The organism is Campylobacter peloridis LMG 23910, from assembly GCF_000816785.1.
Classification (GTDB): Bacteria; Campylobacterota; Campylobacteria; order Campylobacterales; family Campylobacteraceae; genus Campylobacter_D; species Campylobacter_D peloridis.
The window spans coordinates 1-230,686 of sequence record NZ_CP007766.1 but is presented as its reverse complement, the minus strand read 5'-3'; the positions used below and the strand labels follow the sequence as shown (position 1 = coordinate 230,686).

At 29.1% G+C, this 230,686-nt stretch carries 247 protein-coding genes, 4 tRNA genes, 3 pseudogenes and 1 CRISPR repeat array (1 of these 255 cut by a window edge); of the genes and pseudogenes, 91 read left to right on the top strand and 163 right to left on the bottom strand.

Going from position 1 to position 230,686, the window contains the following annotated elements:
• The 3 genes in view from CPEL_RS01250 to CPEL_RS01240 are tightly spaced (at most 3 nt apart) and all read left to right on the top strand, a layout consistent with a single transcriptional unit that may run on beyond the window.
• On the top strand, positions 1-317 hold the 3' end of the coding sequence (locus tag CPEL_RS01250; RefSeq protein WP_044598273.1) for a receiver domain protein. Its footprint begins 559 nt before the window's first position; only the last 317 of its 876 coding nucleotides appear in the window; the start codon falls outside the window, past its left edge; it ends in the stop codon at positions 315-317.
• On the top strand, positions 295-1,461 hold the full coding sequence (locus CPEL_RS01245) for an ATP sulfurylase (sulfate adenylyltransferase) (protein ID WP_044598272.1): 1,167 nt from the start codon (positions 295-297) through the stop codon (positions 1,459-1,461). Before CPEL_RS01250 ends, CPEL_RS01245 begins: the two co-directional genes overlap by 23 nt.
• A gap of 3 nt (positions 1,462-1,464) precedes the next feature.
• Positions 1,465-1,956: a phosphatidylglycerophosphatase A family protein gene (locus CPEL_RS01240; RefSeq protein WP_044598271.1), complete on the top strand. Its 492-nt coding sequence runs from the start codon at positions 1,465-1,467 to the stop codon at positions 1,954-1,956.
• A 60-nt stretch (positions 1,957-2,016) separates the two neighbouring features.
• Positions 2,017-2,781: direct repeats of the CRISPR family, unit length 36 nt; unit sequence GTTTTAGTCTCTTTTTAAATTTCTTTATGGTAAAAT.
• A 145-nt stretch (positions 2,782-2,926) separates the two neighbouring features.
• Here the strand turns inward: CPEL_RS01240 and cas2 are convergent.
• The 3 genes from cas2 to cas9 are packed head-to-tail and all read right to left on the bottom strand — an operon-like array spanning position 2,927 to position 7,215.
• Positions 2,927-3,352 (bottom strand): CRISPR-associated endonuclease Cas2, encoded by a 426-nt coding sequence (cas2, locus tag CPEL_RS01235; RefSeq protein ID WP_044598270.1) that lies wholly within the window; start codon positions 3,350-3,352, stop codon positions 2,927-2,929.
• On the bottom strand, positions 3,339-4,238 hold the full coding sequence (cas1, locus tag CPEL_RS01230; protein WP_044598269.1) for a type II CRISPR-associated endonuclease Cas1: 900 nt from the start codon (positions 4,236-4,238) through the stop codon (positions 3,339-3,341). Before cas1 ends, cas2 begins: the two co-directional genes overlap by 14 nt.
• Positions 4,228-7,215: a type II CRISPR RNA-guided endonuclease Cas9 gene (gene cas9, locus CPEL_RS01225; RefSeq protein ID WP_044598268.1), complete on the bottom strand. Its 2,988-nt coding sequence runs from the start codon at positions 7,213-7,215 to the stop codon at positions 4,228-4,230. Before cas9 ends, cas1 begins: the two co-directional genes overlap by 11 nt.
• A 106-nt stretch (positions 7,216-7,321) precedes the next feature.
• On the opposite strand from cas9, the gene CPEL_RS01220 reads away from it, so the two are divergent.
• On the top strand, positions 7,322-7,573 hold the full coding sequence (locus CPEL_RS01220; RefSeq protein WP_044598267.1) for a helix-turn-helix domain-containing protein: 252 nt from the start codon (positions 7,322-7,324) through the stop codon (positions 7,571-7,573).
• 245 nt (positions 7,574-7,818) lie between these two features.
• On the opposite strand, the gene mnmA is transcribed toward CPEL_RS01220, so the two are convergent.
• The 11 genes from mnmA to aroQ are packed head-to-tail and all read right to left on the bottom strand — an operon-like array spanning position 7,819 to position 16,628.
• Positions 7,819-8,835, bottom strand: a complete 1,017-nt coding sequence (mnmA, locus tag CPEL_RS01215) for a tRNA 2-thiouridine(34) synthase MnmA (protein WP_044598266.1) — start codon at positions 8,833-8,835, stop codon at positions 7,819-7,821.
• Complete coding sequence (locus tag CPEL_RS01210; RefSeq protein WP_044598265.1) at positions 8,798-9,433, bottom strand: LOG family protein; 636 nt, start codon at positions 9,431-9,433, stop codon at positions 8,798-8,800. The genes mnmA and CPEL_RS01210 overlap by 38 nt, the downstream gene beginning before the upstream one ends.
• A complete protein-coding gene (gene fliY, locus CPEL_RS01205) occupies positions 9,430-10,272 on the bottom strand; it encodes a flagellar motor switch protein FliY (protein WP_044598264.1) in 843 nt (280 codons plus the stop codon). Before fliY ends, CPEL_RS01210 begins: the two co-directional genes overlap by 4 nt.
• Positions 10,262-11,353, bottom strand: coding sequence for a flagellar motor switch protein FliM (gene fliM, locus CPEL_RS01200; protein ID WP_044598263.1), 1,092 nt, complete (start codon positions 11,351-11,353; stop codon positions 10,262-10,264). The genes fliY and fliM overlap by 11 nt, the downstream gene beginning before the upstream one ends.
• Position 11,354: 1 nt before the next feature.
• On the bottom strand, positions 11,355-12,041 hold the full coding sequence (locus CPEL_RS01195) for an RNA polymerase sigma factor FliA (protein ID WP_044598262.1): 687 nt from the start codon (positions 12,039-12,041) through the stop codon (positions 11,355-11,357).
• The gene (locus CPEL_RS01190) at positions 12,028-12,387 is read right to left on the bottom strand and encodes a hypothetical protein (RefSeq protein WP_044598261.1); all 360 of its coding nucleotides are present in this window, start codon (positions 12,385-12,387) and stop codon (positions 12,028-12,030) included. Before CPEL_RS01190 ends, CPEL_RS01195 begins: the two co-directional genes overlap by 14 nt.
• A gap of 14 nt (positions 12,388-12,401) precedes the next feature.
• A complete protein-coding gene (locus CPEL_RS01185) occupies positions 12,402-13,265 on the bottom strand; it encodes a P-loop NTPase (protein ID WP_044598260.1) in 864 nt (287 codons plus the stop codon).
• Positions 13,258-14,640, bottom strand: a complete 1,383-nt coding sequence (gene flhF / locus CPEL_RS01180; protein ID WP_044598259.1) for a flagellar biosynthesis protein FlhF — start codon at positions 14,638-14,640, stop codon at positions 13,258-13,260. Before flhF ends, CPEL_RS01185 begins: the two co-directional genes overlap by 8 nt.
• A gap of 8 nt (positions 14,641-14,648) precedes the next feature.
• Positions 14,649-15,122 carry a 2-amino-4-hydroxy-6-hydroxymethyldihydropteridine diphosphokinase gene (gene folK, locus CPEL_RS01175; RefSeq protein WP_044598258.1) on the bottom strand — a complete coding sequence of 158 codons (474 nt, stop codon included), beginning with the start codon at positions 15,120-15,122 and terminating at the stop codon, positions 14,649-14,651.
• Position 15,123: 1 nt separating this feature from the next.
• The gene (locus tag CPEL_RS01170) at positions 15,124-16,149 is read right to left on the bottom strand and encodes an aminopeptidase P family protein (RefSeq protein WP_044598257.1); all 1,026 of its coding nucleotides are present in this window, start codon (positions 16,147-16,149) and stop codon (positions 15,124-15,126) included.
• Positions 16,146-16,628 carry a type II 3-dehydroquinate dehydratase gene (gene aroQ / locus CPEL_RS01165; RefSeq protein ID WP_044598256.1) on the bottom strand — a complete coding sequence of 161 codons (483 nt, stop codon included), beginning with the start codon at positions 16,626-16,628 and terminating at the stop codon, positions 16,146-16,148. The genes CPEL_RS01170 and aroQ overlap by 4 nt, the downstream gene beginning before the upstream one ends.
• Before the next feature lie 88 nt (positions 16,629-16,716).
• Between aroQ and mqnF the strand changes: the two genes are divergently transcribed.
• From mqnF to sppA, 3 genes are all read left to right on the top strand, one after another.
• Positions 16,717-17,940: an aminofutalosine deaminase family hydrolase gene (mqnF, locus tag CPEL_RS01160; protein ID WP_044598255.1), complete on the top strand. Its 1,224-nt coding sequence runs from the start codon at positions 16,717-16,719 to the stop codon at positions 17,938-17,940.
• A gap of 80 nt (positions 17,941-18,020) precedes the next feature.
• On the top strand, positions 18,021-21,485 hold the full coding sequence (locus CPEL_RS01155) for an autotransporter serine protease (protein ID WP_044598254.1): 3,465 nt from the start codon (positions 18,021-18,023) through the stop codon (positions 21,483-21,485).
• 27 nt (positions 21,486-21,512) lie between these two features.
• The gene (sppA, locus tag CPEL_RS01150; RefSeq protein WP_044598253.1) at positions 21,513-22,406 is read left to right on the top strand and encodes a signal peptide peptidase SppA; all 894 of its coding nucleotides are present in this window, start codon (positions 21,513-21,515) and stop codon (positions 22,404-22,406) included.
• Here sppA and ribD read toward each other — a convergent pair.
• The 13 genes from ribD to CPEL_RS01085 form a co-directional block, all read right to left on the bottom strand.
• Positions 22,403-23,395 carry a bifunctional diaminohydroxyphosphoribosylaminopyrimidine deaminase/5-amino-6-(5-phosphoribosylamino)uracil reductase RibD gene (gene ribD / locus CPEL_RS01145; protein WP_044598252.1) on the bottom strand — a complete coding sequence of 331 codons (993 nt, stop codon included), beginning with the start codon at positions 23,393-23,395 and terminating at the stop codon, positions 22,403-22,405. The genes sppA and ribD overlap by 4 nt on opposite strands.
• 8 nt (positions 23,396-23,403) lie before the next feature.
• A complete protein-coding gene (locus tag CPEL_RS01140; RefSeq protein WP_044598251.1) occupies positions 23,404-24,726 on the bottom strand; it encodes an McrBC 5-methylcytosine restriction system, component McrC in 1,323 nt (440 codons plus the stop codon).
• Positions 24,716-26,575, bottom strand: a complete 1,860-nt coding sequence (locus CPEL_RS01135; protein WP_044598250.1) for an McrB family protein — start codon at positions 26,573-26,575, stop codon at positions 24,716-24,718. The genes CPEL_RS01140 and CPEL_RS01135 overlap by 11 nt, the downstream gene beginning before the upstream one ends.
• 12 nt (positions 26,576-26,587) lie before the next feature.
• Positions 26,588-26,872 carry a hypothetical protein gene (locus tag CPEL_RS01130; protein ID WP_044598249.1) on the bottom strand — a complete coding sequence of 95 codons (285 nt, stop codon included), beginning with the start codon at positions 26,870-26,872 and terminating at the stop codon, positions 26,588-26,590.
• A gap of 1 nt (position 26,873) precedes the next feature.
• Positions 26,874-27,296 (bottom strand): ribosome maturation factor RimP, encoded by a 423-nt coding sequence (rimP, locus tag CPEL_RS01125; protein WP_044598248.1) that lies wholly within the window; start codon positions 27,294-27,296, stop codon positions 26,874-26,876.
• Positions 27,286-27,648, bottom strand: a complete 363-nt coding sequence (gene rbfA, locus CPEL_RS01120) for a 30S ribosome-binding factor RbfA (protein ID WP_044598247.1) — start codon at positions 27,646-27,648, stop codon at positions 27,286-27,288. The genes rimP and rbfA overlap by 11 nt, the downstream gene beginning before the upstream one ends.
• A complete protein-coding gene (gene infB / locus CPEL_RS01115; RefSeq protein ID WP_044598246.1) occupies positions 27,645-30,275 on the bottom strand; it encodes a translation initiation factor IF-2 in 2,631 nt (876 codons plus the stop codon). Before infB ends, rbfA begins: the two co-directional genes overlap by 4 nt.
• Positions 30,256-30,522, bottom strand: coding sequence for a YlxR family protein (locus tag CPEL_RS01110; RefSeq protein ID WP_084083544.1), 267 nt, complete (start codon positions 30,520-30,522; stop codon positions 30,256-30,258). Before CPEL_RS01110 ends, infB begins: the two co-directional genes overlap by 20 nt.
• A gap of 24 nt (positions 30,523-30,546) precedes the next feature.
• Positions 30,547-31,425 carry a homoserine kinase gene (thrB, locus tag CPEL_RS01105; RefSeq protein ID WP_044598245.1) on the bottom strand — a complete coding sequence of 293 codons (879 nt, stop codon included), beginning with the start codon at positions 31,423-31,425 and terminating at the stop codon, positions 30,547-30,549.
• Positions 31,426-31,434: 9 nt separating this feature from the next.
• Complete coding sequence (locus tag CPEL_RS01100) at positions 31,435-31,842, bottom strand: glycoprotease (protein WP_044599468.1); 408 nt, start codon at positions 31,840-31,842, stop codon at positions 31,435-31,437.
• A gap of 41 nt (positions 31,843-31,883) precedes the next feature.
• Positions 31,884-32,768 (bottom strand): UDP-3-O-acyl-N-acetylglucosamine deacetylase, encoded by an 885-nt coding sequence (lpxC, locus tag CPEL_RS01095; protein ID WP_044598244.1) that lies wholly within the window; start codon positions 32,766-32,768, stop codon positions 31,884-31,886.
• Between the two features lie 2 nt (positions 32,769-32,770).
• On the bottom strand, positions 32,771-34,150 hold the full coding sequence (gene pgp6, locus CPEL_RS01090) for a peptidoglycan metallopeptidase Pgp6 (protein ID WP_044598243.1): 1,380 nt from the start codon (positions 34,148-34,150) through the stop codon (positions 32,771-32,773).
• An 81-nt stretch (positions 34,151-34,231) separates the two neighbouring features.
• Positions 34,232-35,059 carry a chorismate mutase / prephenate dehydrogenase gene (locus CPEL_RS01085; RefSeq protein WP_044598242.1) on the bottom strand — a complete coding sequence of 276 codons (828 nt, stop codon included), beginning with the start codon at positions 35,057-35,059 and terminating at the stop codon, positions 34,232-34,234.
• A 78-nt stretch (positions 35,060-35,137) separates the two neighbouring features.
• Between CPEL_RS01085 and bamA the strand changes: the two genes are divergently transcribed.
• The 7 genes from bamA to CPEL_RS01050 all read left to right on the top strand — a co-directional run bounded on the left by bamA (position 35,138) and on the right by CPEL_RS01050 (position 41,358).
• Complete coding sequence (gene bamA / locus CPEL_RS01080) at positions 35,138-37,354, top strand: outer membrane protein assembly factor BamA (protein ID WP_044598241.1); 2,217 nt, start codon at positions 35,138-35,140, stop codon at positions 37,352-37,354.
• 49 nt (positions 37,355-37,403) lie between these two features.
• A complete protein-coding gene (gene accD / locus CPEL_RS01075; protein WP_044598240.1) occupies positions 37,404-38,246 on the top strand; it encodes an acetyl-CoA carboxylase, carboxyltransferase subunit beta in 843 nt (280 codons plus the stop codon).
• A 2-nt stretch (positions 38,247-38,248) separates the two neighbouring features.
• Complete coding sequence (locus CPEL_RS01070; protein ID WP_044598239.1) at positions 38,249-38,704, top strand: 23S rRNA (pseudouridine(1915)-N(3))-methyltransferase RlmH; 456 nt, start codon at positions 38,249-38,251, stop codon at positions 38,702-38,704.
• A gap of 12 nt (positions 38,705-38,716) precedes the next feature.
• Positions 38,717-39,073, top strand: coding sequence for an RNA polymerase-binding protein DksA (dksA, locus tag CPEL_RS01065; protein ID WP_044598238.1), 357 nt, complete (start codon positions 38,717-38,719; stop codon positions 39,071-39,073).
• Positions 39,070-40,053 carry a hypothetical protein gene (locus tag CPEL_RS01060; protein WP_044598237.1) on the top strand — a complete coding sequence of 328 codons (984 nt, stop codon included), beginning with the start codon at positions 39,070-39,072 and terminating at the stop codon, positions 40,051-40,053. Before dksA ends, CPEL_RS01060 begins: the two co-directional genes overlap by 4 nt.
• Complete coding sequence (locus tag CPEL_RS01055; RefSeq protein ID WP_044598236.1) at positions 40,050-40,976, top strand: tRNA dihydrouridine synthase; 927 nt, start codon at positions 40,050-40,052, stop codon at positions 40,974-40,976. Before CPEL_RS01060 ends, CPEL_RS01055 begins: the two co-directional genes overlap by 4 nt.
• A gap of 61 nt (positions 40,977-41,037) precedes the next feature.
• On the top strand, positions 41,038-41,358 hold the full coding sequence (locus CPEL_RS01050) for a hypothetical protein (protein ID WP_044598235.1): 321 nt from the start codon (positions 41,038-41,040) through the stop codon (positions 41,356-41,358).
• Here the strand turns inward: CPEL_RS01050 and recO are convergent.
• From recO to CPEL_RS00910, 28 genes are all read right to left on the bottom strand, one after another.
• The gene (recO, locus tag CPEL_RS01045) at positions 41,342-41,956 is read right to left on the bottom strand and encodes a recombination protein RecO (RefSeq protein ID WP_044598234.1); all 615 of its coding nucleotides are present in this window, start codon (positions 41,954-41,956) and stop codon (positions 41,342-41,344) included. The genes CPEL_RS01050 and recO overlap by 17 nt on opposite strands.
• On the bottom strand, positions 41,956-42,468 hold the full coding sequence (locus tag CPEL_RS01040; protein ID WP_044598233.1) for a pyrazinamidase / nicotinamidase: 513 nt from the start codon (positions 42,466-42,468) through the stop codon (positions 41,956-41,958). Before CPEL_RS01040 ends, recO begins: the two co-directional genes overlap by 1 nt.
• An 8-nt stretch (positions 42,469-42,476) precedes the next feature.
• On the bottom strand, positions 42,477-43,220 hold the full coding sequence (locus CPEL_RS01035) for a PP-loop family protein (RefSeq protein ID WP_044598232.1): 744 nt from the start codon (positions 43,218-43,220) through the stop codon (positions 42,477-42,479).
• A complete protein-coding gene (locus CPEL_RS01030) occupies positions 43,217-43,903 on the bottom strand; it encodes a 5'-methylthioadenosine / S-adenosylhomocysteine nucleosidase / 6-amino-6-deoxyfutalosine hydrolase (protein WP_044598231.1) in 687 nt (228 codons plus the stop codon). The genes CPEL_RS01035 and CPEL_RS01030 overlap by 4 nt, the downstream gene beginning before the upstream one ends.
• Positions 43,900-44,820, bottom strand: a complete 921-nt coding sequence (gene fabD, locus CPEL_RS01025) for an ACP S-malonyltransferase (protein ID WP_044599467.1) — start codon at positions 44,818-44,820, stop codon at positions 43,900-43,902. Before fabD ends, CPEL_RS01030 begins: the two co-directional genes overlap by 4 nt.
• The gene (locus CPEL_RS01020; RefSeq protein WP_044598230.1) at positions 44,820-45,404 is read right to left on the bottom strand and encodes an FKBP-type peptidyl-prolyl cis-trans isomerase; all 585 of its coding nucleotides are present in this window, start codon (positions 45,402-45,404) and stop codon (positions 44,820-44,822) included. The genes fabD and CPEL_RS01020 overlap by 1 nt, the downstream gene beginning before the upstream one ends.
• A gap of 13 nt (positions 45,405-45,417) precedes the next feature.
• Positions 45,418-46,419, bottom strand: a complete 1,002-nt coding sequence (locus CPEL_RS01015) for a Tol-Pal system protein YbgF (RefSeq protein ID WP_044598229.1) — start codon at positions 46,417-46,419, stop codon at positions 45,418-45,420.
• Between the two features lie 2 nt (positions 46,420-46,421).
• Positions 46,422-46,907 carry a peptidoglycan-associated lipoprotein Pal gene (gene pal / locus CPEL_RS01010; RefSeq protein ID WP_044598228.1) on the bottom strand — a complete coding sequence of 162 codons (486 nt, stop codon included), beginning with the start codon at positions 46,905-46,907 and terminating at the stop codon, positions 46,422-46,424.
• A gap of 67 nt (positions 46,908-46,974) precedes the next feature.
• Positions 46,975-48,174 carry a Tol-Pal system protein TolB gene (gene tolB / locus CPEL_RS01005; protein WP_044598227.1) on the bottom strand — a complete coding sequence of 400 codons (1,200 nt, stop codon included), beginning with the start codon at positions 48,172-48,174 and terminating at the stop codon, positions 46,975-46,977.
• Positions 48,171-48,950 (bottom strand): Tol-Pal system subunit TolA, encoded by a 780-nt coding sequence (locus CPEL_RS01000; protein ID WP_049984551.1) that lies wholly within the window; start codon positions 48,948-48,950, stop codon positions 48,171-48,173. Before CPEL_RS01000 ends, tolB begins: the two co-directional genes overlap by 4 nt.
• Before the next feature lie 5 nt (positions 48,951-48,955).
• Entirely contained in the window at positions 48,956-49,342 is a 387-nt protein-coding gene (locus CPEL_RS00995) for an ExbD/TolR family protein (protein WP_044598226.1), read from the bottom strand.
• Between the two features lie 4 nt (positions 49,343-49,346).
• Positions 49,347-49,907, bottom strand: a complete 561-nt coding sequence (locus CPEL_RS00990; RefSeq protein ID WP_044598225.1) for a MotA/TolQ/ExbB proton channel family protein — start codon at positions 49,905-49,907, stop codon at positions 49,347-49,349.
• A complete protein-coding gene (gene atpC, locus CPEL_RS00985; protein WP_044598224.1) occupies positions 49,907-50,299 on the bottom strand; it encodes an ATP synthase F1 subunit epsilon in 393 nt (130 codons plus the stop codon). Before atpC ends, CPEL_RS00990 begins: the two co-directional genes overlap by 1 nt.
• A 3-nt stretch (positions 50,300-50,302) precedes the next feature.
• Entirely contained in the window at positions 50,303-51,757 is a 1,455-nt protein-coding gene (gene atpD / locus CPEL_RS00980; protein ID WP_044598223.1) for a F0F1 ATP synthase subunit beta, read from the bottom strand.
• Between the two features lie 14 nt (positions 51,758-51,771).
• Positions 51,772-52,656: an ATP synthase F1 subunit gamma gene (gene atpG / locus CPEL_RS00975; protein WP_044598222.1), complete on the bottom strand. Its 885-nt coding sequence runs from the start codon at positions 52,654-52,656 to the stop codon at positions 51,772-51,774.
• A 10-nt stretch (positions 52,657-52,666) separates the two neighbouring features.
• Positions 52,667-54,172 (bottom strand): F0F1 ATP synthase subunit alpha, encoded by a 1,506-nt coding sequence (gene atpA, locus CPEL_RS00970; RefSeq protein ID WP_044598221.1) that lies wholly within the window; start codon positions 54,170-54,172, stop codon positions 52,667-52,669.
• 9 nt (positions 54,173-54,181) lie between these two features.
• Positions 54,182-54,703 carry a F0F1 ATP synthase subunit delta gene (locus tag CPEL_RS00965; RefSeq protein ID WP_044598220.1) on the bottom strand — a complete coding sequence of 174 codons (522 nt, stop codon included), beginning with the start codon at positions 54,701-54,703 and terminating at the stop codon, positions 54,182-54,184.
• On the bottom strand, positions 54,703-55,212 hold the full coding sequence (locus tag CPEL_RS00960; protein ID WP_044598219.1) for a F0F1 ATP synthase subunit B: 510 nt from the start codon (positions 55,210-55,212) through the stop codon (positions 54,703-54,705). The genes CPEL_RS00965 and CPEL_RS00960 overlap by 1 nt, the downstream gene beginning before the upstream one ends.
• A gap of 9 nt (positions 55,213-55,221) precedes the next feature.
• Positions 55,222-55,647, bottom strand: a complete 426-nt coding sequence (locus CPEL_RS00955; protein WP_044598218.1) for a FoF1 ATP synthase subunit B' — start codon at positions 55,645-55,647, stop codon at positions 55,222-55,224.
• A gap of 63 nt (positions 55,648-55,710) precedes the next feature.
• Positions 55,711-56,562, bottom strand: a complete 852-nt coding sequence (locus tag CPEL_RS00950) for a ParB/RepB/Spo0J family partition protein (protein WP_044598217.1) — start codon at positions 56,560-56,562, stop codon at positions 55,711-55,713.
• Between the two features lie 4 nt (positions 56,563-56,566).
• A complete protein-coding gene (locus CPEL_RS00945; protein ID WP_044598216.1) occupies positions 56,567-57,349 on the bottom strand; it encodes a ParA family protein in 783 nt (260 codons plus the stop codon).
• The gene (locus tag CPEL_RS00940; RefSeq protein WP_044598215.1) at positions 57,346-57,981 is read right to left on the bottom strand and encodes a biotin--[acetyl-CoA-carboxylase] ligase; all 636 of its coding nucleotides are present in this window, start codon (positions 57,979-57,981) and stop codon (positions 57,346-57,348) included. The genes CPEL_RS00945 and CPEL_RS00940 overlap by 4 nt, the downstream gene beginning before the upstream one ends.
• Entirely contained in the window at positions 57,962-58,873 is a 912-nt protein-coding gene (fmt, locus tag CPEL_RS00935) for a methionyl-tRNA formyltransferase (RefSeq protein ID WP_044598214.1), read from the bottom strand. The genes CPEL_RS00940 and fmt overlap by 20 nt, the downstream gene beginning before the upstream one ends.
• The gene (locus tag CPEL_RS00930) at positions 58,870-59,337 is read right to left on the bottom strand and encodes a DUF6194 family protein (RefSeq protein ID WP_044598213.1); all 468 of its coding nucleotides are present in this window, start codon (positions 59,335-59,337) and stop codon (positions 58,870-58,872) included. The genes fmt and CPEL_RS00930 overlap by 4 nt, the downstream gene beginning before the upstream one ends.
• Entirely contained in the window at positions 59,337-60,380 is a 1,044-nt protein-coding gene (gene obgE, locus CPEL_RS00925; RefSeq protein ID WP_044598212.1) for a GTPase ObgE, read from the bottom strand. Before obgE ends, CPEL_RS00930 begins: the two co-directional genes overlap by 1 nt.
• 88 nt (positions 60,381-60,468) lie before the next feature.
• Positions 60,469-60,723 carry a 50S ribosomal protein L27 gene (gene rpmA / locus CPEL_RS00920; RefSeq protein WP_002862355.1) on the bottom strand — a complete coding sequence of 85 codons (255 nt, stop codon included), beginning with the start codon at positions 60,721-60,723 and terminating at the stop codon, positions 60,469-60,471.
• A gap of 10 nt (positions 60,724-60,733) precedes the next feature.
• Positions 60,734-61,042: a 50S ribosomal protein L21 gene (gene rplU, locus CPEL_RS00915; RefSeq protein ID WP_044598211.1), complete on the bottom strand. Its 309-nt coding sequence runs from the start codon at positions 61,040-61,042 to the stop codon at positions 60,734-60,736.
• A 144-nt stretch (positions 61,043-61,186) separates the two neighbouring features.
• The gene (locus CPEL_RS00910) at positions 61,187-62,221 is read right to left on the bottom strand and encodes a cytochrome c551 peroxidase (protein ID WP_044598210.1); all 1,035 of its coding nucleotides are present in this window, start codon (positions 62,219-62,221) and stop codon (positions 61,187-61,189) included.
• 205 nt (positions 62,222-62,426) lie between these two features.
• Between CPEL_RS00910 and plsY the strand changes: the two genes are divergently transcribed.
• From plsY to CPEL_RS00885, 5 genes are all read left to right on the top strand, one after another.
• The gene (gene plsY, locus CPEL_RS00905) at positions 62,427-63,038 is read left to right on the top strand and encodes a glycerol-3-phosphate 1-O-acyltransferase PlsY (protein ID WP_044598209.1); all 612 of its coding nucleotides are present in this window, start codon (positions 62,427-62,429) and stop codon (positions 63,036-63,038) included.
• The gene (locus tag CPEL_RS00900; RefSeq protein ID WP_044598208.1) at positions 63,023-63,340 is read left to right on the top strand and encodes a dihydroneopterin aldolase; all 318 of its coding nucleotides are present in this window, start codon (positions 63,023-63,025) and stop codon (positions 63,338-63,340) included. The genes plsY and CPEL_RS00900 overlap by 16 nt, the downstream gene beginning before the upstream one ends.
• Positions 63,341-63,418: 78 nt before the next feature.
• Complete coding sequence (gene hsrA, locus CPEL_RS00895) at positions 63,419-64,093, top strand: homeostatic response regulator transcription factor HsrA (protein WP_044598207.1); 675 nt, start codon at positions 63,419-63,421, stop codon at positions 64,091-64,093.
• Positions 64,094-64,207: 114 nt separating this feature from the next.
• Complete coding sequence (locus CPEL_RS00890; RefSeq protein ID WP_044598206.1) at positions 64,208-64,453, top strand: YfhL family 4Fe-4S dicluster ferredoxin; 246 nt, start codon at positions 64,208-64,210, stop codon at positions 64,451-64,453.
• A complete protein-coding gene (locus CPEL_RS00885) occupies positions 64,453-65,949 on the top strand; it encodes a Ppx/GppA phosphatase family protein (protein WP_044598205.1) in 1,497 nt (498 codons plus the stop codon). The genes CPEL_RS00890 and CPEL_RS00885 overlap by 1 nt, the downstream gene beginning before the upstream one ends.
• On the opposite strand, the gene CPEL_RS00880 is transcribed toward CPEL_RS00885, so the two are convergent.
• From CPEL_RS00880 to CPEL_RS00870, 3 genes are read right to left on the bottom strand one after another with little or no spacing between them, the layout of a single operon-like run.
• Positions 65,950-66,702: a hypothetical protein gene (locus CPEL_RS00880; protein ID WP_044598204.1), complete on the bottom strand. Its 753-nt coding sequence runs from the start codon at positions 66,700-66,702 to the stop codon at positions 65,950-65,952.
• Positions 66,699-66,995, bottom strand: coding sequence for a flagellar motor switch protein FliN (gene fliN, locus CPEL_RS00875; protein ID WP_044598203.1), 297 nt, complete (start codon positions 66,993-66,995; stop codon positions 66,699-66,701). Before fliN ends, CPEL_RS00880 begins: the two co-directional genes overlap by 4 nt.
• Positions 66,992-67,414, bottom strand: coding sequence for a chemotaxis protein CheX (locus CPEL_RS00870; protein ID WP_044598202.1), 423 nt, complete (start codon positions 67,412-67,414; stop codon positions 66,992-66,994). The genes fliN and CPEL_RS00870 overlap by 4 nt, the downstream gene beginning before the upstream one ends.
• 110 nt (positions 67,415-67,524) lie before the next feature.
• On the opposite strand from CPEL_RS00870, the gene pseI reads away from it, so the two are divergent.
• The 7 genes from pseI to CPEL_RS00835 are packed head-to-tail and all read left to right on the top strand — an operon-like array spanning position 67,525 to position 79,748.
• Positions 67,525-68,559, top strand: coding sequence for a pseudaminic acid synthase (gene pseI / locus CPEL_RS00865; protein WP_044598201.1), 1,035 nt, complete (start codon positions 67,525-67,527; stop codon positions 68,557-68,559).
• 40 nt (positions 68,560-68,599) lie between these two features.
• Complete coding sequence (locus CPEL_RS00860) at positions 68,600-70,435, top strand: motility associated factor glycosyltransferase family protein (RefSeq protein ID WP_044598200.1); 1,836 nt, start codon at positions 68,600-68,602, stop codon at positions 70,433-70,435.
• On the top strand, positions 70,432-72,348 hold the full coding sequence (locus CPEL_RS00855) for a motility accessory factor (protein ID WP_044598199.1): 1,917 nt from the start codon (positions 70,432-70,434) through the stop codon (positions 72,346-72,348). The genes CPEL_RS00860 and CPEL_RS00855 overlap by 4 nt, the downstream gene beginning before the upstream one ends.
• A complete protein-coding gene (locus CPEL_RS00850) occupies positions 72,345-74,225 on the top strand; it encodes a motility associated factor glycosyltransferase family protein (protein WP_044598198.1) in 1,881 nt (626 codons plus the stop codon). The genes CPEL_RS00855 and CPEL_RS00850 overlap by 4 nt, the downstream gene beginning before the upstream one ends.
• Positions 74,212-76,050 carry a motility associated factor glycosyltransferase family protein gene (locus CPEL_RS00845; RefSeq protein ID WP_044598197.1) on the top strand — a complete coding sequence of 613 codons (1,839 nt, stop codon included), beginning with the start codon at positions 74,212-74,214 and terminating at the stop codon, positions 76,048-76,050. The genes CPEL_RS00850 and CPEL_RS00845 overlap by 14 nt, the downstream gene beginning before the upstream one ends.
• Positions 76,043-77,893 carry a motility associated factor glycosyltransferase family protein gene (locus CPEL_RS00840; RefSeq protein WP_044598196.1) on the top strand — a complete coding sequence of 617 codons (1,851 nt, stop codon included), beginning with the start codon at positions 76,043-76,045 and terminating at the stop codon, positions 77,891-77,893. Before CPEL_RS00845 ends, CPEL_RS00840 begins: the two co-directional genes overlap by 8 nt.
• A 4-nt stretch (positions 77,894-77,897) precedes the next feature.
• Positions 77,898-79,748, top strand: coding sequence for a motility associated factor glycosyltransferase family protein (locus CPEL_RS00835; RefSeq protein WP_044598195.1), 1,851 nt, complete (start codon positions 77,898-77,900; stop codon positions 79,746-79,748).
• An 11-nt stretch (positions 79,749-79,759) separates the two neighbouring features.
• Here the strand turns inward: CPEL_RS00835 and CPEL_RS00830 are convergent, their stop codons facing one another.
• A complete protein-coding gene (locus tag CPEL_RS00830) occupies positions 79,760-81,241 on the bottom strand; it encodes a flagellin (RefSeq protein WP_044598194.1) in 1,482 nt (493 codons plus the stop codon).
• Positions 81,242-81,401: 160 nt separating this feature from the next.
• On the opposite strand from CPEL_RS00830, the gene CPEL_RS00825 reads away from it, so the two are divergent.
• The 6 genes from CPEL_RS00825 to CPEL_RS00800 all read left to right on the top strand — a co-directional run bounded on the left by CPEL_RS00825 (position 81,402) and on the right by CPEL_RS00800 (position 88,537).
• Complete coding sequence (locus CPEL_RS00825; protein WP_044598193.1) at positions 81,402-82,889, top strand: flagellin; 1,488 nt, start codon at positions 81,402-81,404, stop codon at positions 82,887-82,889.
• 111 nt (positions 82,890-83,000) lie between these two features.
• Complete coding sequence (gene topA, locus CPEL_RS00820; RefSeq protein WP_044598192.1) at positions 83,001-85,091, top strand: type I DNA topoisomerase; 2,091 nt, start codon at positions 83,001-83,003, stop codon at positions 85,089-85,091.
• The gene (locus CPEL_RS00815) at positions 85,091-85,927 is read left to right on the top strand and encodes a biotin synthase (RefSeq protein WP_044598191.1); all 837 of its coding nucleotides are present in this window, start codon (positions 85,091-85,093) and stop codon (positions 85,925-85,927) included. Before topA ends, CPEL_RS00815 begins: the two co-directional genes overlap by 1 nt.
• On the top strand, positions 85,908-87,098 hold the full coding sequence (locus tag CPEL_RS00810) for a sodium/hydrogen exchanger family protein (RefSeq protein ID WP_049984550.1): 1,191 nt from the start codon (positions 85,908-85,910) through the stop codon (positions 87,096-87,098). Before CPEL_RS00815 ends, CPEL_RS00810 begins: the two co-directional genes overlap by 20 nt.
• Before the next feature lie 30 nt (positions 87,099-87,128).
• Positions 87,129-87,887: a 3'(2'),5'-bisphosphate nucleotidase CysQ family protein gene (locus tag CPEL_RS00805; protein ID WP_044598190.1), complete on the top strand. Its 759-nt coding sequence runs from the start codon at positions 87,129-87,131 to the stop codon at positions 87,885-87,887.
• On the top strand, positions 87,887-88,537 hold the full coding sequence (locus tag CPEL_RS00800; RefSeq protein ID WP_044598189.1) for a hypothetical protein: 651 nt from the start codon (positions 87,887-87,889) through the stop codon (positions 88,535-88,537). The genes CPEL_RS00805 and CPEL_RS00800 overlap by 1 nt, the downstream gene beginning before the upstream one ends.
• On the opposite strand, the gene CPEL_RS00795 is transcribed toward CPEL_RS00800, so the two are convergent.
• The 3 genes from CPEL_RS00795 to CPEL_RS00785 are packed head-to-tail and all read right to left on the bottom strand — an operon-like array spanning position 88,530 to position 90,456.
• Positions 88,530-89,306, bottom strand: coding sequence for a UDP-N-acetylmuramate dehydrogenase (locus CPEL_RS00795; RefSeq protein ID WP_044598188.1), 777 nt, complete (start codon positions 89,304-89,306; stop codon positions 88,530-88,532). The two genes, CPEL_RS00800 and CPEL_RS00795, sit on opposite strands and share 8 nt — an antisense overlap.
• On the bottom strand, positions 89,303-89,569 hold the full coding sequence (fliQ, locus tag CPEL_RS00790; protein WP_044598187.1) for a flagellar biosynthesis protein FliQ: 267 nt from the start codon (positions 89,567-89,569) through the stop codon (positions 89,303-89,305). Before fliQ ends, CPEL_RS00795 begins: the two co-directional genes overlap by 4 nt.
• A gap of 26 nt (positions 89,570-89,595) precedes the next feature.
• The gene (locus CPEL_RS00785; RefSeq protein WP_044598186.1) at positions 89,596-90,456 is read right to left on the bottom strand and encodes a menaquinone biosynthesis family protein; all 861 of its coding nucleotides are present in this window, start codon (positions 90,454-90,456) and stop codon (positions 89,596-89,598) included.
• Between the two features lie 105 nt (positions 90,457-90,561).
• Here CPEL_RS00785 and recA point away from each other — a divergent pair, with 105 nt between their 5' ends.
• From recA to CPEL_RS00765, 4 genes are all read left to right on the top strand, one after another.
• Entirely contained in the window at positions 90,562-91,596 is a 1,035-nt protein-coding gene (gene recA / locus CPEL_RS00780) for a recombinase RecA (RefSeq protein WP_044598185.1), read from the top strand.
• A complete protein-coding gene (gene eno / locus CPEL_RS00775) occupies positions 91,596-92,840 on the top strand; it encodes a phosphopyruvate hydratase (RefSeq protein WP_044598184.1) in 1,245 nt (414 codons plus the stop codon). The genes recA and eno overlap by 1 nt, the downstream gene beginning before the upstream one ends.
• 101 nt (positions 92,841-92,941) lie before the next feature.
• Positions 92,942-93,118 carry a hypothetical protein gene (locus CPEL_RS09490; RefSeq protein WP_232088172.1) on the top strand — a complete coding sequence of 59 codons (177 nt, stop codon included), beginning with the start codon at positions 92,942-92,944 and terminating at the stop codon, positions 93,116-93,118.
• Entirely contained in the window at positions 93,108-93,779 is a 672-nt protein-coding gene (locus tag CPEL_RS00765; RefSeq protein ID WP_044598182.1) for an AMIN domain-containing protein, read from the top strand. The genes CPEL_RS09490 and CPEL_RS00765 overlap by 11 nt, the downstream gene beginning before the upstream one ends.
• Positions 93,780-93,793: 14 nt before the next feature.
• Here the strand turns inward: CPEL_RS00765 and CPEL_RS00760 are convergent, their stop codons facing one another.
• Positions 93,794-94,177 (bottom strand): group III truncated hemoglobin, encoded by a 384-nt coding sequence (locus CPEL_RS00760; RefSeq protein ID WP_044598181.1) that lies wholly within the window; start codon positions 94,175-94,177, stop codon positions 93,794-93,796.
• A 103-nt stretch (positions 94,178-94,280) separates the two neighbouring features.
• Here CPEL_RS00760 and cheQ point away from each other — a divergent pair, with 103 nt between their 5' ends.
• On the top strand, positions 94,281-94,757 hold the full coding sequence (cheQ, locus tag CPEL_RS00755) for a cheVAW transcriptional regulator CheQ (protein WP_044598180.1): 477 nt from the start codon (positions 94,281-94,283) through the stop codon (positions 94,755-94,757).
• Here cheQ and CPEL_RS00750 read toward each other — a convergent pair.
• Positions 94,754-94,909, bottom strand: coding sequence for a highly acidic protein (locus CPEL_RS00750; RefSeq protein WP_044598179.1), 156 nt, complete (start codon positions 94,907-94,909; stop codon positions 94,754-94,756). The two genes, cheQ and CPEL_RS00750, sit on opposite strands and share 4 nt — an antisense overlap.
• Positions 94,910-94,996: 87 nt before the next feature.
• Here CPEL_RS00750 and moaC point away from each other — a divergent pair, with 87 nt between their 5' ends.
• From moaC to CPEL_RS00695, 12 genes and pseudogenes are all read left to right on the top strand, one after another.
• A complete protein-coding gene (moaC, locus tag CPEL_RS00745) occupies positions 94,997-95,470 on the top strand; it encodes a cyclic pyranopterin monophosphate synthase MoaC (protein ID WP_044598178.1) in 474 nt (157 codons plus the stop codon).
• Positions 95,448-95,711: an HP0495 family protein gene (locus CPEL_RS00740; protein WP_044598177.1), complete on the top strand. Its 264-nt coding sequence runs from the start codon at positions 95,448-95,450 to the stop codon at positions 95,709-95,711. Before moaC ends, CPEL_RS00740 begins: the two co-directional genes overlap by 23 nt.
• Positions 95,712-95,720: 9 nt before the next feature.
• Positions 95,721-96,842: a hypothetical protein gene (locus CPEL_RS00735; RefSeq protein ID WP_044598176.1), complete on the top strand. Its 1,122-nt coding sequence runs from the start codon at positions 95,721-95,723 to the stop codon at positions 96,840-96,842.
• A gap of 384 nt (positions 96,843-97,226) precedes the next feature.
• The gene (locus CPEL_RS09665) at positions 97,227-98,999 is read left to right on the top strand and encodes a methyl-accepting chemotaxis protein (protein WP_414437350.1); all 1,773 of its coding nucleotides are present in this window, start codon (positions 97,227-97,229) and stop codon (positions 98,997-98,999) included.
• A gap of 187 nt (positions 99,000-99,186) precedes the next feature.
• Positions 99,187-99,819 (top strand): annotated as a pseudogene (locus tag CPEL_RS09725) (cache domain-containing protein); the annotation flags it as partial.
• A gap of 411 nt (positions 99,820-100,230) precedes the next feature.
• On the top strand, positions 100,231-101,157 hold the full coding sequence (locus CPEL_RS09720) for a methyl-accepting chemotaxis protein (RefSeq protein WP_417903560.1): 927 nt from the start codon (positions 100,231-100,233) through the stop codon (positions 101,155-101,157).
• Between the two features lie 250 nt (positions 101,158-101,407).
• Positions 101,408-102,820 carry an aspartate ammonia-lyase gene (locus tag CPEL_RS00720; protein ID WP_044598174.1) on the top strand — a complete coding sequence of 471 codons (1,413 nt, stop codon included), beginning with the start codon at positions 101,408-101,410 and terminating at the stop codon, positions 102,818-102,820.
• A gap of 15 nt (positions 102,821-102,835) precedes the next feature.
• Positions 102,836-104,170 (top strand): anaerobic C4-dicarboxylate transporter, encoded by a 1,335-nt coding sequence (locus CPEL_RS00715; protein WP_044598173.1) that lies wholly within the window; start codon positions 102,836-102,838, stop codon positions 104,168-104,170.
• A gap of 82 nt (positions 104,171-104,252) precedes the next feature.
• Positions 104,253-105,596 (top strand): TrkH family potassium uptake protein, encoded by a 1,344-nt coding sequence (locus CPEL_RS00710; RefSeq protein WP_044598172.1) that lies wholly within the window; start codon positions 104,253-104,255, stop codon positions 105,594-105,596.
• The gene (locus CPEL_RS00705; RefSeq protein ID WP_044598171.1) at positions 105,593-106,234 is read left to right on the top strand and encodes a potassium channel family protein; all 642 of its coding nucleotides are present in this window, start codon (positions 105,593-105,595) and stop codon (positions 106,232-106,234) included. Before CPEL_RS00710 ends, CPEL_RS00705 begins: the two co-directional genes overlap by 4 nt.
• Before the next feature lie 592 nt (positions 106,235-106,826).
• The gene (locus CPEL_RS00700) at positions 106,827-115,136 is read left to right on the top strand and encodes an inverse autotransporter beta domain-containing protein (RefSeq protein ID WP_044598170.1); all 8,310 of its coding nucleotides are present in this window, start codon (positions 106,827-106,829) and stop codon (positions 115,134-115,136) included.
• Positions 115,137-115,193: 57 nt separating this feature from the next.
• Positions 115,194-115,466 (top strand): hypothetical protein, encoded by a 273-nt coding sequence (locus CPEL_RS00695; RefSeq protein WP_044598169.1) that lies wholly within the window; start codon positions 115,194-115,196, stop codon positions 115,464-115,466.
• An 8-nt stretch (positions 115,467-115,474) separates the two neighbouring features.
• Here CPEL_RS00695 and CPEL_RS00690 read toward each other — a convergent pair.
• Positions 115,475-115,551: transfer RNA gene (locus CPEL_RS00690), tRNA-Met, on the bottom strand.
• A 110-nt stretch (positions 115,552-115,661) separates the two neighbouring features.
• Here CPEL_RS00690 and CPEL_RS00685 point away from each other — a divergent pair.
• Positions 115,662-116,318: a putative metalloprotease CJM1_0395 family protein gene (locus CPEL_RS00685; RefSeq protein WP_044598168.1), complete on the top strand. Its 657-nt coding sequence runs from the start codon at positions 115,662-115,664 to the stop codon at positions 116,316-116,318.
• Here the strand turns inward: CPEL_RS00685 and CPEL_RS00680 are convergent.
• Positions 116,319-116,406 (bottom strand) — tRNA-Ser (locus tag CPEL_RS00680). It lies immediately after the preceding gene.
• A 54-nt stretch (positions 116,407-116,460) separates the two neighbouring features.
• Between CPEL_RS00680 and CPEL_RS00675 the strand changes: the two genes are divergently transcribed.
• The 3 genes from CPEL_RS00675 to CPEL_RS00665 are packed head-to-tail and all read left to right on the top strand — an operon-like array spanning position 116,461 to position 119,297.
• Positions 116,461-117,801, top strand: coding sequence for a COG3014 family protein (locus CPEL_RS00675; protein ID WP_044598167.1), 1,341 nt, complete (start codon positions 116,461-116,463; stop codon positions 117,799-117,801).
• A gap of 9 nt (positions 117,802-117,810) precedes the next feature.
• The gene (gene lpoB, locus CPEL_RS00670) at positions 117,811-118,431 is read left to right on the top strand and encodes a penicillin-binding protein activator LpoB (protein WP_044598166.1); all 621 of its coding nucleotides are present in this window, start codon (positions 117,811-117,813) and stop codon (positions 118,429-118,431) included.
• The gene (locus tag CPEL_RS00665; RefSeq protein ID WP_044598165.1) at positions 118,425-119,297 is read left to right on the top strand and encodes a hypothetical protein; all 873 of its coding nucleotides are present in this window, start codon (positions 118,425-118,427) and stop codon (positions 119,295-119,297) included. The genes lpoB and CPEL_RS00665 overlap by 7 nt, the downstream gene beginning before the upstream one ends.
• 5 nt (positions 119,298-119,302) lie before the next feature.
• Here the strand turns inward: CPEL_RS00665 and CPEL_RS00660 are convergent, their stop codons facing one another.
• A complete protein-coding gene (locus CPEL_RS00660) occupies positions 119,303-120,154 on the bottom strand; it encodes a radical SAM/SPASM domain-containing protein (RefSeq protein ID WP_044598164.1) in 852 nt (283 codons plus the stop codon).
• Positions 120,144-121,172 carry an A/G-specific adenine glycosylase gene (mutY, locus tag CPEL_RS00655; RefSeq protein WP_044598163.1) on the bottom strand — a complete coding sequence of 343 codons (1,029 nt, stop codon included), beginning with the start codon at positions 121,170-121,172 and terminating at the stop codon, positions 120,144-120,146. Before mutY ends, CPEL_RS00660 begins: the two co-directional genes overlap by 11 nt.
• A 93-nt stretch (positions 121,173-121,265) precedes the next feature.
• Here mutY and CPEL_RS00650 point away from each other — a divergent pair, with 93 nt between their 5' ends.
• The 6 genes from CPEL_RS00650 to CPEL_RS00625 all read left to right on the top strand — a co-directional run bounded on the left by CPEL_RS00650 (position 121,266) and on the right by CPEL_RS00625 (position 125,486).
• On the top strand, positions 121,266-122,018 hold the full coding sequence (locus CPEL_RS00650) for an SIMPL domain-containing protein (RefSeq protein WP_044598162.1): 753 nt from the start codon (positions 121,266-121,268) through the stop codon (positions 122,016-122,018).
• Between the two features lie 63 nt (positions 122,019-122,081).
• A complete protein-coding gene (locus CPEL_RS00645) occupies positions 122,082-122,495 on the top strand; it encodes a DUF1104 domain-containing protein (protein WP_044598161.1) in 414 nt (137 codons plus the stop codon).
• A gap of 1 nt (position 122,496) precedes the next feature.
• Positions 122,497-123,183, top strand: a complete 687-nt coding sequence (locus CPEL_RS00640) for a response regulator transcription factor (protein ID WP_044598160.1) — start codon at positions 122,497-122,499, stop codon at positions 123,181-123,183.
• Positions 123,173-124,480 carry a sensor histidine kinase gene (locus tag CPEL_RS08665; protein ID WP_049984549.1) on the top strand — a complete coding sequence of 436 codons (1,308 nt, stop codon included), beginning with the start codon at positions 123,173-123,175 and terminating at the stop codon, positions 124,478-124,480. Before CPEL_RS00640 ends, CPEL_RS08665 begins: the two co-directional genes overlap by 11 nt.
• Before the next feature lie 10 nt (positions 124,481-124,490).
• Positions 124,491-125,180 (top strand): uracil-DNA glycosylase, encoded by a 690-nt coding sequence (gene ung / locus CPEL_RS00630; RefSeq protein WP_147575858.1) that lies wholly within the window; start codon positions 124,491-124,493, stop codon positions 125,178-125,180.
• 48 nt (positions 125,181-125,228) lie between these two features.
• Entirely contained in the window at positions 125,229-125,486 is a 258-nt protein-coding gene (locus tag CPEL_RS00625) for a TFIIB-type zinc ribbon-containing protein (protein ID WP_044598158.1), read from the top strand.
• 22 nt (positions 125,487-125,508) lie between these two features.
• Here CPEL_RS00625 and CPEL_RS00620 read toward each other — a convergent pair whose 3' ends face one another.
• Entirely contained in the window at positions 125,509-126,345 is an 837-nt protein-coding gene (locus CPEL_RS00620; RefSeq protein ID WP_044598157.1) for an NHL repeat-containing protein, read from the bottom strand.
• Between the two features lie 65 nt (positions 126,346-126,410).
• Positions 126,411-127,292: a helix-turn-helix domain-containing protein gene (locus CPEL_RS00615; protein WP_049984548.1), complete on the bottom strand. Its 882-nt coding sequence runs from the start codon at positions 127,290-127,292 to the stop codon at positions 126,411-126,413.
• A 115-nt stretch (positions 127,293-127,407) separates the two neighbouring features.
• Here CPEL_RS00615 and CPEL_RS00610 point away from each other — a divergent pair, with 115 nt between their 5' ends.
• A complete protein-coding gene (locus tag CPEL_RS00610; RefSeq protein WP_044598156.1) occupies positions 127,408-127,947 on the top strand; it encodes a superoxide dismutase (Cu/Zn) in 540 nt (179 codons plus the stop codon).
• A 26-nt stretch (positions 127,948-127,973) separates the two neighbouring features.
• On the opposite strand, the gene CPEL_RS00605 is transcribed toward CPEL_RS00610, so the two are convergent.
• From CPEL_RS00605 to CPEL_RS00550, 12 genes are read right to left on the bottom strand one after another with little or no spacing between them, the layout of a single operon-like run.
• The gene (locus CPEL_RS00605; protein WP_044598155.1) at positions 127,974-128,495 is read right to left on the bottom strand and encodes a flagellar FLiS export co-chaperone; all 522 of its coding nucleotides are present in this window, start codon (positions 128,493-128,495) and stop codon (positions 127,974-127,976) included.
• Positions 128,496-128,537: 42 nt separating this feature from the next.
• Positions 128,538-129,131, bottom strand: a complete 594-nt coding sequence (locus tag CPEL_RS00600; protein ID WP_044598154.1) for an ABC-type transport auxiliary lipoprotein family protein — start codon at positions 129,129-129,131, stop codon at positions 128,538-128,540.
• On the bottom strand, positions 129,128-129,961 hold the full coding sequence (locus CPEL_RS00595; protein ID WP_044598153.1) for an MlaD family protein: 834 nt from the start codon (positions 129,959-129,961) through the stop codon (positions 129,128-129,130). Before CPEL_RS00595 ends, CPEL_RS00600 begins: the two co-directional genes overlap by 4 nt.
• Positions 129,961-130,683 (bottom strand): ABC transporter ATP-binding protein, encoded by a 723-nt coding sequence (locus CPEL_RS00590; RefSeq protein ID WP_044598152.1) that lies wholly within the window; start codon positions 130,681-130,683, stop codon positions 129,961-129,963. The genes CPEL_RS00595 and CPEL_RS00590 overlap by 1 nt, the downstream gene beginning before the upstream one ends.
• On the bottom strand, positions 130,680-131,786 hold the full coding sequence (locus tag CPEL_RS00585) for an ABC transporter permease (RefSeq protein WP_044598151.1): 1,107 nt from the start codon (positions 131,784-131,786) through the stop codon (positions 130,680-130,682). The genes CPEL_RS00590 and CPEL_RS00585 overlap by 4 nt, the downstream gene beginning before the upstream one ends.
• Positions 131,776-133,680: a transketolase gene (gene tkt, locus CPEL_RS00580; protein WP_044598150.1), complete on the bottom strand. Its 1,905-nt coding sequence runs from the start codon at positions 133,678-133,680 to the stop codon at positions 131,776-131,778. The genes CPEL_RS00585 and tkt overlap by 11 nt, the downstream gene beginning before the upstream one ends.
• A 4-nt stretch (positions 133,681-133,684) precedes the next feature.
• Positions 133,685-134,530 (bottom strand): polyprenyl synthetase family protein, encoded by an 846-nt coding sequence (locus CPEL_RS00575; protein WP_044599461.1) that lies wholly within the window; start codon positions 134,528-134,530, stop codon positions 133,685-133,687.
• Positions 134,530-135,609 carry a DUF7488 domain-containing protein gene (locus CPEL_RS00570; protein WP_044598149.1) on the bottom strand — a complete coding sequence of 360 codons (1,080 nt, stop codon included), beginning with the start codon at positions 135,607-135,609 and terminating at the stop codon, positions 134,530-134,532. Before CPEL_RS00570 ends, CPEL_RS00575 begins: the two co-directional genes overlap by 1 nt.
• The gene (locus CPEL_RS00565) at positions 135,606-135,911 is read right to left on the bottom strand and encodes a YbaB/EbfC family nucleoid-associated protein (protein WP_044598148.1); all 306 of its coding nucleotides are present in this window, start codon (positions 135,909-135,911) and stop codon (positions 135,606-135,608) included. The genes CPEL_RS00570 and CPEL_RS00565 overlap by 4 nt, the downstream gene beginning before the upstream one ends.
• Positions 135,912-137,195, bottom strand: coding sequence for a UDP-N-acetylmuramoyl-L-alanyl-D-glutamate--2,6-diaminopimelate ligase (locus CPEL_RS00560; protein ID WP_044598147.1), 1,284 nt, complete (start codon positions 137,193-137,195; stop codon positions 135,912-135,914).
• On the bottom strand, positions 137,192-137,716 hold the full coding sequence (locus CPEL_RS00555) for a hypothetical protein (protein WP_044598146.1): 525 nt from the start codon (positions 137,714-137,716) through the stop codon (positions 137,192-137,194). The genes CPEL_RS00560 and CPEL_RS00555 overlap by 4 nt, the downstream gene beginning before the upstream one ends.
• The gene (locus CPEL_RS00550) at positions 137,703-137,972 is read right to left on the bottom strand and encodes a NifU family protein (protein WP_044599460.1); all 270 of its coding nucleotides are present in this window, start codon (positions 137,970-137,972) and stop codon (positions 137,703-137,705) included. Before CPEL_RS00550 ends, CPEL_RS00555 begins: the two co-directional genes overlap by 14 nt.
• A gap of 124 nt (positions 137,973-138,096) precedes the next feature.
• Between CPEL_RS00550 and CPEL_RS00545 the strand changes: the two genes are divergently transcribed.
• Positions 138,097-139,317: a multidrug effflux MFS transporter gene (locus CPEL_RS00545; protein ID WP_044598145.1), complete on the top strand. Its 1,221-nt coding sequence runs from the start codon at positions 138,097-138,099 to the stop codon at positions 139,315-139,317.
• 128 nt (positions 139,318-139,445) lie between these two features.
• Entirely contained in the window at positions 139,446-140,012 is a 567-nt protein-coding gene (locus tag CPEL_RS00540) for an ATPase (RefSeq protein ID WP_044598144.1), read from the top strand.
• 180 nt (positions 140,013-140,192) lie between these two features.
• Here CPEL_RS00540 and flgE read toward each other — a convergent pair whose 3' ends face one another.
• The 17 genes from flgE to infA form a co-directional block, all read right to left on the bottom strand.
• A complete protein-coding gene (gene flgE, locus CPEL_RS00535; protein WP_044598143.1) occupies positions 140,193-142,661 on the bottom strand; it encodes a flagellar hook protein FlgE in 2,469 nt (822 codons plus the stop codon).
• 310 nt (positions 142,662-142,971) lie between these two features.
• The gene (gene hisIE / locus CPEL_RS00530) at positions 142,972-143,598 is read right to left on the bottom strand and encodes a bifunctional phosphoribosyl-AMP cyclohydrolase/phosphoribosyl-ATP diphosphatase HisIE (RefSeq protein ID WP_044598142.1); all 627 of its coding nucleotides are present in this window, start codon (positions 143,596-143,598) and stop codon (positions 142,972-142,974) included.
• A gap of 9 nt (positions 143,599-143,607) precedes the next feature.
• Positions 143,608-144,375 carry an imidazole glycerol phosphate synthase subunit HisF gene (hisF, locus tag CPEL_RS00525; protein ID WP_044598141.1) on the bottom strand — a complete coding sequence of 256 codons (768 nt, stop codon included), beginning with the start codon at positions 144,373-144,375 and terminating at the stop codon, positions 143,608-143,610.
• Positions 144,357-145,091, bottom strand: a complete 735-nt coding sequence (gene hisA / locus CPEL_RS00520; RefSeq protein WP_044598140.1) for a 1-(5-phosphoribosyl)-5-[(5-phosphoribosylamino)methylideneamino]imidazole-4-carboxamide isomerase — start codon at positions 145,089-145,091, stop codon at positions 144,357-144,359. Before hisA ends, hisF begins: the two co-directional genes overlap by 19 nt.
• Before the next feature lie 6 nt (positions 145,092-145,097).
• Positions 145,098-145,679, bottom strand: a complete 582-nt coding sequence (gene hisH, locus CPEL_RS00515) for an imidazole glycerol phosphate synthase subunit HisH (protein WP_044598139.1) — start codon at positions 145,677-145,679, stop codon at positions 145,098-145,100.
• Positions 145,676-146,518: a DNA-methyltransferase gene (locus CPEL_RS00510; protein WP_044598138.1), complete on the bottom strand. Its 843-nt coding sequence runs from the start codon at positions 146,516-146,518 to the stop codon at positions 145,676-145,678. Before CPEL_RS00510 ends, hisH begins: the two co-directional genes overlap by 4 nt.
• Entirely contained in the window at positions 146,511-147,350 is an 840-nt protein-coding gene (locus tag CPEL_RS00505; RefSeq protein WP_044598137.1) for a type II restriction/modification enzyme, read from the bottom strand. Before CPEL_RS00505 ends, CPEL_RS00510 begins: the two co-directional genes overlap by 8 nt.
• On the bottom strand, positions 147,347-148,414 hold the full coding sequence (gene hisB / locus CPEL_RS00500; RefSeq protein WP_044598136.1) for a bifunctional histidinol-phosphatase/imidazoleglycerol-phosphate dehydratase HisB: 1,068 nt from the start codon (positions 148,412-148,414) through the stop codon (positions 147,347-147,349). Before hisB ends, CPEL_RS00505 begins: the two co-directional genes overlap by 4 nt.
• Positions 148,411-149,691: a histidinal dehydrogenase / histidinol dehydrogenase gene (locus tag CPEL_RS00495; RefSeq protein WP_044598135.1), complete on the bottom strand. Its 1,281-nt coding sequence runs from the start codon at positions 149,689-149,691 to the stop codon at positions 148,411-148,413. Before CPEL_RS00495 ends, hisB begins: the two co-directional genes overlap by 4 nt.
• 10 nt (positions 149,692-149,701) lie before the next feature.
• A complete protein-coding gene (gene hisG, locus CPEL_RS00490; protein WP_044598134.1) occupies positions 149,702-150,601 on the bottom strand; it encodes an ATP phosphoribosyltransferase in 900 nt (299 codons plus the stop codon).
• 116 nt (positions 150,602-150,717) lie between these two features.
• Complete coding sequence (gene rplQ / locus CPEL_RS00485; RefSeq protein WP_044598133.1) at positions 150,718-151,071, bottom strand: 50S ribosomal protein L17; 354 nt, start codon at positions 151,069-151,071, stop codon at positions 150,718-150,720.
• 3 nt (positions 151,072-151,074) lie between these two features.
• A complete protein-coding gene (locus CPEL_RS00480; RefSeq protein WP_044598132.1) occupies positions 151,075-152,088 on the bottom strand; it encodes a DNA-directed RNA polymerase subunit alpha in 1,014 nt (337 codons plus the stop codon).
• Positions 152,089-152,102: 14 nt separating this feature from the next.
• Positions 152,103-152,729: a 30S ribosomal protein S4 gene (rpsD, locus tag CPEL_RS00475; protein ID WP_039664949.1), complete on the bottom strand. Its 627-nt coding sequence runs from the start codon at positions 152,727-152,729 to the stop codon at positions 152,103-152,105.
• A gap of 30 nt (positions 152,730-152,759) precedes the next feature.
• The gene (gene rpsK / locus CPEL_RS00470) at positions 152,760-153,152 is read right to left on the bottom strand and encodes a 30S ribosomal protein S11 (RefSeq protein ID WP_044598131.1); all 393 of its coding nucleotides are present in this window, start codon (positions 153,150-153,152) and stop codon (positions 152,760-152,762) included.
• Positions 153,153-153,161: 9 nt separating this feature from the next.
• Positions 153,162-153,527 carry a 30S ribosomal protein S13 gene (rpsM, locus tag CPEL_RS00465; RefSeq protein WP_012660843.1) on the bottom strand — a complete coding sequence of 122 codons (366 nt, stop codon included), beginning with the start codon at positions 153,525-153,527 and terminating at the stop codon, positions 153,162-153,164.
• A gap of 3 nt (positions 153,528-153,530) precedes the next feature.
• Positions 153,531-153,644 (bottom strand): 50S ribosomal protein L36, encoded by a 114-nt coding sequence (rpmJ, locus tag CPEL_RS08905; RefSeq protein ID WP_002781429.1) that lies wholly within the window; start codon positions 153,642-153,644, stop codon positions 153,531-153,533.
• Between the two features lie 175 nt (positions 153,645-153,819).
• Positions 153,820-154,038, bottom strand: a complete 219-nt coding sequence (gene infA, locus CPEL_RS00460; RefSeq protein ID WP_044598130.1) for a translation initiation factor IF-1 — start codon at positions 154,036-154,038, stop codon at positions 153,820-153,822.
• A 138-nt stretch (positions 154,039-154,176) separates the two neighbouring features.
• Here infA and CPEL_RS00455 point away from each other — a divergent pair, with 138 nt between their 5' ends.
• From CPEL_RS00455 to CPEL_RS09710, 4 genes and pseudogenes are all read left to right on the top strand, one after another.
• Complete coding sequence (locus CPEL_RS00455) at positions 154,177-155,466, top strand: MFS transporter (protein ID WP_044598129.1); 1,290 nt, start codon at positions 154,177-154,179, stop codon at positions 155,464-155,466.
• Between the two features lie 53 nt (positions 155,467-155,519).
• Positions 155,520-156,440 (top strand): cytochrome c551 peroxidase, encoded by a 921-nt coding sequence (locus CPEL_RS00450; RefSeq protein WP_044598128.1) that lies wholly within the window; start codon positions 155,520-155,522, stop codon positions 156,438-156,440.
• Positions 156,424-157,095, top strand: a pseudogene (locus CPEL_RS09715) (DAHL domain-containing protein); the annotation flags it as partial. The gene CPEL_RS00450 and the pseudogene CPEL_RS09715, both read left to right, overlap by 17 nt.
• Before the next feature lie 606 nt (positions 157,096-157,701).
• Positions 157,702-158,229 (top strand): annotated as a pseudogene (locus CPEL_RS09710) (methyl-accepting chemotaxis protein); the annotation flags it as partial.
• Positions 158,230-158,245: 16 nt separating this feature from the next.
• On the opposite strand, the gene map reads toward CPEL_RS09710, so the two are convergent.
• From map to CPEL_RS00430, 3 genes are all read right to left on the bottom strand, one after another.
• Positions 158,246-159,001, bottom strand: coding sequence for a type I methionyl aminopeptidase (map, locus tag CPEL_RS00440; protein ID WP_044598126.1), 756 nt, complete (start codon positions 158,999-159,001; stop codon positions 158,246-158,248).
• A 90-nt stretch (positions 159,002-159,091) separates the two neighbouring features.
• Positions 159,092-160,459: an L-serine ammonia-lyase gene (locus CPEL_RS00435; protein ID WP_044598125.1), complete on the bottom strand. Its 1,368-nt coding sequence runs from the start codon at positions 160,457-160,459 to the stop codon at positions 159,092-159,094.
• An 11-nt stretch (positions 160,460-160,470) separates the two neighbouring features.
• Positions 160,471-161,754, bottom strand: a complete 1,284-nt coding sequence (locus tag CPEL_RS00430; protein WP_044599459.1) for an L-serine transporter — start codon at positions 161,752-161,754, stop codon at positions 160,471-160,473.
• Between the two features lie 265 nt (positions 161,755-162,019).
• On the opposite strand from CPEL_RS00430, the gene CPEL_RS00425 reads away from it, so the two are divergent.
• Complete coding sequence (locus CPEL_RS00425; protein WP_044598124.1) at positions 162,020-163,201, top strand: MFS transporter; 1,182 nt, start codon at positions 162,020-162,022, stop codon at positions 163,199-163,201.
• On the opposite strand, the gene CPEL_RS00420 is transcribed toward CPEL_RS00425, so the two are convergent.
• The 26 genes from CPEL_RS00420 to rpsJ form a co-directional block, all read right to left on the bottom strand.
• Positions 163,198-163,749 (bottom strand): ribonuclease HII, encoded by a 552-nt coding sequence (locus CPEL_RS00420; protein WP_044598123.1) that lies wholly within the window; start codon positions 163,747-163,749, stop codon positions 163,198-163,200. The two genes, CPEL_RS00425 and CPEL_RS00420, sit on opposite strands and share 4 nt — an antisense overlap.
• A gap of 2 nt (positions 163,750-163,751) precedes the next feature.
• Entirely contained in the window at positions 163,752-164,222 is a 471-nt protein-coding gene (locus CPEL_RS00415) for a DNA-deoxyinosine glycosylase (RefSeq protein ID WP_044598122.1), read from the bottom strand.
• Positions 164,223-164,276: 54 nt separating this feature from the next.
• Positions 164,277-164,924, bottom strand: coding sequence for a ferritin family protein (locus CPEL_RS00410; RefSeq protein WP_044598121.1), 648 nt, complete (start codon positions 164,922-164,924; stop codon positions 164,277-164,279).
• 76 nt (positions 164,925-165,000) lie between these two features.
• Complete coding sequence (locus tag CPEL_RS00405; protein WP_148308793.1) at positions 165,001-166,020, bottom strand: type II asparaginase; 1,020 nt, start codon at positions 166,018-166,020, stop codon at positions 165,001-165,003.
• Positions 166,021-166,152: 132 nt separating this feature from the next.
• Positions 166,153-166,893, bottom strand: coding sequence for a glutamate racemase (gene murI / locus CPEL_RS00400; protein WP_044598120.1), 741 nt, complete (start codon positions 166,891-166,893; stop codon positions 166,153-166,155).
• Between the two features lie 41 nt (positions 166,894-166,934).
• Positions 166,935-168,197 (bottom strand): preprotein translocase subunit SecY, encoded by a 1,263-nt coding sequence (gene secY / locus CPEL_RS00395; protein WP_044598119.1) that lies wholly within the window; start codon positions 168,195-168,197, stop codon positions 166,935-166,937.
• Positions 168,197-168,589 carry a 50S ribosomal protein L15 gene (gene rplO / locus CPEL_RS00390; protein WP_044598118.1) on the bottom strand — a complete coding sequence of 131 codons (393 nt, stop codon included), beginning with the start codon at positions 168,587-168,589 and terminating at the stop codon, positions 168,197-168,199. Before rplO ends, secY begins: the two co-directional genes overlap by 1 nt.
• A 3-nt stretch (positions 168,590-168,592) precedes the next feature.
• Positions 168,593-169,036: a 30S ribosomal protein S5 gene (gene rpsE / locus CPEL_RS00385; RefSeq protein ID WP_039617161.1), complete on the bottom strand. Its 444-nt coding sequence runs from the start codon at positions 169,034-169,036 to the stop codon at positions 168,593-168,595.
• A 16-nt stretch (positions 169,037-169,052) separates the two neighbouring features.
• On the bottom strand, positions 169,053-169,409 hold the full coding sequence (rplR, locus tag CPEL_RS00380) for a 50S ribosomal protein L18 (protein ID WP_044598117.1): 357 nt from the start codon (positions 169,407-169,409) through the stop codon (positions 169,053-169,055).
• A gap of 9 nt (positions 169,410-169,418) precedes the next feature.
• Positions 169,419-169,955 carry a 50S ribosomal protein L6 gene (rplF, locus tag CPEL_RS00375; RefSeq protein ID WP_044598116.1) on the bottom strand — a complete coding sequence of 179 codons (537 nt, stop codon included), beginning with the start codon at positions 169,953-169,955 and terminating at the stop codon, positions 169,419-169,421.
• Between the two features lie 78 nt (positions 169,956-170,033).
• The gene (gene rpsH, locus CPEL_RS00370; RefSeq protein ID WP_044598115.1) at positions 170,034-170,429 is read right to left on the bottom strand and encodes a 30S ribosomal protein S8; all 396 of its coding nucleotides are present in this window, start codon (positions 170,427-170,429) and stop codon (positions 170,034-170,036) included.
• 11 nt (positions 170,430-170,440) lie between these two features.
• Positions 170,441-170,626 carry a type Z 30S ribosomal protein S14 gene (locus tag CPEL_RS00365; protein ID WP_012660824.1) on the bottom strand — a complete coding sequence of 62 codons (186 nt, stop codon included), beginning with the start codon at positions 170,624-170,626 and terminating at the stop codon, positions 170,441-170,443.
• 1 nt (position 170,627) lies between these two features.
• Positions 170,628-171,173, bottom strand: a complete 546-nt coding sequence (gene rplE / locus CPEL_RS00360; RefSeq protein WP_044598114.1) for a 50S ribosomal protein L5 — start codon at positions 171,171-171,173, stop codon at positions 170,628-170,630.
• A 1-nt stretch (position 171,174) separates the two neighbouring features.
• The gene (rplX, locus tag CPEL_RS00355) at positions 171,175-171,402 is read right to left on the bottom strand and encodes a 50S ribosomal protein L24 (protein WP_012660822.1); all 228 of its coding nucleotides are present in this window, start codon (positions 171,400-171,402) and stop codon (positions 171,175-171,177) included.
• On the bottom strand, positions 171,402-171,770 hold the full coding sequence (gene rplN, locus CPEL_RS00350; protein ID WP_012660821.1) for a 50S ribosomal protein L14: 369 nt from the start codon (positions 171,768-171,770) through the stop codon (positions 171,402-171,404). The genes rplX and rplN overlap by 1 nt, the downstream gene beginning before the upstream one ends.
• A complete protein-coding gene (gene rpsQ, locus CPEL_RS00345) occupies positions 171,770-172,021 on the bottom strand; it encodes a 30S ribosomal protein S17 (RefSeq protein WP_044598113.1) in 252 nt (83 codons plus the stop codon). Before rpsQ ends, rplN begins: the two co-directional genes overlap by 1 nt.
• A gap of 9 nt (positions 172,022-172,030) precedes the next feature.
• Positions 172,031-172,216 (bottom strand): 50S ribosomal protein L29, encoded by a 186-nt coding sequence (rpmC, locus tag CPEL_RS00340; protein ID WP_012660819.1) that lies wholly within the window; start codon positions 172,214-172,216, stop codon positions 172,031-172,033.
• The gene (gene rplP, locus CPEL_RS00335) at positions 172,203-172,628 is read right to left on the bottom strand and encodes a 50S ribosomal protein L16 (RefSeq protein ID WP_044598112.1); all 426 of its coding nucleotides are present in this window, start codon (positions 172,626-172,628) and stop codon (positions 172,203-172,205) included. Before rplP ends, rpmC begins: the two co-directional genes overlap by 14 nt.
• A gap of 2 nt (positions 172,629-172,630) precedes the next feature.
• Complete coding sequence (gene rpsC, locus CPEL_RS00330; protein ID WP_044598111.1) at positions 172,631-173,332, bottom strand: 30S ribosomal protein S3; 702 nt, start codon at positions 173,330-173,332, stop codon at positions 172,631-172,633.
• A 1-nt stretch (position 173,333) separates the two neighbouring features.
• Positions 173,334-173,717: a 50S ribosomal protein L22 gene (rplV, locus tag CPEL_RS00325; RefSeq protein WP_044598110.1), complete on the bottom strand. Its 384-nt coding sequence runs from the start codon at positions 173,715-173,717 to the stop codon at positions 173,334-173,336.
• A 9-nt stretch (positions 173,718-173,726) separates the two neighbouring features.
• Positions 173,727-174,008: a 30S ribosomal protein S19 gene (rpsS, locus tag CPEL_RS00320; RefSeq protein ID WP_044598109.1), complete on the bottom strand. Its 282-nt coding sequence runs from the start codon at positions 174,006-174,008 to the stop codon at positions 173,727-173,729.
• Between the two features lies 1 nt (position 174,009).
• Complete coding sequence (rplB, locus tag CPEL_RS00315) at positions 174,010-174,840, bottom strand: 50S ribosomal protein L2 (protein WP_044598108.1); 831 nt, start codon at positions 174,838-174,840, stop codon at positions 174,010-174,012.
• 1 nt (position 174,841) lies between these two features.
• Entirely contained in the window at positions 174,842-175,123 is a 282-nt protein-coding gene (locus tag CPEL_RS00310; RefSeq protein WP_044598107.1) for a 50S ribosomal protein L23, read from the bottom strand.
• Between the two features lies 1 nt (position 175,124).
• Positions 175,125-175,739, bottom strand: a complete 615-nt coding sequence (gene rplD / locus CPEL_RS00305) for a 50S ribosomal protein L4 (protein WP_039617137.1) — start codon at positions 175,737-175,739, stop codon at positions 175,125-175,127.
• On the bottom strand, positions 175,736-176,311 hold the full coding sequence (gene rplC, locus CPEL_RS00300; RefSeq protein WP_044598106.1) for a 50S ribosomal protein L3: 576 nt from the start codon (positions 176,309-176,311) through the stop codon (positions 175,736-175,738). Before rplC ends, rplD begins: the two co-directional genes overlap by 4 nt.
• 9 nt (positions 176,312-176,320) lie before the next feature.
• Entirely contained in the window at positions 176,321-176,632 is a 312-nt protein-coding gene (rpsJ, locus tag CPEL_RS00295; protein ID WP_012660810.1) for a 30S ribosomal protein S10, read from the bottom strand.
• 229 nt (positions 176,633-176,861) lie between these two features.
• Here rpsJ and CPEL_RS00290 point away from each other — a divergent pair.
• Together CPEL_RS00290 and CPEL_RS00285 are read left to right on the top strand one after the other, a co-directional pair.
• Positions 176,862-176,937, top strand: a tRNA-Ala gene (locus tag CPEL_RS00290).
• Between the two features lie 19 nt (positions 176,938-176,956).
• Entirely contained in the window at positions 176,957-178,012 is a 1,056-nt protein-coding gene (locus CPEL_RS00285) for an ATP-binding protein (protein WP_044598105.1), read from the top strand.
• Here CPEL_RS00285 and CPEL_RS00280 read toward each other — a convergent pair.
• From CPEL_RS00280 to coaE, 3 genes are read right to left on the bottom strand one after another with little or no spacing between them, the layout of a single operon-like run.
• The gene (locus CPEL_RS00280; RefSeq protein ID WP_044598104.1) at positions 178,009-178,716 is read right to left on the bottom strand and encodes a glucosaminidase domain-containing protein; all 708 of its coding nucleotides are present in this window, start codon (positions 178,714-178,716) and stop codon (positions 178,009-178,011) included. The genes CPEL_RS00285 and CPEL_RS00280 overlap by 4 nt on opposite strands.
• The gene (gene dapF, locus CPEL_RS00275; RefSeq protein WP_044598103.1) at positions 178,688-179,440 is read right to left on the bottom strand and encodes a diaminopimelate epimerase; all 753 of its coding nucleotides are present in this window, start codon (positions 179,438-179,440) and stop codon (positions 178,688-178,690) included. The genes CPEL_RS00280 and dapF overlap by 29 nt, the downstream gene beginning before the upstream one ends.
• Positions 179,437-180,030, bottom strand: a complete 594-nt coding sequence (gene coaE / locus CPEL_RS00270; RefSeq protein ID WP_044598102.1) for a dephospho-CoA kinase — start codon at positions 180,028-180,030, stop codon at positions 179,437-179,439. The genes dapF and coaE overlap by 4 nt, the downstream gene beginning before the upstream one ends.
• A 57-nt stretch (positions 180,031-180,087) precedes the next feature.
• Between coaE and purM the strand changes: the two genes are divergently transcribed.
• Entirely contained in the window at positions 180,088-181,077 is a 990-nt protein-coding gene (purM, locus tag CPEL_RS00265; RefSeq protein WP_044598101.1) for a phosphoribosylformylglycinamidine cyclo-ligase, read from the top strand.
• A gap of 31 nt (positions 181,078-181,108) precedes the next feature.
• Here purM and sodB read toward each other — a convergent pair whose 3' ends face one another.
• The 5 genes from sodB to CPEL_RS00240 form a co-directional block, all read right to left on the bottom strand.
• A complete protein-coding gene (gene sodB, locus CPEL_RS00260; RefSeq protein WP_044598100.1) occupies positions 181,109-181,762 on the bottom strand; it encodes a superoxide dismutase [Fe] in 654 nt (217 codons plus the stop codon).
• A 68-nt stretch (positions 181,763-181,830) separates the two neighbouring features.
• Positions 181,831-182,340 (bottom strand): anaerobic ribonucleoside-triphosphate reductase activating protein, encoded by a 510-nt coding sequence (gene nrdG / locus CPEL_RS00255; RefSeq protein ID WP_044598099.1) that lies wholly within the window; start codon positions 182,338-182,340, stop codon positions 181,831-181,833.
• Positions 182,312-184,591, bottom strand: coding sequence for an anaerobic ribonucleoside triphosphate reductase (locus CPEL_RS00250; RefSeq protein WP_044598098.1), 2,280 nt, complete (start codon positions 184,589-184,591; stop codon positions 182,312-182,314). The genes nrdG and CPEL_RS00250 overlap by 29 nt, the downstream gene beginning before the upstream one ends.
• A gap of 131 nt (positions 184,592-184,722) precedes the next feature.
• A tRNA-Glu gene (locus CPEL_RS00245) sits at positions 184,723-184,797 on the bottom strand.
• Between the two features lie 139 nt (positions 184,798-184,936).
• Positions 184,937-185,695: an exodeoxyribonuclease III gene (locus tag CPEL_RS00240; protein WP_044598097.1), complete on the bottom strand. Its 759-nt coding sequence runs from the start codon at positions 185,693-185,695 to the stop codon at positions 184,937-184,939.
• A 106-nt stretch (positions 185,696-185,801) separates the two neighbouring features.
• Between CPEL_RS00240 and CPEL_RS00235 the strand changes: the two genes are divergently transcribed.
• The 4 genes from CPEL_RS00235 to pyrC are packed head-to-tail and all read left to right on the top strand — an operon-like array spanning position 185,802 to position 188,922.
• Entirely contained in the window at positions 185,802-187,334 is a 1,533-nt protein-coding gene (locus CPEL_RS00235) for a phosphoethanolamine transferase (RefSeq protein WP_044598096.1), read from the top strand.
• Positions 187,334-187,705: a diacylglycerol kinase gene (locus CPEL_RS00230; protein WP_044598095.1), complete on the top strand. Its 372-nt coding sequence runs from the start codon at positions 187,334-187,336 to the stop codon at positions 187,703-187,705. The genes CPEL_RS00235 and CPEL_RS00230 overlap by 1 nt, the downstream gene beginning before the upstream one ends.
• Positions 187,690-187,920 (top strand): replication/maintenance protein RepL, encoded by a 231-nt coding sequence (locus tag CPEL_RS00225; RefSeq protein ID WP_044598094.1) that lies wholly within the window; start codon positions 187,690-187,692, stop codon positions 187,918-187,920. The genes CPEL_RS00230 and CPEL_RS00225 overlap by 16 nt, the downstream gene beginning before the upstream one ends.
• A gap of 9 nt (positions 187,921-187,929) precedes the next feature.
• Positions 187,930-188,922, top strand: coding sequence for a dihydroorotase (pyrC, locus tag CPEL_RS00220; protein WP_044598093.1), 993 nt, complete (start codon positions 187,930-187,932; stop codon positions 188,920-188,922).
• Positions 188,923-188,931: 9 nt separating this feature from the next.
• On the opposite strand, the gene CPEL_RS00215 is transcribed toward pyrC, so the two are convergent.
• Positions 188,932-189,630: a class I SAM-dependent methyltransferase gene (locus CPEL_RS00215; RefSeq protein ID WP_044598092.1), complete on the bottom strand. Its 699-nt coding sequence runs from the start codon at positions 189,628-189,630 to the stop codon at positions 188,932-188,934.
• Between the two features lie 64 nt (positions 189,631-189,694).
• Between CPEL_RS00215 and CPEL_RS00210 the strand changes: the two genes are divergently transcribed.
• The 3 genes from CPEL_RS00210 to CPEL_RS00200 are packed head-to-tail and all read left to right on the top strand — an operon-like array spanning position 189,695 to position 192,082.
• On the top strand, positions 189,695-190,531 hold the full coding sequence (locus CPEL_RS00210; RefSeq protein ID WP_044598091.1) for a zinc ABC transporter, periplasmic solute binding protein: 837 nt from the start codon (positions 189,695-189,697) through the stop codon (positions 190,529-190,531).
• The gene (locus CPEL_RS00205) at positions 190,528-191,277 is read left to right on the top strand and encodes a metal ABC transporter ATP-binding protein (RefSeq protein WP_044598090.1); all 750 of its coding nucleotides are present in this window, start codon (positions 190,528-190,530) and stop codon (positions 191,275-191,277) included. The genes CPEL_RS00210 and CPEL_RS00205 overlap by 4 nt, the downstream gene beginning before the upstream one ends.
• Positions 191,270-192,082, top strand: a complete 813-nt coding sequence (locus CPEL_RS00200; protein WP_044598089.1) for a zinc ABC transporter, integral membrane protein — start codon at positions 191,270-191,272, stop codon at positions 192,080-192,082. The genes CPEL_RS00205 and CPEL_RS00200 overlap by 8 nt, the downstream gene beginning before the upstream one ends.
• Here the strand turns inward: CPEL_RS00200 and CPEL_RS00195 are convergent.
• From CPEL_RS00195 to rpmI, 3 genes are all read right to left on the bottom strand, one after another.
• On the bottom strand, positions 192,079-192,978 hold the full coding sequence (locus CPEL_RS00195; protein WP_044598088.1) for a DNA ligase: 900 nt from the start codon (positions 192,976-192,978) through the stop codon (positions 192,079-192,081). The genes CPEL_RS00200 and CPEL_RS00195 overlap by 4 nt on opposite strands.
• Positions 192,956-193,309, bottom strand: a complete 354-nt coding sequence (rplT, locus tag CPEL_RS00190) for a 50S ribosomal protein L20 (RefSeq protein WP_039617097.1) — start codon at positions 193,307-193,309, stop codon at positions 192,956-192,958. Before rplT ends, CPEL_RS00195 begins: the two co-directional genes overlap by 23 nt.
• Before the next feature lie 98 nt (positions 193,310-193,407).
• Entirely contained in the window at positions 193,408-193,599 is a 192-nt protein-coding gene (gene rpmI / locus CPEL_RS00185) for a 50S ribosomal protein L35 (protein WP_012660788.1), read from the bottom strand.
• A 149-nt stretch (positions 193,600-193,748) separates the two neighbouring features.
• Here rpmI and CPEL_RS00180 point away from each other — a divergent pair, with 149 nt between their 5' ends.
• The 7 genes from CPEL_RS00180 (at position 193,749) to CPEL_RS00150 (ending at position 198,852) form a co-directional block, all read left to right on the top strand.
• On the top strand, positions 193,749-194,849 hold the full coding sequence (locus CPEL_RS00180; protein ID WP_044598087.1) for an HP0729 family protein: 1,101 nt from the start codon (positions 193,749-193,751) through the stop codon (positions 194,847-194,849).
• Positions 194,850-194,986: 137 nt separating this feature from the next.
• Positions 194,987-195,349 (top strand): hypothetical protein, encoded by a 363-nt coding sequence (locus CPEL_RS00175; protein WP_044598086.1) that lies wholly within the window; start codon positions 194,987-194,989, stop codon positions 195,347-195,349.
• A 19-nt stretch (positions 195,350-195,368) separates the two neighbouring features.
• On the top strand, positions 195,369-195,563 hold the full coding sequence (locus CPEL_RS00170; RefSeq protein ID WP_044598085.1) for a hypothetical protein: 195 nt from the start codon (positions 195,369-195,371) through the stop codon (positions 195,561-195,563).
• A gap of 67 nt (positions 195,564-195,630) precedes the next feature.
• Positions 195,631-195,846 carry a hypothetical protein gene (locus CPEL_RS00165; RefSeq protein WP_044598084.1) on the top strand — a complete coding sequence of 72 codons (216 nt, stop codon included), beginning with the start codon at positions 195,631-195,633 and terminating at the stop codon, positions 195,844-195,846.
• Positions 195,847-195,917: 71 nt separating this feature from the next.
• Positions 195,918-197,585: a GTPase family protein gene (locus CPEL_RS00160; RefSeq protein ID WP_044598083.1), complete on the top strand. Its 1,668-nt coding sequence runs from the start codon at positions 195,918-195,920 to the stop codon at positions 197,583-197,585.
• 73 nt (positions 197,586-197,658) lie between these two features.
• Positions 197,659-197,973 carry a hypothetical protein gene (locus CPEL_RS00155; RefSeq protein ID WP_044598082.1) on the top strand — a complete coding sequence of 105 codons (315 nt, stop codon included), beginning with the start codon at positions 197,659-197,661 and terminating at the stop codon, positions 197,971-197,973.
• A 12-nt stretch (positions 197,974-197,985) separates the two neighbouring features.
• Positions 197,986-198,852 (top strand): helix-turn-helix transcriptional regulator, encoded by an 867-nt coding sequence (locus tag CPEL_RS00150; RefSeq protein ID WP_044598081.1) that lies wholly within the window; start codon positions 197,986-197,988, stop codon positions 198,850-198,852.
• On the opposite strand, the gene CPEL_RS00145 is transcribed toward CPEL_RS00150, so the two are convergent.
• The 7 genes from CPEL_RS00145 to purB all read right to left on the bottom strand — a co-directional run bounded on the left by CPEL_RS00145 (position 198,849) and on the right by purB (position 208,929).
• Positions 198,849-199,937 carry a DNA adenine methylase gene (locus CPEL_RS00145; RefSeq protein WP_044598080.1) on the bottom strand — a complete coding sequence of 363 codons (1,089 nt, stop codon included), beginning with the start codon at positions 199,935-199,937 and terminating at the stop codon, positions 198,849-198,851. The genes CPEL_RS00150 and CPEL_RS00145 overlap by 4 nt on opposite strands.
• A gap of 36 nt (positions 199,938-199,973) precedes the next feature.
• Positions 199,974-200,495, bottom strand: coding sequence for a translation initiation factor IF-3 (gene infC, locus CPEL_RS00140; RefSeq protein WP_044599457.1), 522 nt, complete (start codon positions 200,493-200,495; stop codon positions 199,974-199,976).
• Entirely contained in the window at positions 200,492-202,303 is a 1,812-nt protein-coding gene (gene thrS / locus CPEL_RS00135; protein WP_044598079.1) for a threonine--tRNA ligase, read from the bottom strand. The genes infC and thrS overlap by 4 nt, the downstream gene beginning before the upstream one ends.
• A 106-nt stretch (positions 202,304-202,409) precedes the next feature.
• Positions 202,410-203,216: an undecaprenyl-diphosphate phosphatase gene (locus CPEL_RS00130; protein ID WP_044598078.1), complete on the bottom strand. Its 807-nt coding sequence runs from the start codon at positions 203,214-203,216 to the stop codon at positions 202,410-202,412.
• Positions 203,213-205,198, bottom strand: a complete 1,986-nt coding sequence (locus tag CPEL_RS00125; RefSeq protein ID WP_044598077.1) for an OPT family oligopeptide transporter — start codon at positions 205,196-205,198, stop codon at positions 203,213-203,215. Before CPEL_RS00125 ends, CPEL_RS00130 begins: the two co-directional genes overlap by 4 nt.
• Positions 205,199-205,213: 15 nt before the next feature.
• Positions 205,214-207,589, bottom strand: a complete 2,376-nt coding sequence (locus CPEL_RS00120) for an aerobic ribonucleoside-diphosphate reductase Ia, B1 protein subunit NrdA (protein ID WP_044598076.1) — start codon at positions 207,587-207,589, stop codon at positions 205,214-205,216.
• Between the two features lie 11 nt (positions 207,590-207,600).
• Positions 207,601-208,929, bottom strand: coding sequence for an adenylosuccinate lyase (purB, locus tag CPEL_RS00115; protein WP_044598075.1), 1,329 nt, complete (start codon positions 208,927-208,929; stop codon positions 207,601-207,603).
• A 79-nt stretch (positions 208,930-209,008) separates the two neighbouring features.
• Here purB and CPEL_RS00110 point away from each other — a divergent pair, with 79 nt between their 5' ends.
• Positions 209,009-209,911: an RluA family pseudouridine synthase gene (locus CPEL_RS00110; RefSeq protein ID WP_044598074.1), complete on the top strand. Its 903-nt coding sequence runs from the start codon at positions 209,009-209,011 to the stop codon at positions 209,909-209,911.
• On the opposite strand, the gene CPEL_RS00105 is transcribed toward CPEL_RS00110, so the two are convergent.
• From CPEL_RS00105 to CPEL_RS00095, 4 genes are read right to left on the bottom strand one after another with little or no spacing between them, the layout of a single operon-like run.
• Positions 209,908-210,927 (bottom strand): radical SAM domain-containing protein, encoded by a 1,020-nt coding sequence (locus tag CPEL_RS00105; RefSeq protein ID WP_044598073.1) that lies wholly within the window; start codon positions 210,925-210,927, stop codon positions 209,908-209,910. The two genes, CPEL_RS00110 and CPEL_RS00105, sit on opposite strands and share 4 nt — an antisense overlap.
• Positions 210,917-211,027 carry a hypothetical protein gene (locus CPEL_RS09480; protein ID WP_232088171.1) on the bottom strand — a complete coding sequence of 37 codons (111 nt, stop codon included), beginning with the start codon at positions 211,025-211,027 and terminating at the stop codon, positions 210,917-210,919. Before CPEL_RS09480 ends, CPEL_RS00105 begins: the two co-directional genes overlap by 11 nt.
• Positions 211,024-212,094, bottom strand: a complete 1,071-nt coding sequence (gene rlmN / locus CPEL_RS00100) for a dual-specificity RNA methyltransferase RlmN (RefSeq protein WP_044598072.1) — start codon at positions 212,092-212,094, stop codon at positions 211,024-211,026. Before rlmN ends, CPEL_RS09480 begins: the two co-directional genes overlap by 4 nt.
• Positions 212,095-212,102: 8 nt before the next feature.
• A complete protein-coding gene (locus CPEL_RS00095; protein WP_044599456.1) occupies positions 212,103-212,636 on the bottom strand; it encodes a purine-nucleoside phosphorylase in 534 nt (177 codons plus the stop codon).
• 91 nt (positions 212,637-212,727) lie between these two features.
• On the opposite strand from CPEL_RS00095, the gene rsmA reads away from it, so the two are divergent.
• The 5 genes from rsmA (at position 212,728) to prfA (ending at position 217,643) form a co-directional block, all read left to right on the top strand.
• Positions 212,728-213,543, top strand: a complete 816-nt coding sequence (rsmA, locus tag CPEL_RS00090) for a 16S rRNA (adenine(1518)-N(6)/adenine(1519)-N(6))-dimethyltransferase RsmA (protein WP_044598071.1) — start codon at positions 212,728-212,730, stop codon at positions 213,541-213,543.
• The gene (locus tag CPEL_RS00085; RefSeq protein ID WP_148308758.1) at positions 213,509-215,452 is read left to right on the top strand and encodes a ribonuclease J; all 1,944 of its coding nucleotides are present in this window, start codon (positions 213,509-213,511) and stop codon (positions 215,450-215,452) included. The genes rsmA and CPEL_RS00085 overlap by 35 nt, the downstream gene beginning before the upstream one ends.
• Positions 215,453-215,459: 7 nt before the next feature.
• On the top strand, positions 215,460-216,221 hold the full coding sequence (locus CPEL_RS00080) for a pseudouridine synthase (protein WP_044598069.1): 762 nt from the start codon (positions 215,460-215,462) through the stop codon (positions 216,219-216,221).
• Positions 216,222-216,307: 86 nt separating this feature from the next.
• A complete protein-coding gene (gene rpsT / locus CPEL_RS00075; protein WP_044598068.1) occupies positions 216,308-216,571 on the top strand; it encodes a 30S ribosomal protein S20 in 264 nt (87 codons plus the stop codon).
• A gap of 4 nt (positions 216,572-216,575) precedes the next feature.
• Positions 216,576-217,643 carry a peptide chain release factor 1 gene (gene prfA / locus CPEL_RS00070; protein ID WP_044598067.1) on the top strand — a complete coding sequence of 356 codons (1,068 nt, stop codon included), beginning with the start codon at positions 216,576-216,578 and terminating at the stop codon, positions 217,641-217,643.
• Here prfA and CPEL_RS08660 read toward each other — a convergent pair.
• From CPEL_RS08660 to CPEL_RS00055, 3 genes are read right to left on the bottom strand one after another with little or no spacing between them, the layout of a single operon-like run.
• The gene (locus CPEL_RS08660; RefSeq protein WP_049984547.1) at positions 217,638-218,237 is read right to left on the bottom strand and encodes a lytic transglycosylase domain-containing protein; all 600 of its coding nucleotides are present in this window, start codon (positions 218,235-218,237) and stop codon (positions 217,638-217,640) included. The two genes, prfA and CPEL_RS08660, sit on opposite strands and share 6 nt — an antisense overlap.
• Positions 218,238-218,258: 21 nt before the next feature.
• Positions 218,259-219,830, bottom strand: a complete 1,572-nt coding sequence (gene recJ / locus CPEL_RS00060; RefSeq protein ID WP_044598066.1) for a single-stranded-DNA-specific exonuclease RecJ — start codon at positions 219,828-219,830, stop codon at positions 218,259-218,261.
• A complete protein-coding gene (locus CPEL_RS00055) occupies positions 219,820-221,460 on the bottom strand; it encodes a CTP synthase (protein WP_044598065.1) in 1,641 nt (546 codons plus the stop codon). Before CPEL_RS00055 ends, recJ begins: the two co-directional genes overlap by 11 nt.
• 99 nt (positions 221,461-221,559) lie before the next feature.
• Between CPEL_RS00055 and thyX the strand changes: the two genes are divergently transcribed.
• Positions 221,560-222,192 carry an FAD-dependent thymidylate synthase gene (gene thyX / locus CPEL_RS00050; protein WP_044598064.1) on the top strand — a complete coding sequence of 211 codons (633 nt, stop codon included), beginning with the start codon at positions 221,560-221,562 and terminating at the stop codon, positions 222,190-222,192.
• 14 nt (positions 222,193-222,206) lie between these two features.
• Here thyX and CPEL_RS00045 read toward each other — a convergent pair whose 3' ends face one another.
• The 9 genes from CPEL_RS00045 to dnaA form a co-directional block, all read right to left on the bottom strand.
• Positions 222,207-222,416 (bottom strand): alkylphosphonate utilization protein, encoded by a 210-nt coding sequence (locus CPEL_RS00045; protein WP_044598063.1) that lies wholly within the window; start codon positions 222,414-222,416, stop codon positions 222,207-222,209.
• 9 nt (positions 222,417-222,425) lie between these two features.
• Positions 222,426-223,070: an outer membrane beta-barrel protein gene (locus tag CPEL_RS00040; protein WP_044598062.1), complete on the bottom strand. Its 645-nt coding sequence runs from the start codon at positions 223,068-223,070 to the stop codon at positions 222,426-222,428.
• Between the two features lie 42 nt (positions 223,071-223,112).
• Positions 223,113-223,445, bottom strand: coding sequence for a sulfite:cytochrome c oxidoreductase monoheme cytochrome C subunit (sorB, locus tag CPEL_RS00035; protein WP_044599454.1), 333 nt, complete (start codon positions 223,443-223,445; stop codon positions 223,113-223,115).
• 4 nt (positions 223,446-223,449) lie between these two features.
• Positions 223,450-224,706: a sulfite:cytochrome c oxidoreductase molybdopterin oxidoreductase subunit gene (gene sorA, locus CPEL_RS00030; protein WP_044598061.1), complete on the bottom strand. Its 1,257-nt coding sequence runs from the start codon at positions 224,704-224,706 to the stop codon at positions 223,450-223,452.
• A 171-nt stretch (positions 224,707-224,877) separates the two neighbouring features.
• The gene (gene queF / locus CPEL_RS00025; protein ID WP_044598060.1) at positions 224,878-225,261 is read right to left on the bottom strand and encodes a preQ(1) synthase; all 384 of its coding nucleotides are present in this window, start codon (positions 225,259-225,261) and stop codon (positions 224,878-224,880) included.
• A gap of 26 nt (positions 225,262-225,287) precedes the next feature.
• Positions 225,288-225,815, bottom strand: coding sequence for a hypothetical protein (locus CPEL_RS09475; RefSeq protein WP_044598059.1), 528 nt, complete (start codon positions 225,813-225,815; stop codon positions 225,288-225,290).
• A gap of 18 nt (positions 225,816-225,833) precedes the next feature.
• Entirely contained in the window at positions 225,834-228,152 is a 2,319-nt protein-coding gene (gene gyrB / locus CPEL_RS00015; RefSeq protein ID WP_044598058.1) for a DNA topoisomerase (ATP-hydrolyzing) subunit B, read from the bottom strand.
• 9 nt (positions 228,153-228,161) lie between these two features.
• Complete coding sequence (gene dnaN, locus CPEL_RS00010; RefSeq protein WP_044598057.1) at positions 228,162-229,229, bottom strand: DNA polymerase III subunit beta; 1,068 nt, start codon at positions 229,227-229,229, stop codon at positions 228,162-228,164.
• 134 nt (positions 229,230-229,363) lie between these two features.
• Positions 229,364-230,686 (bottom strand): chromosomal replication initiator protein DnaA, encoded by a 1,323-nt coding sequence (gene dnaA, locus CPEL_RS00005; RefSeq protein WP_044598056.1) that lies wholly within the window; start codon positions 230,684-230,686, stop codon positions 229,364-229,366.

Here is a 230,686-nt window from a genome sequence, read left to right as displayed (position 1 = left end):
CTTTATATTATTTAGTCAATTTTCAAAATTTAAAATCCATAGAAAAAGAAAAATTACTAGAGCTAGCCTCCAAAAAATCAGTGATAATTTATACTAATTCTAATCTAACTCATCCTGATTTTCAAACCATAGAACTAGGCGATGATGAAAAAAGTTTTGAAAGTAATGGAATTTTAACAATTGATGATTATGTTAAGCATATTATAGTAAGTTATCAAAATGTTTTTCCTGACACAGATTTGTCAAAAAAATTAGGAATTTCAAGAAAATCTTTATGGGAGAAAAGGAAAAAATATGGCATTACAAAGAAAAAATAGCATTATAATCTCAGAAGAAGAATATGAAGTTTTATGTTTTATAAAAGAAGGAATTTTTGGTTCTTTTACGAAACTAATGAATGAAAAAGAAAGAGATGAAGTTTTATCTACTGGAATGATTAACAAACAAAAAATTCCATATACTCTAACTTTTGCTCCCGCAAGTACCAAAGAAAACGACACTACTTTAAAAAATGCAAAAATTGGAGAAAAATTAGAATTTATATGTGATGATAAAGTCGTTGGACACATACATTTAGAAAGTAAATTTGAAAATGATAAAAATGCAAATGATATTTTTAGACCCAATGCCTGCTTAATACAAGATTTTGGAAAAATTTGCATTAGTGGAGATTTTGAAATTTATCAAAACCGCATTAAAACCCTAAAAGAAGAATTTGAAAAAATCAAAAAAAGACTAAATCCACATAATATCACAGCTATAGTTTCAAGTTTTGATCCTTTTCATAGAGCACATGAAAGAATTCTAAGATGGGCCATAGAACAATCTGATCTAGTAATAATCTTTTTAATAGAATCTTATGAAAATAATGGTTTGAGCTTAAGCCTTAAAAAGCGTTGTTTTGATGTTTTTGCACAAAATTATCTACCATCATCAAGAGTTTTGCTTATACCTTTACACAATATAAAAATTTTTGCCTCTCATTTAAATCCTATCTTAGAGTGTGCTTTAGCTAAAAGTTTTGATTGCAATAAAGTTTTTGTAGGACAAAATCATGCAGGACTTGGGATGTATTTTAATCAAAACAGAGCTTTTACCGTGCTTGATGATTTTGCAAAAGATTACAATATAGAAGTAACCATACTTCCTGAATTTGTATTTTGCGATGAATGTAAAATGATAGTTAGCACTAAATCATGCCCTCATGGAGCACATCATCATATGAAATATCACGGAGATTCTTTAAAAAATTTACTTAGACTTGGTATCATTCCACCAGCAGTTTTTATAAGAAGGGAAGTTTCGGCTTTGATTTTATCAGAGCTTTTTCCTAATCGTTTTCATAATAAACAAAATATCTATAGCAATTTATTTCCAACTCATGGAATTTTAGAACATAGAAGTGATAAAGAATTTTATGAACAACTTATAAAACTTCATCAAATGTCTTATATGGTGTAAAATATGCAAAAATTATTTTTAACTTTTTTTTACTCAGGTAGTATTAACAAAGCTCCAGGAACCTTTGGAACGATAGCAGCATTGATTCCTGCATTTTTTATTTTGCGGTATTTAGGCATAGGAACTTTGATTTTACTAGCAATTTTGCTTTTTTTGGTTTCTATAAAAATCATTGATCAATACGAAAAGCAAACAGGCAAACATGATGATAAACACATTGTTATAGATGAAGTTGTTGGGGTATTTTTAGCCTTAGCAATTTGCGGACAAAGCGTTTTTACTTTTTTGCTTTCTTTTGTTTTATTTAGATTTTTTGATATCACAAAACCATCTATCATCGGTAAAATCGATAAAAAAACCAAAGGTGGTTTAGGTGTAATGCTAGATGATGTTTTAGCAGGAATTTTCGCAGGATTATTTAGTGCAGTAATTTATGGAATTTTACTTAAATTTAATCTTTTATGGTTTGATATAAGCATTATGGAGATATTTTAATTTTATATTTTCACTTTAATTTTTACGACAAAATGCAAAAAAAGGGTAACTCATAGTAATAATAGAGTCTCTTTTTAAATTTCTTTATGGTAAAATTAAAGAAACTTTGGAAGCTACAGCACATATGTTTTAGTCTCTTTTTAAATTTCTTTATGGTAAAATAGCCAAATCAAACTGCAAAGCTTATCAAAGGTTTTAGTCTCTTTTTAAATTTCTTTATGGTAAAATTAAATCAGTTTGTGTAAGGCGTGTGATTATGTTTTAGTCTCTTTTTAAATTTCTTTATGGTAAAATGATAATCATAAGCTTTTAAAGAAGTTGAAAGTTTTAGTCTCTTTTTAAATTTCTTTATGGTAAAATTATTGCAGAGTTAGCTGAAAAACTTGCTTAGTTTTAGTCTCTTTTTAAATTTCTTTATGGTAAAATTGAAGTTAAAGTTAGTGCAAAAGGCGTTTTGTTTTAGTCTCTTTTTAAATTTCTTTATGGTAAAATTCAAAATCGTCCCATAACAAACGATAAGGCAGTTTTAGTCTCTTTTTAAATTTCTTTATGGTAAAATTTTAAGTTGTTTTTGCTAATTAACATATCTGTTTTAGTCTCTTTTTAAATTTCTTTATGGTAAAATGGAAAAGTTGTAGGTATTGAATTTACTTTCAGTTTTAGTCTCTTTTTAAATTTCTTTATGGTAAAATAAAAAAAATGGGGATGATGGAGCATATCCAGTTTTAGTCTCTTTTTAAATTTCTTTATGGTAAAATTTCCTTTGGAAAAAATAGAGGCAAACGATTAGTTTTAGTCTCTTTTTAAATTTCTTTATGGTAAAATACACTTTTACCAAATAAAGAAAATTAGATGTTTTTCTGGGTAAAGATATCTAAAATTATGTTATAATTTCGCCAAGAAATTTAAAAAGAGACTAAAATAAGTGGTTTTTGGTTATCCACGCAGGGTTACAATCCCATTAAAACCATTAAAATTCAAATAAACTAGGTTGTTTAAGTTTGTTTGTTTTATTTTGTTTATTTGTTTTTTCATTACTATATTTAAAATCTTGAGTTTTTTCATCATATTCAAAAAGAACTAAATTTTTATCATCATTCATTTTTTCATTAAAAGAAACTCCACCTAATAAAATTTGCATATTATCAAATTGTTTTTCTGTTATAGTTAAAACCCTTATATTTCCATAAGGTGGTAAAATTTTTTCTACAGATTTTATCGTTGTTTTTGCCGAAGTTAATCCTTTGCAAATTTTTACATATACACTAAATTGCATCATAAAAAATCCAAGTTTTATTAATGAAGTTCTAAATTTGCTCGCATTTTTTTGATCTTTTTTACTTTTAGTAGGCATATCAAACATCAATAAAACTCTCATAAATTTATCTTCTATCATAAAATACCATCATAAATTCATCATTGTCTAATAAAGCATTTTTAAAATTTTGCACATAAAAATTTATAGCCCTATTTAAAGGGTAAGATTTATTTTCAAGAATAACTTCTTCTTGCAAAATACCAATTAACTTTTGTTTTGTTTCTTTATCTAAAAATTCACTATCTTTTATATCTTTTAATTTAAATACACATAAATCAATCAATGGTCTAAAAACTTCTATCAAATCATCACAAAGATTAAAATCATTGTAAATATTATCATGCTTTATACCCTGCCATGGTAAAAGCCCACTTATGCAAACAGCCCTAACTATAAACGATCTTATAATAGCATAACCATAATTTAATCCTGAATTTATAAAACATATATCATTTCTTGCAAAATCTTTACCAAATAAAGTTTTAAAATATAAAGCAGCTGCGGTTGATTCTAAGTTTTTAGAGTCGTTTAAATTGACATTTTTAGCCATATTTAAAAGTTCTTTGGCTTCTTTAGAATGATTGGTAGTTTTTAAAACATAAGCTTGATTTGAAATTTTGTTTTTAATAATTTTTTGCCATAAAATTGCTTTTCTTTGCAAACTTACTTTAATTTGTCTTTTAGCCACTTTTGCACTTATAAAATGTCCTAAAAATGGAGAAAAAATTCCATTAATATTGTGAGATTCATCGCAAGTTAAAAGTATAATTTTATATTTAGCTAAAATACTAAGCAAACTTGAAGTAATACTTGCTTGTAAAGACTCTAATATAATAAAATTAATATCTTTTAAAAAAAATCTAGCCTCTTTATCATCTTGTTTTATAACAAGATGATTTAGCTCAAGGCTTAGTTTTGCTTGATTTGAAATCAATATACTTTTAAAAGCTTCATCATAAGCCATATTTTTTGCTTGTTTTTAAAGAAATATTTTGTCTTGGCTGAAAATCTGCTTTTATTTTGTCTCCAAGTGGAGTTACAATATATTTTTCAAATATTTTTAAATTTTGAATTCCTGTTCTATTTTTTTCTTGATTTGTGAATAATAATTTTTGATTGTCTGTTAAATTTTCAAATTTATTATCATGTTTTTTAATATTTATACGAGAACTATCTATATCAAAACTATTATAATAAGCAAATTCAGCTTCTTGCATATCTTTTTTTTGCAACAAAATCAAATCATTTTTATATAATGAAAAACAAAATTCATAACTTTCATCTATTTCTTGCCATTGTTTTGGATTGTTATTTTTATCTTTGCCTGCAATTACAATCTTATTTGGTAAAATTCCTAAGGCAAAATCCATAGTATAAATAGGTATAGCATAAAATTTATTTTGCTTTTTAAAGATATCAAGTCTTACCATAGTATCATTTTCAACATATTTTGTGCCTATTTTCCTTATTTTTCCACAATTTAATGCTATATTTAAACCTTCTTTAGAATTGTATTTTTTAATCATTGTTTCTTCAGGATAAAAAGTTTCTTTATGTAAAGTTCCTCTTGCTCTTTTTCTAGGTGGTTTTGAAACAAATATCTCATCAATTTTATTTAAAATTTTTTCTCTAAATCCTTCAAAAGGTTCAAAAAATTTAGCTTGATGTTTATAATTATCACTTGTAAGTTCTTTAGCATAAAGCTTTGCTTTTAAAAGCTCTTGATTTTTTTTAAAATCCGAAAAAGCTTTTATGATTGAGTTTGTGCTATAAGCAACTATAATGGCATCAAGTGCATGGTGAAGATGGTTATTTCTATCTTTTTTATCAAAACCCCAAGTGTGTCTTAAAACTGAAGTAAGCATACCATTGATAGTTTGAACATGAATCTTACTTCCTTTTTCTCCGCTTTTTAAATTTGTATTTTCATTTTCATTTAAAGGTAAAAAATTTAAATATTCTTTTGTGTATTTAGCTATTAAAGTTGCAATATATCTTGTATCATTTAAATTTCTACTAATAAAGTCTTGTTGTTGTTTATCTTTAAAATTTTCATCTAAAATTTTATTTTTCTTTTTATAAGGAAGATTTTGTGCTAATGCTTGAATTTTATTCCATCTTTCTATATTTTTTCCAAAAGCTTCAAAAGGTGTTTTGTTGAGTTTTTCTTGATTTTCTTTGGTAAAAACCAAAACCTTATTCATATATGAATCATCAAAACTTCTTGAATAAGGATATATATGATCAACTTCTAAAGCTTTTTCATCTTTTAAATGCTCTATAGATATTTTTTTACCGCTATAAGCACAAATTTCTTTTTGTTCTTTCCAAAGTTTTAATTTTAAAATATTTTTATTATTTGCTTTAAGCCCGAATTTTTCACACTCATCTAAAGCCCAATCATTAATTTCCTTATTTTCTTTTTGTTCTTTTTCTATTTTTTCTCTTGCCTTTTTGCTAAGCCCTACATCTCTTGCTAATTCTAAATGAATTTTATGCACTTTGCCATATTTTTTAAGCAAAGCATTTAATACTTTTCTATACTCACTTATAGCTCTATTTACAACAGGATTGCTAAGCTCTTGCGAAAATATACTATCACAAAAAGCTGGAAGCAAATCTTGCTTTTGATTGCTTGTTTTTGATTTTAAATTTACAATTTCACATGCTTCATCATATCTTTTTCCCTCTCTCATCAAAGGCAAGATTAAATTTAATGCTTTAAAGCTAAGGTTTATGTGATCATTAAATTCAATTTCTAATAAAGCATTAATTTGTTCATTATTTAAATTATATTTTTCTAAAGCAGTTTTTAATTTATCATTATCTTTTATCAAAGTAATGTGAGTTGCTATTTCATCTAATTCTTGTCTGTTAAAAGAATGTTCTCCCAAAGCTTTTTTAAATTCTATTAATTTTTTAAAATCAACTAATTTTGCACTTTCTGCATTATCTTTGTCGTAGTTAAGACTTTTAAATTCAATGCTTTCGTGTAGATTAATACAAGATCTAAATTTTTTATAAGTAATATTTCCTTTATCTAAAATATGGTTTAAAATTTCATTTATTGTTTGAGCTGATATAAGCTCTCCGCTTATTTTTTCTAGCCTTTTTAATTCATTAATAATCTTACTCAAAGCTACAAATTCCCAAGCACTATATGAATTTTTACAAGCTCGCTTTTCTTCTTCAAAAAAAGTACAACTTCCTACTAAATGTGAAAAATCTTTTAATGGTCTTTGAAAAAATGCAATATTTATAATTTCTTTTATAAAATCATCATTATAGCTATATCCAAATTCTTTTTGTTTTTCTAAGATTAATTTTAATTCTTTTTCTAAATCACTTGCTAAAACGCAATTATTATAATTATCTTTAGTATTGCGAATCTTGATGAAATTTTTAGTATTTTCTTTATATTTTTGAAAAAATTCTTTATAAAAATATTCTCCAACGCTTTGATATTTTTCTAATTTTAAAGCATTATTTTTTAAAGCACTTAAAATTTTTCCTTTTTCACTATCATTTGATTTTTTTTCATTTTTATTCATATAACCACGATGTTTTGCTATATGTAAAATAACTCTTGCTAAATCTTTAGCTTCTAATTTTTGATTTAAAGCTTTATATCTTAACTCATAAACATTAGTTAGTTTTCCTTCATAAGCTTTAGGCAATTCCCCATCATTTGCTATATAATCTTTATAATTTAAATTTAATTCTTTAGCTAAAATGTGCTTAATAGCAATTAATCTTGATTTTCTTCTTTTAAGACGCCTTCTATTGCTTCTTGCATTGCGTCTAGGTAAGGCTAAAGATTCTTTGTTTTTTGGATTTTCAGCTTTTGTAAATATTCTAACCCCACAATCTTTTAACTCATCATTTTCAACAAAAGCCCAACCTATAGAATTTATCCCTATATCAAAACCTAAGATTTTCATATTTGTCCTTATGCTTAAAATAAATGATATTATATTAAATATTTTATATTTGTAAATAAAATAACAAAAAATGTTTTAATATTTTTAATTAAAATCAGGATAAACAATGAAAGATGACTTTAGCAATTCTAGCAAAAAAGAAATTCTAAATTTTTATAAAAAAGTATCATCAAATGTAAGGAAATTTAGAGAGAAAAGAGGAATTTCTCAGCTTGAATTAGCCCTAGATATAGGTATAAAATCAGTTGCATTTTATTCAAATTGTGAGTGCAATCGATATGGTAAACATTTTAACTTAGAGCACTTATATAAAATTTCTAAAAGTTTAGAAATTCCATTAAAAGATTTATTAGAGTGAATAAAATCAACTTATCAAATACAATATAATTTTTCTAAGATAAGTTTTATTTAAAAGAAGTTAGTATAATTACGCAAGGGTGCAACGCCAAAGGGGTGCAACCCTTTAGCGTTAATTTACCGCCCAGAAGGGAGGTGAGTTAAATGCTCAACATTGTTCTTATAATTATACTCTTAACACTTTGCTATGTCAAGGCTTATTGAGTATCCCCTGCTTTAGCAGGGTTTAGAACAATCCCTTTGGCTTTATTTTATAAATCCACTTGCAAGCACTAAATCTTTATCGTAAAATACCGCCATTTGTCCGCTAGCAAGCCCATAAACAGGTTCTTGTAAGATGATTTTTGCACTTTTATCTTCATTAATCAAAACTTTACATGGGGTTGATTTTGATCTATAGCGTATTTTTACTTCACAATCTAACTCTTTAGCATCGATAAATAAATTAATACTATCAAGGTTAAATTCGCTTATCTTAAGCTCTTCTTTTTTACCCACTATGATTTCATTTTTTTTAGGATCTATTTTTAATACAAAATGTGGCTCATGTGCCCCACGCACTTCAAAACCCCTTCTTTTACCTATGGTATAGTGCATATAGCCCTCATGCTTTCCTACTTCTTTGCCACTACTATCTCTTACAATACCTGGAATTTTAGTATCCATAAACTGATCTAAAACTTGCACATAAGTATCTTCCACAAAACAAATTTCAGAGCTTTCTTTTTGAGTGGCAAAAGATTTTAAAACATCGATGGTTGAAGCAAATTTTTTCACATCTTCTTTTTTCATCTCTCCAAGTGGAAAGATTAAATACTTTAAGGCTTCTTTATCTGCATTTGCCAAAAAATAACTTTGATCTTTACTCTCATCTACTGCAGTTTTTATTAAATTATTTTCTATTCTTGCATAATGGCCTGTGGCTAGCTTCTCACAACCAAGTTTTTTTGCAAATTCTAACAATTTTCCAAGCTTTATAAAGCGATTGCATAAAGCACAAGGATTTGGCGTTTTTCCTTCTTTGTAGGTATTTACAAAAGGCATGTAAACTTGATTTTTAAAATCATCTTGTAAGTCTAAAATGTGATAATCAATGCCTAAAAATTTGGCAACCTTTTCTACTTTTTTTATATTTTCTTCATGATAATTAGCCTTGCCATGAAGCTTCATATAACACCCTTGCACTTCATGTCCGGCTTGTTTTAGTTTATAAGCAGTAACCGTGCTATCTACACCCCCACTCATTGCGACAAGAATTTTCATCTTTTTCCTTTATCATTCTTATAATTTCATCTAAATCATCACTTATACTATACTTTAACTCATCATTTTTTGATATAGTTCCAAGCTCTAGTAAAGAAGTTTTGATAAATTCATCAAGAGTATGCCAAAATTTTCGCCCAACTAAAATGATAGGAACATCTTTTTTAAAACTAAGTTGCTTTAAAGTAAGAATTTCAAAAAATTCATCTAATGTCCCAAAGCCGCCTGGGAAAATCACAAAAGCAAGACTCTTTTGAATAAGAGCCATTTTGCGAATGGCTAAGCTCTTAAAGGTGATATTATACTCTAAAAAATCATTTGCTTTTTGCTCAAATGGTAAATGTATATTAAATCCGAAAGATTTTAAATGTGAAGTTTTACTCTGTATAGCCCCATAATTAGCCGCTTGCATAATACCACCGCCTCCACCGCTGATAATGCTATAGCCATCATTTGCTAATTTTTTAGCCAAGTTTGAAGCTAAAATGCAATACTCATTGTCTTCTTTTAACCTAGCAGAACCAAAAAAAGTTACACCTTTTTGAATTTTTTCCAATTCTTTTAAATAAGAAATATCCTCAATGATGTATTCTTTCATCTTAATTGTTCTAATCTTTCTTTTTTAGAGCCAATTTCAGTAATTTGCACTCCAAAATTTCCATCTACTATCACTACTTCACCATAAGCAATTTTTTTATCGCCTATTAAGATTTCTAAAGGATCATTTGCTAATTGATCAAGCTCTATAACAGAGCCTATATCCATAGTTAATACATCTTTTAAAAGCATTTTTTTACTACCTATACGCACTCTTATAGGCAAACGAACATCCATGATTAAGCCGATATTTTTTAATTCTTCAACATTAGCTAAAACTTTGTGTTCATGAGAGCTTTCTTGATCTTGAGTTGCAACGATTTCTTCTAAATCAGTCTTAGTTAAAACTTTGTAAATTTTTTCATCAAAAACCAAAGAAACTTTTTCTTCTAAATCTGCAATTTTTACATTGTATAAATATAATTTATGAAAACCGCCAAGTTCTAAAGTATCTGCTACAAATTCACAACTATCTAAACTAAATTCCATTTTTGGAATTTCTTTTTGTGCACCTAAGGTAGTAGAAAATGCAGAAATTATATTTTGTATAGCTTCTTTAGCTGCATCCATCTCATCTTCGTTTAACTCGCTATTTTTAGAGATTTCTTCTTCTCCCATCATCCATTCGCCAATTGCACTCATTAAAACTGCACTTGCTAATACTTTGATTTTCATATCATTATTTACACTAAAAGTTGCACTAACAAGCGGAGGAGTCATAGAATCTTGAGAATTTACATCATACTCATAGTATTCGCTAAATTCGGCATTTTTTCCAGTTAAACCTTCTATAGTACTTACACATTCATTGACAAATATGCCTAAAAAATCATTGATCATCTTCTTCCTCTTCTATATCTTCATTTTCATTATAAGAATTTGCTTTTGCTCTTCTTTCATCTTCATATCTTTCAAGCATTTCTTTAATTTCATCCTTATCAGTTTTGATAAGTTCTAAAATTTTAATTGACTTTCTAAATCTATGAAGCCCAACTTGTGCTAAAAAAACTTCCTTTTTATCAATAGCTACTATAGCTTTATCATCTGCAGTTCTATCAAGTTTTAATATATCTCCTTGCTTTAGATCTAAAAATTCATTTACATTGATAAATGTTTTACCAAGCATAGCTTCATAAATCACTTCAGCACGCCCAATCAAAGTTTTAAGCTCTTTATTTCTTGATTTTTTAGCACTAGTTTCACCCATCATAATATCGCGATTTGCCAAACGACTTAATATACTTTCTAAATGCACAACCGGATAGCAAATATTTACCATACCGCTTGAATTTCCGATGATAATCTCCATCACCACCATAATAACAATTTCATTTTGCGAAACAATTTGCACAACATTTGGGCTTGATTCTTTAGCTTCCACACTTGGATAAATTTCAGTTACATTCATCCAACTTTCTTTAAGTCTTTGCATAATAATACGCAAAATAGAATCAAGCAAATTAAGCTCGATTTCTGTTAGCTCTCTTAAAGTATCAAAACTTTCTCCTTGCCCACCTAAAAGTCTATCTATCATAGGAAAAGCAATACTTGGATTTATCTCTAAAACACAATTTCCATCAAGAGGTTTTATAGAAAATACATTAAAGCTTGTAGGACTTGGCAAAGACATTAAAAATTCACCATAAGTCATTTGATCTACTGAGTGAAGTTTAATCTCAACTATACTTCTCATCATAGATGAAATTTGCGAAGCAAGGTTTCTTGCTAACTTATCATGAATCCCTTTGATAGAGCGAAGCTGTTCTTTAGAAACCCTATTTGGACGCTTAAAATCATAAACAACAATGTCTCTTTTATCTTCTATTTCTTCTAATTTAGACGAAGCAGCACTTTCATCGCTATCATCATCTACAACTTCTAAGAGAGCATCAATTTCTTCTTGTGAAAGTATCTCAGCCATACTAAACTAGCCTTTCTCGAATTTTCTTTAGCAAACGCTTATGAATTTGTGAAATTCTTGATTCGCTAATCTCTAAAACCTCTGCAATTTCTTTTAAATTTAATTCTTCATAATAATAAAGCTGGATTACAAGTCTTTCTCTTTCTTTAAATTCTTCTAAAACAGCATTAATTTTTTCTATTAGTTCTTCTTTTTCTATTTGTTCTATGATATTACTATCATTGAAGCAATTTAGCTGTTCATCTAAAGGCATTACAAGCGATATAGCATGAGCTGCTCTTGCTTCTTTAACCTTTTCTACTTCTAAATTTAATCTTTTTGCTAAATATTCATCATCAGGTTCTTTTTCATTTTCTTGATAAAATTCATCAACAATAGCATCAATTTCTTTGATGATTTTTCTATTGCTTCTACTCATTACATCTAAGCTTCTTAGATAATCAAGCATAGCTCCATTTACTCTTTTTCTTGCAAAGCCCCAAAAATTATCATTTTGTTCTTTGTCATAGCGGCGTGAAAGCTTAATCATTTCTTCTACGCCTATACTAATTAAATCATTAACATCAATACTAGCTGGCAAGCGTTCTTTTAATCTAAATGCCATTGCTCTTAAAGCTGGCATATAAGATATCACTAGATCATCTTGCTCTTTTTTCAATGCTGAAGCATAGGCATTATGCGGCTGCATGTTTCACACTTTTTTTCTTATGAGAAGTTTCAAGTTTTTTAAGATCCTCACGCTCCTCTTGAAGTTTCTCAAGTAAATAATCCATTTTCTTTTCTCTTGCGGCTAATTCTGCTATAAAGCTATTGTTATCATTTTCATATTTTTCTTTATTAAAACTTCTACCACTAATTTTATTTACATCTACAAATATCATTATAACAATATGAATTAACACATAGAATATAAAAGTAATTAAACAAGTATAAACAACTATTTCTACAGCATCTTCTATATTGACTATAGTAAACATTAAGCCTATAAAAAAACCACAAACTGTAAAAAAAGCTACAAAATTTTCTGGTCTCATTTTTTTCCCTCAATCTAAAAACGATCTAAAAGCTTTTTGAAAAAACTCATTATGCTTTTATCTCCGACATTATTAAGCACTTTTTGTTCCAATCTATACAAAAGCTTGGAAGCTATAGTTTTTAGCTCATCACTTGCATTGGTATCATCATCGCTAAATAAAGTTCTTTTTTTAATACTAGAACTTATATCTTTACTTTGCCCTAAAAAACCCAAAAATTCTAATTTCAAATCATGTTTAATGTTAATATCTGCTACTTTTTTAATATTATCAAAAATTCTCAAAGCTTCGTTTTCATTTTTTACAACATTAAATACCATCAATAAATTTTCTTTAGTTTTTGATGTGGTTTTTATAGTTGCATATGCATCAGTAATAGCTGCTGGATCAGGAACGGTGATAACTATAACCTCATCAGACATTTCCAAAAAATTTCCTATATTACCGCCAATACCTGCTCCAGTATCAATGATTAAAAAATCTAAATCATCTAAAATACTTGTTTGATTTAAAAATCTTTCATAAATATTTTTATCATTGTATTTTAAAATTTCATCGCCACTTTCACCTGGTATAAGCCATAAATTTGGCTTTACTTCTATTAAAATATCTTCTAAAGAACACTCACCCTTTAAAACATGTAAAAGATTTTTTTCTACACGCACATTTAAAATCACATCTAAATTTGCAAGCCCTATATCTGCATCAAAAAGTCCCACTTTATAGCCATTTTTAGCTAAGATATTACCTAAATTAGCACTAAAAGTACTTTTTCCAACACCACCCTTTCCACTTGTAACAGCAATAAAATGAGTATGTTTTGCATTGGAATTTTCATTTTTAATTAAATCTTTTAATTTTTCTGCTTGATTACTCATTTTCATCCCTTCTAAAGCCTTCTAAAACACAACGCACTAAAAAATCACTATTGGCCAATTCTATATCATCAGGAACTTCTTGTCCTATAGAAAAAAAACTCATTGGAGTGCTAGTTTCATAAAGCAAAGAAAATACATTTCCAAAAACTTTAGTTTCATCGAATTTTGTAATGATTAAAGTATCTATATTTAAAAATGAAAAATTATTATAAGTTTCTAGTAAATCTTCGTATTTTGTATTTGCTGAAAGAACTAAATTTACATCAATTTGTGCATTAGAGTGCGATAAAAATTCTTTAGTTTTTTCAAGTTTTGCTTTATCATATTGTGAATTTCCAGTAGTATCTACCAAAATCATCTCACAAGTATTTAAACTTCTTATTGCATCATCTAAATCAGTTGGTTCAATACTATCTATAATAGGAAGCTTCATCATCTTAGCATATTGAAAAAGCTGTTCTACTGCACCTATTCTATAAGTATCTAGCGTGATAATGCCCGTTTTATAGCGTCTATCTCCATAAGCATAGCGAAAAGCAAGTTTTGCTAAAGTTGTAGTTTTACCCACTCCAGTTGGCCCTACTAACATCATAATTTTTTGCTTTTTGATTTCACTTTCTAAACGACAAGGAAGCATATTACGCAAAAGTGAATAAAAATACCTTTGCACTGCTTCTTGATTAGCTTTCATAGTGCTTGGCATATTTTCTATAGTTGCTTTCATAATTGCTTCTAAATGTGCTTCTTGCATACCGCTTGCTTTAGCTTGTTTATAAATACTTGCAAATTCAGGCGGTATTACAAGTTCTTTGCGTGATTCTGCCTTATCATCCCACATCATATCTACAAGCAAATTCATTTTATCGTTAAGTTTATTCATTTGTTTTTCAAAAGCTTCTATTTTTTTATCATAATTTTGATTTGGCATAGAAAAATCTTGATAATTTGAAACCTTATTGATTTCAGAACTAACTTGAGAAAGTTTGTTTTTTAAATTTAAAAAATTATCATCTTTTTTGCTAGTGCTTAAATAAGGATTAATAGGTTTTTGTTTTGCTTTGGAAGAAAAATCCAATACCACATCTTCTTCTTTTTTTTCAGTATCTTGCACTGGAGTTTGAATTTTTGCTTCAGGAAAATTTGCTGTTTTTGGTTTTTTCTTAGGTGGCATAGGAAGATTATTTTGCTTTAAGTGTTCTTCATAATCAGCTTCTTCTATAGCAACTATAACTTCGTATAAAGGTTTTTGGTTGATAGTTTTTGGTCTAATTTGTTTATTAGTAACAATTAAAGCTTTATCACCATAATCTTGTTTAACCTTAGGTATAATTTCATCTGTGCTTTCAACCGTAAAAGTATGAATCAATTGTCCCATATTTTTCCTTATCTTAACAAGCCTAAAGGCAAAGTTACACTAATTCTATCATCTACCCCTATATGAGGCACCGTGCAATACTCATCTTTTCGCACTTTCTTCGAAAAATATAATAAATCCAAATCAAGTGTTCTAGGAGCATTTTTAAAAGTTCTTTTTCTTCTAAATTTAAATTCATAAAAAAATAAAACTTTTAAAAGTGCTCTTGCATGCAAACTCGTGCTAACAATCATCACTGCATTAGTAAAATCCTTTTGATTTTCAAAACCAAAAGCCTTGTTTATTAAAAATGGCGATGTTTGCAATACTTGCAAGCGTTTATCTTGCATTAAAAGCCTAAATAAAGCTCGAAAGCGTTTTTTTTCATCTTCTATATTGCTCCCAAGTCCTACAATGGCTATATATTTTCCTCTTTTTTTTGCTTTTGTGTAAAAAGGAAAAAAACAAATTTTTTCTAATCTTCTAGCTCCTTTAACCAGCAAATTATAACACCACTGCCTTTTCTTTATCAAGATAAATCATATCTTCTATCCTAATGCCTAATTTATCTTTGATATAAATTCCAGGTTCAATGGTAAAAACCATACCCTCTTTTAACTCATAATCACTTCTTTGGCTAATATTTGGCAACTCATGTATATCAAGCCCTACTCCATGTCCTAAACTATGGATAAATTCTTTTTCAAAGCCTGCATTTTTTATCACTTCTCTTGCGATAAAATCAAGCTCTTTTGCTTTCATACCAATTTTTGCTTTTTCTATAGCTTTTAATTGAGCTTGTTTTACGACTTCATAAATTTCTTTTATTTCTTTATTTTTAAAACTAGGATTATCTTTATCAAATACTATGCCACTTTCATTAAAACAAGCTGTTCTAGTTCTATCTGAACAATATCTTTGATAAACCACCCCAGCATCAACCAATAACAAATCTCCATATTCTAAACATTTATCACTAGGTAAAGCATGAGCTTTTGCTGCATTTTCATTAATAGCTACAATAGGTGAAAAAGAAAGCCCCAACTCACCTTTTTTTTGAAAAATTTCACATGCTTTAAAATGCAATTCTCTTTCACTTTTACCATAGCCTTCTTGGCTGATAAATTTAGCAAATTCTTCAAAGCATTCTTTGCCAAAATTTACAGCCTTTTGTAAAAGCTGTAATTCTTTGGCATTTTTTATAATGCGTTTGTTTTTACTAAAATCTAATTTTTCTTCAAAAACAACATTTACACTTTTACCAAGCTCTTTAAACTCAAAATGGCTAAATTCTTTTGGATCAAAACATACTTTATCAACCCCTGTTTTTTCCAAAAGCTCTCTAGCACTAGCAAAAAGATCTTGTGCTAAAATTACTCTAGCATTTTTTATCATTTCGCTAGCTTCAAAGCTATATCTTGCATCAGTAATAAAAAATGCCTCATCTTCAAGTTTTAAAAACAAGGCATTATCGCAAGAATAACCACACTCATAAAAAAGTGCATTTTCGTTTTTTAAGATAAAATTCATTGATTTGCTTGTTGAGCTTTTGCTTGAGCTGCTTTATATGCATTAATTTGATCAAAAATTTGAAAAAGTCCCATTAAAGCCATATGATAACCAAAAGGACCAAAACCAACTATACTACCTGCACACACCGGTGCTATCATGCTTTTTTGTCTAAATTCTTCTCTTCTGTAAGTATTGCTAATATGCACTTCAATCACAGGCATATTAATCGCCGCAATCGCATCGCGTATTGCGATGGAAGTATGTGCATATGCAGCTGCATTAATAATCACCCCATCAACACTTCCTAAACATTCTTGAATTTTATCAACCAACTCGCCTTCAAAATTGCTTTGAAAAAATTCAATCTCTACATTAGCTTGTTTTGCAGCTTGTTTCATTTGTTCATGGATATCTTCCATTTTCATATTGCCATAAATGTGAGTTTCTCTCACTCCAAGCATATTGATATTTGGGCCTTGTATAACCATAACTTTCATAATCTAACCTTTATTTAGTAAAATTTACTATATTATAGCATTTTAAAGCTAAATTTTAGCTACAATTTCCCTTTTTAAAGGATGTAAAATGTTTATAATAGCACCAAAAATCATCTTAACTTGCAATGATGATTTTAATATTTTAGAAAACAAAGCGGTTCTTTTTGATGAAAATATTTTAGAAATTGATAGCTTAGAAAATTTACAAAAATCCTACCCGCAAGCTAAGCTTATACCAACTCCAAAAGATACTTTACTTTTGCCAGCTTTTATTAACCCACACACGCATTTAGAATTTAGTGCAAATAATGGAAATTTAGTATTTGGAGATTTTTTAAAATGGCTTGATAGCGTTTTTAATAACCGCGAGCAATTAAATGAAAAAGCTAAAGAAAAATTAATCGCACAAAATATTAACAAAATGCTAAAAAGTGGCACTGCTACTATAGGTGAAATTTCAAGCTTTGGGAGTGATTTAAAGCCTTGTGTCAATTCACAAGCTAGAGTGATATTTTTTAATGAAATTTTGGGTTCAAATGAAAATTTTATCCATACAAAAAAAGAAGAATTTTTAGCTCGCTATAAAAAAAGTATGAATTTTAAAACTTCTAATTTTATCCCTGCTATTTCAGTACATGCACCCTACTCAACCCACCCAGAACTTACCAAATTTGCCATAAAACTTGCTAAAGAAAACAATCATTTACTAAGCACGCATTTTCTTGAAAGTAATCATGAAAATAATTGGCTAAGATTTAAAAAGGGTGGTTTTAAAAAAAGTTTGGCTAAATTTAGTAAAAATCCTATGCCATTTTACACCCCGCAAAGCTTTTTAGAGCTTTTTAAAGACCAAAGAACTTTATTTACCCATTGTGTGTATTTTAAAGAGTGGGATTTATTAGATAAAAATTTACACTCAATCACGCATTGTGCTTTTTCAAACAGACTTTTGAGTAAAAATACTTTTAAATTAAAACCTGCTTTAAAAAATGGCGTTAATATCCACCTAGGAACTGATGGATTAAGCTCAAATACTTCTTTAAATATGCTTGATGAAATGAGAGCAAATTTGCTTATACATGATGATTTTGAGTTAGAAAATTTAGCTAAAATATTACTTTTAATGGCGACTAACAAAGCTGCAAAAGCTTTAAATTTAAACCTAGGCCAAATTCAAAAAGGCAAAATAGCTGATTTTAGTCTTTTTGCTTTACCAAATAGCACAAATTTAAAACAACTTCCTTTGCAGTTTATCTTACAAAGCAAAAAAGTTTTAAAACTCTTTATAGAAGGAAAAGAAATAACGATATAGAATAAAAATTAAAATATTTTTGTTATACTTAAATAAGATATAGCAATTTTAAACAAAATTTAAGAATTTAAGAAAGAATTATGAAAAAATATTTAATAACATTTATTTTTATTGGTAAAACTTTTGCTTTAAGTGATTTTGAAGTTATTAATGTCCATAAGGTTCATGATCTTAATATCACAGGAAAAAATGTTAATGTAGGTATTATAGATTCTGCTTTTAATGCAAACCACCCTAGTTTACAAGGGCAAATCATTGATCAGCAATACTCCAAACTAAATAATAATAAACCTTATATTCCTGATTTAACGATTGATACTCATGGTTCACATGTTGCAGGGATTATTTTAGGAAAATTTCAAAATAAAAATCAACCTTATGGAATTGCATATGATGCAAAAATGTATGGAATTCAAATATTTGGCCATAATAGTGGAAGCAATAAAATAATACCACATGATGTATATAATTATTTTATTAATAAAGATGTAAAAATAATCAATAATAGCTGGAATGCATCTTTATACCCTATAGTTGGAATGAGTGAACCAGGGTGGTATAGACCAAAATATCAAGAGAATTCTTCCTCGTATTTTATAAATTTAGCTAATCAAAATAAAACTATTGAAGAACTAAGCAAACTTGCAAAAGAAAAACAAATTTTATCAGTTTTTGCAGCTGGAAATGAAGGTATAGTATCACCTGGATTAAGTGCTGTAGTTCCTTATTATGATGAAAGTATTAGATCATGGCTTAGTGTAGGTGCTATTGATTCATCTAAAATTACTAAAAATCAAGATGGTAGTTTGATTATATCTTCTAATGCAATAGCTGCATATAGTAATGGATTAAAAGGTGCTGAAAATTTTTCATTAGTAGCACCTGGAAGCTTTGTAAATTCAGCTAATGGTGCATATGGTATTAATCCTGTATTTGGAAAACCTGATAAAAATTTATATATTAGAATGAGTGGCACTTCTATGGCAGCACCTATGGTAAGTGCTGCGGCAGCTTTAGTATCGCAAAAATATCCATTTTTAAATGGAAAACAAATAGCTGATGTTTTATTAAGCACTGCAAATAAAAACTATATAGCTCCAAAACTAACAATTAAAGAAACTGAACTTCTTAATACTTCTACTGGAAAAAAACAAATTTATTATACTATTATTTATATAGATACACCTGCACCTAATGATAAAGAAAAAGTTAAAAAAGATTTAATCGAAGCTGGTTATTGGAGTTTTCAAGCAGATAATATTTTAAAAAATACCATTGATAACTATAAATTAATGGCAAATGCACAAGATGATTATAAAGCAATCATGAGCTTAAGAAAAGAAGATTTATTTGGACAAGGTATTTTAGATGTTGAAAAAGCTGTAAATGGCATAGGGGTTTTAGATGCAAATAGGCTAAATTTACAAGATATAACTGATATTTATGGGGAAAAAGAAGCCTACTATAGCATAGATACAAAAGGTTATAGTGCGATTTTTAGCAATGATATATCTCAAAAAAAATGGGATGATAGTTTGCATAGACTTGATGCTTTAAATTCCCCAAAAGATGAAATGCAAAATTTAAATGTTGGATTTATCAAAGATGGACAAGGAAGATTGATTTTAAGCGGAGAAAATACTTATTTGGGTAAAACTATAGTAAAGGAAGGTGAGCTTTCTCTAATAAAAGCACAAAATAACAAAGGAATTATCAGTGGGGAAGTTCAAGTTTTAACTAATGGTAAATTTAGTGGAAATGGCTTAATAAAAAATAATTTATATAACCAAGGAATTGTAAGACCTGGAAATCAAGATTTAAGTGATTTAATTGTAGAAGGTTTATATAATCAAAAAATTAATGCTATTTTACAACTTGATTTTGGAAATAGTGGCAATTCAAAACTTATAGCAAATGCTTACAAAATAGAAGGTGGAAAATTACAATACATACCATTACCTATGTTTTATACTAGCGGAAGTGCTGTTAGTATTGATTTAGCTGGTTTAAAAGATAGTATTAATGATTTTGAAAAAGTTGAGATATCAGGAAATAATAGTGTTGATTTTGTTGCTGTATTAGATGAAGATAAAGTTAGTATTAATAAGCCCGCGCCTGAACCAAAACCTGAACCAAAACCTGAACCAAAACCTGAACCAAAACCTGAACCAAAACCTGAACCAAAACCTGAACCAAAACCTGAACCAAAACCTGAACCAAAACCTGAACCAAAACCTGAACCAAAACCTGAACCAAAACCTGAACCAAAACCTGAACCAAAACCTGAACCAAAACCTGAACCAAAACCTGAACCAAAACCTGAAACAAAACCTGAAACAAAACCTGAAACAAAACCTGAACCAGATAACGATTCTCAAATCATAGTAAAACCAGTCATTAAAGATAACGCTTACAATACCAAAAACAGCACAATGGGTAAAGCATTACGCAGTATCAGAGCAATGGATGATTTAAGTGATAATTATAAAAATTATTTTGCTTTCTTAGATAACACAGATAAAAAAACCATGCAAGATAGTTTAAAAAGCTTAGAATCAAATGATTATTTATCCAATTCAGTTCAATTGCTAAATACCTACAGCAGTTTTGGACAAAGCAATATGCTTTGGGCTCTTAATCCAACTTTTATCAATCAACCCGTAGAAAATATAAAATTAGCTAGTAATTTTCATCCAACAAATATACTATATCAAAATGATATAACTAATTTCAATTTTTATGATAATCAAAAATATATTTTTCAAATGGGGCCTAATTTTAAAAAAATATTTGGAGATGATTTTCATGGAAGTTCTTATGGACTCAATCTTAGCATAGGAGGAGAGATTGATTCTTCAACCTTTATAACACATTTAAGCACATCATATTCTAATATTGATTTTTCAACATCTAATATCAAAACAAGAAATGTTAATTTATCTAGTAATTATATTTTAAATTTAAATCATTTTAAAATTCTAAGCGGTGCAGGTATTGGAGCATACTCAAGCAATATGCAAAGATATATACTAAATTCAAACAATATCAATGGTTCATATAATGGACTAATAGCTTCTACTCAATTAGGAATAGCTAAAGAATTTAATTACAATACCCATTTAAACATTACACCTCTTACTTATTTTAATTATAATTATTTTCAGCAAAATGCATTTAGTGAAAATGGTGGAATTTTTTCAAAATCTTATGATGATATCAAACACAATAGCACTTCTGTAGTTTTAGGCATAACATCTTCTTATGTATTGCCAAATTCTAAAGGATATAACAACACACTAACAAGTTCTATACTATATGAAAGAAGATTGACAGGAAAAAAAATAAGCAATATGGCAAATTTTACAGATTTTAAAAATCAAAAATTTAAGCAATACTATAATTTAGATACTAATTCATTAAATATCAATCTTGGTCTTAATTTCAAGCCAAGTAAATCATTCTTTTTTGATATAAGATTATTAAACGAGATTTACAAAAACCAATACAATGCCAATGTGGTTTCAAATTTTGGATTTAATTTTTGATTAAACAACTAAAATATAAGGAAAAAAATGCAAATTATAAAATCATTTTTTAAAGGAATAGGCAAAATCATATCTTATATCAACACTTATTTTAAGACTTTTGTGTTTTTGTTTATCGTGTTTTTAATCCTTGCTCCAAGTGGAGAAAACACTAAACTTTCTAATGCAAATTTAGCTCAAATTAACCTCAAAGGCGAAATAAGTGACGCAAGTAGTGTATTAGAACAAATTTATAAAATTAAAGACAATAAAACAATCAAAGGGGTCTTATTTTACATAGATAGCCCCGGTGGAGCTTTTGCACCAAGTATGGAAATAGCTCTTGCTATACAAGATCTTAAAGCCAAAAAACCTGTAGTAGCATACGCTGGTGGAACCATAGCAAGTGGGAGCTACTTAAGTGCAGTTGGAGCTGATATGATCATCGCTAATCCTGCTAGCTTTGTAGGATCTATCGGAGTAATCATGCAAGGTTTTGAAATAAGCGAACTTGCACAAAAATTAGGTATAAACGAACAAACGATTAAAGCAGGGACTTATAAAGAAGCAGGAACTTTCATGCGTAAATGGAATGAAGATGAAAAAGATTTTTTGCAAAATTTAGCTAATCAAAGTTATGAAATTTTTACACAATTTGTGGCTCAAAATCGTAATTTAGACTTAAATCAAACAAACTCATGGGCTGATGCGAAAGTGTTTTTAGCCAATGAGGCTTTAAAATTAAAACTAATTGATAAAATAGGTAATTACGAACAAGCTAAAAAAGAAGTAGAAAAACTAGCTAAAGTGCAAAACCCTATCTGGCAAAAAGAAGACGCTATAGATAAATTCTTAAAAAGATTAGAAGAGCAAAGTGCTAGCTTTTTTGCTAACACTTTAGTGCAGTTTTTTTCACAAATAAACTCACAAAAAATCTACTAAGATTTAACAATCTCATAAAATCCATAAGTATCATTTTCCAAAAAGCCTTTGTATAAAGGCTTTAGCTTTATATCTAGCTTAACATTTTCAAAAGTATTTAAATTTGAGTTTGAAAAAATCAAAAGCATATCTAGCTCATCTTTAAAGGCTTTTAAAAAATTCTCTCCACCCTCATACATGATGAACTTAGCTTCGCTAGGAATACTTGTAAAAATTTCTCTTTCAACCACGCTAAATAAAGGAATTTTTAGATCAAAACTTTCTAAATTTTGGCGGCTTAGTATGCATAAATTTGGTGCTTTAGCTTGAGCTAGCCTTGCATCTAAAATAGGCCTATCATGTCTTATAGTTTCTCCACCTACTACAAGCAAATCAAGCTTTGAGCGTAATGTGTGAGCATAAGTTCTACTTGCTTTAGAGCTTATGATTTTACCATAGGCAGAGCCATTTAAAGAAAGGGCTAGTTTAAAAAATTTAAAGCTTGATTTTTGCCATTTTAAAAAAGGTTTTAAAAGCTCTTTGGCTCTTTGCTCGCAAATTCCCATATGAACTTTTATGCCTTGATTTTTTAAAAACTCTGCTCCACCGCTTGCAAGCTCATGCTCATCTTTAGTAGCGATAAAAACTTCGCTAAAACCAAGCGCGCTAAAAAGCTTTGCACATGGTGGGGTTTTGCCCTGATGATTGCAAGGTTCTAAACTCACATAAGCACTAGCACCTTTTAATAACCCTTGATGATTTTTACAAATAAACGCATGCAAATCATTTGCATTTTGCGGTAAATCTAAATTTGGATTAAGTGCTTTTAAGGCTTTACTCACTGCTTCAAGTTCTGCATGAGCCTTGCCTGCTTCTTTGTGTGCTTCTATGCTTAAGATTTTGCCATTTTTATCTAAGATTACACAACCTACGGCTGGATTTGGGTAGGTTAAAAGCTGATATTTCCAAGCTTCACCTATGGCTAAATTCATATAAAATTCGTAATTCATATTACTCCCTAAAAAGGTAAAGGTGCAAAGAGTATTTGCACCTTTATATCACACTTTTTATTTTCAAAACACAAATATTTGTTTGCATTAAATTCTAATTCTTTTATTTCATTTTTTAGCTTGCTTGTTCTTTCACAAAGTGGATAAACAAGCTTTATATCATTTATCTTAAATTTACAAGCATAAGAAAACATTTGATACAAATCACCTTGTGCTATGCCGTGCTTTTTATCTTCATTATTTTGATCAGGAATTTTCCATTTTGTATCTAAGATCATTTTATTTTCTATATACAAATCAGGCTTTAGCATAAAGCATTTTTCACCATTTTTATTTGCTAGATATTTTCCACTACTTTGAGTTTTGATATTTTCACTAGGATTTGCAAATTTAAGCATATAAGCTACATAATCTTCAAAAATTTTCTCCATAGGAAAAAGCAAGGCATAAGCTTCATTTTTGCCTTTATATGGAGCAAAAGTTTGATTTTGTAAAAATATCTTACACCAAGAAAGTATATTTTCATAATAATCAAAATGTCTTGAAATTTTATAATCAAAATCTTTCATATAATCCTTAGAAAATTCCACCTCATCAAGCATTTGCATAGCTTTTATGATTTTAAATTTATTTATAAAAGTTTTTGATTTTAAAAAATTTAGCGTTGATTTTATTAAACGATTTGGAGCCACATCTAAGATAAATTCATCATTGCTTGTGAAAAATCTTTCTTTGTGTATAAAATTTGATTTTATATGCTCATTAAATAGTAATTTTCCTTTCAAAAAAGCTCTATTTTCTTCACAATTTACATAAGATCTTAAAAGCCCTTTTTTATAAACTTTATCAAATTCATCTAAAAACATAGTGATAAAAATCTCAAACAAAGGCATTCTAAAAACTTGCAAAGAAGAAATATTGCTAGTTTTAAATGGAGAATTTTTCAAAGTCTTTAGCATATTAATCAAAAGTTTTTTAGGATTAAATTTAAAATCTTTTTCATAAAAATCATCGTTTTTAAAAATATTGTCTAATTTATAATATCTTTTTAGTTTTTCTTTATCGTGATTTGAAGGATTATTTTCTACATAATTTTGTAAATTAGTGCATTTTGGCAAAATCTCTAAAACACCATTTTTTGTTTGTATAATACCTACATAATTTTTAGCTTTTAAGGTATTTTTGTTTTTAAAACTTAGAAAATTTTCATTATTTTTTGCAAAATTTTCTAATTCTTCATAAAAAATTTCAGCCTTTTCTTTGAAAATTTCTTTTAAATCTTTTTTAGAAAAGGTTTGATGCTCGATGATAAAAAAGGTATTATTTTTCATATATATCTATAAAAGTTTTTTCATCCCATTTTTGACTATCGCTAAATTTATAAATAATCTTATCATTTTCAAATTCTTGAATATTTTTTAAATATTTTTTATCTATGTCTTGTTTTTCTAGCATACCATTATAATTTAAAACCGCATCTATCAACGCATAATCATTATAAAAATACTCTTGCAAAAGTGGAATGATTTTGTTTTGAAAAACATTTTTTAATTTTTCTAAATTATCAATGCCTATGAAAAATGCGTGTCCTATAGTCTTTTCTCTATCTAGTAAGTATTCTATGCGAGTATTAATAGCTTTTAATAATTCTTGCAAATTAACACCTTCGCAATTTGTAGATAATTTGCTTATATCAGGCATCATCTCTACAAATTCAAAGCGTCTTCGCAAAGCTGTATCAAGTGAAGTAATGCTTCTATCAGCTGTATTCATAGTGCCTATGATATAAACATTTTTAGGCACTCCAAAATCTTTACCACTATAAGGTAATTTTACTTTTATTTCTTCTTCTTCACCTATCCTTTTACTAGGCTCTATCAAAGTTATAAGCTCACCAAAAATCTTACTTACATTACCACGATTAATCTCATCTATGATGATTATGTAAGGTAAATTTGCTTTTTCATCTTTTTCTTTATAATCTTCTAAACCTTGTGATTTTAAATAATTTAATATAGCTTTAACATATGCTGAATTATATATTTCATCTATACTAGAAGTTTTATATAATTTTTCTATATTATCTATATTTACTGGATAATCTTTATGATTTTTACTCATATCATCAAATTTAATTCTAAATGTTCTTCCATTTCTATATTGAATAGAATATTTAGTATTTGGCAATTCAAAATATTTTTCTGGATTATTATCATCCACTTTTACTTTTTCTTTTAATTTATTTATATGAAAATTAAAATTTTTTATACTATCTCTATTTTCCAAAGCCTTTTGACAAAGTTCTTTAAAAATTCCATCTTTTATTTCATATTCTATTTCTTTAGAATTTTCTTCGTTATCTATGCGAGGTTTTATACCTTCTACAAATTCTTCATATCCATAGCTTTGATGAAAAGTAGTAAAAACTATTTGTCCATTTTTTACATACTCATCAAATTTTGCTTTTTTATCATCTCTATCTTTTAAATTTTCACCTAAAATCTCCAAAGCTTTATCTATAGTGTGATAAGTCTTTCCCGTCCCTGGAGGCCCATAAAGAATTTGATTTAAAGGTGGATTATTGTCTTCAAAATTTAATTGTTTATTTTGTATTTTATTGCTTTCATTAATTTTAAAATCGCTTTCATTTAAAGAATTAAAATAATTCATCATATCTGAAAAATCTTTTATTAATTTATCTTTGTTATTTAAGTTATAAACAAAATCAAATTTTTTTAAATATCCATCACGCTCCATTTTATCAACTGCTAAGCATCTTGAATTTTCAATATCATTTTTAGGAAAACCAAATTTCAATACCAAATGTTTATTATTTTGAAAATATCCAGAATATGCAATAAATATATAAACTCCCTTCGTAGGAGCTATTTTTTCACTATTAATAAGATTTTCTTTTAACAAATCATTTCTAACAAACATTATCCAACTATCATCACTCAAAAAACCCCATGAATTTCCTATTGAAATTTTAAAAGAATAGTTATATTTTTTATCAATAAATTCTAAATATCGCTTAATATTGTGACTAGAAGAATTTTCAACACTAATTTTACCTTTTCGTGTTTTTTTATTTCTTAATATGCAATCATCTACTTGTTTTACTAATTCATCTATTGCTTTTATAAAATTTTCTCTATCCTCATTAGAAAATTCAATCATAATAAAACCTTCCTAATCCACAATTGCAAAAAATTTACAATTTTTATAATATCTATAAAAATATTCTCTATCTTTATTCATAGATTTTAAATAACCAAAAATAGGTGAAGTCCATTTATAACCTTGACTTTTTGGATGAAATTCATCTATTAATTTATCATCTTGATAAACATATACACTCATACCGCCATTTTTTACAACTGCTTCTTTAAATTCATCACTATCTTTTGGATAATGATGATATATATTGCCATTTTTATCTTTTTTGCTTATATTATAATCGTATTTATTTTCCATATTACCACTCCACAAAGGTTTTAGCTTTTTTTATATCATTAAAATTTATAGTGATTTTTTCTTTAGTTTCTAAATCTTCTAAGCTTATGTTTTCATCATTTACACTTATAATTTTTGCTTTTATTTTTTCTTTTTCATTTGTAGTGATTTTTACGAGCTCGTTTATGCTTTTTGCAAAATGATCTAGCTTGCTAAGCTTTCTTTCAAGCCCACAACTTGACACTTCTAAAAAATATTCTCCATTTACAGGTGGTTCTACATCAAAAATAGGCGATAAAATTTCACTAAGCCTAGCACAATCATCAAGCCCTACTCCACCTTCTTTTTGCACGTAAATTCTATAAATTTTTTTACCATTTTCACTTACTAATTCATCATCATAAAAACTAAGATTTGCTTCTTTGCATAAGGCTTCAAGATTCATTTCTTTCCTTTTTTATTTTTTCAAAAAGTGCGTCCATATGATTTTGATATTCTAATCTATCATCGAATTTAAAATGAAAATTTGGACATTTATACCAGCCTTGCTCGCTCATACAATAATTTTGCAAAGCACGAGATGCTTTTTTAAGCTGATTTAATATACTCTCTTGCTCGTGCGTATTAAAAAACATCTTATCTAAATACACAAAAGCATCGTATCTGCCTTTTTTACATTCTACATCTACTACGCATAAATTACGCAAATTCTCATTATCCAAATTCGCTAAAGCTTCAGGAATAAGCTCTTTTAATATACTTTCAGTGCGAAGTTTTTTAATTTCTGATGGATTCATAAACTAGCTCGTTCTTCTACTTCTTTATAGCTTTCTATATAATCACCTACTCTCATATCATCGCATCCTTCTATGCCTACACCACATTCATAGCCTTTTGCTACTTCTTTTACATCATCTTTAAAGCGTTTTAATGAGCTTACATTGCCTTCAAATATCACAACACCATCTCTTATAAGTCTTATTTTTGCACCGCGATTAATAACGCCTTCACTTACCATACAACCTGCTATTTGTCCTAGTTTTGGCACATTTATGACTTGACGGATCTGAGCTTGTCCTAATTGCTCTTCTGATATAATAGGGCTCATCATACCACCAAGCAAGGCTTTTACATCGTCTAATAAATTATAAATTACATTATAAGTTTTTATTTCTACGCCTTTATCTTTTGCATGTTCTTTTATATCACCTGTTGGGCGTATATTAAATCCTAAGACTATAGAATTCTCACTAGCACTTGCAAGCTCTATATCGCTTTGAGTTATGCCACCTACTCCACTATGTATAATATTTACTTTTATTTCATCGTTTCTAAGCTTTTCTAAACTAGCTTTAAGAGCTTCTAAAGATCCTTGCACATCGGCCTTTAAAATAACTGGCAATGCTTTTAAATTCCCTTCTTTTATCTTAGCACCAAGCTCATCTATGCTTACTTTTGTAGATTTGCTAAGCTCTTTTTGGCGGTTGTATTCGTGGCGTTTATTTGCATATTCTCTAGCTTGTTTATCGCTATCTACTACTATCAAAGTCTCACCTGCATCAGCTACTTCACTAAGTCCTATGATAACTCCGCATTCACCTGGTTTTATTTCTTTTAAAACCTTTCCTTGATCATCACTCATAGCACGCACTTTACCATAAGCAACGCCTGCTACCATAGTATCTCCAACCTTTAAAGTCCCATTTTGCACTATTATAGTAGCTACAGGGCCTCTTCCTTTTTGAAGTGATGATTCTATAATACTTGCTTTTGCTTTTGTGTTAGGATTTGCTTTTAATTCTAAAATATCAGCTTGTAATAAAACAATTTCTAATAAATCTTCTATGCCATCACCTTTTTTAGCTGAAACTGGCACAAATTCATAAGATCCGCCCCATTCAACTGGCATTATTTCCATCTCAGCAAGTTGAGTTTTTACCATATCTGGATTTGCATTTTCTTTATCCATTTTGTTAATTGCTATTATTATAGGCACATTTGCTGCTTTTGCGTGGTTTATGGCTTCTTTTGTTTGAGGTTTTACACCATCATCTGCTGCTACAACTATAATAACAATATCTGTTATGCTAGCTCCTCTTGCACGCATAGCTGTAAATGCTTCATGGCCTGGAGTATCTATAAAAGTAATTTTTCTGCCATTTTTTTCTACCATATAAGCACCAACATGCTGAGTAATTCCACCTGCTTCGCCACTAACAATGCGTGATTTTCTTATAAAATCAAGTAAAGAAGTTTTACCATGATCAACGTGCCCCATTATAGTGATAACTGGTGCTCTTTGACTTAGATTTTCTTGTATTTGATTATCATCATAATCTTTTACATAATCAAACTCATTTGCTTCGTCTATTATATTTATCTCTATGCCAAATTCTTCAGCTAAAATTTCAATAGCTGCTTCATCTAAAAAATCGTTTTTAGTAGTCATAAGTCCTAGCATAAAAAGCTTTGAGATGATTTCACCTGTGTTTTTTCCTATTTTATCAGCAAATTCATAAACACGAATTTCTTTAGGTATATTTACGCTTGTTATTGCTTCATTTTCTTTTTTTTCTACTTTTTTAGGTGGTTTTTTGCGACTTCTTCTTTGAATTCCTTCATTTCCAAATGGATTAATAGAGTTGTTTAATGATTGTTTTAAAATATTTGGTTGTTTTTTATTTGCAAGTTGAACCGGTTTGCTTTCTTTAACACTAAAATCAGGCAATACCACCATATCATCATCTTCTAAAGAAATATCAGCAAAATCTTTATCTCCCAAAAGATCCATTTTTGTTGTAGTTTCTTTTTTGCTAACTGCTGGATGGTTTTTCTTTTCTTTTTTCTTTCTTTTTAAACTTTCATCAGAATTTGAAAAAATCATACTTAAACTTAAACCTTGAGTGTTTTGATTACTAGGCTTTTCTTCTCTTGCTTTGGTATTTTCTTTGTTTTCTTCTTTTTTCTTTTTAACAATAACCAAGCCTCTTCTTTTAGCTAAATTTAAATTAGAACCTAATTTTTCGTCTAATTTAATCTCATCTTTTATTTCTTCTTTTTTTGTTTCATTATTTGGAATATCTTCTTTGGTTGCTAATTCTTCTTTTGTTTGTTTTTTCTTTTCAGAAGTTTTTAAACTAGATTTTTCTTCTTTTTTATTTGTTTTTTTATCTTCCTTAACTTCTTCTTTTTTGCTTGATTTTTTCGTAGTTGTTTTTTTCGTAGTTGTTTTTTGCTGTTTTTTTACCACATCTAAAATCTTACCTGATTGAACATATTCATATATAGCAACCGCTATTTCAGAAGATACTTTTTTATTGGGTGATTTTATATCTTCTAAGCCCATTTCATTGGCTTTTTCTATAATCTCTTTACTAGTATATCCTAGCTCTTGAGCTATTTCGCTAATCTTTACATCTGCCATTGAAAAATATCTCCTTTAAATCCTGCTGTTTTATACTACCATGAAAATTGCCCTTAGAAGCCTTTAAAAAGGCCTTTTGCAAATTTTTTTCATCTTTTTCTAAACAAAAATCACAAATATATAAACTTCTTCCAAATGCCACTTTTGTGATTATTTGAGAATTTTTAATTTGGAATTGATGCAATTTTTGTTTTTCATAGCGTCCTTTGCAAACTATGCACATTCTAATGGGTATATGATTTTTCAAAATTATATCTTTTTTTTGGAATTTTTAGCAAATTTTAAAACCTTCATCATCAAATTCTAAAAGCTTTATTCTAAATTTAATAAATTTATTTTTAAGTTTTTCTTTAATTTTTTTAGCATCATCTTTATAAGCTAAAGTAAAAAAACTCGAACCTGAACCTGAAAGTGTACTCATGATAGCATTGTTATCCAAAGAAATTTTTTGGACTTCAAAAAGTTCAGGTAAAAGATTCATTCTTTGATTTTGATGAAGTTTATCTAAGCTTGCATATTTTAATAAATCATATTTTTTTTCTAAAAAACAAGCAGTTAAAAACGAAGCGTGACAAAGATTAAAAACTCCATCTTCTAGGCTAATTTTTTTTGCTAAAACCGATCTTGATTTTTGGGTATTCATTGGCATATTAGGTATAGTAATAATTGCTTGTAAATTTTTATCAATTTCTTTTTTTATAGCCAATACTTTATCATTATGAGTTAAAGCACATACAAATCCACCAAGAGTTGCTGGAGCTATATTATCAGGATGATTTTCATATTTTAATGCTTCATTTAAAATAGTATTTTTTTCTACTTTAAAACCACTTAATTCATACGCACAAGCAATGGCTGCTACTATAACAGCCGATGAACTTCCCATACCTCTTGATAAAGGAATATTATTTTGAAAAACAAAACGAAAATTATCTTTTTTACCACTAAGTCTTTGATATATTTCATAAAAAATATTTACAAAAGTATTGTTTTTTTTAAGATAAATATTATTCTCACCTTCTCCATGCACACTAATACTAAAAAAATTTGATTTTTCTACTATGGTTTGATTAAAATACTTTAAACTCAAACCCAAACAATCAAATCCTGGACCCAAATTTGCACTAGTTGCTGGAACTAAAATTTTCATCTTTTACCTTTAATTAACCGCATCTAAAACATAAAAAGGTGTATTTTCTTTACTCAAATTTAAATCTTTTAAACTTTGGGGCATAAAAAAATTTCCTGCTTGTGTTTTTTCTAATATAATTTCATCGTTTTGATTCTTTACAAAACATAAGTGTTTATTTGCTCTTATAGGTGTGTTGTTATTTAATTCAAAAGCACTAACTGCTCTTAAAGGAATATTTTTTATAATAGCCAAAGTTTGCAAAGAAACATAAGAAATTTTTATACCCATATAAGAACCTGGTCCATGCACATAAATAAGCTCTTTTAATTCATATTTTAAAAGAAGATCTTTTAAAATTTTTGGCAAAACCTCGCTTATTTTTAAATCACTTTCAATTATTTCTAATAATCTCTCATTCTCGTAAATACCAAGCATTAAAGGTTTTGCTATGGCATTTAAGAGCAAAACAACCTTTTTTATGCAAATACCTTTTCATAAATTTTATGTGTATTTTTTTCCAAACTTACTATTTCATAAGCACTAGAATCTTTTAAAAGCTCTTTAGTCAGTAGATGATTAAGTTTATGCGAACCTGCATAAGAAGTATAATCACCAAAAACTCTAAACCCAAGCAAGGTTAAATCCCCAATAGCATCTAAAATTTTATGACGCACAAATTCATCTTTAAAACGCAAACCTTCAGGATTTAAAATGCGGTTATCATCAATTACAACTGCATTTTCTAAACTTCCACCAAGTCCTAAATTCATAGCCCTTAAAGCCTTTACATCTTTTAAAAATCCAAAAGTTCTAGCTCTTGCTATTTCGTTTATATAATTTTCTTTACTAAATTCAAAACAATAATTTTGTTTTCCAATAATAGGATTATCAAATTCAATAGTATAATTTATAATAGGCATATCCGTAGGACTTAAACGCACAAATTTATTATCTTCTTTAACTTCAATTGTTTTTTTAATAATTAAAATTTTCTTAGCTTCATCTAGTTCTTTTATACCTGCTTCATCAAGCATCATGCAAAAACCTATACTACTACCATCCATCACAGGAGCTTCGTTGGCATCTAATACTATACGCACATTATCTATACCATAAGCATTAATAGCACTCATTAAATGCTCTATTGTGGAAACATAGCCTCTGTGATCACCTATCACCGTTGCCATTTTAGTATCAATCACATTTTCAGGTTTAGCTTCATAAGAAATTCCCAAATCACTTCTATAAAATACTATACCACTGCCTGCTTCTAAAGGTTCTAATTTTATACTAATTGGCTCACCTTTATGTAATCCTATACCTATGCCTTTAACTTCTTTTGCTATCGTTGTTTGATTCATGTTTATTCACTTAAAATTCTTTTTTTACTTGCATTTAAAACGCTATAAATATTATCTTTAATCCATTTTGCATCTTGCCATTGCTCAGGACGCACCTCAACACCTTGAACCAAAACTCCAAAATGCACATGATCACCAAGTGCTAATCCAGTAGTTCCAGTAGTTCCTATAACATCACCTGCCCTAACCCTATCTCCAACGCTCACTTCTACATTAGTACAATGTCCATAAAGAGTATAAATACCAAAACCATGATAAATAATAATATTTAAACCATAAATTCCATTTTCTTGCACAAAAACCACTTCTCCATCATTATTACTTATAATAGGAGCTTCTTTTATACTAGCTATATCAAGTCCCATATGATAAGAACTGCTAAATGGTTGATTATTATAAGAATAAAATCTATGATCAGCAAAATCAGCAACTTTTTTTCCATTCTTTAAAGGAATAAAAAGATTAATCTTAAAATCATTTACCATAGTATCAGGAACTTTACTTGTTATATCATGGATTAAAACCTCATTAGACGCCCTTAAATCTTCATTTACAAATTTAAATTTCTCCAATCTACTTAATTCTCTATCTTTTGGGGCATACTGCTGTGCTAAATTTTGTATTTTACCATCTAAAAATCTATCACTAACTTTTATATTAGATACACGATATTTTTTATTTGCAAAATAATATCTAATTCTTTGTTTGTTGATATTTCCTGCTTTATCCACTGCAACAACATAGGCTCTAAAATGCTCATCTTTAGCATCCCATGGTATTAATGCCGCATAATAACCTTGCTTTACAAAAGGAATTGCCTTAAATTTCTTTTCTTTATCATTTAATATATATACTTCCTGTAAATTTTCATCATTTGCCTTAAATACAACACTACCTACACCACCTTGTTCAATTTGATAAGAATTATCTAAAATTTCAACAAAAGGCTTATTTGTATCGATAATAACCTTAACTTCTTTAACAGCCTTATTTCCTAAAAAGAAATTCCAAAAACTACTATCACTTGCTTCTATAACGAGCTTGTATGAATTTATATTTTCTTTATAAGCTGGTTTTGGTAGCTTAAGATCAAAATGAATATTTTTTTGTTTTCCTTTAATTTGCTCATTTACAAGAACTTGAGCGTTTAATTCCTTATCTTTAAATAAGCTAACTTTAACATCTTTTAAAGCACTATCATCATTTATTTCAATAGCTATAGGATCAACTAAATTGCTATAGATAGTATCAGATTTTGTTTGTATCACAGGAGGTTTTGACTCAAACATTTTGGTATTAAATAATAAAAGAATTCCTATTATTATAATTGCTAAAATTATAAATAGCCATTTTTTATTTGATTTTTTGCGTGCAAAAACCATGATTTCACTTCCAATATCTAAAAAATTATTAAATAAAAATATATTATGCTATAGCAAATTAAGAGTAAATTCGCTTTAAGATTATAAAATTTCTCTTAATTTATTTGCATCTTTTATCCAAGATTCTAACTCATTAATATCACTTTTTTCTATCATTTTTTTACATTCTTTTAATTCTTTTTGAAAAAGCTCAATACAATCTAATAAATTTTGTTTATTCTGTTGAAAAATTCCACTCCACATTTTTGGATTAGACTTAGCAATCCTACACATATCTTTAAATGAAGGCCCTCCAAGATGAGCTATATTTTTTTTATTTTCTTCTTTCATAACAAAATTAGCTAAAGAAAAACTAATTACATGAGGTAAATGAGAAATAATAGCCGTGTGATGATCATGAGAAACACTATCCATAAAAACAATTTTCATACCCAAGTCAGAAAAAATTTCAATAGCTCTTTTTTGATGTATATGGCTTGCTTGTTCACTATCACAAAGCACACAAACTGCATTTTTATATAAATCTTTCACAGCAGCATTTGGACCGCTATTTTCAGTTCCTGCCATAGGATGTGCTGCTATAAAATGCTTTTTTAAATTAGGTGTTAAGGTTTTTGAAATTTCTTCTTTAGTGCTACCAAGTTCAATGATGGTATTTTTTTGTGAAACATTCTCTAAATCTTTTAAAATATTTACAATGGCATTAACAGGTATAGCTAAAAAAATTACATCGCAAAGTTTAATTTTTTCAAAATCTACTATTTTATCAACCAAATTTTTTTCTAATGCAATTTGCTCAAATTTTTTATTAATATCATATCCACAAACTATGTCAATAAGTTTATTTTCTCTTAAACTAAGCCCTAAAGAACCTCCCATTAAGCCAAGTCCAACTATACCTACTTTCATATTTTTTCCTTAAAAACTATTGATTAAAAATATTTTGGTATTATAACGACTTTGTATATAAAATTTTAGGTAAAACTTATGAAAAAATGGTTCGTTTTTTTTGCACTATCAAGTTCTTTATGTGCTGCAACAATTAAAGATATTAAATTTGAAGGTTTATCACAGCTTTCCAAAGAAAGCGCAATTGCTATTTCTAACTTAAAAATTGGACAAAAAATCGATAAAGCAAGTATTGACAATGCTATTAAAAATTTATTTAGTAGAAATTATTTTAAAGATATAGTAGTAGAAGAAAAAAATGGGGTTGTGATTTTCAAAGTTATCGAAAAACCCTCTATAGGAAAAGTGGATATTCAAGGTATAGCAAGTAATGATAGAAAACAAATTGAAACCCTAGTAGGACTAAAACCAGGAATTTTATATGATGAAAATTCAGTTAAAGATGCTAGCAATAAAATAAAACTTTTTTATCAAGCTAAAGGATTTTATGACACGGTTGTGGAAGTAAAAAACGAAAAACTTAGCAATTCAAACTCTTTAAAATTAACTTTTATAGTAAATCGTGGAGAAAATATCATAATAGAAAAAGTTCACCTAAGCGGAGCAAAAAAATTAAGTTATTCAGATATAGAACCTGCAGTAGCCAATAAGCAAAGAGAATTTTTAGGATGGATGTGGGGATTTAACGATGGAAAACTTAAAATTTTTGATTTAGCAGGAGATAGTTCAAGAATTTCTGATGTATATTTAAAGAAAGGATATCTAGATGTAAGTGTTTCTCCTGCTTTTTTAAAAACTTATACAGATACTTATCAAGCAGATTTAACTTATTTTATTAATGAAGGTGAAATTTATAAAGTAAAAAATATTAAAATCTTTAATCCAATTTTCAGTGAAGAAGAAAACGAAGAATTAGCAAAAAATCTTAAACTAAGCATAGGTAAAAATGTCAATATAGAAAAACTTAGAGAAGATATTAAAACAATAGAAACTAAAACAGCAGATTTGGGTTATGCATTTGTTGAAGTTATACCAGATATACAAAAAGATAAGACAAATCATGAAGCAGAGATTATTTTCAAAGTAATACCAAATGAAAAGGTTTATATAAGAAATGTTATCATTTCAGGTAACACTAAAACAGTAGATAGGGTTGTTCGTAGAGAGCTTTATTTAACCGAAGGAAATCTTTACAATAGAACAGATTTAGTTGATTCAAGAAATGCTTTAAGAAGAACTGCTTATTTTGAAAATGTAGATATAAAAGAACAAAGAGTTGATGATACTCATATTGATTTAGTTGTTGAAGTTAAAGAAGCATCAACTGGTGCTATATCTGGCGGTATAGGCTATGGGACTAGTGATGGAATTTTACTCAGTGCATCTTTATCAGATGCAAATATCCTTGGCTCTGGTATGAAAGGTAGTGTAAGCATAGACAAAGGTGATGATACGCTTTCTGGAAGAATTACACTAAGAAATCCAAGATTAAATGATAGCGACTACTCTCTTGGAGGATCTTTATATTCAGATCGCTTAGAATGGGATAGTTATGATGAAAGAAATTATGGTTTTGACATAAGTATTGGAAAATCTTTAGGAAGATATACAAATGTTGATGTAACTTACAATCTAGAGCAAAGTGATATTTATCATCTAAGTGATCGTTTAATCGCTCAAGGATATAAGCTTGGAAAAAGCTATAAAAGTTCTATTACCCCATCGATAGTATTTAACAATACTGATGATTATTATCTGCCGCGTTCTGGTTTTATAGCTTCAACTTCACTTGAATACGCAGGATTAGGCGGGGATCAAGAATTCATTAGCTCTACAACTAAATTTAACTATTACCAAGGTTTAGAAGATTTTATAGGTTGGGATTTAATTTATCGTTATAAAGCAAGTTTTTATAAAGTATGGGATGAAGGTTACTTGCCAATTAATGAAAAATTATATCTTGGTGGTATAGGAAGTATTAGAGGATTTGATAGAAGAAGCGTTAGCCCAAAAAATGAATGGGGTGATGAAACAGGTGGAACCATAGCCTTTGCTAACTCAGTAGAACTAAGCTTTCCAATCTTTGATAGGATTAAACTAAGAGGAAGTGTATTTTTTGACTATGGTGCTATAGGAGAAAACTCTTTAAGTCAAATTCAAAGATGGAGCACAGGTATAGGTTTTGAATGGCTCACTCCTCTTGGGGCTTTAAATTTAGTTTTTGCTAAACCATTTAACACCAACTCAACAGATGATTTAAGCAAATTTGAATTCATGCTAGGTGCAAGATTTTAAAAAAAATAAAATCTTGCTATAATTTTAAAATTTTATTTTAGGTAGTAATATGAATTTTTTAGATATTTTTTCTAGTATAAGACGCAAACAAGCAACTCCAAATGAAGCTCCTAATCATTGGATAAAATGTAATTCTTGCCATGCGTTAATGTATTATAAAGAAATAGAAACTTGTTATAATGTTTGTCCTAAATGTAATTTTCATATGAGATTAACTCCCTTAAAGCGTATAGAATTACTAAGCGATGAAGGTTCATTTGTAGAAATAGATAAAAATTTACATGCTATCGATCCTCTTAAATTTGTTGATAGCAAATCTTATAAAAAAAGACTGGCAGAAAATGAAGAAAAAACGGGTAGAAAAAGTGCCATAATAAGCGGAGAATGCACCATAGATGGAATTAAAACTCAGCTTGTCGTATTTGATTTTTCATTTATGGGCGGAAGTTTAGGATCTGTAGAAGGTGAAAAAATTCTTAGAGCCATTGAAAGAGCTATAGAGAAAAAAACTCCTGTGGTTATTGTGAGTGCTAGCGGTGGAGCTAGAATGCAAGAGAGCACTTACTCTTTAATGCAAATGAGCAAAACAAGTGCTGCGTTAAAATTATTAGCGGAAGAAAAATTACCTTATATTTCAGTTCTTACTGATCCTACTATGGGTGGAGTAAGTGCTTCTTTTGCATGGCTTGGAGATATCATTATCGCTGAGCCTGGTGCTTTAGTGGGATTTGCAGGAGCTAGGGTGATAAAACAAACTATAGGTGCGGATTTACCAGAAGGCTTTCAAAGAGCAGAATTTTTATTAGAACATGGATTGATTGATGCTATAGTTGAAAGAAGTGAACATAAAAAATTCATCGCTGATTTTTTGAGATTTTTTTCTAAAAATTAAAAATGCAAATTAATCTTTTAAGCATACAAAAAAATAATAATGATGAATTTAACAAAATCAATGAGTATTATATTAAACTCATAAAAAACTTTAGTATTTTAAATGATATATGTATTTTTAACAATAAAATAGCATTAGCACAAAATACTAATGCACAAGAGGCGAAAAAAGCTTATTCTACAGCTTTAAACCCACACAAAAAAGGATTTTGCATAGCATTAGATGAAAAAGGCAAACAATTAACAAGTATAGAATTTGCCAAATTATTACAAGATAAAAATGAAATTTCTTTTTTCATAGGCGGAGCTTATGGTTTTGAAAAAGAATTTATCACACAAATGCATTGTTCTATAGCGCTTAGCAAAATGACTTTAGCGCATAAATTTGTAAAAACTATGATTTTAGAGCAAATTTATCGTGCATTTTGTATTAATAATAACCATCCATATCACAAATAATTAGGAGCATTTATGCAAGAGTTAAATCTTGAAGAATTTAAAAATATTCTCACTCAAAGACAAAAAGAAATTTTAAAACAACTTCAAGGCAATATCGATAATATTCACAATCTACACGATAGCCAACCAAGCGATGAAGTCGATTTGCAGCAAATTGATAACAGCTCACATATTGATTTTACTATTAATGAAAATTTAAAAATAGAACTAGAAGAAATTAGAATATCTTTAAATAAAATAGAACAAAACATATATGGAGTATGTGAATCCTGTGAAGAATATATCCATCCTGAAAGATTAAAAGTAAAACCACATGCAAAATATTGCATTAATTGTCGTGAAAATTTAGAAAAAAGGAGAGAATTATGAAGATAAAATTATTTTTCTTTGCAAGCATAATTTATCTTTTAATTATAGCTGCTTTGGTTTATAATCTAAATTTAGGAAATTACTCTTTTGTGATTTCTACTTTTGAATTAACTTTGCCAATTAGCATTTGGATTATTTTACCTGCATTTGTTTTAATGATTTTAGCTTTATTGCATATGAGTTTTTATGGATTTTTAAAACATTTACAATATAAAAATTTTATTAAAGATAGTAAAAACTATGAAAATTTTATTATTGATATATTTTTAAAAAAAAATAGCAAAATTAAATTTAAAACTCAAGAATTCCAAGATATAGCTAAAAATACACAAGCTCTTTATTTTCGTGAAAAAATTCAAAATCCAAAAATAGATAATATAATAGATATTTTTCAGCAATTACAAGATGGCAATTTTGTTGATCTTAAAAAAATCAAATTAGAGCAAGATAATGATTTTTTTATTCTAAATGAAAAAAACCATTTTCAAAAAGATAGCGACTATGCTTATGCTTATATTAAAAACAAAGAAAATTTATCAAACAAATTAGAAAAATATGCTTATATGCAAGTATTAAAAAATGCACCATATAGCCAAATTAAAACTTTAAAAATAGAAAAGAAACAAGAGGATGTTTTATTATTACTAGAAAGATTTCAAAATGAAACTTTAGAATTAAATCATGCGGAAATAGAAGTTTTGTTAAGCATGAATAACTTAGATGAAAAATCATTCTTAACAAGTGCAAAAATACTTTGTAAGAAATTTGAACCACAAATTTTAATTGCATTATTTAAAAAATTAAAAGAACATCAAACTCAAGCATTAAAAGCTTATTTTTATGTATTAGCTGAATTTGGAATGTATGATGAACTAATAAACGAACTTGGGAATGATCAACAACAATATAAAGATTTTAGGCTTGTTTTATTCTTAAGAGAGCATGGAAAAAAAATAGAGCTTGAAAAATTTATACAATGATAGATTTTAGCAAAAAACCTTTATTTTTAGCGCCTATGGCAGGATTTTCTGATTTACCATTAAGAAATTTAGTTAAGCAATTTGGAGCTGATGTTACAATTAGTGAGATGATAAGCTCCAATGCTTTAGTGTATGAAAGCACAAAAACTCTAAAAATGATACAAAAGGCTGAACTTGAAACCCCTTATATAGTTCAAATTGCTGGTTCTGATGAAAACATTATAAAAAAAGCAGTGGAAATTCTCAATCAGTTTGATTTTATCGATGGAATTGATTTTAACTGCGGATGTCCTGTAAATAAAGTTATTAAGCAATGTGCAGGAAGTGCATTACTTCAAGATCTTAGCAAATTACAACGAATTTTAGAATGCATTAAAAAAACAAGTAATAAAAAATTAACTAGTGTTAAAGTAAGATTAGGATATGACAAAAAAGATCCTATTTGCATAGCAAAGGCATGTGAAAATGCTGGAGTAGATTTTATTAGCATGCATGGACGAACAAGAAAACAAATGTATAGTGGTAATGCAGATTATGAAGCCATAGCTTTAGCTAAAGAAAGTATAAAAATTCCTTTAGTTGCAAATGGGGATATAAATGCTAAAAATGCTAATGAAGTATTTAAAATAACTCAATGCGATGCATTAATGATAGGGCGTGCTAGTATAGGAAAACCTTGGATATTTTATGAAATTAAACATGGTAAAAAAATTGACAAGGCCATGAAAAATAAAATTATTTTTACACACTTTGAAGAAATGCTAAAACATTATAAAGAACAAGGTGTAAGTATTTTTAGAAAACACTTACACGAATATTCTAAAGGCTATGATGATGCTTCAAATTTTAGAGATCAAGTCAATCGTATAAATGATGCTAATATAATGCGAAATTATATCCAAGATTTTTTCAATAAGGAATGATTTTTGCTTGTTAAAAAGCAAGCAATATGAATGAAGAGATACCATAAAACAAGGAAGGTTAATGGCAGCTCATATCAATTCAAAAGGAATTCACAACGCATTAGGTGGTATTAGAACAAGTGCTAATAATCTAGCAGCACATGCTTCAAAACTCAACAAACAGCAATTAAATTTTGAAGAAATTTTGCAACAAGAACAACCAAAATCAATCAACATTCATTTGCAAAATTCTCAAAAACAGCTTAGAAATTTGTTTAAAGATATTGAAAATAGCAAGGAAGCTATTATCAAAAATACCTATATTGATACAGCAAATATTATTGCAAAGCTAAGACAAGAGGCTATTACTATGTATGATATTACGCTTAAAAACCCTCTTTGATGATTCTATATAGTTTTTCAATATATTCATCGCTAAAATGCGATGAATTTTGTTTTTCATAAAAATTTGAAAGCTCTTTTTCATTAAATTCATAACCAACGGCACATTTTTTATGAGCAGGTAAAAAGGCTCTTAATAAAACCAAATCTTGAGTAATTTTTTCATCACAAGCAAAACAAACGAATTCTTTATGCAAGCGTCCTTCAAAAATCAAAAGTTTTAAATACGCATCAACAATCACTCTTTTGCAATCTTGTTTTTGAAAACGCTTTATACAATCATCCAAAAGCTCAAAATAAAAACTCTCTAAATTTTCAACCTCTTTTAAGTGTTTATAAAAAAGCCTTATAAATTCTTGCCAATAAAGCATTTTTTCTCTATCTAAAATCCAAGGAAATCCGATGTGTAAAACATCTTTTAAGCGTGGTAAAAACCTTGAGCTATCTTCTAATTCAAAATCTATTTTATATCCACTTAAAATACTAGAGTGCCTCATTCCATAAAATCTATAAGCTTTGATAACTTTTTTTAAACTGAGTATATATACAATTAAATCCTCATCCTTAACGCTTTGAGTATGTAAAATAAAACCTTGCATTAAACAATAATAACCCCAAAAGATTGCAGAAGTTCATAAGCTTTTTTTTCTAAATTTGCATCAAAACTAGCACTAGCATTAGAATGTAAAATAATATTAGAATTTGGTTTTGCACTAAAAGCTAAAATAATATTAAAAAATACACAAATATGCGAAACAAGACCACAAAAATGTATTTCTTTATAATCGCTATCTTTTAAAAAATTTGCAAGTTCTAAACTACCAAAAGTATCTTTATAAAAAATTTTTTTAGCTTTTTTTAAATATTCATCAAAAGCACTTGGCATTTCCCAGCCTAAAGTATTTTTTATACAATGACAAATAGGAAGATTTTTACCTTCTTGAGTTTTTAAATAATTTTTATCGTGAGTATCAAAAGTAAAAACAATATCACCTTTATGATCTTTTAAAATATTAAGAATATTTTCCTTTATATCAAAAGCTTTTTTAAAGCCTAAACTACCATCAATAAAATCATTTTGATAATCAACAACTATCAAAAGTTTTTTCACACAAAACCCTAAAAAAAAGTATTTGTATGTATATTAGAAAATGCTGTCTTTAAACTAGTAAATAATTTTGGATTTTCTTTTTCTAAATTTGCTAATAATTGCTTTGCTTCTTCTCTAGCATGAGGAAATTTTATATTTCTTTGACTAAGTTTCATTCCAGGACAAAATTCATTTCCTATAACTTCTAAATTATTATTAATAGCATTTTCTCTAAGCTGTCTTTCTCTTACAAAAATTAAAGGTCTAATAACTTCTATGCCTCTTTTGCTTTTGTATTTTGGAGCTAAAGTTCTTAAAGAGCCATTATAAATAAAATTCATAAAAAAACTCTCAACAGCATCATCTAAATGATGAGCTATTGCTAATTTATTATAACCATTTTCTAAAGCATAAGTATATAAAGCTCCTCTTCTCATTCTTGAAAAATAACTACAAAAACTTGAATTTTTTCTTATAGTATCTTCTGAAATTTCATAAATATTTGAATCAAGCACCTCATGATCTATACCATGCTCTTTACAATGATTTGAAAGATTTGTATAATCTTCTCCCATTCCATAACTTAGAGTAATAGCTTTAAGCTTAAATTTAAAAGGTGCATGAGCTTGCATACGATTTAAAAGGTGAGCTAAAGCTAATGAGTCTTTACCTCCACTAAGCCCTAACAAAACCTTATCTTTATCTTGTATTAAAGAATATTTAGCATTTGCTTTTGCAACTTCTCTTATTAATTTTTTACTAAGATTAATCATATTTTATCGCACATTTTTAATACGAAATTAGCTGAAATTTTTGCCGATTTTTCTACAAATTCATCAAAATCAAATTCAGCTTTAGTGCCAGCTTTATCACTCATAGCTCTTAATATAAAACAAGGAATTTTCAAAGCATCACAAACTAAAGCTACACTTGCTCCTTCCATCTCACAAGCATCAGCATTAAAAATTTCTCTTATTTTAGATTTTTTAGCATCATCACAAATAAATTCATCTCCTGTAGCTATAATACCTGATTGAATTTTTATATTTAATTCTTTTGCAACTTCTAAAGCAATATTATTAAGTCTTTCATCGGTTTTAATAAAAATTTCATTACCAGGAACATAACCTAATGGATGACCAAAAGCTGTTATATCAAGATCGTATTGAACTAATTTTGTAGCATATAATAAATCACCTATTTCTAAGCTCGGATTAAAAGCTCCAGCAACTCCTGTGAAAAGTAAAATTTCAGCTTTAAATTTTTCTATCATAATGCTTGCACTAAGAGTAGAATTAACCTTTCCTATTTTAGAATATGCAAGTATTAAATCATGATTTTTATATTTAGCTAAATAATAAGTATTGTTTGCATATTCTATTTTTTCATAATCTTTTAAAATCTCAAGTAAAGGCGTGATCTCTTCACTCATTGCACCTAAAATAGCTATTTTCATCTTATAACCTTTAAAATTTCATCTAAATCATTCATATTTGTTAAAGAATAAGTTGGTTTTTGTGATATTTTTTTATTTAAACCTTTTAAAACATTTGCTCCAAATTCTATATAAAAGCTCACTTCTTCATCTATATTTTTTATACTTTGTTTATATAAAACTGGCTTTATTAATTGCTCGCTTAAAAGAACTAATGCTTTATCTTTATTATCATATGGTGATGCATTGACATTAGAAATAACTAAGTTAAAATTATCTTTTAAAATGTTTTTTAATTCATTGCTTAATTTTAAAGATGCATCCTTTAATAAAGGACAATGACTTGCTACACTCATATTTAAAAGCATAGCTCTTTTCGCACCAGCTTCTTTAAATTTATTTTCATAAGATAGCAAATCATTTTTCAATCCAGCTACTACAATTTGTCCATCACAATTATAATTTGCTGCATAGATTTTTTTATTTTCATTTTGAGCTTGTTTGCACAAATTCTCTACTATATCGTCACTAAGTCCCAAAACTACCATCATACCAGCTTCTATTTTAGAACAATCATCTTGCATAAATTTGCCACGTTTGTTAACTAAAGCAATAACATCTAAAAAATCAAAAGCACCTTGAACAGCTAAAGCGCTAAATTCACCTAAAGAATGGCCTAAAGCATATTTTTGAGATAAATTAGCATTTTCACAAAATACCTCATAAGCCATTAAAGAATTTAAAACTATTGCCATTTGAGTGAATTCACTTTTATTTAGATCATCATTTTCTTTAAAAAGTAAATTTTTAAAATCTATTTTACAAAAATCACTAGCATTATCTAACAATTCTTTAGCTTTAATAGAATTTTGATAAAAATCAAATCCCATACCAAAGCTTTGTGAGCCTTGACCAGGAAATATAAAAGCACTATTTATCAATGATGGTGTCCTCCGCAACATCCGCCGCCGTGTCCGTGTCCGCCACCTCCACAGCAACCACCGCCGTGTCCGTGATCATGATGGTGCCCTCCACCGCCACAACCACAACTCTTACTTCCTGCTATAATACCTGTTAAAATCTCATCTTCACTTGCTTCTCTTACATCTACTATGTTTAAAGAAAATAATAAATCCCTTCCTGCATAAGCGTGATTATAGTCAATGGTAACATCATTTTCACCTATTTCTTTAACTATAACTCTAACAGTGCTACCATCTTCACCTTCACCAAAAAGCTCCATACCAACTTTTAAATCTATACCAGCAAATTGCTCTTTTGGTAAAGTTTGAATAGCATTTTCATCATATTCACCTAATGCCTTTTCTTTTTTAATCACAACATCAGCATTACAAGGTGCATCAAGCTTTTGAATCTCTTCTTCTAAACCTTCTAAAATTTGTCCTTTTCCTAGTATAAAAGATATAGGTTCAGCATAAATGTTAGACTCTAAAACTTCATTGGTATTTGCATCTTTTAACTCATAAAACATAGAAACAACACTATTTTTATCTATAGCCATTTTAACTCCTTTATTATTTTCTATCTGGTGAAACTTTCGCTTCTGGGCTATCTGGATAAGCAGTTTTTAGTGCTTTATAAAATTTATTAGCACTTTTAGGATCGCCCACTTTATCTAGACTAATTGCTGTATGATAAAGCAATTTTGGAACATAATCACCCTTTGTGCTTATAGCAGAACTTTTTTTATAAAAGCCTAATGCACCAGCATAATCTTGCTGTTTATATCTTATTTCGCCAAGCCAAAAAGTAGATCTTGCTGGCTTATAATGAATACTAATTAAATACTCAAATTTTTCTTTGGCATCATCAAATTGATTTTTATTAGTTTCTTCAATCGCTTTTTTCAAAATTTCATTAGATTGTAGTTTTTTCCAACTATCATCTTTTTTTTCTACAATTTCATCATTTTCTTTTGTTGTGTTTAATTCTTGATTATCTAACTTTGTAGTATTATTATCATTGATAATAACATTATTTTTTGGTATATTTTGTTGTTTTTCTAATCTACTTATTTCAGATTGAAAAAAAACAATACTTTGATTCATATCTTCTTTGGATATATAATCAGTATTAATTTTATCAAGTAAAATAGTAATTTCACCTAATACTTTTTGAATTTCTTGGTAATTTTTTTCTTGAATTTTTCTATTTTCTTCTACATAAGATCTTAGATTCTGAATTTCTTGCGTGACATTTGTATCTAAATTTTGATAATTATCCTCCAAAGCAAGTAGTTTTGTATTTGCTTTAGAATACTGCGCATTTAAACCTTCTGTTACACTTTGCAAACCTTCGATATTTTCAACTGCGGTGTTAATTTTGCTTGTTAAATTAGTATAATATTCGTTTAATGCTTTTAAGCGCTCTTGATTTTCATATTGTAATTTTTCATTTTGTGTTAATCCATATGGTGTTTTTGCATCAACCTTACCTGCATCAAATGCTGAGATTTCAGCATATAAAAAAGTAGCTCCAATTGTTAGAGCTACTAATAATATTTTACTAAATTTCATACTTATTTTGCTAATTTAAATTCAGCGCGTCTATTTTGCGCATCGCAAGCTTTAGTTCTTTCTGTACAAACAGGATTGGTTTCTCCATAGCTTTTTACACTAATTCTATCTGCATTAACACCTTGAGCTACTAAAGCTTCTTTTACAGCTTTAGCTCTTTTTAAACCTAAAGCTTGATTATATTCATCAGTTCCCCACTCATCGCAGTTTCCTTCAACTACTATCGAAGCATTTGCTGCATCTTTATTAAAAACAGAAGCATTATCAGCAACTACTTTTTGCATATCATTTCTAATGTTAAATTTGTCAAAATCAAAATATACATTTGAAATAGAATTTAAAGAATTAATATTTTCATAGCTATCTACACCGCCACTACCTTTTGAACCATCTACACTACTTGAACTGCTAACGCTAGTATTTTTTGTAGCACATCCACTTACAATAACAGCAAAAGCAGTAATTGAAGCAAAAATAATTTTTTTCATTGATTTCCCCTTTTTTTATTTAAAAATTATATTTTAATTATAACAAAAAAAATGTTATTTTTATATTTTACCAGTCAATTGATTGAATTTTACCAACTTTTAAACCATAATGAAACGCTTTATTTGCATTAATTCTAATAACACCCAAAGCACTTTGAGAACCCAAGTATTTAATAAATACTATACTTTCTCCATCACTAGAAAATCTTGGAAAAAGATTTTTTCCATTTGCACTCAATTGTCTTATATAATCACTTTGGGTAGACATAAGATAAAGATTAAAAACACCACTTTGATTTGGCTCTCTACTAGAATAAACTATGTAATGTTTATATGTTGAGACTGATGAATTATTTTTACCATGAAATACCACTTGTTCTGTAAGATTATTATCTAAATTTTGCATAAAAATATTTGGATAGCCTAAACGATCTGAAACAAAAACGACTTTTTTATCATTATCTACAAAATTACCATTAACATCTATACCAGAATAATTTGTTATTTGTTTTAAATTTTTAGTTGATAAATCGTATTCATAAACATCTGGTTGATCTTTTGGTGCCATTGTAAGTAAAATTTTATTACCATCATCACTCACATCTGAAGCAACCATCATACCTTTACTTGCAATAATTTTTGTAATATTTTTATTTTTCATATTGTATCTATATAGTGTTGGAATTTCTTCATTATATGCTGTAAAATAAAATGCATCTTGTTCTTTATTTGCCCATTTTGGAAATAAATTCAAACCTTTAGAGATTAATACTTTTTGATAAGTTAAAGTATAATCAGCTAGTAAAATATCACTTTGTTTGCTACCTTGAGTGCGGGCAATTAAAATTTTATGATCCATCCAATCAACCGGTGCAAAACCTAATTTTTTATTCATTTGTGCTACACTTTTATGAGCTAAAAATGGATATTCTTCAACCGAAAGAATCTGTTCATAAAATCTAGTTTTTGTTTCATTTGCAGCTAAAATTTCAACATCAATATCTAAAAGCTTACCATTTTTATTTAATACATAAGAAAAAATATAATCACCTTGTTCCTCATCTTTAACTAATTCGAAATTAGCACTAACCTTGATATCATTTACAATCATATTGTAAAAGCTTTTTTTTAGATCTAAGTCGTTGATCTTACTTTGATCCTTAATAAAAATTTTAGGAAGCTGCATACCTTTGTTAGTAACTGAAATAGTCGCATCCTGTCCAAATAAAATCGAACAAAAAAATAAAAATACTAAAATTTTTTTCATTGTTTCTCCGTTTTAAATTCAACAACATCACTAAGTTGCATTTTAATTTGTCTTATTTTACCATTTGGAGGTAAAGTTATGTATTTACCTTCTAAATTTTGTAAAAATTCTTCTACTTTTTTATTAAAATTATCATTATAAGACTTTGTATAATTAAGCAAATAAAAATATCCATTATTATCTACTATAAATTCTACCTCAATACTCAAATTTCCACTAGGATTATAAATTCTCCATCTATCTTCAAGATACTTTCTAACTGAGCCTAAAAATTGATCATAAACACCAATTTTTTGCTCCATTAAAGATTGCCCTAATTCTTGATTAAATTGTAAATTTTCATTTAATTGCTGAGAAAAATTATTGATTTTTTCTCTTTGTGTAAATATAGGCTTTTGCGAAGGCATTGATGATTGAACTTTAGTGGTTTTTTCTTCTTGATAATCATCTATTTTTCCAAACAACTCATCAAATTGACTAGATTTTTGGTCAATATCCTGCGTTTTAATATTTTTGTTAGTTGTGTATTTTTGTAAAAGATTATCTTTAAAAAGATCTTGTAAGGAATCTTTTTGCAACTGCTGGGTATTATCAAAATAATTTTTATTTATATTATCTCCTAACTCAATATTTATAAAACTATTTGGATCATCTGTGTATTCTATGGCTTGAGGTTTATATTGAATCACTTTAAAAAAAACAATTAAAATTACGAAAAAATAAATTAAAACAGAATAAATAAACGCTTTAAGATTGTTTATAGAATTTTCTTCCATTAATTTTACTCAGTTTGTAAAGCTACTTTTTGAAAGCCAATATGCTTCATCGTTCTTAATACAGATATCACATCATCATATTTTAGATTTTTATCTGCTCTTATAAATACCACTTCTTCTTTGTTGTATTGATTCTTTAATGCAGCCATATTATCTGCAAAGCTTAAAAAATCAAATTTATCTTTCCCAATAAAAATTTCTTTTTTAGCATTAATGGTTATAATTAAGCTTTTTAGTTTAGGAGCACTAGAATCACTTTGCGAGCCTTGTGGAAGTTGAACTTTTTCTTCGTAAGTTATACTTGGTGCTGTTACCATTAAAATCGCAAGTAAAACAAGCATTATATCAACCAAAGGAGTAATATTTAACTCTGGCTTTTCATTTAAAAACATAAAATTACTCCTTTGTAGAACTAATTAACAATTTAATCTCATTATCTAATATATTAATCAACTCATATGCTTTTCTTTTGATGATAAGATGAAAACTATAAGCTGGTATTGCAACCAAAATACCACAAGCTGTAGCAACCAAAGCTTCACTAATTTTAGGTGCTATAATACTCAAAGAATTTTGTGTGCCAAGCCCTCCAAAAGTTTCAAGTATAGAAATAACCGTTCCAAAAAGCCCAATAAAAGGTGATGTAGAAGCTATAATACTAAGCCAAGTAAGTCCTATAGTAGCTTTTTTCTCTACTGAATTTTTATAAATATTCATTTTTGTTTCATCTATTTCTACGCATTTTTTTAAAACTGAAGAACTTTGACTTAAATCGTTTTGACCTCTTGTTAAAGCTTCAAGAGCTTGGCTTTCATTTTTAATCCATTGATTAATCAACATTAATCTTGAAAACAAAATACTAAAACTTAATATAAAATACACAGAAAGCCAAAATAAAACTATATAGGTTATTAAACTTGTATTTTCAAAAAAGTGAAAAATTGCTTGAAAATCCACTATCTTTGCCTCGCATTATTATCTAATTTAGCAAAAGTAGATGCTAAAACTGCATTATCACTACTCATAGATTTAATTAGCTCTTTTGCCTCTTCTAGTTTTTGAGCAATCTCACTATCGCTATTACCGCCAACCCAAACAGCTCCTTTAGCAAGAACACTTACTTTTGTTTCAGAAACTTTAACATGTCCTGAATCAACAGCAATTAGCTCATGAGACGAATCTTCTTTTTCTATATCTATAATTCCTGTTTTCAAAGAAGATATCAAAGAAGCATGACCTTTTAAAACTCCAAATTCTCCTTCACTTCCTGGTAAAACAACCAATTTCACATTCCCTTGGTAAATCATACCAAGAGGTGTGATAATTTCTAAAGATATTAGATCTTGCATAAATTAACCTTTTTTTGCTTTATCCACTTTGCAATTATCTAAGCAAACATCTTTTCTACTAACTTCTTTTAAGGTTTCAGCTTTTGCTATAACTTCATCAATTCCACCTACCATATAGAATGCATTCTCTGGCAAATGATCATATTTTCCTTCTAAAATTCCTTTAAAACCTGCTATTGTATCTTCTAAACTTATATATTTACCTGGACTTCCTGTGAAAACTTCAGCAACGAAGAATGGTTGAGATAAGAATTTTTCTATCTTTCTAGCTCTTTCAACTATTAATTTATCCTCTTCACTTAATTCATCCATACCTAAAATTGCTATGATATCTTGCAAATCTTTATATTTTTGAAGCACTGATTGAACTCCACGCGCAACTTTATAATGCTCTTCACCTATAATTTGAGGATCAAGCATTCTTGAAGTAGAATCAAGTGGATCAACAGCTGGATAAATACCTTTTTCAGCAATTGATCTATTTAAAACAGTGGTTGCATCTAAATGTGCAAAAACAGTTGCTGGAGCTGGGTCTGTTAAGTCATCTGCTGGCACATATACAGCTTGAACTGAAGTAATAGAACCTTTTTTAGTAGAAGTAATTCTTTCTTGGAATTTACCCATTTCGCTAGCTAAAGTTGGCTGATAACCAACAGCTGATGGAATTCTACCTAAGAGTGCTGACATTTCTGATCCTGATTGAGAGAATCTAAAGATATTATCAATAAACATCAAAACATCAAGTCCCATTTCATCTCTAAAATACTCAGCCATAGTAAGACCTGTTAAAGCTATACGATTTCTAGCTCCTGGTGGTTCATTCATTTGTCCATAACATAAAGCAACTTTATCTAAAACATTACTTTCTTTCATTTCATTATAAAGATCGTTTCCTTCACGCGTTCTTTCACCAACGCCGGCAAAAACTGAATATCCACTATGTTTAAATGCAACATTGTGGATTAACTCCATAATAATAACGGTTTTTCCAACACCTGCACCACCAAAAAGACCTACTTTACCACCTTTTGCATAAGGTGCTAATAAATCAACTACTTTAATACCTGTTTCAAAAATTTCACTTTTTGTACTTTGTTCTTCAAATGGAGGTGGATCTCTATGGATTGACCAATGTTTATCAAAAGCGATTTCTTCACCTTCATCAATCAAATCACCTGTTACATTGAAAATTCTTCCAAGAACTTTTTCTCCAACTGGAACACTAATTGGATTACCTGTAGCTTGTGCTGCTAAACCTCTAACCAAACCATCAGTCATATCCATAGCAATGGTTCTTACTTTATTATCACCCAAATGCGCTGCAACTTCAAGCACTAATTTACACTGCTTTCCTTCCAATTCATAATTAACTATAATAGCTTCATTAATTTGTGGTAGATATTCTTTAAATTCTACATCAACAACTGGTCCTAAAACTTGAGAAATAAAACCTTGCATCATCACTCCTAAAATTATTTCATTGACTCAACACCGCTGATAATTTCTATCAATTCGGTTGTAATAGATTCTTGTCTAGCTTTATTATAAGCTAAATTTAACTCTTTAACTCTTGCTTTTGCATTATTAGTTGCATTATCCATTGCTTGCATTCTAGCACTATGTTCAGCTGCCAAAGAATCAACCAATGAAAAATACATATTATATTCAAAATAAGTTTTTAACAAATCATTTAAAATCTCTTCATCCTCAGGTTCTAAATCCAACAATGACTGAGATTCTTGCTCTTGCTTACTTGCAATAGCTTGAACAGGTAATAATTCATTTATACAAATTTCTTGTGAAATCATATTTTTATAACCATTATGTATAATAACAACTTTGTCAGTCAGCTCAGCTATAAAATCATCAACAGCGTTTTTGATAATAGAACAAGCTTTATCATAATCTGGACTAGAACTTGTATCTAAATATTTTTCTAAAATTTCAATATTTTGAAAATTAAAATATTCTATGCCTGTTTTACCAATAGCTCTAAGCCTAACTTTGATTTTTTTTGCCTTACACTCTTCAAGCATTTCATTAACCGCTTTAATAGTTTTTATATTAAAACCACCACAAAGACCTTTATCAGCAGTTACGAAGATAATATCCATTTTTTCGATATTTTCTTTCTTCCTAAAAAATGGAAATTTATCTTCAAGCCCTTCATATTGATTAATTTTAAATGAAATTTCAGACAAAACTTCATCAATTTTTTGAGCAAAAATTTTCGACTTTTTAGCTGCTTCTTCTGCTTTTCTTAATTTTGCAGTTGAAACAAGTTTCATTGCATTAGTTGTTTTTTGAGTGTTATGAACACTTTTAATTTTTCTTTTTATTTCTTTTAAATTAGACATCAATTAAACCTTATATATGGTTTGCTTTAAACTCACTTAATGCTTTAGCTAATTTCTCTTCTAAATCTTTATCTAAAGCTTTTTTAGTTCTAATTTGCTCAAAAATTTCTGGATATTTAGCTTCTATAAATGGATATAACGCTGCTTCAAATTCATTAATTTTTGCAACCGCCACATCATCTAAATATCCTTTAGTTCCTGCATAAATCATTACCACCTGATTTTCTGCTGAAAGTGGAGAATATGGAGCTTGTTTTAAAACCTCTACCATTCTTTGTCCGCGCTCTAGCTGTTTTCTACTAGCCTCATCTAAATCACTAGCAAATTGTGCAAAAGCTTGTAATTCTCTATACTGAGCTAAATCAAGTCTTAATGTCCCTGAAACTTGTTTAGTAGCTTTTATTTGAGCTGCACCACCAACCCTTGAAACAGATAAACCAACATTAATTGCAGGACGAATACCTGAATTAAATAAATCTGTTTCTAAGAAAATTTGACCATCTGTAATTGATATAACATTGGTTGGGATATAAGCTGAAACATCACCCGCTTGAGTTTCGATAATAGGTAATGCTGTTAAACTTCCTGCACCTAGTTCATCACTTAACTTACTTGCTCTTTCAAGTAATCTTGAATGTAAATAAAATACATCTCCTGGGTAAGCTTCACGACCTGGAGGACGGCGTAAAATCAAAGACATTTCACGGTATGCAACCGCATGCTTACTCAAATCATCATAAACTATTAACGCATGTCTTGAATTATCTCTAAAATACTCACCCATAGTCACACCAGCATATGGAGCAAGATATTGCAATGCAGCAGGATCTGACGCACCCGCATTTACTACTATACTATATTCCATTGCACCATATTCTTCAAGTTTTTTTACTACTTGTGCTACCGTGCTTTGCTTTTGTCCTATAGCAACATAAATACATATAACATCTTTGCCTTTTTGACTAATGATTGTATCTATTGCTACTGTTGTTTTTCCTGTTTGTCTATCACCTATGATAAGCTCTCTTTGTCCTCTACCAATTGGCACCAAAGCATCAATTGCTTTTATACCTGTATGTAAAGGTTCATGAACGCTTTTTCTAGCCATTATACCTTTAGCTTTTTCTTCAACAAAGCGATATTCACTTGCTTCAATAACACCCTTAGCATCAATTGGCTCACCCAAAGCATTAACAACACGCCCAATTAAAGCATCACCAACTGGAACTTTTAAAAGCTTTTTAAGTCTTTTTACTGAACTTCCTTCTTTAAGTCCTAATCCCTTTCCTAATATAACTATACCAACGCTTGATTCTTCAAGATTAAGAACCATACCTTTTTCGCCGTTTTCAAATTCAACCATCTCGCCAGCCATGGCATTTTTAAGTCCATAAACCTTAGCAACACCATCTGCAACAGAAATAATCTTACCTGTCTCTTCAATTTCTAAATTAAAGTCAAATTTTTCAATTCTTTCTTTTATAATAGAACTAATTTCATCTGCTTTAAATTTCATTAAATCTCCTTAAATTGCTTTTAATATATAATCATTCATTTTAGCTTTTAAGCTTTGCATTGAAAAAGAAATTTCATAACCTAAGCCGTCTAAGCTAATTCTAACACTATCATTATCACTTATTTTACTATCTAACTTAATATTTGCATTAAATCTTTGACTTAATTTTTCTTCTATTGTTTTAATTTCATCATCACTTAGTTGTTCTTTAGAATAAATTTGACCTAAAAAAGTATTTTCTTTTAGTGCTTTTTGTTCGCCTAACTCTTTAGTAAGCTCTGGTATTAAACCCTCTCTATGATTGCTAACAAGCAAAGCAATAAAATTTTTAAAAGCATCACTAGGATTATCAGTTAAAGAAAGTAAAAAATCTAATTTCTCATCTTGCTTAATATCATAAGAATTTAAGATATTAAGAAATTTTTCCAACCCAAAAGCCAAACTTAGTTGATTTAACTGAGAATAAAACTCATCAAAATCTTTTCTATCTAATATAGCTTTAGCATATGTTTTAGCTATTACACTACTCATTAAGATACCTTTTTCATCATGATATTTAGTATTTCTTTTTGTTCTAATTGTAAATTTTTATCTTCGAATATTTCATCTAATACAGCTTTTACAACTTCTTTTTCCATTCTACGCATTTCATATTCTTTATGTTCTTCATAAGACTTTTCTAGTGCTTTAATTTCCATTTGAGTTTCTGTAGCTATTTTATCTGTAATTATCTCTGCTTCTTTTTTTGCAAATGCTATTGCATTAATAGAATCTTGTTTGGCAAGATCTAATTTTTTCATCATTGCCAATTTATGATTTTTACTAGCTATAAGCTTTTCTTGAATTTCATTTATTTTTGATGAAATTTTTTGAATTCTGTTGTTATAAAATTCTTTCAAAGGAGTTGCCAAAAAATAATACAAAATTGCAGCAAATAATACGAAATTCACAGCTCTTGGTATTATATCATATTCTCCACTTCCATTTCCCGCTGCAAAAGCATAAAATGGAAAAATCAAAAATATAACTTTTTTTAACATTAATGCTCCTTAAATTTTACTTAGGCTATTTTTAAAACTCTGTTTAAATTCTGGCATTTTTAAACGCATCTCTTCTTTTAACTCTTTTTCTTTTTCTTTTAAGCTTTTAAGAAAAACAAGCATTTGATCTTCTAATTCTTTTTTCTTACTTGCAAGTTCTTTTTCTTGTTTTAGCTTTGCTTCTTCTATAGCTTTTGATTTTATTTGATTTATTTCATCTCTAGTTTGTATATGAATTTTTTCTAATTCTATTTCCACATTTGAAATATCGTCAGAATTTTTTTTCATTTTTTCTTCATCGTTTTTGATTGTCAAATCCCTTGCATCCATAAATTTAACCAAAGGTTTATATAAAATCGAATTTAAAATAGCAATTAAAAGTAAAAAAATTACTCCAGTGGCTATCATTATAGAAAAATGCACATCATTAAACATTAACACTCCTAAAATAATATAAATAAAACAAAAAAGTATATCGCAAAATTCCTAAAAACATATTTAATTTAATATTTCTAATAATTTTTTAATATCCATTTCATTTTTAAACGAAATAGTTATTTTTAAATTTTTACTATTAACTTTAAAACCAAGTTGATTAAATTTACTATGCAAGTCTTTCATTGTTTGCGTGGTGCAATTTTTGCTATTTATTTTATTTGTCAAGTTAGTATTTTTAAAATTTTTGATTAGTTTTTCAGTATCTCTAACATTTAATTTTTGTCCTATGATGGTATCAACTATCATTTTTTCATCATCTTTTTCAAGACCAACCAAAACCTTAGCATGTCCTTGTGAAAGTTTTCCTTCTATGATAAATTCTTGAGTCTCTTGATTTAAATTTAAAAGTCTTAAAGTGTTAGCAATTTGTGGTCTTGATTTATGAATAATATCAGAAAGTTTCTCTTGAGTTATGTCGTGTAATTCCAACAACTCCTTATAAGAATATGCCAATTCTATAGGATTTAAATTTTCCCTTTGTATATTTTCAATTAAAGCTAATTCTCTTAACTTTATATCATCATTATTTAAAACTACTGCTTTTATTTCATTTTGTTTAAGAATTTTACACGCTCTATATCTTCTTTCTCCTGCTACTAAAACATAAGAAAAATCATCTTTTTTTAACACTACTATAGGTTGTATAAGTCCATATTCTTTGATCGAACTTGCAAGCTCTTCAAGAGCTTGTTCGTCAAAATTTTTTCGTGGTTGATAAGGGTTTGGACTAATTAAATCTAAATCAATAAATTCCAATCTACCCTCATTTGATCCAAGCTCTCTTTCATAAACCTCATCTATATCAGCTAAAATACTATTTAAGCCTCTTCCTAATGCACTTCTTTTTGCCATTTGTTTATCCTAAAATAGAATGAGCTAAATTTTGGTATGCTACTGAACCTGGAGATTTTATATCATAGAGTATAATAGGCTTACCATAACTTGGACTTTCTGCTAATTTTACATTTCTTGGTATAATGATAAAATCATCCTCGTTCTCACCTGTTTTAAAAAGCTTTTGTTTAAAATTTTGTTTTAAATCCTCTACTGTGTCTTTTGATAGATTATTTTGAGAGCTATACATAGTTGGTAAAAAACCTTTGATTTTTAATTTAGGATTGATAGTTTTTTTCACAAATTTAATAGTATTTAAAACCATTGCGACACCCTCAAGTGCATAAAATTCGCATTGTATAGGTATAATTACACTATCACTTGCTGCAAAAGCATTTACCGTAATGCTTCCTAAAGCTGGTGGAGAATCTATGATTATAAAATCATATTCATCAGAAATTTCTTTTAATTTTTCTCTCAATATAGTTCTATACTCTCCACCTTCTTTTACAACCTCTTGTTCTATACCAACTAAAGAAATATTTGAAGGTGCTAAATAAAGCTGAGGAAGTTCTGTTTTTAAAATAATTTCTGAAAGTTTTTTTCTACCTATAAAAACATGATATATATTATACTCATAATTACTTCTATTAAAACCAAGTCCTGTTGTAGCATTAGCCTGAGGATCAATATCTATTAAAAGAACTTTTTTTTCGGCTACTGCTAAAGACGCTGCTAAATTTATTGCTGTTGTAGTTTTTCCAACTCCACCTTTTTGGTTAGCTATGGTTATTATCTCACTCATCTTAAACTATATATCCTTTTATTATCTAACAATATGGAACCATCTTTATACAGCAAAGCTTCTTCTAAAGATAAAATTTTACCTTCATTGTGTATAAAAAATTTCCTTGATTTTTCAAATTCTAACATATACTTGCTAAAAATATCCTTCCATGATTGCTTCTTTTGAATATAATCAATATAATTATTTATTATTTCTTTAATATCAACTTTTATATCTAAAATTTCTGCATCAAATGGTGCATAAGCTAAATTTATACCTATACCAACAACTAAAAATTCATTAATTTTAGAACTCATCAATCCACCAATTTTTTTATCATCAAGATAAAAATCATTAGGCCATTTAAGCCAAACTTTTGAGTCTAAATCATTTAAAAGCTCTTTCATTAAAAAAGCAAAATAAATACTAGCAGAAGCTAAAGGCAAATCTTGTGTTAAATCTTGTATTTTTATGCAAAAAGAAAAATGTAAATTTCCCTTTTTACTCTGCCATGAATTTTCTCTACTTCCTATACCAGCACTTTGGGTAAATGCACAAACAGCGCAATTATCTATAATTTCATTATTGCGAATTTTATTACACAAATAAAGCTGTGTAGAATCAAGCTCATCAAAATAAATTATCTCCAATTTTCAACCTTCTACCATTCAAATAAGTCTTAGCATCTAAAGCTTTTTTTCCGCTTTCTTGTAAAGATTTAATCCTTAAAATGCCTTTTTTACATGAAAGCAAAAAGCTTTCCTTTTCTACTTGTAAAATCACACCTGAATTTTGATTTTTTTCCTTATCAACTAATTCTATATCTAAAAATTTCATACCATTTTCTAAAAAAATTCCAGGCCAAGGTGTAAAAGCTAAAAATTTTTGATAAATTTCACTTGCATCATTAAGTTCAATTAAACCATGCTCTTTTTTGATTTTTTTGCAATATGTAACCAAACTTTCATCTTGCTTTTTTGGGATAATTTTTTCAAAATTCAAAAGCGTAGAAATAGTAAGCTTAGCAGCTAAATTTGAAAGCATGGTAAAAACTTCAGCTGAATTTTTACCCTCAATGCCACATTCTTTGCTTTCTAAAATAGCACCACTATCAAGCCCTTCTTCCATAAGCATAGTGCAAACCCCGCTTATTTTATCCGCATTTAAGATAGCACTTTGTATAGGAGAAGCACCACGATATTTAGGAAGTAAAGAAGCGTGCAAATTGACGCAAGGAGCAATATCTAAAATTTCTTTTGGTAAAATCTTCCCATAAGCAGCAACAACTATAAAATCAGGTTTTAAGCTTTTTATTCCATTGATTATATTTTCATCTTTTAAGCTTTTTGGAGTGAAAATTTCTATATTTAAATTATTTTCTAAAACAAATTTTTTAGTATCACTTGGAGTTAAAATTTGCTTTCTTCCCACAGGTTTATCAGGCTGAGTAAATAAAGCTTGAACATTAAAGCCTTTATTAATAAGCTCTTTTAAAATACAAGTTGCATAAGAGGGAGTTCCCATAAAAATAATATTTTTCATAATGCCACTATCCTTTTTTGATAAGTTTTTATAGCTTTTTGATATGAAAGCTCAAGATAATCTTTAAAAATTTCAAAATTTTTTCTAGAAGGGTTGTTAATACAAATATATCCCATATAAGCATAAATTGGATGAGGCATGATAAGATCGAGCATAGAAAAATCATAATTTAAACTAACAACCTTACTCTTTAAAGCTTTTTTAGGTTTTTGACCAAAAAGATTTTGGTAATCTTGATCACAAAGAGAGCAACTTAGACGAAACACACCCTCTCTATTTAAATTTGAAGCTTTATCATTTATGCCATCGTTTTCTTTAATAGTACAAAAATAAACTCCGTTTTTTAAAACCCTATTGGGATTATAAAAAAAGCTATGCTCTTTATAGGTAAATTTATATACCAAACCTTTAAAATTAGACTTGATATATTCTTGGATAAAATCTATAGTTAAATTTTCACTCATCAAAGATTATTTTGATTTCTAATTTTTTTAACTTCTTCTAAAAGCATAAATTTAAGCTCTTTTAAACCCGTTTTTTCAAGGCTTGATACTTTAACAAAAAAGCTTTGTGGGTTATTTTCACTTTGCAAATAAGCTTTTAATTCATCATAATCATCTTCTATTTTTTGTGCAAATTCTTCGCCTAAATTTACACTATCACTTTTTGAAAGCATTAAGCCAAAATTTCTTGCATAAAGCTTGCTTGAAAATTTTTCTAATTCTTTTCTTAAAACGCAAAATTGCTCTTTTAAGCTCATTTCTCTTAATGGATCAAGCACAAAAAGCAAAAAAGAAGTTCTTTCTATATGTCTTAAAAACTCAAGCCCCAAACCCCTGCCATCACTTGCACCTTCTATAATACCTGGGATATCTGCCATTACAAAAGAATTATAATCATCTACTTCAACCATACCAAGTTTTGGAGTTAAGGTAGTAAATTCATAATTTGCTATTTCAGGTTTTGCATTAGAAACCACACTTATAAGCGTGGATTTTCCTACATTTGGAAAGCCAACAAGCCCAACATCAGCTATGAGTTTTAGCTCTAAACGCACGCTTAAGGTTTTGCCTGCTACACCTGGTTGGGCATAATCTGGGCGTTGATTGGTTGAGTTTTTAAAATGGGTATTACCAAGGCCACCTTTACCACCTTTTAAAAAGAGTTCTTTTTGGCCTTCTACTAACATATCAAGCAAAACTTCCCCACTTTGTGCGTCAATTACTTGAGTGCCTTGAGGAACGATTAACTCTAAACTTTCCCCTCTTTTGCCATTTTTATTACGCCCTAAACCCGGTTGGCCATTTTGGGCTTTTAGTTCTTTTTTGCCTTTAAAATGTGCTAGGGTATGGGTATTATTATCACAAATAAAATACACATCACCGCCATTTCCACCATCACCCCCATCAGGCCCACCAAGTGGCACATGTTTTTCACGGCGAAAACTTACAGCACCTTTTCCACCATTTCCTGAACTTAAAACAAGTTTTACATTATCTATAAACATATAATCACCAAAGTATAAATTTTTAAAATAATATTATAAATTTTTTATTTTAAGATTAAAGAAGAAAGGCTACTAAGTAGCCTTAAATTTATGCAGGATAAACAGAAACTTTTTTTCTATTTTTATCTTTTCTTTCGAATTTTACAAAACCATCAATTAAAGCAAAAATTGTATGATCTTTTCCCATACCTACATTATTGCCTGCATGAGTTGCTGTTCCTCTTTGGCGAATGATGATGTTACCAGCACGAACAAATTCTCCACCAAATTTTTTAACACCTAGACGACGACCTATAGAATCGCGATTATTCTGAGTTGAACCTTGACCTTTCTTGTGTGCCATATTTTACTCCTTAAGCTTTTATACTTGTAACTCTAACACGAGTATATTGTCTTCTAAAGCCGCGCTTTAATTTAGAATCTTTTCTGCGTCTTTTTTTATAAATCACAACTTTTTTGTCTTTTCCATGAGCAATCACTGCTAAAACAACCTTTGCACCACTTACAAAAGGTGCACCTACCTTTAATTCTTTATCGCATACAGCAAGCACTTCACTTACTTCTATGCTTGATTTTACTTCAGCTTCAAAGCGATCTAAATTTAGCATATCATTTTCGCTAACTTTATACTGCTTTCCGCTATGTTTTATAATAGCATACATAAGCTATCCTTTCTTTGGTAAGTTACCATAAAGCATTATGCATAAAACATAAATTTAAAAAAGCTTAATATGGTTAAAAGCTGTAATTATACTATTTTTTTTATAAAGTAAGCTTAAGACGCAAAAGCGTCTTAAGAATTTAAATTAAAGCTCTGGTTTTGGTGTTTTTTCAGTTGCTTTTGGAAGTTGAGGATAAGTAATATTTGGTTTTTTACCTGTTAAAGCATTTAAGAATGTTTCTATAGAAGCTGCTTCTTTATCAGAAATTTCTATACCAAGTTGAACACTACCCATTTCTTTGATTGCATCTTTTAAAGACCAAATAGCACCATTATGAAAATACGGAGCAGTTTCTGCAATGTTTCTTAAAGTTGGAGTTTTAACCAAACCATTTGCATCGCCTTTAAAATCTCCTACATTTGCAAATTTATATTTAGCTGCCACTTGGAAAGCTTGCATACTACCACCTAAATTTACTCCTGTATGGCAAGCTGTACAACCTTTATCAATAAAAGTTTTTAAACCTTCTTTTTCTTTTTTACTTAGTGCTTTTGTATCGCCTTCTAAGAATTTGTCAAATTTAGATGGAGTCAAAAGCGTTCTTTCAAAAGTTGCTATTGCATCTGCAATATTGTCAAAAGTTACTCCATCATTGCCATATATTTTTTTAAATTCTTTCACATACTCAGGCATAGAAGAAATTTTTTCTACAGCTAATTTTGCTGGTGTTGCCATTTCAGGTTCTGCTTCGATTGGCCCTTTTGCTTGATCGGCTAAAGTTCCTGCTCTACCATCCCAAAATTGCGTTGAATTTAACACTGAATTATAAACTGTTGGTGAATTTAAATGATGCGGATTTGCTGTCCATTTATGGCCAACAGCTGCTGCTACACCATCTGTTCCGCCCATACCAAGGTTGTGACAGGTATTACAAGAAATTAAACCACTTTTTGAAAGTCTTGGTTCAAAATATAATTTTTTTCCAAGATTAGCTTTTTCTTTTGAAAATTTACTTGCTTTAACACCCATTTCATTTAAAAGTTTTTCAACCCCTGCTTGATCTTTTGGTAAAGGTGCTAAACCTGCAGCTTTTGCTTCATCAAGCAAAGCTCTATCATTAGCAAAAGCAGTCGATGCAACTAGTAATGAAGATGCTACTAATAATGAAATTTTTTTCATTATCCACTCCTAAAATAAGATAAAATAAAGCCTATTTAAAATAAACTTATTAAAAATATATCTATAATTTTCTTTAAATAAGATAAAAAAATTATATCTTTAAATAAAAATTATTATAAGATAAAATATCTCTTAAATATTATTTTCAGTGTTTTGTGATATTATAAACAAAAATTTATTTCATATATTTTTAGGGATGTTAAACATGGAAAATTTAATCATTTATCTTTTGGCATATCTTATAGGGGGTATACCATTTGGTTTTTTACTGGCTAAATTTTTTGCCAATACTGATATTAAAAAATTAGGTAGTAAAAGTATAGGTGCGACTAATGTATTAAGAGTAATTAAAACAACCAATCCAAAACTTGCTAAAAAACTCGCTATAGCAACGATAATCTTAGATGCAGCCAAGGGCATAATACCCATTTTGATAGCAAAAAATTTATCCTATGATGAAAATATTTTATGGACAATGGCTGTTTTAGCAGTATTTGGACATTGCTTTTCTCCTTATTTAAAATTTGAAGGTGGTAAAGGTATAGCAACTGGAGCAGGTGTTTTAGCTGTTTTTTTACCCTTAGAAATTTTATGTGCTTTGCTAATTTGGTTTATCATAGGAAAAATATTTAAAATTTCAAGTTTAGCTTCTCTTTGTGCCTTAGCAACATTAATCACTACTTCTTTTATTTTTCATTATGATATGCCTGTTATCAATACGCATGCGCCTATTTTTATCATCGCTTTTATAGTAGTATATAAACATATACCAAATATACTAAGAATCATTGGAAAGCAAGAATGCAAAGTCATATAAAAATAAATTTAGAATTTGAATGTATTATAGGAATTTTAGATTTTGAAAGAATTCAAGAACAAAAAGTTTTTATAGAATTAGAAGCTAAAAGCAAAAAATTTTTAGACTATGCCAAAATTTGTTCAAGAATTGAAAAAATCTACAAAAAAAAGAAATTTAAAACTATAGAACAATCTTTAAAATATATCTGTAAAAATATAAAAAAACATCATAAAAAATTAAAATTTATTAATATTACTTGCTATAAATTAGAAATTATACACAATGCAAAGGTTGGCGCTACTTTAATGAAAAAATATTAAAATTATTTTAAAGAATTTTGAAAATTTGCTTAATTTGTGTTATACTTTCTCACTAAAATTTATCTTCAAAGGAATAAAATGCGTATTTTAGTTGTGGAAGATGAAGTAACACTAAATAAGACAATTTCAAACACACTTACAGAATTTGGCTACCAAAGCGATACTTCAGAAAATTTTAAAGATGCGGAATATTTTATAGGTATTAGACATTATGATTTAGTATTGACAAATTGGATTATTGGCGGAAACGATGCTAGTGATTTAATTAATGTTATCAAGCATAAATCACCAAGAACAGCTATAATCACTCTTTGTTCTAAAAACGATAAAGAAAACGAAATTAAGGCTTTAAAAGCTGGTTCAGATGATTATGTAAAAAAACCTTTAGACTTTGACATTTTACTTGCTAGAATCGAAGCTAGACTTAGATTTGGTGGAACTAATGTAATTAAAATCGATGATTTAATCATTGATCCAGATGAAGAAAAAATCACTTTTCAAGGTAAAGATATAGAATTAAAAGGTAAGCCTTTTGAAGTATTAACTCATCTAGCTAGACATTCTGATCAAATTGTATCTAAAGAACAACTTTTAGATGCCATCTGGGAAGAACCTGAGCTTGTAACTCCAAATGTTATAGAAGTAGCTATCAATCAAATAAGACAAAAAATGGATAAACCTTTAAACATCTCTACTATTGAAACAGTTCGTCGTAGAGGTTATCGTTTTTGCTTTCCTAAAAAAGAAAATTAGAGCTATTTTAGAATGATTTTTCATTCTAAAATAAAAATTTTCTTAATATTTTAAATTACATATAAGTTTTTATATAGTATAAAGTCTGTTTATTATCAAAATCAAAGGAAAAATATGTCACTTTTAATCACTAGAGATTGTATATCTTGTGATGCATGTAGGGAAGAATGCCCTGATGAAGCAATTTATGATAATGATCCAATTTATGTTATAGATCCTGATTTATGCACAGAATGTGTCAATGAATTTTCAGAACCAGCCTGTATAGTTGCCTGTCCTGTTGATTGCATTATCCCTGATCCTGATAATGTTGAAAGTATTGATGAGTTACGCTTAAAACATAAAAATAAAGATATTTAATGGCAAAAAAAACAGCGGTTATTGATCTTGGATCAAATTCTGTTCGCATGGTTGTTTTTGAAAGAACATCAAGATATGGCTTTTTTATATGCAATGAGTATAAAAAAAAGGTTAGACTTGGGGAAAATGCTTATAATAACGACAAAATTCTACAAGAACATGCCATGCAAAAAGCCGAAGAGGCTTTAAAATTTTTTAAAGAAAAAGCTTTAAAAGAAAAATGCAGAAAAATCATAGCCGTTGGTACTTCTGCTTTAAGAGACGCTCCAAATTCTAAAGATTTTATAAAAAGAATTTCACACAATGTAGGCTTAAATATAAAATGCATAAATGGCAAAACAGAGTCATTTTTAGGTGGGCTTGCGGCTTTAAATTTACTATCTGATATAAAAAATGCAACGACTATAGATATAGGTGGTGGCTCAACAGAATTATGTCTTATTAAAGATGGAAAAATAATTGATTGTATTTCTTTGGATCTTGGAACGGTAAGACTTAAAGAAATTTTTTATGATCGTAAAAAATTCAATGCTTTAGAACTTTTTATTCAAAAATCACTCGAACAAGTTCCAAAGAAATTTCAAAACGAGCACATTATAGCTATAGGTGGTAGTTTAAGAGCTATATCTAATTCTATCATGAAAAAAAATTCCTATCCACTAAAGATGATTCACAATTTTTGCTATAGCCTAGATAAAGAAAAAAACCATATAGAAAAAATTCTAAATGCTAAAAATTTAATGGACTTTAACATCAAAAAAGATCGTTTTGACACCATAAAAGAAGGCTGTATGATATTTTTAGCTTTAACAAAATACCTTAAAGCTAAAAATATCATTACTTCTGCAGTAGGAGTTAGAGAAGGTGCTTTTTTATCTAGTCTTTTTGGAAAATACATTAAAATAAAAAATGAAACATTGGATTATTCTAAATTTAATGCCAAATTTCCACCTAATTTTAATCCTAGTTTGAAATCTTTACAAGATCGTTTTGATATTAACTATAACAGCAAGTGTGTTCATTTTACTGATAAATTATTTGATGTTTTTTTGCCAGAACATAAGATGGATTATAAATATAAGCAAATTTTATTAAACGCTGCCAAACTTTCACATATTGGTGAAAAATTAAATTTTTATTTTGCAAACGAACATGGTGCAAATATGGTTTTAAATGGACTTCATTTTGGATTTTCACATACTCAAATAGCTCTTATTGCTATTTTATTAAAAACCAATGGAAAAAAAATAACTCCTTATATTATGGAGCATTATAAAGATTTATTACCAAATAACCATATACTTTCATGGCTTAATTTCATACTAGCTTTAGCTAAAAAACTTGCAAGAGATAGTGATGAAAATCTTGAATTTATTTTAAAAAATAATACTCTATATATTTTTTCTCATAAAAAACAAGTATATTTTTCTATAGATGAAATTAAAAAAATCGTAAAACCAAAGCTTATCATTTTGGCTTTTAATCAAAAAATCTAATTATTTTTGTTTTAACAATAAATTCTGAAGCCTTTGTTTGTTTTCTTCAAAATAAGAGTCAAAATCTTTTTCTTTAGGATTTATAGTGGTAGCTAATTCATTATTTTTATCATTTAAAGCTTGTGTGGTATCTAAAATGATATTAGAATTTCCTACGATCATAGTATAGCGTTTGCCACCATATTCAAAGACTAATAACTGATTATGTCTATCTAATGCTCTTTGAAAAATCAAATTAAAATTTCTATCCAAAGGCTGTTTTTGTTTTAGATAAATTTTCAACACCCAAAGAACGATAAGCAAAAGAATCAAAACACACATTACTAATATATAATTTGTAAAATCATAATCTTGCAAAGTCTCTTCCTTAGTTTGTATAGTTTTAGTATTTAGCTTTTCACTATTTTCTTTTTGAGCGCGCACTCTTAAGCCAAATTTATCTCCAATGGAATCAGCATATAAATCAACTTTATTTGCAGTTGTAAGTGCTATATAGGTTTTTTTATCTTGTGAAAAAATTTTTATTTTTTTGATAATGTTTGAATTTAAAACCTTATCCTCTTCTTTTGAGGTTTGGGCATTTAAAGTAAAAATAACAATATCATCTTTTTTCTTTTGAGTAATACCCAAATCATAAGGACGATCAAAAGAAAAAGTGATATCTACTCTATCATCTCTTTGATAGATATTATAATCCAAAATTTTTACAGCAAAAAGCGGTATAGCTAAAAATAAAATAAAAAATATTTTCATTGCAATTCTTTTTTGAAATACTGCAATACTGTTTTAGAATCTAAAATTTCATTAATCCTAATAGCAAGGTTTTTTTCATATACCATTACCTCACCTTTTCCAAAAATTCTTTTATTCAAATAAAGCTCCACGCTTTCTCCAGCTGGCTTTTCAAGGTCAATCACCGAACCTATCTCTAGCTTTAAAAGCTCTTTAACGCTCATATTTGTCGTTCCAAGCTCACTTACAAAATCAACACTAATATCTAAAATATCTTCGTAAGATTGTAATAAACCTAAATGTTCATCAATCATAATTTTTTATAACCTATTCTAAAACGAGCATTTTTCATAATATATGTAAATTTTGCCTTTAATTTTATCGAAGAAAGTTTTTCAACATGACCTAAATACTCAGGAACACCTAGCTTAAATTCATCCTTGCCATTGGCATCATTAAGTAATTTTTTTGCATAACCAACGATTTGATTAGCAATTTCTTTTACCAAATCTGCTAAACCATCTTCTTTAAGCTCATCATGCAATAAAACTTGTGCGATTTCATTCAAAACTTGCTTTTGAAAAAACAAATAAAAACTATATTCTTGATCTTTAAAGTATAAAGGTATCGAAGCTCCATAAAGCTCACCTTTGATGATATTTGTTTGCTCTATTTTTAATTTCAAAATATGCTCACAAAAATGATAAATAGAATAATCTAGCGTTTTATCCATAACACAATCCTTAGTAACTTATATACTAGGATTTATTTTACTAAATAAACCTTTAATCATAATTAATAATTAAAATAATATAATATATAAAATTTCAAAAAGGCACACAAGTGATTATAGAAAATTTTAATCTTAATGAAAAAGTGTTTATCATAGCAGAACTTTCTGCTAATCATGCTAATGATTTAAACACAGCATTAAAAACCATCCAAGCAGCTAAAAAAGCTGGTGCAGATGCTATAAAAATTCAAACTTACACCCCAGATAGCCTGACTTTAAATTCAGATAAAAAGGATTTCATTATAGAAGGTGGTTTGTGGCATGGAAGAAAACTTTATGAACTTTATGAGGAAGCTAAAACTCCTTATGAGTGGCATGATCAACTTTTTGAGTGTGCTAAAAAAGAAGGATTAATTTGCTTTTCTAGTCCTTTTTCTAAAAAAGATGTAAATTTTTTAAGACAATTTAATCCACCTGCGTATAAAATCGCTTCATTTGAAATAAACGACTATGATTTTGTGCGTTTTGTGGCTAAAGAACAAAAACCTACTTTGGTTTCTACTGGCATAGCATTTGAGGAAGAATTAGAAGAAATTGTAAAAATTTTTAAAGAAGAAAATAATTCTAATTTAATTTTACTAAAATGCACTTCAGCTTACCCTTCAAAAATAAGTGATTTAAATTTAAATGCCATTAAAACTTTGCAAGAGAAATTTAAAACTATAGTAGGACTAAGCGATCATAGCGAAGGTTTTTTAGCTCCGTGTTTAGCAGTGGCACTTGGTGCTAGAGTAATAGAAAAACATTTTATATTAGATAAAACTTTAAATAGTGCAGATGCAAAATTTAGCCTTGATTTTGAAGAATTTAAACAAATGTGTTTCATGGTGCGACAAAGCGAACAAGCTTTAGGCAATAAAAATTTAGATGTGGATGAAAAAATTCTAAAAAATCGCCATTTTGCAAGAAGTTTATATGCTAGTAAAGATATAAAAAAAGGTGAAGTTTTCACAGAAAATAATATAAAAAGCATTAGACCAAGCTTTGGTTTGCATCCTAAATTTTTACCTATAATTTTAGGAAAAAAAGCAAAACAAGATATAGAATTTGGACAAGCTTTAGAAGAAAAAGATTTTTTGGAATAATTTATGCTTTACTTATAGACACTAAATACTAAGGAAATTTATGCAACTTGAACTTAATTTTTCTAAAAATTTACAAGCTTTAAAAGAAGTTGATTCTAATTTAGCTGATAAAATATTGCAAATTCAAGGCAACAAAAGATTTGAACTCATTGAGAAAAATTATGATATTTATGATAATGATAAAAAAGAATTTTGCATACAAAATACTTTTGATAATTTATCTTTTTATGAGCAAAACTATAAAAGACATCCCTTTCTAATTTTCTTTGGAATAGGTAATGGTTTAGTTATTTATGAACTTTTAAAAAATCCTTTAAAAGATTATTTATGTATCATCGAACCTGAGATAGAACTTGTATATATTTCTTTGCATTTAAGTGATTTTAGTCAAGACATACAAAACAAAAGATTACAAATTTATCTATACGAAGATGTTAATTTTTTAACTTTTTATCGCTTTTTTGAACAAGAAAAAATTCATTTTTTTGTAACTACATACGACTTGCTTTTTATTTCTAAATTTTACGAAACATATGAAAAAGAAATAATGAAAGTCAATTCTTTATGTATAGAAAGTATAAAATCTTTAGTAACAAAACAAGGAAATTCATCTGAAGATTCCTTTGAAGGCATCACCCAACTTCTACATAATCTACCTGATCAACTAGCCAATCCTAGTTTAAAAGATTTATTAAAACAAAGAAAAGGTAAAAATGAAAATGCTATTATAGTTTCTACTGGTCCATCTTTGATTAAACAATTACCTTTATTAAAAGAATATGCTAATAAAGCTAGTATTATATGTGCTGATAGTGCTTATCCTATATTAGCCAAGTATAATATAAAACCTGATTATGTGTTATCTTTAGAAAGAGTAGAAAAAACTTCTGAATTTTTCAATAATGATTTTGGTGATTTTGATAAAGATATATTATTTGTTTTAGTAAGTTTAGTCTTTCCAAAAACTATAGAATATTTAAAGAGAAACAATAGAAACTTTATTTTGGTTCACAGACCCTTACCTTTTGCTCAAAGTTTAAATATGGATGATTATGGCTATTTAGGTGGTGGAATGAGTGTAGCTAATATGGCTTATGAATTAGCTGTTAAATTAGAACATAAAAATATCATTTTAATAGGACAAGATTTAGCTTATGGTGAAGATGGAAATTCACATCCTAAAGAATACCATTACAAGTCAAACTTTGAAAACGATAGAAAAGAAGGATTGTTTGTGACAGCTTATGGTGGTAATGGTAAAGTCGAAACTAATAAATTTTGGAATATTTTTAAAGAAAGTTTTGAAAAAGATATAGCTTTAACATCTCCTTTAGGTATAAAAACATTTAATGCCACAGAAGGTGGCGCTAGAATAGAAGGCGCTATAGAAAAACCATTTAAAGAAATTTGCGAGGAATTGTTAAAAGAAGATAAATCTAAATTTGATAAGCTAAATGGATTAGATAAAATAAATTTAGAAAAGAGAGTGAAAGATTTTACACAAAAACTACAAAAAATAAAAACTTTAGCAACAATTTATACTAACGAATGCGAAACCTTGCAACGAGATATTATATATTGTTTAAATAATGAAGATTTTAAAGATGAAATTTTTAACCCATTAAGTCAAAGAATTTATCAAATGAAAGCCAAATTTGAAGAAGAGGAATTTAGAAATTATTTTTTAGATTTAATCCGTTCTATATTTTTTCATTTTGAATACAAAATAGCGTGTAACTACATAAAAAATCCCAATAATATAGATGAAGAATATGCTAAAAGAAAAGAATACTTAGAAATACATAAAAATTGGATAGATTTTATCATTCCACATATAAAATTACAAGCTACAATTATACAAAAAGAGTTTTCATGAACACCTACGAAGCAAATTTTAATAAAAACCTAGGAGCATTAGAAGAATATAATGCTATATTAGCAGATAAGATAGAAGATGTAAAAACAAATGAACGTTTTGAAGTATTTGCAGGAAAAAGTACTTTTGATATCAATATATATGATCATGAACTAAAGCAAAGTTTATATGATAATCCTGAAAAATTCTTTGATGATAAATATAGTGAAATTTATTCTAAATACGAAAGATATCCTGTGTTATTTTTTTATGGTTTAGGTAATGGTTTATTATATAAAGCTTTATTAAAAAATGAAAACCACAAGAGTATAGTAGTTTTTGAACCAAATATTGAAGTACTTTACATAGTTTTTCATCTAATAGATTTTAGCGAAGAACTCAAAAATAAAAGACTTTATGTGATTTATACAGATAATTTTGATATGGATGATATTATAAATTTTCTAATGGGAGAACTTTTTGTTAGAAATTACCTTTATAATAGTAAGATTTTATCTTTAAATTCCTATTATGATCAACATAAAATATATATGGAAAAACTAGAAAAAAAACTTAATGAAAAAATAATATATGTTTTTAATGCTCAAGGACATACAGGATTGATATATTCATTAGAAAATATTCAACAATCCATAAATAATATGCCAATAATATTACAAAAACCACCATTTAAAACATTAATACAGCAAAGAATAGATAAAAATGATAATGCTATTATTGTAGCAAGTGGACCAAGTTTGATAAAACAACTTCCATTGCTCAAAAAATATGCTAACAAAGCTAACATTATATGTGCTGATGGAAGTTATCCCATCTTAGCTAAATATAACATTAAACCAGATTATGTCATGTGTTTAGAGCAAAATGATTTATCTAGTGAATTTTTTAATAATGATTTTGGTGATTTTGATAAAGATATTACCTTTATTATAACAGCTTCTGCCCACTTAAATACCATTAAATATTTAGAAAAATATAATAGAAACTATCTACTAGTTTTGAAAAATTCAAATAAATTTACGCACAAGTATTTATTGGATAATTTTGGCTGTTTAAGTGGTTTAAATGTAGCATCAATGGGTTATAACTTGGCTATACAATTAAATTATAAAAATATCATTTTAATAGGACAAGATTTAGCTTATGATGAAAATGGAAATTCACATCCTATGGATTTTTTATTTGATTCAACATTAGATACTCATAGATATGAACATATAAAAACATTAGCATATGGGGGAGAAGGTGAAGTTTACACCCATATAGCCTGGAAAAGCTATATACAAAATTACGAACTAGATATTAAAAGTGCTTCAAAAAAAGGCATAAAAACTTATAATGCCACAGAAGGTGGTGCTAGAATAGAAGGTGCCATAGAAAAACCATTTAAAGAAATTTGCGAAGAGATTTTAATAAAAGATAAAATACTTTTTTCACCTTTGCAATGTTTACAAAAAAATGAACAAGTTATACTAGCTAAAGAAAGTTACAACAACATTCTAACTCTTATCAAATTTGCAAAAAGCAAAATTTATCAGTGTCAAAAATTATTAAAACCTATTTTAAAGGTTATTGAACAAACTAAATATCATATAGATTTGAATACTATAGATTTTGTTAAAGTTTTAAAAACCAATGATGAAATTCATAAAGTTAAAGAATTTTTAGAAGATAAACAAATGGAAATTTTTACAGATTTACTTATTGTAGCTTTAACAAAAACTGAGCTTGAATTAGCTAAAATTTCTCTTATGAGCGCTCATACTCAAGATGATAAAAAAATTCGTATGATTATATGGCTTATTAAACATGAAGAATGGCTAAAAATAGTTATTGATACCTTAGAAAAACAAACACAAATCATGGAAAAATCCATAATATTATTAAAAAAATTTATAGAAGAAAATCAATGAACACCTACGAAGCAAATTTTAATAAAAACCTAGGAGCATTAGAAGAATATAATGCTATATTAGCAGATAAGATAGAAGATGTAAAAACAAATGAACGTTTTGAAGTATTTGCAGGAAAAAGTACTTTTGATATCAATATATATGATCATGAACTAAAGCAAAGTTTATATGATAATCCTGAAAAATTCTTTGATGATAAATATAGTGAAATTTATTCTAAATACGAAAGATATCCTGTGTTATTTTTTTATGGTTTAGGTAATGGTTTATTATATAAAGCTTTATTAAAAAATGAAAATCACAAGAGTATAGTAGTTTTTGAACCAAATATTGAAGTACTTTACATAGTTTTTCATCTAATAGATTTTAGCGAAGAACTCAAAAATAAAAGACTTTATGTGATGGATGAATTCGATAAGAATCATTTAAGTATTTTTTTAGGAAAAGAATTGCAGGTAAGAAATTATTTACAAAATACAATATTACTAAGACATTGTCTTTACTATGAAAATACCACAAGATCAGAAAAACTAGAAAATGATTTAAAAAAACTTTGTATTATCCTCATTACAGAATTAGGCAATGATCCAACAGATTCTTTACAAGGCATCACCCAACTTCTACATAATCTACCTGATCAACTATCCAATCCTAGTTTAAAAGATTTATTAAAACAAAGAAAAGGTAAAAATGAAAATGCTATTATAGTTTCTACTGGTCCATCTTTGATTAAACAATTACCTTTATTAAAAGAATATGCTAATAAAGCTAGTATTATATGTGCTGATAGTGCTTATCCTATATTAGCCAAGTATAATATAAAACCTGATTATGTGTTATCTTTAGAAAGAGTAGAAAAAACTTCTGAATTTTTCAATAATGATTTTGGTGATTTTGATAAAGATATATTATTTGTTTTAGTAAGTTTAGTCTTTCCAAAAACTATAGAATATTTAAAGAGAAACAATAGAAACTTTATTTTGGTTCACAGACCCTTACCTTTTGCTCAAAGTTTAAATATGGATGATTATGGCTATTTAGGTGGTGGAATGAGTGTAGCTAATATGGCTTATGAATTAGCTGTTAAATTAGAACATAAAAATATCATTTTAATAGGACAAGATTTAGCTTATGGTGAAGATGGAAATTCACATCCTAAAGAATACCATTACAAGTCAAACTTTGAAAACGATAGAAAAGAAGGATTGTTTGTGACAGCTTATGGTGGTAATGGTAAAGTCGAAACTAATAAATTTTGGAATATTTTTAAAGAAAGTTTTGAAAAAGATATAGCTTTAACATCTCCTTTAGGTATAAAAACATTTAATGCCACAGAAGGTGGCGCTAGAATAGAAGGCGCTATAGAAAAACCATTTAAAGAAATTTGCGAGGAATTGTTAAAAGAAGATAAAAAACAAACTCAAATGGTAAAAAAATACCATAAAAAACAAAATTTGGAAGAAAAATGGGAAAATTTAAAAAAGCAAATTACCCATAAAAAATCTAAAATTAATCAACTCTTAGATTTAACACAGAATTTTGAAATTGAATTTAAAATGATATTGCAAAATATTCAGCAAACTAATAATTTACAAGATTTGAATTTTAAAACTATTTTGGAGATCAATGAAAAACTTCATGAAATTAAAAACAAAACAGAAAGTATAGTTGAACTTGGAGAAGTTTTAAATCCTGCATTAAAAAATATTGAACTAAAACTAGCCAAAATTACACTCACTAGCGCTCTTACGCAAAATGATAAGAAAAATCGTATGATAAATTGGTTATTAGCACATGATTCTTGGATTGAGATACTTCTACAATATCTTAAAATTCTATCAGAAAACCTAGAAAAGAGTTATGATGAATTTCTTTGAAAATAATTTATATTATCTAGAAAAAAGTCTTAAGTTAAAACTTACAAAATTAAAACACAAAAATCAATCTCTCATAAATTCAAAAAATTATTTCATAAATTTGCTAAATGTAAATTACAAAAATCATCCTATATTATTTATATATGGTTTAGGGGAATATATCCAAAATATCTTTGATAATAAAAATCTAAAATACCTTGTTGTTTTTGAAGATGATTTAAATATTATTTATCAAATTTTACAAACTTATAATATTTCTAATCCACTAAAAGAGAAAAGGTTAATCTTATTTGATGCAAATGACTTTGACTTTAACAAAGCCAAAGAACTTTTTTTAAACAATAACTTTATGTTTTATAGTCAAATAACTTCTATATTGAATTATAAAGATTCTCTTTTTTCAAAGTCTATCCAAGATTGCATGCAAAAAGCCATAAAAAGTATTTATAATGCCTTACAATCTAGTCAAGAATGTGAAGTTTATATAAAACATTTTTGCAAAAATCTTCCTAAAACCTTAACTCATCCTAGTGTAAAAGAACTTTTAAACAAACATAAGGCTAAAGAAAAAAATGCCGTTATTGTAGCGAGTGGACCAAGCTTAATAAAACAACTTCCATTGTTAAAAGAAATTCAAGATAAAGTTAGTGTTTTTTGTGTCGATGGATCTTACACCATCTTACATAAATATGGTATTAAGCCTGATTATGTTTTTTGCATAGAAAAGGATATGATTAATGGGAAAGAGAAAAAACTCGGTTCTTGGAAATTTTTTGATAATAATTTTGGAGAATTTGACAAAAATATATTATTTATTTTATCAGATACTACAAATCCTCAAACTATACAAAATTTAGAAAAAAATAACAGATCATATATGATTATATTTTCTATGAATTCTTTTGCTTCTAGCTTTCAATTTGATGATTATGGTTATTGTGATTTAAGTTTTAATTCTGTAGCAAATTTAGCATATAATTTTGCTGTTTCTTTAGAATATGAAAATATCATTTTAATAGGACAAGATCTTGCTTTTGGCAAAGATGGAAATTCTCATCCAAATGAATTTTTACATGGAACAAATTTAGATTCTTCACGCTATGAATATATAAAAACACTCGGTTATGGTGGAAAAAGCGAAATTTATACTCATGCAGCATGGATGCTTTATAAAGAAAAATATGAATACGACATAACTCAAAATAAAAATTTTATTACTACATATAACGCTACTGAAGGCGGTGCAAGGATAGAAGGAACCATAGAAAAACCATTTAAAGAAATTTGTGAAAGTATAATTAACAAAGAATATACTAAAAGTTTTGAAAAACTTTCATCTCCAAACAAAAAAGATATTTACCAAAATTTAAAAAAAGCATTAATACACTTTGAAAAAATCAATCAAAAAGCTTTAAAAATTTTAAATAACTCTCAAGAACTTTTTTTAAAAATTCAAAACATTTCTTTAATTATAAACAATCTACCAAGTCATCTAAATCTAGAAGAAAGCTTAAATTTAATTGATTTTAATCAAATCTTAAATTTAAAAAATGAAATAAAATTATATAAAGATGGGATTTTATCAAGCAAATATTTTTCTACGATTTTATTAAGTTACATGTATACAAATGAATGTAATTTTGTCAAACTTGAATGTATTGATACAGGAAATGCAATAAAAGAAAAAATAAACCAACTTAGCTATATACTTAATCATGAAAGGCATATTCAAGAAATAACAAATCTCATCCAAACACAATATTTTATAATAAATCAAACTATAGCCGATATACAAACTTTGATTTCTAAGGATTTTTATGAATGAACTTTTTTTAAAAAACACTCAAGCATTATTTGAAAAAGATCAACCTTTGGCTTTAAAACTAAGAGAATTAAAAGAATGTAAGCAATTTGAACTTTTTCAAGGAAGTAATGATAATTTAGATATAAATATTTTTGATAAAAAAAGAAAAGAATTTATTTATAAAAATCCTTTAGAAGAATTAGATGAAAATTTAAAACTTTTTAATGGAGAATACTTAAGATATCCTATTTTATTTTTTTATGGGTTAGGTAATGGAATTTTATACAAAGCTTTACTTTCAAACCCTTTAATAAATCATATAATTATCTTTGAGGAAGAATTAGAAATTATATATTTAGTATTTCATTATTTAGATTTAAGTGAAGAAATAAAAAATGAAAAAGTGATTTTGTTTTATATACATTTAACTACATTTGCTCAAATTGATACACTAATGGATTATCCAACAATAAAAAATTATTATAAGATTTACAATCTTTTTATTCATAGTAGTTTTTATAATTTTTATGATATAGAAATTATAAATAAAACTATTATAAAAGCTATAAAAAGCAACCATACTAAAAATGGAAATGCACCAAGTGATTCTTTACAAGGCATTACTCAGCTCATTAGAAATTTAGTCCCTCTTGTTACCAATCCTAGTTTAAAAGATTTATTAAAACAAAGAAAAGGTAAAAATGAAAATGCTATTATAGTTTCTACTGGTCCATCTTTGATTAAACAATTACCTTTATTAAAAGAATATGCTAATAAAGCTAGTATTATATGTGCTGATAGTGCTTATCCTATATTAGCCAAGTATAATATAAAACCTGATTATGTGTTATCTTTAGAAAGAGTAGAAAAAACTTCTGAATTTTTCAATAATGATTTTGGTGATTTTGATAAAGATATATTATTTGTTTTAGTAAGTTTAGTCTTTCCAAAAACTATAGAATATTTAAAGAGAAACAATAGAAACTTTATTTTGGTTCACAGACCCTTACCTTTTGCTCAAAGTTTAAATATGGATGATTATGGCTATTTAGGTGGTGGAATGAGTGTAGCTAATATGGCTTATGAATTAGCTGTTAAATTAGAACATAAAAATATCATTTTAATAGGACAAGATTTAGCTTATGGTGAAGATGGAAATTCACATCCTAAAGAATACCATTACAAGTCAAACTTTGAAAACGATAGAAAAGAAGGATTGTTTGTGACAGCTTATGGTGGTAATGGTAAAGTCGAAACTAATAAATGGTGGAATATTTTTAAAGAAATTTTTGAAAAAGATATTGCGATATACAAAAATACAAAAGGTATAAAAACATTTAATGCCACAGAAGGTGGTGCTAGAATAGAAGGCGCTATAGAAAAACCATTTAAAGAAATTTGTGAGGAATTGTTAATTTTTCAAAAATCAAACTTAAAGCCTCTTAAAATAACCCAATCAAAAATAGGAAGTAATCTAAAAAAATCTAAAAAAAATATAGAAAGTATGCTCATTATCAATCAAAACAACATAAAAAAACTAAAAAATATTCTAGTAAAAATTAGCACAGCAAATAAAACTCTTAAAGCAAAATCACTCTTAAAGCAAATTGATAGTTTTAAAAAACAACTTTATAAAAAATCAAATGGAGCGTATGAACTTTATCCACACATTTTATATCATCACGAATTAAGAGTTAATGCAATTTTATGTAAAAATCCAAAAAACAAAAATGAGCAAAATGAAATTTTAAAAGAACTCTTAAATGAATATGAAGAAACATTTAAAACACTTTTACATCTTTTTTATGTATTTGATACAACTATAAAAGATAACTCAATAGAACTTTTTCAATTAGCAAGGTAAATCCATGAATGAACTTTTTTTAAAAAACACTCAAGCATTATTTGAAAAAGATCAACCTTTGGCTTTAAAACTAAGAGAATTAAAAGAATGTAAGCAATTTGAACTTTTTCAAGGAAGTAATGATAATATAGATATAAATATTTTTGATAAAAAAAGAAAAGAATTTATTTATAAAAATCCTTTAGAAGAATTAGATGAAAATTTAAAACTTTTTAATGGAGAATACTTAAGATATCCTATTTTATTTTTTTATGGGTTAGGTAATGGAATTTTATACAAAGCTTTACTTTCAAACCCTTTAAGAAATCATATAATTATCTTTGAGGAAGAATTAGAAATTATATATTTAGTATTTCATTATTTAGATTTAAGTGAAGAAATAAAAAATGAAAAAATAATATTGTTTTATACAATAAATTTTAATGCACTCTTATATTTTTTAAATCAAAAAGGAGTTAACACTTTATTAAAACTTTATAATTTACACTCACTTGCTAATTATTATTTTAAATACTATAAAAATAATATTTTAGAAATTAATACTTTAATGATAAAAACAATAAAATATATTACAGATATCAAAGGAAATTCACCCTTAGATTCCTTTGAAGGCATCACCCAACTTCTACATAATCTACCTGATCAACTAGTCAATCCTAGTTTAAAAGATTTATTAAAACAAAGAAAAGGTAAAAATGAAAATGCTATTATAGTTTCTACTGGTCCATCTTTGATTAAACAATTACCTTTATTAAAAGAATATGCTAATAAAGCTAGTATTATATGTGCTGATAGTGCTTATCCTATATTAGCCAAGTATAATATAAAACCTGATTATGTGTTAGCACTAGAAAGACACAATAGAGTTTATCAATGTTTTGAACAAAACAATAAAGAATTTGATAAAGATATACTATTTGTTATAGCCAGTGTAGCACACAAAAGCGTTATTGATACTTTAAAAAAAACCAACAAATCTTTTATGTTAGTTCATAGACCGCTACCATTTTCTAAAGCTTTAAATATGAATGATTATGGTTATTTAGGAAGTGGTTTAAGTGTAGCTAATATGGCTTATGATTTAGCTGTTAAATTAGAACATAAAAATATCATTTTAATAGGACAAGATTTAGCTTATGGTAAAGATGGAAATTCACATCCTAAAGAGTATTTACATGGTGAAAATTTTGAAAAAAATAGAAAAGAAGGATTGTTTGTGACAGCTTATGGTGGTAATGGTAAAGTTGAAACTAATAAATTTTGGAATATTTTTAAAGAAAGTTTTGAAAAAGATATAGCTTTAACATCTCCTTTAGGTATAAAAACATTTAATGCCACAGAAGGTGGTGCTAGAATAGAAGGTGCACTAGAGATTAGTTTTTCCAAAATTTGTAATGAATTTCTAAAAAAAGATAAATCTTATTTTAATTTTCCAAATAAAAACAAAAAGCAATTACAAAAAAGTGCTATAAAAATTAATTTGACTATTGATAAACAATTAAAAATACTTCAAAAGTATATTCACAAAGGCGAAGAATTACTACTCCAAACAAATATTTTATTAGAAGAAAAAACACAAAGAAAAATTACATCACTAATTAAAAAAATAGATTCTTTTAAAATCAGAGTCTATAAAAATTCTTTTGTAAAAAGTGAATTATTTGAGCCTCTATTTTTTCATCTTGAAAGTGAATTAGCAATCATTTTTACAATGTCAATTAAAAACGAAGAAGACAAAAATATAAAGAATATGCAATGGTTAAAAGCAAACAAAAATTGGTTGGAAAATTTTATTAGTTTTTTATCTATACAAAATCAAGCTTTAAAAAATAGTAATTTAAAAGCCCTTATCTAAAAGGGCTTTAATTATTGTAAAAGTTTTAATACATTTTGCTGAACTGCATTTGCTTGACTCATAGCATATGAACCACTTTGTGCTAAAATGTTATATTTAGAGAAATTTGCACTTTCAGCTGCAAAGTCTACATCTCTTATAGTTGATTCTGCTGATTTTATATTTACTTGAGTTACGCTGATATTGTTTATAGTTGATACAATTTGATTTTGCACCGCACCAATGTCTGCTCTAATTGTATCAAGAGATGTTATAGCACTATCTGCTAAGTCCATAACAGCCATTGCACCTCTAAGAGTCGTAACACCTGCGCTTTTTGGAGTATTTATATTATCAGCTGTACTCATAGCATTAAAGCCCATAGCAGAAGCTATATCAGCTGAAATTTGTCCTTTAATAGCTTCTAAATTAGCTGTAGCTTCAGCCATTGCAACATTTGTTCCAAGTCCAATTATAGATATATCTGTTCCAGATAATAAAATATCTCTACCATCATTTTTTACTAATGATAATCTTCCATAATTTGCAGAAGCTACAACTCCACTTAAGGCTGTTCCTAATGATCCTCCAAGAACTATACCCCTACCATCAGCTGAATTTAAAATGAGTTTTCCATCTACCACAGAAGCTTCTATACCAGTTGTATCTTTTTTAGCATTAATAGCTGCTGCTAATGCACCATCTTTATCACCTGGTTTAACCTCAACTTTGCCTATAACAACCCCATTAATTGAAAAATCAGCCCCTGTTGTTCCAGCCTTTAAAGCTCCACTAGAAATAGTTTGAACCACAGCTGTTGCTCTAACACCTGTTTTATCTGCTACTTTATTTATCTCATCAGCTAAAGCACCTAACCCTGTTCCAACGCTATGAGAAATAGGAACACTTTGGAACTTATAATCATTTACACCATCATATGATTTTAAAACCAAATTAGCAGTTGTTGCAGCTGTAACTCTAACACCAGTTTCAAAACGAGTATGACCTATTTTACTTGATTGAGTTGGCCCTATGGTTGCATGCACAGTTTGGTTTGATTGAGCACCTATTTGAAATTCTTGATTAACAAAATTTCCACTTAAAAGCTGCTTACCATTAAAACTAGTAGTATTTGCGATGTTATCAAGTTCTTCCATAAGACGATTGATTTCATTCTGTATCATAATTCTAGTTTTTGTAGTTTGTCCATCTTGAGCTGCTTGAGTAGCTTTAACTTTAATGGTATCTAGTATTTTCAATTGCTCATCCATAGCTTTATCAGCAGTTTGTAAAATACCTATAGCGTCATTACCATTATTAATTGCTTGACCTAAAGAAGCTGCTTGATTTCTTAAAGAATCAGCTATTGCCATACCAGAAGCATCGTCTGCTGCTGAATTTATTCTCAAACCTGAACTTAATCTTCCTAGAGATTTATCTAATTCTCTAGCTGTAATAGTTGAATTTGCGTGTGCATTCATTGCACCTATGTTGGTGTTTATTCTAAAACCCATTTTAAATCCTTTCAAAATATTGCTTAAGTCATTAAAAGCAAATAGTGTTCCAAAAAATTAAAATATTTTTTTCAAAATAAATATAAATTTTTTTATCACCCTTCCGATATGGTTTTTAACGACAGCATGACGGTGTCGAATATATTTAAAAGGATTTAAAATGGGATTTCGTATTAACACAAATGTAGCATCTTTAAATGCTCAAGTAAACGCTGGTTTAAATTCAAGAAACCTTGATAGCTCTTTAGCAAGACTTAGTTCAGGTTTAAGAATAAATTCAGCAGCAGACGATGCTTCTGGCTTAGCAATTGCTGATTCTTTAAAAACTCAAGCTAATTCTTTAGGTCAAGCTATTAACAATGCAAACGATGCAAATAGCATGCTTCAAATAGCTGATAAAGCTATGGATGAGCAATTGAAAATACTAGATACCATTAAGGTTAAAGCTACTCAAGCAGCTCAAGATGGACAAACTGCAAAAACTAGAGCGATGATTCAAGGTGAGATTAATAAACTTATGGAAGAACTTGATAACATCGCAAATACTACTTCTTATAATGGTAAGCAACTTTTAAGTGGTTCTTTTTCTAACCAAAAATTTCAAATTGGAGATAAAGCAAATCAAACAGTTAATGCTACTATAGGTGCAACAAACTCAGCAAAAATTGGACAAACACGCTTTGAAACAGGTACAAGAATCACGGGTTCTAGCGGTGATGCAAGTATTACCATTAAAAATTATGATGGCGTGAATGATTATAAAATTCAAGGTGTTATAATTTCTACAAGTGCTGGAACAGGACTTGGTGCTTTAGCTGCAGAGATTAATAAATCTTCTGATATTACAGGAGTTAGAGCTACAGCTCATGTTCAAACTATATCATCTGGAGCTATAACAGCTAGTGGAACTACAAGTGATAATTTTTCAATCAATGGTGTTATCATTGGTAAAGTAAATTACAAAGCAAATGATAAAGAAGGAGCATTAGTTTCAGCTATCAATGCTAAAAAAGATACCACAGGTGTTGAAGCTTCTATAGTAAATGGTCAATTAGTTCTTAATTCAGCCGATGGCAGAGGTATAGAACTTGGCGGAACTTTAGGTAGTGGTTTAACTGGAAAAGTAGCTTCTATGAATTATGGAAGATTATCTTTAGTAAAAAATGATGGTAGTGATATTATTATTTCTGGTACTAACGCTTCTAAGTTAGGTGTAGGAAGCAGCGCAACTACAGCTGAAGCAACTGTTAATTTAGAATCAGTCAAAGGACAAATTTCAGCTGATATAGCTTCTGCTATGGGCTTTAATGCTATGACAACCGCTGCCTTAGCTGGAAGCAAGCAAACAGCTGGTGTTACTACCTTACAAGGTGCTATGGCTGTTATGGATATAGCTGATACTGCTATAGCAAATCTTGACACCATCAGAGCAAATATCGGTGCTACACAAAATCAAATCACATCAACAATCAACAACATTAGCGTAACTCAAGTTAATGTTAAAGCTGCTGAATCTCAAATTAGAGATGTTGACTTTGCAAGCGAAAGTGCAAACTACTCTAAAGCTAATATCTTAGCTCAAAGTGGATCTTATGCTATGGCTCAAGCAAATGCAGCTTCTCAAAATGTATTAAGATTACTTCAGTAGTTTACTTACGAATTCCTAAGCTCACTTTTTTAGTGAGCTTTCTTCAATTTATAAGCAAAAAATTTAATTTTTTTTTATACACTTTCATTAAGCTAACCCTTAAGGAAATAAATGAAAAAAAACTTAATAATAGTAGAATCACCAGCAAAAGCAAAAACAATAGCAAATTTTTTAGGCAAAGATTATGAAGTAATGGCATCTAAAGGACATATTAGAGATTTGCCAAAAAGTAGTTTTGGTATAAAAATAGAAAATGATGAATTTATACCAGAATATAGAATTAGCAAAGATCACAGCGCTTTAGTGAAAGAACTAAAAGAAAAAGCAAAAAACGCAAAGCAAATTTATCTAGCAACCGATGAAGATCGTGAAGGTGAAGCCATAGCTTATCATATAGCAAAAGCCATAAATAAAGATGAAAATTCATTACCTAGAATAGTTTTTCACGAAATTACAAAATCAGCTATAGAAAATGCTTTAAATAATCCAAGAAAACTTGATATAAATAGCGTAAATGCTCAACAAACTAGACGCTTATTAGATCGCATTGTAGGATATAAATTAAGCCCACTTTTAGGTCAAAAAATCCAACGCGGTCTTAGCGCAGGTCGTGTTCAAAGCGCGGCATTAAAAATAATAGTAGATAGAGAAAAAGAGATAAAAGCTTTTGTGCCTTTAGAATATTTTAGTATAGATTTAACTTTTAATAAAGATTTAGAAGCTGAATTAGTAGAATTTGATAAACAAAAAATAGAAAAATTGAGCATAACAAACAAAGATAGAGCAAAGCTTATATATGATAATTGTAAAGATAGTAAATTTTTTGTTATAGATATAGAAAGCAAAGAAAGAAAAATAGCTCCACCACCACCTTTTATGACTTCTACTTTACAACAAAGTGCTAGTAGTAATTTAGGATTTAATCCTAAAAAAACTATGATGATAGCTCAAAAATTATACGAAGGTGTAAATACAAATAAAGGCGTAATGGGTGTTATTACTTATATGAGAACTGATAGCTTAAATTTAGCAAAAGAAGCCGTAGAAAGTGCAAGAGCTTTTATAAATAAAAATTATGGAAAAGAATATATACCACAAAAAGCAAATGTTTATACCACAAAAAGCAAAGGTGCTCAAGAAGCACACGAAGCCATAAGAGTAAGTGATGTAAGCTTTACTCCACAAATTGCTGCTAAATTTTTAGATAAAGATGAGCTAAAGCTTTATACTTTGATATATAATCGTTTTTTAGCGTGTCAAATGAATCCTGCTATATCACAAATTCAAAATATTTATATTAGCAATGAAAAAGCTGTATTTAAATTAAGCGGTAGAAAAATAAAATTTGATGGTTATTATAAAGTTTATGGAGATATGGATAAAGATAAAATTTTGCCAAATTTAAATATAAATGATGAGTTAAAAATTCAAAATTTAGAGTTAAATTCTCATTTTACTGAGCCACCATCAAGATATTCTGAAGCTTCTTTAATAAAAAAACTTGAAAGTTTAGGTATAGGAAGACCTTCAACTTATGCACCTACTATTTCTATACTTACAAGTAGAGATTATGTAAAAATAGATAAAAAACAATTAATACCTACTGATATAGCTTTTGTGGTAAGTGATGTTTTAGAAAAAAATTTTTATGATATAGTAGATAGTGAATTTACTTCAAAATTAGAAAATACTTTAGATGATATAGCTTTAAACAAAGCTAATTGGCAAGAGATCTTAGCTAAATTTTATTATCCTTTTATAAGAAAAATAGATGAAGGAAAGGCAAATATAAAAAGTCAAAAAACTATTACTAAGATAGATGAAAAATGCCCTGATTGTGGTGGTGAGCTTGCTATAAGAAAAGGAAGATATGGAGAATTTATAGCGTGTTTGAATTTTCCAAAATGTAAATATTCAAGAAATTTAAAACAAGAAAATAAAAATGAAGAAAAAACTCAAATTAAACAAATAAATTCAATAGGTTTAATTTGTCCAGAATGTAAAAAAGGTGAAGTAGTAGAAAGATTTTCTAAAAGAGGAAAATTCTATGGATGTAGTGCTTATCCAAAATGTAATTTTGTAAGCAAATATAAACCAAGTAAAGAAAAATGTGAAGAGTGTGGAGAAAATTTAATAATAAAAGAATTAAAAAAAGGCACATTTTTAGAGTGCTTAAAATGTAAGATCAAAAAGGAAATTTAATGGAGATAATGCTTTGTGCTATTTGTAATATAGCAAGTGGTGGATGTAGTGAAGATTGTAAATACTGCACACAAAGTGCTCATGTAAAAACAAATATAGCAAAATACAAAAACAAAAAAATAGAAGATATAGTAAATGAAGCAAAAATAGCTAAAAAAAATCATGCTTTAGGTTTTTGTTTAGTAAGTGCTGGTTTTGGTTTAGATGATGAAAAATTAGAATATGTTTGCAAAGCAAGTTATGCTATACAAAAAGAAGTAGGCGATTTGTTATTAATAGCTTGTAATGGCAATGCTAGCGTTGAACAATTAAAAGAGCTTAAAAAGGCTGGAATTTTTTCTTATAATCATAATCTTGAAACTTCAAAAGAGTATTTTGATAAAATTTGCTCTACTCATACTTGGGAAGATAGATTTAATACAAATTTAAATGCAAAAGAAGCAGGCTTAATGCTTTGTTGTGGTGGAATTTATGGTCTTGGTGAAAGTTATGAAGATAGAATAAGTCTTAGAAAAAGTTTGCAAGAATTAAAGCCTTTTTCTTCTCCTATAAATTTTTTTATACCAAATGAGAATTTAAATTTAAAACAACCTTTATTAAGTGCTGATGAAGCATTGCAAATCATAAAAGATAGTGCAAAAGATTTACCAGAAACTTTTATAATGGTAGCAGGTGGTAGAGAAGTTGTGCTTAAACAAAGACAATATGAAATTTTTGATGCAGGAGCTAAAGCTATAGTGGTGGGTGATTATTTAACCACAAAAGGCGAAAAGCCAAGCAATGATATAGAAAAATTAAAGCAAATGGGATTTACTTTTGCTAGCTCATGCCATTGATAATCAAGCTATAATTGATTTAAAAATTTTGCTTGTTGTAGCAAGCTGTTTGCTTGCTTCGCCTTATATAGCAAAATTTTTAAAACTTCCTCTTTCGGCCACAGAAATCATGCTTGGATCTTTTATAGGATTTTTAGGATTTATCGGAGAGAGTGAAAATTTCAAACTTCTAGCTAATGCTGGATTTTATTATTTAATGTTTATAGCGGGTATGGAGATTAATCTAAAAACATTTTTAAACACAGAAAAAAGTCTGCTCCAAAGAGCGATGATTTATATTGTGCTTTTATATGCTTTTAGTGTTTTAGCAGTAGAAATAGTTGATATTTCTTATGTTTTTGCTATTATTATACCAGTTATGAGTGTGGGCTTACTTTCTACTCTTTATAGGGATTTTGGAAAAAATTGTGAGTGGCTTAATATATCTATGATAGTTGCTACCTTAGCAGAAGTTGTTAGCATAGTATTGCTCACTATCACTGCGGCTTTTTTAGGTCAAGGTGCAGATATTTTTTCACTAACACAAAATTTATTTTATTTAGTTAGTTTTTTAGCTCTTTGTATTTTTGGATTTAAATTTTTAGAAGTGCTTTTTTGGTGGTATCCGCAACTTAAAACCATACTAATGCCTTGGCAAGATCAAAATGAAAAAGATATAAGATTTTGTATGGCTATTTTTATAGCTATAGTGGCGATTATGATTTATTTTAAACTTGAAGTTGCGCTTGGTGCTTTTATAGCAGGTTCATTTATAGCTACATTTTTTGATCATAAAAAGGATTTAGAGCATAAACTTTCTAGCTTTGGTTATGGCTTTTTAATTCCTATATTTTTTATCTATATAGGCTCAAGCTTTAAACTTAAAATGCTTTTAGATCCTGAAGTTTTAATCATAGCATTTTCATTAACTACTTTCATGATAGTGCTAAGAATTTTTTCTGCTTTAGTATTTTTAAATCATTTAGGCGGTATAAAAAATACCTTTTTATTTGGCTTAAGCCATTCTATGCCTTTAACCTTACTCATTGCTATTGCAACGCTTTCTTATCAAACTAATATCATCTCACAAAACATATACTCAGGTTTAGTTCTTACTGCATTAGCAGAAGCAATTTTGGCCATTAGTTTGATTAAATTCATTAATAATCTTGGCAAAAAACAATCCTGCTAAGTATTTGTTTTCTCTTGATATAATTTTTCTATGAAAAATTTAGATTTATTTTTAGAACTAGCATTAAAAGCAAGCAAAGAAGCCTCTAAGGTATTGCTTTCATATAAAGATAAAAATACTTTGTGGCTTAAGGATGATGATTCTTTAGTGGGTTTAGCTGATTTAAAATCAAATGAGGCCATTAGTGAAATTTTAGCATCAAGTGATATAGCTATATGTTCAGAAGAAAACATACTCTCTTATGAAAAAAGAAAAAATTTAGAGTATTTTTGGCTTATTGATCCACTAGATGGAACTAAATCTTATGCAAAAAAAGATAAAGAATATTGTGTTTTAATAGCATTAATTCATAAAAACACACCTATACTTTCACTCATTAATGATGTAGAAAATAATACAACTTATTATGCTCATACTTATACAAAAGTTTATAAAAATGATAAAATTTTAAATATTGATTTAAAAGAATACGAAAAGGTAAAAAATATAGCATTATATTCCAAAAATCACGACAATAACGAAAATTTCTTCTTAGAAAATCATCTTGAAGGAATCAAAGTTTCTTCTGCTTTAAAATTTGTATATTTATTAGAAGCAAAAGCTGGAATTTATCCTCGTTTTGGTGGTCCTAAAGCTTGGGATATAGCTGCAGGAGATTTTTTAGTCAAACAAAATGGTGGAATTTTATATGATTTTAACCAAAACTCTTTAGATTACAATACTATGGATTTTAAACTTCCAAGCTTTATAGCCTTTGCTAAAACCGAATTTAAACTAAAAGGTTTTTAATGAGAGTATTTTTAGTATTTTTATGTTTTTTAAGTGCTATTTATGCTAGTTCTTTTGCAAATAAAAAAATTATTAAAATGCAAAATAACGATGATTTTCATATTATTAATCTTAACCAAAACATAAACTACAACAAGCTTTCTGAAATTTATACTCTTGCTTTGATTCCAAGTTATGAAAAAGAATATAATTTTTATTTTTCTAATCTAAAAATAAACGCAAAAACAATGGCTAAAGACACTTTAAAAGAACTAAGCTCTATCATTAATAAACAAAATAATTTCACCTTGCTTAGTCAAAAAGAAAATCAAAGCTATATCAATAGTCAAAATATCTTACAAGCTGATAAAAATTTCATTAATGCAGAAGAATTTTTAGAATTTAATCATTTTAAAAAAGCAAATTTCATTATTTTACTAGACTTAAAAAACATACAAGCAAATCAACAAAATTTTTTGTTTTTTTCTAATTTTGATGTTAAAGCTCATATAGAGTATAAAATTTATAATGCCAAAACTAGTAAGTTAAAAGATCATAAAATTCTTAATATTTCAAGTTCATTTAGTGCTAAAGATAAATATAAATCTTATCAAGAACTCATAAAAGATATAGCAAATATTTTATATGATGATATAAAAAATACTATATAATCACCACTTCTTCTTCTAAATTTAACCCAAATTCTTCAAATACTCTTTTTTTGGCAAGTTCTATCAAAAATAAAGCATCTTCAAAACTCGCATTTTTTTTATTGATTAAAAAATTTGCATGGATATTGCTAAACATTGCATCGTTTTTGCTAAAACCTTTTAAACCAACAGCTTGGATAAGCCTTCCTGCATGATCATTTTTAGGATTTTTAAAAACCGAGCCAAAGCTAGCACCTTTGGGTTGATTTTTTCTTGCATTATCAAAAATTGCAACTTTTGCTAAATCAAAACCATATTCTAAAAAAAATCTCGCGCTAAACATCGTTTCTTTGATAGGATTAAACCTATAAGCAAAGGCTATTTCTTGTTTTAAAATTTCTTTATTATAAGTTTGAATGCTAATTAAATTTTTACTAATATCCTCATCTTTTAAGCCCGCATTCATTTTTAAAATTCCGCCCAAAGTCCCAGGTATGCTTTTTAAAAATTCAAAACCTTTGAGATTATTTTCTTTGCTAAATTGATAAATTTTAAAAGATTTACACATTGAGCCTATTTCTAAAAACATACCTTTTTCATTTTGATCTAAAATATGGATATAATCAAATTTTTTTCCTAAAATCCCAAGTTTTTTGGCCTTGGGTGAGATTAAAAGATTATTGGCTCCACCTATTAAAAAACCATCAAATTCGCAAAATTCTTCAAGCACTTCTACTTCAAATTTTCCTCCTATACGCACAGAAGAATACTTGGAAAAATCAATAATCATCGTATAAAACTTGGGATTTGATTAAGTATATTAGTGGTAAAATCTATCATAGAACTTACCATCCAAGGCATCAAAAATACTATAACCACAACAACGAGTAAAATTTTTGGCACAAAAGAAAGTGTAGCTTCGTTAATCTGTGTTACAGCTTGAAAAATACTTATGATAAGCCCTGCAATAAGCCCTGCTAAAAGCATAGGCAAAGAAAGCATAAGCGTGATTTTAAAAGTTTGAACACCTAAAGCTACTAAAGTACTCTCCATCTTTTCTCCTTAAAATTAAAATTCTATCAAGAATTTCTAAATTCTTCATACTCACTTGGTATAAGATAATCCTTGCTTTTGATTAATTTTTCATAAAAACCATGATTAAAACCTAGTTCAAAAAGCTTATCAATGCCTTTGTATTGTTGATCATTCATTTGTATAGAATTTTCATTAGCATATAAATTTAGATATTTGTCTAATTTTTGTTCATCAACGCGTATTAAATTTCTTTCCATTAGCATAGGGGCTAGAATTTTTTTATTATAATGGGCTAATTTTACAGCTTTTATTAAATCCTTTTCTATAGCTATAGCATCATTTAAAGGCAAAGATCTTCTAAGTGCCATGCCACCTAAAGGCAAAGGCAAATCTTCTTTTGCTAATTCTTGCCATATATCCCAAAGTTCAGCTTCAACGCATAAATTTTTATCAAATTCTAAAATGCTTTCATGGATTAAAACTCCCGCATCAACTTCATCATCTAAAACTGCCTTTTCAATTTCTAAAAAATTTTTATAAATTATCCTAGCTTGTGGGTATTTTATACGAAAAATCAAAGCATTGCTAGTATGTGCGCCACTTAAAGCCACTTTAAAATTTGATTTTAATTTTTTATCCTTTTTTTTGATTAATTTTGGCCCATAACCTTGCCCAAAACTAACAGCGGTTTTTAACAAAGCATATTCACTTGCTATTAAAGGGTAAAGTGCAAAAGAAATAGCACTTACATCGTATTCGTTTTTTAGGGCTAATTCATTTAATGTTTGTATATCTAAGGCTGAGTTTTTGTATTTATAAGAATTTCCAACCCAGCCAAATTTCACAGCCATATACATAAAAATATCATCAGCATCAGGAGAATGTGCTATGGTAATATTTTTCATTATTATCCTTAATTTTTAAAAAGTATTTTATCAAAATTAAAAATAAAACTTATATTAAATTTCTTTTTGATACAATTTTAAACATATTAAAAAAGGAAAACAATCATGGATGATAATAAAAAAAAATCATTAGATGCAGCATTGAAAAGTCTTGATAAAACCTTTGGTAAAGGGACTATTTTAAGACTTGGTGATAAAGAAGTTGAAAAAATTGATTCTATTCCTACGGGTTCAGTAGGACTTGATTTAGCTTTAGGAATTGGTGGGGTTCCAAAAGGAAGGATTATAGAAATTTATGGGCCTGAAAGCTCTGGTAAAACTACACTTACTTTACACATCATAGCAGAATGCCAAAAAGCAGGCGGGGTTTGTGCTTTTATAGATGCAGAACATGCTCTTGATGTAAGATATGCAAAAAATTTAGGCGTAGATACTGAAAATTTATATATTTCTCAACCTGATTTTGGTGAACAAGCTTTAGAGATAGTAGAAACTATAGCAAGAAGTGGGGCTATTGATTTAATCGTAGTAGATAGCGTTGCTGCTTTAACTCCAAAAGCAGAAATTGAAGGAGATATGGGCGATCAGCATGTAGGACTTCAAGCAAGATTAATGAGTCAAGCTTTAAGAAAACTAACTGGTATTGTGCATAAAATGAATACCACGGTTATTTTCATTAATCAAATTCGTATGAAAATAGGCATGATGGGTTATGGTACTCCTGAAACAACTACTGGTGGAAATGCTTTGAAATTTTATGCTTCAGTGCGTTTAGATGTAAGAAAAACCGCAACATTAAAACAAAATGATGAGCCTATTGGTAACCGCGTTAAAGTAAAAGTTGCTAAAAATAAAGTCGCACCACCTTTTAAACAAGCTGAATTTGATGTAATGTTTGGAGAAGGACTTAGTCGTGAAGGTGAGTTGATAGATTATGGAGTAAAGCTTGATATTATCGATAAAAGTGGTGCTTGGTTTTCTTATAAAGCTTCTAAACTTGGTCAAGGTAGAGAAAATGCTAAAGCATTTTTAAAAGAAAATCCTAATATAGCAAATGAAATCACTCAAGCTATACAAAATTCCATTGGTATTGATAATGTTATTTTAGGTGCAAAAGAAGATGAAGAGGGGGAAGAATAATGCTAATTATAGAGGATTTAAGAGCTTTTGAGGTATTAGATAGCAGAGGTAATCCTACCATAAAAGCTGAAATTATGCTAAGTGATGGTAGTGTGGGTAGTGCTATCGTTCCAAGTGGAGCAAGCACAGGAAAAAAAGAAGCTTTAGAATTAAGAGATAATGATGAAAGATTTGGGGGCAAAGGGGTTTTAAAAGCTATTGAAAATATTAATGGCACTATAGCTGAAAATATTATAGGCCTTGATGCTTTTAATCAAACTCAGCTAGATAACACTCTTTTAGAACTTGATGGAACAAAAAATTATTCTAACTTAGGAGCTAATGCGACCTTAGGAATTTCTATGGCAGTAGCACGCGCTGGGGCTAATGCACTTGGTGTGCCTTTGTATCGTTATTTAGGCGGGGCAAATGCTAGTGTATTGCCTGTGCCAATGTGTAATATAATAAATGGCGGAGCACATGCAAACAATAGCGTGGATTTTCAAGAATTTATGATAATGCCTTTTGGTTTTACTTCTTTTAAAGAAGGCTTAAGAGCAGTTTGTGAAATTTATGCGGTATTAAAAAAAGAACTTGCTAGCTTAGGACATTCTACTGCTTTAGGCGATGAAGGTGGTTTTGCACCCAATTTAGCAAATAACACAGAACCACTTGATCTTTTAATGACTTGTATTAAAAAAGCAGGTTATGAAAATAAAATCAAACTAGCACTAGATGTAGCAAGTAGCGAGCTTTATAAAGATGGAAAATATCATTTAGAAGGCAAAGTTTTTTCAAGTGAAGATTTAATCGCGCGTTATGAAGAATTATGTGCTAAATATCCTATTTTTAGCATAGAAGATGGTTTAGCTGAAGATGATTATGAAGGCTGGATTAAACTCACACAAAAACTTGGCAATAAAATTCAACTTGTGGGCGATGATTTGTTTGTTACAAATGAAGATATTTTAAGAGAAGGTATTATGAAAAAAATGGCAAATGCTGTTTTAATTAAGCCAAATCAAATTGGAACCATCACTCAAACTATGAGAACGGTTAGATTAGCTCAAAGAAATAATTATAAATGTATTATGAGTCATAGAAGTGGTGAAAGCGAAGATGCTTTTATAGCTGATTTTGCAGTAGCGCTAAATACAGGACAAATCAAAACTGGAGCTCTAGCAAGAGGTGAACGCACTGCTAAATATAATCGTTTGTTAGAAATTGAACTTGATAATGATGAGTATTTAGGAGAAAAACTCTGAGCGATTTATTAAAAGAATACGATGAGCATGCTAAAAAAAAGGAAGCTCATCGTCATTTTATAAAAACCATTGCATTATCTTTTTTAGCTATTATAGTTGCGATGTATTTTGGTAATATGTTTTTTGGAAAATCATCTTTAGATGTTTTATTAAGCTTAAAACAAGAACAAAAAAATTTAGAAAAAAGCATTGATACCTTAAAAGCAAAAAATGCACAAGCTCAAAAAGAATACTTGCAACTTTTAAGACTTAAAGGAGTTAATACATATGAAAATTAGTTTTTATATGCTTTTATTTTTATCTATGTTTGTTTATGCTAAAGACAATCCTTTTGACAATAACACTGATAAAACAAATACAGAATTTGTCAATACAAGTCCTTTTCAAAGACAGGATTTTAACTTTAATTCTCAAGCAAGAATTTTAAAAAATATCACAATTACTTATATTAACCTTGATGGAACTGAAGAACAAATCTCCATGGATATCAACAAAAATATCAATTGGCATGATACTTATTCTTTTATCAAAACAAAAACACCAAATGCCACTCCTATACTTGATGTTTCAGTTACCGTTCCTCAAGAAAAAAATACCAAAACAGAAGAAAACAACACTACAATAAATATAGAAACACCTCTTTATACAGGAAGTATTTATAATTTCTTATCCCTTAGTTTTTATAATAATAAAATTAACATCAAAACAGAAGATAAAATGCTAAGAAATTTATCGATTGGAGATCCTACAAAAATCATTATAGATTTTGCAAAAAAACAAAATTTCAATACAAAAACCTTACAAGTAAATACAGCACATGTTAAAAAAGTCGTTTTTGGTTCACATAAGGGGTATTATCGTTTAGTGATATATCTTGATGGAAAATATGACTATCAATACTCAAAAAATGAAAATTTACATACTTTTAATTTTCGCTAAAGAGTGCTAAGCTCTTAAGCGAATCTATGCTCATAGATAATCATTTGAAATCTTTGTGCTATCATTCTTGCTCTTTCTATGATAATACCTCTTGGTTCTTCTTCAAAAACTTGTTGCAAACTTTCATCAAACAACTCAAGCCATATATCAAAAAATTCTCTTGGAAAAGGAGGTAATTCATGGTGTGCTCTTAATGGAGAGCCGCTATAACTTGGATCTGCTAAAAACATTCCTGCCCAAAAACTAGCAATTTTTTCTTTATGCTTTTGCCAGCTTTCATCATCATAACCAATCTTATCATTAAAAATAGGTCCTAAATCTTTATGCACTCTAATTTTTGCATAAAAAATATCCATAAGTTTTTTAATACCTTCGTGATTAATAGTTTCAAATTTCATATTTAATCCTTATTTGATTTGTTTTATTTTAATCAAAATTTGAATTAAAAATATAAACAAAAGTCAATTTTTAGTATAATCTAAAAAAATAAAAAGAAAAACTATGGATTATATTATTTTACCTCCTAATCAATTTTTAGATGATTATATTTTAAATACACAATTTCATCATTTAGCAGGCATTTCTAAAAATGCTTATAAATTTTGGAAAAATGTTAAAGCCGCAAGATATCAAGGCACAAGAGTTATTTTTTTACATAAAAAAAATATCTTAGCAAAGCATCAACATCTTATAAAAGAGTGTGAAAATCTAAGTGGCTATGTTTTAGCAAGTGCTTTTTGCTCTTTTACCACCTTAGCACCCTCACACTTAGTAGAAAAAAATAATTCTCAAATTTACAAAATTTTAAAAATTAAAGAAGTATGCGGGGTAAAATTTGTAAATTTAAAAGCATTTTATGATTTTTTAAATCTTGATTATAATTACAACATTTACATCGAAAAATGCCATTTTTTTAGCCCTACTCCTTTAGAAAAACGCATTAAAATTACTGATACCATGTGCGTGGGATATTATTAATCCATTTCATAAGTATCATCATCGCTGTAATCATCATCATATTCATAATCATCCTCATCATAATTATATGATCTTTGATTATTAGCATGATATTCATCCTCATCATATACTTCATCATCATAATTTTCAAATTCTTCATCATCATAAGCCATTGCAAATCCTTTAATATTTTTTAGTAGTATTTTATTATAAAAACATACAATTTGGTATAATTTTTTAAACTTATTTCAAGGAAAACTATGAATTTAACACATCTAGATGAAAACAACCACCCTAAAATGGTAGATGTAAGCCAAAAAGATATTACTCAAAGAATAGCTTGTGCAAGTGGCAAAATTTATATGAGCAAAGATGCATATAATGCTATTATTGAAAATACAGCAAAAAAAGGACCTGTTTTGCAAACTGCAATTGTTGCAGCTATTATGGGTGCTAAACAAACTTCAAACCTCATTCCAATGTGCCATCCTTTAATGATTTCAAAAATCCAAACTCATATAGAAGAAAATGAAAAAGAGTGTTCATTTAAACTTTTTGTAACTATTAAATGTGAAGGTAAAACTGGAGTTGAAATGGAAAGCTTAACTGGGGTTAGTATTGGGCTTTTAACTATTTATGATATGGTAAAAGCTATTGATAAAAGTATGCAAATTACAGATATTGTTTTAGAAAGTAAAGAAGGAGGAAAAAGTGGTAAATATATGCGATCTTAAAAAAGAACCTATTATTAATTATCCTACTTTTTGGGATTATAAAGTAGTAGTTGAAGCTAATGTAGATATCTTAGAGATTTTTAATGAAATTTTTAATGAAAGAGAATTTAAGTACCAAGCCTCACATACAAGCAAAGAAGGTAAATATAAAAGCTATCTTTTAAGTGTTTATGTAGATAGTAAAAGTGATCGTTTAAACATTTTTAATCAATTAAAAAGCAAAACAAAATTCGTTTTATAAAGGAAAAAAATGAAAAATTTAGCTATTATTTTTGAAAATTCTATCTTAGCAGCTAGCGATGATGAAATTGCTAATTTAATTAGTGATTTATCTTTCAATCTAAGCTATAAAAAAATATCACAAGAACATATTAGCAACGAAGCTTTATTTGCATGTTTTATCCAAGTTTTAGAAAAATTACATCTTGCAAATGAAGAAAATATCTCTAAAATTATACAAGGTATCGTTAAAGCAAGAGTAGAAGAAGATAAAAAAATATTTTTTTCCTACATTAATGAGTTAGGTAGATTAAAAACAAAAATAGAAGAGCAAAAAAATACTATCAAGCATAAAATTTGTGAAAATTTTTATGATTTAGAAACTACTTTAAATAAATTAAAATTAAACCATTTTAGCATAAGTATTAATGATGCTATGCTTTATGATATAGAAATTTTAGGTCTTTTAAAAGAAACAGCAGAAAGTGCTTTTATCACAACCTTAGAAAAAGGTGAAAATATAGAACTAACAGCATGTGAAATATCTAAAAATTTAACTTTTAATGCTATATGCGAAGGTAGTTTTGAAAAAGAAAGAATACTAAAAATTTCTCAAGCTATACTTAATGTGGCTTTTGAACTAGCTAATGAATCCAAAGCTTATGCGTATGATTTATGCATTGGTAGTATATATGGAACACAAGAGGGAATTTCTTTAGCCATTGATAAATTTAAATCTAGCATTACATATTGTATTTTAGAGCAAGATTTAAAACAAAAAGAAAAAGAGCTTATAGATATAGAGCAAGATTTCATACAAATGCTAAAAAAATGTTCTTTAAAGATAAACAATCCTGTTAAAGATATACTCAATGATTTATTAGAAAACAAATTTGATACCTTGTTTGCTAAATTTAGACGACTTGTTCAAGAAAATAGAGAGCAAATTATTTTAAAAATCAATGAGTTAAAGCAAAATCCAAAAATAGACGATTTTAGTAAATTAGCGCAAAATAAACTCAATATCCTAGCCAAAGAGCTTAATGAACTTGAAAAACTAGCTAGTCAAAAATATAAAAATTTAGACAAAAACAATGCTAAAGAATTAGGCATAAGGCTTTGGGAAAAAGCTAAAAAATTAATTAAAAAATAATTTCAATTAAGATATAATTAATTTTTAATTTTTATTAAAAATTTTATTAAAATAAAAGGAGTAAATTTGTTTTCAAATTTAAAAATAGGAACAAAAATAGTCGCAGTTGTTCTTGCTGTAATTGTTTTAGGTATAGGAGTGTTATCTACAATTATTGCGATACAATCCTCAAATACTTTACATAAAGAAGCCGATAAACTACTTCAAGCTAGTGCTTTTAGGTATTCAAATATTGTAAGAGGATCAACAGAAAGCGTCCACGCTACACTTTTAGGTGCAGAAAGTGCCATTGATCAAATCATTGCCGAGCAAAATACCTTAGATGAAGCAAGAATTCAAGATGTTATCGAAGGTGCATTAGATGCAAATTCTTGGATTAATTACATGTATGTTCATATTGTAGATATATCTAAATTTGATCATATTAACCCTATGCTTTTAACAGAAACAAACAGATTTTTAATGCTTTTAAATGATACGGATTTAAAAACAAAAGGTGGGGTAAAATTAGTTCAAGCAGATGATAGAGTTTTAAATCAAAGAAGTGTTAAAGCTGCTTTAGAAAACAAAGAAGAAGGAGTTGGAAGACCTCAAAAATTTGTTATTAATAATGAAGAAATATTAGCCTACAATATTGCCATTCCAATTACTAGAAATGGAAAACTTGTAGGAGTTATAGGAGCCTTAGCTGGATTAGAAAGTTTACAAGCTGAACTTACTGATCCTGAAAGAAGTGTTTTTAAAGATGATCAAAGGTTATTACTTGGTGCAGATGGGTTGATTGCTGTGAGTCCTGCAACGGAATTTATAGGAAAAAACATTACCGATATTAACCCACATTCAAGCGCAAAATTATTAGTAGAATTACAAAAAAATCAAACTAATACTTTGTTTGATTTTATACCAGCAACAACTGGTAATAGCAATAGGGCGGCTTTAGTTAATTTCAATCTATGGGATGGTTCTAATGATTATTGGTCTATTGTTACCATGGCGCCAGTTGGTTCTATACAAATGCCTATACAAAAATTAATATTTTCAATTGTAATTGGTTCTTTAATTGTTCTTTTAGTCATTGCTTTAATAGTATTTATTTATATTAATAAAGCAGTTAGTTTAAGAATTGTTAATCTACAAAACAATCTTTTACAATTTTTTAAATTTATTAATCATGAAGCTAAAGATACAATTCTTAGTAAAGATGTAAAAAACAATGATGAACTAAACATTATGGCTAAAGCCATTAATGAAAACATCACTAAAACTAAAAATGCATTAGAACAAGATACTAAAGCAGTAGAACAATCAGTAGAAACTGCTAAAGAAATAGAAAGTGGTAATCTAACAGCAAGAATTACAGCAATTCCTGCTAATCCTCAATTAATAGAATTAAAGAATGTATTAAATGAAATGCTTAATGTATTAGAAGCAAAAGTTGGTTCTAATATGAATGAAATTAATAGAGTATTTGATAGCTATAAAGCATTAGACTTTACTACAGAAGTTAAAAATGCTAAAGGTGGAGTAGAAGTTACTACTAATGTCTTAGGTCAAGAAATAGTAGGTATGTTAAGACAATCTTCTGAATTTGCTAATCTTTTAGCTACAGAAAGTGCTAAATTACAAAGTGCTGTTAAAAACCTAACAGATTCTTCAGCTTCTCAAGCTTCTTCTTTAGAAGAAACAGCAGCTGCATTAGAAGAGATTACTTCTTCTATGCAAAATGTTTCTCATAAAACTAGTGAAGTAATAGCTCAAAGTGAAGAGATTAAAAATGTTACTTCTATTATTGGAGATATTGCTGATCAAATTAATTTACTTGCATTAAATGCTGCTATTGAAGCAGCACGTGCTGGTGAGCATGGTAGAGGCTTTGCTGTTGTTGCAGATGAAGTTAGAAACTTAGCAGAAAGAACTCAAAAATCATTAGGTGAGATTGAAGCTAATACTAATATCTTAGTACAATCTATTAATGAAATGGGTGAGAGTATAAAAGAACAAACTACAGGTATTACTCAAATAAATGATTCAGTAGCACAAATTGATCATGTAACTCAAGAGAATTTAAAAATAGCTAATGATAGTGCAGTAATATCTGATAATGTTAATAAAATTGCTAATGATATCTTAGAGGATGCTAAGAAGAAGAAATTTTAGTTAATTAAACTAGCAAGTTAAAACTTGCTAGTTATTCTTATACTTTTATATCATACCTTTTTTATCTCTTTTTATTTATTTTTTATTATATTTTATTTATATATATTGGTTTTTGTATTTAATATGCTATTATAAAATTAATATTTTTTAATTACAAATTAATCAGGAGAACATTGTGAAACAATTCATGCAAAGTGTAACCAATAAATTGACTTTATTTGTTGGATTGGCTATCGTAGGTATTTTATTTGTTGCAAATGCTTTTAATTATATAGAAATTAAGCATGATACCCAAAGACTTATCAATGATATACAAGTTAAAACAATACAAGATGTATTGAAAACATTTGAAGATTATAGTGCTTCAAGAAGTGATGCTGTAAAAGCAGTTGCAGCAGAATTAAGAAAAAATCCTAATGCTAGCTTAGAAGAAATTTATACGATAGTTAGAACAGCAAAAGAAGCGAGTCGATTTGATGTTTTATATGTTGGATTAGCTCACAATGGTGCTATGATTCGTTCTAATGGTAGACATCAAACTCCAGCAGATGGTTATGATCCAAGAACTAGAGCATGGTATACAAATGTTGCAAATGGAAATGATAAAGTCTATACATCAAAACCTTATATGGCGCCAAGCTTAAAAGCACCTTCTCTTTCTTTTTCTTATCCTATTGTTGTTAATGGAAAATTTATAGGTGCAGCAGGTGGAAATTATGATTTACAAACATTTTCTGATAATGTTCTTTCTATGGGAACATCAGCTAGTGGGTTTGTATCTGTTATAGATGATGATGGAACTATATTATTTCACGAATTGCAAGAAAGATTGCTTAAAAAAACAACTTTATCTGAAAATATCATAAAAGCTTATTTAAGCACTCCAGAAGGAAAAACAGGAGCTTTATCAGAAGAAAATTTAATTGTTCTTGATGAAAATGGAGCTAGAAAAGCCGTAATTTGTCAAAAAAATTCTTTAGGATATAATGTTTGTGCAATTGCGGATGAAAAAATTTACACAGAACCAGTAAATAATGCTTTACTTAAACAATTACTTATAGGGAGTATTAGTTTAATTGTTGCTTTGATTATCATTAGATTAGTTATTAGATACAATATATCTCCACTCCAAGCAATCCAATCAGGCCTAAATTCTTTCTTTGATTTTATCAATCATAAAACAAAAGATTCTGCTTTAATCAATGTAAAAACTAATGATGAATTTGGAGCTATGGCTAAAGCCATTAATGAAAACATCACTAAAACTAAAAATGCATTAGAACAAGATACTAAAGCAGTAGAACAATCAGTAGAAACTGCTAAAGAAATAGAAAGTGGTAATCTAACAGCAAGAATTACAGCAATTCCTGCTAATCCTCAATTAATAGAATTAAAGAATGTATTAAATGAAATGCTTAATGTATTAGAAGCAAAAGTTGGTTCTAATATGAATGAAATTAATAGAGTATTTGATAGCTATAAAGCATTAGACTTTACTACAGAAGTTAAAAATGCTAAAGGTGGAGTAGAAGTTACTACTAATGTCTTAGGTCAAGAAATAGTAGGTATGTTAAGACAATCTTCTGAATTTGCTAATCTTTTAGCTACAGAAAGTGCTAAATTACAAAGTGCTGTTAAAAACCTAACAGATTCTTCAGCTTCTCAAGCTTCTTCTTTAGAAGAAACAGCAGCTGCATTAGAAGAGATTACTTCTTCTATGCAAAATGTTTCTCATAAAACTAGTGAAGTAATAGCTCAAAGTGAAGAGATTAAAAATGTTACTTCTATTATTGGAGATATTGCTGATCAAATTAATTTACTTGCATTAAATGCTGCTATTGAAGCAGCACGTGCTGGTGAGCATGGTAGAGGCTTTGCTGTTGTTGCAGATGAAGTTAGAAACTTAGCAGAAAGAACTCAAAAATCATTAGGTGAGATTGAAGCTAATACTAATATCTTAGTACAATCTATTAATGAAATGGGTGAGAGTATAAAAGAACAAACTACAGGTATTACTCAAATAAATGATTCAGTAGCACAAATTGATCATGTAACTCAAGAGAATTTAAAAATAGCTAATGATAGTGCAGTAATATCTGATAATGTTAATAAAATTGCTAATGATATCTTAGAGGATGCTAAGAAGAAGAAATTTTAGTTAATTAAAGTTAAGTCTATAAAGACTTAACTTTGGTTTATAAACTCAACTACTTTTTATTAATAATTAATATCAATAAAAAAATAACAATAAAAATAAATATCATTTTCTATAAAAAACATTTTTTTATATTATTTTATTAAAAAAATAAAAAAATTTATAAAATTTTATGCGACTTTTATAAAAAATTGTTATATAATACTCCTAAGTTTATAAATAAAACTTAAATAAAACCCACAAGGAGTACATCATGGGAACAAGAAAAGAACACGACTTTATTGGCGAGTTAGAAATTTCTGATGAAGTTTATTATGGGGTGCAAACTTTTAGAGCACTTGAAAACTTCCATATGAGTGGCAGAAGATTACAAGATTATCCTTATTTTGTAAAAGCTTTTGCTCAAGTTAAAAAAGCAGCTGCTCTTGCTAACAAAGAAGTTGGGGTTCTTGATGCAGATAAAGCTGATGCTATTGCTAAAGCTTGCGATAGATTGATAGCGGGTGAATTTTTAGATCAATTTGTAGTAGATATGATCCAAGGTGGAGCAGGAACTAGTACAAATATGAACACAAATGAGGTAATTACAAATATCGCACTTGAAAGCATGGGACATAAAAAAGGCGAATATCAATATCTTCATCCAAACGATCACACAAACTTAGGTCAATCTACAAACGATACCTATCCAAGTTCAATTAAAGTAGCAACTTATGCAAAACTTAGCGATCTTTTAAAAGCAATGGAACTTCTAAAAACAGAATTAGAAGCAAAAGCTAAAGAATATAAAGATATTATCAAAATGGGTAGAACAGAGCTTGAAGATGCTGTGCCTACAACTTTAGGAAATACCTTTAATGCTTTTGCTAGTTATATTAAAAGTGATATTGCTAAAATCACTGCAGCTAGAGAATCAATGACTTTTCTAAATCTTGGTGCTACAGCTATTGGAACTGGGATTAATTGCCACCCTGATTATAAATTTGTGGTTGAGAAAAAACTAAAAGAAATCACTGGAGTTGAATTTAAACCAGCTGAAGATTTCATTGCAGCTACTCAAGATACAGCTGATTTTGTCCATGTAAGTGGTGCTTTAAAAACTGCAGCTGTTAGACTTTCTAAAATAGCAAATGATTTAAGATTAATGAATTCAGGCCCAAGATGTGGTTTAGGTGAAATTAATCTACCAAAAATGCAACCAGGTAGTTCTATCATGCCAGGTAAAGTAAATCCAGTAATTTGCGAAGCAGTAGGTGAAGCTTGCTATGAAGTTATAGGTAATGATGTTACTATTATGCTTTGCTCTGAAAGAGGTGAATTTGAGCTTAATGCTTTTGAACCAGGTATTGCATATGGATTATTTAATTCTATAGTATTACTTGAAAATGCGATGAAATCACTAGCTGAAAAAGCTGTAAGAGGTTTAACAGCAAATCCTGAAGCATGCAAGCAATCTGTATTAAATTCAATAGGTATTGTTACAGCATTTAATCCTATTTTAGGTTATGAAAAATCAGCAAGTATCGCTAAAGAAGCTTTAGAAACCGGTAAAGCAGTTGGCGATATTTGTCTTGAAAGAGGATATCTTCCAAAAGAAGAAATAGAGAAAATTTTAACACCAGAAAACATGTTAAATCCTCACATGACTGAAAAAAGAAAAGCATAATTTAGGAGTTTAATCATGGATATTATGATTATTTTACAACTTGTTGTCTTCCTTGGGGCAATTTTTATAGGTATCCGTCTTGGCGGTATAGCAATAGGCTATGCAGGCGGTTTGGGTGTAGTTATCTTAGGTCTTGTTTTAGGTATGAAACCAGGTAATATTCCTTGGGATGTTATCTTAATCATTGCTGCAGCTATTGCAGCAATTTCTGCTATGCAACAAGCTGGCGGTTTGGATTATATGGTAAAAGTTACAGAAAGAATTTTACGCAAACATCCAAGATTTATTAATTACCTTGCACCAGCTTGCGGTTGGTTGCTTACTATTTTAGCAGGAACAGGTAATGCGGTGTTTTCATTAATGCCTGTTGTTATTGATGTTGCAAAATCACAAAATATTAAACCATCAGCACCACTTTCTTTAATGGTTGTTGCTTCACAAATTGGTATTACAGCATCTCCTGTTAGTGCTGCTGTTGTTTATATGACAGGTGTTTTAGAGCCACTTGGTTGGAGTTATCCTGCTTTAATTGGAATTTGGATTGTAACTACTTTTGCTGCTTGTATGATTACAGCTTTTATTGTAAGTTTAATTACCCCTATGGATTTAAGCAAAGATCCAGTTTATCAAGAACGCTTAAAAGCTGGTCTTGTAAAAAGTGCTTCTGATGTTTTACAAAGTGAAGACAAACCAGGTGCTAAATTATCAGTTGGTATTTTTCTAATTACCGTTTTAGCAGTTGTTCTTTATGCTACAGCTATTTCAAATAATATCAAATGGATTGATCCAGTAGTTATCCCAAGAGATGCTGCGATTATGAGCTTTTTATTAACCGCTGCAACTTTAATCACATTCTTATGCAAAGTTGAACCTGCAAAAATTTTAGATACAAGTGTGTTTAAATCAGGTATGACAGCTTGTGTATGTGTATTTGGTGTTGCTTGGCTTGGAAATACTTTCGTTGCAGGACATGAAGCAGGTATTAAAGAAGTAGCAGGAGAATGGGTTAAGCAAACTCCAGCTATGCTTGCAGTTGCTTTCTTCTTTGCTAGTATGCTTTTATATTCTCAAGCAGCTACTGCAAAAGCTATTGTTCCAGTTATTGTTGCTGCATTAGGAATTTCAGCTACAAATCCAGCTGATTCTTATATGCTAGTTGCTTGTTTTGCAGCTGTTTCAGCACTATTTGTTCTTCCAACTTACCCTACTTTACTAGGTGCAGTTCAAATGGATGATACAGGCACAACAAGAATTGGAAAATTTATTTTCAACCATGCATTCTTTATTCCAGGAGTATTAGCTATAGCTATTGCTGTTGCTCTAGGATTCTTAGCTGTAGGAATGCTTTAATCTTTAACTTTCCACTAAAAAGTGGAAAGTTTTTCTCATTAATCACTTTTTAGTAAAATGCTTTTAAGATAAAGAACATACAATGGCAAAATTAACATTAGATAGAAAAAATATTAGAATTTTATTTATAGGCTATATACTTATAGCACTATTTGGAACTTTTATCCTTATGTTGCCCATTATGCACACTAAGCCCATATCTTTTTTAGATGCATTTTTCACTAGTGCTTCGGCTGTAAGTATGACAGGGCTTATTGTATTAAATACTTCTTTAGATTTTAGTTTTTATGGACAACTTATCATACTACTTTTAATTCAAATTGGTGGCTTAGGTTATATGAGTATAGCTATGGCTTTATATATTCTTGTGCGTAAAAAAATGAGTTTTGGAGAAAAAAATCTTTTAAGAGAATCTTTGATTTATCCAGGAGCAGATGGACTTGTAGGATTTTTAAAAAAGGTTTTATTTTTCGTTTTTGCTATAGAATTTATAGGAGCTGTTTTATTATTTTTAAGATTTAAGCTAGATATGAATTTAAGCGAGGCTCTATGGGCTAGCATATTTCACTCTATCTCTGCTTTTAATAATGCAGGTTTTAGTGTATTTGAAAGTGGATTAATGCCTTATAGAGATGATTTTTGGATTAATTTTATCATTACTTCTTTAATCATCATTGGTGGTTTGGGTTATTTTGTGTTATTAGAATTATACTTTTTTTCTAAAAAGCGTTTTGCAACTTTAAGTTTGCATACAAAACTTGTTTTAATTTCTACTATAATTTTAATTATCTTTGCAAGTTTGGTTGTATTTTTATTTGAGTATCATAACCCAAAAAGCATAGGGGAATTTTCGCTTTTTGATAAAATCATGAGTGCTTATTTTACAGCGGTAAATTACCGAACAGCAGGTTTTAATACTCTTGATCTTAGCACTTTTAAAGACGCTAGTTTATTTTTTGGTTCTTTGTTTATGATTATAGGTGGAGCACCAGGTGGAACTGCAGGGGGCATTAAGGTTACAACCATTGCTGTATTATTAATTTATGCATACTGGAGTATTAAGGATAGCAATCCAAGAGTATTTCATTATGAAATTCCAAATGAAACCATAAATAAAGCTTTTATCGTTGCGGTAAGTTCTATTGTGTATATTATTACTTGTGTTTTGATTTTATCTTTAATTGAAACAGATAAAAGTTTTTTGCCATTGTTATTTGAAACAAGTTCAGCATTTGCCACCGTTGGCGTTTCAGTAGGAGATGGAGGAACTTTATCTTTAAGTGCAAATTTTACCTCAGAAAGTAAAGCTTTGATTATTTTACTTATGCTTAGTGGTAGAGTTGGAGTTCTTGCATTTTTATTTAGTATATTTTTTAAAGAAAAAGAAAAATACTTAAATTACCCAAAAGGAAAAATTGTATTATGAAAAAAGAAACATATGGAATTATAGGACTTGGAAGATTTGGCTCAGTACTAGCTAAAGAGTTAATCGATCAAGGAAAAAGAGTTATTGTTTCAGATATTGATGAAGAAGCTGTAAAAGAATTGCAAGATAGTGCTGATTTTGCATATATTTTAGATTCTACACATACTATAGCTTTAAAAGAAGCAGGCTATGCAAATGCTGATGTTGTTATACTTAGTATAGGTGAAAATTTAGAATCAAGCATACTTACTTTCATGGCTTTAAAAGAAATTGGAGTAAAAAATGTCATTGCCAAAGCAAATTCTTCAACTCATGGACAGATTCTTTCAAAACTTGGGGTAAATAAAGTAATTTATCCAGAAAAAGAATCCGCCAAGCGTTTAGCTAAAATTTTAATTACTAATCCAAATTTTGAAATTATTGATCTTTCGGCAAACACAATCAAAGTTGCTAAACTTTTAGTAGATGAAAGTTTAGCGGGAAAAAGCCTACAAACAATAGCAAAAAACCTCAAAGTCATTGCTCATAAACAACATGATACTTGGAGCATAATGCCAAATTTAGATGCTAGTGCTTATGTTAATGATATTATCATGCTACTTGGAACTCAAGATGAACTAAATCAATACGAGTATTAATAAGCTTTTTGCTTATTAATATTTGTACATTAACTTCCACTCCAAAACAAATCCTAATAAATTATTTTAAATTATTTAATACTAATAAAATGTATTTTTATAAATACATATTTTAAAATTATAATAATTAATATCATATTTTATAAAAATATGATATATAAATATTTTGTAGCTATTAATAAGATTATTTTAATCCTTAAATATAACTAAGTATAAATGATATATTTATAATTTATATACATATAAAATATAAAAACTTATAAATAAAATTAAAAATACTATATTATAAGCATTGCAATAATATTAAATAATAAAATAAAAATTAAACTTAGTAAGTATAAATAAAGTATTTTCCACATATAAAAATTTAAATATATCATTTTCATTTTAGCTTTTTAAATAATAATAAATTTATTATCATTTTTTTAATAAAAAATAAAAGTAATTTTGATTATAGTTTATAAATAATTATTGTTTTTAGTAATTTTTAGCTAATTATGCAATATTTTAAAAATATTTTTATCACCTATTGGAAATTTTGTGTTATTATTTTCGTGTAAAAAATTATTGGTAAAGATATAGGAGAGGGGATATGAAAAAACTGCTTTTATTTGTTTTACTCATACAAACTTTTCTTTTTTCTCAAATTATTATCTCAAAAAAAGGTGATCACATCTTATTAAAAGATGTAAATCAAACGCAATTATCCACAAAGGATCAAAAGCATACTTTAGATCCTAAGATAAAGAAATTACTAGAAAAAAAGACTAATGATGATTCTAATCTCAGTAAAGAAGATATAGAATTTTCCAATAAAATTAAAAGCACTATAGAGACTATAGGCAATGTTTATAATGCAAAAGACAATAAACAAAGAGATGATCTTATAAGAGATTTAGCAGGTAATTACCTAAGCATGCAAGTAAATTCTTTAATCGAAGAATACTTGCATGCATTAAACCACTCTATAAATAGTGAGTTTAATCTAAACTATAATGACAGAGCTGGTTTAAGTGGCGATGCTAAAGTTCTTTTACCTATTATGAGTGAAGATAATCCTAAAATATCATACTTTTTACAAAGTGGTGTTGGAGGGTATGATAATCACAGACTTATAGGGCATTTTGGTGGTGGTATAAGGTATTATCCAAATGCATTGACACTAGAAAATTCTGGCAATATCATGCTAGGATTAAATTCTATTTATGATTATGATTTTAATAGAGAGCATAAAAGAATTTCTTTTGGTGCTGAAGCTATGGTAGATACATTGGCATTTCATGCAAATATTTATCAAAGACTAAGTGATTGGATAGATAGTTTTGATTTTGATAAAAACTATATCCAAGAGCGTCCTGCAAATGGCTGGGATATGGGTTTAAAATATGCATTTCCTACAATGAGCAATATAGCTGTTTTTGCTAATATAAGCAAATGGTATGGAGAAAAAGTAGCTCCATTTAACAATGCAAATTCACTTGATGATTTAGAAAAAAATCCTTTAATATATGAAGGTGGAATTAGCTATGCACCAGTTCCTGCACTAAATTTTTCACTAAGCCATAAAAGAAGTGATAAAAGCGATAAACAAGGCACAAACATTGCAATGAATTTTAACATTCCTTTGGATTATAATGCATTTAAACATGCTTTTGATCCTAAATTTGCAGGTTTAGCTAACACTATTGAAGGTTCTAGGACTAAATTCGTTGATAGGGATTATTCTATGGTGCTTGAGTATAGAGCCTTACCTGGAAAATATCATATTTCATATTGTGGATCTATTTTAGGAACAAATACCCATTGCATAGCAATAAAAAATGGCCTTAATGAAGTAGCTAAACATTTACCTGTGCTAGTTACTCCTAGTCAAAGAAGTGTGATTTTTAAAAATGGAAATAATTATATCACAGATGATAATGGAAAAATTTATGTAAGCATTATACATGCATATGGAGTTCATAAAACAAATTTAAATGTAATAGCAGGTAATTCCAAAGAAAGTTTTCCAGTAACTATAATAGCTCCAAAAAGTGATTTTAGAATTTTTGCTAAACCTACAGCTATACAAAGATTTGAAAAATCTATGATATCTTTTGTAAGTAGTGATTTAGCTAGCGATGCTGATGTAGTGTGGAAACTTATAGGTAAAGGATCTTTAGAAAAAACTCCAAATTCAGATAAAACCGATAAAGATGGAAGCTCAAACATTATCTACAAACCTGATTCAAATATGAAAGATAAAGAAAAAGTTCAAATAATAGCAAAAGTTTTAGGAGTTAGTCTAAAAACTTTTGTTCAAATTATAGTTTATGGGGATAATGATATCATTTTAGATAAAAATACTATAGGCAACAAAGAAATAGCTCATGCAAGTTATAAAAATTTACAACCCAATTCCACCAAGATAAAATGGAGCATACAAGGAGATAATGCTTTATTTGTTAATAAAGAAAAAACCTCTAAAGAACTTAATTTAATAGCAGATGAAAATGGCGAAAGCAATGTAGATATTATAGGGTTTGATGGAAATTCCAAAGTAAAAATCATTGCTAAGAATATGAGTGATACTTTAGTGAAAGAAAAAAGCAAAGATTTAGAAATCAAAAATTATAAAGCCATCATGGAGCTTCCAACAGGAAAAGATCCTGTTACTCATCAAGACTTTGAAAAAGGAATGATTGATTATAAAAGCGACTTTGAAGTAAAATTAAAAGGCTTAATGCCAAAAACAAAAGTCTTGTGGAAAGCTAAAGATACGCAAAGCAATAAAACCTTAAAAATTAGCAGTGACAAAGAAAGCACCGCAGATGATAAAGGTGAAAGCAAAATAATATTTGAAGGAGTAAAAGATTTTAATATTAAAAAATTACAAATAATCGCTACTTATAACCAAAGTGTAGCTAGCACTCAAAAAGTAAGCGGAGAAATCAAACTCCACCAATACACTCCAAGTATTAATTTTAGTAAAGATAAAATTCATGCTTATGAAAGTGATAATAATAAATTATTAAAAGAACCTAGACTTGATCATGTAGAAGTGACTTTAAAAGGGGGCAAACCTAGTGAAAAAATAGAATGGAATTTAAGTGGGGACGCTACTTTAAGTAATCAAACATTAAGTTTTAATGAAAAAGGAGAAGCTAAAGCAACTATTACTGCTAAGGCTCCATTTAAAACTAATCCAAATTTAGAAGTTAAATCTATGGCTAATGATATTAAAAAAGAATTGCCTTATGAGATTAAAGAATACACTCCTAAAGTAGAAGGTTTTTCTCCTAAATTCGAAAAAGAAGAGACACTAGATTATAAAACTGCTTTTAGTGTACAAGTAAGTAATCTCTTACCTCATTCTAAAATAAGCGTTGCTAAAACACAAATCATTAAACCTAAAAAAGAAGAAGTAGAAGCCAATGATAAAGGTGAAGCTACTATAGAATTTGAAGGTATTGATGATTTTAATCAAAAAGAAATAAGTTTAGATTTTGAGTATATTAAAAAAGGAGATGAAAAAGCTAAATTAGCTTATACTATCAAACTCCACCAATACACTCCAAGTATTAATTTTAGTAAAGATAAAATTCATGCTTATGAAAGTGATAATAATAAATTATTAAAAGAACCTAGACTTGATCATGTAGAAGTGACTTTAAAAGGGGGCAAACCTAGTGAAAAAATAGAATGGAATTTAAGTGGGGACGCTACTTTAAGTAATCAAACATTAAGTTTTAATGAAAAAGGAGAAGCTAAAGCAACTATTACTGCTAAGGCTCCATTTAAAACTAATCCAAATTTAGAAGTTAAATCTATGGCTAATGATATTAAAAAAGAATTGCCTTATGAGATTAAAGAATACACTCCTAAAGTAGAAGGTTTTTCTCCTAAATTCGAAAAAGAAGAGACACTAGATTATAAAACTGCTTTTAGTGTACAAGTAAGTAATCTCTTACCTCATTCTAAAATAAGCGTTGCTAAAACACAAATCATTAAACCTAAAAAAGAAGAAGTAGAAGCCAATGATAAAGGTGAAGCTACTATAGAATTTGAAGGTATTGATGATTTTAATCAAAAAGAAATAAGTTTAGATTTTGAGTATATTAAAAAAGGAGATGAAAAAGCTAAATTAGCTTATACTATCAAACTCCACCAATACACTCCAAGTATTAATTTTAGTAAAGATAAAATTCATGCTTATGAAAGTGATAATAATAAATTATTAAAAGAACCTAGACTTGATCATGTAGAAGTGACTTTAAAAGGGGGCAAACCTAGTGAAAAAATAGAATGGAATTTAAGTGGGGACGCTACTTTAAGTAATCAAACATTAAGTTTTAATGAAAAAGGAGAAGCTAAAGCAACTATTACTGCTAAGGCTCCATTTAAAACTAATCCAAATTTAGAAGTTAAATCTATGGCTAATGATATTAAAAAAGAATTGCCTTATGAGATTAAAGAATACACTCCTAAAGTAGAAGGTTTTTCTCCTAAATTCGAAAAAGAAGAGACACTAGATTATAAAACTGCTTTTAGTGTACAAGTAAGTAATCTCTTACCTCATTCTAAAATAAGCGTTGCTAAAACACAAATCATTAAACCTAAAAAAGAAGAAGTAGAAGCCAATGATAAAGGTGAAGCTACTATAGAATTTGAAGGTATTGATGATTTTAATCAAAAAGAAATAAGTTTAGATTTTGAGTATATTAAAAAAGGAGATGAAAAAGCTAAATTAGCTTATACTATCAAACTCCACCAATACACTCCAAGTATTAATTTTAGTAAAGATAAAATTCATGCTTATGAAAGTGATAATAATAAATTATTAAAAGAACCTAGACTTGATCATGTAGAAGTGACTTTAAAAGGGGGCAAACCTAGTGAAAAAATAGAATGGAATTTAAGTGGGGACGCTACTTTAAGTAATCAAACATTAAGTTTTAATGAAAAAGGAGAAGCTAAAGCAACTATTACTGCTAAGGCTCCATTTAAAACTAATCCAAATTTAGAAGTTAAATCTATGGCTAATGATATTAAAAAAGAATTGCCTTATGAGATTAAAGAATACACTCCTAAAGTAGAAGGTTTTTCTCCTAAATTCGAAAAAGAAGAGACACTAGATTATAAAACTGCTTTTAGTGTACAAGTAAGTAATCTCTTACCTCATTCTAAAATAAGCGTTGCTAAAACACAAATCATTAAACCTAAAAAAGAAGAAGTAGAAGCCAATGATAAAGGTGAAGCTACTATAGAATTTGAAGGTATTGATGATTTTAATCAAAAAGAAATAAGTTTAGATTTTGAGTATATTAAAAAAGGAGATGAAAAAGCTAAATTAGCTTATACTATCAAACTCCACCAATACACTCCAAGTATTAATTTTAGTAAAGATAAAATTCATGCTTATGAAAGTGATAATAATAAATTATTAAAAGAACCTAGACTTGATCATGTAGAAGTGACTTTAAAAGGGGGCAAACCTAGTGAAAAAATAGAATGGAATTTAAGTGGGGACGCTACTTTAAGTAATCAAACATTAAGTTTTAATGAAAAAGGAGAAGCTAAAGCAACTATTACTGCTAAGGCTCCATTTAAAACTAATCCAAATTTAGAAGTTAAATCTATGGCTAATGATATTAAAAAAGAATTGCCTTATGAGATTAAAGAATACACTCCTAAAGTAGAAGGTTTTTCTCCTAAATTCGAAAAAGAAGAGACACTAGATTATAAAACTGCTTTTAGTGTACAAGTAAGTAATCTCTTACCTCATTCTAAAATAAGCGTTGCTAAAACACAAATCATTAAACCTAAAAAAGAAGAAGTAGAAGCCAATGATAAAGGTGAAGCTACTATAGAATTTGAAGGTATTGATGATTTTAATCAAAAAGAAATAAGTTTAGATTTTGAGTATATTAAAAAAGGAGATGAAAAAGCTAAATTAGCTTATACTATCAAACTCCACCAATACACTCCAAGTATTAATTTTAGTAAAGATAAAATTCATGCTTATGAAAGTGATAATAATAAATTATTAAAAGAACCTAGACTTGATCATGTAGAAGTGACTTTAAAAGGGGGCAAACCTAGTGAAAAAATAGAATGGAATTTAAGTGGGGACGCTACTTTAAGTAATCAAACATTAAGTTTTAATGAAAAAGGAGAAGCTAAAGCAACTATTACTGCTAAGGCTCCATTTAAAACTAATCCTACAATTAATGTTAACACCCTAGGTCAAAACCTAAGTAAAACTATTACTTATGATGTAAAAACATATACACCTAGTGTAAAATACCCAAGCTTTAAAGATCAAGAAAAAACTATAGATTATATAGATGATTTTAATATTAAAATAAGCGGTTTATTACCAAATTCAACCATTGATAAAATCAGTGGAAGTAAAGGAGTAAAAGCTAAAAAAGAAAGCTTTAATGTTAATAATAAGGGTGAAGCTACTTTAGAATTTGAAGGTATTAGTGATTATAGTGTTAAAGAACTTACTATTAAATTTAGTTATATCAAACAAGGTAGCGTTAAAGAGGAACTTAATTTAGATAAAATCAAACTTTATCGATATACTATTTCCTTTAATGCTAATCCAAGTACTATTATTGCAGAACCTAATAAAAATGCCGAAGTAACTTTAAAAGGTGGTAAAGCTAATGAAAAAATAGAATGGAGTTTAAGCGGGGATGCTACTTTAACTAAAGCTGATAAAGTATTTAATACTAGTGGTGAAGCTAAAGCAACTATTACTTCTAAAACTCCATTTAAAGCTAATCCTATCATTATTGTAAAAGCTATGGGTAAAAATCTCACTAAAACATTAACTTATATAGATGGAACTATATATACTCCAAAAATAGAATACCCAAGCTTTAAAGATCAAGAAAAAACTATAGATTATATAGATGATTTTAATATTAAAATAAGCGGTTTATTACCAAATTCAACCATTGATAAAATCAGTGGAAGTAAAGGAGTAAAAGCTAAAAAAGAAAGCTTTAATGTTAATAATAAGGGTGAAGCTACTTTAGAATTTGAAGGTATTAGTGATTATAGTGTTAAAGAACTTACTATTAAATTTAGTTATATCAAACAAGGTAGCGTTAAAGAGGAACTTAATTTAGATAAAATCAAACTTTATCGATATACTATTTCCTTTAATGCTAATCCAAGTACTATTATTGCAGAACCTAATAAAAATGCCGAAGTAACTTTAAAAGGTGGTAAAGCTAATGAAAAAATAGAATGGAGTTTAAGCGGGGATGCTACTTTAACTAAAGCTGATAAAGTATTTAATACTAGTGGTGAAGCTAAAGCAACTATTACTTCTAAAACTCCATTTAAAGCTAATCCTATCATTATTGTAAAAGCTATGGGTAAAAATCTCACTAAAACATTAACTTATATAGATGGAACTATATATACTCCAAAAATAGAATACCCAAGCTTTAAAGATCAAGAAAAAACTATAGATTATATAGATGATTTTAATATTAAAATAAGCGGTTTATTACCAAATTCAACCATTGATAAAATCAGTGGAAGTAAAGGAGTAAAAGCTAAAAAAGAAAGCTTTAATGTTAATAATAAGGGTGAAGCTACTTTAGAATTTGAAGGTATTAGTGATTATAGTGTTAAAGAACTTACTATTAAATTTAGTTATATCAAACAAGGTAGCGTTAAAGAGGAACTTAATTTAGATAAAATCAAACTTTATCGATATACTATTTCCTTTAATGCTAATCCAAGTACTATTATTGCAGAACCTAATAAAAATGCCGAAGTAACTTTAAAAGGTGGTAAAGCTAATGAAAAAATAGAATGGAGTTTAAGCGGGGATGCTACTTTAACTAAAGCTGATAAAGTATTTAATACTAGTGGTGAAGCTAAAGCAACTATTACTTCTAAAACTCCATTTAAAGCTAATCCTATCATTATTGTAAAAGCTATGGGTAATGATATTAAAAAAGAATTGCCTTATGAGAAGAAAAACCCAATTAGTTTAACTTTTAGTAAATCAAGTCTAAATCCACATATATATGAAACTGTAAATGTGGTTGCAAGAGGTATTCCTGGTGCAAAAATCAAATGGAGTATTACTGGCGATGCAACACTTCCTCCAAAAAAAGATTTAATTCCAAAAAATTTTGATAACACTGGTTTTGCAAGAACTAAATTTAGAACAATTAATTCTAATATTCGTCCAGTAACAGTAAGTGTTGAATATGAAGATGGAAGTGGAAAAGCTAGTAAAATGATTAAATTTAATGGTCCAATTCGTCTAAAAATATCTAGTAATATAATTTTATTTGGTGAAGAAAAAACTATAGAATTGTATGGATTAGTTCCAAACTCTACTGTAGAAGTTCAACCTGATCAGTATCTTGGCTATGTTGATTTTGTAAATAAAGGCACACTTTATTCTGATAATATAGGTTCGGTTTATTTAAAATTTAAACCTATTGAAAAAGTTACTCAACACACCGGTAGGGTTTTTAATCTTAAAGTAAAATATAAAGAATGGGATGGAACTAATCATGAAGCAATTTTAGGAAGTATTGAAGTGAAAAAAATCATTCAAGCAACATATGATACTGAAAAAGATCCTAATTCATGCTACACTAGTGCAACTTTAACAGTAACCGGTGGAATTCCAGGAGAAAAAATTGATTTTGATGGAACTAAACTTAATGTTGGATTAGGTCAAACTGCACCGGTTACGCAAAGATGGGATGAAGAATTTGATAATTCCGGTGAAGCAAAAGTTATAATATCAACCACATGGTGCACAAAACCATTGACAGAAACTCCTACATTTAAGATGAGATTTAATACTTTAGGTGTAGATGAGACAGCAAGTCGAGAAGTTACTTTTGGTGGTGGAGACCATGAAAGAATTTATTAACTGGGAATATTGGAAAAATCTAACACATTTTATTGTTATAGTAGGAAAATAAAATATATGCCTTTGTATAATTTTGCACAATTTCTATCTCTGCTAGCTCAGCTTTCAGAGATAGACTTTAAAGTCCTTATGGAAAATAAAGATTTATTGTTAAAAGCATTATCATCTTTAAATGAATCAAAAACATTTGATGCAAAAGAATGTACACAACTTATTAATATTCTTGAAGAAACTTTTTTAGATAAACTCCAAATAGAAGAAAGTAAAAAGAAAGAAATTTGTAAAAGTATCATCAAAATACTAAAAAATCATTGGAAAATGTTTTTCTGAATTCAAAATGGTGTCAAGGGGGAGACTTGAACTCCCGACCTCCGGCTTATGAGACCAGCGCTCTAACCAGCTGAGCTACCCTGACATCAAAAGAAGTAAAATTATACTTTTTTTTGCTTAACTTTTTATAAAAATTTTATATATTTTTAAGTTTTTTGTGCTAAAAATATATATTATTTTACAAAAAGGATTTTCATGCAAATTACTAGTTATAATAATTCCTTTTATTTTATGCAAAGTCCTTATCAAAACAAACAAAAAGAAGAAAATCAAGAAGATAATTTCTCAAAAGATAATCCCCAATTAAACACTGAAAATAAAAACAACAAAAAAGAAGAAAAAGAAGAAAAAACTCAAAAAGTCAATGGCAAAGACTTAAACGAAGCAGAAGTTAGACAAGTTAGAGAGCTTGAAAAAATAGACAGAGAAGTAAGAGCACATGAAGCTGCTCACCAAGCAGCAGGCGGTGCTTTAGCCGGTGCTGCAAGTTTTGGCTATACAAGAGGCCCTGATAATAGAATGTATGCGGTTGAAGGGGAAGTTCCTATAAGAATGCAAAAAGGTAATACCCCTGAAGAAACTATAGCCAATGCTATGCAAGTAATTGCTGCGGCTATGGCTCCAGCTGATCCTAGTCCTCAAGATTATAAAGTAGCAGCTAATGCTATGCAAATGCAAAATGATGCTCGCATGGAACAAGCTAAAATAAAAGCAGAAGAATTAAAAGCACAAAATGAGAAATTTAAAAACGAAGATGATGAAACAAATTCTTTAAATTCTAAAGCTATAAAATCATATACTCAAAATTCATCACAAGATTACATAGGAAGTCAGTATAACAAAAGTGCTTAGTGGCAGAGAGGAAGGGATTTGAACCCTCGGTGAGTTGCCCCACACACGCGTTCCAGGCGTGCTCCTTCGACCGCTCGGACACCTCTCTAAAAAAAAGCAAATTATAGCTTATTTTTTTAAATTTTCACTAAAAAGGGAAAATATGAGACTTTTTGTATTTTGCATTGTAACTATGTTTTTTTTAAATGCGTGTTCAAATCATGCCAATATAAATTCAACTTATGAAAAAGCTTTTATAAACAAACAATGTGATGAAAACACTTTAGCTTTAAATAATACTCAAAAAGACACTATATACACAGGATTAAATTTGGCCTCTTTAGCAAGAATTTGTAAAGATTATGAAAAAAGCAATGCATTTTTTGATAAAGCCGAAGAAGCATATAAAATTGATGTAGATTTACAAAACAATGCTCAAAAAACCATAAAAAACTTCAGTGAAATTTTGCTTAATGATACAATCAATGATTACCAAGGATACTTTTATGAAAGGATTATGTTAAATACCTACAAGGGTTTAAATTATATGAGTTTAGGTGATTTTAAAAATGCAAGAGTTGAGTTTAATAGAGCCTTATATAGACAAGATAGAATGAAAGAAGAATTTTACTCTTATATACAAAAAGCTCAAGATACATATAAAAAAGAACTTCAAAAAGATAAAAATTTATATACAAGCTTTTATCAAAATTTAAATCCTATTTATAAGCAATATGATAATCTTCTTAGCTCATTTAACGCAAGCAAAAACTTTACAAATATTTATGCTACTTATGTTAGTGCTTTGTTTTTCTTTTTTGATAAAGACTATATTAAAGCTTATGAACTTTTAAAAGAAGTAGCTCTTGCTGATGTAAAAAATACACAATTACAAAAACAATTCCAGCTATTTGAAAATTTTACTCATATAAAAACCAATTTTCCTAAACAAAAATATATTTTTATAATCTATGAAAACGGATTTAGTGCCACCAAAAAAGAATTTAATCTCACCCTACCCTTTATATTTAACGATAACATAGCAAATATTAGCGTAGCTTTTGCTTATTTAAAAGCAAGAAATGCTTCTTATAAATTCTTACAAACTCAAGATGAAAAAACGCAAGATTTAATCTATTTTGATGATATCATTGCTAGTGAGTTTAAAACTCTTTTACCTTCTATGGTAATGAAAACTCTAGCTTCAAGTGCACTTAAAACTTCTATAAATTTAGCCATAGCTAATAATGATTCTAGCGGAATTTTGTCTTTTATAAGCACTATTAGCACTACATTAATCAACAAAGCAGATCTTAGAATGTGGCAAGCTTTACCAAAAAGTGCTAGTATTTTAATGGTAAAAAATGAAGGTTTAACTCAAATTTATGATGATAAACATAAAATAATCTTTGAAGATGAGCTAGAAAAAGATAAAAATTATATTTTACTTATAAGATCTTTTGTGCCAAATTCAAATATTATTTATAAAATCAAAGAACAATAAGGAGAAAAAATGAAAAAAGGGTTAGTTTTTGCAACACTTGTGATTTTGTTTTTTAGTGCATGCTCTTCACAGCCAAAATATACCGATGGCAAAGCTTCTCAAAAAATTCAAGGTGATGCACTTACTTTAGGACTTGATAGGGAAGATTTTGAAAAAACTGCTGAAGATATGATACAAAGTTTACTTAGCGATCCTGCTTTTGCAAATTTAAACAATTCTAATAGAAAAGTCATTGCCATAGGGCGTATAGTAAATGATACTCCACAAAGAATCGACACAGACAAACTTACTTCAAAAATCACCATTGCGCTAAGAAAATCTGGTAAATTTATACTCACAACTGCCGTAGCAGCAGGTGGAGCAAAAGATAGTTTATCTCATGATGTAAGAAATTTAAGAGACAATGAAGAGTTTAACCAAAATTCCATAGCCAAAAAAGGCACGCTTTTAGCTCCAAATTTCTCACTTTCTGGTAAAATCAGACAAGATACCGTTAAGCTTTATAATGGCAAAATCCAAACAGAGTATTTTTTTCATTTAATTCTCACTGACTTAACAAGTGGTTTGGCTTTTTGGGAAGATGAAAAAACCATCAATAAAACAGGTAAAAGCAAGAGTGTAACATGGTAAAAAAATTACTAATACTTTTTTTCACTCTTATTTGTTTTTGTCAAGCACAAAATACTTCAAGCAAAGAAAGTTATGGTGAGGGTTTTGGAGATACAAGAGATGAAGCTATTAAAAATGCTATTAATGAAGCCTTAGGAAAAATGGAAGGACTCAAACAAGTTAAACTTAAAAAATTTGAATTTAAATTTGATGGAAATTTTAACATAGGCTACAATGAAGAAATAGACTTAGCTACAAATGGAACTTTCAATGGCTATGAGATCACAGAATTAACCCAAGTATCTCCAAATTCTTTTCATGCAAAAGTAATAATTTATAAAAAAATATATACCGAAAAAAATCTTGAAAAAGATTTTTCTTTGTTTATATTAAATACTCAAGAAAACGAGCTTTCTAAGAAATTAGAACAAGAATTACTAGGAATTTTAGTTCAAAATAAAAAGATTAAAATTTTAGATCGAAAAAACGCTAAAGATTATGAAGAAGAAAAAGAAATTCTATTAAAAGATGGTAAAGATGATGAATTAACAAAACTTTATAATGTATTGGGTGCTGATTTTATACTAATTATAAGTCCTAAATTAGAACAAATACAAAATGATATTAGCGTTAAAACTTATAAAATGATTATAAATTACCGCTTGGTAGAATTTGCCACAAGAGCTATAAAAAATTCAAATACATTAGAATACACACTAACCTCAACAAGCCAAACTAGTGAGCAAAAGGCATTAAAATCTATAGCTAAAAAAATAGCAGATGATTTATTTAAACATCAAAAAGAAGAAGAGGAAGAAAAGGAAGATTTGGGTTTAAAAGAAAATTACAAACTTAACGAAAAAGGTGGAGTTGATTTAGGTTTTTAAATTTATCATAATTTAGCCTTATAAAACTCACACCTTTTGCAAAGTTCAGCTTTTAAAATTCCTTGCTTAAAGCCTTCTTTTAGCTCTATATATAAAGGGGATTTCAAAAGCTCACTAAAATCTTTTTCAAAACAATTTCCAAGTTTTATATCTCCTTTAGTATCCAAACAACAAGGCACTAAACTTCCATCACTTAAAATAGCAATTTGCTTGCTTAATGCATAGCAATTTCCATTTTCTCTTAAAATTTTATCTTCTAAAGAGGGCCACTTAAAAAGTTTAGCTTGATGCAAGATTACATGTCTTGCTAAGCGATTTTTTACTTTTTGTTTTTGAATTTTTGTTGTGAAATTATGCTCTAAAAATTCATAAATTTTCTCATTTTCTAAAGGTGGTGTGAAATTTTTATCTAAATTCCAAAGTCTTAAATTTATAAAAGAAGAAAGTTGGTTTTTTACATGATAAAAAATCAAATTTAATATAGGCTCAAAATATCTTTCTAATTTAATTTTACTTTGTGATAAAAAAGCTCCTAAAGAAATATTAATCTGATGTATATTTTTAGCATTTAAAATCAAAGCTATTTTTTCATCATCAAAATAAAAACCACTAGTGGTAAGTTCTATTTGCATATTGTATTTTAATGCTAAATTTAAATATTCGTTTAAATTGTCTATTTTTAATGGATCCCCAAGCACATGAAAGGTATAAATTTTTGCACGCTTTTGCACGCTTTTGCAAATTTTTTCAAAGTCTTTTATATTCATTAGCTTTCTTTGTGCTTTTTTACTAGGACAAAAATCACATTTTAAACCACAAACATCACTTAATTCTATATAAATTTTTTCAAATTGCATACTCACTCTTTTTAAAAAGCTCTAAAGTTTTTAATGTAAGCTTTGAAAGTGCTAAATTTTCTAGTTCTTCAAAAGAAAATGCCAAACAATCTTTGCATTTAAAATGTTTAGTTTTTAAAAAATATACTTTAACTTTGATTTGGTATTTAGTATAAGAATGCTTGAATTCACCTAAATATTTAGCGTTTTTTTCGTTTTGAAATTCTAAAAAATTATACATATTAAAATATAATTTTTCTTTACTTTTATAAAGTAAAAATTGATCATTCTTTTGGATGATTAAAAGTTGTAATTTTTTTTCTATATATTTTATTTTTTTACTAATGGTGTATTTTTCATAATCATTTTTTGCCTTGCATGATAAATTCAAAGGACAAATATCACATTTTGCATTTTTAGGCAAGCACACTAAAGCTCCTATATCTAGCAAAGCTTGATTATGCTCAAAAGAATTATTTATATTTAAAAAATCCTTAGCCTTTTGCGATAACTCTCTTAAAGAAGGATTTTCCAAAGCATAAAATCTACTTAAAACTCTTTTAATATTTGCATCAACAAAAGATTGATTCTGTAAAAAGCCAAAACAAGCTATAGCGCCAGCTGTGTATTCTCCTATACCTGGAAGCTTTTGAAGCTCTTTAATATCATTTGGTAATTTAGCATTAAATTTTTGCTTACATATAAGAGCACATTGATATAAATTCCTAGCTCTAGTATAATACCCAAGTCCTTGCCAAGCTTTTAAAACCTCATCTTCATTTGAATTTGCAAGATCTAATATAGAAGGGAATTTAGCTAAAAATTGAAAATAATAATTTTGCAATACACTCTTAACTTGAGTTTGCTGAAGCATAATTTCACTAATATAAACAGCATAAGCAGGATCTATTTTTGATAATTTTTCTAAATCTTCTTTATATGCATGAATTTTAAATTTTTCATGTAAAATACGCCAAGGCAGGCTTTTTCTTCCATTTTTATCATACCATTTTAAAATACTTTGATGAATTTTTTTCATTGACTCTTTCTATAATTTTTCAAAAATTATACAATCAATTCTTCAAAGCTTTGTGATAAAATTAAAAAAATAATTTCAAAAAAAGGATAAATCATGAAAAGTTTCTTAAAAGGTTTAGGATTAGGATTTTTGTGTTTGGTATTATTTGTTGTTGGAGTTATTTTTAATACAGAATTTTTAGGTTTAAAAAATAATTCTCACGAAAATATGGAATTTTCAAGAGATATAGAAGTATCTAATGAGCTTATGCCTGACACTTATAATAGCAACTTAAATTTTAGTGCAAGTAATGAACTTAGCCAAAAATCTAGCATTAACGCAGAAGATAAAAAAACAATTACAGCAAGTTTTGAACAAATTTCTAAACGCATTGCAAAAGAAGGTTTTTGCAAAGGTGGAAGCTACACTTTAGAACCTAGCTATAACTACCATCAAGGACAAAAACTTATTAGTGGTTATAGATTGTATTCTGATTTTTATTGCCAATTTCCAAAAGATAAAATACAAAATTATAATCAACTTGTTAAAGACATAGAAGAAATTAGTGCATTAAATCCTTTAATTTTATTTAATACAAAAACCTTACAAGCTGGTTTTAACGATGCTTCTTTAGAAGAAAACAAAGAAAATCTTTATGATTTAGTTTTAAAAAAAGCCGCGCAAAAAGCTGAGTATTATTCTAAAAATTTAGCAAAAACTTGTATTATAAAAAGTATAAATTTTGATCAATGTTCTATAGATAGCTTTAGAACTAATTTAGCAACTAGTGCAGATAGTGCTGTTTTACCGATTTTACAGAATGAAAAACAAAGTTTAAAAGCAAAAGTAGTTTTTATATGTAAATAAAAATTTTATTTTGGCTTTATTTTGGCTTTTTATAATTTCTCATCACTAATCAAAGGAGAGAAAATGAAAAAAATTACAAGTTTATTACTAGCTAGTTCTTTAATAGCTACTTTGGCTATAGGTGCTGATTTTTCAAAAAAAAGCAATGATGAAATCATAAATCTTGCAAAAAGCGTTAAAGCACAAGATCAAGCAGATTTAGTTATAGAGATGAAAAAAAGAATGAATGAAATGAAATTTAAAGATGCAAAAGAATTTCAATATAAATTCAAAACTAATCTTTATGAAAACATTTCAAAACTTTCACCGCAAGAAAGAAGTCAAAGAAGAGCTATTGTTCAAAAAGATATGCAAGATTTAACTGATAAAATGAGTGGAAAAGAAATAAGAGAATTAAATTTACATGGCAACCACCAAGGAAAAAGAAATTTTCACGCTCATCAAAATATGCATCATGAAAATTGCCCTATGAGATAAAATGTCGGTAAAAATTTTACTCTTAGAAGATGATTTGAGTTTAAACGAAATTATTAGCGATGCCTTAAACGATGAAGGTTTTAAAGTCTCTTGTGTATATGATGCACAAGAGGCACTAGAAAAAGCTTATGAAGAAAATTTTGATCTTTGGATTTTTGATGTTAAAGTTCCAAAAGGCAATGGCTTTGAACTCTTAAAAGAGCTAAGAGAAAGTGCCAAAACCACTCCTGCTATATTTTTAACTTCTTTGTCTATGCTTGATGATGTAAAAGAAGGATTTTTAGTAGGATGTGATGATTATATCAAAAAGCCTTTTGATATAGATGAGTTAATTATCCGAGTAAAAAATATACTTAAAAGACAATTTAATCACCAAAAACAAGATATTATCACTCTAAATTCATCAAAAAATATTTATTTTGATCTCATAGATAAAACCTTATATCAAAATCAAGAAATTATCAATATCACCAACAAAGAAAAAGATCTTTTAGCTTTACTTTTAAAAAATAGACCTCATTTTGTAAGTCTTGAAAAAATTTTTGAAGAAATTTGGCAATATAATGAAGAACCTGTGATAATGAGTCTTAGGGTTTATATAAAAAATTTAAGAAAAATACTAGGAAAAGAGCTCATAATCAACCAAAGAAACATAGGTTATGCGCTTAGGCTTGAAAATGAAAAATGATATTTTTAGCAATACTATTTTTAAAATTTTAGCTTTGTATATCATTACTAGTGGTATTTTTTTAACTATATTTTTTACTACTTTTTATCAAAAAGAGTCAAACTATATAAGATTAAACCAAATTACCCATATGTATACACATTATAATTATATTTTACAAAATCTAATAGAAGCAAGACATGAGAAAATAACACTTGATGAGAATGATTTTTTATATTTATCAAAAAAAATAAATACATCTTTTGCTATTATTTTTGATAAAAAATTAATCTTTAGTAATTTAAGCTACGATGCTTTTGGTATTTTAAGCTCACTTAGAAAAAATGATTTTATTTACACTTATAATGGAAAAATATTTATAGATTTTTTTCGCGTTAAAAATCTTGATACTTTGGTTGATAAAAATGACATTAAAAGACCTAGACATTATTTTAAATTTTTAAAACATCGTAATATCCATATTATCATAGAAGCTGATGATCTTGGTTTTAAAAAAGAGCAATACCACAAAGATAATTACAATAATTTAGATATTAATGATTTTTCAAATGAACTTTGGAATTTAAAACTAAAAACTATTTTTTATACTTTATGTTCTATTTTTTTACTTGCAGTTGTTGCTTATGTGCTTATACTTATTGTTTTTAAAAATATCAAAGAACAATTTAAAGCCTTAAATGACTTCATAAAAGATACTACACATGAAATCAATACACCTTTAAGTGTCATTTTAGCAAGTATAAAAAAATTTGATGATAGTAATTTAAACCCAAATAATGCCAAAAAACTTAATCACATCAAATTAGCAAGTAAAAATTTAAACCATATCTATCAAAATCTCATAGCCTTAAATTTTTTCTTACAAAAAGAAAATATAAAAGAAAATGTTGATTTAAAAGAGCTAATTGAGCAAAGACTGGAATATTTTGAAACTTTAATTTCACAAAAAAATCTTATTATCAAAAAAAATCTTTTAAAACAGCATCTTCATATCAATAAAGAAGAAATGCAAATTTTATTTGATAATCTTTTAAGCAATGCTATCAAATACTCCAACTCCCATAAAACAATCTATATAACACTAACAAAAAATTCACTTAGCATAAAAGATGAAGGCCATGGTATGAGCCAAAAAGAAATAACCCAAATTTTTACACGCTACAAACGCTTTAATCAAGATCAAGGTGGTTTTGGCATAGGTTTAAATTTAGTCAAGCAAATTACAGATAAAAACAATATCAACATAAAAGTAATAAGCAAAGAAAATGAAGGAAGTGAATTTATACTTTCTTGGTAAGGAAAAAATTATGGATATTATTTTAGAAAAAATTAAAATGAATGATGATTGGAAAGAATTTTTAAAAGATGAGTTTTTTAAACCCTATTTTTTAGAAATTAAAACTCATTACATTAATGCCCTAAATGAAGGAAAAACCATATATCCGCCAGCAAATTTAATATTTAATGCTTTTAATCTTACCCCACTTAAAGAATTAAAAATCATTCTTTTAGGACAAGATCCTTATCATAATCCAAAGCAAGCTATGGGGCTTAGCTTTAGTGTGCCAATGGGGGTTAAAATTCCTCCTTCTTTACTTAATATCTACAAAGAATTACAAAATGATCTTAATATCCCTATAACAAAACATGGAGATCTTAGTAAATGGGCAAGACAAGGAGTTTTACTTTTAAATTCTATTTTAAGTGTAGAGGCAAACAAACCAGCTTCACATGCTCATTTTGGATGGCAAAAATTTACCGATGCGCTTATATCAAAACTTAGCAATGAAAAAGAAAATTTAGTTTTTTTACTTTGGGGTAATTATGCTAAAAATAAAAAAGTTTTAATCAATACTCAAAAACACTTTATCCTAGAAGCAGCACATCCTTCACCTTTAGCGCGCAATGCTTTTTTAGGCTGTAAGCATTTTTCCAAAAGCAATGAAATTTTATTAAAACTTGGCAAAAGTCCTATTGATTGGAATTTAAACTTATAATTTACCTTAAAGATATATACTTTACAAAAATTTAGTAAGGAATAAAAAATGAATTGTCCAGTTTGTGCAAATACTGATTTATTAATGAGTGAAAGAAATGGAGTTGAGATTGATTATTGCCCAAAATGCCGTGGTGTTTGGCTTGATCGTGGTGAGCTTGATAAAATTATAGAAAGAAGTTCTTCTCAAAATACTCAACAACAATCCTCTCATCATCAAAACTACAACCAACAACAAAACTATCATAATAATGGCTATAAATATAAGAAAAAAGAAAGTTGGCTTGGAGAATTATTTGACTTTTAAGCCCAAAAAGGCTTAAAAGTTTTTATAATTTTACTTTGATTAAAGCATTTTCTGCCATTTTTGGCACCCATAAATACTCACCATCAAAGAATATATCCGCAGGACCTTTAATATCTTTTAAATTTAATTTTGCTTCTTTATTGTCTTTTAGATTATAAATATAACCTTGTAAATTTTTACCCCAACTTGATATTAAAAGATTTTTATTTTTATCATATACTATACCATCAAATTGTTCGACTTTATCGCTTAATTCTTTAATTTCTTTAGTATTTACATCAATACTTATTATCTTACCGCCTGTTTTATCACTTGGATCATAGCCAGCTACAAATAAAGTATTTTTATCAACTAGCAAGCCATTTGGGCCACCATATTTTGGATCTAAATGAATGAAATTTTCATATTTTTTATCTTTTAAAAAAATTTTATGTATAAAGCCCGTTCCAGTATCACTTACTAATAAAATATCATCGTTTAAAACAGCAATATCATTTAAAAACACAGCATTTTCTATAGGTAATTTAAACACTTCTTTTTTATTTTTTACATTAAAACCATAAATTACATCAATATCTGCAATATAAAGTATATCTCCTATTTTTGACATGCCTTTTGGTGCGTTAAGATTTTTTATAAAATCATTTTCGATTATTTTACCATCCTTGTTTAATCTTGCAATAAAACCATCATTGTCTTTATTTAAAGGAGCAAGTTCTTTTCCCAAATTAGAAACATAAACATTATCTTCATCCACATAAACACTTTCTGGATAAGACAAACCTTTTATTTCTTGAATTTCTAAAGCATTTGCACTACAAAATGCTAAAATTGATAAAGCTAAAATACTTTTTTTCATAATGTTACCTTTCTTAATTTTTATTAACCAATTTTAATAAAAATTAAAAGAAAAATCTATCATTTTTAATTTAAAAAATATAAGTTTTTTGATTTTTGTTCTTGTTTTGGTGTGATACCATATCTTTTTTTATATCTTGCTATAAACCATGCAGGAGAATTAAATCCTAATTCAAAACAAATTTGTGTGATATTTTTTGTTGAAAACTCTAATAAAAATTTCGCCTTTTCAAAACGCTTATTATCCAGCCATTCTTTAGCACTTATGCCAAAACTTTGCTTAAAATTTCTACTAAAACTTGCTATATCCATTTTACTAAATTTAGCCATAGAGGCTACATTTTCAAAATCATTTTCACAATATGCAAAAATACTATATAAATCCAAACTAAAACCATTTAAAATTTCTTTTAAAAATAATAAAAAATCTTTATTATTTTCACTATATAACAAAGATAAAAATAATTCTTCAAATTTTAACTTTAACAATGCTTCATTACTTTTATTTTGATTTTCTATGTGAGGCAAAAGAGCGTTAAAAATACTCTTAGTTATAATATCACAATCTAAACTAAGTATTTTTTTAGAAAATTCTACTGAGTTTATATTTTGTATTAAATCTTTATATTTATAAATTAAATCTATTAAAATACTTTCTTTAAAACATAAAATAATAGACTCATAAACATTTTCAGTGCTTAAATAATCTCTAATTGAAAAGGTATTTTTTGTGAAAAAAATTATCCCGTTTTTTTCTACATTTAAACGCTGATTACTAGAATAAATTTTTTTACTACCACTTACTATAAAAACCAAAGCATAATCTTTAAAAAGAACCTCTTGATCTTCTTTGCTATGAGTAGTTTTTTTATAAGAACATAAAGAAAATAAAGCTGTTTTTAAAACTTTATTACTTACTTTTTCTAAATCATTTGGGAAGATTAACATAAAAAACCTTTTTATAAGTTTTTTGATTTTATTTATTAAAAGAATATCACAGAATATATTATTTTTCATTAAAAATATGTGTTAAAATGAATAGTCATTTCTAAAAGGAGATAAAATGAAAAAAATTATATTAGGTTCGTTATTAGCATCGAGTTTTTTATTTGGAGCAAATTTAGAAAATTTTGATCCAAAATCACAAGATAATCATTTGGTTATAAAAATGGAAATTCTTGATAAAAATTCAAATAAAAACGCAGGAGAAGTAGTGGCAGTTCAAACTGCTTATGGTGTAGCTTTTTATCCAAATCTTCAAGGGTTAGAAAGTGGAATTCATGGTTTTCATGTTCATGCAAATGCTGATTGTGGAGCTAATGATAAAGGTTTAGGTATGAAAGCTGGGGGCCATTGGGATCCTGAAAAAACTGACGCACACTCAAGTCCATGGGATGATAAAGGACATAAAGGAGATTTACCACCACTTTATGTTGAAAAAGATGGCACAGCAACTAATCCTGTTCTTGCTCCAAAAATTAAAACTCTTAATGAGCTTAAAAATCATTCTTTAATGATACACTTTGGAGGAGATAATCACAGCGATCATCCAGCAGCACTTGGTGGAGGCGGTGCTAGAATGGCTTGTGGGGTTATCAAGTAAATACTAAAGGCTTTTTGCCTTTAGTATTATTTAAAAAGTTTAGTAAAATCAAAATCATTCATTCCATCAAAATTTGTATTACCAAAACTTTGGCTTGGACTATAACTAGCAATAGCCACTGCAAGCTCACTAAGCATAGAAGCAATTTCATCTCTTTTATCTTCTATATAAGCTTTCATTCCTTTATAATCGCTATTTTCTAAAATTCTCAAAGGATTGTGTATCTCAAAAACAAAATGCTTTGAACCTACACTTACATTGTAATTATTATCAAATAAAGCATTACCTAAAAAAGAGCAATTATCAACTATTTTTACACTTTCACTTGCAATTAATACTTTATCTTGCACATCTTCATAATTTTTATCTTCTAATAGTTTTGAAATTTTTTTCAATGAAGAATCCAAAATTTGCAAAGCACCAACAAAATCATTTGCATCTGTTATGTCTTCGCTAAATTTTTGTGTTTGATGTTTTAAACTCGCACCATCTACATTAGCACCTACTGCTCCTAAATGTTTTTGTAGGATTTCTAATTTATCTATCATAATACACCTTCCTTGTTATTGCTATAACAAAAAAAGCATTTTTTATTCCAAATTTTTATCTACCCAAGTTCTAAAGTCTTTAGCAAATGATGTAAAAATATCATCATAATTTTGAATTAATAATTTTGGTTTATTATCATTTAATGTTTTTTCATAGTAAAAATACTTGCTTGCGATTAGCTTTTTTGTATTGATTTGAATTAAATTTAAATTGATACCAAATTTGATTTTAGAATGCACCTCATCGCTAAAATCTTGCTCTAAAACATCTACTTTACTTTCTAAAATATAATCAGCACTTGCTAAACTATCTTGATTTAAAACCGCTTTAAAAATTCCTAAATTTTGCAAATGAAATTCTAAAAAATTCTTTATCATTAAAGCAGGGTTTTCCTTCCAAAAATGATAAGCATATGCACTCACTACATTATCTTTTTTATAAAAAATTTCATTGGTATAAGCTAAACCTTTAGGCAAAGCCACGATAATAGTAATTTCCTTATGCTGAGTTTTTGGTAAAGCAAAATCATTTAAACTTATACTAAAATATTTATTAGCAGGTAAGGTTTGGCTTGGACTAATTAAAGAACAAGCACTAAAAAATAAAACGACAAATCCAAAATAAAATACTTTCATTTTACTTCTCCTGGAGCATATTGGATATTTTTATCCTTATAAATTAATGATGAAGGATTTTGTTTTACTTTTTCAAGTAATTGTGATAAGTCTAAAAATAAAATTCTTAATATATCTAAATTATCATTTAAAAGTATCCTGCTTTTATTTAACTCTATGAATTGAGAATTTGCATTATTTAAAAATATAGACAAATCATCTGAGCTTTTAGATATCTTAGATGAGGTATTGTTTAGATTATTTAAAAAATTAGGTGTTTGTTTGTTTAAATACGCAAAAAGCTGTGATGAATTTTGCAAAATTAATTCTATATTATTTAAATTTTTTTCGCTTAAAAGTTTTTCAAGTTTATCTTTTGTGCTAGTGATTAAATCCAAAAGATTGGTAGTTTGTTTGTCAATGCTAGCAAAAAAACTCTCTTTAGATTTTATCACAGGGTAAGAATTCTTATCTGCTTTTAAAACTTCAGCACTTTCACTACCTCCAGCAAGTTGGATAAACTTAAATCCAGTGATTCCTTGAATTTGCAAACTTGCATAAGTATCTGTTTTTATAATTAAATTAGAATCAAGCTTAACTAAAATTTTTACTCTTATATTATTACTTGAATTGTCTATATTAATGCTTTCAACACTTCCTACATCTACACCTAAAAATTTAACTGGTGCTTTAACACTAAGCCCTGCTACTGATTCTTCCATGTATATTTCATAATATTTAAAAGATTTTTCATCTTGCAAATTTCCATACCATACTATAAAAAACAAGCTGATAAAAAACAATACACTTACAAAAATACCTATGAGTATATAATTTGCTTTATTTTCCATTAACCCATAAACCTCTCATACAATCTTTCATTTTGCTCTTTTAGTTGTTTTGTATTTCCTAAAAATCCAACTTTTTTATCTTCTATGATTAAAAATCTATCCAAAACATTTTTCATACTTTCCTTATCGTGCGTGATTAAAACTACACATAATTTAAAGCTTTGTTTTAAACTCAAAAGTAAATTATCAAATTCTCTTGAACTATAAGGATCAAGTCCCGAAGTTGGCTCATCTAAAAAAAGCAATTTACTATCAAGTGCTAAGGCTCTAGCTATAGCTACTCTTTTTTTCATTCCTCCGCTTAACTCGCTAGGATAAAGCTTTGCCACACTCTCATCAAGTCCTACCATTTTAAGTTTCATCATAGCTATTTCTTTAATATCATTTTTATTTAATTTTGTATATTCCACCAAAGGTATGCTAATATTTTCAAGTATATTAAAAAAGCTAAATAAAGCTCCATATTGAAAAACAACTCCCCATTGTTTTTGTAAAAATAAAGCATCTTCTTCGCTAATATTATTTAACTTTTTTCCTAAAACCTCATACTCTCCACCATCAAAATGCTCAAGCATTAAAATTTGCCTTAGCAACACTGACTTCCCGCTACCACTACCACCTAAAATGCCAAAAATTTCATTTTCATTAACACTAAAGCTAATATCTTCATGAACACATTTTTTACCAAAATAAGTTTTGATATTTTTAGCATTTATTATCAAATTCCAGCCTTTGTTAAAAATACAGAGAAAATTGCATCAAAAGCTATCACCCAAAAAATAGCATTTACAACACTTTTTGTAGTATAAACACCTATACTTTCAGTTGTTTTTTGCACAAAAAAACCTCTAAAACACGCAATAGAAGCAATCAAAAATCCAAACATTGGAGCTTTCACAAGTCCTATAATAATGTGCTTTAATTCAACAGCTTCTTTAAAACGACTCATAAATTCACTCATGTTAATTTCTAAGCTAACCCAAGCAACTATAATTCCACCTAAAATACTTAATATATCAGCTATTATAACTACCAATGGCATAGCAAGAGTTAAAGCTAAAACTCTAGGTAAAATTATAAATTCACTTTCTTTAAAACCCATAGTTTTCATAGCATCAATTTCATCAGTAAGTTTCATAACGCCAATTTGTGCTGTATAAGAACTTGCACTTCTTCCGGCTATTACAATGGCACTTATAAGTGGTGCTAACTCTCTAGTGGCTGAAATTCCCATTAAATCTACTATATAAATATTTGCTCCAAATTGTGCTAGTTGATATGCAGCTTGGTATGCAAGCACTATACCCACAAGTAAAGAAGTTAGCATTATAATAGGCAAAGCATTAATAGCACTATTTTCTACATGGTATAAAAATGCTCTAAAACGCAATTTTTTAGGCTTTAAAAAAGTCTTAAAACATGTAAGGGTTATTAAACCTACAAAATTTAAAAATTGCACTAAAATCTCAAATGAATTTACTACTTTTTTTCCTAGATTTTCAAAAAAATCTTTTATATTTTTTTTATCATCTTGAGTTTGATTATAAGCTTGATAGTGTTTTTCACAAAGATTAAAAAGTATTGCATGCTGACTTTTTAGATTGATTTTATTGACCTTAAAACCTTTTTGCTTTAACTCATTTTCTAAAGCTAAAAAATATCTTACACCAGCACTATCTATAAATTCTAAATTTAAAAAATCAAAAACGATATCTTTATTTTGTGGAAAATCCAATTTCTTAGATTTTACCACACTTTCTTTATCCCATTTTCCAAAAACACTAAAAACACATTCTTTAGTGTTAATGAGTGTTTCAATTTTCATTACATAAACTTAAAACATAAGAGCTTAATTTTTCCTCGCTAAATCCAAAATGCTCAAATACATCTTTATCTTTACCACTTTCACCAAAACTACTCATACCATAAAGCTCATCACAAATTCTATAAAGTTCGTTTGAATTGGCAGCTTCCACACCTATAACCTTACCTTGTAAAATTCTTTCTTTATAAGATTTTTCTTGAGCGATGAATAACTCATAGCAAGGCATAGAAACTACATTAACAAGCACGCCTTTTTCTTTTAAAATTTTTGCTGCACTTAAGCACAATGATACCTCACTTCCACTTGCTAAAAGTGTAAATTGTGCATTTTTATTTTCTTCTAATAAATAAGCCCCATTTAAAACATCTCCAAAAACTGGCTCACCCAAAGCACTAAGCTTTTGACGCGACAACACAAAAACACTTGGCATATTAGTTTTAAGTGCAATTTGCCATGCTTTTACATTCTCAACCCCATCAGCTGGCCTAAAAGTTAATGAATTTGGCATAGCTCTAAAGGTGCTAAGCTGTTCTATGGGTTGGTGCGTTGGGCCATCTTCGCCCACGCCTATACTATCGTGAGTAAAGATGAAAAAATGTTTGATTTTCATTAAAGCTGCTATTCTTGCAGCAGGTTTTAAATACTCACTAAATATAAAAAAAGTAGCACAATAAGGCAAAAACAAACCATATCTTGCAAAGGCATTTGATATAGCAGCCATTGCATGCTCTCTTATACCATAGTGGATATTTTTTCCATTTGGAAAATCCCCCATATCTTTAAGTTCGGTTTTATTTGATGGGCCTAAATCCGCACTTCCACCTAAAAATCCCGGTAAAGCTTTGGCAATTTCATTTAAAATCATACCATTGCTATCTCTAGTGGCTAAATCTTTTCCTTTAAAATCAGGAAATTGTATTTTTGAAAAATCAGGCTCTAAAAGTTCTTTTAATAAAGCCTTTTTTTCTGCATTTAAATTTTGCACTTTTTGATTCCATTTAGCTTGTGCTAAATCTCCAAGTTCTACTGCAGCATTAAAACGCACCTTTACATCTTCTGGAATTTCAAAAGTTTTTTGTGAATCAAAACCTAAAGCCTCTTTTGCCTTTTTTATAAGCTCTTCACCCAAAGGTGCTCCATGAGAATGATGGCTTCCTTCAAGTTCTAAAGCTCCCTTAGCTATAGTAGTGTGAGCAATGATTAAACAAGGCTTTTTACTTTCTTTAGCAGTTTTTAATGCTAAATCAATTTGCTCAAAATCATGCCCATCTATCTCAAGTACTTCGAAATTTTGTGCTCTAAAACGCTCTTTTACATTTTCATTAAAAGCAATAGCCACATCACCTTCGATTGAAATATTATTGCTATCATAAATGATGATTAAATTATCAAGTTTATGAAGCCCTGCTAAAGAACAAGCCTCATAAGAAATTCCCTCTTGTAAATCTCCATCACCACACAAACAATATACTTTGTGATTGATAATATCCTCACCCAAAAGCAAACTTGCTTTTTTAGCTGCCATAGCAAAACCAACCGCATTGGCAATACCTTGTCCTAAAGGCCCTGTAGCGATTTCAACCCCTGGGGTGAAAATTTCAGGATGGCCTGGGGTTTTAGAATGTAATTGGCGGAAATTTTTTAAATCCTCTAAGCTTACATCATAACCACTCAAATGCAAAAAACTATAAAGCAAAGCACTTGCATGGCCACCTGAAAAGACTAATCTATCTCTATTTAACCATGTAGGATCTTTTGGATTATGCACTAAATGCATGCTTAAAACGCTCATAATATCTGCTAAACCCATAGGTGCACCTGGGTGGCCTGAATTGGCTTTTTGTATCATATCCGCACATAAAAATCTTATAGTATTTGCTTGTTTTTGTAACATTTTCTCAACCTTTTAAATATTTATCAATCAAAATTTGAAGCTCATTAGCAAGTTTTGAATCTAATTTTTTCATTTTTTCTTCACATAAAGTAATTTTTTCATCTTTTGCCTTTTTAGCACCTTCTAAACCCAAAAGCTTTACAAAAGAATTTTTATTTATATCATTGTGAGTAGGTTTACCTGCTTCATTTGCGTCTAAAGTTGCATCAATGATATCATCTTTGATTTGAAAAATCAGTCCTATCAAAAGCCCTATTTCATAAATTTGCTCGCATTCTTTTTCATCTAGCTCACAAATTTCACAACCCATTTTTAAACTAGCTGCGATTAATCTTGCAGTTTTATGTATATGTAAAAACTCAACTTGTTCTAAGCTTAAATCCTTTCTTTCAAAATAACAATCAATCGCCTGCCCAATAACCATACCATTAAGCCCTGCATTAAAAGCTAAGGTTTGAACTAGTTTAACTTTTATCTCATCTTTTAAATTTAATTTTGAAAGCAATAAAAAAGCTTCAGTATTTAAAGCATCACCCACTAAAATAGCTGTAGTTTCATCATATTTTTTGTGTAAAGTTTGCTTACCTCTGCGTAAAGAAGCATTATCCATAGCAGGCAAATCATCATGTATCAAAGAATAAGTGTGGATAAATTCCAAAGCTAAAGCCGCATTTAAAGCCTTATCAAACAAAGCAGGATTTTTAGCATTAACTATACCTAAAAGAAGCTGGGCTCTAAAATGCTTTCCACCAGCTTCTAGCATCCATTTTAAAGCATCATTAAAAAATGGATGAAAACTCTTTATTTTAGGAAAATTTTGCTCTAAATGCTTTGTAAATTTTTCTAAAATCACTTCACAAGCCTTATGAAAAAGTCAAAATAACCTCGATTTATTTGCTCAAGATCATTATTTTGAGCTGATGGTATGCTAGTGGCTTTTCTTGAAACCAAAACATCAAAAGAATTGGCTTGATTTAAAATACTTTGCAATTGATTAAAGTTATTAATCACTTGGTTATTTACTCTTAAAATTTTATCACCCTTTAAAAAACCCGCCATTTGTGCTTTTGAATTTGGGCTTACTTCAATCACATTCATCTTAGTATCAACACGCAAGCCTAAATTGCTATAAAATGAACTTGGTTTTACTGGAACTACTTTTTTTGGTTTTGCATAAATTCCTAAATCTTTATCAAAAACTGCAGTAGAAATGTTTAAATCCGTATTATCTCTTAAAACATTAAAATACAAAGTTGCTCCGCGATCACTAAATAAAATTTTTTCATTTAGCTTGCGTATATCATCGTAATTTTCCCCATCAACACTTACTACCTCATCATTTAATAAAAATTGTCCATTTTTTCGCACATTTTTTACATAAATTTTGCCATCACGCGATTCAAAATCAACTCCTATATCACCCCAATAAACATCAGGATATTTCATAAAATGCTTTAAATAACGATTGCCTATTAATTTACCATTTTCTAAAGTAATTCCTAGCATATTACAGCATGGAGAATTTAACTCTCCGATTTTTGTATTAAAATCAAGCTGATCGCGTTCTGTTAAAGTTTGTCCAAAATACTTTAAATGGCCTATATAGCTTTGGTTATCATCTAAAATTCCCACCCAGCTATTACGCGTTAATTGTTCTTCATCACCCATAGGTGCAGGTATCAAGCTAAAATCTGTTCTCACTAAATATAAATTTAAAAATGGATCATATTTAGTATAGCTATTTAATTTAGCATTTTTAGTTTTTACTACCGCTAAAGTATTTTCATTTAAAGCAAAAGCTGGCAAACCTTCATAAATAAGCATACTAGCTTTGTTTTTTTCATAGCAACCTAAAAAATCATTAAAAGTAGGTCTTGGAACAGCAAAAAGCATACAAACCATACCTAAAATACAAAGTAAAATTCTCATATTATTCCCATCCCATTAAATAAATTACTCGCCATAGATTTTTTATTTTGTTCTACCATTTTTTGAACATCATTAATCGCAGAAATCAATAAAATTTGCATAGATTCTTTATCTTCAAGTAAAGAATCATCTATATTTATATCTATAATTTCACCTTTTCCATTAGCACTTACCTTAACCAAGCCACCACCGCTTTTAGCACTAAATTCTTTTTTTAAAGCTTCTTGTTCAAGTTCGTTTGCTTTTTCTTGAGCTTTAGTTAAAAGCTCACCCATTTTAGAAAAATCCATATTTTCAAACATCTACTTTCCTTCTTTTAATATCTTTAATACTACTTCTTTATCATTAAAAGGATATTTTACACCCTTAATCTCCTGATAAGTCTCATCACCTTTTCCTAAAATTACGACAAATTCATCTTTTGTTTTTAATCTTAAAGCCATTTTAATAGCCTCTTTTCTATCGCATTCTATAAAAACACTCTCATCTTTTTCTATGCCACTTAAAATATCATTAATGATATCCATAGGTTCTTCTGAGCGTGGATTATCACTTGTGATGATAAGTTTTTTAGCATAGTGTTTGGCAATTTTAGCCATTAATGGACGCTTAGTTTTATCTCTATCGCCCCCTGCTCCAAAAACTACAATCAAATCGCGATATTTCAAAGCTTCAAGCACTTTTTCCATACCATCGGGTGTATGTGCAAAATCTATTATCACATCTTTTGCAACCATTTGCATTCTACCTTCTATACCACCAAAATTACTTATAGCCTTTTCTAAATCCTTTAAATTTGGCTTTACAAGTTCATTTACACAAGCACTTGCTGCTAAAAGATTATAAAGATTAAAAAGCCCCACTAAAGAAGACTCTATCACAAAATTTTCCTTACCAAAATTTACCACTGCTTCAATGCCGTTTTTCAAAGCATAAGCTTTTATATGGTAATAACTTGGGTTTTCCACCCCATAAGTAAAAGCACCTTTTACATTAAATTTAATAGCACTTGCGTCTTTATTGATAAATTTCATTCCCTCATCAGTAAAAAAACTTTCTTTTGCTTGCTTATAGTTTTCAAAACTGCCATGAAAATCTAAATGATCTTGGGTTAAATTAGTAAAAATTTTAGCTACAAAAGAAAGTCCTTCAATGCGATTTTGCACCAAAGCATGCGAACTTACTTCCATTATTAAAAAATCGCATTTTTCTTTACTTGCTAAAGCTAAAAATTCCAAAGTTTGTAAAATAACAGCAGTGGTTAAACCTTTTGGAGCAATGTTTTTATCGTTTATAAAACTACCCCTTGTTCCCATCAAAGCACATTTATAACCCAAATCAAGTAAAATAGAATAAATCGCACCAGCTGTTGTTGTCTTGCCATTGGTTCCTGTTATGCCTATGATTTTAATATTTTCATCAATACCTAAAATTTTTTTACATTCTACTACATCAATAATCTTTGCTTTTTTCTCCAAAGCTTGTTTTGCAAATTTTTCATTTTGTGTAGTTTTTAAAAAAAAGCAACCTTGTTCGCACTCGTTAGAATTATCACAAATGAAATTTTGCTCAAGTTTTACAATCACAATAAATCCTTAAGTTTTTCACTAAGCTTTATAAATCTATAATTAGAATAAAAATGCGACCAAACATCTTCCATATAAGAAACTAGCATATCTTTATATCCGTGCTCTAAAAGTTTTTCTAAAAAATCAACAAAATCTTCTTTATCACTTATAACAAGTTTATTAGAAATTATAACATTTTCTAAAGCTTGTTTAAACCCTACTTCCTTTTCGCTAAGTAAAAAATCCTGATAGCTCAAGCCTTCAAATTCTTCATCTTCTTCCTCAAATTGCACGCTTTGACTTAAATTTATAAGTTTTTCTATATCTGTATCTACTTTTGAATTTTTATAATTTTGCAAGAAAAATTCAAAAAAAATAAAAGCTTCATCAGGGCTTTTCAAAGCCAAATCACAAATGCTTATAAAGGTTAGCAATCTTTTATTTTTGCGTTTTTGATAAGCAAGCGAAAAATACATTTTAGCACTTTTATAATCTTTGTTATAAAAACATTCTATGGCTATTTTTTTATAATTTTGCAAATTCGCTTTCCCCGCCTACTAAATTTACTATGGTAATATCTGGATGTATGTCTATTTTAAGCTGTTTTTCTAAGCCATATTTTAAAGTCGTTCCACTTGAAGGACAGCCATGACAAGCTCCTGTTAATTTAACATAAACTACACCATTTTTAATACCCAAAAAATCAAGCCCGCCACCATCGTTTTCTAAAATATGCATAGTCTTTGCTAAACTTGCTTTTACAGGTTCAACCAACTCATCATCACTAAAAGGCATATTCATAACTTTTCCTTGATTATTTTTTAGTTTAATTTTATCTTATTTGCCTTTAAAAAATGTAAATTATTGTTTATTTTAGACTTTTTACTATACAATGCTAAAAAATATTTTAGGATTTTTTATGCAAAAATATACGCAAATTAAAGGCTTTGAAAAACTAAAACTCATCATTATTTTAGCATTTTTATCAGCCATAGCACCACTTTCAACTGATATGTATTTACCCGCATTAAACGAAGTGCAAAAAAGCTTTCAAACTAATACTTTCTACACTCAACTTTCTTTAGCAAGTTTTTTTATAGCATTTTCCTTAGGGCAACTTTTTTATGGGCCTTTAAGTGATGTATTTGGAAGAAAAAAACCTCTATATATAGGACTTTTTATTTTTATTTCTTCAAGCATAGCTTGTGTTTTAGTTGATTCCATTCATGCTTTTATAGCTTTGCGTTTTTTTGAAGCTTTGGGAGGTTGCGTGGGTGTAGTCGTAGCAAGGGCTATTGTAAATGATGTTTTTGAGCTTAAAGAAGCTGCGGGAATTTATGCTTTGATGATGGTTTTTACCTCTTTAGCTCCTATGTTATCTCCAAGTTTTGGAGGAATTTTACTGGAATTTTTTTCTTGGCGTAGTATTTTTGTAACGCTTTTTATTTTAGGCTTTATTTTATTTTTACTCGTTATTTTTGTTTTAAAAGAAACTCATCACAACACAGAAGGAAAAAAATTTAACCATAAAGAAATTTTAAAAAGCTATAAAAAAGTATTAAAAGATCGTCGCTTTAAGGTGTATTTACTATGCGGAGTGTTAGTTTTTGCTGGATTTTTCGCGTATTTAACAGGTTCTTCTTTTATTTTTACTCGTGTTTTTAACCTTAGCGAACAACAATATGCAGCTCTTTTTGGAATTCATGCTTTATCTTTTGTAATCTCAGCTAATATCAACGCTAAATTAGTGCTAAAATTTTCGCCTTATTATATACTTCCTAAAGCTTTCATAAGCATTAGTCTTTTAACATTTGTGCTTATTATTGGAGCTAGTTTAGATTTAGGATTTTGGGCTTTTGAAATACCTTTGTTGCTTATAATCGCAAATTTAGGATTTATTCTACCAAATACTACAGCTTTAGCAATGGCAAGATCAAAACAAAACGCAGGAAGTGCTTCAGCACTTTTAGGTGCAGCTCAGTTTGCTATGGCTGGAATCATGGCGTTTATAGTTAGCATTTTAAATGCTAATACACCTGTATTGTTAGGAAGTATCTTAGGTTTTTGTTCTTTTGCTTCGCTTATTTGTTATCTAAGTTTGATTAAAAAAAGAAAGTTAAGTGCGATTTCTCGCACTTAATTAAGCAATATTTTTGAAAAGATTCACTAGCTATATCGCACCTTTTTGAAAAAACTTTATATTTGTTTTCAAAATACTTATAAACAATTTATGTTAAAATTTCTCATCAACCAACAAAGGCTTTAATAATGAAAAAAATAGCTACTATTTTTGCAGGAGCCGAAGGATCTGGAAAAACTACCTTATATTATAATGAACTTGAAAAAAACAAAGACTTTGGACTTAGAATCAACATCGATGAAATCGTAAGTAGTTTTGGTGACTGGAAAAACCAAGAGGATCAATTTAGAGCTTCAAGGATAGCCATTAAAATGCGTGAAAACTATATCAAAAAAGCTTATGGTTTTAACCAAGAAACCACACTTTGTGGTAATAGCATTTTATCTTTATTTAAAAAATTACAAAAAAATTCTTACACTATAAATCTTTATTACATTGGATTAGACTCTCCAAACACAGCAAAGCAAAGAGTAAAAATTCGCGTGGCTAAAGGTGGGCACGATATAAAAGAAGAACTCATAGAAAAAAGATACTATGAGTCTTTACAAAATTTTAATACTATCGCTAAATTTTGTAATCACATTATTATTTTTGATAATACTCAAAATTATAAAAAGCTATTAGAATTTAAAAACAACAAGCTAGAAGTATTTGAAATCACCAAATGGTTAGAACCATTAATGATAAATTTTTAAAAATCAAAGTTTATAAATTTTTATTTTCCCTTGTCGATATAACAATCATGCTACCCACTTCTTAGGCAAAAAAGAAGTGAGTTAGCAATAGATTGAAGGCTCAAGGCTATCAAGTATTACAAGGCTACCTCGATAACCTTGTAAAGCTTGATCCCAAGGTTTTAAAACCTTGGGTTAGAATTATTGTTTTAATTGTAATAAAGTATTTAAAAGCTGATCACTTGTGGTAATCGTTTTTGAGTTAGCTTGATAACCTCTTTGTATTACGATAAGCTCAGTTAAAGCACGACTTAAATCCACATTCGACATTTCTATCGCAGAAGACTTCAAGCCCCCTCTACCACCTTCACCAGCATGGCCTATGGTTGCTGTTCCTGAGTTTGCAGTGGCTTTAAAAAGGTTATTTCCTATTTCTTCAAGACCCATATTATTAGGGAATGAAGCCAAAGCAACCTTAGCCAAAGCTAGAGTTTTACCATTTGTAAATTCTCCATAGATATAACCATTTTCATCAGTTCTTAATGCATCTGGTTTTAAGTTACCCCCTGTGTAACCATCTGTTTCTTGTTTAGTAGTAGCTGAGTCTTTATCATAGCTTGTTAAACCATCAAAAGCTCCAGTTGTTCCAAAGTCAAGCTTTACTACTTGATCAGGTTTTGAGCCGTTATTTCCAGTGAAATTTAATACATTTGGCGTATAGCTTTGAAGCGAACCATCATTGCCAAATCTTAAACTTCCTACTACTATATTACCTGGTGCACCATCGCCACTAAAGTTTATCTCAGCAGGCTCAGGCACTGAAATGATGATAGACCATTCAGCCCCACCATCTGCTGTTTTGGTTTGTTTGGTAAATTGCACGGTTAGCTCATGTCTAGTTCCTAGTGAATCAAAAATTTCTATACTAGCAGTATGTGCTGATAGATACATATCTTGAGAGTATTTTTGATTATTTCCTGCATTGAAATTTCCATCTAAGGCACTAAACATAGCGGTGAATTTATCGTTAGTAGAAATTTTATTAGCTTCATTAGAATAACCTGTAACCTTAAAAGTCATATCTTTAGATTCTGTTGTTTTTGGATTAGTGATTTTAAATCTACCATCGCTTTCTACTACTACCTCTACAGCAGCGTTGGCATCTTGCTTAGATCCAGTTCTACCATCTGCACTTTGCCAGTTTTCTAAAGTACCATCTCCATCATAATCCACACCCCATCTAGCATCTCTTTGCATAAGTTCTCTTAAATCTTCAGTAGTATGGAATGTTCTTTGTCCATTAACACTAGGCATGTTTGCTTCAGCTTGTGTAGCTGCATTTGGATTAGGGTTTGGCCCTATGTCTACATTATTAGGACTATAAATATACTCATGAGCTGTAACAACTTGAACCGTAGTTTTTGCAGTTCCATTTACACCCGTAGGATCATCTGTTCCAAGCCAAGCTCTACGAGGTGTTCCTTGAACTGTCAATACAGTATTTAATGCACCTGTTTGAGGGGTTGCATTTGTTTGAATTTGTCCACCTGCAGTTGTATCAGCATGTATAGTTATATCTAGATTTTTAGATTTTGCTGTAGTTCCTGTGCTGTTATCATTAGTAAAGGTTATTTGCCCATTAACTACTGAAGCTACTACTCCAGTTTCGGCTGTCTTAGCATTAATAGCGTTTATAAAAGTTTCTTGTCCTACACCTTCTGCTTGTATATTTACCCCATTAATGGTAATATTTAATTTAGCAGCATGAGTTGTATCTCCATCTTTAAATCCCCAATAAGTATATTGAGTGTTTGCTGTCCATTTAGCTCTATCTTGAGGTAAATCAGCATGCATTTTTACATTAGAAGTGTGCTTAGCATCTGCATAACTTACCCAAATTCCTTGCCCACTTCTTAAGTTTAAACCCTCACCTTTAGCGTTAAATACCACTCCCATATCTACGCCTTTTTCTGTTACTTGCGCGCCAGTTTTTGAAGTAGTATAAAACTCAGTATGGCCTGTGTCGTTTTCATCTATAGCTGTTCCCGTATCCGCTCTAAAACCATGTTGAGAATCCAAAGCATATATAGGGCGTTTAGCAGAAGCATTTGAACCTAGAGTATTTCCGCTATCAAGATTTGCTGTGAGTTTTACTATAGAACTAGGTTTTGCAGGCATACTCATACCAGGTGGTATAACTATATCTTCTACTGATTTAGAAGAGTCTATTTGGCCTGTTTCTTGGTTATAGTTCCAACCTTGAACAGTGTAGCCGTTATTATCTACGAAATTTCCTACCGCGTCTGTTTTAAAGTCCCCTGCACGAGTGAAAAACTGCGTAGTTCCGCCATCATTTGATACGATGAAAAATCCATCTCCGTTAATCGCCATATCGGTATTTTTATCTGTAGTTTGGATATTACCTTGAGAGTGAATCCTTGTAGTAGAATTTACACCTGCACCAAGGCCAACTTGCATAGGGTTTTTACCACCTAAATCACCATCTGGAGCTGTGGCGATTTTAGAAGTTTGGCTCATAAGAGTTGAAAAATCCGCACGAGAGTATTTAAAACCAAATGTATTAACATTGGCTATGTTATTACCTTCAACATCCATTGCGTATTGATGTGCCTGAAGTCCTGAAACCCCAGACCAAAGAGATCTCATCATAATTAAATCCTTTAAAAAATATTGCTTTGTGATAAATTCACAATTTCTATTGCTTAGCAAAACTAAAGCAAGAAGTGTTCCAAAAATATAACAAAATATATAAATTTTTGAATACACAATTACAAGTAAATTTTAAGTAAGATAATGGAAAATAAAGCTTTTAGACAAAAATTAATGTCTATAATTTTCATAACAATTTGTTATAAAAATGCATACTAAGTCTTAAAAATATAAAGTTTTTTTAAAATTACGCGATATAGCTAGTGAATCTTTTCAAAAATATTGCTTAATTAAGCGTGAGAAATCACGCTTAACTTTTATTTCTTTCTTTTAATTTAGCAATCACATCATTTAAACTCAAATTTGCATCAGCTAGTAAAACATCTAAATGATAAAGCAAATCCGCTGCTTCATTAATAAGCTCTTCTTTGTCTTTAGCGGTGGCAGCTAAAGCCGTTTCAACGCCTTCTTCGCCTACTTTTTGTGCTATGCGTTTAGTGCCTTTTGAAAAAAGCTCGGCTGTATAAGAAGAATTTGCACAAGTGCTTTTGCGTGAGTTAATAAGCCTTTCAAGACGCGATAAAAACACAAAATCAGCCTTTTTAGAAAGTGCTTCAAAGCAAGAAGTATCACCCGTATGGCAAGTAGCCCCGCTAGGTTTAACTAAAATCAAAATACAATCTCTATCGCAATCAAGCCCTAAATCTACAATATGCAAAAAATTCCCACTTTGCTCACCCTTCATCCACAAACGCTCTTTAGTGCGTGAGTAAAATACCACTTTTTTGTGTTTAAAACTTTCTCTTAATGCCTCTTCATTCATAAAACCTTGCATTAAAACTTCACAAGAGTGATAATCTTGTATAATCACAGGAACAAGATCGCCTACTTTTTGCCAATCAATACTTTTTATAAATTCTTCTTCATTGATTTTCATAGCCCTTCCTTAAATACGAATTTGTATGTTTTGATCTTTTAAAAATAATTTTAATTCTTTTATGTCTATAAGTTTTTTATGAAAAATTGAAGCCGCTAAAGCCCCATCAACACCAAGCTTAAAAGCGTCTAAAAAATGCTCTTTTGCTCCTGCACCCCCACTTGCTACTAAAGGCACAGGGCAAATTTGCCTAACTTTAGCAAGTTGATCTAAATCATAACCCTTTCTCATGCCATCTTGATTCATCATATTTAGCACTATTTCGCCAGCTCCTAGCTCGCATACTTGCTTTACCCATTCTAGCGTTTTTTTACCACTATGATGAGATTTACTCTCATCTCCGGTGTATTTATATACTAAAAACTCGTTGTTTTCATCTTTAAAAGTGTCTATGCCTACGACTACACATTGCACTCCAAAGCTTTTTGCAAGGCGTGAGATTAAATCAGGATCATTTAAAGCAGGGGAATTAATAGAAATTTTATCAGCACCATTTGCTAAAAGCTCTTTTGCATCATCTTCGCTTTTTATACCCCCTGCAACGCAAAATGGTATAGAGATATTTTGTGCTACTTTGCTTACCCAAGCCCTATTGATACGCTCATTTTTAGCTGAAGCTGTGATATCATAAAACACAAGCTCATCAATGCCATTTTGTGAGTAGAATTTAGCAAGCTCTATGATATCGCCCATATCTTCATGGTTTTTAAACTGCACCCCCTTAACCACTCTGCCATCTTTTACATCTAAACATGCAATTATGCGTTTTGCAAGCATTCTTTAGCCTCCTTTATGCTAAATTCTTTATCAAGCAAGGCCTTACCCACGATGATACCACTTACTATGCCATTTAGCTTTTTAAAATCTTCTAAGCTTGCTACGCCCCCACTTGCTTGGGTTTGTAAATGTGGAAATTTTTCATGCAAAGCTTTGTATAAAGTGATATTTGCTCCACTCATCGTGCCATCTTTAGAAATATCTGTGCATAAAATATGCTTTACATTTTTATAAAAATTTAAAAGCTCAAACAAATTCTCATCACTTGTTTTGCTCCACGCATCAATGGCTACAAAAAATTCATCTTTAATGCAAATGCTATCAAGCGCTAAGACTATATTTTCTACACCAAATTCATCTAAAAGTTCTTGTGTAAAGGTTTTGTTTTTAACCGCTAAAGAGCCTATAACCACGCGTTTTACACCACTTTCAAACAAAGCTTTAATCTCATCTTTAGTGCGAATTCCCCCGCCTACTTGTAAATTTACTTTGATTTTAGAGGCTAGCTTTTCTATGAGTTTTAGTTGTCTTTTGCTAGGATCTTTTGCACCGCTTAAATCCACCAAATGAAGCCAATCAACCCCTTGAGCTTCATACTCTTGAAATTTAGTCAAAGGATCAAAGCTGTATTCTTGTTTTTTAGCATAATCACCTTTATAAAGCCTTACTACCTTGCCATCTATTAAGTCTAATGCTGGAATGATTTGAGTTTGCATTTTTACCTACATATTTATAAAATTTTTTAATAACACTTCACCCGCTTCGCCACTTCTTTCAGGGTGAAACTGCACGCCATAAAAATTGTCTTTGCTTAAACTTGCACTAAATTTAGTAGAGTATTCACACTCTGCAATGGTGTATTCATTTAAACTCACACAATAACTATGCACAAAATAAAAATACGCCCCATCTAAGCCTTTAAAAAGCTCATGTGAGCTAAAGACTTGATTCCATCCCATGTGCGGGAAAGTAAAATTTGCTTTTTCTTGGAATTTTTGCGTCTTAAAGGGCATAATACCAAGTGTTTTTTGATCTAATTCTTCTGAAAATTCACCCAAAATCTGCATACCAAGACAAATGCCTAAAAGTGGTTTTGTGGTGGTTTGGATAAAATTTTCTAAATTAAGTGCTTTTAGATTAGCCATTGCTTTGGCTGCTGTGCCAACCCCAGGAAGCAAAAGCTTATCTGCTTGTGAGAGTTCTTTTAAATCATGCGTGATAATACTTTTTTGCCCTAAACGCTCAAGTGCAAAAGCAAGAGAAGCCAAATTCGCACAACCTGTATCTATAATAGCTAGTTTCATATCATTCTCTCTTGAAATAAATTTGCTTTTGTTAAAACTTTCAAATCGTTAATTTTATTTTTGATTATTTGAAAATTTTTCTCTAGCTCTATTTTGCGATTTACGGAAATTTTAATAAATTCATCTTCTTTTTCAAAACCTATAAATTTTCTATTTAATAAATTAGCTGCAATCCCTGTAGTCGAACTTCCACTAAATGGATCGCAAATTAACGAATTTTCATTACTTGCCATTAAGATTAATCTAACAAGTAAAGGTAGTGGTTTTTGGGTAGGGTGTTTGCCATTAATTTTTTCCCATGGAGCTATGGCACTAAATTGCCACACATCTCGCATTTGCTTATTTTCATTTAATTTTTTCATCAACTCATAATTAAATATATGTTTGTGCTTATGACTTTTTCTAGCCCAAATAATTTGTTCTGTAGAATGAGTTAAATATCTACAAGAAAAATTAGGCGGTGGGTTGGTTTTTTGCCAAGTAATAATATTTAAAATTTTAAAATCAAGTTTTTGTAAAATTCTACCAAGAGAAAAAATATTATGATAAGTTCCACTTATTAAAATACTTCCAGTGTCTTTAAGTGCTATTTTTGCATTCGAAAGCCATTTTAAGTTAAACTCATCTATTTTTTCAATATCATCACCTTTGTCCCATTGTCCCTTATTTACACTTACTATTTTACCACTTTGGATACTCAAACCATCATTAGATAAAAAATAAGGGGGATCTGCAAAAATTAGATCAATTTGATTTTCAAATTGAGGTAATAATTTATTACAATCATCTTGATAAAGCTGAAAAAGTTTATCTTTACTTGTAAAAATAGACTTAGACATTTTTTACCTTTAAGATAAAATCATTAATATTAGAAAGATTATAAATTTCTACTTTTTTATAAGCTTCTTCAAGTTTATTTTTAGCTTTTAACCAGCCTTGACCATCTGTTATCCATATAAATTCATATTGAGAAAATCGATCAAATTTAGGAGCTAGTTCTTGATAAGCTCTGGCAACTTCATTTAATTTACTTCCCGCACCTGCATAAAAATTACATTCTATAAAATAAGTTTTTTTAGAAGCAAAAATTACAAAATCAAATTTTTTTATATCTTCACCAAAAGCTTTATGAAGTTCGGGAAATTTTTTAATATTTACCTGCTCTTCAAATTTTAAACAATGTGGAGTAAAAATTTCTTTTAATTGCATTTCCATTATTTTACCACTACGATTTTTTCTCGCATTAGTATCAAGCCCCACTTCTATTCCGAATACATAATCATTTAAATTTTTAATCTCATAAGTAGAAAAAATTTCTAACAAGCCTGTTTCGCAAATAAAATTATAAACACTATCTGAATTTTTAAAATACCCTTCCAAAGATACAAAATTTGAAAATTGATTTATAACAATGTCCTTTTTATCTTTATCTCTAACCGCAATTAATACATTTAAAACATTAAAAGCTTTTGGATATTCTTCAAAAAGTTCTTCTATAGATTGCCTTAATTCATTTTCGCTTTTTCCTAGTAGAAAATTTAAATGATTAAGATAGATGCTAATTTTATTTTTATTTCTTAAGCATTTTTCCCAATCTACATAAAAATCTAAATGTCTATTTGTGGCTTGCAAACTATTTATAAATTTTTCAAAACTAAGTTCATTTTTCATATCACCCCTTTAGAGCTTGCTAGGTTTTCATTTTCTATTTTTATAGCCATTTTTAAAGCTCTTGCAAAAGCTTTAAAAAGTCCTTCGGCTTTGTGATGATCGTTTTTGCCTTTAACCTTTAAATGCAAACTCGCACCCATAGCATAACTTAGTGAGTAGAAAAAATGCTCTATCATTTCTGTGCTTAATTCTCCAAGTTTTTCTTTTTTAAATTTAGCCTTATAAACTAAATGTGGCCTATTGCAAAAGTCAATCGCACAACTTGCCAAGCACTCATCCATAGGCAAGACAAAACCATATCTTGCAATGCCTATTTTTTGATCAAGTGCATTTTTGATAGCCTCTCCCAAAGCAAGTGCGACATCTTCTACGCTATGGTGTTCATCAACCTCTAAATCCCCTTTGCATTTTATCTCTAAAGATATATTTGCATGCGTAGCAATTTGTTCTAACATATGATCAAAAAACGCAATATTTGTTTTTATATCAGCTTTTGCTTTTTCATTAAAAGCTATTTTAACTTGAATTTGAGTTTCTTTGGTATTACGCTCTATACAAGCACTGCGGTAATTTTGCAAGATAAAATCAGCAATTTGCTCCCAATTAAAGTCATTTTTGTCGTATTTTAAACCTTGAATTTCAAGATTTTGTGCTAAAAGCATATCACTAGGCCTATCGCCTATAACAAAGCTTTTGTTTTTATCATAAAGTTTATTTTTGATATAGTTTTCAAGCATAGCAGTTTTTGGCTTCCTACAAGCACAATTTTCATGCTCAAAATGCGGGCATATAAAAATATCTTCAAATTCTATGCCACAACTTTGAAAAACACTTAGCATTTTCTCATGAGCCTTTTCAAAATTTTCTCTAGGGAAGGAATTTGTGCCTAAGCCATCTTGATTACTCACCATAACAAATTTAAAACCAAAATTTTTTAGCTTTAAAAGTGCGTTAATAGCACCTTTTTCAAATTCAAGTTTTTCTAAAGAATCAATTTGAAAGTCATCTTTTGGTTCGTCAATAAGCGTGCCATCTCTATCGATAAATAAAATTTTTGCACTCATTTTAGACTTTCTAATCTTAAACTAACAGCATTTTTATGCCCATCAAGCCCTTCAGCAGCTGCTAAAATTTCCACCACAGGCCCAAGTTTTTTAAAGCCTTCTTTGCTAAGTTCTTGCACGCTCATTCTTTTCATAAAATCAGCAAGCCCTAATGATGAGTAAGATTTGGTAAAACCATAAGTTGGCAATACATGATTTGTCCCACTTGCGTAATCTCCCATGGATTCTGGAGAATACTCGCCTAAAAATATTGAACCTGCGTGCATAATATCATCAAGTAAGCTAGATGGATTTTGCGTGTGAATGATCAAATGCTCAGGCGCATAATCATTTGAAATGCTTATAGCATGGTTTATATCTTTTGCAAGAATGATTTTAGAGTGTGCTAAAGATTTTGAAGCAATTTCTTTACGCGAGAGTTTTTCAAGCTGTAAAGCAACTTCACTATCTACTTCTTTGGCTAATTTTTCACTTGTGCAAACTAAAATCGCTTGAGAATCTGCTCCATGCTCAGCTTGAGAAAGCAAATCAGAAGCTATAAATTTAGCATTAGCATACTCATCTGCTAAAACTAGCACTTCAGAAGGCCCTGCTTGCATATCAATAGCCACTCCATGATTATTAACTTGTTTTTTAGCTTCAGTTACAAAGGCATTTCCTGGACCAAAAATTTTATCTACTTTTTGCACGCTTTGTGTTCCATAAGCAAGCGCTGCTATAGCACCTGCTCCGCCTATTTCATACACTGCATTAACTTCACAAAGTTTTGCTACATAAGCAATGGCAGGGTGCAGTGGTGCTGGGGAGGCTAAAGCTATGAATTTGCATTTGGCAATTTTTGCTGGTATAGCTAGCATAAGTGCAGTTGAAAAAAGCGGGGCTAAACCTCCTGGTATATAAAGTCCTACTTTTTCAATAGCCCTTGTTAGCACCTTACAACTTACCCCTTCAAAGGTTTGCACTTCTATAGTTTTACTCTCTTGGGCTTTGTGGAATTTATAGATATTTTCATAAGCTATTTTGATAGCTTGTTTTAACTCATCATCAATTTGCTCTGCTAAATTGCTAAGCTTATCTTGGCTTAATTGGATAGAATCTAATTTTACTTTATCAAATTTTAAAGCCATTTGCTTTAAGGCCTCATCACCCTTTGTTTTAACATCTTCAATGATTTGTTCTACTATGGTTTTAACCTGTGCATTAGCGCTTATAGCTGGGCGTTTTAATGCTTGTTCTTGTTCGTTTTGGTTTAATTGTTTAAAATCTAATATCTGCATAATTTTTTCCTTAAGAGAGCATTTTTTCAATAGGTAAAACTAAAATTGCACTAGCACCTTCTTTTTTCAAAGCTTCCATAGTTTCCCAAAATAAATTTTCTTGACTAACCATATGCAGTGCGACTCTGGCTTTATCATTTTCCAAAGGTAAAATCGTAGGTTTTTCAACCCCTGGCAATAAGGCTGTGATTTTTTCTAATTTTTCAATAGGAGCATGAAGCATAATGTATTTTGATTCTCTTGCTTGCATAACCCCATTAATCCTAATGAGTAATTTATCGATTAATTCTTGCTTATGCGAAGCTAGGCTTTCTTTTCTTTGGATAATACAAGCTTTAGATTTATAAATTACCATAACTTCTTTAAGTCCGTTTGCTTTTAAAGTAGCACCACTTGAAACCAAATCACAAATTCCATCTGCTAAATTTGCACTTGGGGCTACCTCTACTGAACCTGTTAGCATACAAGTTTTATAAGGGATATTGTTTTCTTCCATAAAACGCTTTAAAAGCTGTGGATAAGAAGTTGCTATGCGTAAATTTTTAAAACTTTCTATACCTTTATATTCACACTTTTCTGGCAATGCTAAAGACAAACGACATCCACCAAAATCAAGTTTTTTAAGCATTATAAAATCTGCGTTTTCATTTTTTGATTTTCTTTCGAGTGCATTTTCTTCTAAAACATTTTCTCCAACTATACCAAGATCTACCACACCATCAAAAATAAGCCCTGGTATATCATCATCTCTTACTCTAAGTAGATCAATAGGTAAATTTGTAGAAAAAGCAATCAAACTTTGATCGTGTATGCGAAGTTTCACTCCTATAGACTCAAGTAAAGCAATAGAATCTTTACTCAAACGACCTGATTTTTGTATAGCTATGCGTAATCTCGAATTTTCTTGCATTTTTACCCTTTTTTGTAGTTAAAAAGTTAATAGTAGCAAAAAATGGATAAAAATACAAAAAATAGTAAGTAAATAAATAAAAATAAGAAGTTTTTAGCCTTTAAAAAGGCTAAAAATTAAGCTACAAATTCAATGAAAGCCATTTCTGCAGCGTCGCCACGGCGAATTCTTGTTTTGATGATTCTTGTGTAACCACCATTTCTATCTGCAAATTTTGGAGCAATTTCTGTGACAAGTTTATTGGTTGCTTCTTTATCTTGTAAATTTGCAAATACTGCTCTGTGAGCATTAAAATCACCCTTTCTTGCACGCGTGATTAGTCTTTCAACATAAGCTCTTAACTCTTTTGCTTTAGGCAATGTTGTTTCTATTTTACCTGCTTTAATAATAGCAATAGTTAAATTTTTTAATAAGGCAGCACGATGAGATGAAGTGCGTCCTAATTTTCTATATCCATGTCTATGTCTCATTGATTATCCTTCATTATGTGCTTTTAATTCTGTTATTTTTCTTTTTAGCGTTTCTTTTGCACTATCTGTAAGTTTTGAATTACCTATAGGAAAACCTATAGAATCCATTACACTTTTAATCTCATCAAGAGATTTTTTGCCTAAATTTTTTAAGTCTGCAAGTTCGCTAACACTCATTAAAGCAAGTTCGCCAATATATACTACATTTGCTTTTTCTAAACAATTAAAACTTCTTGCACTTAAATTTAACTCAGTTATATTTTGAAGCAATTTTACATGTTCTACTTCATTACTTGGCGCTTGATTTCTAACAACACTTTGTGCATTTGTGATCTTATCAAATACCGATAATTGTTTATACATAGCTTCCAAAGCATTTTTAAAGGCATCGCTTGGAGAAATTTGTCCATCAGTTGTGATTGTAAATACAACTTTTTCATAATCTGGATTATCTTCAAAAAGAACTTTTTCGATATCATAAACTGCATGTTTTACTGGAGTAAAAAATGCATCAAGTGCTATAAAATCAGAGTCTAAGAAATTTTGGATTTCTTCAGAAGGCACATAACCAATGCCTTTTTCTATAATCAAAGTAAATTCTAAATCCGCATCTTCATTAATCGTTGCAAGGTAGCTATCTGAATTAACAACCTCAACAAGATCATTATTTAGATCCTTTCCGCAAATTTCTTTAGGCCCTTTAAAACTAAAAGTCACAATTTCTTTTTCAGAATCTGTTTTTATTTTAAATCTTAATTTTTTTAGATTGATAATAAATAGTGCTACATCCTCAAGCATACCACGCATGCTATCAAATTCATGTGCTACACCCTTGATTTTAACTCCAGTTGGAGCAAAACCCACCGTGCTAGAATAAAGCAAACGGCGTAAAGGATGTGCTAAAGTAATTGCATAACCTATTTCAAAAGGCCATGCACTGACTTTAGCTACTGTATCACTGATATTTTCAATACTAAACTCTGTTGGCGTATAAGCAGAAGTTGTAATATGTCTCATATCAAAAACCTTTATTATTTAGAATACAACTCAACGATAAATCTTTCCTCAACTGGGATGATAACTTCTTCTCTTTCAGGTTTTCTTGTAAAAATTCCAAATCTTTTGTCTTTTTCTACATCAACCCAAGCAACAATACCAGTTTGAGCAGTTAGCTCTATCGCTCTTGAAATTTGAGGATTGTTTTTACTTTTCTCAATCACTTCTATTTTTTGTCCTGCTTCAACTCTATAGCTAGGAATATCAACTCTTTTTCCATTTACTAAAATATGTCCATGTGTTACTAATTGTCTAGCAAAACGACGCGTTGTAGCAAAACCCATTCTATAAACAACATTATCAAGTCTTTGTTCTAAAAGCTGGATCAAAAGCGCACCTGTATTGCCATCTTTTCTCGCAGCTTCAGCAAATAATCTTCTAAATTGTTTTTCGCTAACTCCATACATAAATTTAGCTTTTTGTTTTTCTCTTAATTGAAGTCCATATTCACTAATTTTTGCTTTTCTTTGTCCATGTTGACCTGGTGCATAAGGGCGTTTATCTAAAGCACTTTTTCCTGCTAGTCTTCTCTCGCCTTTCATTGCCAAACTTACGCCAAGTCGTCTTTCTAATTTTTCTACTGGTCCTCTATATCTTGCCATAATATTCTCCTAAAATCTTATATCTTATTCTTAGACACGACGACGCTTTGGTGGTCTACAACCATTATGAGCTAATGGAGTAATATCTTTTAAGAAAGTTACTTTTATACCTTCCATAGCACCTACACTTTTAACCGCTGTCTCACGACCACTACCTGGTCCTTGAACTTTAATGCCTACTTCTTTAATTCCATGTTCTTTTGCTTTATTTAATGCATCTTCTACAGCTTGTTGTGCTGCATAAGGAGTTGATTTTTTAGAACCTTTAAATCCTAAACCACCTGCACTACTCCAAGCGATAGCATTTCCCATTTCATCGGTAACAGTAACCATGGTATTATTAAATGTTGCACTAATATAAACTATACCTTTAGCTATATTTTTTTTAACTATTTTTTTCTTAACTATTTTTCTTTTTGCCATATTTTATCCTTATGATTTTGCACCAACGGTTTTTCTCTTACCTTTTCTAGTTCTAGCATTTGTTTTAGTTTTTTGTCCACGAACTGGTAAGCCTTTTCTATGTCTTAAGCCTCTAAAGCTTCCTAGATCCATCAATGCTTTGATATCCATAGCAACTTGTTTTCTAAGATCACCTTCCACCATATAGTTTTCTTGAATTTCTTTACGAATAGCTGCTGCTTCATCTTCACTTAACTCATGAACTCTTTTATCATAAGAAATTCCGGTTTTATCTAAGATTTTTCTTGAAGTATGCAAACCTATACCATAAATATAAGTCAAACCATATTCAATTCTTTTTTTCTTTGGTAAATCTACACCTGCGATACGAGCCATAAATTATCCTTGTCTTTGTTTGTGTTTTGGATTTTCGCAAATAATGCGAACTACGCCTTTACGACGAACTACTTTGCATTTGTCACACATCTTTTTAACAGATGGTCTAACTTTCATGCCTTACTCCTGTTATGTAAATTCCACTTTAATTTTACAACTGCACCAGGTTTTTAGAACAACCAACTATTTTCAAAATAAGTGGTAATTTTGAAAATACTTCTTCATACAGTTTAATTGCAATTTCTGCAAAAAGTGCTAATTATATCTTATTTTAGCTTTTAAATAACTTAGATTATTTATATCTAAAAGTAATACGCCCTTTATCAAGACTATAAGGTGTTAGTTCAACTTTAACTCTATCACCTGGCATAATCCTAATATAATGCATACGCATTTTACCTGCAATATGACAAAGTATTACATGTTTGTTATCAAGCTCTACTTTAAAAGTAGCATTTGGTAAAGCTTCAATTACATTACCATCTATTTCAATAACATCATCTTTTGCCAAAGTTCTTCTCCTTTCTAAAAATTACAAAGCTGATATTCTATCATAATTTTTCTTTTAATTTTTTAATATTTTTTTTATAAATTTTATATTTATTTGATATTATTTTAAATTTAATAATAAATTATTTTAGGAATATTAATGCATAAAATACTAAGAAAAAATGATTTTAAAACTTTATCCTTATCTTCTTTAGGAGGGGCTTTAGAATTTTATGATTTCATTATATTTGTATTTTTTGCAACTTATATTTCAAAGAATTTTTTTCCCAATGATACTGATGAATTTTGGAGATTATTAAATACTTATGGAGCTTTTGCAGCAGGTTATTTAGCAAGACCTCTTGGTGGTATAGTTATGGCACATTTTGGTGATAAATTTGGCAGAAAAAATATGTTTATGTTAAGTATTTTACTAATGGTAATACCTACATTTTCTCTAGCTTTTATCCCTACTTTTGAAACTATAGGTTATTTTGCACCTATTTTTTTAATACTCGTTAGAATTGCTCAAGGAATAGCCATAGGTGGAGAATTACCTGGTGCTTGGGTTTTTGTAAAAGAACATGCACCCGAAGATAAAAGTAGTTTTTATATAAGTGCTATTAATGCTTCAATGGCTCTTGGAATTCTTCTTGGTTCTTTTGTAGCCTTACTAATAAATAAATATTTTTCTCAAGAAGAAATTTATGAATATGCTTGGAGGATTCCTTTTGCTATAGGTGGTATTTTTGGAATTATTTCAATTTATCTTAGAAGATTTTTACAGGAAACACCTGTTTTTAAACAAATGAAAAGAGAAAATTCCTTAGAAAAATTTCCTCTAAAGGCTTTATTTAAAAAGGCAAGTATATTTTTTGATATTTTACCTTCAATGCTTTTAACTTGGATGCTTACAGCATGTGTAATTATATTAGTTTTACTTATGCCTAATTTTATGCCTGAAGTTTTAGTAATAGAAAAAACAGACGCTATTTATATACAAATGATAGGTATTATTATATTAGCCATTGGAACTTTACTTGCTGGAATATGGGTAGATAAATTTGGTTTTTTTATCACTGCTTCTATTTTTATAGTTTGTTTTTGTCTATCTTGCTTTTTTTATTTTTACTTTTTCTATGCACAAATTTTACACTTAAGTATTTATTTTTACTTTATAGCAATATTTTTTGGAGGTATTAATGCTTTAGCACCTATACTAATGTGTAAAGTATTTGAACCAAAAATTCGTTTTAGCGGAATTTCTTTTTCATATAATATAGCTTATGCCTTTGCAGGTGGTTTTACACCTCAACTTGTTTTTGCTTTACATTCTTTAGCTGTTAATCAAGAAAATCCATTTATATATGGTATTTTTATTTATATTTTTATCTTGTCTTTTATAACTTTCTTAGGGACTATTCTTGCTTATAAGAGATTAAGATTTTAATGTTATAATGCAAAAATTATTAACTAAAAATTTATATTAAGGATATAAAAATTATGAAATTTTTTTTAACTTTTTTATTATTTATTATACCTGCTTTAGCAATAGAATTAATAACACCTATTCCTGAACAAATTCCATATGATAAAGAAAAAGCTATATTAGGAAAAAAACTTTACATGGATACAAGTTTATCAAAAGATAAAAAAGTTTCTTGTAATAGCTGCCATGACTTAAATAGCTTTGGTGTAGATAACAAGACTTTTTCTACGGGTATTAACGGGATTGTTGATGAGCCATTTCATACACCAACTAATTTCAATGCGGTTTTTAATCTTTCTCAATTTTGGAGAGGAAATGCAAAAGATCTTAAAGAACAAGCTAAACATCCTTTATTAAATCCTAAAGAAATGGGTTTAAGTAATGAAAATGAGGTTATTGAGATAGTAAAAAGCAATCCTCATTATAAAAAAGAATTTGAAAAGCTCTATGGTGAAGTTAGCTTTGATAATATAGCAGATTCTTTAGCTGAATTTCAAAAAACACTACTCACTCCAAATTCCCCTTTTGATCGCTATTTAAAAGGCGATAAAAACGCTATTAGCGAACAAGCCAAAAGAGGCTATGAGGCTTTTGTTTCTAATGGCTGTATAGCCTGCCATCAAGGGCAAAATATAGGTGGCAATATGTATCAAAAAATGGGTGTATTTGTTCCTTATGATAATGGAACAAATTGGCAAGGACGCTTTGAAATTACCAAAGATCCAAATGATAAATTTGTAGTAAAAGTTCCAAGTCTTAGGAATATAGCTAAAACTGCTCCTTATTTTCATGATGGTTCCATGCCAACACTTGATGCTTGTGTTCAATTTATGGCTTATTATCAGCTAGGAAAATTTTTAGAACAAGATGTTGTAGATGATATTGTTGCATTTTTAAATTCTTTAACGGGAGAATACCATGACCCACTCAAATAATAAAAAAAATTCTTCATTTTTATCACAATTTATCATTTTATCGGTTGTGGTTTTAATATTATTACTAGCATTAACTTTTTTCATATTTAACACTTATAACACCACGAAGAAAAATTCTATCATTATAGGTTCATTTCAAAAACTTGAAATTTTAGACACAAAAATAGATGAGATTTTTAAAAATAAACTTAATTTGCAAAATTATGATCCTAGTGTGGAATTAATACAAAATTTTGAAAAAACATTGGAAATATTAAAAAATAATAAAATTGATGTTAGCAAAATAGAAAATATTTTTCAAAAGAAAAATATTCAACTTCAACATTTTAAATCAGCAAATTCTATAGCTATAAATTCTAAAATTTATCTTTATGAAATACAACAAGATATTATAAACCATACCACAAAAATGGCCTTAAGCTCTAATGATTCTAAAACCATAGAAACTATAGGAAGTATTTTAAGTGTTATTGGAACCACGGATATACTAGAGCCTTTAGCCCAAAATAGACTCCAAAATCTTTTAGTTAAACTTACTGCTTCTAAAGATCAAATTCCAAACGAACTTTTGGAATTATTCATTACGCATTGTAAAATGATTACAAGTCAAATTAAAATTTTAAAAGACAACTCACAAACTTTCTTAGATCAAGAATTGTTAAAAGAAATAGTAAGTCAAAAAAAACTTGTGACTGCTAAAATCAATTCAAGTAATAAATACAATCTTTATACTGCTATAGGTATATTTTTATTTACACTTGCTGTTTTAGTATTTTTTATATTATTAACACTAAAAAAAGTTGTTATACCTATTTCTTTACTTGAAAAATTAAGTGCAAATTTAGCAGGTGAGCATGCAAATTTAAGCGCAAGATTAGATATAGATAAAAAAAGCGAGTTAGCCACTAGTGCTAATTATATAAATTCTTTCATACAAATAGTTCAAAATTCCATTATAGAAGCAATACAAACAGCAAATTCAAGTTATAAGAGTTCAAAAAAATTATCTCAAAATGCAGAAGCTTTACAACAAAGCTCTCTATTGCAGCATGAGCAAATTTCTAATGTTCATAAAATTGGTTCTGTATTAGAAAATCATATTGATTTAACTCAAAATTTAGCCAAAGATACTATAAAAGATATGCATGATATGCAAAGTGTTATGGGTGAAGTAGATGTGACGCTTAAAGAGCTAGTCGAGCTTATAGAATTAAGTGGAGAAAAAGAACAAAGTGTTGTTAGTGCTATGGATATGCTAGTTCAAAGTGCAGATAGTATAGTTGAAGTAACAACTACCATTAAAGATATAGCTGATCAAACTAATTTACTTGCTTTAAATGCTGCTATTGAAGCAGCGCGTGCTGGTGAACATGGTAGAGGCTTTGCTGTTGTTGCGGATGAAGTTAGAAATTTAGCAGATAAAACTACAAAATCTTTAGTAGCCATAGAAACAACCGTAAGAACTATAGTTCAACAAATCAACGACAATAAAAGCCTAATGGATGGAATTCACCAATCCATGAGTGATACTTCTAGCAAAGCAAATGTTTTACAAGGTGAAGTAGGAGCTTCTATAGAAAAGCTGAAAATAAGCATTCATTCTACTAAAATCATGGAAGAAAAAAGTGATGAGTCAAAAGCAAAAATGACAGAATTAGAACAAAATATAGAAAAAGTAACTGAGTTAGCAGATAGTGTAAAAAAATACTCACTTGATTTAACACAAATTTCACAAGATGTTTTAGAAAATGCTTCTAAACTTTCAGATAAACTTAAAACTTTTGAGTAAGAAAGTATAAACTTTCTTACTTAGATAATATATCTGCCTTGCCATTTATAATAGCTACACAATGCTCATAATGAGCTGCATTTAAACCATCTTTACTTCCTGCTTCCCAATTGCCTTTTAAATGCACTGGAGTGCCATCTTTTTGGCATACCATAGGTTCTATACAAAATACCATACCATTTTTGATTTTTGGACCGCTTTTTACACTAACACCTGATTCTAAATAATTTGGAATTTCAGGCTCACCGTGTGGTTTTTTACCTATACCATGACCACAATAACCTTTTAAAGGCACAAAACCTCTTTTGGTAATAAACTCGCCAAGTTCATAAGAAAGTTCTTTAAAACGCATGCCTTCTTTAATGATATCTATAGCATAATACAAAGCATCTTTTGCACAAGCAATTAGCGCTTCATCAGTAGCTGAAATTTTACCTATAGGTATAGTCCTTGCTGCATCTCCATAATATCCATCTATACATGTGCCTACATCAAGACCTAAAATATCACCTTCTTTTAGTATGCGTTCATCACCCACACCATGAATACAAGCTTGATTAAGCGAGATGCAAATACTACCTGGAAAACCATACAAACCTTTAAAAGATGGTTTTGCACCATGATTAAGTATAAATTCTTCTGCTTTAATATCAATTTCTTTTAAACTCATGCCTGGAACTATAATACTTTCTAAATAATCAAGCGTTCTAGCTACAAGCTCATTTGCTTTGCGTAATTTTTCAATTTCTACTGGTTTTTTAATTTCTATCATTTATATTTTCCTTAAATTTTTTAAAAATTTAGCATTAGTAGACTTTTAAAAGCTTTAAGAAAAATACCTTAAGTTTATAAAACTTAAGGTTTAACACACACTTGTAAGATTAGTAGCTAAGCCACCTAAAGAAGTTTCTTTGTATTTTGAATTCATATCTTTGCCCGTTTCATACATAGTTTTTATAACCTCATCAAGACTTACTTTTGGGGTGGATTTTCTACTCATTGCCATTCTAGCAGCTGAAATTGCTTTTATCGCACCAAAAGCATTTCTTTCTATGCAAGGAATTTGCACCAAACCTTCTACAGGATCACAAGTTAAGCCTAAATGATGTTCCATTGCAATTTCTGCAGCATTGCAAGCTATCTTTGCATCAAAACCCATCACGCTAGCCATAGCACCAGCTGCCATAGAACTTGCACTACCAATTTCGGCTTGACAACCAGCTTCTGCTCCACTTATACTTGCATTTTTTTTATAAAAAGAACCTATTAACATAGCAGTAAGTAAAAAATTAACAGCCTTTTCATCATTAAAACCAATGGTGTGATTTTTAAGATAAAGCATTACAGCAGGCACAACTGCACATGCTCCATTAGTTGGAGCAGTTACCACTCTAGCTCCACTTGCATTTTCTTCTGCAATAGCAATAGCATATAAAGAGATAAAATCAATAATCCCCAAAGGATCACTCGTCATAGCCAAACGCTCATTAAGTCCTTTAGCACGGCGTTTTAAATGTAAATTTCCTGGGAGATAATCAGAACTTGGATGAATGCCATTATAATACACCTCTTGCATTACTTCCCAAATTTCTAAACAATAAGCTCTAATTTCTTCTTTGGTATGAAATTGCAGTTCATATTCATAAGAAAGTTTTGCTAAATCCCATGATTTTTCTTCACAAATTTTTAAAGCATCGCTTGCATTGTTAATATCAAGCTCTAATTTAGTATGTTTTTGCTCACAAACTCCATCTTTATGTTTTTGAAGCTCAGCTTCACTCATAACAAAACCACCACCTACTGAATAATAAATTTCTTCAGCAATGATTTCTCCATTTTCATTATAAGCACTAAGTTTTAAACCATTTTCATGTAAAGGTAAAAAAGACTTTTCAAAAATTAAATCTTTATCATAGTCAAAATTTAATTCTTTTTGAGCATTTAAGATTAAAATTTTATCTTGTATGATTTTATTAAAAACACGATCTTGCAAAGCAGCGTTTAATTCTTTTGCCTTCAAACCACTCAAACCCCATATAATAGCTTTATCACTTAAATGGCCTTTACCTGTTAATGATAAAGAGCCATAAAGTTTAATTTGAATTTTTGAAATTTGTGGGATTTTATCTTTTATTTTTTCACAAAACATATTACCCGCTAGCATTGGCCCTAGCGTATGAGAAGATGAAGGGCCAACACCAACTTTAAATATACTTAAATTACTACTCATTCACTTAAGCCTTAAAAAGTATAAATTACGGTAATAATAGTTAAAATACCAGTAATAAACACAAAAGCATCTAATGCTTTATTTTGGAATTTTTTCATTTTAGAAACGGTGTAAATTGCAATAATTGGCATTAAAAACAAAATTGCAGCAATAATTGGACCACCCAAGCTTTCTATAAAGCCTAAAATACTTGGGTTTACATAAGCAGTAATTAACATAATAATATACATTACCAAAGTAGAATATACTGCAATTTTTTTCAAATCAGGATTTTCATTACCTGTTAATTTACAACATTTTCTAACTATACCATAAGCACCTTCTCTAGCACCAAAATAATGCCCAAAAAATGAACTTGAAATTGCTAAAAATGCAATCAATGGACCACCATAAGAGATAAATGGATTATCAAGTTTATTAGCAAAATAAGAAAGCACAGGTATGTTTTGTGCTCTAGCTTCAGCAAGTTCAGCTGGAGTTAAAGAAAGCACGCAAGATACCACAAAAAACATAACAAAAGCAAGCAACATCACAGAAGTTCTAAACAATACTTGATTTGCTTTTTGAACTGAATTTTCAGGGTATTGTCTTTTTATGCTTAAAGAAAAGGTTGAAATAGCAGGGGAGTGATTAAACGAAAATACTAAAACTGGTAAAGTTAGCCATACTATAGTGATAAATTCTTTTGTTCCTGGGATTGCACTAAAACTTTCAAACGACCATTGTGGGATAAGATACAAAGAAAATAAAAATAAAATAGCACATAAAGGATATACAAGCCATTCACACACTTTGGTGATTAATTCTTCACTAAAAAGCATGATAAGCATAAAAATACTCACTAAAATAAATGCAAGCACTGCTCTATAAAATGGAAGCAAATTAGCTATAGTTTTTCCTTGTTCATTCACACTTGTTTGATACATAGTGCTAATTGCACTTGCTAAAGAACCATTTGGATCTAAAAGGGGTAAAAATTGATTATAAATAAAACTTTCAAAAGTATTAGTTATACCTACACAATATGCTAAACATATTGGAAAAATCGCAAAGAAATAAAGCACAGAAATAAAAATACTTACTTTTCTACCAAAATACTCTTCAGCCGCATGAGTAATATCTTTATCATTACCATTTGCTTGACATACAAAACGACTTAAAGCCCTATGGCTTAAATATACCATTGGAAAAATAATCAAAGCCATCACAACAACTGGCCAAAAGCCACCAACACCCGCTTTAATAGGCAAAAACAAAATTCCCGCACCAACTGCTGTCCCAAAAAGAGAAAGCATCCAACGCGTATCAAAAGAATTCCACTGAAGTTTATCCACATTTTCTCCTTGATAAAATAATAAAAATTTTTCTATTACTATATATATAAAAAAATTAAAATTTCTTAAAATTATTACTACTTTAGAAAAATATATTAATTTTTGATGAAAAATTATCAAAAATAAACATAATGAGTATTTTTTTTCATTAATTCTTACTCATTTTAGAATGGCAAATTTAGATATAATCACAGATTAAAATAAAAATTTAGGAGAAAAATTAAATATGACAAATTACAAAAAAGCCGTTTTTGCTCTAGCGCTTAGTTCTTTTTGTATGGGAGTAACTGAATTTGTAATGGCTGGAGTTTTAATCGATATACAAAATCATTTTAATATCGATGCAAAAAGCGCTGGTTGGCTTACTACTTTATATGCTATAGGGGTTGTTGTTGGTGCATTATCTTTTACAAGTTTATTAAGTCCTTATAAAAGACACACTCAATTAATTATCAATATAAGCATTTTTTCTCTTGCTAATTTAATCATATTTTTTAGTGATAATTTTTATTTAAGTGCCTTTGCAAGATTTATCGCAGGAACACAACATGGAGTTTTTTATGTGATTGCAACTTTAGCAATTAGTGCTATTGCTCCAAGTGATAAAAAAAGCCAAGCTATAGCTATAATGGTTACAGGATTAACAGTAGCTTTGGTAAGCGGGGTGCCTCTTGGAACTTTTATAGGGCATTATTTTGGTTTTAAATATATATTTTTACTTATATTTATTTTGAGTATAATTGCTCTTTTGGGTATTATTTTTATGATGCCAAAAAATATACATTCTAATATCATCAAATTTAAAGACTTTCTTCCTGCTTTTTCAAATTTAAATCTTTTAAAAACCTATACTATTTCAATATGCGGATGTGGAGCGCATTTTATACTTTATACTTATTTGCAAAAATTACTCGTTGAAAAAAGTGGTTTTGATGTTAGTATGAGTGGTTATATCTTGTTTTTTTATGGAATTTGTGCAATTTTTGGGAATTTATGGGGAGGAAAAATGGTGGATAAATATGGAGCTGTGTATTCTTTAAGAATTATACTTAGCGCACAGGTTTTAATCTATCTTAGTTTCTTATTTACCATGCACTCGTGGATTTTGGTGATTATTTCTTTATCTTTGATAGGATTTTTCTCTTTTTCTACTATATCAGCTTTTAAGGTATTAAGCATAGCAAAAGCAAAAAGATATACACATAAAGCACAAGAAAGCACCGTTAGTGTCAATGAAGCTTCTTTTAATGTAGGCATTGCACTAGCTTCGTTTTTAGGAGGTTTAGTTTTAACTTATTTTGGCATAGAATTTAATGCTTTATTTTCAGCTATTTTTGTTTTACCTGCATTATTGTTTGCTTTTTTATTTGCTAAAGATAAAATCCACTCTATAAAGAGAAAAGCTTAGTCAAACAAGCTTTTCTCAAAACACTTTAGCATAAAACTTTTTCTATGCAAAGGTGAATATCCAAATGCTTTAATTTTTTCTATATGAACTTTAGTTCCATAACCCTTATGCTTTTCAAATTCATAATTTGCATATATTTTTGATAGATAGTTCATTTTTAAATCACGACTTACTTTAGCCAAGATACTTGCGGCTGAAACCTCTTGCACTTTTGCATCAGCTTTAATCATTGTTTTAATACCTAAAACCCCGTAATTTAAATTTCCATCATATAAAATTTCATCTTGATTAAAATGATTTTTTATGATTTTTAATGCAAGATGTAAACACTTACTAAGTCCAAAATTATCAATTTGTGATGGTGAGAAGGCAAGAGTTAAAAAGCTAGAATTAATTATGATTTTCTCATATAATTCTTCTCTTTTTTTTCTACTTAATTTTTTAGAGTCTGTTAAATCATCTATTTTTTTAAAAAGCTTACAAGCACTTATGTGCATGTCTCCAGCCAAAGCTCCTCGTCCTGCTTCATCTACTCCAACTAAAGCCATGTTTATTCCTTGATAACTTTGTATTTTTGCACTAAATCATCTAAAGAATAACTCATATTTGCAGGAGAACTTGAAGGTAATTCATAAAATTCTTTATCAGGATAAAATTTAGTAAAATATTTACTTGCAATTTTTCCTAAAACACAAATTTTTTCTATTTTTGCTTTTTCTAAAATAAAATTAATATCATTAGCTTTTGCATAAGAAATTGTTCTATCGTCTGAATTTTTTATTTTACAACTTGAAATTACATCCCAAAGTGCAATGTGGTTATCTTTCAAAAAAACTTTTTGATCGTATATATTTTTTAACTCACACTCAAATAATATTTCAAAAATACGCCAAAAACGATTTTTATTGTGCTGATAATAAAATTTTTCTTCTCTTGATTTAATAGATGGAAAAGAACCGAGTATTAAAATTTTTGAGTTTTCATCAAAAAAGGGTTCCAAAGGATGAGTTAAAATTTGCATATTAAACCTTGATAAAAATAAAATATTTTATCATTTTTATCAAGGTTTTTAGAATTATCCTAAAAATTCGCGTTTGAAGTATTCTTTTGGAGCTTTGCATAAAGGACAGGCATTTGGTGCTTTTTTACCTCTATGAATATGTCCACAAACTTCACAAACCCATAAATCTTCAACTTCAGAATTAAAGAAATCTTCTTCTTCGAGCATTTTCTTAAGTGCTAAGTATTCTCTTTCGTGTTCAATTTCTACTTTTCCAATAGCAGTAAATAATCTTGCTATATTTTTCTTTCCTTCATCTTCTGCAATTTTTGCAAAATTTGGATACATAATAGTGTGCTCATAATTCTCACCATCAGCAGCACAGATTAAATTTTTAGCAGTTTCTTCTAAAGCTTTACCATCGACTAATTCATGATAAGCTTTAAACTGCGCTCTTGCATGCCATTTTTCATTCTCTGCTGCTTCTCTAAAATGCCTTGCTATTGCATGCCAGCCTTCCTCTTGAGCAATATCTGCAAATAAATCGTATTTATTTCTAGCCATAGACTCACCTGCAAAAGCTTTCATTAAATTTACAGCTGTTAAATCTTTAGTAATGCATTCCATTTCTTGATTACAACAACTTAATTTTCCACTACCAACATTTTGAATTTCTACTTCATTCCCACATTTTTGGCATTTATAAATTTCATATTGTCTCATTACAATTCCTTGTATTTTAATTTATGAGTATAATTACTCAAATGGCAATTTTAGCACATTTGAGTAATTGAAGATTTTAGTATTTTAAGAAATATTCTTGAATTTTTTTAGGATCACTTGTTTTTGTTAATGCAAGCATTAATAATACTCTAGCTTTTTGAGGACTCATATCACCTGTATCTATAAATCCAAGTTTTGCATCCGCATCACTTACCGCTACTCTACCAGCTACTACGCGTGAGCTTACTGCTACATTCAAGCCTTTTTTTATTAATTCTTTTAATACATCTTTTTGATAATCATGAATACTACCAGCACCTGTTCCAGCAACTACTATACCTTTAGTTCCATTTTCAAACAAAGCTTTTGCTGCAACGCCACTACCATCATTAGCGTAGCTATAAAGAATATCTACTTTTGGTAATTCTTTTAGTTTACTAACATCAAATGGAGATTTTTTAGTGTGTAATTTTGTATTAGTATTATAAAAAAATGCTTTACCATCTACTATATAACCCATATCACCCATATCAGGAGAACTAAAAGCATCAACATTTAAGCTATGAGTTTTCATAACTCCTCTAGCGCTTTGAATTCTATCATCCATAGCCACCATGACGCCTTTATTTTTTGCTTGTGGATTTGCTGCTAATGCTACAGCATTGTAAAGATTTTTAGGGCCATCTGCACTAATAGCAGTTGAAGGACGCATCGCACCCACTAAAACAACAGGTTTGTCGCTTTTAATAGTTAAATTTAAAAAATACGCTGTTTCTTCCATAGTATCAGTTCCATGCGTAATAACAACGCCATCTATATCAGATTTTAAAAGTCTATTAACTTCTTTAGCAAGTTTTAACCAAATTTCGTTTGTCATATCTTTACTATCGATATTTGATATTTGCTCTCCGCTAATTATCGCTAAATCTTGAATTTGAGGAACTGCTTTAATTAAAGTATCTATTCCTAAAACACCTGCTGTATAACCAGTAGTAGCTACTGCACTATCAATTGAACCAGCTATAGTTCCACCAGTAGCTAAAATTGCAACTTTTGGTTTTGCTTCCAAAATCCCTGCTCCCAAACTTAATGCCATTGCAGCACACATTAGCATCTTTTTCATAATTATTCCTTTCATTAAGAAAATGATAAAAGATTATAATGTATATAAGTTTAAATAAAAATAAATTATTAACAAATATAATATTTTAGTAAATACTCATTAAAATTAAAGCCATAATTTTGCAATTTTTTTTAATTTTTCTACATCACTAGAAGCATAAAATTTAACAATAGACTCTTGTTGAATTTTTGCCAAAGTATATTCTTGATTTAATTGCCATACTATAGCTTCACCAGAATGAATTAATTTTGTTTTTTCGCCAAAATAATTTTGTAATGATTGTGCAATTAATGGAAAATGCGTGCATGCTAAAATCAAAGCATCAGGTTTAAAACTAAGCCCGCTAAAATAATAATCAAAAGCACTATTTAAAAATTTTCCCTTTAAAATTCCCTCTTCAACCATTGGAACAAAAAGTCCTGTTGCTTTTTCCTCTATATGAAAAAAACCTGATTTTAACAAACCTTGTTTATAAGCATGAGAATTCACAGTAGCTTGTGTTGCAATAACTAAAATTTTAGAATCTTTATTTTTTAAAGAATTTTTTACCGCTAAAATTCCAGCGTCGATAACTCCTATCACTGGAAATGACGCATTTGCTCTTAAAATTTCTAAAGCATATGCACTTACTGTGTTGCAAGCAATTATTAACATATCTACTTTTTCTTTTTTAAAAAAATCTAAAGCTTCTAAAGAAAATTTAATGATAGTTTCTTTATCTTTAACTCCATAAGGAACTCTTGCAGTATCACCATAATAAATACATTCTTTAAAAAATTTTGCCTGAAGTAAAGATTTTAAAACACTAAGTCCGCCTACACCACTATCAAAAACACCTAGTCTCATTAAAATCTTTCTTAAAAAAAGAAAGTAGAAAATCTACTTTCTTATAAGCCTACAGCACTTAATGTTTGGTATTTATTCATATAAATTTGTGCTTCTATTTTTCTCATTGTATCAAGCGCAACTTGCACTACAATCAAAACAGAAGTTCCACCAAAATAAAAAGGAACCCCAAATAATTTTACAATAAGCCAAGGCAAAGTAGCTACGAGTCCTAAATAAATAGAACCTGATAAAGTGAGTCTTGATGCTACTTCATTAAGATAATTTGCAGTTCCTTCACCCGGTCTAATACCTGGTATAAAACCACCCTGTCTTTTGAGATTTTCGGCTATGTCTTTTGCATTAAATACAATTGAAGCATAAAAATATGCAAAGAAAATAACAAGCAAGAAAGTTAAAAAATGAAAGAAAAATCCATTTGGATTTAAAAAATCATGGATCTTTAATGCGTATTCATTTGTGCTTGTTTGCAAAATAGTGCTTGGAAACATTAAAATAGCACTTGCAAAAATAGGAGGAATCACACCGCTTAAATTAATTTTAATAGGTATATAATTCATAATGCGTTTGTTTTGATTTTGCATAATTACTTTTCTTGAGTAAGAAATAGGAATTCTTCTTTCTCCAAGCTCTACTACTATAATAGCCCAAATAGTAAGTAAAATTACAACTAAAATGGCAATGATAGTCAAGAAATTCATTTCACCTGTATTTACCAAATTTACTGTTCCGCTAATTGCACCTGGGATTGTAGAAACAATACCACCAAAGATAATCAAGGATATACCATTTCCTATACCTCTTTGTGTTATTTGTTCACCTATCCACATTAAAAGCATAGTTCCAGCAAGCATAGAAACAGCAGAAAGTGCAATAAAAGTATTCATATCAATCATGATAGCAGATTGCCCAGCCTTTCCATGAAGACTTTGCAAGCCTATAGAAACTCCTATGCTTTGCACTAAAGTAATAGCTATAGTAGCATAACGGATAATTTGCATATATTTTTGCATACCATCGCGTTCTTTTTTCATTTTTCCTATATTTGGAAAAGTTGCCGCTAAAAGCTCCATAATAATCGAAGCAGTAATATAAGGCATAATGCCTAGAGAGATGATGCTAAGCCTTTCAGCAGCACCCCCGCTAAACATATTAAACAAGCCTAATGCATTAGAAGCATTAGAATCAAAAAATTCCTTGATAACACTGACATTAACCCCCGGAACTGGAACATAAGCTAATATTCTATATGCAAATAAAAAAGCTAATGTTATGAGAATTTTATTTGTCAATGTTTTATTCATTATTTTTGTCCGCTAAAAGTAATCTTCTCATCTTTAATTTTACTAGCAAGATTTTTTGCACTTGCTCCAATAAGTTTGATTTTATTTATATTTTTTGAAAGCTTATGGATACTATTAATCGTTTCAAAAGTAATTTCACTTAAATCTTTAATAGCTGTTATTTTTTCAACATTAATCACATAAGGTTTTTCAATTTTAGAAGTAAAACCAACTTTTGGTAATCTTCTTTGAAGAGGTTGCTGACCACCTTCAAAACCTCTTTTTTCATTGTAGCCTTTTCTAGCAGTTTGTCCTTTTCCACCTTTAGTAGAAGTTTTTCCCATACCACTACCTTGACCACGACCTATTCTTTTGGTTTTATGTGTTGAACCTGGTGCTTTTGTTAAATTCATTGATTATCCTTTAAGCATTGTAAGTGCTTTGATAGTAGCACGCACAACATTTGCTGAATTATTTGAACCTAAAGACTTAGTTAAAATGTCTTTAATACCTGCAAGCTCCACTATAGGACGCGTTGAACCACCTGCAATAACCCCTGTACCTTCGCTTGCTGGTTTAAGTAAAATTCTACTTGCGTTGTATTTTACTTCTACATCATGAGGAATAGTTGAACCTTTTGTTTTAACTTCAACAATATTTTTAAAAGCATCATCAACTGCTTTTCTTATAGCATCTGGAACTTCTTTAGCTTTTCCATAGCCTACACCAACTAAGCCTTTTCTGTTTCCAACGATAACTAAAGCAGTAAATCTAAATCTTCTACCACCTTTAACAACCTTAGTAACCCTGCCGATATCGACGATTACTTCTTCAAATTCTTCTCTATTATATTTTTCCATCGATTTTCCTTTTGGGTTATAGTTTGATTCCATTTTCTCTAAGTGCTTGCGCTAAAACTGCAATCACTCCATGGTATAAATAACCATTTCTATCAAACACTGCTTCTTCTATATTTTTAGCTTTTAAAACTTTTGCAAATTCAGCTGCAATTTTTTTAGCGCCTTCTTTATTTGCTTTAATACCAAGTTTTCTTCCATCAACTGCTGCTAAAGTCACAGCTTTAACATCATCAATAGCTTGGATATATAAAGTTCTGTTTGATTTAAAAACAGAAACTCTTGGAAGAGCTTGTGTTCCTGAAATTTTTGCTCTAATTCTTTTTTTTCTTTTAATTCTTAAAGATATTTTTCTTTTTAATACATTTGCTCTCATATTCTATCCTTACTTCTTAGATGTTTTACCAGCTTTGCGGATAATACGCTCAGTAGAATATTTAACACCTTTTCCTTTATAAGGCTCAGGCGGTCTAAATTCACGAATTTGAGCAGCAACTTGACCTACCACTTGTTTATCACTACCTTTGATAATAATATTATTTTTATCAACGACAATTTCTATACCTTCTGGAATGGCATAGTTGATAGGATGAGAAAAACCTAAAGCAAGTTCAAGAACTTTTCCTTTTAATGCAGCTTTATAACCAACACCATTAATTTCTAAAGTTTTGCTAAAACCATCAGTTAAACCAATGATAATATTTTGTGCTAAAGCTCTATATGTTCCCCAATAAGCTCTACTTTGTCTATCTTCACCTTTAGGAGAAAAAAGAATTTGTCCTTCTTTAATCTCAACATTAACATTTGCTTTTGTATCAAGCTCTTTTGCTAAATTTCCTTTTTTAAATTTTAGCAAATTACCTTCTAACTTTACCTCTACTCCACTTGGAATAGCAACTGGTTGTTTACCTATACGAGACATTCATTTTCCTTTTTACTTGTCTACGATATGACTACTTTTATAAGAATGGATACCGAATACCATAAAAAGTAGAAACTCTTACCAAATGGTACATAAAACTTCGCCGCCAACGCCTGCTTTATAAGCTTCATCGTTAGCTAAAACACCTTTTGAAGTGCTTACTATAATAGTACCATAACCATTTTTAAAGCGTTTGATTTCATCTTTACCTTTATAAACACGACGACCTGGCTTAGAAATACGCTTGATTTCATTAATAACGCTTTTGCCTTTTTCATCATATTTTAAAACTACATTGATGAATTTCTTTTTATCCTCTTCAATAACATTAAAGCTTTCAATATAACCTTTAGCTTGAAAAATTCCAACTAAAGCTTCGATAACTTTAGAATGCAAAAGTTGAGTAGTTTCTAATCTTCTCATACCTGCATTTCTTATTCTTGTTAGTGAATCTGAAATTAAATCATTTATCATGGTTCTTCCTCTTACCAACTTGCTTTTTTAAGACCAGGAATTAAACCTTCATTTGCCATTTTTCTTAAGCAAACTCTACAAATTCCAAAATCTCTATAAACTGAATGTGGTCTTCCACAAATTTGGCATCTAGTATACCCTCTAACACTAAATTTAGGTTTGCGGGCAGCTTTTGCAATCATTGATTTTTTAGCCATATTACTTTCCTTTTGCAAATGGCACGCCAAATAATTCTAATAATTTTTGTGCCTCTTTATCTGATTTTGCTGTCGTAACGATAGAAATGTTCATACCATGAGTTCTTAAAATTTTATCATACTCAACTTCTGGGAACATTAACTGCTCATCTAAACCAAAATTATAATTTCCTCTACCATCAAATCCATCTCTTGGAAGACCTCTAAAGTCTTTTACACGAGGAAGAGCAATAGTAATAAGTTTGTCTAAAAAAGCATACATGTTATTTTTTCTTAATGTTACCATTACACCTACTGGGAAGCCTTCTCTGACTTTAAAACCAGCAACTGATTTTTTAGCTTTTGTAATAACTGCTTTTTGTCCAGCAATTAAAGAAATAGTATCTGCAACATTTTGCAATACCTTTTGATCTTTTGCTAGTTCTCCAGCTCCTACACTAATAACAATTTTTTCAATAAAAGGAACAAGCATAGGATTTTTGATATCAAATTCTTTTACTAAAGCAGCTTTGATGCTTTGATCGTATTTTTCTTTCAATCTCATCATCTTATTCTCCTGCCTTTGCTACATTTGAAATATCCATTGGCATTTCTTTGTTAATAAAACCACCATTTGGATTTTTATCACTTGGCTTAACAGCTTTTTTAGCGATTTTACAACCTTCAACAATTACTTTATTTGTCTTAGGAAAAACTGCTAAAACTTTACCTGTTTTGCCTTTGTCATCGCCTGCGATAACTTTAACCATATCATTTTTTTTAATTTTTAATTTCATTACAACACCTCCGGTGCTAGTGAAACAATCTTCATAAAGCCACCATATCTTACTTCACGACCTACTGGCCCAAAAATACGCGTTCCGATAGGCTCTCTTTTAGCATCAAGAATAACTGCTGCATTTTCATCAAAACGAATCAAAGAACCATTATCTCTATGAATTTCTTTTTTAGTTCTTACTATAACAGCTTTTACCACTTGACCTTTTTTTACCTTACCATTTGGTAAAGCTTTTTTTACAGATGCGACTATTACATCACCAACAGTAGCATATCTTCTTTTACTACCACCTAAAACTTTAATACACATTAATTCTTTTGCACCGCTATTATCAGCAACTGCAAGCCTAGTAAAACTTTGAATCATTACTCAACTCCTGCTGATACTATAGTTTTTAAACGAAATGACTTTCTTTTTGAAAGTGGTCTACACTCAATAGCAACAATAGTATTTCCTATTTTAAGTTCATTTCTTTCATCATGAATTAAATATTTTTTAAAGCGTTTTACAATTTTTCTATATTTTGGATGAACTACTTTTCTTTCAACCAAAATAGTCGCTGTTTTATCACCAGCAATTTGGACAACAACGCCTTGAATTTCTCTTTTAAATGCCATTTTCTATCCTTATTTTAAAGCACTAATTGCAGTATTGATTCTAGCAATGTCTTTTTTAACTTCGCTAATTTCTTTAGGATTAGTTAGCTGCATTGTTTTTAGCTTTTGTCTTAAAGTAAATAAAAGCACCTTTTTTTCTTTTAGCATTGTTGCAAGCTCACCTGCTGTTTTATCTTTAATCTCAGTATATTTCATTTTGGCTCTCTCTTGTAACAAACTTAGTTTTAAATGGTAATTTATGCATAGCTAAAGTTAAAGCTTCTCTTGCCATATCTTCACTAACTCCAGCCATTTCATATATAATACGGCCTGGTTTTATATTCATTACCCATTCTTCCACTGCACCTTTACCTTTACCCATACGAGTTTCTAAAGGCTTTTTAGTTAAAGGTTTATCAGGAAAAACTCTAATCCAAGTTTTACCCTGTCTTTTTACAAAACGAGTTAAAGCAATACGCGCTGCTTCAATTTGGCGTGAATTAATACGACCAGCTTCAGTCGCTTTTAATGCAAAATCACCGAAAGTAAATTCTGTCCCTCTATTGGCATAACCTCTGTTACGCCCTTTCATCATTTTACGATATTTTGTTCTTTTTGGCATTAACATGATTATTTACCTCTTCTTGCTCTTCTAGTTTTTTTAGCTGGAGCGTTTTCTTCGGTTTTTTCAGGTTGAACACCTTTTTGCAATACTTCACCTTTAAAAATCCATACTTTAATACCTATATTTCCATAAGTAGTATGAGCTTCAGCAAAACCATAATCAATTCTTGCTCTTAAAGTATGAAGTGGAACACGGCCTTCTAAATACCATTCTGTTCTTGCCATTTCAGCTCCACCTAAACGACCTGAAACTGAAACTTTAATACCTTTAGCACCTGCTTTTTGCGCTCCTTGAATTACTTTTTTCATAGCTCTTCTAAAAGCAATTCTTTTTTCAAGCTGAGTTGCTACACTTTCAGCTGCAAGTTGAGCTGAAGCACCTGCTTTTCTTTCTTCTTTGATATTGATATTAACTTCTTTACCAATTAAATTTTGAAGCTCTTTTCTTAAAACATCAACATCGCTACCTTTTTTACCTATAATAATACCAGGTCTTGCAGCAACAACAGTTACTCTTAATTTTTTTGCTGTTCTTTCTACAAGAATTTGGCTAATTCCAGCATAATAAAGTTTTCTTTTTAAGAAAGTTCTTATTTTGTGATCTTCACCTATATTTTCCGCTAAATTAGCTTTTGTAGGAAACCATCTTGATTCCCAATTTCTATTTATTCCTAGTCTTAAACCAATCGGATTTACTTTTTGTCCCATATTAGCTTTCCTTTTTCACTGATGCTTTTTTAGCTTTTGTAGTTTTTTCAACTTTTTCAGCTTTTATTTCCGTTTTACTAACTTCTACTAAAATATGTGAAGTTGGCTTTCTAATACGGCTAGCGCTTCCTCTAGCTCTTGGTCTAAATCTTTTTAAAACAGCACCCGCATCAACACGACAACTTGAAACAACAACTTCATTTGCTTCAAATCCTCCATTTGCTACAGCACTTGAAATAGCATTTGCTATAAATTTAGCACCTTTATTTGGCATAAATTTTAAGCTAGCTAAAGCAAGCTCTGCATTCATACCTTGAACTTCTCTTGCGATTAATCTCGCCTTAGTTGGAGATAATCTTATGAATTTAATTAATGCTTTACTCATAAATCTCCCTTATTTACCAATTTTCTTTTGAACAGAGCCTTTGTGGCCTTTAAATGTTCTAGTAGGTGCAAATTCACCTAATTTATAACCTATATGGTTTTCAGTAATATATACAGGTATAAAACTCTTTCCATTGTGAACATTAAAAGTTAAACCTATCATATCAGGTATAATAGTGCTGCGTCTTGACCAAGTTTTAATTGGTTTACCATCATTAGCTTTTTTAGCAGCGATGACTTTTTTCATTACATGCTCATCAACAAAAGGACCTTTTTTTAGTGACCTAGCCATCTTACTTTCCTTTTCTTCTTGAGATTATTAGCTTATCGCTAGCTTTTTTACGACGAGTTTTGGCACCTTTAGTTGGTTTACCCCATGGAGTAACTGGATGACGGCCTGAATTTTTCTTACCTTCACCACCACCATGTGGGTGATCAACTGGGTTCATAGCCGAACCTCTTGTTTGAGGACGAATACCTCTATGGCGATTTCTTCCTGCTTTACCGATAGTCACATTTGACCATTCTTCATTACCAACTTCGCCTATACTTGCCATACATTCAGCTAAAACTTGTCTCATTTCACCGCTTGCAAGTCTTAAGATAACATATTTTTCTTCTTTACCCATAAGTTGCGCATAAGCTCCTGCTGAGCGAATCATTTGACCACCTTTTCCTGGTTTTAATTCTATATTATGCACAATAGTACCCACTGGGATGTTTCTTAATTTCATTGCATTACCTGGCTTAATATCAAGTCCACTTTCAGCAGCACAAACTACATCACCAACATTTAAACCTCTAGGCTGTAAGATGTATCTTTTTTCACCATCTTTATAAGAAATCAATGCTATACGGCAATTTCTATATGGATCATACTCAATTGCTTCAACTTTACCTTCGATTCCAAATTTTCTTCTTTTAAAATCAATAATTCTATAAAGCTTTTTAGCACCTGCTTGTTTATGACGACTTGTTATTCTACCATTGTTATTACGGCCTGCATGTGCTGGAAGTTTTATAAGCAAAGAGCGAACACTAGCTTTTGCTGTAATATCTTCTGAACTTATGCCTGTTATGTATCTTCTACTTGGAGTATATGGTTTATAAGTTTTAATTGCCATTTTATGCCTCCGAACTTTCTAAGCTTACACCTTCTGGTAGCTTCACATAGAATTTTTTAAAGCTATTTCTTTGACCTTCACGACCTCTAAAACGCTTTACTTTTCCATCCATTTTTAAAGAATTAATTCTTACTGGAGTTACACCAAAATACTCTCTTAAAACCTCTTTCAAGCCATTTTTTGTCATTCTTGGAGAAGTTTGAATCACTACAACACCTTGCTCTTGAAGGCTTAAGCTTTTTTCAGTGTAAAGTATTGTTTTTATATCAGTAATATCTGCCATTTTAACCCTCTTTTACGATAGATTCAAGCGCTGCTTTTTCAATAATAACAGCATTAAATACAGATACTAAATAAGCATTTACTTCGCTAATATCAACTACATAGCAATTTGCTAAATTTCTAAAAGCAAGAAGTGTTTTTTCATCTAGTAAATCTTTTACGATTAAAGCATCTTTTAAACCAAGCTTTTTAATAACTGCATTTGCATCTTTAGTTTTACCGCTTTCAATGCTTAAACTATCTACTGAGAATAATGCATTGTTTTGTGCTTTATCAGCCAATGCTCTTTCAAGCGCTAAGCGTTTTTGTTTTTTATTAACTTTTTGAAAATAATTACGATTGTTTGTAGGACCAAATGCCACAGCACCTCCAACCCAAACATTCGTTCTTGTTGAACCTGCTCTTGCACCACCACGACCTTTTTGTCTCCATGGTTTTTTACCACCACCGCTTACATCACTTCTTCCTTTAGTATGAGCTGTATTTGCTCTTAAACTAGCAAGGTAAGATTTTACATATAAATAAAGGTTGTGAGGATTAACTTCTGCATACTTTGCTGGAAGATCGAGTTCACTAGCTTTTTCAAATTTATCATTTAAAACAGTTACTTTACTCATTTTGCAATCCTTATTTTACCCATAGCACCATTAAATCCTGGTACTGCACCTTTTACTACTAAGATGCCGTTTTCTTCATCAAATGAAACTACTTCATTTTTAACAGTAACTTTTACATTACCATAATGACCTGCCATTTTCATACCTGGTTGAACACGACCTGGCCATTCACGGTTACCAATTGATCCGTGGCGTCTGTGGAATCTTGAACCATGACTTGCAGGACCTCCGGCAAATCCATGTCTTTTAACAACCCCACTATAACCTCTACCTTTAGAATTAAAGCTCACTTTTAAAATAGAAGCTTCTTTTAAAGGATTAAGATCAATATCACCTGCTTCTGTGTTTGCCACTTCTAAAGAGGCAAATCTATTATATTCAGCTGAAAGATTATATTTTTTTTGCTGACCTGCTATACATTTATTATTTGCTTTACCTTTTGCATAAGCAACCAAAGCTTTTCCGTTTTCTACTTCACATACTTTAGTTTGAACAAGTTTAAGTAAGGTTACAGGAATGCTTGGTGTGCTAATTGTTCTACTCATACCAATTTTTTCTACAATATATTCCATATTCTATCCTTATTTACCCATAGCTCTTACTTCAACATTGACCTCTGGAGCCAAGTCAAGCTTTGTGAGTGAATCTACCGTATCTGGAGTAGCTGCTACAATATCAAGCATACGCGCATGAATTCTCATTTCAAATTGCTCACGCGAATCTTTATTGATGTGTGGAGATTTCAAAACTGTGTATCTTTTGATTTTTGTAGGCATTGGCACTGGACCTCTTATGTCAGCACCTGTTCTTTTAACAGCTTCTACTATTGCTGCAACTGTGCGATCTAGAACTCTGTGGTCATAAGCTTTTAGCTTAAGCCTGATTCTTTCCATATTATTTCCTTTGTAAAGAACTCGTTAGATTGATAAATCTAACCACCATATAAAATGATGTTGGAATTATATAAAAAGTGCATTTTAATTGTCAAGAAAAATCAATTAATTTTACCTATTTTTTTCCTTATTATAAGGATAAAAAATCATTTTATAAGACTAAAATTATTTTTTATTATTATGAAAATATAAGAAAAAATATAGTATGATTTTATTTAATCAAATTCAAGGGGCATTAGCTCAGCTGGGAGAGCACAACGCTGGCAGCGTTGGGGTCAGCGGTTCGAACCCGCTATGCTCCACCAAATTATTAAAGTATAGTTTATGAAAATACTACAATTTTTTTATGATAATTATCCCAAATTTTACTTACCCTATGAAAGAAAAATTCAAATTCAAAGTCAAAAAAATATCATTATAAAAGGCGGTTTTGCATGTGGTAAAAAAAATTTAATTCTAAATTTTTTGTCTTTATATAAAACAGAAAATATTCTTTTTATTGATTGTTTTGATTTAAAATTTGAAGAAGATATTTTTAAACATTTAAATTCTTTTTTAACTTATAATCCCCAAATTAAATTTTTAGCACTTTGTAATTTTAATCATAATTTTGATTTTAATAGCTTAAAACATTTAAATTTGCAAATCATATTAAGCACTTTTAATGCAAATTTACACATAGATTATTTTGAAGAATTATATCTTGATTATTTAGATTTTGAAGAGTTTTTAAGTTTAAACAAAAAACACATTGAAACAAAAACAATGGTAAGTTATTTTTTACACACAGGCCCAAATATAATGTTAAATCAAAACATAAGCTCTACATATTTAAAAAGCTTTTACAATCCACTAGAATTAACTATATTAAAACAAATTGCATCACAAATTGGCACAGAATTTAGCATTAATGATTTACTAAAAACATTAAAAAATAAAATCAAAATTTCTAAAGATACTTTATATAAAAGCATAAAAACACTAGAGGAAAACTTTACTTTATTCTTTGTTAAAAATTACGAGAAAAACCTAAAAAAAATTTATTTTTATGATTTTTCACTAAAAAATTCTTTAAATATACAAAAAGATTTTCATGCTTTGTTTGAAAATTTAGTTTTAAATGAATTATTTAAATTTAAAAAAGATCTTTTTTATACAAAAAATTTTGATTTTTTTATGCCTGAAATAAAAAGTGCTTTTATATGCTCTCCATTTAAAGATAAGGATTTGATTCTTCTAAAAATAAAAAAAATTCTTAGTAAAAATCAGCTACCACTTTCTTCAATATACATCATAACTCTTTCTCAAAGAGAGAAAATTTTTATCAATGGTATAAAAATCCTTATATTGCCGTTTGATGAGTGGGCTTTGGGAAATTAATCAAATTTATCAAGCCCATGTTGGTTTATAATAGAGATTATAAGCTTAGTATAATTGCTTTTAATCTCAGAATATTTTTCTAAATGATTTGCTGCCTCTTTACCATTTAATTTTTCATTTTGTTTTAAAGCATTCCACCGCCATGCTCTAAATTCTTCATATGCATTATGACGATTTAAATTTAATAAATAAGAATCAACGCTTTCTTGCAAAGTATCAAAAATGCGTATTTTATGAGTCTTTCCAGCACTTCTTTCCTTGGGGATTAAGCCTTTTTCTCCCCAAGTCCATTCTCCAAATAAATTATTTGCCTCTTTTGCAAAACGACTAGTGCCAGTAGCACTTTCTATTATAGCTTGGGCTATGGCTAAAGATTTTGGAACTTTTTGTATACGCATTAAATACGCATTATAATCATATAAATTTTTAACACGATATTTTTCTTTCAACTGCCATAATCTTTGCATGGTATTAGAATTTATATTTCTAAAATTATTTTTTATAGCATTTTGAAAAAAATACTCTATAAATTCTTTTTCTTTATTGATATTTTCAAAAGAAACATCCAATAAAGTATTGATTTTTCCTATAAAAACTTCTCGTCTATCTTTGGCATTTAGTGTATAATAACTATCATCAAAACCACGAACAAATTCAGCTTTTAAAAATAAAAAACTAGTTAGTAAAATTATAATCAGCTTCAAAACAACATCTTACCTTTCCTTTTAAATATATCTGATCATCTTCTAATCTTAAATACAAATCCTCATTGCTTTTTGGTCTTATTTTAACATTATTACTAACCTTATTGTTTAAATGAGCTAAATAAAAACAAGCTCCCATACCTGTTCCACATGCTAAAGTCTCTGCTTCCACACCACGCTCAAATGTTCTTACTCTAATATAATCATTACCTTCAATTTTTGCAAAATTAACATTTGCATTATATTTATCACGGAGTTCTTTGCATAAATTTAAATCAAATTCACTTAAACTTTTTGAAAATGTTACTAGATGTGGAACTCCTGTATTACACATTTGCCAAATTCTGTCTTTATATTCAAAAGCATCTTTTACATCTTTAACACCACTTAATCTAACTTCTACAACATTATTATCAACATAAGATTTAATCAATCCTGCTTTGGTTATAAAATTTAAATATTGTGATTTTTTTAAAACATGGTGTGCAAAATGCGCTGCTGCTCTAGCTCCATTACCACACATATTAGCTCTACTGCCATCACAATTATAAAATTCCCATTCAAAATCATATCTTTCATGAGGCAAAATCACTATCATACCATCAGCACCTATACCTTCATAGCGATTGCATATTTTTTTAGCCAATTCACTACGATATTGTTTATCATTGTCTGCAAACACCACAAAATCATTCCCGCTAGCACAATATTTATAAAATTTCATTTTATAACCTTTAAAATATGTTTTAAAAAATTTAGCACATTTTTTTCAAATTCTTCATAAGTGCTTAAATTATGCACCACAAAATCGGCTAAATTTAGCTTTTGCTCTATAGGCATTTGCAAATTTATCCTTTTTAAAGCCTCATTTTCATCTAAATTATCTCTTTGCATTAATCTTTGAAGCAAAAGTTCTTTTGGAGTATAAATTAAAATGCTCTTTCCTAAATTTTGATAATGATTATTTTCAAAAAATAAAGGCAGTTCTATAAAAAAAGCTTTGTTTTTCTTTTCTAAAATTTGTGCTTTTTTTAAAATTTCTTCTTTGATTTTAGGATGTAAGAAATTTTCTAGCTTTTTTTTGGCTTTTAAATCATTAAACACAATAGCACCGAGTTTTTTTCTGTCTATTTTTTTATTTAAAATTAAATTATCATCATCAAAAAGTTTTGCTATGAAATTTGCATTTTTATCTAAAAGCTCATGGGCTATTTTATCCGCATTTAAAGTATCAAAACCCAAATTTTGGACTATTTTTATAAAACTTGATTTACCCCCTGCTATGCTTGAAGTAACAAAATAAGCATTTTGCATAATTTAGCCTTAAATATTTTTGGTTAAAATACCTTTTAAATTCTTAAAGGAAGATAAATGAATATAAGCTATGAAGATGCAGGCGTAAGTATAGATAATGGCAATGCTTTTGTAGAAGCAATCAAACCTTTAGTAAAAGAAACTTTTAATGAAAATGTTTTAGGTGGCATAGGTTCATTTTCTGGTGCTTTTGCTATGCCAAGTGGTTTTAAAAATCCTGTTATGCTAGCAGCAACTGATGGTGTGGGAACAAAGTTGCGTCTTGCTATAGATTCTCAAAAATACGACACTATAGGCGAGGATTTAGTGGCAATGTGTGTGAATGATTTAATTTGCAATTTTGCTACACCTTTGTTTTTTTTGGATTATTATGCGAGTGCAAAATTAGAAATTGAAGTAGCTAAAAAAGTCGTAGCAGGAATTGCAAATGGTTGTAAAAAAGCAAATTGTGCCTTAATAGGCGGAGAGACTGCTGAAATGCCTGGCATGTATCATAGCAATGATTTTGATTTAGCAGGCTTTTCGGTGGGTATGGCTGAAAAAGATGAAATAGATAGAAGAAATTTTGTAAAAAATGGGGATATTTTACTAGCCTTGCCTAGTAGCGGGCTTCATTCAAATGGCTATTCTTTAGCTAGAAAAGTATTATTTGAAGCACAAAAACTTAAATTTGATGATAAGATAGATGGTAAAAATTTAATCGATATTTTGCTTGAGCCTACAAGGATTTATGTAAAAGACTTTTTAAAATTAAAACCTTTCATCAATGCTCTAGCTCACATTACTGGCGGGGGTTTGGTAGAAAATTTACCAAGAGTTTTTCCAAAAGGCATTGGAGCTGTGATTAGAAAACATCATTTAAAAACCCCTGAAATTTTTTATCAAATAGGCCAAAGTGTAGAAGAATCTCAAATGTATAGAAGTTTTAATATGGGTGTTGGTTTAGTTATAGTGGTAGATCCATCTAATGTAGGCAAGGTTTTAGAAAACTCAGATGCCTTTGTAATAGGCGAAGTGGTATTAAATGAAGGGGTGGTTTTAGAGTAAAATCTCTTAGAATTTCTAAGAGATTTTATTTTTAGTTTAGCGGGTGAAGTTCGTTTGCGTAAAAACTTACTGAATTCATACCTTCTTTGATAGCCCATTCATAAGCTTTTGCTACAAATTCCCAGTTAATGTGCGCGTAGAATTTTTCTAAATACGCAGGGCGTGCATTGCGATGATCTACATAGTAAGCATGTTCCCATACATCTACAACTAAAAGTGGAATTTTACCTTCAGTGATAGGTGTAGCAGCATTGCTTGTGCCAATTAGTTCTAATTTTTGATTTTGAGTGTTATAAACTAACCAAAACCAACCAGAGCCAAATACCCCTGTAGCACCTTTTATAAATTCTTCTTTTAAATTTTCCATAGAGCCAAAGTCTTTTTCAACCGCTGCTTTAAACTCATCACTTAAAGAACAGCCACAGCCACAGCATGTTTTTGGTTTAATGCAATCAAAATAAAAATCATGATTATACACTTGAGCAGCGTTGTTAAAAACTCCACCATTTGAATTTTGTATGATATAAACTAAATCTTTTCCTGCAAATTCAGTATCTTTTATAAGATTGTTTAGGTTATTTACATAAGTTTGGTGGTGTTTGCCATGGTGAAATGCAAAAGTTTCTGCACTTAAAAAGTCTCCAAAAGCATCTACATCATAAGGTAGTTTTCTTAATTCAAACATATTGTTCTCCTTTTTTTAAATTTTGTAATATTCTAACATAGTTAAATTAAAAAAGACTAAATAACTCTTTATTTTTCAAAAAGCACTATTTCACCTTGCACTAAACTCTTTGCCACATCGATAATGCGTTGGTTTTTACTGCCTTTAAATTTTAAAGATAAATCTTTTTGCTCTAAAATAAACTTCCCATCGATTAAAACATCAGCTAAGATAAGTAATTCTTTCATAGCTTGATCTTGAAGTAACTTTTCATAAGTAAAGCCTGTATATATAGTAAGATCAAGCCCTAAAGCCTTAATATGTTTTGCCAAAATGCTTAAATTTTTTGCTTGCATAAAGGGCTCTCCACCACTAAAAGTAACGCCTTGAAGCAAAGGATTTTTACAAATTTCATCATATAAACTTGCTAAATCTTGCAAGTATCCTTTGTTAAAATCATGGGTTTGTGGATTATGACAACCCTTGCAATGATGAGGGCAACCTTGAGTAAAAATCACATAACGCAAACCATAACCATCGACTATGGATTCTTTTATAACACCAGCTAATCTAAGAAAAATCGTGTTTAATTCTTGCATGAACTTCTGCTTTTTTAGCATCATTAAAACGATCAAGCGTTCCTACTAAATAACCCGTGATTCTTCTTATGCGTTCGAATTTAATGCCATCTTCTTTTCTGTGGCATTTTGGGCAAAACTCATCTATCACGCCACTATAACCACACACTGGATCTCTATCTAGTGGAAAATTAATCGAACCATAGCCTATATTGCTTTCTTTCATGCATTTTATAATGCGTTCAAAACTTTCTAAATTTTTACTCACATCGCCATTTAATTCTACATAAGTAATATGCCCACCATTGTTTAGCTCATGATATGGAGCTTCTATTTGAATTTTTTCATATATACTAATAGGAAAATCCACAGGAATATGAAAAGAATTAGTATAAAAATCTTTATCAGTTATGCCTTTTAAAATGCCGTATTTTTTTTGATCTAGCTTTAAAAATCTTCCACTTAAGCCTTCAGCTGGGGTGGCTATGAGCGAAAAATTCAGTTTATCTTTACGCGCTTTTTCATCGACAAATTCACGCATAAAACGCATGATTTGTAAGCCTAAATCCCTTGCTTCTTGACTTTGCCCATGATGAGCTCCAATTAAAGCTATTAAACTCTCACAAAGGCCTATATAACCTATAGCTAAAGTTCCATGTGCTATGATTTTTTCTACATTATCATCAGCTTTTAAAGTATCTGAATCTATCCAAATTCCCTCACCCATTAAAAATGGAAAATTTTTTATCTTTTTTAAGCATTGAATTTTATATCTATGAAGCAATTGTTCATACACAAGCTCTAATTTTTCTTTTAAAAGTGAGTAAAAAAGTTCTAAATTTCCTTTAGCTTCTATAGCCAAACGCACAAGGTTTATACTAGTAAAACTTAAATTCCCTCTGCCACTTGTGATTTCTTTGCTCTCATCATAAACATTTGCCATAACCCTAGTTCTACAACCCATATAGGCTACTTCGCTATTATAATCACCTTTTTTATAGTATTTTGCGTTAAAACTTGCATCTAAAAAGCTAAAATTTGGAAAAAGCCTTTTAGAAGCACACTCTATAGCAAGTTTAAAAAGCTTGTAGTTTGGATCTTTTTCATTATAATTAACACCTTCTTTTACTTTAAAAATTTGCACAGGAAAAATCGGTGTTTCACCATTTCCTAAGCCTTTTATCGTAGCTTTTAATAAATTTTCTATCACCATTTGGCCTTCAAAAGAAGTATCAGTGCCATAATTTAGCGTGCTAAAAGGCACTTGGGCACCTGCTCTTGAGTTCATGGTATTAAGATTATGCACCAAAGCTTCCATAGCTTGAAAAGTAGCATTTTGCGTTTGTTCTAATGCTCTTTTATAAGCATAAGCATTGGCTTTTTCTAAGAATTTTTCATCATCATTTAAGCCAAGTTTTAAAAGTTCTTTAAAGCACTCTTTTTCACTAAAAGCTTGAAATTTTGCGTTATTAAAGCAACGCTCATCTAAGTTTTGTTCTAGTTTTATCTCAAAAAAAGCCTTTATAGCCTTTTTATACTCTTTTTGAAAAGTCTTTGCCACACCTTTTGCCATAGCAAAATCAAAATTGGGTATAGACTGGCCTCCATGCATTTCATTTTGATTAGCCTGCAAAGCAATGCAAGCTAAAGAAGCATAAGATCTTATATCATTTGGCTCACGCAAGCTTCCATGTCCTGTGCTAAAACCCTTTTCAAAAAGCTTTAGCAAATCAATCTGACAACAAGTTTGTGTTAGCATATAAAAATCTTTATCATGTATATGTATATCGCCGTTTTTGTGTGCATTTGCTATGTGTTTTGGTAAAATGCACTCATCTACATAGTATTTTGCACCTTCTGAGCCATATTTTAACATCATACCCATAGCACTATCTGAATTTATATTTGCGTTTTCTCTTTTTAAATCCGCATCTTTAGCATCTTTAAAAGTTAAATCATCATATAAATTCAGCAAATCATAACTACTATTGCGAATTTGTGTTCTTTTTTGGCGGTATAAAATATAAGATTTTGCAGTATTTACTAAGGCATTTTTAATCAAAACTTCTTCGACTTTATCTTGAATTTGTTCAACTTGCGCATGATTTTCATTAAGCAAAGCCACAACCTCATCACAAAGCTTGTCTAAATTTTCATTTTCTAATTTTTTATCTGTAGAATTAAGATTAGCTTTAAAAATAGCATTTTTGATTTTAAAAATATCAAATGCAACTTGGCTTTTATCCCTTTTTATAATAAATTTTATCCTCATGGAAATTTTCCTAAAAAATAATCTCTAAATACTAGAAAATAGCACTTTGATAAGGGTAAGTTTATTACAAAAACTTGATGAAAAGCTTAAAAAATAATCATACAAAAATAGTGTGGATTGATAAAAAGTAGTGGTGACCCATACGAGACTCGAACTCGTGTTACCGCCGTGAAAGGGCGATGTCCTAACCGCTAGACGAATGGGCCATAAATAAAATTTGGATTATATAGTTTTATTGCTTAATAAATACTTAATTTATCTTTAAATTTTAAGAGCAAATTCGGCTAAAAATACAAAAACAAAGCCAAATTAGTAGACTTTGAAAATGTATTAAAGCGTTTATTTTTAAATATCTATTTCTATACCTACTGGAGCATGATCAGAACCAAAAATATCATCTTTTATAAAAGCATTTTTTAATTTGTCTTTTAAATTATTTGATATGAAAAAATAATCAATTCTCCAGCCTACATTTCTTTCTCTTGCTTTCATTCTATAGCTCCACCAAGAATATTTTTCTTTTATATCGCCATTTATATATCTAAAAGTATCTATAAAACCTAATTTTAAAAGCTCATCTATCCAAGCACGCTCAATAGGCAAAAATCCCGAAGTTTTTTCATTTGCTTTTGGATGAGTTAAGTCTATCTCACGATGTGCAGTATTTACATCGCCACATATTATAATCTCTTTTCCTTCTTTTAATAATTTATCTAAGTAAATTAAAAAATCATTATAAAATTTCATTTTAAAATTCAAGCGTTCATCATCTTTTTGACCATTTGGAAAATATATATTAAACAAAACTACATTCTTAAATCTATGCTCTAAAACTCTACCTTCATCATCATCAAAAAATTCACACTTTTTTACTTCACAATCAAAATTACAAAGACTCATTACGCCAGAATATCCGGCTCTTTTAGCACTATTAAAATACATATGCTTAAAATCATATTCATAAATTCTTTTAGGAAATTTATCTTCGTGTGCTTTTATTTCTTGAAAACCTATAAAATCTATATTATCTTTTTCTATCCAATCAAGTGCGTTTTTTTCACAAATAGCTCTTAAGCCATTTATATTCCAAGAAAGTAATTTCATTAAAAAAACCTTTTTAATTAAATATCATTATTGCTATTTTATATGTTATTTATTAATTTTATTCAAATAGACTAAGTTTTTTACTTTCATTACTAAAGGATACACTATGCAATTAAAACTCACATGGACAAAATTTACCCTTTTAAACGCAGTTTTTATCATGGTTTTTAATTTTGAGTTATTTAATTTTATGTATGAAAAAATAGATCAAAATTTCTTACTTTTTAGTGTTTTTTTTGGAATTTATTTTTTCTTGGTATTAAGTGTTTTGTCTTTAGTTTATTTTCCCTTCATCACAAAATTTTTAAGTATTTTTTTACTCAGTACTTGTGCCATATGTAGTTATTTTGTAAGTAATTATGGAGTTTTAATCGACAATCACATGATAGAAAATGTCGTTCAAACAGATAATAGAGAATTTTTTTCTTATTTTAATTTTTATTTTGTTTTTTATATGCTAGCTTTTGTTTTTTTACCTAGTTTAATAATTATTTTTATAAAAATTGATTATCAAAGATATATACTTAAAAAAAGTATATTATTTTTTAGTTCATTAGCACTTTGCTTTACCTTAGCTTTTTGTGTTTCAAAAACACTTTTACCTTTTTTAAGATCACATAATATCATTAGAATGTATAATTTACCATTTTATCCAATTTACTCAAGTGCAGAATACATCAAAGAAAAACTTGCGGGTAAAAAAGAACTTACTATTATTTCAGAAGATGCTAGTTTAAAAGATTCAAATGCATCTAAATTAATGATTTTAGTAGTAGGAGAAACCGCAAGAGCTAGTAATTACTCTTTGGGTGGATATAGCATAAATGATACTAATTTCTACACTAAAAATATACCTAATTTGGTGTATTTTAACGAAGTAAGTTCGTGCGGAACTGCTACTGCTACAAGTTTGCCTTGTATGTTTTCAAGACACAAAAGAGCTACTTTTAATAACAACTTATACGAAGAAAATGTTTTAGATATTTTACAAAAGGTCGGAGTGCAAAGCGTTTGGTTTGGAAATAACTCAGGAGGTTGTAAAGGAAACTGCGATCGCATAAAACATCAATTAATCTCAAAAGATTATGATGAGGATTTGCTTAATCTTGTAAAAGAAGAACTTAAAAATACCCAATCAAACAAAATCATCATCGTGCATTTACAAGGTTCTCATGGGCCAACTTATTATAAAAGATATCCAAATGAATTTAAAAAATTTACTCCAACTTGCGATACAAGCAAACTAAACACTTGCACTCATGAGCAAATTGCCAATACCTATGATAACACTCTGCTTTATACAGATTTTATCATCAAAAATCTTATAGATTTACTCAAGCAAAATCCAAACAAAGAAGCTTCTTTGCTATATTTATCCGATCATGGAGAAAGTTTGGGTGAAAATGGAATTTATTTGCATGGTATGCCTTATTTAATAGCCCCAAAAGATCAAAAACACATTCCAATGATATTTTGGAGTAAAGATGAAAAATTAAGCCAAGAATTACAAACTAAGAAAAACTATAAACTCTCCCAAGATAATCTTTTTTCAAGTTTATTGGGATATTTTGGAGTAAATAGTAAAGAATATGAAGCAAATTATGATATATTTAGCAAAAATTTAAAGGAAAATCCTTGATGAAACCAAAGTATTCTTTATTTAAAAATGCAAGTTATGCTTTAAGTGGGATTAAATTTTTGCTCAAAGATGAAATGGCATTTAGGATAGAATTTGCCATTATTTTACCCTTGATTTTAATCAGTTTATTTTTACCTGTGAGTTTTTTAGAGCATTTTGTGCTTGTGTTTGTTTTGGTGTTAATTTTGATTGTAGAAGCACTAAATTCAAGCATAGAAGCTTGTGTAGATCTTTACACAAACGAATTTCACATTTTAGCTAAAAAAGCTAAAGATTGTGCAAGTGCTGGGGTGTTTTTTAGCGTGCTTTTGGCTATAATTACTTGGAGTTTTATTCTTTTTGATTTGGTTAAAACATGGATGATAAAGTAAAAACACTATGTATTAAAATTTTTGGTAAAAAACGCTTTGAAATTTTAGAATTTTTAGCCCTTAATGCAGATAATGATGGCTTTGTCTTTGCAAATATCGAAGAGCTTTCTAAACAACTAAACATCAGCAAGCCAACCATCATTTCTACCTTTAAATTTTTAGAAGAAAAAGCTTTACTTGAAAAACTCAAAAACGGCTTATATAAACTCAAATAGGAGATGATTATGAAAATTAAAAATCCATTAGATATGCATTTGCATTTGCGCGATGAAAAAATGCTTGAATTTGTAGCTTTATTTAGTGCAAAAGATTTTAAAGCTGGTGTTATAATGCCAAATTTAATCACTCCTTTGACTAATTTAAACGATTTAAAAGCTTATAAACAAAGAGTTTTAAAAGCTTGTAAAAATGAAGATTTTATACCTTTGATGACTTTATTTTTTAAAGAATATGATGAAAAATTCTTAGAAAATGCAAAAAATGAAATTTTTGCTATAAAACTTTATCCTGCTGGTATCACTACAAATTCAGATAATGGAATTTCAAGCTTTGATATACAAAGATTAAAACCTACTTTAAATGCTATGAGTGAATTAAATATACCTTTATTAGTCCATGGTGAAACTAATGATTTTGTGATGGATAGAGAAGCAAATTTTGCAAAAATATATGAAAAATTAGCTAAAAATTTTCCAAAATTAAAAATAATAATGGAGCACATTACCACTAAGACTTTATGCAATTTATTAAAAGATTATGAAAATTTATATGCAACTATAACTTTACATCATTTAATGATAACACTTGATGATGTAATAGGTGGAAAAATGGATCCACATTTATTTTGCAAACCTATTGCAAAACGCTATGAAGACAAAGACGCACTTTGTGAGCTTGCCTTTAGTGGATATAAAAAAGCTATGTTTGGAAGTGATAGTGCTCCACATCCAATACATACTAAAGAATGCTGCGGTTGTGCGGCTGGAGTTTTTAGTGCGCCTGTTATATTGCCTGTCTTAGCTGAACTTTTTGAAAAAAACTCAAATGAAGAAAATTTACAAAAATTTATCAGCGATAATGCTTGCAAAATTTATAATTTTAATTTTGAAAAAGAAAAAATCATAAACTTAAAAAAAGAAAAATGGCAAGTCCCACAAAAATACAGCGATGTAGTGCCTTTTATGGCTGGAAAAAATTTAAATTTCAAGGTAATTTAACCTTGAAATTTAATCAATAATCAAAAGCTTTATCTTAGCTTCTATGATCTCTTCTACCTCATCTTTTACAAAGCTTTCTAGCTCTTGTTTATTTGCATTAATGCCATTCATACTCAAATGCCACAAAGCATTTTCTATCGCACTTTCTTTGTCTCTTTTTACCACTCTAGTTTCGTTAAAAATTTCACTCTCATAAGGGATATTTTGTGTATTTAAAAAGCTTTGTAAATCCTCTTCATAAAAACCTTTAAAATGTGTATTAAAATGCAAAAATATAGGATCTAAAAAACTACTTTTACGCCTACTTGCCCAACCTAAATACACTTTTTTAGAAGCTAAATTTAAAAAGGCTTTATAATCTTTTTCATTTTGCAAAGCCGGAGACATACTCAAAAATGCTAAGTCAAATTTTGCATTATTGTTTTTATAAAAATTTTCAAAATCTGAATTTAAAGTTTTAACATTATTAATATTATTTTTTCTAGCATCTTCTTGCAAAATTTCAAGCATAGCATTAGAACTATCTACACCTAAAACGCTTTTTGCTTTTTGTGCTAAATGCAAAGTCCAAACACCACTTCCACAGCCTATATCTACCACACCTTGCCCTTGTAAAGAACCAAGTTTTGCAAAAGTAGCTTTTTGAATTTCGTTTAAATTAGAGCTATATCTTGCATAGCTTTTTGCTTTTTTATTCCATAAATTCATAATTTCTCCTTGTTTTTTTTATTATAATATAATATTTTTTCATTTTTAAAAAAAAGGAGAACTTATGAAAGTCATATTGATTTGTTTATTGTCGTTTTTAAGTTTGTATGCTAAAGCTTTAGTTAGCGTAAGCATAGCTCCTCAGGCTTATTTTGTGCAAAAAATAGCCAAAGATACTCTAGATGTTAATATAGTCATACCCCCTAATGCCAATGAGCATACTTTTGAATTTAAACCAAGTGGAATTTTAAAACTTGAAAAAAGTGATATTTATTTTACAGCCAATTTAGAATTTGAAAAAATTTGGATTTTAAAACTAAAAGATGAACTAAAAAACACTAAAATCATCTCTATGCAAAAAGATATCAAACTTTTACCTATGCAAGAGCATGCACATGAAGGACACCATCATCATGGAATGGATCCTCACACATGGCTTGATCCACTTTTAGTAAAAACCATGGCAAAAAATACTGCCTTAGCTCTTATAGAACAATACCCTCAAAATAAAGCATTTTATGAGCAAAATTTAGAGAATTTTTTAAAAGAACTTGATGCTTTAAATTTAAAAATTCAAAGCGTATTTAAAGATATTAAAAGCAGATATTTTTTAGTTTATCATCCCTCTTGGGGGTATTTTGCCAAAAGGTATGATTTAATCCAAGTTCCTATAGAGCTTGAAGGCAAAGAACCTAAGCCAAAAGATTTGCAAAATCTTTCCAAGCTCATAAAAAAAGAGCAAATCAATACTATTTTTATACCAAAAGCAGCCAATAACAACACTATAAAATCCATAGCATCTACTCATAATCTTAAAATCATAGAACTTGATCATTTAGCTTATGATTTTGAAAATACTCTTTTAGAAGATGCAAAAAATATAGCAAGTGCATTAAAATGATAAAAATTGATATAAAAAATTTAAATTTTTTTTATAATCAAGATATGGTTTTAAAAAATATCAATCTAAACTATGAAAGCAAGGATTTTTTAGCCATAGTAGGGCCAAATGGTGGAGGAAAATCCACACTTTTAAAACTTATATTGGGTTTGTTAAATAATCAAAAATGCATTCATTTTAGCAATATAAATTTAAAAGATATAGGCTATGTCCCACAAAATACCCTAGCAAACCCAAATTTTCCTGTGCGTGTGCAAGAGGTGGTGATGATGGGTAGAGTGGATAAAAAAATCTTTGGCTTTTATACAAAAAAAGACCGCCAAAAAGCTTTAACGGCCTTAGAAAAAGTAGGTATGAGAAATTTTTGGGACAAAAAAATCAATGAATTAAGTGGCGGACAAAGACAAAGAGTTTATATAGCAAGAGCCCTAGCAAGTGATTGCAAACTTTTAGTTCTTGATGAGCCAACCGCAAGCATAGACACAAAGGGCTCTGTGCAAATTTTTGAACTTTTGAAAAAACTTCATGAAAGCGGGGTTGGAGTGATAGTAATTTGCCATGATTTGAATGTATGCTTAGCTTATGCAAATAAAATAGCCTATTTAAACAAAGAATTATTTTTGCATGAAAACACCCCTGAAAAAAAGGCACATTTACTCAAACACTTAAGTCAAAATCATTCTCATTTTTGTGATGTAGAACTTAGCTTAGATCAGTGTTATTGTGAAGGAAAAAACCATGCTTGAGCTTTTATCTAGTTCTTTTATACAAAATGCTTTTTTAGCTGCATTTTTAACTAGCATTGCGTGTGGGATTATGGGAACTTTGATTATGATTAATCGCTTAACTTCAATGGCTGGTGGTATAACGCATGGGGCTTTTGGGGGCATTGGTATAGCATTTTATTTTGGTTTGCCTGTATTAATTAGCACAAGCCTTTTTACTTTGTTTTTAGCCTTACTTGTGGCATTTTTAGTGCAAAAATACCCCTTTAGAAGCGATAATATAGTCGGGGTTATATGGGCTTTTGGAATGGCTGTGGGAATTATTTTTATCGATTTAAGCCCTGGTTATAATAATGATTTAATGGGATATTTATTTGGTAGTATTTTATCTGTGCCAACACAAGATGTAATCTTATTTACCTTTATAGATGTAGTTTTTATTGTTTTGATTTTACTTTTTTATCGTCAATTTGAAATTCTTAGTTTTGATAAAGAATTTGCGAGTTTAAGAGGGGTTAAAACCAATATTTTTCATTATCTTTTAATCGCAATGCTAGCTTTTTGTATAGTAATTAGCATTAAAGTTGTAGGGCTTGTTTTAGTGATAGCTTTGCTTAGCATACCTGCTTTTATCGCTGAAAAATTTTCTAAAAAACTCGGACAAATGATGATAATATCAACACTTTTAAGCATAAGTTTTTGCTTAATAGGGCTTTTTGTAAGTTTTTATTATAACCTTGCAAGTGGTGCTTGTATTATAGCAAGTGCTTGTATTGGTTTTATGCTTTATCTTTGCTTTAGCATAATTTTTAAAAAATTGACTTAATTTTTTTCATAAATTCTTAAAAAACTAGCAAATCTTGGCTTGCCATTTTTAGTTAAGCCATAGTATTTATAAGTGATGATAGAACCAATAGGCGGTGGATTTTCACGCTCTTTGTCTTTAAAGCCGGTGCCGATTTTAAAACTTACTTTTTTATCTTTTATATAAGCTTCACAAAGCAAAGAACCTAATTTACCTTCAAATTTACCCTTGCCTTTAAAATGCTTTTTTACTACACATTCTCCATCATCAAAAGGTTTTAATTTATAGGCATTTTCTGATCTTTTTCTTTCATAAGCAACATCATTTTTTCTTATAATCAACCCCTCGCCTTTGTGATTTAAAACTTCTTGATAAAAATGCTTTAAATGCTCTTTATTTTGTATACGAATTTGAGGAATGATTTTTATAAATTCATTTGGATTTTCAACTAAATATGCTTTTAAAACTTCTAATCTTGCTTCTAAAGTACAAGGATTTAGTTTAAATTCCTCACAAGCATTTGGTACATCAAAGACATTGTAACTTACTTTTTGCCAAAGCTTTTCATCAGGATTTTCTTGGCGTATTAAAGATGCGATTTCTTCAAAAGCTTCTCTTTTAATCCAAAGTTCTCCATCTAGCTCAAATTTTGGAAAATTTTTTGTGAAAAATGAAGGAAGTTTTATAGCATTTCCTGCTCTTGTTTGCATAGACTTACCACTCCAAAGTCCTCTTACACCATCGAGTTTTTCGCTCATGAGATAATGGCTTAAATTTACATCTTTAAATGCTTTTTCATCATAAACTTTAAAAAGCAAAATATCTTTTGCAAAAAGAGAATTTAAAAAGAGAGTAGAAAGAAAAACAAGGCTTATAAATAGCCTTGTTTTAAGATTAAAGTGCTTTTTTAGCAGCATCTGCAATTTTTGCAAAAGCAGCTGCATCATTCATCGCTAAATCAGCTAGAATTTTTCTATCAAGCTCAATGCCTGCTTTTTTAAGACCATTTATAAATCTTGAATAACTAATATCATTTAGTCTGCAAGCTGCATTGATACGCACTATCCAAAGACGGCGGAAATCGCGTTTTTTGCGGCGTCTATCACGATACGCATAAACCAAACTTCTTTCTAATTGTTCTTTAGCTTTTCTAAAGTGTTTGCGGCGACCACTATAAAAACCACGCGCAAGCTTTAAAACCTTTTTATGTCTGCGGCGTCTTACAACACCTGTTTTTACTCTTGCCATATTTATCCTTTCACAAATTGGCGTTCGTTAAACGAATCTTGCCCTTTAAAAAGGGGAGTTTGAATGACTTTTTTGTCAAAAACTAAATTTAAGCGAGCTTAAATTCCTAACATTTTTTCAACCGCTTTAACATTGGTTGAATGAACATACTTAGAAGTGCGAAGATCACGCATTCTTTTAGCAGGTTTTTTTGTCAAAATGTGGCTTCTAAAAGCTGAGCCTCTTTTGATTTTGTTTTTACCTACTTTGAAGCGTTTAACAGCACTTTTAACGCTTTTCATTTTTGGCATGTGTATCCTTTGGATAAATTTTTTCATAAAAGAAAGCTATCATTTTACTATAAAAATGCTTTAAGAAAATTAAATTTAGCTAATGTAAATTTAAGGAATTTTCTTAAAATTAAGTAAAATATCAAAATCAAAAATTTTCAAGGAAAACTATGAATAATCTTTTAATCCTTTACAATCCTTACTATCAAGATAATGTTATCAAAGAACACTTACAAATTCTGCTTAATAAAGGCCAAGTTGCTTTTGCTAAGGTAAAATCAAAAATCAACGATCAAAACAATTCTTTCGAAAAAGACTTAGAAACAATTTATGCTAACACTAGCAAAGATAATCCTTTGCAACTTTTTTTAAGTGATTATGCAAATTTTTTTGTAGCAAAAGTTATAAAGGTAAGCAAAAACTTAGATGATGAGAATTTATTACCAAGTTATTATAAAGAAAAGAATTTTAATATCGAGCATTATTTTATCATAGAAGATTTAAAAGAATTAGTTCGTGAGGATTTTACAATTGTGAAAAATCATTATCTATCAAATTTTACCACGCCAAATTATAAAAACAATTCTTATGCTATCTATGGAAATTCTTATATATATCCTTTAATCATCAAGCAAAAAAACGAGATTAGTTATTTTTTAGATGAAACAAAACATTATTTAGATGTTTATAAAAGCCAAGAGTATTTGCAAATTCAAGATATTTTTAAAAAATACATCTTTGGAAATGAGCTTTTTCACCTTTTACACCCTGATAGCATTAGCAATATAATATACGCTGAAATGGAATTTGATAAAAACAAACAAGATCCTTTGTATGATTTTACTTCTATCATTGTTAAATACTCTAAAACTTTAGAATATGAAATTTATGATTTTTGTAAAAAAGTATTTTTACAACTTTGCCAAAAAGATGAAAGCATAAAAAACATAAGCTATAGCGTGCAACAAAATACTTATACATTAAATGATTTTTTTAAACATAAACCAAACATAGGCACGATGAAGTTTTTACTTATCAATAAACAAATTCAAGACTTACTTGAAATAAAATGTAAAAATTTTATCATTTATGAGCTTTGCAAACACATCAACACCTTGCAAGATGTAAGAAATTCAGCCGTCCATGAAAAAGCCTCATCGCTAGAGCAAACTAAAAAGTTAAGAAATCTCATCTTAGGTATAGATACTTTTAGTGTATTAAAAGGAATTTTAATGCAAAAACAAAGATTAGACGATAAACAAGTATTGTAAATCACAATACTTGTTTGCTACACCAATAAACTAATAAACATATCTTTTATATTTTGAAATTTAACTCTTATGTGACACAACCTGTCATAAGGCTAAAATATAATTCCTTTTGTAAATCAAAACAAAAGGAATTATTTATGGGAAAATTAGGTTTTATTTTAGGTGGAGTAGCTTTAGCTGCAACTGGATATGGATTAAAAAAATGGTATGACAAAACCAAAGAAGAAAACGCATATTGGACTGATGATCCAAAAGACATAGCATGTGAAATGCTTGGGCAAGCCGCTGAAAAAGTTTATAATGTAGTTGATGCGGTGGATGATAAATTTTTCAACGAACCTTTGGTTGTTTCGGATTTATTTGGCGGAAAAGAAGCTATAGAAAACAACCCAGAACTCAAAGAAAGATACGAGCAAACATGCACTAGTATAAAAGAGATTTTTGAAAACGCAAATCCGAGTGAAATAAAAGAGCAAAAATTAGATAATGTTAATAGTTAAATTATATAAAGGAAATTGAATGATACGCCCTATGCCATTTAAAAAAGTATGTAAAAAATGCGGATACTCTAAAGTGATAGTTCCAAAATCTGATGTTATGTCTTTTAGTGATGAAATTTTTTCTTGCCCAAAATGCAAAGAACCACTCCAAAGAAAAAACGCAAATGCCTTAGAAATGGCATTTGGTACCATATTAAGTGTTTTTAAAAGATAATGTTTTTATGACATAAGCTGTCACAGAGCTAAAATATAATTTTATAAAAATTTAAGAAAGGAATTAAATGGCAATAGTAATTGGCATTATAGTTATGATAGCTACTGCTATATGGGCCATAGTTTGTGGTACTTTTTGGGCTTTACTTATATTTGTTTTATATTGTGTTATTTTGCCAAGTTTATTTTTAATAGAAAAATACGGAATTGTAAATGTAGCGGTGTCTTATATACTAATTTTAGCGGGTATAATGGTGCTTGTAAGGATTATTAAAAGTAAGTAAGCTAGTAAACCCTTGACATTATGGGGGGGGGGTATTGATATAATAACAAAATTTAAATTGAAAGGAAAAAGATGGCGTATAAATATGACAAAGATTTGGAATTTTTAAGAGAATTAAATGATGAAGTTTTAAACGATTTGGTAAAAACTCTTACCCACGATGATGATGGTAAACCAAGATATACAGAGGAATTAACCAAAAACGAACTTTATAAAAAGCATTATCCACAACATGAAAAATACATAGAAGCCATAATGGAAGAATTGCAAAAATTTGGCGGTAATACTATTGCTAATAAATTCCGAGATAGTGGTATTTTATATGAAGAAATTCTGCAAGATGTTGCTGAAAAATTAAAAATAAATTTTAATAAAGATGATACAGTCTTAGAAATAGAAGAAAAAATTTTAAAAGATACTTTCAAAAAATCCATCGAAAAACTATCTCCAGAAGAATTAAAAGAGCTTTCACAATCTTTGGGCTTAAAAGATATCACTAACTACTCTAAAGATGTTATTTTAAAATATACAGAAGTGAATTCGAGTTTAGTTTTAATGTTTGGTATTTCGCAAATGCTTATAAAAGCAATTAATCAATCTATACTTAAATTTACTGCAGGTGCTGTCGCTCAAAGAGCTGGAGCTAGTTTTTTAGGTCCTATTGGCATGACTATAACTGGTCTTTGGACACTCAATGACATAGCCGGAACAGCCTTTAGAGTTACAATACCAGCTGTATTTCATATAATACATCTAAGACAACATTATCTTTTAGAAAAACAAGAACTAGAAAAAAGTAAAGAGAAAAAAGTACAATTAAAAAATGAAATACAAAATGGTAAAAAATATAGTATTAATGAGCTATTTGATCAAAAATTAAACATTTTAATAGCTGGTCCCACTGGTGCTGGTAAAAGCTCTACTATAAAAGCACTATTTGAATATGAGGGAAAAGAACTTGATATAGAAATCGGAACAACAGCTAAGCCAGAAACTAAAGAAGTTAAAGATTTTAAACTAGACAATTTAACAATCTATGATTCGCCTGGTTTTGGAGATAGTGAAGAAAACGATAAAATATATAAAAATCAAATCGAAGAATTATTGAAAAAAAGGGGCGACGAAGAAATTGATCTTGTTTTAATCACTTTAAACGGTGCAAATCTTAGAGATTTAGGTACTTTTTACAACCTAATTAAAGATACCATTATGCCCACATTAAAAGACAAAAAAAGAATATTGATTGCTATTAATAAATGTGATAAAGCTTCAGATATACCAAATTCTTTTGATTATGAAAAAAATCAACCTAGCATAGAACTAATAGAAAAACTAGACAAAGATGTAGAAATCATTAAAAAAAGAATTTATGATGATACTAAAATAGATGTTGATATAATATACTATGCAGCAGGATACACCGATAAAACAAAGAAAAAACAAAAATCATACAATCTTAAAAAATTGCTAGCATATATCATTGATAAAACACCTACAGAGAAAAGATTTGTTTATTTAAAATATAAATCACAAAATGAAACAAATTTTCAAGACAATGATAACATTGAAAACTACAATGAAAAAATAGGAAATTCTTTTATAGAAACGCTCAAAGAATATGCTGTAAAAGGCGTAGAAATAGCAAAAGATTTTATTGATTTTACAAAAAGTGAGCAATTTCAAGAAGTCATAAATGTTTTCAAGAAAATATTTAACTCTTCAAAAAGTTCAAAAAAATAACAATTTTGCTAGTCTAAATATTTAGACTAGCACTTAAATTTACAAGTTTAATATTTTCAAAGAAAGTCACACCATGCTAAACAAACTACCTCAACTTTTTTCATTGCTTTTTAGTTATAAATCAAACATCTTTAACATCATCTCAAAACCAAAGCAAGCTTATACCTACACTAAGTTTGCTTTAGAGTTAAAAGAGCTTTATGAAAAAGAAAACGACAAAACAGAAGCTGCTTTTATCATCCTAGATAGAGTGCTTAAATTTAAAAAAGAAAATCCTGATGATTTTAATGATTTTTTAAAGCTTATTCAAGAGCTTTTAGCCACTTATGAAAATGATCCAAAAACAATCAAACAAAACATCAAAGATTTACTAAATAAACAAAAATAAAAAAGGTTATACATGGATAAAGACAAGCTTTCTACGCGTTTAGCACACATTTTACAATGTTTTAACAACGCACAAAGCTTTAGCTTAGAAGAATTAGCACAAGAATTTAATGTCAGTATCCGAACCATACAAAGGGATTTAAACGAAAGACTAGCTTTTATGCCTATAAAAAAAGAAAATGGTAGATATTTTTTGGAAAAATACGCCTTAGGAAAATTAAGCTTTAAAGACATACAAAATTTTGCTATATTAAGTGGCATAGGCAAGCTATATCCTAGTTTAGATAAAGAGTTTTTAAACGATTTACTCAATGAAAAAATCAACAAAGCCTTTTTAGTCAAAAACCAAAATTATGAAATGCTTGATAGACAAATTTTTGAAGAATTAAGCACGGCTATTATCGCAAAACATCCTATAAGTTTTGATTATAAAGAAAAACATCGCCAAGTTTATCCTTATAAACTTATCAATATAGAACATATATGGTATCTTTTAGCAGATGAAAACGACACTTTAAAAACTTTTGCTTTTTTAAAAATCACAAATTTAAAAACCAACACAACACAAACTTTCACGCCAAAAGAAAATTTCATCGAGCAAATAAAAAAAGATCAAAGCCATTGGATTAGCAAAGAAAACAAAGAAGCTATCTTAAAACTTGATAAAAAAGCTAAAGAATATTTCTTTAGAAAAAACGCCTTAAGCAAATACGAATTTATCGATGAAGACGAAAAATACATCTATATAAAAGCCTTTTACGCTTATGATGATGAGCTTTTAAATTTGATAAGATATTGGATACCTTATATAAAAATAAACAAACCTATTGCTTTAAAAGAAAAACTTTTTGAGCAATTAAACACATACATGCAAGATTAGTGTTTTTTTAATACATAGAGTTGCTCTTGTATATGCATGGAGCGTTTAGAAAGGTTTCTACTAGCTCTAAAGGCATTGTATTTTTGCTCAAGCACAAAGCATTTTCCAAGACTTTGAAGTCTTTTTGTGAAATTTTCTTTTTTTACAAAACCTTCACAATTATAAGAAAGCAATACAATCTTAGCTTTTAAATCATTTATTAAATCAAACAAAGCATCTTCAGCTTTTTTTTCTTTGTTAAAAGCACTGCGGTTCCAGTCTTTTGGTATGCCAGAAACCTTTGAAATTTCCTTTGGCTTTTTATAATTAGCAATTAAATTTAACATAAAATAATTTGACCCATAAGGGTGCTGATTATAAGGAGGATCTAAATATGCCACATCAAAATTATCAAGCTCTTTGGCTAAAATATTTGCATCTTTTTGAAAAACCTCATATTTACAAGTAAAATTTGAAAAAACAGGCATTTTTAAAGCTATATCGCCTTTTATACGGCTTAGTGCATTTGCTCCATTTCCTCCAAATTTTCCCACTCCATTTTTATCTTTATAAAAACCTTTAAAAACCCCACTTGTGTTTGCATGCACGCTTGCTTCATAGATAAGCGGTGCGATGAAATATTTTTGAATTTCTTTTGGCAAGCTTGAAATTTTTTCTCGCATAGAATCTAAATACATCGCATTTTTAAGCGTATAAAAAACTCTTTCATCTTTTTGGATACACTCATCATCACTTGGAGCATAAAGCTTGCTTATAAAGCCTTTTTTAAGTTTTAAATCAGAAATTAAAAAAGCATAATGTTTTTGTAATTCTCGTAAAAATTTTGCATTTTGATTGCTCAAATAACACTCATTAATGATTTTAGAATAATCCTCCAAATCATTTGCCATGATAAAACTCGCATAAGGCCTCACAAAACGCGAAACTACCCCAGATCCACTAAATACATCACAAAAACTAAATTTATCTTTTTTAAGCTCATTTTGTGCGAATTTAAAACCTTGATTTAAAAACTCTAACAAGGATCTTTTATTGCCAAGATAAGTTATGATTTGTTCTTTTAAAAATTGCGGATTTTCTAACATAAATTCAAAAATACAAGCCTTAAAAAAGGCTTGTAGTTATTTTTTCTTTTTAGGAGTTACTAACATATTTACATAGCGTCCTTCGAGTAAAGGCTCTTTGTCTCTATCTGCTATATCTTCTACCATTTGCCAAATTTTTTCAAGCAAAACTACCCCTGCTTCAGGAGAACTCATCTCACGACCTTTTAAAAACACTCTAAATTTTACATGTTTACCTTGTTCTAAAAACTCGCTTGCATGTTTTACTTTGTAATTAATATCATTTTGAGCGATTTTCACAGAAAGTTTAATCTCTTTTATATCAATTACCTTTTGTTTTTTCTTTGCTTCTTTTTGCTTTTTTTCTTGCTGATAACGGAATTTTCCATAATCCATTATTTTACACACTGGTGGTTTGGCATCAGCTGCTATCATCACTAAATCAAGCCCTAGTCTGTTTGCTATATCTAGTGCTTCATCACTACTAATAATGCCATAAACTTTGCCATCATCACCTATACATCTAATCTCATCTGCTTGAATTTCTTCATTTAGCAATACATCTTTTTCTTTACTCAAAAGCATACCTCACTTAATTTCTCCTTTGTTAGGGTTATAAATTCATCTAATGTCATTGTTTTTTGTTCTTTTGCTCTTCTATCTCTTAATGCCACACTTTGATTTGCCACTTCTTCATCGCCTAGCACAAGTATCATAGGTACATGTGCTTTTTCAGCGGTGCGGATTTTTTTATTTAAGCTTTCATTTTTATTATACACTTCACTATCAATGCCAAGCTCTAAAAGTTTTCTTGCTATTTCTTTTGCATACTCGTGGTGATTTTGCGAAATTGGCACTATGGCTACTTGAGTTGGTGCTATGAAAAATGGCAATTCACCCGCACAATGCTCTACTAAAATTCCTATAAATCTTTCAAAAGAGCCTAAAATAGCACGGTGAAGCATTACAGGTTGTTTTTTCTCATTATCTGTATCTGTGTATTCAAGTTTAAAACGACTTGGTAAGTTAAAATCTACTTGTATAGTCCCACACTGCCATTTTCTTTTTAACGCATCAGTGATTTTTATATCAATTTTTGGGCCATAAAAAGCTCCACCACCTTCATCAATGCCGTATTTTAAACCTTGTTCATCTAAAGCTTCTTTCAAAGCCTTTGTAGCTATATCCCAAATTTCATCATCGCCTATTGCTTTTGCTGGGCGTGTTGAAATTTCCATTTCATAATCAAACTCAAAAGCCTTCATTAAAGTATCAACAAAGCTTAAAATTTCTAAAACTTGTTCTTTTATCTGACTTGGCATACAAAAAATATGTGCATCATCTTGAGTAAATTCTCTTACCCTAAAAAGCCCGTGCAAAACTCCGCTTTTTTCATGGCGGTGCACTACGCCGTATTCAAAAAACTTCAAAGGTAAGTCACGATAACTTCTAACATCACTTTGATAAATTTTAATATGCCCTACACAATTCATCGGCTTAATGCCGTATTCTTGCTCATCAATTTGCGTAAAATACATATTTTCTTTATAGTTTGCATAATGCCCACTAATTTTCCATGCATCAGCTTTTAAAAGTTCAGGTCCGCGCACAGGCTCATAGCCTCTTAATCTATGTGCTTTATATAACAAATGCTCTAATTTGCTTCTTAATTTTGCACCATTACTAAGCCATATAGGAAGCCCACCACCTATTTCATCATCAAAGGCAAAAAGCTTCATTTCATTACCAAGCTTTCTATGATCTCTTTTTTTAGCCTCTTCAATGATTTTTAAGTATTCATTTAAACTTTCTTTATCAGCAAATGCAGTCCCATAAATTCTTGTAAGCATTTCTCTTTTTTCATCACCACCCAAATACGCTCCAGCTACACGGGTAAGTTTAAAAAATCTTAAATATCCAGTATTTGGCACATGAGGCCCACGGCATAAATCTTCAAATTCACCTTGCTTATAAATACTTACTTTTCCATCAGGAATTCTTAGCAAAACCTCTTGTTTTAAATCATCACTAGCAAATTTTTCTTTAACTTCAGCCTTTGAGAGCTCGTATTTTGTGATGTCTAATTTTGCTTGTGCTAGTTCCTTCATTTTCTTTTCGATTTTATTTAAATCTTCTTCTGAAATCTTACTATCAACCCTAAAATCGTAGTAAAATCCATCTTCTATCACAGGCCCTACAAAAAATTTAGCCTCTGGATATAAACTTTTAATTGCTTGAGCCATTAAATGCGCACAAGAATGACGAATAACTTCTAAACTTTGTTTGGAATTATCAAAATAAATCGGAGTTAAATTTGTATCATTGTTAAAACTTTGAGTATCTACTAAAGTTTCATTATTTGCATATGCGATTATATCTTTTGTCATTTCTACCCTTAGCACTCACTAACCTTGTGAGCTTAAATTAAAATATAAAGACTAATTTTAGCTATGAAAACTTAAACTTTTTTTAAATAAAGAATATTTTTATATTTTAAACACCTGTTCTTGATATATCTAATGCACCACTCATAAAAAGATACAAAAATACAAAACCTAAAATTATCCTATAAATTCCAAAAGGTATGAAATTTATCTTACTAATAAGTTTTAAAAATATTTTGATTACTACAAAAGCTACTACAAAAGCTGTTATGAAACCTATAATCAAAGGTATAAAATTATTCATATTGCTTAAAACTTGTGGTTCTTTATAAATACTATAAGCTGTTGCGATAATCATAGTAGGAATTGCAAGTAAAAATGAAAATTCAGAAGCTACCTTACGATCAAGCCCAAGCAATAATCCACCTATGATACTTGCTCCGCTTCTTGAAGTTCCAGGTATAATAGCAAGTGCTTGAGTTAAGCCTATTAAAAAAGCTTGTTTATAACTTACCTCATCCAAAGAATGTATAGCATAATCTTTTTTTCTATGTTTAAGCTCTATGATGATAAAAACAATTCCACCAATTATTAACATAGTAGCCACGGTATAGCCATTAAATATTTCTTTTAAAAATTTATATGCTATAAAGCCTACCCCGCCTGCAGGCAAAAAGCCCACAGCAAGTTTTAGCCAAATATCAAGTTTTTGAGTGAGTTTATCTTTAAAAATAATAATCACCGCAAGTATAGAACCAAGTTGAATGATAATGAAAAAACTTCTCCAAAAATCATCTATATTTAAACCCAAAATTTCAGCACCCAAGATCATATGCCCAGTTGATGAAACAGGTAAAAATTCTGTTAAACCTTCAATGATTCCTAAAATCAAAGCATAATAATATTCTAAATTCATTTTTTTAATACTCGTCTTGCAAAAATTAACATGATAATTATAAACACCACAAAACCAATAGATCCATCATCTTTAAATGAAGTTGCAATAGCAAGTGGATCTTCAGCCCCACCTCTACTAATAGAAAGCACGGTTAAACCAGCTATTAATACTCCAAATATACTTTCACCCACTATCAAGCCAGAAGCAAACAAGGTTCCTTTTTGTTCATGCTCACTAATGAGTTCTTTTTTATGAGCATTTTTAGCATATCTTTGCTCCAAACGCCTTTTAATTAAATACGCTAGTAATCCTCCTATAAACAAAGGCATATTTACAGCAGGTGGCAAATATATACCTATACCCACAGCTAAAGGTGGTAAAGACATGTTTTTCTTTCTTAATAAACGATCAACTATGATTATACCAACGCCCACAAAAGCACCCGCTATAATATAGCTCCAATCAATATTAGCATTGAAAATACCTTGAGCAATAGTACTCATTAAATTTGCTTGTGGAGCAGCGAGTGCATTTGCCTCATCCATTCCCTCTCTTGGCATTGCACCCACAAAACCATAAGCTTGGTATAATAAATTTAAAACAGGAGCGATAGCCAAAGCTCCAAATACACAACCTATAATCAAAGAAACTTGTTGTTTCCAAGGAGTTGCACCTACTAAATAGCCTGTTTTTAAATCTTGTAAATTATCATTAGAAATAGCAGCAGTTGCCAAAATAACACTAGTAGTAAATATAGCAAAAGCAATAGCAAATTTAGACATCAAAGGATCGCTAAATAAATCTACTTGATAACCCAAAAGCAAAATAATCAAAGAAGAAATCATAATCCCAATAAGTCCTATACCAGAAATAGGCGAAGATGATGAGCCCACCAAACCTGCCATATATCCACAAGCAGAAGCCACAAAAAAGCCTATGAAAATTGCTACTAAAGTTCCTACAAAAGCAAAAAGAATTTGATAGCCACTTGCTAAATTTGAATCAGCTACAAAAGCATAAAAGGATATAAATAAACCTATACTCATTAACGCAAATAAAGCTATCATTGCTTTTAATGATAAATCAGTATCTTTTGGATCTTGTGAAATATGAAGAGAAGTTTTTTTAAGCATATTTTTCATACCATCATATACAGGCTTAGCAAGTTCTATCAAAGTCCATAAAGCTGCTATAGCAATAGCTCCTGTGCCTATTAAACGCACTTTTTGAGCCCAAATTTGATTAGCAATATCTAATGCACTCAAACTCGCATCAAAACTCTCTTTAGCAGAAAAATACGGCACAAAAACCATCCACGCAAGCACCATACCCACAAGCAATGCAACACCTCCAGCTATACCTACTAAGTATCCAGCACCCAAAAGTGCTACTGAATATCCCATAGAAAAACCAAAAGTCATTTTTTGCCACATAAAAGCAAAACTACTTCCACTTGAAAGAAGCTTAAAACCACTTGAAAAAAGGCTAATTACAGAAGCCAATACAACACCAAGAGTAATTTCTTTTAAACCTACTTTGCCTTTTTTATCTGCTTGATCTTTATTAGCAACTTTTAAGATTTCAGCAGCTGCCCTTCCTTCAGGATAAGCTAATTTGCTCTCTACTACCATGGCTCTTCGCAAAGGTATAGTAAAAAGCACGCCTAATCCACCTCCACAAAGACAAAGCATAAAAGTAAGCCAAAGCGGAAATTCAAACCAATACCCACATATAAAAAGACCTGGTATAACAAAAATCACAGCTGATAATGTCCCCGCTGCTGAAACTTGAGTTTGCACCATATTATTTTCTAAAATATTAGAATCTTTAAAAATTTTTAAAACTGCCATTGCAATCACAACAGCAGGAATAGAAGTAGAAAAAGTAAGACCAACTTTAAGCCCCAAATAAACATTTGAGGCAGTAAATATAATCGTTAAAATACTTCCTAAAATTATACCTCTAAGCGTAAGCTCCGGTAATGATTTTTTTGTATACATTTTGTTTCTCCATTTTTATTGACAACCTTCACATTCTATACTTCTATCAACTATATTATCATTAACTTTTTCACTATCAGGACTTTCGCTTCTTAAATAATAAGTTGATTTAACCCCTAATTCCCAAGCAAGTTGATAAATTTCATTCAAATACCCCCCGCTTGCTTTATCTAAAGAAACAAAGATATTTAAAGACTGACCTTGATCTATCCATTTACCACGAATAGCAGCTGCTTTTACTAAGATTTTTTGATCAAGCTCATAAGCAGGGGTATAATACTGCCAAGTATTAGCGCTTAAATTTGGCACCACAGTTGGTATCATACCGCTTAAGTTTTGCTCAAACCATTTTCTCTTATACACAGGCTCAATCGTTTGAGTAGTTCCCACTAAAATAGAAATAGAAGAAGTTGGTGCTATAGCCATTAAATAACCATTTCTTATACCATCTCTTTTAAGTTTTTCTCTTAATTTTTCCCAATCACACTCACTTTGATCAAATAAACCTTCACTTGCGGTAAGTTTTTTGGCATTTTCATTTGCTACATCAATTGGCACTATACCTTTACTCCAATTTGAACCTTCAAAATCAGGATAACTTCCTTTTTCTAAAGCTAAATTTGAACTAGCTAAAATCGCTTCATAGCTAATCATTTCCATAATATGATCAATTTTTTCAAAATGCTCATTAGAACCCCAATAAATTTGGGCTTCAGCCAGCATTTGCGCTTCGCCCATTACACCAAGTCCTATAGCACGCGATTTTAGATTGGTATTTTTAACTTTCACATGAGGATAAAAATTCAAATCAATTACATTATCAAGCATTCTAATAGCCGTTGGAACCACTCTTTGAATATCTTCTTTAGTGTTAATTTTGCTTAAATTTATACTTGCTAGGTTACAAACAGCAGTTTTTCCTTCTATTTTATATTTTTCTACTATATAAACTTTTTTACCATTAATGCTATCTAAGGTAGAAACCTTTTTAGCAGGCTTTTTGTAGCCTCCATCTATGGTGAGTTCTTCATTTTCATCTAAATGAAGCTCTGTTTTATCATCAAATACAATTTTGATTTGATAATAATTTGGATCTGTATTTTGAAAAATTTCTGTACATAAATTCGAACTTCTTATAATTCCTACATGTGAATTTGGATTGGCTTTATTAGCGCTATCTTTAAAGCATAAAAATGGCATACCTGTTTCAAAATAAGAAAGCAATATCTTTTTCCATAGCTCTTTTGCATCAACAATTTCTTTGGCTATGCTTTCATCTTTTTCAAATTCTTCGTATTTTTTTTCAAATTCCTCACCATATAAATCACACAAAATTTCAGTATCTGCAGGATCAAAAAGCGTCCATTTATCATTTGCTCTCACCCTTTTCATAAACAAATCATTAATCCACAAAGCAGGAAAAAGCTCATGCGCTCTTCTTCTTTCTTCACCTGAATTTTTACGCAAATCTAAAAAATCATTTACATCCATATGCCAAGGTTCGATATAAACAGCAATCGCCCCTTTTCTAGTTCCTAGTTGATCAACAGCTACTGCTATATCGTTAGTGATTTTTAAAAATGGTATAATCCCACCTGCTGCATTTTTATGCCCATCTATGCTTCCACCCATTGCACGCACCTTAGACCAGTCCCAGCCTATACCACCACCAAATTTAGATAAAAGTGCCATTTCTTGATAAGAATCAAAAATTCCTTCTATATTATCAGGTGTGCTTCCTATATAACATGAGCTTAATTGGTGTCTTGTAGTTCTTGCATTTGAAAGGGTTGGGGTTGCAAGCATTACTTCAAAAGTTGAGATTAAATCATAAAATTTCTTAGCCCAAGTTTGAGAATCTAGCTCATTTTGCGCCAAAAACATCGCTATAGCCATAAACATTTGCTGTGGCAATTCTATAGGTATACCCTTAGAATCTTTAATCAAATATCTATCATATAAAGTTTTTATACCAAGATAAGTAAATTGCAAATCACGCTCTGGTTTTATATAAGCATCTAAATCATCTAAATCGTATTTTTCTTTTAGGCCTATTAAAATCCTACCTTCTTTTTCACCTTTTTCAAGGTATTCTTTTAGATGTTTATAGCCACTATAACCACTTACTTTTTTATATAAATCATACAAAAACAATCTTGCTGCAACAAAAGTCCAATTAGGTCTATCAATGTCTATTTTATCTACTGCAGTTTTTATAAGAGTTTGTTGGATTTCTTCAGTGCTAATCCCGTCGCGAAATTGGATTTTTGCATCCACTTCAAGCTCGCTTTGGCTGACATTTTCTAAATTTGCCACTGCATCTGTGGTGTATTTTTTGATTTTAGAAACATCTAATTCTTCTGTTCTACCATTTCTTTTTAATACTTTCATATCAGCCTTTCTTACTTAAATGTTCTTTCAAAAATTTTATCTACATTTTTAGTGTAATAATTATAATCAAAACAATTTCTAATATCTGTCTCACTCAAAGACTTTTTCAAATCCTCATCAGCTAATAAAGCTAGTAAAAATAAGCTCTCGCCTTTTTCATTTAAAGCGGGCTTACCATTTTGCAAATCAGCCCAAACTTTCATAGCATTTCTTTGAACAATTTTATAAGCTTCTTCTCTGCTTATACCTTTAAATGGAAGTTCAAGCAATACTCTTTGAGAAAACACAAGCCCACCGGTTAAATTTAAATTTTTCATCATATTTTCTGGATACACCAAAAGTTTTTCTATCACCCCGCATAATCTTGAGAGCATAAAATCAGTCGTAACAAACGCATCAGGCAAAATAAATCTTTCTACACTAGAATGTGATATATCTCTTTCATGCCATAAGGCTACATTTTCTAAAGCAGGATTTACATAAGCTCTTATCACTCTACAAAGGCCAGTAATATTTTCACTCAAAACAGGGTTTCTCTTATGTGGCATAGCAGAACTCCCTTTTTGTCCTTGAGAAAAATACTCTTCAGCTTCATACACTTCTGTTCTTTGAAAATGGCGGATAGCAACTGCAATTTGCTCACAACTTGAAGCTAAAATCGCTAAAGCTGAAATAACTTGTGCGTAACGATCTCTTTGTATTACTTGGTTTGAAACTGGAGCAGGTTTAAGGCCTAAATTTTTACAAACTTCTTCTTCAAATTCAAGCGGAGCATGAGCAAAATTTCCCATAGCACCGCTGATTTTTCCATAGCTAATAACTTCTTTTGCATGAAGGATTAAATCTTTTGCATGGATTAATGAATCATACCAAATAGCCAAAACCAAACCAAAGGTTATAGGTTCTCCATGAATTCCATGACTTCTTCCTACCATTAAAGTATTTTTGTGCTCATACGCTCTTGTTTTAATCGCTGCTAATACTTGATCTAAATCTTGCAAGATTAATTCTAAACTATCTTTAATCTGTAAAGCAACAGCAGTATCTATACAATCTGAACTCGTCATTGCATAATGCACAAAACGACTTTCTTCGCCTAAACTTTCACTCACACTTGTTAAAAAGGCTATTACATCATGTTTGGTGGTTTTTTCTATCTCATCAATCCTTGCTATATCAAATTTAGCATTTTTAATGATTTTTTCACAATCATCATCTTTAATAAGACCTAGTTTATTCCACGCTTTTACAGCAGCTAATTCTACTTTAAGCCATGCATCGTATTTTGCTTGCATGTCCCATTTTTTAGCCATGATTTCCCTGCTATATCTTTCAACCATTTTCAAAACCTTTTTTAGATATAATAATTATTTAAAAAAATGTTTATTTTATCGAAAATTATTTATACTAGGATTAAACTTGCCTTATATAAAAATAAAACTATCAAATAATGGAAAAAAGGCCTTTAAACTACTTATGGATGAATTAAAAATTTCCATAAGTCAAGCACAAAAACTTATCGACAAAAAACGCCTTTTTTGCAATGGAAATTTAGTAGAAGAAAAAAATCAATTTTTAGATGGATTGGTAGAATTAATTGTTTATCAAAATGAGCCAAAGGGCATAGAAATAGTCTATGAAAATGAAGATTTTGCAGTGATAGAAAAGCCAAGTGGGGTATTAAGCCACCCAAATGGAAGAAATTGCACTTATAGCCTTTGTGATGAAATTTGGCATTTATGGGGTGAAAAAGCTTGTGTGGCTCATAGGCTAGATAAAGAAACAAGTGGGCTTATACTTGTTGCAAAACATAAATTTGCACAAATTGAGTTAAAAACCATGTTTGAAAAAAGATTGGTTCAAAAAAGCTATCTTGCTTTAGTAGAAGGAAAAACCAAAGCACAATTTAGAGTAGATGAAAGCATGGATTTAGCTAAAGATTATGATAATGTTAAAACTAGAATGTGTATTTGTAAAAATGGAAAAAAAGCTATAACAGATTTTCAAAGTTTAGAATTTTTTGAAAATTTAAATGCTAGTTTGGTTTTAGCAAAGCCTTTAACAGGAAGACAACACCAAATAAGACTGCATTTGTTTCATGTGAAACATAAAATTTTAGGCGAACCTTTGTATGGTTTAGAAAAAATACAAATAGAACAAATACTTGATGGAAAAATGAGTGAAACTGAAAGAATTCAAACTACAGGTGCTAAAAGACTGCTTTTACACTCTTTTAGCCTAGAATTTAAATATAAAAATAAAAACTTTTTGATACAATCTCAAAAAAATATTAAAGATGAATTCTTAGAAAATTTATCTTAATCTTTTTCTAATTTTAAAACTTTATTGGTTTGAATTGCGACTGCAATTTGCTTAGCTGGAGCACCATAATCTCTACAATAATCACAGGATTTGTAAAAATCTTGAGCGTAAAATTCAAAAAATCTTTCTTTATCATCATCTAAATTTACAAAATCACCCTCAAATTCTTCTAAGCCTTTAAGACGCGATAAAGAAGAAGATATAGGACATGTAAATACAGCTCCATTTGGTGCTAAAGATTTATCTTTTAAGCCTTCTGAAGTCATTAAACTAACACATGGCATTTGACAATTGCGATAATTTTTTATTATATCTTCTTTATTTCTACCGCGTTTGTAAATTTTTTCAGGATCACTCCAAGTGGAATTTTCTCCACTAGAATCCATAGAAAATGGAATTTTATTTTCTTTTAATTTTTTCAAAATGCTTTCTTGTTTCAATGGAATTTTTAAATTTGGAGATCTTTTATAATCTGAAATCGTAATTTTTCTAACCTTATTAGAAAATTTTAATCTTTTTATCAACTCATCTTTAAAATCAATAGTAGCATTAGTCACTAAAGAAAATGTTAATATCTTCTTTTGAGTATCTAAATAATCAATCAATTGCGGTAAATCCTTAAACAACAAGGGTTCTCCACCTATGATTCTAACCCTTGCAATAGAATCCACCTTAGATAAAAGCAATTCTAATGATTTTATAATACCCTCTAAAGTACAGGTATATTGATTAGATGGTGAAAAATATTGCATTAAATTATTACAAGATTCGCATCTTAAAGTGCATTTTGTAGTTAAAACTAATTCTAAATAAGGAATATCTATTTTACCCTCCCCTACTCGTTTTTCAAAATATTTTTTCAAATAAAATTTTCTCATCAAAGCAGCATATGGAAGTTTAAAAATTCTAGCTAATCCTCTTTTTCCAGTTAAATAAGAATAATACCAAGAAATATTTGCTTTTATATATCTATTTTGAAATAGTTCATTTTCTAATAATTGTTTTTTATCTATCATTATTTTTCCCTTCATTTCTCAAAACATAAATAATCCCACCAAGTCCTATTACCACTACTATTGCGATGAAAATAATTTGCGCTATATCCAAAAAAGTCATTTTGCACTTTGCCTTTCTTTAAGTTGTCCACAAGCTGCAGAAATATCAAGTCCTTTACTTTCTCTTATGGTGCAAGTTACGCCTTTAGCGCTCAGATAATCTTGAAATTTAACCGCCGCTTCAACGCTTGGCCTTTTATATAAACTACCTTCGTGAGGATTAAAAAGTATTAAATTTACCTTGGCTTTTATACCATTTAAAAGCTTAACTAATTCTTTGGCATGCTCGATTTTATCATTTATTCCATCAATTAAAAGGTATTCAAACATCACTCTTTTGCGTTGATCTATTGGGAAATTTCTCACTGCTTCCATAATGCTAGCTATATTATAAGCTTTATTTATAGGCATTAATTCACTTCTTAATTCATCATTTACAGCATGAAGTGAAATAGCCAAAAGCACACCCAAATTCATTGCACCTAGTTCTTTAATTTGTTTTGCTAAACCACTTGTGCTTATAGTTTGCCTTCTAGGGCTTATCGCTAAAGCATCATTATCAGCTAAAATCACAACTGCCTTAGAAACATTTTTAAGATTATCCAAAGGCTCACCCATGCCCATATAGACTATATTAACCCTTCTTTCATAAGGAATTTGATTATGCTTTTTTATCCATAAAATTTGTCCTACTATCTCTCCAGCACTTAAATTTCTTTTCAATCCCCCTTTAGCAGTAAGACAAAAACTACATCCGCTTTTACAACCCACTTGTGATGAAACACAAATAGTATATCTTGCATGTTTGATAATCTTACCATTTTCATCTACAAGTTCTTCTTTCATAGGAAGCAAAACAGCCTCTATTTTTTTACCATCTAAAAGCTCAAAAAGGTATTTAATGCTCCCATCTTTGCTTTTTTCATCTTTTACACATTTTAAAGGACTAAAGTGAAAATTTTCTTGCAAATACGCCCTAAATTCTTTTGGCAAAGACGACATTTGTAAAAAATCATCGGCGTATTTTTTATAAATCCACTCAAAAATTTGCTTAGCTCTAAATTTGGGCTGAACTAAATTTTCTAATTCTTCTTTAGTAAAATCTAATATATTTTTTAAATCACTCAATTTTTTTCCTATATAAGTTTTTTATCTAGCAAAAAATCTTTTAATAATTCTTTTGCTTTTTGATGATTTTTTAAAAAATCTTCATGGGCAAATTCATCACAAAAATTTGTCGCACACAAATAACAAATTCCATTAATTCCTTGCATTTTTGCACAAGAAAGCACTGCGTAAGCTTCCATATTTTCTATATGCAAACCTTTTTCAAAAAATTGTTTTGCTATATTTTTATCCTTGCATATATAGTTTGAAGAATTAATCATTGTTTCATGTGAAACATTTAATATGATTTTATTTGCAATAGGTGTATAAAACCCATCGCAAATATCGGCATATTCTATATTTGAAGCATTAGAGCTTTCATAAATTTCTAAGATTTTTCCTTCTTGATAAATTCCACAAGTTCCAATAAAAATCAAATTATCCACCTTTTCTTCGCTTAAAATTTTACCCAAAGAAAAAGCAGAATTAACAAGTCCTATGCCTATACTTTTTGCAAATTTAAAATTTTCATTTCCGCCAGCACATACTATAAGATTTTTCAAAAATCCACCTTTATAAAAAATAAAGTTAAATTTTATCCAATTAGCACTTAAAATAATGCTATAATTAATATTTTTTAGATAAAATATTTTTATGATTAAAGCAAAAAAACATTTTGGGCAAAATTTTTTAGAAGATAAAAGCGTGGTAGCAAAAATCATCCAAGCCATACCCAAAGATACTAAAAATATAGTTGAGATTGGGCCTGGCTTAGGTGATTTAACGCAAGAACTTTTGAAAGTCTCTAAGGTAAAAGCTTATGAGATTGACAAAGATTTAATTCCTATTTTGAATAAAAAATTTCAAAATGAGATTGAAGGTGGAAATTTTGAGCTTATACATCAAAATGCAAGCGATGCATTTGAAAAAGGAAGTTTAAGCGAAAAAGAGTATTTTTTAGTAGCGAATTTACCTTATTATATTGCTACAAATTTGATTTTACAAGCCTTAGAAGATGAAAATTGTTTAGGGCTTATAGTTATGGTGCAAAAAGAAGTAGCACAAAAATTTTGTGCAAGTGAGAAAGAAAGTAATTTTTCGGCTCTAGGGGTGCTTTGTGCATTAATCTGCCAAAGACAAATGCTTTTTGATATAAAACCACAAAGCTTTAATCCTCCGCCAAAAGTTACTTCAGCTGTGATAAAGCTAATAAAATTTAGCCATTATCAGCAAAAATGTGACAATATAAAAGCTTTTAAAGATTTTCTTAGAGTGTGTTTTCAAAACCCAAGAAAACAACTTATATCAAATTTCAAAGATAAAAAAGAAAAAATATTAAAAGCCTTTAATGCACTAAATATCTCACCTACTTCAAGAGCTCATGAAATTAGCGTTGATTTATACCTTAAAATTTATGATTATTTAAAGGATGATTATGAGCGAAGAAAACAAAACTCAAGAACAAAATAAACCTAGAAGATTTAACAAATTTAAAAATAAAAAAAGAAAAGAATCACAAAATTTAGAACAAAACGAGGCAAAACTAGAAAATATTCAAAATGAAAATGTTGAAGAAAAAAAGAGAAAGAAAAAAAATAGAAATTTACCTTCTAAATTAAGTGGTAATGAAGAATGGCAAGTAGAACTTGCTAAAAGTATACAAGCAAATAAAATCATGCATGAGTTAAGACTCCACCCTTTAAAACACAATAACTCAAGCGAGCATAAAATCCGTATTACGCCTTTGGGTGGGCTTGGAGAAATTGGTGGAAATATCACCGTTTTTGAAACCAATAATGATGCGATTATTGTTGATATAGGTATGAGTTTTCCTGATGGAACTATGCATGGGGTAGATATCATCATACCTGATTTTGACTATGTTAGAAAGATAAAAGATAAAATTCGTGCCATTATAATCACACATGCTCATGAAGATCATATCGGTGCAGTGCCGTATTTTTTCAAAGAATTCCAATTTCCTATCTATGCGACACCTTTAGCCCTAGGTATGATTTCAAACAAATTTGAAGAACATGGCTTAAAAGCTGAGCGTAAATGGTTTAGACCAATCACCAAAAGACAAATTTATGAAATAGGTGATTTTGATTTAGAATGGATTCACATAACCCACTCTATCATCGATGCATGTGCGCTAGCTATTAAAACTAAAGCAGGAACTATCATACACACAGGTGATTTTAAGATAGATCAAACTCCAATTGATGGTTACCCAACGGATTTAAGTCGTTTAGCTCAATATGGCGAAGAAGGGGTGCTTTGTCTTTTAAGTGATAGCACAAACTCATATAAAGAAGGTTACACAAAAAGTGAAAGCTCTGTAGGGCCTACTTTTGATCAAATTTTTGCTAAAACTAAGGGCAGGGTGATCATGAGCACCTTTAGCTCTAATATCCACCGCGTATATCAAGCTATTAGTTATGGTTTAAAATACGGCAGAAAGGTTTGTGTGATAGGGCGTTCTATGGAAAGAAATCTCTATACCACCATGGAACTTGGTTATATCAAACTTGATAGAAAAATTTTCATTGACGCTGATGAAGTTAGCAAATACAAAGACAATGAAGTGCTTATAGTAACTACAGGAAGCCAAGGTGAAACCATGAGTGCTTTATATAGAATGGCAACTGATGAGCATAAATTTATCAAAATCAAACCAAGCGATCAAGTTATCATTTCAGCTAAAGCCATACCAGGAAATGAAGCAAATGTTTCTGCTGTGCTTGATTTTCTTTTAAAAGCAGGAGCTAAAGTTGCTTATCAAGAATTTAGCGAAATTCATGTAAGCGGGCACGCTAGCATAGAAGAGCAAAAACTTATGCTTACTTTGGTAAAACCTAAATTTTTCTTACCAGTGCATGGAGAATATAATCATATCAACAAACACAAAGAAACTGCACTAAAATGTGGCATACCTGAAAGAAACATTTATTTAATGAGCGATGGAGATCAAGTAGAGCTTTGCCAAAAATACATCAAACGCGTAAAAACGGTTAAAACAGGAAAGGTTTTTGTAGATAATCAAATCAACAAACAAATCGCAGATGATGTGGTAATTGATAGACAAAAACTAGCAGATAGCGGTATAGTTGTTATCATTGCTCAGCTTGATAAAGCAAGCAAAACGCTTATTAATAAACCAAGAGTATTTAGCTATGGTTTGGTAGCTGATAAACAAGATGGAGCATTTTCAAAAGAAATGAGCGATGTTTTAAGTCAATTTTTCCCTAATGTAAAAGATGAAATTTTAGACAATCCAAAAGTTTTAGAAGCTCAAATTAGACAAGTGCTAAGAAAGCATATTTTTAGAAAAATCAAAAAATACCCAACCATAGTGCCAACTATTTTTGTGATGTAGGCTGAAAATGAGAATTAATAAATTCATCTCACACAATAGCAAATACTCTCGCCGTGAGGCTGATGAGCTAATCAAGCAAGGCTTAGTAAAAATCAATCAAAAAAAAGCCTTGCTAAATGATAGCGTGAATGCTGAAGATAAAGTTTTTATAAATGGCAAAAAGTTGCATAAAAAAACCCAGTTTTCAGTCATCATTTATCACAAACAAAAGGGTGAAATAGTCAGCAAAAAAGATGATAGGGGTAGAAAAACTATTTATCATACCTTACCAAAACAATTTAGCACTTGGCTTAGTGTTGGAAGGCTTGACTTTGCAAGTGAGGGTTTGCTTTTGCTAACGGATTCTCCTGTGATAGCCCATGCACTAATGCATAGTGATTTAGAAAGAGAATACTACTTAAAAGTAAAAGGCAATATAGATAAAAATGTCATCGAAGCTATGCAAAATGGCTTAGAAATTCAAAATGAAAAAAAAGGCGCTCACGCTAAAACCAAAATAACATCTATGAGTTTTGCTCCCTTTTTAGGTTTTGAAATTTTTGGCTCAAGTGGTGGCTATACAAAGCTAAAAGTAATCATTAATGAAGGTAAAAATAGAGAGCTAAGACGCTTTTTTGGACATTTTGATTTAGAAGTGATGGATCTTAAAAGAGTGGCTTTTGGGGCTTTAGATCTTGGTATGTTAAAAGCAGGTAAATACCGCTTTTTAGAAAATGGTGAGTATGAAAAACTACGCGATTTTTTAAGAATGAATAATATTAGATATTAATAATACTTTAAAATGACTTAAATTAATTAAAATTTAATTTTATTTTACTATAATTAGCAATTTAATTTATATAAAAAAGGAAAATTATGGCAAACCATAAATCTGCTGAAAAAAGAGCAAGACAAACTATAAAAAGAACAGAAAGAAATAGATTTTATAGAACAAGATTAAAAAATATCACAAAAGCTGTTCGCGAAGCAGCAGCAAACAATGACAAAGAAGCAGCACAAAATGCATTAAAAATAGCTAACAAAAGCATTCATGCTATGGTAAGTCGTGGATTTTTGAAAAAACAAACTGCTTCACGCCGTGTAAGTAGATTAGCGTTATTGGTAAATAAAATAGCATAATTTAATGTTAGCTGACAAACTTAAACCTTTTTTAGCACGCTTTGATGAGTTAAATACTCTTCTTAGTGATGTTAATATCTCCAATGATGTTTCCAAAATGACTGCTCTATCTAAAGAGCAAAAAAATCTAGAACCCATAGTAGAAAAAGCACAAGAATACCTCAAAACTTTAAATGATATAGAAGAAAATAAACTTCTTTTATCTGATACAGAATTAGGTGAACTTGCAAAAGAAGAGCTAAAAAATTTAGAAGTTTTAAAACCTCAACTTGAAGAGGAATTAAAAATTCTTTTACTTCCTAAAGATCCAAATGATGATAAAAATATTTTCTTAGAAATTCGCGCAGGAACAGGCGGAGATGAAGCTTCTTTATTTGTTGGAGATTTAGTAAAAGCTTATATACGCTATGCTGAAAATCGTGACTATAAATATGAAATCGTAAGTTCAAGCGAAGGTAGTGTAGGTGGATTTAAAGAAATTATTATACTTATAAAAGGAAGTGGGGCTTATTCAAGATTAAAATACGAAGGTGGAACACATAGGGTTCAAAGAGTTCCTCAAACAGAATCTCAAGGGAGAGTGCATACTTCAGCTATCACAGTAGCTATCATGCCTGAAGTTGATGATGTGGAAATTCAAATCAATCCCAATGATTTAAAAATCGATGTTATGAGAAGTAGTGGACATGGTGGACAAAGTGTAAATACCACAGATAGTGCTGTTAGAATCACGCATATCCCAACAGGTATAGTCGTAGTAAATCAAGATGGCAAAAGTCAACATAAAAATAAAGAAAGTGCTATGAAGGTATTAAAAGCAAGGCTCTTTGAAATGCAAGAGCAAGAACGCCTAGCTAAAGAAAGCGAAGCTAGAAAATCACAAGTTGGAAGTGGTGATAGAAGCGAACGCATACGCACTTATAATTTTCCACAAAATAGAATTAGCGATCATAGAATTAACCTTACTTTATATAGACTTGATGCGATTTTAGAAGGTGGTCTTTTTGATGAGATTATCGAACCATTAATCGCTTACTATCAATCAGAAGCTTTAAAACAAGAAAATTTATAAATTCTTGTTTTTAATATATTTTTCAGTATTTGCTAATTGTATATAATGTTCTTCATTAAAATTCACTAACAACGATGCAAGCTTCATAACCCTAAATTTTTCCATAGAAATTAATTTTTTGCTATCTTTTAAAATTATAGCCATCAAATGCGACATTACTTTATGTAGCCATATATTTTTATATTTTGAATTAGCTGAATGATATCTTCCTATAGCATCCCAATTAAAACCATATTTTTGAATAAGCTCATGGAGCAATCTTGCAGCTGTGTCTATATTAACACTAGGTTTTATAATATCTTTTTCTTTGAGTCCAAAGCGTTGTAAATGAATACTATTAATTTGCATCAAACCATAATCTTTAGTTTTATTTTTGTTTTTTCCTATGATATCGTGTTTATATTTTGCATTTTCAGTAAGTGATATAGCTTTAAGTAAAACCATAGGTATATTGTATTTTTTAGCAGCTTGTTTGAATTCTTTATCATACTTGTAAAAATTTTCTGGTATATAGGTATTTGCTATAAAAATTTTTGTTTCATATGTTAAAGCATAATTAAAAATCATTACTAAAAATAAAATTATTTTAAACATATACTTCCTTGATATAAATAATTATTTTATAATCTCTTTTATGGTTAGTTGAGGAGTTATTAAACCTTTGAAGTTATTTTTAGAAATACTAGCGATAAAATCTATATTTTCACCAAGTTTTGGTTCATGATCAAAATTAAAAAATAAAGCTTCTAAAGTTTTATTCCCTTGGGTTAAAATCAATTTCATATGACTTTCATCTTTGCCTATTTTTTTCTTATTTTTTACAAGAAGTTGGCTAAATTTAAAATGTGGCTTAGGATTTTTATGGCCATAAGGTTCAAAAGACTCTAAAAGTTCTAGTAATTCAAAATCTACTTCATTTGGATCAATACTACCTAAAACTTCCTCTGTATTGTAAAAATCTTCTTTTGGAATACTTTGACAAATATCATTAAGTTTGTTTTTGAAAGATTCTAAATTTTCAAGCTCTACCATAACCCCTGCAGCACCTTTGTGTCCACCATAGCTTAAAACAAATTCTTTGGCTTGTTCTATAACATTTAAAATATCTATTTTACCTACACTTCTAACACTAGCTTTAGCCTTTTGCTCACATTCTGAAAAAACAAAAGCAGGTTTGTTAAAATGTTTTGCTAAACGCGATGCAACTATACCTAAAACTCCTTCATGCCAATTTTGCCCATTGACTATAATCACAGGATGATTTTCATTAACTTGCTCTAAGCATTGCTTAAAAAGCTCTCGTTCTTCATCTTTGCGATTATTATTGTAAGCGATAATTTGCTCTAAATACTTCATCACTTCATTTATATTTTTAGAATGCAAAAATTTATAAGAAATAATCGCATCATCCATTCTTCCTGCACTATTTATCAAAGGTGCAATCAAAAAACCAATATTTTCAAGTTCAAATTTATCTTTTCCAAAACACTGCTTAATAGCTTTAAATGCTGCTCGTTTTGAGTCATTAATACATTCTATACCTTTTCTAACTAATGCTCTATTTAAGTCTCTAAGCTCCATCATATCTGCGATTATAGCTATAGCTAAAAGTTCTATAAATTTACACATATTATAATTAATCTTACAAACTTCTTTTAAAGCAGCAACTAAATACCATGCTACTTGAGCCCCACAAATTTCAATATCTGGAAATTCGCAATCTTTTTGCTTTGGATTGATAATAGCATACGCTTTTGGTAAATTTTCTGGTGGCATGTGATGATCAGTAATGATTAAATCAATTCCTTTTTGTAAGCAAAGTTCTGCAGCCTCAAATGCTGCTATGCCATTATCCACCGTGATGATTAAATCTACCTTATCAAGTTCATTGATAATTTCTTCATTTAAGCCATAACCATCTTTAAAACGATTTGGAATTTTTACCACATAATCAAAACCAATATCATCAAAAAATTCAGATAAAATCACACATGATATCACCCCATCAACATCATAATCACCCACTATAGCTACTTTTTGATTTTTTTCAATAGCTTCTTTAATGCGTAAAGCACCTTTATAAACATCTTTCAAGCAAGATGGCATAGGTAAATCACAAAGTTTTACATGAGTATCATTTACAAAACGCTGATGTAAAATTTCTTTTATCTTAGCTTTAGTTAGCATAGTTTTTTTCTAAAGAAGCATTTATAAAAGAAAAAATTGCTGGATTAACATTAACTAAGCGTGAAGTAAATTCTGGATGAAACTGCACAGCTAAAAAGAATGGATGATCTTTAAGCTCCACAGCCTCAACCAAACCTTCATTTTCGCCACTAATAATCATTCCATTTTTTTCAAACATTTCTTTGTATTTTGGATTTGCTTCATAGCGGTGGCGGTGGCGTTCTTTAACACTCTTTTCACCTTTATAAACCCTGCTTAAAAGCGTATTTTCTTTGATATAACATTCATAAGCACCAAGACGCATAGTCCCACCAAGTGGAGTTTTGCTTGTTCTAATTTGCTTTTTTCCACTTCCATCAATAAATTCATCAATTAAAAAGATAATTGGATTTTTACAATTTTCATCAAATTCATGAGAATTAGCATCTTCAAGTTTTAAAACATTTCTAGCAAATTCCACTAAAGAAAGCTGCATACCCAAACAAATTCCTAAAAATGGAATTTTATTTTCTCTTGCATATTGTATGGCTTTGATTTTTCCTTCTACTCCGCGGTATCCAAAGCCTCCTGCTACTAAAATTCCACTTACATCTTTAAAATGTTCTTTTATGTTTGAATTTTCTAGTTTTTCGCTATCAATCCATTTTAAATTTACCCTTGCATCAAGTGCTGCACCTGCATGGATGATAGCTTCTGTTAAGCTTTTATAACTTTCTTTTAAATCCACATATTTTCCAACAAAAGCTATACTAAGTTCATTACTTGGAGCGATAACTCTTTTTACTAAACAATCCCATTCATTCATATTTGGTTTTAAATTTTTTAAATCAAGTAAATTAGCTATGGAATTTAAAATATCTTGTTTTAAAAAATTAAGTGGAATTTGATAAATGCTAGCAGCATCCACACTTTCTATAACGCAGTTTTTCTCTACTCCGCATGAAATTGCGATTTTATCTTTTAATTCTCTGTCTAAAGATTTTTCACTTCTGCAAATAATCATATCAGGGCTAATCCCTATACGGCGTAATTCCCCAACGCTATGCTGAGTTGGTTTTGTTTTTAATTCCCCTGCTGCTTTTATAAATGGCACTAAGGTTAAATGCACATTCATAGCTTCATTTTTACCCACTTCAAGTTTTAAAGCTCTAATAGCTTCTAAAAATGGCAAACCTTCTATATCGCCAACCGTTCCTCCAATTTCTACTATTAATATATCTTTATCAATTCCTGCTTTTTTTATACGATTTTTTATTTCATCTACTATATGAGGGATTACTTGTATAGTTTTTCCAAGGTATTCTCCTCTTCTTTCTTTTTCTATAACACTTTGATAAACCCTACCTGTGGTAAAATTATTATCTTGAGATAAATTTTCATTCAAAAATCTTTCATAATGTCCTAAGTCAAGATCAGTTTCTGCTCCATCTTCAGTTACAAAAACCTCTCCATGCTCTAAAGGACTCATAGTGCCAGGATCTACATTTATATAAGGATCAGCTTTTAAAATGCTTACTTTTAAACCTGAATTTTTTAAAATCGTGGCAATAGAAGCAGCTGCAATACCCTTGCCTAAAGAACTTAAAACTCCACCTGTTACAAAAATATATTTAGTTTGCTTTAATTTCATAAAATAACCTTAATTTACTTTTTTTAAATTATAACGAATAAAAAATTTTATTTTTATAAACCTTTTTGTAAAATAAGATTATTTTAAAAGGATGCATCAATGAAAGTAACATTGCTAAACTATACTCCATTAAATATATGCTCCCATGCTACTAGGACTTGTTGGCAAAGCTTTGATAAGGGTGATTGTGGTGGCGAAAAAGATAAAGAATTAATCGATCGAGTAGGAAATAAATTCAAACACGCATCAACCTTAGAGCATTTAAACTATACATTTTATATACAAGGAATTTCTCGTGCTTGTTTGCAAGAAGTTGCAAGACATAGACACACAAGCCCAAGTGTAAAAAGCACAAGATATACATTAAAAGAGCTTAGAAATGAAGCTGAATTTAAAGAAAATGATTTTGAAAATGCTAAAAGATATCTAGTTTTAACTGGAAATGAAGTAGTAGATAATGCAAGCATAAAAGCCCTAGAAAATTTACGCTTAATCTTGCAAAATAGCATAAGTTTAGATATAGCAAAATACTGCTTACCAGAAAGCTATAAAACCGAACTCACTTTAACTATAAATGCAAGAAGTTTGCAAAATTTCATTACGCTTAGAAGTTCAAAATCTGCACTTTGGGAGATAAGAAATTTAGCAAATGCTTTATTTGAAAATTTACCCAAAGATCATCAATTTATATTTAAACATTGTGTTTATCAAGAGGAAAATTCCCAAAACTAATTGGGAATTTTCGTTTAGATTTTTTTAAGAAATTCAGTTTTTAAAACTATAACTCCAAATTTATCAACTTTAGCTTCGATTTCTGTTTCTTTACTAGTTAATTTGATATTTTTTATAGTAGTGCCACGCTTTAAAGTTGTGCTAGCTCCTTTAACTTTTAAATCTTTTATAACATTTACACTATCACCTGCACTAAGTTCTGTTCCATTTGCATCTTTTGGCATATATTCTCCTTAGAATTTATAGGTATATCCTAGATATAAACCATAATTAGTTTGTTTAGGATCATAAAAGTTTGAACCTACAGCATTTTGATAGAAATTTCTTGTATTATAATGAGTTTGTTCGGCCTTAAAACCAAATTCTATCTCATTTGAAGGATTTAATTCATATAAAGCACCTATTTTTGCTCCATAAGTATATCCATCAAAATCTTGAGATAATGATAAAAATCTAGTTTTTAAAGTGATATCAGTTCTTGCATATCCACCATAAGCCCCAAAAACAGCTCTTGTTTTTTCAAAAATTTTTGGAGTAAAATCATAACCAAATAAAATTTTATGAGTAGTAAATTCTCCATCTATTTTTAATTTTGGTGTATTGATTACATCACTAAATTCACTAGAATAACTATAAGCACCATAAATTCTATGATTTTCACTAAAACGATAACCTGCTCTTAAGCCAAAAACAGGTATATCACCTTCTAAATCACCATTGTATTTTGTATTTTTATTAGTATGATCAAGATCAGAATTTACTTTAGTATGAAACCATCCAGCATCTACTCCTAAAAATAAACCAGAATTTTCATCAGCTAAAGCTAAATTTGAAACTAAAGCCACACTTGCGATTAAACTTAAAAACTTTATTTTCATAATCTTCCTCCATATTTTTTTACAATAATACAAAATATTATATTATTTTTCTAGTAAAACTAAAGGAATTCTCCTTCTTGTATCGTATTTTTCTCCATAATATTTTGTAAGATAATTAAGAATTTTCTCTTCATCTTCAGCAGGAATTTCCCATAAACCTTCTGAAGCTTGCATCCATCTAATAGCTGCAAGCCAAGCTTGCTTACTTGCACGCATATTAGTAATTAATCCTGATCCATGGCATGCTAAACAATGAGCTTCTACTAAAGGTGAATTTTCATCTATAATTAAGCCTGTATCAGGATTTATTTTATATTGTGAATTTGCAAAAATAAAAGAAAATCCTATACATAAAATTAAAACAATCTTTTTTATCATATTATACTCCAAAAACATTTACTCTATGACAAGCATTATTTATGTAACCATTAGGATTCCATTGTGCTAAAACCATAGGCTGACTATTTCCTTTGTTGTCAATTGCTCTTGCCCAAATTTCATAATATCCTTTAGTAGGAATTGAAATTTGTGCACTCCATTTTTGCCATGCAAGACGATTTAAAGGTTTTTCAACTTTTGCTTTAGTCCAAGTTACACCATAATCATTACTTACATAAACTTCGCTAACTTCAAGTTCACCCGCCCAAGCTTTTCCTCTAACTTCGAATTTTTTATTTGCTTTAATTTTGTCATTATTTTTGATATTAGTTATGATAGATTTAACAGGCATAGATTCTATTATTTTCATTTCGCCTTTAGTTGTAAAATCACCAGGTTTTACAGGATTTACAGGAACTTTGTAAGAAGTTTCCATTTTTTCACCATCATGAACTTTATTTCTTACAACAATTTTTGATAACCATTTACCGCTTGCACTTGCAGGATAACCTCCACAGACTAAACGAAGCGGATAACCATTAATCCAAGGTATATCTTTACCTTCATAAGCCCAAGCAATTAATGTTTCATCTTGCATAGCTTTTTTCATAGGCACACCTCTACTAATAGGAGAAGCTTCTTCGCCATTTAATTTTGTATCGATCCCATAATACCCTATATAAACAGCATCATCTTTTATGCCACAATCTTCTAAAATATCTTTTAATCTAACTCCAGTCCATCTACCACATGCAACTGCTCCATATCCCCATTGAGTTCCTTTAGTGCTAGGTATAACTTCACCTCTTCCATTACCACCGCATTCTAAAGTTAAAGCATAAGTGTAATGTTTAAATTTTTTCTTTAATTCATCTAAAGTATAAGTTTTGGCATTTTTTACACTTTCACCACCAATTTCAAGTGTCCAGCCTTTTTTCATTTTTTCTTTAATTACAGAAAGCTCAGGTGGAATACCATTATTTCTTACAAAGAAATTTTCAGGTTTTGTAAAATCAGAATCTAAAGCATAAATTTGTGTTTCAGCTGTCATAGGTCTTTGCCCATGATAAATCACATCTTTTTTACCTTCTATTTTAAAAGTATCTAATTCTTTAGCAAGAACTTTACTTCCTAAAAAGTAATTATCCAAAGAAACATTTGCTAATGCACTAGCTCCTAAAAGTGTAATACCTAAATTTTTTAAAAATCCCCTACGATCATCTTGTAAATTTTGGTTTTGGTCTAAATGATTTTGCATGTTTTATCCTTCAAATATAATTTCCAGATAAAATTTTAAAGTATTTTTATATAAAATAATATAAAAATTCTCTTATTTGTAATGAAGTGTTTCTAAAAGTAAATGTATTTAAATTTTATGTTTTTAAAATTAATATAATATTGACTTTTAAAGTTAAATTAACTTTAAAAGTTATTTAGGTATTACTAAATCGGATCTACATTCTATAATAGTATGGACATTACCACGCGGATTAAAATCACCTACTACTTTTATCCATTTTGGATCTAATTTTTCTTTTAAGGTATTGTAAATTTCATTTATACTTGCTTCATGTGAAACATTTTTATACATAAAAGTATTTATATAAAGTTTTATAGCTTTAAGCTCTACCACTAATTTATTTGGTATATATTCAAGATAAATAGTAGCAAAATCAGGATATCCACTACGCGGACAACAACACATAAATTCAGGCAAAGTAATTTTAATCACATAATCATTTTTAGCATCATTTGGCCATACTTCTATATTTTCAACATCAAATTCTTTGATTTCTTTTTCACCATATCTCATACAATTTCTCCTATTTAAAATTAAAATTATACAAAAAATTCAAAAGCTTTTTGAATTTCAATTTCATAGTCTTTTTTGATTTCTAAAAAAGGTAAATTAAAATTTTCACATTGTGATTTTAAATACTGATGATTTGATATTAAAATATTTATATTTTCTTTTTCACTGGTTAAACGAGTTTCTATAATATTTTCTTTTTGATAAATTAGCTCATAATTTTGCAAAATATACTCTTTAGAAAAAATTATATAAAGCATTTTAATATAAGAGTTATTTTTAAATTTTTGCATCACTTTAGGAGTAAAATAAATTCCTTCTATAATCAAATTTTGTTTATTTTCTATATTAGTTTTAATTATGCCATCTATAATTGGAAATAAAAAATCACCTATATTTTCATCTTCATCTATTTTAAAAGGAAAATCTTTTAATCCTTTAATCAAACCCATTTTTAAATGATCTAAACTTAAATATGGATAATAAAATTTTTCAAGAAGTTTTTGAGCTAATAAAGTTTTTCCAGTATGACTTTCTCCACCAATCAAAAAAATCATAATACTACCACAAAGATGTTAAACATCCAAATGTTTAACATCTTTAGCGTGAGTTTGTATATATTCACGGCGTGGTTCTACATCATCGCCCATGAAAAGATTAAAGGTATCATTTGCGCTTTGAGCGTCTTCTATAGTGATTTTTAATAAACGACGATTATTTGGATCCATAGTAGTTTCCCATAATTGATCAGGATTCATCTCACCAAGACCTTTATAACGCTGTATATAAGCACCTTTTTTAGCATTTTTTTCTACATCTTCTAAAATTTCTAAAATATCTTTATCAAATTTCAAATCCCTATCTTTGATTTTTTGATATATAAAATTTGCTTCTTCATAAAGTGGATGAGAAAATAAATCATCATTTATTATAAGCTCTTCTAAGCCATTTTCAGTTTGCACATAAAGGCGAATTTCATTTTCATTTATATAAGAATTTAAAATATTATGATTTTGTTTTTGTAAAAATTCTTTTATAATATTAAATAATTCTTCATTATTTGATCTTATAAAATCAGGATTTTCTATCAAATATCTAATCACTGAAATTACATTAAATCTTTTTTCTAATTCTTTTAATACATTTTTATAAGCTGCGACTATCTTTAAAAAATCTTTTAAATCATTTAAGCCTATGCCTTCATAAGGCAAATTTTCTATACCAGTTTCGATCAAATAATCATTTAAAGCTTTTTCATCTTTTAAATAAATTTCTTTTTTTTGTCCTTTTTTATAGCGATATAAAGGCGGTTGAGCTAAATAAATATGGCCATTTGCTACAAGATCATTCATAAAACGGAAGAAAAATGTTAAAAGTAAAGTTTGTATATGAGAGCCATCTACATCAGCATCAGTCATAATAATGATTTTATGATATCTTAATTTTTCTATATCAAAATCATCACCTATTCCACAACCAAAAGCTGTGATCATATTTTGAATTTGTTCGCTTTTTAAAATTTTATCAAGTCTTGCTTTTTCAACATTAAGTATTTTTCCTCTTAAAGGTAAAATAGCTTGAAAAGTTCTCTCTCTACCTTGTTTTGCTGAGCCTCCAGCACTATCACCTTCTACTAGATAAATTTCACTTTCACTTGGATCTTTACTTTGACAATCAGCTAATTTTCCAGGCAAAGTTCCTACACTTGAGCTTTCTTTTTTACGCGTTAATTCTCTTGCTTTTTTAGCCGCTTCTCTACCACGAGCTGCCATTAAAGCTTTATTCATTATAGCTTTTGCTTCTATAGGATTTTCTTCAAAATATTTTGTCAAATATTCAAATGTGGCTTTAGAAACTATAGGACGAACATAACTTGATCCTAATTTTCCTTTAGTTTGTCCTTCAAATTGAGGTTCAGGAACTTTTACACTCACAATAGCTATTAAACCTTCTCTTACATCTTCACCTGTAATTTTAGAATCTTTTTCTCTAGCACTTGCATTTGCTTCTATATAATTGCTTATAACTCTTGTAAGTCCCATTCTAAAACCAGCTTCGTGAGTTCCACCATCTGGAGTTTTAATATTATTTACAAAAGAAAGTAAATTTTCACTATAACTATCATTATAAAGTAAAGCTACTTCAACATTTACATCTTCTTCATCTACATTAAAAAATATAGCTTTAGTTAGAGCTTGTTTTTTATTTAAATCCGTTACAAATTGAGAAATTCCACCTTCATAATGAAAACTTTCACTTTTACCTACACGATTATCTTTAAAATTTATAGTAATTTTTGGATTTAAATATGCAAGTTCGCGAAATCTTTTAGCTAAAATTTCATAATCAAATTCTGTTATTTCAAATATTTTATCATCAGGCCAAAATTCTATTATAGTTCCTGTTTTATTTGTTTTTCCTATAATTTCAAATTCACTTATTATTTTGCCTTCTGAAAATTCTTGTCTATAAATTTGTCCATCTCTATGAACTGTAGCAATTAACTTTTTTGATAAAGCATTTACAACACTTACACCAACTCCATGCAAACCGCCTGAAACTTTATAAGTATCTTTATCAAATTTACCACCAGCATGTAAAATAGTCAAAACAACGGTTAAAGTAGGAATATTTTCACTTGGATGTATATCAACAGGAATTCCTCTACCATTATCACTTACTATACAAGAACCTTCATTTGTAATTTCTATATTAATTTCGTTACAAAATCCAGCCATAGCTTCATCTATAGAATTATCAACTACTTCATATATCATATGATGTAATCCGCCTATATTTGTATCTCCTATATACATACCTGGGCGTTTTCTAACTGCTTCTAAGCCTTTTAAAACTTTTATATTTTCAGCGCCATATTGTTTATTTTCTTGCATTTATTTTCCTTATAAAATTACTGGCATAATCACAGTTTGTAGTTCTTCACTTGATACTAAAAATGCCATATGAGGTTCATTAATGCTTAATTTAAAAGTTTCACTTTCAATTGAATTTAAAAAATCTGTAATGAATTTATTTTTTATGCAAAGGTTAAATTCCTCATCTATATCAAGTTCTATATCAAGTTCAGTTTTTGCTTCCATATTGTCTAAACTTACGCCTTCAAATACAAGTTTATTTTTATGAAAATTTAATTTCATTTTTTCAGTAATTACATTAATTTTTTTCAAAGAATCTATAAAATCTTCAGTTTTAAAGATAAATTCTTTTGTAATATTTTTTGGAATTACTCTTTCATAATCAGGAAATTTATCATTAATCAATTTTGTGAAAAATTCAAAATTATCATTTTTTGCAATAAGCATATTTTCATCATAATAAATTTCAATTTTCTCAAAAAATATTTTTTGCATTTCTAAGATAGCTTTTTTAGGAATACAAAGATTAAATTCTTTATCATTTGTTTTATTTAAAGTAAAAATAGCTAATCTTTTAGTATCTGTTCCTACAAAATTTATATGAGTAGTTTTTATATCAAGTAATGCACCATTTAAAGAATATTTTGGATTATTTGTATCTACAGCAGGTAGAATTTTTTTCAAAGATCTACTTAAATCACTAGAATCTATATCAAATTTATCTTTACCTTCAGTACTTGGAAAATTTGGAAAGTCTTCATAATTAAACATAGGAAGTTTATATTTTGTTCCTTTTTGTCTTATAAAAAGGAAATTTTCTATAGTTTCTAATACAACATCTTCATTATTTAAATTTTTTATAATATCTAAAATACTTTTTGCATTTGCTGTTGCAAAACCTGAATTTTCTACTTTTATTTTTTTAATTTTATAGTTTATTCCTATTTCATAATCACTTGCTCTAATGATTAATTTATCTTCATTAACTTCAAAAAGTAGATGTGAGGCTATATTGCTTGAGTCTTTTTTGTCTACATAAGAGTTAGTTAAAACTATAGCTGATTCAAGAGTGTTTTTGTTTATACTGATTTTCATTTTTTCTTCCTTCTGTTTTTTAAAATTTATTTTATCATAATAATAAGTAATGTGAAAATGTGAAATGCTTTTTAAAAGCCTTTTTTTATAGAAATTTTCTTTGTGAGATAATTTTTTTTATTTTTCACATTTATTCACATAGAACTTTTTATTTTTGTTAAAATTTTATTTTTTAATTCATCTATGATAATTTTTAAATTTTCATTTTCTTTTATAAGTTCTTGAATTTTTTTAATATTATGTGAAATTGCTGTATGATCTTTCATATTAAAAAATCTTGCAAGTTGAGGCATAGACATAGTTGTAAGTTCTCTTGCTAAAAAAATTACTACTCTTCTTGCTATAACTATATTTTGTGTTTTTTTATTTGATTTTATATCGTTTGGTTTTAAGTTATATGTTTTTGAAACTTCTAATAAAATATCATCTATACTGATATTTTCTTTTGTTTCTTTTATGTGATCTTTCATAAAACTTTTAACTATTTCTAAAGTAATTTCTTGGTTAAAAAGTCTTGCTTGGGCATTTAAATTTGTTATCATACCTTCTATTTCTCTGATATTATCTCCCATTGAAGTTGCTATATAATTTATTACTTCAGATTTTAAATCAATCGCATTGAAATCACATTTTTTCTTTATAATAGCAATTTTTGTATCAAGTTGAGGAGGAGTTATATCTGCGATAATTCCATTTGCAAAACGGCTTTTTAGACGCTCTGTTATACCTTTTAGCATATTTGGAGGATTATCACTTGTCATTACTATTTGGCCAAATTTTTCTTTTATTTCATTGAAAGTGTGAAAAAATTCTTCTTGAATTTTGTCAGTTTTTCCTAAAAACTGCACATCATCTATAAGTAAAACATCACAATTTTTATATTTTTCATGAAATTTATTCATAGTTTTATTATTTAGATGAGATGTAAAATCATTTATAAAATTTTCACTAGTAGCATAAATTACTTTTTTTCCATTTTCTAAACATGCATTACCAACAGCTTGCAATAAATGAGTTTTGCCAAGCCCTGTTGGTCCATATATAAAAATAGGATTATATAAAACTCCCAATTTTTCTGTAGCAGATTTACATGTTCCGTGTGCAAAAACATTAGAATCACCTACTACAAAACTTTCAAAAGTAAAAGATGGATTTAATATAGTGCTTTGTGTTTTAATTTGTGAAACATCTACTTTAAAATTATTTTTATTGTATTGTATTTCATTTGTGATAATGTTTATTTGAGGATTTATGCCTGTTTTTACTTCATAAAAATAGGCTAATTTTTGTGCATATTTTGTTTGTATAAATTTAGCCAAGAAATAATTAGGTGCTATAAATACTAAAACATTGTTTTTGCTTAATTTTTCACTAAAATGTAGCTGTGAAATATAAGTTTCATATTCGTTGTCGCTGATTTCTGATTTAAATTCTTGTAAAAAATCTTTAATATTCAT

Excerpts from the sequence above, each read along its gene's own strand:
- CPEL_RS01245 (WP_044598272.1), top strand. The coding sequence starts at position 295 with ATGGCATTACAAAGAAAAAATAGCATTATAATCTCAGAAGAAGAATAT.
- CPEL_RS01240 (WP_044598271.1), top strand. The coding sequence starts at position 1,465 with ATGCAAAAATTATTTTTAACTTTTTTTTACTCAGGTAGTATTAACAAA.
- cas2 (WP_044598270.1), bottom strand. The coding sequence starts at position 3,352 with ATGATAGAAGATAAATTTATGAGAGTTTTATTGATGTTTGATATGCCT.
- cas1 (WP_044598269.1), bottom strand. The coding sequence starts at position 4,238 with ATGGCTTATGATGAAGCTTTTAAAAGTATATTGATTTCAAATCAAGCA.
- cas9 (WP_044598268.1), bottom strand. The coding sequence starts at position 7,215 with ATGAAAATCTTAGGTTTTGATATAGGGATAAATTCTATAGGTTGGGCT.
- CPEL_RS01220 (WP_044598267.1), top strand. The coding sequence starts at position 7,322 with ATGAAAGATGACTTTAGCAATTCTAGCAAAAAAGAAATTCTAAATTTT.
- mnmA (WP_044598266.1), bottom strand. The coding sequence starts at position 8,835 with ATGAAAATTCTTGTCGCAATGAGTGGGGGTGTAGATAGCACGGTTACT.
- CPEL_RS01210 (WP_044598265.1), bottom strand. The coding sequence starts at position 9,433 with ATGAAAGAATACATCATTGAGGATATTTCTTATTTAAAAGAATTGGAA.
- fliY (WP_044598264.1), bottom strand. The coding sequence starts at position 10,272 with ATGATCAATGATTTTTTAGGCATATTTGTCAATGAATGTGTAAGTACT.
- fliM (WP_044598263.1), bottom strand. The coding sequence starts at position 11,353 with ATGGCTGAGATACTTTCACAAGAAGAAATTGATGCTCTCTTAGAAGTT.
- CPEL_RS01195 (WP_044598262.1), bottom strand. The coding sequence starts at position 12,041 with ATGCAGCCGCATAATGCCTATGCTTCAGCATTGAAAAAAGAGCAAGAT.
- CPEL_RS01190 (WP_044598261.1), bottom strand. The coding sequence starts at position 12,387 with ATGAGACCAGAAAATTTTGTAGCTTTTTTTACAGTTTGTGGTTTTTTT.
- CPEL_RS01185 (WP_044598260.1), bottom strand. The coding sequence starts at position 13,265 with ATGAGTAATCAAGCAGAAAAATTAAAAGATTTAATTAAAAATGAAAAT.
- flhF (WP_044598259.1), bottom strand. The coding sequence starts at position 14,640 with ATGGGACAATTGATTCATACTTTTACGGTTGAAAGCACAGATGAAATT.
- CPEL_RS01170 (WP_044598257.1), bottom strand. The coding sequence starts at position 16,149 with ATGAATTTTATCTTAAAAAACGAAAATGCACTTTTTTATGAGTGTGGT.
- aroQ (WP_044598256.1), bottom strand. The coding sequence starts at position 16,628 with ATGAAAGTTATGGTTATACAAGGCCCAAATATCAATATGCTTGGAGTG.
- mqnF (WP_044598255.1), top strand. The coding sequence starts at position 16,717 with ATGTTTATAATAGCACCAAAAATCATCTTAACTTGCAATGATGATTTT.
- CPEL_RS01155 (WP_044598254.1), top strand. The coding sequence starts at position 18,021 with ATGAAAAAATATTTAATAACATTTATTTTTATTGGTAAAACTTTTGCT.
- sppA (WP_044598253.1), top strand. The coding sequence starts at position 21,513 with ATGCAAATTATAAAATCATTTTTTAAAGGAATAGGCAAAATCATATCT.
- ribD (WP_044598252.1), bottom strand. The coding sequence starts at position 23,395 with ATGAATTACGAATTTTATATGAATTTAGCCATAGGTGAAGCTTGGAAA.
- CPEL_RS01140 (WP_044598251.1), bottom strand. The coding sequence starts at position 24,726 with ATGAAAAATAATACCTTTTTTATCATCGAGCATCAAACCTTTTCTAAA.
- CPEL_RS01135 (WP_044598250.1), bottom strand. The coding sequence starts at position 26,575 with ATGATTGAATTTTCTAATGAGGATAGAGAAAATTTTATAAAAGCAATA.
- CPEL_RS01130 (WP_044598249.1), bottom strand. The coding sequence starts at position 26,872 with ATGGAAAATAAATACGATTATAATATAAGCAAAAAAGATAAAAATGGC.
- rimP (WP_044598248.1), bottom strand. The coding sequence starts at position 27,296 with ATGAATCTTGAAGCCTTATGCAAAGAAGCAAATCTTAGTTTTTATGAT.
- rbfA (WP_044598247.1), bottom strand. The coding sequence starts at position 27,648 with ATGAATCCATCAGAAATTAAAAAACTTCGCACTGAAAGTATATTAAAA.
- infB (WP_044598246.1), bottom strand. The coding sequence starts at position 30,275 with ATGGCAGATGTAAAGATTAGCGAAATAGCTCAAGAGCTAGGATATACT.
- thrB (WP_044598245.1), bottom strand. The coding sequence starts at position 31,425 with ATGAAAATTTTAGTTCCAGCAACTAGTGCAAATTTGGGTCCAGGATTT.
- CPEL_RS01100 (WP_044599468.1), bottom strand. The coding sequence starts at position 31,842 with ATGCTTGGTATTTACGAGAATGAGAGATTATTAGAAATAATTGAAAGT.
- lpxC (WP_044598244.1), bottom strand. The coding sequence starts at position 32,768 with ATGAATCAAACAACGATAGCAAAAGAAGTTAAAGGCATAGGTATAGGA.
- pgp6 (WP_044598243.1), bottom strand. The coding sequence starts at position 34,150 with ATGGTTTTTGCACGCAAAAAATCAAATAAAAAATGGCTATTTATAATT.
- CPEL_RS01085 (WP_044598242.1), bottom strand. The coding sequence starts at position 35,059 with ATGAAAGTAGGTATAGTTGGACTTGGCTTAATGGGAGGTTCTTTAGGG.
- bamA (WP_044598241.1), top strand. The coding sequence starts at position 35,138 with ATGAAAAAATGGTTCGTTTTTTTTGCACTATCAAGTTCTTTATGTGCT.
- accD (WP_044598240.1), top strand. The coding sequence starts at position 37,404 with ATGAATTTTTTAGATATTTTTTCTAGTATAAGACGCAAACAAGCAACT.
- CPEL_RS01070 (WP_044598239.1), top strand. The coding sequence starts at position 38,249 with ATGCAAATTAATCTTTTAAGCATACAAAAAAATAATAATGATGAATTT.
- dksA (WP_044598238.1), top strand. The coding sequence starts at position 38,717 with ATGCAAGAGTTAAATCTTGAAGAATTTAAAAATATTCTCACTCAAAGA.
- CPEL_RS01060 (WP_044598237.1), top strand. The coding sequence starts at position 39,070 with ATGAAGATAAAATTATTTTTCTTTGCAAGCATAATTTATCTTTTAATT.
- CPEL_RS01055 (WP_044598236.1), top strand. The coding sequence starts at position 40,050 with ATGATAGATTTTAGCAAAAAACCTTTATTTTTAGCGCCTATGGCAGGA.
- CPEL_RS01050 (WP_044598235.1), top strand. The coding sequence starts at position 41,038 with ATGGCAGCTCATATCAATTCAAAAGGAATTCACAACGCATTAGGTGGT.
- recO (WP_044598234.1), bottom strand. The coding sequence starts at position 41,956 with ATGCAAGGTTTTATTTTACATACTCAAAGCGTTAAGGATGAGGATTTA.
- CPEL_RS01035 (WP_044598232.1), bottom strand. The coding sequence starts at position 43,220 with ATGATTAATCTTAGTAAAAAATTAATAAGAGAAGTTGCAAAAGCAAAT.
- CPEL_RS01030 (WP_044598231.1), bottom strand. The coding sequence starts at position 43,903 with ATGAAAATAGCTATTTTAGGTGCAATGAGTGAAGAGATCACGCCTTTA.
- CPEL_RS01020 (WP_044598230.1), bottom strand. The coding sequence starts at position 45,404 with ATGGCTATAGATAAAAATAGTGTTGTTTCTATGTTTTATGAGTTAAAA.
- CPEL_RS01015 (WP_044598229.1), bottom strand. The coding sequence starts at position 46,419 with ATGAAATTTAGTAAAATATTATTAGTAGCTCTAACAATTGGAGCTACT.
- pal (WP_044598228.1), bottom strand. The coding sequence starts at position 46,907 with ATGAAAAAAATTATTTTTGCTTCAATTACTGCTTTTGCTGTTATTGTA.
- tolB (WP_044598227.1), bottom strand. The coding sequence starts at position 48,174 with ATGAAAAAAATTTTAGTATTTTTATTTTTTTGTTCGATTTTATTTGGA.
- CPEL_RS01000 (WP_049984551.1), bottom strand. The coding sequence starts at position 48,950 with ATGGAAGAAAATTCTATAAACAATCTTAAAGCGTTTATTTATTCTGTT.
- CPEL_RS00995 (WP_044598226.1), bottom strand. The coding sequence starts at position 49,342 with ATGTTTTTAAATGAAAAGCCAGAGTTAAATATTACTCCTTTGGTTGAT.
- atpC (WP_044598224.1), bottom strand. The coding sequence starts at position 50,299 with ATGCAAGATCTAATATCTTTAGAAATTATCACACCTCTTGGTATGATT.
- atpD (WP_044598223.1), bottom strand. The coding sequence starts at position 51,757 with ATGCAAGGTTTTATTTCTCAAGTTTTAGGACCAGTTGTTGATGTAGAA.
- atpG (WP_044598222.1), bottom strand. The coding sequence starts at position 52,656 with ATGTCTAATTTAAAAGAAATAAAAAGAAAAATTAAAAGTGTTCATAAC.
- atpA (WP_044598221.1), bottom strand. The coding sequence starts at position 54,172 with ATGAAATTTAAAGCAGATGAAATTAGTTCTATTATAAAAGAAAGAATT.
- CPEL_RS00965 (WP_044598220.1), bottom strand. The coding sequence starts at position 54,703 with ATGAGTAGTGTAATAGCTAAAACATATGCTAAAGCTATATTAGATAGA.
- CPEL_RS00960 (WP_044598219.1), bottom strand. The coding sequence starts at position 55,212 with ATGTTAAAAAAAGTTATATTTTTGATTTTTCCATTTTATGCTTTTGCA.
- CPEL_RS00955 (WP_044598218.1), bottom strand. The coding sequence starts at position 55,647 with ATGTTTAATGATGTGCATTTTTCTATAATGATAGCCACTGGAGTAATT.
- CPEL_RS00950 (WP_044598217.1), bottom strand. The coding sequence starts at position 56,562 with ATGGCAAAAAGAAGTGCATTAGGAAGAGGCTTAAATAGTATTTTAGCT.
- CPEL_RS00945 (WP_044598216.1), bottom strand. The coding sequence starts at position 57,349 with ATGAGTGAGATAATAACCATAGCTAACCAAAAAGGTGGAGTTGGAAAA.
- fmt (WP_044598214.1), bottom strand. The coding sequence starts at position 58,873 with ATGAAAAATATTATTTTTATGGGAACTCCCTCTTATGCAACTTGTATT.
- CPEL_RS00930 (WP_044598213.1), bottom strand. The coding sequence starts at position 59,337 with ATGAGTGAAAATTTAACTATAGATTTTATCCAAGAATATATCAAGTCT.
- obgE (WP_044598212.1), bottom strand. The coding sequence starts at position 60,380 with ATGTTTATAGATAATGTAAAACTTGTTTTAAGTTCAGGAAATGGTGGA.
- rpmA (WP_002862355.1), bottom strand. The coding sequence starts at position 60,723 with ATGGCACACAAGAAAGGTCAAGGTTCAACTCAGAATAATCGCGATTCT.
- rplU (WP_044598211.1), bottom strand. The coding sequence starts at position 61,042 with ATGTATGCTATTATAAAACATAGCGGAAAGCAGTATAAAGTTAGCGAA.
- CPEL_RS00910 (WP_044598210.1), bottom strand. The coding sequence starts at position 62,221 with ATGAAAAAAATTTCATTATTAGTAGCATCTTCATTACTAGTTGCATCG.
- plsY (WP_044598209.1), top strand. The coding sequence starts at position 62,427 with ATGGAAAATTTAATCATTTATCTTTTGGCATATCTTATAGGGGGTATA.
- CPEL_RS00900 (WP_044598208.1), top strand. The coding sequence starts at position 63,023 with ATGCAAAGTCATATAAAAATAAATTTAGAATTTGAATGTATTATAGGA.
- hsrA (WP_044598207.1), top strand. The coding sequence starts at position 63,419 with ATGCGTATTTTAGTTGTGGAAGATGAAGTAACACTAAATAAGACAATT.
- CPEL_RS00890 (WP_044598206.1), top strand. The coding sequence starts at position 64,208 with ATGTCACTTTTAATCACTAGAGATTGTATATCTTGTGATGCATGTAGG.
- CPEL_RS00885 (WP_044598205.1), top strand. The coding sequence starts at position 64,453 with ATGGCAAAAAAAACAGCGGTTATTGATCTTGGATCAAATTCTGTTCGC.
- CPEL_RS00880 (WP_044598204.1), bottom strand. The coding sequence starts at position 66,702 with ATGAAAATATTTTTTATTTTATTTTTAGCTATACCGCTTTTTGCTGTA.
- fliN (WP_044598203.1), bottom strand. The coding sequence starts at position 66,995 with ATGATTGATGAACATTTAGGTTTATTACAATCTTACGAAGATATTTTA.
- CPEL_RS00870 (WP_044598202.1), bottom strand. The coding sequence starts at position 67,414 with ATGGATAAAACGCTAGATTATTCTATTTATCATTTTTGTGAGCATATT.
- CPEL_RS00860 (WP_044598200.1), top strand. The coding sequence starts at position 68,600 with ATGCAACTTGAACTTAATTTTTCTAAAAATTTACAAGCTTTAAAAGAA.
- CPEL_RS00855 (WP_044598199.1), top strand. The coding sequence starts at position 70,432 with ATGAACACCTACGAAGCAAATTTTAATAAAAACCTAGGAGCATTAGAA.
- CPEL_RS00850 (WP_044598198.1), top strand. The coding sequence starts at position 72,345 with ATGAACACCTACGAAGCAAATTTTAATAAAAACCTAGGAGCATTAGAA.
- CPEL_RS00845 (WP_044598197.1), top strand. The coding sequence starts at position 74,212 with ATGAATTTCTTTGAAAATAATTTATATTATCTAGAAAAAAGTCTTAAG.
- CPEL_RS00840 (WP_044598196.1), top strand. The coding sequence starts at position 76,043 with ATGAATGAACTTTTTTTAAAAAACACTCAAGCATTATTTGAAAAAGAT.
- CPEL_RS00835 (WP_044598195.1), top strand. The coding sequence starts at position 77,898 with ATGAATGAACTTTTTTTAAAAAACACTCAAGCATTATTTGAAAAAGAT.
- CPEL_RS00830 (WP_044598194.1), bottom strand. The coding sequence starts at position 81,241 with ATGGGTTTTAGAATAAACACCAACATAGGTGCAATGAATGCACACGCA.
- CPEL_RS00825 (WP_044598193.1), top strand. The coding sequence starts at position 81,402 with ATGGGATTTCGTATTAACACAAATGTAGCATCTTTAAATGCTCAAGTA.
- topA (WP_044598192.1), top strand. The coding sequence starts at position 83,001 with ATGAAAAAAAACTTAATAATAGTAGAATCACCAGCAAAAGCAAAAACA.
- CPEL_RS00815 (WP_044598191.1), top strand. The coding sequence starts at position 85,091 with ATGGAGATAATGCTTTGTGCTATTTGTAATATAGCAAGTGGTGGATGT.
- CPEL_RS00805 (WP_044598190.1), top strand. The coding sequence starts at position 87,129 with ATGAAAAATTTAGATTTATTTTTAGAACTAGCATTAAAAGCAAGCAAA.
- CPEL_RS00800 (WP_044598189.1), top strand. The coding sequence starts at position 87,887 with ATGAGAGTATTTTTAGTATTTTTATGTTTTTTAAGTGCTATTTATGCT.
- CPEL_RS00795 (WP_044598188.1), bottom strand. The coding sequence starts at position 89,306 with ATGATTATTGATTTTTCCAAGTATTCTTCTGTGCGTATAGGAGGAAAA.
- fliQ (WP_044598187.1), bottom strand. The coding sequence starts at position 89,569 with ATGGAGAGTACTTTAGTAGCTTTAGGTGTTCAAACTTTTAAAATCACG.
- CPEL_RS00785 (WP_044598186.1), bottom strand. The coding sequence starts at position 90,456 with ATGAAAAATATTACCATAGCACATTCTCCTGATGCTGATGATATTTTT.
- recA (WP_044598185.1), top strand. The coding sequence starts at position 90,562 with ATGGATGATAATAAAAAAAAATCATTAGATGCAGCATTGAAAAGTCTT.
- eno (WP_044598184.1), top strand. The coding sequence starts at position 91,596 with ATGCTAATTATAGAGGATTTAAGAGCTTTTGAGGTATTAGATAGCAGA.
- CPEL_RS09490 (WP_232088172.1), top strand. The coding sequence starts at position 92,942 with ATGTATTTTGGTAATATGTTTTTTGGAAAATCATCTTTAGATGTTTTA.
- CPEL_RS00765 (WP_044598182.1), top strand. The coding sequence starts at position 93,108 with ATGAAAATTAGTTTTTATATGCTTTTATTTTTATCTATGTTTGTTTAT.
- CPEL_RS00760 (WP_044598181.1), bottom strand. The coding sequence starts at position 94,177 with ATGAAATTTGAAACTATTAATCACGAAGGTATTAAAAAACTTATGGAT.
- cheQ (WP_044598180.1), top strand. The coding sequence starts at position 94,281 with ATGGATTATATTATTTTACCTCCTAATCAATTTTTAGATGATTATATT.
- CPEL_RS00750 (WP_044598179.1), bottom strand. The coding sequence starts at position 94,909 with ATGGCTTATGATGATGAAGAATTTGAAAATTATGATGATGAAGTATAT.
- moaC (WP_044598178.1), top strand. The coding sequence starts at position 94,997 with ATGAATTTAACACATCTAGATGAAAACAACCACCCTAAAATGGTAGAT.
- CPEL_RS00735 (WP_044598176.1), top strand. The coding sequence starts at position 95,721 with ATGAAAAATTTAGCTATTATTTTTGAAAATTCTATCTTAGCAGCTAGC.
- CPEL_RS09665 (WP_414437350.1), top strand. The coding sequence starts at position 97,227 with ATGTATGTTCATATTGTAGATATATCTAAATTTGATCATATTAACCCT.
- CPEL_RS09720 (WP_417903560.1), top strand. The coding sequence starts at position 100,231 with ATGGCTAAAGCCATTAATGAAAACATCACTAAAACTAAAAATGCATTA.
- CPEL_RS00720 (WP_044598174.1), top strand. The coding sequence starts at position 101,408 with ATGGGAACAAGAAAAGAACACGACTTTATTGGCGAGTTAGAAATTTCT.
- CPEL_RS00715 (WP_044598173.1), top strand. The coding sequence starts at position 102,836 with ATGGATATTATGATTATTTTACAACTTGTTGTCTTCCTTGGGGCAATT.
- CPEL_RS00710 (WP_044598172.1), top strand. The coding sequence starts at position 104,253 with ATGGCAAAATTAACATTAGATAGAAAAAATATTAGAATTTTATTTATA.
- CPEL_RS00705 (WP_044598171.1), top strand. The coding sequence starts at position 105,593 with ATGAAAAAAGAAACATATGGAATTATAGGACTTGGAAGATTTGGCTCA.
- CPEL_RS00700 (WP_044598170.1), top strand. The coding sequence starts at position 106,827 with ATGAAAAAACTGCTTTTATTTGTTTTACTCATACAAACTTTTCTTTTT.
- CPEL_RS00695 (WP_044598169.1), top strand. The coding sequence starts at position 115,194 with ATGCCTTTGTATAATTTTGCACAATTTCTATCTCTGCTAGCTCAGCTT.
- CPEL_RS00685 (WP_044598168.1), top strand. The coding sequence starts at position 115,662 with ATGCAAATTACTAGTTATAATAATTCCTTTTATTTTATGCAAAGTCCT.
- CPEL_RS00675 (WP_044598167.1), top strand. The coding sequence starts at position 116,461 with ATGAGACTTTTTGTATTTTGCATTGTAACTATGTTTTTTTTAAATGCG.
- lpoB (WP_044598166.1), top strand. The coding sequence starts at position 117,811 with ATGAAAAAAGGGTTAGTTTTTGCAACACTTGTGATTTTGTTTTTTAGT.
- CPEL_RS00665 (WP_044598165.1), top strand. The coding sequence starts at position 118,425 with ATGGTAAAAAAATTACTAATACTTTTTTTCACTCTTATTTGTTTTTGT.
- CPEL_RS00660 (WP_044598164.1), bottom strand. The coding sequence starts at position 120,154 with ATGCAATTTGAAAAAATTTATATAGAATTAAGTGATGTTTGTGGTTTA.
- mutY (WP_044598163.1), bottom strand. The coding sequence starts at position 121,172 with ATGAAAAAAATTCATCAAAGTATTTTAAAATGGTATGATAAAAATGGA.
- CPEL_RS00650 (WP_044598162.1), top strand. The coding sequence starts at position 121,266 with ATGAAAAGTTTCTTAAAAGGTTTAGGATTAGGATTTTTGTGTTTGGTA.
- CPEL_RS00645 (WP_044598161.1), top strand. The coding sequence starts at position 122,082 with ATGAAAAAAATTACAAGTTTATTACTAGCTAGTTCTTTAATAGCTACT.
- CPEL_RS00640 (WP_044598160.1), top strand. The coding sequence starts at position 122,497 with ATGTCGGTAAAAATTTTACTCTTAGAAGATGATTTGAGTTTAAACGAA.
- CPEL_RS08665 (WP_049984549.1), top strand. The coding sequence starts at position 123,173 with ATGAAAAATGATATTTTTAGCAATACTATTTTTAAAATTTTAGCTTTG.
- ung (WP_147575858.1), top strand. The coding sequence starts at position 124,491 with ATGGATATTATTTTAGAAAAAATTAAAATGAATGATGATTGGAAAGAA.
- CPEL_RS00625 (WP_044598158.1), top strand. The coding sequence starts at position 125,229 with ATGAATTGTCCAGTTTGTGCAAATACTGATTTATTAATGAGTGAAAGA.
- CPEL_RS00620 (WP_044598157.1), bottom strand. The coding sequence starts at position 126,345 with ATGAAAAAAAGTATTTTAGCTTTATCAATTTTAGCATTTTGTAGTGCA.
- CPEL_RS00615 (WP_049984548.1), bottom strand. The coding sequence starts at position 127,292 with ATGTTAATCTTCCCAAATGATTTAGAAAAAGTAAGTAATAAAGTTTTA.
- CPEL_RS00610 (WP_044598156.1), top strand. The coding sequence starts at position 127,408 with ATGAAAAAAATTATATTAGGTTCGTTATTAGCATCGAGTTTTTTATTT.
- CPEL_RS00605 (WP_044598155.1), bottom strand. The coding sequence starts at position 128,495 with ATGATAGATAAATTAGAAATCCTACAAAAACATTTAGGAGCAGTAGGT.
- CPEL_RS00600 (WP_044598154.1), bottom strand. The coding sequence starts at position 129,131 with ATGAAAGTATTTTATTTTGGATTTGTCGTTTTATTTTTTAGTGCTTGT.
- CPEL_RS00595 (WP_044598153.1), bottom strand. The coding sequence starts at position 129,961 with ATGGAAAATAAAGCAAATTATATACTCATAGGTATTTTTGTAAGTGTA.
- CPEL_RS00585 (WP_044598151.1), bottom strand. The coding sequence starts at position 131,786 with ATGAAAATTGAAACACTCATTAACACTAAAGAATGTGTTTTTAGTGTT.
- tkt (WP_044598150.1), bottom strand. The coding sequence starts at position 133,680 with ATGTTACAAAAACAAGCAAATACTATAAGATTTTTATGTGCGGATATG.
- CPEL_RS00570 (WP_044598149.1), bottom strand. The coding sequence starts at position 135,609 with ATGAGAATTTTACTTTGTATTTTAGGTATGGTTTGTATGCTTTTTGCT.
- CPEL_RS00565 (WP_044598148.1), bottom strand. The coding sequence starts at position 135,911 with ATGTTTGAAAATATGGATTTTTCTAAAATGGGTGAGCTTTTAACTAAA.
- CPEL_RS00550 (WP_044599460.1), bottom strand. The coding sequence starts at position 137,972 with ATGCCTTTTAGTGATGATGAGTTGGTTGAACCTGTAAAAGCAAGTTTA.
- CPEL_RS00545 (WP_044598145.1), top strand. The coding sequence starts at position 138,097 with ATGCAAAAATATACGCAAATTAAAGGCTTTGAAAAACTAAAACTCATC.
- CPEL_RS00540 (WP_044598144.1), top strand. The coding sequence starts at position 139,446 with ATGAAAAAAATAGCTACTATTTTTGCAGGAGCCGAAGGATCTGGAAAA.
- flgE (WP_044598143.1), bottom strand. The coding sequence starts at position 142,661 with ATGATGAGATCTCTTTGGTCTGGGGTTTCAGGACTTCAGGCACATCAA.
- hisIE (WP_044598142.1), bottom strand. The coding sequence starts at position 143,598 with ATGAAAATCAATGAAGAAGAATTTATAAAAAGTATTGATTGGCAAAAA.
- hisF (WP_044598141.1), bottom strand. The coding sequence starts at position 144,375 with ATGCTTGCAAAACGCATAATTGCATGTTTAGATGTAAAAGATGGCAGA.
- hisA (WP_044598140.1), bottom strand. The coding sequence starts at position 145,091 with ATGCAAACTCAAATCATTCCAGCATTAGACTTAATAGATGGCAAGGTA.
- hisH (WP_044598139.1), bottom strand. The coding sequence starts at position 145,679 with ATGAAACTAGCTATTATAGATACAGGTTGTGCGAATTTGGCTTCTCTT.
- CPEL_RS00510 (WP_044598138.1), bottom strand. The coding sequence starts at position 146,518 with ATGTCTAAGTCTATTTTTACAAGTAAAGATAAACTTTTTCAGCTTTAT.
- CPEL_RS00505 (WP_044598137.1), bottom strand. The coding sequence starts at position 147,350 with ATGAAAAATGAACTTAGTTTTGAAAAATTTATAAATAGTTTGCAAGCC.
- hisB (WP_044598136.1), bottom strand. The coding sequence starts at position 148,414 with ATGAGTGCAAAAATTTTATTTATCGATAGAGATGGCACGCTTATTGAC.
- CPEL_RS00495 (WP_044598135.1), bottom strand. The coding sequence starts at position 149,691 with ATGCAGATATTAGATTTTAAACAATTAAACCAAAACGAACAAGAACAA.
- hisG (WP_044598134.1), bottom strand. The coding sequence starts at position 150,601 with ATGCAAGAAAATTCGAGATTACGCATAGCTATACAAAAATCAGGTCGT.
- rplQ (WP_044598133.1), bottom strand. The coding sequence starts at position 151,071 with ATGAGACATAGACATGGATATAGAAAATTAGGACGCACTTCATCTCAT.
- CPEL_RS00480 (WP_044598132.1), bottom strand. The coding sequence starts at position 152,088 with ATGAGACATATTACAACTTCTGCTTATACGCCAACAGAGTTTAGTATT.
- rpsD (WP_039664949.1), bottom strand. The coding sequence starts at position 152,729 with ATGGCAAGATATAGAGGACCAGTAGAAAAATTAGAAAGACGACTTGGC.
- rpsK (WP_044598131.1), bottom strand. The coding sequence starts at position 153,152 with ATGGCAAAAAGAAAAATAGTTAAGAAAAAAATAGTTAAAAAAAATATA.
- rpsM (WP_012660843.1), bottom strand. The coding sequence starts at position 153,527 with ATGGCTCGTATCGCAGGTGTAGATTTACCAAAGAAAAAAAGAATTGAA.
- rpmJ (WP_002781429.1), bottom strand. The coding sequence starts at position 153,644 with ATGAAAGTTAGACCATCTGTTAAAAAGATGTGTGACAAATGCAAAGTA.
- CPEL_RS00455 (WP_044598129.1), top strand. The coding sequence starts at position 154,177 with ATGCATAAAATACTAAGAAAAAATGATTTTAAAACTTTATCCTTATCT.
- CPEL_RS00450 (WP_044598128.1), top strand. The coding sequence starts at position 155,520 with ATGAAATTTTTTTTAACTTTTTTATTATTTATTATACCTGCTTTAGCA.
- map (WP_044598126.1), bottom strand. The coding sequence starts at position 159,001 with ATGATAGAAATTAAAAAACCAGTAGAAATTGAAAAATTACGCAAAGCA.
- CPEL_RS00435 (WP_044598125.1), bottom strand. The coding sequence starts at position 160,459 with ATGAGTAGTAATTTAAGTATATTTAAAGTTGGTGTTGGCCCTTCATCT.
- CPEL_RS00430 (WP_044599459.1), bottom strand. The coding sequence starts at position 161,754 with ATGCTTTCTCTTTTTGGGACAGCAGTTGGTGCGGGAATTTTGTTTTTG.
- CPEL_RS00425 (WP_044598124.1), top strand. The coding sequence starts at position 162,020 with ATGACAAATTACAAAAAAGCCGTTTTTGCTCTAGCGCTTAGTTCTTTT.
- CPEL_RS00420 (WP_044598123.1), bottom strand. The coding sequence starts at position 163,749 with ATGGCTTTAGTTGGAGTAGATGAAGCAGGACGAGGAGCTTTGGCTGGA.
- CPEL_RS00415 (WP_044598122.1), bottom strand. The coding sequence starts at position 164,222 with ATGCAAATTTTAACTCATCCTTTGGAACCCTTTTTTGATGAAAACTCA.
- CPEL_RS00410 (WP_044598121.1), bottom strand. The coding sequence starts at position 164,924 with ATGAGACAATATGAAATTTATAAATGCCAAAAATGTGGGAATGAAGTA.
- CPEL_RS00405 (WP_148308793.1), bottom strand. The coding sequence starts at position 166,020 with ATGGCATTAAGTTTGGGAGCAGGGATTTTGGAAGCAAAACCAAAAGTT.
- murI (WP_044598120.1), bottom strand. The coding sequence starts at position 166,893 with ATGAGACTAGGTGTTTTTGATAGTGGTGTAGGCGGACTTAGTGTTTTA.
- secY (WP_044598119.1), bottom strand. The coding sequence starts at position 168,197 with ATGAATAAAACATTGACAAATAAAATTCTCATAACATTAGCTTTTTTA.
- rplO (WP_044598118.1), bottom strand. The coding sequence starts at position 168,589 with ATGAATTTAACAAAAGCACCAGGTTCAACACATAAAACCAAAAGAATA.
- rpsE (WP_039617161.1), bottom strand. The coding sequence starts at position 169,036 with ATGGAAAAATATAATAGAGAAGAATTTGAAGAAGTAATCGTCGATATC.
- rplR (WP_044598117.1), bottom strand. The coding sequence starts at position 169,409 with ATGAGAGCAAATGTATTAAAAAGAAAAATATCTTTAAGAATTAAAAGA.
- rplF (WP_044598116.1), bottom strand. The coding sequence starts at position 169,955 with ATGTCTCGTATAGGTAAACAACCAGTTGCTATTCCAAGTGGAGTAGAG.
- rpsH (WP_044598115.1), bottom strand. The coding sequence starts at position 170,429 with ATGATAAATGATTTAATTTCAGATTCACTAACAAGAATAAGAAATGCA.
- CPEL_RS00365 (WP_012660824.1), bottom strand. The coding sequence starts at position 170,626 with ATGGCTAAAAAATCAATGATTGCAAAAGCTGCCCGCAAACCTAAATTT.
- rplE (WP_044598114.1), bottom strand. The coding sequence starts at position 171,173 with ATGATGAGATTGAAAGAAAAATACGATCAAAGCATCAAAGCTGCTTTA.
- rplX (WP_012660822.1), bottom strand. The coding sequence starts at position 171,402 with ATGAAATTAAAAATTAAAAAAAATGATATGGTTAAAGTTATCGCAGGC.
- rplN (WP_012660821.1), bottom strand. The coding sequence starts at position 171,770 with ATGATTCAAAGTTTTACTAGGCTTGCAGTTGCTGATAATAGCGGTGCA.
- rpsQ (WP_044598113.1), bottom strand. The coding sequence starts at position 172,021 with ATGGCATTTAAAAGAGAAATTCAAGGCGTTGTTGTCCAAATTGCTGGT.
- rpmC (WP_012660819.1), bottom strand. The coding sequence starts at position 172,216 with ATGAAATATACTGAGATTAAAGATAAAACAGCAGGTGAGCTTGCAACA.
- rplP (WP_044598112.1), bottom strand. The coding sequence starts at position 172,628 with ATGTTAATGCCAAAAAGAACAAAATATCGTAAAATGATGAAAGGGCGT.
- rpsC (WP_044598111.1), bottom strand. The coding sequence starts at position 173,332 with ATGGGACAAAAAGTAAATCCGATTGGTTTAAGACTAGGAATAAATAGA.
- rplV (WP_044598110.1), bottom strand. The coding sequence starts at position 173,717 with ATGAGTAAAGCATTAATTAAATTCATAAGATTATCTCCAACTAAGGCG.
- rpsS (WP_044598109.1), bottom strand. The coding sequence starts at position 174,008 with ATGGCTAGGTCACTAAAAAAAGGTCCTTTTGTTGATGAGCATGTAATG.
- rplB (WP_044598108.1), bottom strand. The coding sequence starts at position 174,840 with ATGGCAATTAAAACTTATAAACCATATACTCCAAGTAGAAGATACATA.
- CPEL_RS00310 (WP_044598107.1), bottom strand. The coding sequence starts at position 175,123 with ATGGCAGATATTACTGATATAAAAACAATACTTTACACTGAAAAAAGC.
- rplD (WP_039617137.1), bottom strand. The coding sequence starts at position 175,739 with ATGAGTAAAGTAACTGTTTTAAATGATAAATTTGAAAAAGCTAGTGAA.
- rplC (WP_044598106.1), bottom strand. The coding sequence starts at position 176,311 with ATGGAATATATTGTAGAAAAAATTGGTATGAGTAGAACAATTAGCACA.
- rpsJ (WP_012660810.1), bottom strand. The coding sequence starts at position 176,632 with ATGGAAAGAATCAGGCTTAAGCTAAAAGCTTATGACCACAGAGTTCTA.
- CPEL_RS00285 (WP_044598105.1), top strand. The coding sequence starts at position 176,957 with ATGAAAATACTACAATTTTTTTATGATAATTATCCCAAATTTTACTTA.
- dapF (WP_044598103.1), bottom strand. The coding sequence starts at position 179,440 with ATGAAATTTTATAAATATTGTGCTAGCGGGAATGATTTTGTGGTGTTT.
- coaE (WP_044598102.1), bottom strand. The coding sequence starts at position 180,030 with ATGCAAAATGCTTATTTTGTTACTTCAAGCATAGCAGGGGGTAAATCA.
- purM (WP_044598101.1), top strand. The coding sequence starts at position 180,088 with ATGAATATAAGCTATGAAGATGCAGGCGTAAGTATAGATAATGGCAAT.
- sodB (WP_044598100.1), bottom strand. The coding sequence starts at position 181,762 with ATGTTTGAATTAAGAAAACTACCTTATGATGTAGATGCTTTTGGAGAC.
- nrdG (WP_044598099.1), bottom strand. The coding sequence starts at position 182,340 with ATGCAAGAATTAAACACGATTTTTCTTAGATTAGCTGGTGTTATAAAA.
- CPEL_RS00250 (WP_044598098.1), bottom strand. The coding sequence starts at position 184,591 with ATGAGGATAAAATTTATTATAAAAAGGGATAAAAGCCAAGTTGCATTT.
- CPEL_RS00240 (WP_044598097.1), bottom strand. The coding sequence starts at position 185,695 with ATGAAATTACTTTCTTGGAATATAAATGGCTTAAGAGCTATTTGTGAA.
- CPEL_RS00235 (WP_044598096.1), top strand. The coding sequence starts at position 185,802 with ATGCAATTAAAACTCACATGGACAAAATTTACCCTTTTAAACGCAGTT.
- CPEL_RS00230 (WP_044598095.1), top strand. The coding sequence starts at position 187,334 with ATGAAACCAAAGTATTCTTTATTTAAAAATGCAAGTTATGCTTTAAGT.
- CPEL_RS00225 (WP_044598094.1), top strand. The coding sequence starts at position 187,690 with ATGGATGATAAAGTAAAAACACTATGTATTAAAATTTTTGGTAAAAAA.
- pyrC (WP_044598093.1), top strand. The coding sequence starts at position 187,930 with ATGAAAATTAAAAATCCATTAGATATGCATTTGCATTTGCGCGATGAA.
- CPEL_RS00215 (WP_044598092.1), bottom strand. The coding sequence starts at position 189,630 with ATGAATTTATGGAATAAAAAAGCAAAAAGCTATGCAAGATATAGCTCT.
- CPEL_RS00210 (WP_044598091.1), top strand. The coding sequence starts at position 189,695 with ATGAAAGTCATATTGATTTGTTTATTGTCGTTTTTAAGTTTGTATGCT.
- CPEL_RS00205 (WP_044598090.1), top strand. The coding sequence starts at position 190,528 with ATGATAAAAATTGATATAAAAAATTTAAATTTTTTTTATAATCAAGAT.
- CPEL_RS00200 (WP_044598089.1), top strand. The coding sequence starts at position 191,270 with ATGCTTGAGCTTTTATCTAGTTCTTTTATACAAAATGCTTTTTTAGCT.
- CPEL_RS00195 (WP_044598088.1), bottom strand. The coding sequence starts at position 192,978 with ATGCTGCTAAAAAAGCACTTTAATCTTAAAACAAGGCTATTTATAAGC.
- rplT (WP_039617097.1), bottom strand. The coding sequence starts at position 193,309 with ATGGCAAGAGTAAAAACAGGTGTTGTAAGACGCCGCAGACATAAAAAG.
- rpmI (WP_012660788.1), bottom strand. The coding sequence starts at position 193,599 with ATGCCAAAAATGAAAAGCGTTAAAAGTGCTGTTAAACGCTTCAAAGTA.
- CPEL_RS00180 (WP_044598087.1), top strand. The coding sequence starts at position 193,749 with ATGAATAATCTTTTAATCCTTTACAATCCTTACTATCAAGATAATGTT.
- CPEL_RS00175 (WP_044598086.1), top strand. The coding sequence starts at position 194,987 with ATGGGAAAATTAGGTTTTATTTTAGGTGGAGTAGCTTTAGCTGCAACT.
- CPEL_RS00170 (WP_044598085.1), top strand. The coding sequence starts at position 195,369 with ATGATACGCCCTATGCCATTTAAAAAAGTATGTAAAAAATGCGGATAC.
- CPEL_RS00165 (WP_044598084.1), top strand. The coding sequence starts at position 195,631 with ATGGCAATAGTAATTGGCATTATAGTTATGATAGCTACTGCTATATGG.
- CPEL_RS00160 (WP_044598083.1), top strand. The coding sequence starts at position 195,918 with ATGGCGTATAAATATGACAAAGATTTGGAATTTTTAAGAGAATTAAAT.
- CPEL_RS00155 (WP_044598082.1), top strand. The coding sequence starts at position 197,659 with ATGCTAAACAAACTACCTCAACTTTTTTCATTGCTTTTTAGTTATAAA.
- CPEL_RS00150 (WP_044598081.1), top strand. The coding sequence starts at position 197,986 with ATGGATAAAGACAAGCTTTCTACGCGTTTAGCACACATTTTACAATGT.
- CPEL_RS00145 (WP_044598080.1), bottom strand. The coding sequence starts at position 199,937 with ATGTTAGAAAATCCGCAATTTTTAAAAGAACAAATCATAACTTATCTT.
- thrS (WP_044598079.1), bottom strand. The coding sequence starts at position 202,303 with ATGACAAAAGATATAATCGCATATGCAAATAATGAAACTTTAGTAGAT.
- CPEL_RS00130 (WP_044598078.1), bottom strand. The coding sequence starts at position 203,216 with ATGAATTTAGAATATTATTATGCTTTGATTTTAGGAATCATTGAAGGT.
- CPEL_RS00125 (WP_044598077.1), bottom strand. The coding sequence starts at position 205,198 with ATGTATACAAAAAAATCATTACCGGAGCTTACGCTTAGAGGTATAATT.
- CPEL_RS00120 (WP_044598076.1), bottom strand. The coding sequence starts at position 207,589 with ATGAAAGTATTAAAAAGAAATGGTAGAACAGAAGAATTAGATGTTTCT.
- purB (WP_044598075.1), bottom strand. The coding sequence starts at position 208,929 with ATGGTTGAAAGATATAGCAGGGAAATCATGGCTAAAAAATGGGACATG.
- CPEL_RS00105 (WP_044598073.1), bottom strand. The coding sequence starts at position 210,927 with ATGATAGATAAAAAACAATTATTAGAAAATGAACTATTTCAAAATAGA.
- CPEL_RS09480 (WP_232088171.1), bottom strand. The coding sequence starts at position 211,027 with ATGACTTTTTTGGATATAGCGCAAATTATTTTCATCGCAATAGTAGTG.
- rsmA (WP_044598071.1), top strand. The coding sequence starts at position 212,728 with ATGATTAAAGCAAAAAAACATTTTGGGCAAAATTTTTTAGAAGATAAA.
- CPEL_RS00085 (WP_148308758.1), top strand. The coding sequence starts at position 213,509 with ATGAGCGAAGAAAACAAAACTCAAGAACAAAATAAACCTAGAAGATTT.
- CPEL_RS00080 (WP_044598069.1), top strand. The coding sequence starts at position 215,460 with ATGAGAATTAATAAATTCATCTCACACAATAGCAAATACTCTCGCCGT.
- rpsT (WP_044598068.1), top strand. The coding sequence starts at position 216,308 with ATGGCAAACCATAAATCTGCTGAAAAAAGAGCAAGACAAACTATAAAA.
- prfA (WP_044598067.1), top strand. The coding sequence starts at position 216,576 with ATGTTAGCTGACAAACTTAAACCTTTTTTAGCACGCTTTGATGAGTTA.
- CPEL_RS08660 (WP_049984547.1), bottom strand. The coding sequence starts at position 218,237 with ATGTTTAAAATAATTTTATTTTTAGTAATGATTTTTAATTATGCTTTA.
- recJ (WP_044598066.1), bottom strand. The coding sequence starts at position 219,830 with ATGCTAACTAAAGCTAAGATAAAAGAAATTTTACATCAGCGTTTTGTA.
- CPEL_RS00055 (WP_044598065.1), bottom strand. The coding sequence starts at position 221,460 with ATGAAATTAAAGCAAACTAAATATATTTTTGTAACAGGTGGAGTTTTA.
- thyX (WP_044598064.1), top strand. The coding sequence starts at position 221,560 with ATGAAAGTAACATTGCTAAACTATACTCCATTAAATATATGCTCCCAT.
- CPEL_RS00045 (WP_044598063.1), bottom strand. The coding sequence starts at position 222,416 with ATGCCAAAAGATGCAAATGGAACAGAACTTAGTGCAGGTGATAGTGTA.
- CPEL_RS00040 (WP_044598062.1), bottom strand. The coding sequence starts at position 223,070 with ATGAAAATAAAGTTTTTAAGTTTAATCGCAAGTGTGGCTTTAGTTTCA.
- sorA (WP_044598061.1), bottom strand. The coding sequence starts at position 224,706 with ATGCAAAATCATTTAGACCAAAACCAAAATTTACAAGATGATCGTAGG.
- queF (WP_044598060.1), bottom strand. The coding sequence starts at position 225,261 with ATGAGATATGGTGAAAAAGAAATCAAAGAATTTGATGTTGAAAATATA.
- CPEL_RS09475 (WP_044598059.1), bottom strand. The coding sequence starts at position 225,815 with ATGATTTTTTTGATTGGTGGAGAAAGTCATACTGGAAAAACTTTATTA.
- gyrB (WP_044598058.1), bottom strand. The coding sequence starts at position 228,152 with ATGCAAGAAAATAAACAATATGGCGCTGAAAATATAAAAGTTTTAAAA.
- dnaN (WP_044598057.1), bottom strand. The coding sequence starts at position 229,229 with ATGAAAATCAGTATAAACAAAAACACTCTTGAATCAGCTATAGTTTTA.
- dnaA (WP_044598056.1), bottom strand. The coding sequence starts at position 230,686 with ATGAATATTAAAGATTTTTTACAAGAATTTAAATCAGAAATCAGCGAC.